Source organism: Candidatus Paceibacterota bacterium (genome assembly GCA_041660505.1).
Lineage (GTDB): Bacteria > Patescibacteriota > Minisyncoccia > Phycocordibacterales > JACRKE01 > JBAZWG01.
Genome location: JBAZWG010000001.1, coordinates 113,397 through 344,082 on the forward strand (window position 1 = coordinate 113,397; position 230,686 = coordinate 344,082).

A 230,686-nucleotide genomic window follows, 5' to 3' on the forward strand; every position below is an offset into this window, starting at 1 on the left:
CTTGTGTCTGGCACAGAACTCAAAGAATTCACAGCGGCTGGTTCACAGCTCCTCTTCCCTGGTTGGCTTAAGGCCGATTTATCAGGAAGTGACGATGATGTCATTCTCCCTGATATTGCAGAGGGCGACATACTCACTTTGATTTCAATCGATTCTGAACAGAAGCAAACCATGCCGCCACCACGATACACAGAAGCGGGCTTAATCAAAGAACTCGAGAAGCGCGGTATTGGCAGACCTTCTACATATGCCTCTATTATAGAGACGTTGCTCGCGCGTAAGTATGTAGATAAAGAGCAGAAGTCGCTCAAGCCGACCGATGTAGGTGAGGTGGTCAGCGGCTTCCTCGAGACGCACTTCGCCGACATAATCAGTGACTCGTTCACGGCCGAGATGGAGGATGAGCTTGATGAAATAGCCGACGGCACTAGGGATTATACGAAGACGCTTAAGGCCTTCTACGGACCATTTACAAAATTAGTCAAAGAAAAAGGTAAAATAGAGAAGGTGACGAGTATGGGCGACGCAGACCAATCGATAAAATGCCCCAAGTGCGGCGGCCCGATGGAGATTAAACTGTCTAAGATGGGGCGCTTTCTCTCATGTAAACGCTTCCCAGACTGTGATGGCGCTCTAACTATCGAGGGCAAAATTCTTGAGAAGAAAGAGATAAAAGAAACGGGCGAAATGTGCCCAGAGTGTGGCAAGGGCAAGCTCGTCGAGCGCGAGGGCAAGAATGGCCGCTTCATCGCCTGCAGTAGATATCCTAAATGTAAATTCGTAAAAGTAGACCCGAACGCGCCGAAACCACCAACGACAGGTGTAGAGTGTCCGGTCTGCAAAAAAGGCGAGGTCGCGGAACGGCGCGGTCGCTTCGGTCCGTTCTTTAGCTGTAACAATTATCCTGCCTGCAAATTCATTATGAAATCGCGGCCGACCGGCCGTATTTGCGAACTTTGCGGTTCGCTTATGATGGAGGGAACGAAGACCATTCCAGAGCGTTGCAGTGATAAAGCCTGTAAAAATAACCTGCCTGTAAAAAAGAATCTAAAAGAATAATATGCAACTCCACGTTCAGGACCTGCTGAACAAGATGAAGCGAAGATCGTCAGAAGACGATGCGGTGGTGATAAAAGCATTTATTTTTTCTAAAGAGGCCCATCAAGGCCAGACCAGATTTTCCGGTGAGGAATATTTTATTCACGCGTACGACGTCGGGTTAATCCTCGCAGAACTTGGTCTGGATGCGAATACCATTGCCGCCGGTTTGTTGCACGACACTGTCGAAGACGGGCATGTAACGGATGACGTTATTAAAAAGGAGTTCGGTCATGATATTTGTTTCTTGGTTCAGGGCGTCACAAAATTGGGGAAGCTCAAATATCAAGGCGTCGAGCGACATGCAGAGAACCTGCGTCGGCTTTTCGTTGCGATGTCTAAGGACATTCGCGTCCTTTTCATCAAGCTCGCCGATCGTTTACACAACGTCCGGACGCTGGAATTCGTACGCCCCGATAAGCAACACCGTATCGCTGTCGAGACTATAGATATCTACGCGCGCCTTGCCGACAGACTAGGCTTGGGTAAGCTTAAAGAAGAGCTCGAAGACCGCTCGTTTCCCTACGCCTTCCCTGCTGAATATAAAAAGGTAAAAGAGCTTCTACATATAAAATCAAAAGAGAATCGCGCGCGACTCGAAAAGACTTATAGGGGCGTTAAGCGCGAGCTTGCTGTTAATAATCTCGCGGACGCGAAGGTTAATTATCGCATTAAGGGAATATATAGCACCTTCAAAAAACTGCGTGAGAAAGGCATGGATATCGAGAAGATTTATGATATCGCCGCTCTCCGCGTCATCTTGCCGACAGTCGAGCAGTGCTATCAAGCACTCGGCATTATACACAGCAACTGGCAGCCGGTGCCGGGAAGATTTAAAGATTACATAGCTACTCCGAAGCCGAACGGCTACCAGAGTCTCCACACTACGATATTTACCGGAGACGGTGGCATGGTAGAGGTTCAAATACGAACGCACCAAATGCACGAGGAGGCGGAATACGGCATCGCCGCCCACTTCGCCTACAATGAGCTCGACAAACCGCAAAAGGGCGGCGTTATCCACGATAGTCTAGCTTGGGTGCGCCAGCTCTTAAATTGGCAGAAACTGCTCAAGAACGATTCTTCGGAACAGTACATGGAGCATTTGAAGACTGATATTTTCCGTTATCAAATCTTCGCCTTCACTCCGAAGGGCGATGTAATAGAATTGCCGGAGGGTTCAACGCCTGTAGACTTTGCCTACTCTGTTCATTCGGAAATAGGCAACAAAATGGTTGCCGCGAAGGTTAATAATAAAATTGCTCCGCTCGAAGAGAAGTTGAATAACGGCGACGTGGTAGAAATTATTACAAAGAAAAACGGGAGACCACATGAGAAGTGGCTGGATTATGCCCAAGCCGCACTCACTAAACGCCACATACGACAAGGTCTCTTGCGCCTCAAAGAACGCCCGCAACTGAATAAAGAAAAATAAAACTATATAGAGAAACTGTTTACAGAATATAAATCTTGATCGTCTGAATCCGGCGTTTCTATCGTGGCAGGGTCTTCCTCCACAGCCTCCTCGAGCGATTCTGCAAGCTTGTCTTCCTGTTTGTCTGCACCCAAGAAGTGATCGGGGTGATCGAACTTGAGCACTCCGCCAAAATGTTTTTCTAGTGATGTATTTACGAGATCTAAGAAATTGCGTAGGTCGTTGGTAGAAAAGTAATCGATAGTAACTCTCCCGCCGAAATCTTTTGCTTCTATCTGCACGCGTGTACCAAGCTTCTCGGTGAGTCTCTCTTCCAGATCAAGCAATTCTGGATTGTTCACATATTCTTTCTTGCGCGCTTTATCATAAGCAATTTTACGCGAGATGCGTTCTGCCTCGCGCACAGAAAGGCGTTTGACGATAATCTCCTTAAATAGCGTCATCTGCTCTTCCGGCCTGTCGCCCAACATGAGGAGTGGCCGTGTGTGACCCTCATTAATCTTGCCGTCGCGCAAGGCCTGCTTCATCTCGTCGGGAAGCATCAAGAGGCGAATAGTGTTCGATACATATTCTCGGCTCTTACCGATCTTCTTTGCAATCTCGATATGCTTAAGGCCGAACTCGCGGCAGAGTTTGTCAAAAGCCATTGCCCTATCGAGGGCGCTGATGTCCTCGCGTTGGAGATTCTCAATAATAGCGAGCTCTAGTTTGATTTTGTCAGATTCCGCGTCGGCTTTAATAATGACCGGGACCTGTGTGACGCCGGCGATCTTGGAAGCACGCAGACGGCGCTCCCCCGCGATGAGCTCATATTCGGTACTCAAACCATCTTCGTTAAAAATTTCTTTACGCGTAACCGTAAGCGGCTGCAATATGCCGTAAGCACGGATAGAGTCGGCCATATCCTTAAGCCGCGCTTCGTCGAACTCCCTGCGTGGCTGGAAAGGATTCGGCCGGATCTTGTTGACATCCACCCAGAATATAGAGTTCCCGAGAAATGGATTTTGTACTTCTTCTGCCATAGTGAGACTAATTATACACAAATCATCTTTTTTCTGCTAGTATTATCCAACAAGCCGGGGTGGCGTAATGGTAGCCGCACACGACTCAAAATCGTGTATCCGCAAGGGTGTGGGAGTTCGAGTCTCCCCCCCGGCACCAGAATCATGACAGAATTACTAATTCCTCAAGAGATTATACCGGAATCTGTTCGACAAGATATTGAGCGGGAATTTCCTGAATTTTCCGGCGCAAAAATCGAGTATACCGGTAAGCCGCATCTATATAAAGCTTACCAGAGAACTTCCATGAAATATACCGTGCGTATTTCCAAGGATTGTGACAAGTTTATTCAATTAGTTAATTTTTATAAGAACTAAAAATTATATGGAAAATCTACCGACTGAATCTAAAGATATCGCAAATGAAAGTTATCGAAAAAATGCAGATGCTTCAATCGAAAAAACGGGTCTGCATGCTGACGCTTTCAACGCATGGATGGGCATCATGCAGTTTTCAAGAAATCAGAATCCAGACGACAATGCAATAAAATCGCTAAGAACATACTTCCCCATTCCCAAATACGGAGAACGTTATGGAGTTTATTTAAACGACGACGGTACGGTGAACGAACGACAGTCCTCATTAAATCTTTACATCAGAAATAGCAGTAATCCTGAAAAGGTTCGAGAATATAATGATCTCGCCGATGAAGTAAATGCTGATCTCGAGCGCATGATTATGGAGAAGGACACACGTAAAGCTGCAGAATATTTTCAAAAAATCCACAAGCTACTCTATGGACGGGAGTATGCAAGATAAACTTCTAGTAGTCCTCGGTCCGACAGCGACCGGTAAATCCGCTCTCGCTGTTTCGCTCGCCCTCAAATTCAACGGTGAGGTTATTTCGGCCGACTCGCGGCAGGTTTACTGCAGAATGGATATTGGCACGGGCAAGATTACTCATGACGAGATGCGAGGCGTAAAACATCATTTGCTTGATGTTGCAGAACCTGACGAAAATTTTAGCGTTGCCACTTATCAAGAACTTGCGAGGGCTGCAATTACTGATATTCAATCCCTTGGGAAGTTGCCGATACTTTGCGGCGGGACGGGATTATACATTAAGGCAATAACACAGAACAGCTCCCTGCCGAAGGTGCCGCCGAATTTTGAACTGCGAGAAGAGCTCGAGACCTGGGATACTGCAGATATGGTAGTAGAGCTCGAAAAACTAGACCCCAACCGCGCCGAGAATATTGATAAAAATAACCGCCGCCGACTTGTGCGGGCGATAGAAATTGCGCGTGCAATCGGCGAGGTGCCAGAACTCATAGAATCCTCTGCATATGACACTCTATATATAGGCCTGCAAGTGCACGGCCCGATTTTAAAAAAGCGCATTCATGATCGCCTCATTGCGCGTATGGATGCGAGGATGATCGAAGAGGTTGAGAGCCTTCACACATCAGGCGTCAGCTGGAAAAAGCTTGAGTCGTTCGGCCTGGAATATAAATACGTCTCGTTATTTTTACAACACACACTAAATAGAGAGCAGATGATAATAAAGCTTGAATCAGAGATCTGGCAATACGCCAAACGTCAGATGACGTGGTTTAAAAAGTACGCGCCTGATACGAAATGGTTCAATCCGGAAGATCGTGAAGAAATCGAGGAAATAGTCTCGCATTGGGTTTCCCTATCTCCCAACTCCTAACTCCTATCTCCCAACTCCTTCTTCACTTCCTCGAATTCATTCTCGACATCTTTGAGTCTCGATTTGAGATCTTTGATTAATACGGCAGCCGTCTTCACTTTCTCGAGTCCGGCCTCTACGTCTATATCCTTCTGCTCCTCGAACCAGCTCGAAATCTTCTCAAGCTTATCAAGTGATTCTTTTATATTCTGCTTTTTCATATTTTTATAACTTTACTGATAATTTCCCCGTCACCAAGTTCTATATTTAATTCCGCGCCAAGTTTAGCTTGCTTAACACTCTTTAGCACCTTTCCCCCGCTCCTCACTATACTATATCCCAGCCTCAAATTCCTGGCCGGGTCAAGCAGTGTCACGAGCTGCGCGCATCTCTTTAATTCTGTCTGCGCATCTTCTAGCATCTGGCTAAATTGCGCGGAGATAACTTTTCCCAGACCTGTTACAGATTCTTTAATTCTACTCATATCCAAATAAGCAAGCGTGTTGCGTTCATATATTGGCAGTAAACTTTCAAGCCTGTTCCATGACTCGTTCACAGCATGTGCGGCGCCGGTCGGCGTCGACTCTTCTCTATCCGCCACGAGCGAGGCAATAGGCACATCCACATCATGACCGATACCGGCGATTATAGGAATGTTCGAGGCGAATATCGCCCGCGCCACAGCTTCGTTATTAAATGCCTGCATACTCTCGAGACTCCCACCACCTCTGATTATTACCAGTATATCAAGATTGTACTTTTTATTTTGAAGCTCGTGTATCGCCTCTACAATTTGGCCGACAGCATCGGCGCCCTCGACTCGCGCATCTTTAAAAATAATCTTATATCCGCGCTTATCGAGATTCTGTTTGAAGTCATGAATAACCACACCATGCTTCGACGATATAACTCCAATGCGCTCGATAAATTCCGGTAGTTCGCGCTTGCGGGTAAATAGTCCTTCTTCTCTTAATTTTTTGACGAGCAATTCATACGCTTTTTTTAGCGAGCCCTCGCCCAAGGGTTCTATCGTCTCTACCCAGAAGCCAAACGAACCATACGCTTTATTTATACTCGGAGAACCGGAGATCTTTATTTCCATGCCGTCTTCGATCTGTACGCCGATCTGATTATAGAGCCAGGCGCCCATCACGCATTTGAGCAGAGAATTATCATCTTTGTCTTTAAGCGAGAATGATATCCACTTCCCCTTCTTAAAGTCGGTCACTTCGCCCCTGACCAGTGCCTTGTCGTGCTTCAATACATAGTTGACCGCATCCAAGAACTCACTGACGGTAAATAATGGCTGTGCGGGGTTGTTTTCGTCGAGTTCCATGGGTTAAGCTTACCACCTGTGACAAAAGTTGCCAAACGACGTATTTTGTAGTATCATCTAATAACTAAAAACTACCAACTAAAAACTATCCCAATGTCCCAAGACCGACTTTTCAAATTAGCCTGCAAGACGTGCAAGCACGAGAACTACTTTACGTCCAAGAATAAGAAGAAAGTTGAACGCAAAATTGAGCTCAAGAAGTTTTGCAAGTGGTGCAAGAAGCAGACCCCGCATAAAGAAAAGAAAATCTAGCTCGATTTTCGAGGTTCGACCTTAAGCACAAAAAAGGTCGAACCTCTGGAATGGTTTCGCATTCTCTGGTATAGTTAAAAGCGCCGAAAGGCGCTTTGGTGTTTAAATCTTGGGGGATTAGTTTAGTGGCAGAACAAGCGTCTCCAAAACGCTAGGCGAAGTTTCGATTACTTCATCCCCCGCCCTCGAAATTTTATGTTAACCCCGACTAATTGGAAAGATTATGAGCTCATCGACTCCGGTGACGGAATGAAGCTGGAGCGTTGGGGCAAGTATGTTCTGGCACGGCCTGACCCACAGACTCTATGGCAGAAGGAGCGGCCGGAACTTTGGAATACTGCGGTGGGAGTTTATACGCGTAGTACCTCCGGTGGCGGCTCTTGGAGGTTTACAAAGGAACTGCCCGAGCGATGGAAGATTTCGTACAAACTAGAAGGCGAGGCCTTCTTGATGCCCAAGGCCTCGCCTTCTAGTTTGAGTTTCTGGGTGCGCCCGACAGACTTTAAACATACCGGATTATTTCCGGAACAGGCAGTGAATTGGGGCTGGCTGCGCGACACAATAGGAGCTAGGAGTTTGGAGTTAGGAGTTGGGGCAGAGAAAATTTCCGTGCTTAATCTCTTTGCCTATACGGGGGCGGCAACAGTCGCCTGTGCTTCGGCAGGTGCTAGGGTGACACACGTGGATGCTTCCAAGGGCGTCGTGACCTGGGCGCGCGAGAACTTAGAGTTAAACCAAGCCTCACCCCTAACCCCTCCCCGAAAGGGAAGGGAAACTCTCAAGAATCCCCCCTCTCCTTCGGAGAGGGGGCAAGGGGGTGAGGTGAGTGTGCGCTGGATCGTTGATGATGTCTTCAAATTCGTGGAGCGTGAGGCAAAGCGCGGTGTCAAATACGACGGCATTATTATGGACCCACCATCCTACGGTCGTGGTACCAAGGGAGAGACATGGAAGATAGAGAAAATGCTCTGGCCACTCGTCAAAGAGTGCGTCACCGTACTTTCTGATAAGCCTCTGTTCTTTTTAATTAACTCATACACATCAGGACTACCCGCAACAGTCATGAGCAACTTACTTGAGAGCGCGATGAAAGGCAAGGGTGGTAGTGTTCATTCCGAGGAGCTCGGCTTAAAAGGCTCTGCAACGGGAAGAATTTTACCGGCTGGAGTGACCGCAAGATGGCAGCAAAAGTCCTCGTAGTCTAATGGATAGAATACTCCCCTCCGAAGGGAGTGATGTGGGTTCGATTCCCGCCGAGGACATATCAAAGCTTTTTGACGTAAGCAGAAAACTTTTTTTCAGTTCCAGAAACTAGTACAAGTTCATCTGGTTTTTTACCAAGATCGCCCGACGAAAGCTTAAGAAAAACTCCGTTTGGCTTCAGAACGCGAAAAATTTCACTAAGCATTTCTTCCTGATTCTGATTATATAATCCTTGATGAAAAACGCCGGCCGCAATAATGACGTCAAAAGAATTTTCAATAAACGGCAGTCTCTCAATTCTTGCTTCTACTATGCCGGCCTTGTTTTCTCCTCGCGAACGTATTTCTACGCCAAATGCATCTATACCGTGGCTTCTTAAATCTGAAACCATGGTGCCATCACCCGATCCGACATCAAGAACTTTTGATTTTGATAAGTCTATCTCTGGTAAACCGAATTTCTCAAGCCAATGATTAATTTCTTCGTAACGCCACGTGAACGCATCCTCAGCAGCATTCGGCACTCTCACTATGTCTCGTGGCGAACCTTCCATAGTAAATACTATATCACAATAAAATCGATAACACCAAACAAGCTTTGCTAAAATTTACAGAGTGGCCACCAGAAAACATCGACTAAACTTTATGCGTAGGGAAGGATTCGAACCTTCGTAGCCCATAGGGCGAGAGATTTACAGTCTCTTGCATTTGACCGCTCTGCCACCTACGCGAGACCAATATACTAACAAATTTTTCTGGCTTTGTCTTGCTACTTATTTGTTCCCTTCGTTTCGTATCTCGCGTATATCTCTCTTGACGACTTCTGCCACGTCTCCGCCGATTTTAAGACCATTTTTGAGTCCGGCCTTAAACAGTCTGACTCCTTCCTTGCCGGCCTTCTTGGCGGCCACTTCAAACTCTGCTTGATATTTCTTGCGTTCCGGTTCTGACGCCTTCCATTTTTTCTGGATTACCTTCGCTGCTTTGTTTGCTTCTTTACCTGCTTTTTTGGCGACGGAACGTATTTTCTTGATTACTTTTTTGCCTTTTGTGTTTTTCATGTTCTTTTTGTTATTACACATTATTATTTTCTTTGTGTCGCGCGCTTCGATTGAATTGGCGACAGTTGAGACGCCTTCATCTCTTTGGCCAGGGTTACGACGATCTTGCCGTCTTGCTCGTCTACAAACACGGTTCCCCCGCCGACCAGTTGCTTCTTGATTATGAATTCGGAAATGGGATTGAGAATACTGCTTTGGATGGCGCGCTTAAGCGGACGTACGCCATAATTCGGGTCGTAACCCTTCTCTGCGAGCGTGGTGACAGCCTTGTCTGACATTTTTATAATAATATTCTGCACAGCCAAACGTTTCTCGGTAAATGCCATCTGCACGCGCACGATATCTTTGATCGTATTAAGCGAGAGTTTATTGAAGATAATTATCTCATCGAGACGATTTAGGAATTCGGGGCGGAAGTGTTCCTTAAGCGAGAGCATTACGCGATCCTTCTGCGCATCATCTACGCCGTCAGAAGTAATATTGCCAAAGCCGATAGTCGGCAGACGGTTTAGGAATTCCGAACCGAGATTCGAGGTCAGAATGATTATTGTGTTCTTGAAGTTGACGAAGCGCCCCTTGGAGTCCGTGAGCCTGCCGTTATCCAAAACTTGGAGAAGAATATTAAATACCTCCGGATGTGCCTTCTCGATCTCATCGAAAAGTACAATAGAATACGGCCGGTGACGCACCGCCTCGGTGAGTGTCCCCGACTCTTCATAACCCACATAGCCCGGGGGCGAGCCGATAAGCTTCGACACGGAATGGCGCTCCATATACTCCGACATGTCGACACGAATAATTGCCTTCTCGTCGTTGAACATAAAGTCGGCAAGTGATTTGGCCAGTTCTGTTTTACCAACGCCCGTCGGACCAAGGAAGATGAATGACCCTATCGGTCTGTCCGGATCGCCGATGCCAGCGCGCGAACGTTTAATCGACTCTGATATTTTTTTGATAGCCTCGTCCTGGCCGATAACACGTTTACGCAGCTCATCCTCTATTCTGGAGAGCTTCTCGCTTTCTGCCTCAAGCATTCGCTGAACCGGTATCCCTGTCCAACGCGAGACCACGGCCGAAACGTCTTCCTCGCGGATCTCTTCCTTAAGAACGCGAGTGTCCGACTTTATGAGTTTGAGCTGTTCTTCTTGGATATGCAACTCTTTCTCCTTTGCTGGGATTTTGCCGTAACGAATCTCCGCAGCCTTGGTCAGGTCAGACTTCATCTCCGCAGCCTCGGCTTCCAGGCGGAGCGACTCGAGTTCCTTGCGAATGGCGCGAATGAGGAGAAGGTTGTCGTGCTCCTTCTGCCAGCGCGTTTGGAGCTCGGCTGTTGCGTCTTTTTGCGCTTTGATATCCCTCTCGATAACTTTAATGCGTTTCTTGGCCTCTTTGCTCGCGTCTTTGTTGTCTATTGCGGTCGCTTCTTTGGTCAGCGCTTCTTTCTCTATCTCGAGCCGCATCACCTTACGGTCGGTATCAGAGAGCAAGGCAGGCTTGTCTTCAAGTTGTAAGCGAATAGATGCGGCCGCCTCGTCAATAAGGTCAATGGCTTTATCAGGCAAGTATCTATCAGTAATATACCTGCTCGAGAGTTCAACTGCGGCTACAAGCGCTTCGTCGGTTATACGAACGCCATGATGCAACTCGTACTTTTCTTTAAGTCCGCGCAAGATGGAAACCGCGTCTTCTTGGGACGGTTCGCCTACATAAACCGGCTGGAAGCGCCGTGCCAATGCCGGATCACGTTCGATATACTTCTGATATTCTTTAAGCGTCGTGGCGCCAATCACACGGAGCTCGCCGCGCGCTAGCGCCGGCTTGAGCATGTTAGATGCGTCCATCGAGCCTTCAGCGGCGCCGGCGCCAACCAAAGTATGTATCTCGTCAACAAAGAGAATTATCTTCCCGGCCGCCTTCTCCACCTCTTTAATAACACCCTTTAGGCGCTCTTCGAATTCGCCACGATATTTACTGCCGGCAACGAGCAAGCCCAAGTCGAGCGAAATTATCTCTTTATCCTTCAGTAAATTCGGAATGTCGCCCTTGGCAATTCTATTGGCTAGACCTTCCGCCACAGCCGTTTTGCCGGTACCTGCCTCGCCGATTAGTATTGGATTATTTTTCGTTCGGCGCGAGAGGATTTCCATGATCCTGCGCGTCTCCTCATCTCGGCCGATTACCGGGTCGAGCTTGTCTTGAGCGGCGAGGCGCGTCAGATTGCGCGCATATTTCTCGAGCAGTTTGTTTTTCTTGGTCGGTGAAGTGGCATCGGTTATTTTGGTCTGTTTGAGTTCGTTTACGACACGGTAGGCATCTTCTTTTTGTATTCTGAAACGCGAGAGCAGTTCCTTAGCCTGGCTCGGGATTTCAAGAAGGGCGAGGAATAAATGTTCGAGACCGATAAAATCATCTTTAAGATATGCGGCAATTTTGCCGGCGGCATCCAACACTCTTACCAATTCCGGAGTCAAATATATTTGGTATGCGGGCGATACGGTTGTGGCTGTCTCTGGCGACTCCATCGCCTCCATTACATGGTCGCCGAACAAGAGCGGGTCAACGCCCAACTTCTCAATTAGTGCGAAGATGAACGGATCTTCTTGCGTTACGATAGAAGCCAACAGATGAATAGGCGCAACCTGGTTCTGCCCGCGTTCAATAATAACCTCGTGAGCCTTACGGATCGCCTCCTTGGCTTTAGTTGTGAAATTCCCAAATGGCATAATCGTGGGTGCCGAGGTTCAACCTTGAGCATCTTAAAGGTTGAACCTCGGCAGTCATTAATTGCTCAAACAATCTATTTTACTGCCCCTTGGTGGCCTTGTCAACTTGTGGTGAAAAACCTTTATTTAGAGCCAGCTTTATACCATCAAAAGGGGTGACCTTGCCTGTTTTCTTTAAGAACCCGGCGAATGAGCCGTTCGTGTCAATAAGCGGGTCGCCGAGCGTTTTTGCCGTAGCATCAAGATTGATACTTGCAACCGGCGATGACGAAGCATTTATTACTCGCAAATCCGTTATGCGCCCAACGGCAACAGATGGTGTCTGGCCGCTGGTAAAATCAAGGAGGACCAGTGTTTGCCCGAGCGAGAGACTGCCCGTCGGGAACGGCGTAGAAGCGAACTTGGTATCAGTCTTGGTCGTCACAATGTCGAGCACAACCAAATTATCTTCGTCGCTTGCCGAAATAAGTTTAGCCTTACGCTCGTCTGTCGTACCCTGGATGAGGATGGAAAATTCCTTGCCCACGTCGGTAGCCGACAAGAGTCCCGCGGGTGATGCAATGATTCGCCCCGTGTCGGACACTATAAGGCCTGTCAGGAATGTGTCAGCGGGCGTCTCGACAGGAGCGACATCGACAACTGCGACCGAGGCCAGATTTGAAGACGCGGTAGATGTCGCAACGGCGGTGGCCACGCCGGGGATGCGAATGCGAACCAATGTCGGTGATGATTTATGAACCGCCTGAATTATCAAATCATCTTCCGAGACAACTACTTGTGTCGTTGTATTGATCGTCTTGGTCTCGCCGGGGCCGGGGACGACTCTTTCTACTGTCCTCTCAACGACGCGATTGATCTGCTGGGTAACCGACTTGGGAGCCTGTTCAAGCAGAGTCACGGTCACAATCCCCGTCGCAATGGATGTGACGAAGCTGACGAAGAGCATCAGGAGCACGAGTTGAGTTTTATTGAGTTCTTCCATTTGCCGCCAGTATAGCAGAAATTTCACTCACAACAATATTTACATTTTTCTTGTCAGTATTCCTGCCGAGGCTAAAGCGGATCGCATGTTTGGCTACCCCTTCTCCCTTCATATTCGCGATAACTTGCGAAAAAGCCGAGTTGCCGGCCTGCCCGCCATTACTGCGCCCAGGCGCTGGCAGGCGGGCATGACAAGCGCTCCCGGCGGAGACAGCTATCCCCTTCGCATCAAGTTCCAACACCATTCTGTCGCTCTCGATACTCATGAAAGAGACATTTACAATGTTCGGCAATTGATGACCCTTCGATCCATTATACACAAGACCGCCTTGTGTGCTGAGTTCTTTGAGAAAAAAGTGCCGTACTTCTTCCAGCCTTTTTGATTCCTCTTGCCTGTTTTTCTGAACCTCAAGAAATGCTTCCGCAAATTTAATTTGACCTTCAACATTCTCTGTCCCCGGGCGCAATCCGCGTTCCTGACCGCCGCCAAAAAATAACGGTTCAATATCCGTTCCGTTTTTTACGAATAAAAGTCCTGTCCCCTTCGGGCCATAAACCTTATGCCCGCTTATGGTCAACAGATCCGCAAAAAATGCATGTGGCTCTATGGATCTATGCCCCGCGGTTTGACTTGCATCAGTATGGAAGTAAGGATATTCCTTTCTACTTTCCTGCCTGCCGGCAGGCACGGCAACTTTCAACTTTTTAACTATAATTCCCACTTCGCGGACAGGTTGTAATGTCCCCGTTTCGTTATTCGCGTGCATGAGTGAGACGAGAACTGTTTCAGCCTTTATTAAAGACTCTAGTTTCGAAATATCAACAATGCCGTCTTCACGAACAGGCAGGTACGAAACTTCCGCGCCTTCGCGTTCGGCCTGCTTCACCGCCTCTAGGACTGACGCATGCTCTATATTCGAGGTAATGATATGTGGCTTATTTATCTTCTTTTTTGCGGTGCGGAAAGTGCCCAGGATTGCGAGATTATTCGCCTCCGTCCCACCGCTTGTGAAGATAAGTTCGTTTGCTTGTGTTGCAAGAGCTTTAGCAAGCTTCTTTCTTGCATTTTCGAATTCACGTCGTAGCGTCACACCGTCCGCGTGAATCGAGCTCGGATTAGGCTCCGTACCGGCTGCATAATCCATGAATATCCTGCGTTGCGAAAAGCGGCCAAATAGCATATACTCTCTATATTATATGCAAGACTCCATATTGTACATAGCCCTTGCGGGTCTGGCCTTGTCGCTCATTGCAGTGGGCCTTTTAATACGGCTTGAATTCAAACTCAAGAAGCTTTTCGCCGGCACAAAAGCCGACACTCTGGAAGATGTTATTGGTGCTCTTCATAAGGAGTTGCGCGCGCAGCAAGAAGCAGCCGGGCAAGCCGATGCTCGCATCGATGATTTACACAATAGGGTCAAGCGCAGTGTTCAGTCTATCCGCACCATACGTTTCAACCCCTTTCAAGATTCCGGCAGTAACCAGAGCTTCTCGATGGTGTTCGCCGACGAGGAGGGCAACGGCGTCGTACTCTCATCTCTTTATGCGCGCGATAGAATGAGCGTCTATGCCAAACCTCTAGAAGAATTTTCTTCGGTACACGAGCTTACGGACGAAGAACAGCATGTCATAGATGAGCGCAAAAAATTACATGAATAAATCAGAGACCTCACAAACCATAGAACGTCCACCCGTGATTGTAATAATGGGCCACATTGACCACGGCAAGTCAACGCTTTTAGACTATGTTCGCAAAAGCAATATCGTTGCCGGCGAGGCGGGCGGCATCACCCAACACACCGGTTCGTATGAAGTGATTCACGAAACGCCGAAGGGCGAGAAGAAAAAGATTACCTTCATCGATACGCCGGGCCACGCGGCATTCTCCGAGATGCGCGTTCGCGGAGCGATCGCCGCCGATATCGCTATATTAATTATTTCCGCAGAAGAAGGCGTAAAGGCTCAAACCCTCGAGGCCCTCAAGGCCATCATGGAGGCGAAGATCCCCTACATTGTCGCTATCACCAAAATAGACAAGCCGAATGCCAATGTCGACCGCGTCCGCCAGGACTTAGCAACCAATGACGTATATGTAGAAGGTTACGGCGGCACCATCCCCTGCGTACCAATATCGTCTAAATCAGGTGAAGGCATCCCAGAATTGCTTGATATGATTTTACTTGTTGCAGAGCTTGGAGAGTTCAAAGCAGATCCTACACTACCCGCCTCTGGTGTTGTGCTAGAAGCAAGCCTTGATGCCAAACGCGGCGCGTCGGCTACTTTGCTCATTCGTGAGGGCACGCTTCATCAAGGCGACTTCCTCGCTATCGGCAACGAGGCAACACCGGTGCGCTCGATGCAAGACTTCAATGGCGCTCGAATAGAATCAGCGACAGTTTGTGCGCCGGTTCAAATCATGGGATTCAAGACGCCGCCGAAAGCAGGTGCCGTGTTTATGGCAGCGAAGTCGAAGAAAGAAGCGGAGGCTTATGCCGAGACTCAAGCGAAGGTGGCGGCAACCGCAAGATTAAGCGCAACAGGCGGCGAGTCTGGTGTAGTGCTCCCCATCATCCTTAAGGCAGACTTCCTCGGCACGCTTGAAGCGATCGAGGGCGAGCTCAAGAAGCTGACGACCCCGGAAGTGACTATCAAGTTAGTTCACACCGGTATCGGTAATGTGAGCGAAGCCGACATGAAGGTCGCCGAGAGCAGTGAGCACCCGATTATTATCGGCTTCAATGTCAAAGTCGACAACAGCGCGCAAGGTATTGCCGAAAAGATTGGTGTCCAACCTCGATTGTTCTCGATCATCTACGAGATAACCGACATGCTTAAAGAAGAAATAGCCAAGCTCACACCCAAGGTGGTCGTCGAGCAAGCGGTTGGCAAAGTCAAGATTCTTAAGACATTCGGCGGGACGAAGGACAAGCAGATTGTCGGCGGAGCGGTAACCGAAGGCATGATCATAGACGGTAAGCAGGTCAAGGTCATCCGCCAGAACACCGAAGTCGCCCGCGGACTCATCGTCGGCTTGCAACAGCAGAAGATCAAAGTTAAAGAAGTCCCGGCCGATACCCAGTTCGGCGCCATGATAGAGTGCAAGCTCGAGATCGCTCCGGGCGATATTTTAGAAGTGTTCGATATCATCGAAAATTCTTAAATTCTTTAATTCTGTCCAAAATATGACCTTCCGCAAAGCACGAGTACAGGATCAAATGCGCGACTGGTGCGCAGAATATTTTAAAGACCATCCGAGTCCGACAGGTTTGCTGACCTTAACCGGCTTCGACATGTCGCCCGACATGAAGTATGCCACGATACTTATTTCAGTACTCCCTGAGTCCGCCGAGCAAACAGTGTTTGATTATGCCGTGCGCGAACTCCACAACCTCCGCGAATTTGTAAAATCCCAAGCGCACATGCGCGTCTTCCCCTTCTTCAAAATTGAGCTTGATATAGGCGAAAAAAGGCGCCAGGCGTTCGACGAAGTTTTGCGCCAGGCCAAAGAGGCGGATAAGAACCGATAGATTTATGCCCGGGGTGGGACTCGGACCCACACGACCTTGCGGTCAAAAGATTTTAAGTCTTTCGCGTATACCATTCCGCCACCCGGGCAATTCGATTTTCAATACCACACAGAGGCCGCGGGGAGAATCGAACTCCCGTATAAAGGTTTTGTCCCCCCTACGGGGGATCTCCCGCAGGGAGACGGACCTTACCTTTTACTGCCTCGTGAGGCCTGGGCGGGAATCGAACCCGCGCATAAGAGTTTTGCAGACTCTCGACTTACCACTTGTCTACCAGGCCTTTAAATTTTCAACAGTACAAATTTCTTAGTATCTCCTTTTGTTGTCCGGTCTTGAGGAACATTTCTCGCCGAAACGCTTCGGCTCTCGTTGCGTATTCTTCGACTCGCTTAAGTTCCCATGGTTTGTAAAACTGTGTCGATTTAACTTTACCACTATTATGCAGATGAAGTCTATTAGTAACATCCGCTGTACTTCCTACATAAAGTCTGTGCTCTTTTTTACTTAACAATACATAGACATAATACATACTTCGCTTTACCACTTAGTGTCCCCTCGGGACATCTACCGAAGGTATGACAACGCGGCCGTAGCGGTTATAGTAGCAGTTTTTCGACACGAAATAAAGCACGATTTGGTGGGCGGGAGAGGACTTGAACCTCCATGCCTTGCGGCACCAGCTCCTAAGGCTGGCGTGTCTGCCATTTCACCACCCGCCCTGCTTTCGCGAACACTGTCCGCCCAGTAGGATTCGAACCTACGACCTTCTCGTTAAGAGCGAGCAGCTCTACCAACTGAGCTATGGGCGGAAATACGTTACGTATTTATACCACAAAAGAGCTACAGACTCAAATTCCGGATGACCTCTGCTGTGATGGTCGTGGTGGCCGCTTCGCTTGTCGCACCATACAATCTTATCTCGTCACCTTCTACGAATCTCTTGAACGAGATCGTGCTTCTATTTTTATTCAAGAGTTTTGTGTTTCCATCCAGAACGACGTCATATTCTTTTCTATCCAATACCGCCCTGATCTTAGACTGATTTGTTATCGATAATATCTTGCCGGAATAATTTCTCGGCTCAAACTGCTTCAGATCGATGAAGACATTCACTGCCGTTGCGGCGAGCGAATTGTCGGCATGATTATATTCGCCGGATACAGAAATAACTTTGTCTCCAGCTTGCAACCACGGTGTAGTTATTGTAAGCGTTCCTTTATATATCGGCGCGGAGCCCACGTTCACGCGTACCGGGCCATACTTGGTTGAGTACAACGTAAAGGCGTTTTGGTCGGCCATGACTGCCCCGATATTTCCCGAGAAAGCGCTCGTCTCTTTAAGCACCATTAGGTCGACGACATTCCTGGCCGCCATAGTGAAGGTATTGCCATTAGCCTCAAGTGTGCCGTCTATATTGAGATAGTCACCTTCTTTTAATTCTTTAAGTGTTGTAGCCTCACCGTATCTGCGGTAGAACTTGGTATCACCATTAGTCTTTATTGTAACCCGCAAGAACATGTCGCCCCAGACAAGCCGGGCAAAGAACGTGGTGCCGGCAAATTGAGCAATCTTTACATTACGTAAAGTCATCGCTCCATCCCTAGTCACTGTAATCTCCGGCCGCCTATCAGTACCGACTATATTTTGTAAAATAGAAATCTGCGTTGGCGTCGTTGTATCGACCTGTGCAAATGCAAACGACGGAACAGTGAGTAATACGAGTAAAAGTTTCTTCATAATTTTTTTACATTTTTTCTAAAGTTTCGATTCCTAACAACTTCAGACCATTTCTAATAACCTGCGCAGTGGCGGCGGCAATCGCAACTCGATGCGGCGATTCTGCATCATCAGCGCTAACAATCTGTGTACTGCCATAAAAGCTATTGAACTCCTGCGCAAGCTGGAGCAAGTAACTTGCAAGATGGTTCGGTGCATAGTCAAGCCCGGCTCGCTCGATAATTTCTGGATAGCGCGCGATGAGCCGAGCGAGCGAGCTTCCGGGTAAGGTTTCGCCTTCCCCTACAGGGTAAGGCGAAACCTTACCCGAGATTCCTGCCGACTCGGCCTTTCGCAATAGTGACTGAATTCGGGCATACACATATTGCAAATACGGCCCAGAGTCCCCTTCGAAACTTAGGGATGTGTCGAAATCAAAAGTCGTGTCGGTCGTCCTGCCAGTGCGCAGAATGCTATATTTAATAGCACCGAGCGCGATGATTTCCAGGGCTTCGTCCTCATTCTCAAACATAAATTTCTCCGCCGGTATCCTAGCCTTGAGCTCTTTCTTTGTAAGTTCTATCAAGTCGTCAACATATACAATATTCCCGGTGCGCGAACTCATTTTGCCGGAGCCCTTGATGCTCACCAGGCCGTATGGCAGATGTGTAAAATCCGAAATCTTACCGATACCAAGTTGCTCGCATATCGCGAACACCTGTCGTAATGCCAGCGACTGCTCCGGCCCAACGACCCAGAACATTTTATCAGCGCGCGTCTTTTCTTTCTTAAGTTTCGTTAAAGCGATATCTTGCGTAATATATAAAGATGTACCGTCGCGCTTCATTAATATAGTATCGGGAATCTTGTACGACTCAAGTTTCGAGAGGACTGCGCCGTCTTCAAGCTTAGTAAACACGCTTTTTGCCAATCCCTCTTCTATGTATTTCTTACCTTCTGCGTAATGCTCGCTCTCTTTCCAGAAGATATCTACACTGCTTCCAAGTCGCTTCATCGTTGCCATTTGCCCATCAAGCACCCAGCCCACAAGTAATGACGTTAGTTCTCGAACATATGGTCCGTCCGCATCCCACGCCAAAGTTAGCTCTCTTACTAGTGCTTCGGTTTCAAGATTTTTGAAATCATCAGTGCCAAGCGTATAATACTGTTCTACGAAACGATCCGGCTTGATGCCCACAGATTCAGGCGTGAGCCACTCTGATTTATTTTCTGCCCAGCCAGCCACAGTCGCCTTCGTCTCGTCTTTATCATTTCTGCCAAATTTGAGATAGCCCCAGACAAGCTTCATAATGGCTATCCCTCTGTCATTTAAAACGTAGTCTCGCACAACGTTAATACCCATAGCTTGCCACAGATTAGAAACCGCCATACCGGTGATGTTGTTGCGCAAATGGCCAAGGTGTAGCGCCTTCGTCGGATTGGCTGAAGTGTGCTCGATGAGCCAAGTCTTGCCCTTGCCCCAGTCACTTTTGCCATATGCCTCTTTCTCATCAAGAATAGTCTTCAAACTTCCTGCAAAAAACTCCGGTTTGAGAAATATATTCACGAATCCAGGCCCAGCCACTTCAGCCTTCGCAACAAGCGCGTGCTTCTCGAGTTCGGCTGCAATCTGCTCGCCGATATCCTTAGGTTTTTTACCCAGCTCTTTAGAAAGTTGCAAAGCAACGTTGGTCGTGTAATCACCGTGCTCGAAAGATTCCGGGTGCGTCAAGGCAACATTCACCTCCCCATCAAATCTAGGGAATATCCTGCGTACAATATCCAGCACCTCCCGCGCGAGTTTTTCTCTAATATTTTCCGTCATCACACCATAGTAGCAATACCGAGGTCAGTTATCAAACGTGGATATCAATTCGGGGTAAGGTTTCGCCTTACCCCGAAGGGCTAAAGCCCGAAAGAAAATTCAAAAACCCAAAGTATCAAAGGGTCAAAGATTCAAAGGAAGGCAAAAAGAATAACGAACTAAGCATCCAACTTGCGGGATCGGAAGACCAGCCTGCTGCCAGCACTCCACCTGCTGTCAGGAGAGGCGTAGCCGTAGCTGAGCCAGCGCCTGCCACCGTCCGCGCTGACGCTCCAGACGCGCGGATCGTCGCCACGATCGGTAATCTGCTTCATGGCCATATAGAGATATTCTCCCATAGGTTGGTCGGAATATTGGAGACGCAGGTAAACACCTGCTTCAGCGGGTACGAGCTCGAAACCGAGTTCCGCTGCTCTTGTGTAGATTTCATCAGTCGTTGCACCGTTCGGGAAGCCCAGAGATTCCACTGAAAAGCTAACCAGATTGTATTGTTCTTGTGTGCCGGTAAACTCTGTTTTTGCGAGCATGTCTTTGGCGTAGTCGCCGACTTCAAAACCCTTCGCCTTGAGTGCTCGCTTCGCCTCTTCTGCATTTGTGATAGTTGGGTCGCCTTCGACGGTTTTCAGGAATATACTTTGGTCGGGGAAGCGTTCATAGGCGTGTTTGATTGATGGTGGAAACTTTGCATATACTTCGGGATTCCACGGGCCGATATAGGCGACGGTTTCTGAAGTAATGGCACTCGGTTCGTAGGCGATTTGTGCAGGAGTACAGTCAAAGAGTACGGGAAGGTCATCCTTTTGGTTGCGCTTCGCCTGTATTTCTTTGATCCGCGGGTCGCGGTCGTAGCCAAAACCCTCAATTTTTGACTCGATCTCGTAGAGAAAGATAAGGTCTTCTCGGGGTAAGGTTTCGCCTTCCCCCGCCTTGCGCTCGATGTCGGTGAGGCGCTTCATGTCTGCAGACTTCTTTTTGTACTTGTCTGCTTCGGGGCCGAAGTCTTTTAGTTTCTCGTCGAGCTTTGGAGCAATATGCGGGTCGAAGTTTTGGTCATGGGCAATACCGCGGATTTCACCGATGTGCTCGCCCTGCATGCGGATAGCTAGGCGTGGGACAATCGCTTCGCCCGCCTCATTGATTGAGTAGTAGAGGTGCATGTCTCCGCCATCTAGGTAGTTTTGCGCAGTGGTAAGATCGGCGATGCACCATTCTAGCGGGTGGCCTTCTAGAGATTGTACCAGCTCTGTTGCATCGCCGCCTTGCTTATAGGTAATCCATTTTCCTCGTGTCTCCTGCAAGCCTTCGGTAGAATACTCCGGCATTTCAATCAGAAATTGCGCGTATATTTTGGAGAAGTTCTCGGTGGAGAGAAGGGCTTGGAACTCCTCATCGGAGAGCTTAATGCTTTCGTTTTTGAGGGCTGTTCGCTCGTCTTTGGGCTTTGCCTTTTGCTCGAGACGCTAGCGCAGCATGCCAATTGTAAGAGCAAGTGCTCGTGGGTTGAGCGGGGGGAACGAAGCTACGGAGTCTTTGGTTCGTTTCTGGAAACGGGCGGTCTCTTTGCCATTTTCACCTTCCTCTTTCTTGAGCTTGCCCATTTCAAGCATAGAGCGGAAGGCCCAGTATTTCGCCCAGTCGGGGTACTGTGCATCAGACGAGGAAAGGTAGTCGATCCACTTGTTGAGGCTGTGTGTTTGGTTGTTGACGATCTGTTCCGTCTTCTGCTTTTTAAACTCTTCCGTAATCTCGACATCTCCGTGCCCTAAGTCTCGAGCAATACGTTGTTCTAGCAGAAAAGCTTCTTCGGGAACTTCTTCGGGCTTGATGACGAATTTGTCGTTGAGGACGCGCTTCAAGGCCTCGATACCGCGCTCTTTGCCTTCGGGTTCTTCACGATTTAGAATTTCATTGAAACGGTCAAGGTAGTTTTGAATGCGTTTAAGGGGCTTTTGTGAGACTTTTTCACCCGTTCGTATTTCTGTGCGCTTGGCAGCAGAAGCCACCTCTCCGCTGCTGTGGAGAGCGCTATATTTTTCTTTGAGAAAGGCTGGGTTTTCTTCGGTAGGGAATTTTTCCATGAGAAGAGTATATCAAACGCCAAAATTGACGCAAATTTATCTATCGGAGTAAGGCGAAACCTTACCCCGAATATGGATATTTTGGCTTTTTCTCTTTTTCGCCTATTAGCATTGTGGCGACTTCGCTGAAGTCTCCCTGCTCTATAAGCCATTTAAAATAGTTATTTGGAATCTTGGTATAATCTTTCAGAACCTCCGGATTTAGGATCTTATTTTTTACAAACTTATTGTCGTACGCTTTAGCACTTGAGTATTGATACGTTTGTAGCACAGACTCTCTTGGTAAGAAATTCTTCATCTCACAGGGATTTAGGTGGATGTAATCTATAATTTTCAGCAAGTATTCTTCATCGGTTATCAGCTTACTTTTAAATACTCCTTGAAAAAGTGCGCCGCTCCGCCCATACTTTTCGTTAAAATACATTGTGTAGGCAGTGCCGAGCCGTTGCATAAACTTACTGATACCTCCCTCATAAATTTCGTGGAGGAGTAAATGAAAATGATTCGGCATAAGGCAGTATGCCATTACCGCAACAAGTGGTTTATGGTCAATATCTTTTTCTGCTTCTTCTCCTTGCGATTTTATCAGACGACTTGGACTTTCCACTTCACGATCATTGAGCAAATACAGATACTTTAAAAACAACTTGCGGTCAGCATTGGACAGAAAAATATCGCGCTTCTCGGTTCCGCGATTATAAACATGGTGAAAAGATTCTAATTCAATAGGTACACGCTCCATTTCCCCATTATACCCTTATTCGGGGTAAGGTTTCGCCTTACTCTGGGGATAAGTTAGACTGTTTGGGTGCGGGTTGCTTTGATTCTTTCGTTCTCGGTCAGGTACTGCTTGCGTAGGCGAACACTTGTGGGGGTGATTTCTAAATATTCGTCTTCATTCATTACTTCGAGTCCGCGTTCAATGGTGAGCAAATATGGTGGGACGAGGTCGATTGCTTCATCGGATGACTTGGACCGCATGTTGGTCAGCTGTTTACCCTTGGTCGGGTTGACGGCCATCTCCTCGCCTTTCGACGTATTGCCGATCACCATGCCTTCATACACCTCTGTCCCCGCTCCTATATACAGAGCACCGCGATCCTGCAAGTTCCAAAGGGCGAAGCCGAGGGCCTTGCCGGACTCCATCGAGATCATTGAGCCAACGGGCTTCTTGCGGATCTCACCGGCGTAGGGCTTAAAGCCAATAACGCGCGAGGATAAAATCCCTTCGCCTTTGGTATCGACGATAAATTGAGAACGATAACCAAGCAAGCCGCGGGTGGGACCTTCGAAAATAATGCGGGTCAACTCGCCAACTTGTTTGAGCTCGCTCATTACAAATGCGCGCGAACCCAAGCGCTCGATTATGACGCCTTGGAATTCTGCCGGTGTGTCAACAATGACCTCCTCGAATGGTTCATGTTTATTGCCGTCGACATTATGGAAGATAACTTGTGGTTGAGAAACTTGCAGCTCATAGCCTTCACGGCGCATGTTCTCGAGCAATATGGAAATATGCATTTCTCCTCGGCCGGAAACTTGGAATCTTTCCGCTTCTGTAAAGTCTACGCGGAGCCCCACGTTGACCTCGAGTTCGCGTTCAAGCCTCTCACGAATCTGACGCGTCGTCACGAACTTGCCTTCTCTGCCGGCAAAAGGGCTTGAGTTCGGCATGAAGTTAAGCGTGATGGTCGGCTCGTCTACCGATATTGCCTTGAGCGGTTCGGCTGAGGCATCAGAGGTAACCGTCTCGCCGATGTCGATATCCGCCAAGCCGGCAATCATCACGATGTCTCCGGCCTCGGCTTCTGTTGCTTCTACTTTCTGCATTCCCTTGAAGGTGAAGATTTTAGTTAGCTTTCCACTGCGCGTATCGCCGTTTGGCTTGCGGACGAAGACGTTCTGCCCGGCCTTGATAATACCCTCATAGACACGGCCGACGGCCATGCGACCGAGGAAGTTGTCGTAAGCGAGATTGAACGACTGGAAGCGAAGAGGTACATCATGCTTGGCATTCGAGGCCGGCGGTACGTAAGCGAGAATAGTATCAAGAAGCGGTGTCAGATCACTCGACTCGTCGGTCAATTTTTTCTTCGCCACGCCGGCGCGGCCGTTGGCATAAACGACGGGGAAGTTTATTTGCGCGTCGTCGGCACCAAGCTCCATGAAGAGTTCGAGGACTTGTTCCTCGCACCGCGCCGGATCAGCGGCAGGCTTGTCTATTTTATTGATGACGACAATCGGCTCAAGGCCAAGCTCGAGCGATTTCTTTAGTACGAATCTGGTTTGTGGCATTGGCCCTTCCTGCGCGTCAACGATAAGTAATACCGAATCGATGGCAGAGAGCACGCGCTCCACCTCGGAGCCGAAGTCAGCATGGCCCGGTGTGTCTACTATATTAATCTTAGTATCTTTGTAATATATCGCAGCGTTTTTGGAATATATAGTAATACCGCGCTCTTGCTCGAGAGCATTGGTGTCCATCGTAACCCCCTCGCCACCCACGCCTGTCTGCTTCAAAAGAGCGTCGGTCAAGGTGGTCTTGCCGTGGTCCACGTGTGCGATAATTGCGATATTGCGGATTTCCATAAAGAAACTATAATAACACAAAATCACGTCCATTGGAAGTGATTTTGTGTTTATCTTAAATTCTCTAATTCTGCAATTCTGCCTATTTGCACCCACCCGCTCCTACCGTATTACAGACGACGTTCAGTATCCCGAAGACGGAAATCATTATAGCCAAGCCGATGACGCCATAAAGCATGTGCTGTCTGCCCTTGCTCCGCTCTGCCTCGTTATCAACATGATAGATGAACTCCGCAACACCCCAGATAAAGTAAGCAAGCGCAGCCGCTCCCAAGAGACCAATGATTGGATTAAGTATCGCGGACTCTATCTTACCGATAAGGGCTACGGCGGCGTTCATGTATTAAGCGCTAGCCAGTTTACTGAACAGATTGTACAACTCCGGGAGCCGGAAGAACCTGAACACGCTGTATTCCCAAAGTATCCTGCAAGAAGTAAACAAGCCCCCAGACCGAGGCAATAACGAACATGGCGATAGTGCCATAAATCATGCGCGCGCGACCCTCTTCTTTCTTACCCGTGTCACCTGACTCCAAAATGTACTCTGCCAAGCCGTAGATGAAATAGATAAGCGCCAGAGCAACCATAATAGGCACAATGGCGTTGAATACCTTCTGCAAGGTAACCATAAAGCCCAAAATATTCGACGGGTTACCACTCACCTGTGCTCCAGCAATGAACGGCGCGAACGCCATCATCCCGAGAACCGCTGCTTTTATGTTTCGTGACATATACTAATATTAATTAATTCTAAATAATTTTCGACTTAATAAATTTTCTTGATAAACTTTATAATGTGTATATTGTACCGTGCCTATCGCAACCTGTACAGTGGAAAGCTTATCGATTGGCTGGGAGTAGTGGCGCGTTTATAGTACTTTTGTCTCCTACGCCTGTCGTCGTTTGTATAAACGCCACTAATCCCCACACCGACACTAGCACGAACATCGCGATAGTACCCCAGATCATTCTGGTTCGACCTTCTTCTTTCTTGCCTGATTCACCGGATATTAAGATGTATTCCGCTAAGCCGTAGATAAAGTAGATGAGCGCGAGGCCAACGAAGATAGGCACGAGTGCGTTCATGGCAGACTTAACAGTACCGAGGAAACCGAGCAAGTCAGCGGCGAATGCCACCATTGGTAATGTAGTAATCACCCCCACTATCCCGATTTTTGTTTTTATATGCTTCATGTTAAATAACTCATTATAATTAATTTTGATTAAATCGTTGGAAGCCCCGGCGAGACCACCTGCACATTAGCATCAATGCCGACAGTCTTTTGTAAAAACGCCACCAATCCCCACACCGACACTAGCACGAACATCGCTATCGTGCCCCAGATCATACGCGTCCTGCCTTCTTCTTTCTTGCCCGACTCACCGGAGATTAATATGTATTCTGCCAGGCCGTAGATAAAATAAATCAAAGCCAGACCGACCATAATTGGGACCAACAGATTCATTACACTTTTAACCGTTTGCAAAAAACTAAATGCGCTTCCTCCTCCGTTCCCTACCCGCCCGCCCACAGCTGCGTCTGCTTGCGCATATATCGTCGTCGGGATTAATAATAATACAGGAACAGCTAACCGCAATAAATTCTTTGTTCTATTCACGATTATTTTTAATTTCTATTACTTATTAAATTGAGGTGCGGGAGGAGCATTTAACGAGGAACTTTGTGTATTTCCCCAGACCGTTGCTTGCAGAAGATTCACCAGCCCCCAGACAGAAATTATCACGAACATGGCTATCGTACCCCAGACCATGCGCATTCTGCCTTCTTCTTTTTTAGATGCCTCGCCGGAGACCAGAATATATTCTGCAAGTCCATAGATAAAGTAGATGAGTGCGAGGCCAACGCAGAGCGGGACGATTATACTGAAAATACCGCGAATGTTGTTTAAGATAGATTTTACGTCGGTCATTATTTTTATTTTAATTTATCGACAGTGGCCTTTAGTGCCTCGCTTATAACCTTGGCACCGAGCACGACACCGGCGCCGATGACCGTCCAGAGGAAGGCGTTATTCGCCGTCTTAATCTCCTCCGGCTTGCCCTGCGCCTTTACGAACATGAAGCCGACCCAGATGATAGCCATCACCAAGACCGGCACGCCGATATCAATAACGACTTGGAGAATATCTTTAAGCAGTGTCTGAATGTCTGGCGCACTGATAGGATTGCTAAGTGGTGCTGAAGCCGCAGTTACCAACGCGATCGGCATGAAGGCAAGAGAAATCGCGATTAATTTTTTTAGTGTTCTCATTATTTTAAATTCTATAATTCTTCAATTCCTTAATTCTGTTCGTGTTATATTGTACACCTACTGGCCCAAAAAGTTAATCTTCGCGCCGAGTCCTTTAAGAATAGCATTGACGATAAGCCATGCGCCAAGAGCGATTATCATCCCGATAACGACGTAATAAAAAATATTATGCGCTTCTGTAATCTTAGACGGATTCCCCTGCGCGGTTACGTACTTAAATCCCGCGAACATTATGGCAATAACCGCAACAGGAGCGAGAATCTTTAATATCAAAAAATTCCAAATGTTGCTGATGAGAGTATACAACTGCTGGAAGTCGCATTCGTTTGGATCACCGCCTTTACCGCATGGCACAAGATTTGTGGCGGCACCCGGCTCAGGCTGTACGCCTCCTAATCCTTCTGCGAAGACAGTTGCGCTTGCACCGAACATAAGCAACAGGAAAGATATGACTATAAACTTTTTACTGTGATGTAGCATTTTTGGGCATTAGTCTTTGTAATTGGCCTGATATATACGTTGCTGCTTCGTTATCTTTAGACTGGCCAGAGAGCATACTTTCTAAAGCGTCTCTAAAGACTTTATCCGAGGCGGACGGGCTAGGGTCCAGCCAACCCTTAGAAATGAGCGCCGCACGATTAAAGATGGTTAAGACCGGATCAATAGTCCCCGCCGAGAGCAAATCGCGCCGTGCTGGCGCAAGGCGTGCGCCCACTGCAATACTCTGGAGCACGGCAGAGCCAGACAATATCGAGCCGGCCGTGAAGGCGTTCGTCTTCTTGGGGCTCGCTTGGAGTACTGCGAAGGCATAGAGCTTGCCGTAAACCGCCGGTGCGGTAGCAAGTGCACGTTGAGGCATCACGGCTACGTCGAAATTAAGGTGAGGATTCTTCTGTCGTATATCATCATACTCGCTCGCGTGGCCGAAGTAGACAGCAAGCTTGCCAGCCTCGAACATCTGCCTGGATGAATCAAGTGCGCTGTTCCACGTATAAACCGTCTTGGACGGATCGGAGAACTGCGTATAGAACGAAAGGGCGCCGGGTGCGTTGTCACCGAGCCTGGCCTGGATACTCCCATCGTTCGTCCAGGTTGCGATAGTTTCTCCCGATTGCAAAAGTAATGTAGAAATAATATCTTTAGCATTCGTAATATTGGCATAACCGCCCAAGGCCACCGCAGACTGCGATACGCCTCCGCGCGCATCCTTAACCGTGAGCGAAGGCACATACTTAATCAAATCATCCCAAGTCTTGGGGAATACCGCGATGCCGGCGCTTGAGAACATATCTTTGTTCCAATACGCGACCATCGGGTCTACCACGAGCGGTATACCCACTATCCCCTGGCCCGATATAAATACGGGCGCCTCATCAATGAACGTGTCATAAATATAACGCGCTGGGTAACTCGATGTCGGTATGGCGTAAATTTTATCCTGATAGTGAGCGATAAGATCCTGCGAGAGCATTATCGCATCCGGCCCTTTGCCGGAAGCCAAAGCTTCTATAAGAGACTGGTCGAATTCCGACTCGCTGAATCCTTTATATTTAACTGTAAAGTTTATTGTCTTGTTAACCTGTAACTGGGCAAAAGTATTGGAAATCTGCGTCTCGGGTAATGTGCCCCAGATCTCGATACTGCCAATGCCTGTCGCCGCACGATTATCAAAGAGGCCGGAGAATGCAAGCACCCCCGCAATACCCAGGAATCCGAATATGAAAAGTGAAATTATTTGAAATCGGGTCATTATTCTGTTTTCTTAGCGATAAATCCGTAATGATGCGCACCGGCATGGAATGGGGGCATGACTCTGAAGCCCGCTTCTTCAAACATCTTGCGCGCGCTCGGCTCCGATATCACTTGAGCCTGCGTGGGCCCCAGATTTTTAAACGAATCTGACCATTCTATATATAAGACCTTGCCGGCCGGCTTGAGCACACGATGAGCCTCGCGTATCATGGCACCGCGATTCTCGGACTGGAACAAAACATTAGATATCACTACTGCATCCATACTGCTATCTTTCAGTTTGGATCCGCCGCCGACATCCAAGTCGCCCCACACTACTTCTATCGTGCCAATGTGCTTCTCCTTGGCCTCTCGCTTGAGCTTCTCAAGCAAATCCTTCTGTACCTCTACGGCATACACATGCCCCGTACCGCCCACACGGCGTGCCGAGGCAAAGCTATAGGCGCCAGCTCCGGCGCCGAAGTCTGCCACGCTCATCCCGGGATGGAGTTCCAAGTGCCCAATATTTTGTTCCGGATCTGCAAACGAGCCCAACATGCTTATATTCTATCGTAGAAGCGTTGTAATACAATGGGATAACTTGCTTGACATTATATACTCTATGTGCTATTATTAGACGTTTCGTTCTTTGAGAATCGTATATAGAATCACTCAATATAAGTAGAAGAACTCGAAGTTCACCATTTGGGATTCGCGAATAATGCATAGTTCGCGGATCCTAGTTTGTGAACTTCGAGACATTCCGTCTCATCAGAATTGACGCCGCACTGTGGCGATGGGAGAAACATGGGTATCTTTATCGTGGCAATCATCACCCTCATCATTGTAAACCTTCTAGTTAATGGCTGGGAGGTTGTCAATGAGCCAGAGGTTGCAATCAAACAGCGACTTGGAAAGTATGTGGGTACGGAAGCACGAGCAGGTTTTCATTTCTGTTTCCTACAAGGCCTTCTGACCACGCTCGTCCGATTCAAGGTTGAGAGGGTCGAGAAAACAATTGCTATCGAGGACGTTAAAACTCCTGATAACATTATCAGTGTTGTAGCGAGCAGCTACCGCTATAGCCCTGACCCAAGTAATGCCGCCAATTTCATTTTGAGCAAGATGCACACCGGTGTTGAAGAATCGTTCGAGAGGGCGATTAAAACGAATGTACGCGAGCTGGCTCGAAGGCAAGGTGAAAAACCGGAAACATGGAAAGAGCTCATGGACTCAACCGAGATGATTTCACGCGAAGTCATCAGGAAAATCTGCAACGGTGCTACCAATGAGGACATCGATGCGATCTACAACGATCGCGCGAACCACAAGGTGGCGCCTTGGGGGGTTATCGTCCACAAGATTGATGTCACAAGGGTAGTCTCCGACATTAAACAAACCGAAGCCGAATCTGATAAGGCGGCAGAGGAGCCTCAACAGCAAGGCCAGGTCAAGAACATGGAGACTATCATCCTGATGGCAGCCAAAATAAAGGAGAAGTTCCCAGGTCAGTCAGATGACTGGTGCTTCAGTCAGGCACGGTTTGTCCAGATGTCGATCGACAAGGGCACGAAGGGTATGCCCCAGATACTTGACCCTGTCTGGGCATCGCTTGGCAACAACCTCATGTCTGTACTGATGGAGTTCGCAAGGTCTAGACAGAGTAGTAACCCTAAGATCATCTACTTGCCAACAGGTTCAAACACGGGAAAGGAGGAGTAGTGTTATGAACAGAACAATTGGAAACCTATTGATAACTCCTTTCCTGATCCTAATCTTGATCTTGGGGGTGACGCAGTGCGGAAGGACTCCGGCTTCGCCCGCCAGTATAACCACCCAGGCTCCGGCCGTCCCCGTCCAGATCTGGGCCGGGCACGAAGTCTGGAAGGCCACTAGGACTTTCATACCGACCACACCCAGATTCGTCTGGGGAAAGGATGGTAAGTCCTTCCGTGGCTGGGAGAAATCAAGAGACAGCGAGTACATCGCCCGCTACTGGTCGACGAGAATGACTCGTGACACCACCACCCATCGCGCATTCGAATATGTCAGCGAAGGGAATTGTGTCACGACTGGTGTAATTGACTTCCACAAGTCTTGTGGCAAGTCAAGAGAGACCACGCCGGAATTCATAACGGCTCGAGTGGTCGCCAGAGTAGACGCGGCGTACACCTACGAGCCGGAGAACGCGGAAGAAGGCGGGTGTAAAATCACCCTCAACTTCCGCAACGTCGAGCTCTGGCGACCCGAGGACATCCCACCACGTGTCCTCGACCAGATGCCTTGATGTCATCGTCTAACTAAAGGAGAGTGATTCTATAGATTTTCACGAGCCCCGGAGGTTACATTCATAAGAATGGACACCGGGGTTTTGTGCTTCTTGCCACTTTTACAAACAGGTAAGAGAAGCGATCGAGTCCCCTTCGCGGAGCTTCATTATTCTCACGCCTTGGGTTTGGCGACCTAATGTCGGGATTTGCTTGATTTCTGTTCTTATCACTTGGCCGTTCTTGGAGATGGCGATAATTTCATTCTCTACGTCCGGCGTTATTATGCGGGCCACCATTACCTTCCCCGTCTTCGGCGTAACTTTCGATGTCTTAATACCGGAACCGCCTCTGTGTTGAGTTTTATATTCCTTGGCCGCCGTCATCTTGCCATAGCCGTTCTCGCTCATGATGAGGAACTTCACTTCTTTATTGGATTTCTTGACTACATCCGCGCCGACGATAAAATCATTTTTCTTGAATTTCATTGCGCGCACACCTGTTGCATTCCTGCCCATCTCGCGCACATCTGATTCTTTAAATCGTATCGATTGGCCGAGCGAAGTTGAGAGAATTATATCGTCACCTTTCTCGACGAATAGTGCGCCCATGAGCTGGTCACCATCATCAAGCTTAATTGCGATAAGCCCGCTCCGGCGCACGTCTTTGAAGTTCTCGGCCGCCACTTTCTTGATTGTCCCCTGCTTCGTAATAAGTGCGAGTGAAAGCGAGGCTTGCTCCTTGGCCGCCTTGGGCATGGCGAGCACAGATGTAACTCGCTCGCTCTCGCCTAGCGAGACGAAGTTCATAATTGATTTGCCGCGCGTAGCACGCTTGCCTTCCGGTAACTCGAACATCTTGAGCTGATAGGCCTTGCCTTTGTCGGAGAAGAACAAAATGTCACTATGAGTATTCGCGGTAACGAAGTTGGTGATGAAGTCTTCTTCTTTCGTATCCAGATCAATGACGCCGACGCCACCTCTGCGTTGGACGCGGTACTCGGCCGGGTCGGTGCGCTTAACGTATCCGCCGGAAGTAAGGACCAGTACGTTGTCTGCCTCGGGCACCAAGTCCTCATCGCGAATCTCCTTGACTCCGCCCTTGACCACGCGCGTTCTGCGCTCGTCGCCGTATTTGATTATCAATTCTTCAAATTCTTTCTTGATGACGCCGAGCATTTTCTTGGTGCTCGCGAGAATTTCTTTGAGCTCGGCAATGAGTAGCTGGAGTGCTCCAAGCTCGTCTTCTATTTTCTTACGTTCGAGGCCGGCAAGTCTTTGCAATTTCATTTCGAGAATCGCCGTCGCCTGGAGTGCAGAGAATTTGAATCTGGCGATAAGTGCCGCGTGCGCCTCGGGACCGTCTTTGGACTTTCTGATTATTTTTATTACTTCATCAATGAAATCAAGTGCCTTTTTCAAACCAAGCAAAATGTGTTCGCGCTCCTCCGCCTTGCGCAGGTCGAAAGCCGTGCGACGCTTGACCACCTCTTGACGGTGCTTGAGGAACTCTTCGAGGATAGTGCGGAGCGAGAGTATCTTCGGCACGCCATTCACCAAGGCGAGCATGTTGTAGTTGAAGGCCTGCTCGAGGTCGGTGTGCTTGTATAAAAAGTTAAGAACCTTCTGCGGATAAGTCGCGTTTTTGAGGTCTATCACGATGCGCGTGTCGTTCGTCGATTCATTGCGGATGTCCTTGATACCTTCCAATTTTTTCTCATGCACGAGGTCGGCGATCTTCACAATAAGCTCCGAACGATTGACCTGATACGGTATCGAGGTGATGACAATCTGGAAGGTACCGGCTTTATTCTCGACTATCTCGGCCTCACCGCGCACAATGACACCGCCGCGGCCGGTCGCATAAGCGTGATTAATGTCTGCCTGATTGAAAATGACTCCGCCCGTCGGGAAGTCGGGGCCCTTCACGAACTTAAGCAAATCTTCCGTCGTCGCGTCTTTGTTCTCAATAAGATGAATCAGTGCCTCGAGAACTTCTTTAAGATTGTGTGGCGGGATCTTGGTTGCCATGCCCACGGCAATACCAAGCGTACCGTTCAAGAGCAGGTTTGGCAGAGTGGTCGGGAAGACTGTGGGCTCTTTGCGCGTCGCATCGTAGTTCGGTATCCATTCCACAGTCTCCTTCTCGATGTCTCGCAAGAGTTCCTCGGTAATCTTCGACATCTTGGCCTCGGTATAACGGTGCGCCGCTGCCGAGTCACCTTCGATAGAGCCGAAGTTACCTTGGCCGGCCACGAGCGGGTAGCGCATGTAGAATTCCTGCTTCAGCTTGACCATCGCGTCATATACCGCCACGTCGCCGTGAGGGTGATACTTCGCCAGCACATCGCCGACGACAGCTGCCGACTTGCGGAATTTGGCGGAGGTGGTGAGCCCGAGCTCATGCATCACAAATAAAATTCTGCGGTGCACAGGCTTCAAACCGTCTCTAACGTCAGGAAGTGCGCGTGAGACAATAACAGACATCGCGTAGTCGAGGTACGACACGCGCATCTCCGGCACGATGTTCATCTTAATGACGTTCACATGCGGAGTGACCGGCTGGTTATTCTCTTTGTTTTTATTTTTGTCCGCCATTCTGTAAGTTATTGATTACATTCTTTATATAGTCTATCGGGCTCATCGAAGTGGCGGGTTGGCTATTGGAGCCGTTGTTAAGGGTATAACTGAAGTTGACAGCCCAGATCGCGAAGACTACTGCCATGCATAATCCGAGCACCACATACATAATCTGCCGGCGGGTATGTTCCGGCTTGGCCTGCACCTTTTCTATTGTATCTAAAATACTCATTTCCTTTCAACTTTTAAACTTTCAACTTTATGAACTTACGGGATCTATAATAACAACGTCTCCCTCTTTGCCCTCCAAGTCTTTCTTGCGTAAAGTGAGCTTATCGATAGGCTTGGCACCCTCATCACCGTAGGCTTTTAAAAATTGCTGGAGTAGCGCCTTGTCAATTCCCTTCACACCGGCGTGCATCGGGATGACAAGCTTGGGTTCGAGCGTTGTTGCCACATCGGCCGCCATCGCTGGCGTCAAAACTTCTCCGCCCGTTATCGGTACAAACAAGAGGTCAATCTCGCCAAGTTGCTCGATAACGTCTGCAGAAATATCTTTTACGTTAAGTGCGCCCAAATGACAAAGTCTGGCCCCTTCGAACAATACAGAATATATTGTGTTGAACTTTTTCTCATTATTTACCACCTGCTCTATCCCAACGCCTTTTATATAGATATCTTTAGTCTCATATTCACCCGGACCGTCGACGACAAAAGGCACTTTACTGCCGAAGGTGCATTCCGAAATGCCATTGTAGTCCGGATGATGCATCGAGACCATAACGAGGTCGGCACCGAATTTACTGCCTTTATAGGCTGACTCTTTAGAGACCGGATTGAAGGCAATAATAGTGTCGCCGAATTGGATCTTGTACGAGGCGAGTCCGTAATAGGTAATAACCATAGGGCTATATTATAGCAAAAAATAGGCTCTTCTACAAGCCGGAAATTAGATCGCCGACACGTACGCCGTGCCTGTCCGCCCAGCCGGCGGAGAGCTCTATAACGCCGTTAACGTGAGCCGGGGATTCATAAATTTTCGGAACGTCGGCAGGCAAAGGAATGTTGCGCTCGATGCCAAGCACTCGGCCGTTCGCCACCCAGACAAGATCAAAAGGCATAAGCATTCCTTTGTTCCAGAACTTCGTATTTATAGGCTTGGGGAATGTGAAAATCATTCCTTCATCATCATCAAGAGACGCTACCCCCATCAGCCCGCGTTCCTGATCCGCTGGTGTCTCGGCCATTCGTGCATTAATAGTCTCGCCTGCAAGCTCTATCTCTGTAACGCGCATCTCGGCGTAGGCCTTAGGCTGATAATATTTCTGCGTGAAGAAAATAATAACTCCCGCGACAATAAGCACGAGCAAAAAATAAAGTTGTTTTTTATGCATGGAGTAATCGTAACATGCCGAGCTTAGACATCTTGTGGATAACACTGTCGCCTCGCCGGCGACCCGCCGTAGAGGCGGGTGGACAAATGAATGAAAATACTGTAATATCTTGCCATTAGTAATTAAAAAGCCGGTAGACCCCCGGCACTGCCACATAGATGGCTAGCTCGAAAGAGTAATTAACGGGTCTTTTGTATTTATGGCTATGAACGCAGTTGCAGACATTATCCAGGCAGAAGAGGAGCAGGGATTGCTCCCATCTTCGCAGATGACAGAGGTTTTGAATAAAACACGCGGGCTCCCGAATGTCGGCGAGCTTATCGAAGGCGAAGTTTTGGGTCACGGCAAACTTACTCTATATATAGACTTGGGCGTACTGGGCACGGGCATTATCTACGGTCGCGAATATTTGAACGCGCGCGATGTAATCAAGAAGATTAATCCCGGCGACAAAATTACGGCGAAGGTTGTTGGTCTCGAAGACGAGGTGAGCGGTTATATAGAGCTCTCGCTTAAAGAAGCGCGCCAAGCGGCCATCTGGAAGGAAGCAGAAGCGGCTATCACCAACAAAACTCCGCTCGAGATTGCAGTGAAGGACGCGAACAAAGGCGGGCTCATTATGGACTGGCAAGGTATCATGGGCTTCTTGCCGGCATCTCAACTCAAGAGCGAGCACTACCCGCGCGTAGCCGACGGCGACAAGGACAAGATCATGGGCGAGCTCAAGAACTTGATAGGCAAGAAACTGACGGTTGCGATAATCGCCGCCGACCCCAAGGAAGGCAAGCTCATCTTCTCCGAGAAGGGCGCATCGCAGAAAGAAAAAATCGAGATGATCAGCAAGTATCACGTGGGCGACGTTGTGACCGGCGAGGTGACCGGCGCCGTTGACTTCGGCATCTTTATGAAAGTTGAAGATGGACTCGAAGGCTTGGTACACATCTCTGAAATAGACTGGGCACTTGTCGAGAATCCTCGCGCGCTTTACAAAGTCGGCGACAAGATCGAGGTTAAGATAATCGAAATCAAGGACGGCAAACTCTCGCTCTCTATTAAATCCCTCAAAGAAAATCCGTGGAAAAAATCGGAGGCAAAATATAAGAAGGGCACTGAAGTTAAGGGTGTACTTATTCGTTACAACAAACACGGCGCATTGGTCTCTATCGAAGAGGGTATCGCCGGCTTGGTGCATGTCTCGGAATTCGAATCGCTCGAGAAGATGAAGGCCAAGCTCGAGCTCGGCAAGTCGTACAACTTCTTCATCACTATGTTCGACGCCAAGGATCAACGCATGGCACTCTCGCTTAACGATCCATCGAAGGCGAAGAAAGTGGAGGAGAAACCGGCCGAGACGACAGAAGCAAAAGCAGAATAATTCAAATTATTCACAGCCTCCCAACTTCCAACTCCTATCTCCTAACTCCTATTATATTCCCCCATTGCTCTATCACGGCCTTCGGTGATTATTGCCGTAAGTGCTTCTGCCGCTCTCTTGGCGATTTTCTTGAACTCTTCGGATTCAGCTTTAGAAAATTTGCCTAATATAAGATCAATGACCGCATCCTCGCCTATCGGCTTTTTGAGTTTGCCGGACGGCGTTACCTTCGACACGCCAACACGCACGCGAGTGAATGCTTCAGATCCTAGAACCTTCACTACAGACTTGAGCCCGTTATGCCCGCCGGGACCACGATTGTACGAAACTCGTAAAGTACCAATCGGCAGGTCAATGTCATCGTGCACGATAATTAAATTCTCGTAAAACTTTTTACCTTTCGTGATCTTGCGTCCGAGCAAAGTCGGACTTACTGCCCCGACGCTCTTTCCGGAATTATTCATGAACGTCTCTGGTTGCATGAGCAGTACACCGATCCTTTCAACTTTCCCCTTTGTAACTTTCGACTGTGTCTTTTTATCACTCTCCCATTCAGCCAGCTCATAAACTTTCCTAAATTGCTCAAGCACAATCCGCCCGACATTATGCCGCGTCTGTTCGTACTCTTCCCCCGGATTCCCCAAACCCACGATTACAAAGTTTTTTGCCATAAATTTAGAGTTGACTTTTTATTTTTATTTCTGCTATAATACAACTGTTCATTAGAAAGCGCCGGCCTGTACGGCGTTTTCCTTTTTTACAGATCTTTTTTGATTCTATACTTCCAGTCATTAAGGTCAATAAAATTGACTTTTCCTCGTTTTTCTTTAATCAACTCTCGTAACTTTGACGAAAATCTTGAGGTAAAATACCTTGGACCAATTCTGCTCTTCCTAGCACTAGAAGCAATGTAGATTTTAACCCCTTTTTCCACTAAGTCTCGCATTAAGTATTCAAAGTCTCCGTCACCTGTAAAAATAAGAAATTCTGTGTGTGGACTTGCGTACTTTTCTGCATCAACAGTCAGTTCAACATCGCAATTTGATTTCCATTTTACACCCCCTTCTATGGTATGATTAATGCCAGTTGAACAATTAGGGCATTTTATATTGATGACAGAGTCTTTGTTTTTATATATAAAAAATGGTTTTGCGCGCATGGCATAACCAAGCTTTGCTAGCTCTTCATATTCCTGGATGAGTGAATCATTTCCTTGTTGTATACCGGAGTAAAAGAAAATCTTTTCGCACTGCCATTTGTCGGCAAGATAGGCATGCATCTTTCTCCAGTCGATAACAAAGCCAAGCAACTTGTTCGCTGTGGTTTCTGTGTTTTGAACGTCGATAAAGGCGACGCGAGACATGCTTTTGCATTGTACCAAATCAAGGCCTACAATAAGGCCTTTTTCGTGTTCATACCCAATACTTGACAAAACTGTCAATAGTGTGCTACTGTTATAGGTAGCTTTTTGACATTCTTACCAACCTCAAACCGCACGGGGTCTTCGGGCGCGCGACAAACGCTTGCGCGCAAATAAGCTGCCATCTTTGGCAGAAAGGAGACCTGTGTTAGAAACCATCCCGGAACTCGAGTCCCGGCGGGTTGAGGTAGAAGAGGGGACGATTTTCGTCTCCTTCGGCGGCATGGCTGGGTCACTCCTCGACTCTGAGTCGTGGATCGGGATCAGCGGCATGGCCCATGAGGTGAGTTTCAGGGTCATGAGCGATGGGGAAGTCCAGCTGGGGGAATGGTTCGACGCTGATCCGTTCAGCGACGATGTCTCCGGTTGGCAACGTTGGGTAGGTTACCAAACAACGCCGCTGAATAAGGCGGTCTACTGTTTGGGTAACACCCGAGAAGTTTCCTACGGGAGACTTTTCGGAGTAACAACCCACGAGTGGCTCTTTGGGGAAGATAAGGGTCTCCCGGCCATTCGAGCGGAATTCCCAGGCGCAAGGGTCCTGTACCTCACGGCCGAGGGAGTGTTCGTCGAGGGGGCGAAGTCGTTGGTCACGAAGTGCGACAACGACGACAGCGTCGGGTGCGTGGAAATCCACGTACAAGCCGACTTTCCCTGGTAAGACTTTTTTAAGCGCTCTGGTTCGTCCGGAGCGCTTTTCTGTTTTTATCCGTCCCTACCGACGAGGTTCAACCTCGGCGGTAAAAGATTGGCGGCAAGGAGAGACCTCTTCCCTTTTTCTTCGCAAAATTCCTTAAGGACTCACCTTACCGTCAAAAAATATTTTTTATCCCCTTTTTCGTTCATTTCTCACGGTATCAGAAGTGTGCTATAATGCACAGATAATCCTCAATTTTGTCAAAAATGCCTGAAGAAAAGCCTAAAGAAAACGTGAATACGGAATCTGACACAATGACCATAAAAGACTTTATCATCGAAGTGATAAAGTTCTTCGTCTTGGCGCTTGTTATTGTCCTCCCCATCCGCGCCTATGTGGCCCAGCCGTTCATTGTGAGCGGGACATCGATGGTGCCAACTTTCGAAGACGGCCAATATCTGATTATAGACGAACTTTCTTATCGCTTTCATGAGCCGGCGCGGGGGGACGTCATTATCTTTAAATATCCGCTCGACCCTTCCAAGTTCTTCATCAAGCGCGTTATTGGCTTACCTGGCGAGACTGTAACAATCAAGAATGGCGACGTCAGTATCACAGAGGCTGGTGGCAAGACTATCACGCTCGACCAATCGTATGTGAAATTTCCGCGTGTTGATTCAGAAATTAGCATCCTAGGCAAAGATGAATATTGGGTAATGGGCGACAATCGCTCCGCGTCATCAGACTCACGAAGCTGGGGAGCCATCACACGAGAGCATATTGTGGGGGTTGCGGCTCTGCGCCTCTTCCCCCTTTCCGGAATTTCCGTATTACCAGGTAAAGTAACTTACAAAAATTAAATTATGAAAAAAGAATTAAAGAAAATTGGTGGCGCGCTGAAGGATCCGGCGCAAACCGCGAAGGGTATGCGCGACTTGATCGGCGAGGAGCTCTTCGGCTTCCAAGGATTCTTCGAGAAAGCGGCCGAGGTCGCGCTCTACTACGGCTTCAAGCCGATCGAGACGCCGATCATGGAGGACATTCGCATCTATCTCTCCGGCCTGGGCGAAGGCACCGACGTTATCGACAAGCAATTATATTCGCTCAAGACGAAGGGTGGCGACTTGCTCGCCCTGCGCCCGGAGTTCACTGCCGGCGTCATGCGCAGTTATATCGAGCAAGGCATGCAATCTTGGCCGCAACCGGTCCAGCTCTACAGCTACGGCGCCTGCTTCCGTCATGACAAACCGCAGAAGGGCCGCTACCGTCAGTTCTATCAATTCAATATGGAGATACTCGGCACCGACAAGAGTATAGCCGACGCCACCATCATTCGCTTGACCACGCTCATCTTGCAAGAGGCCGGCCTCGAGAACCTAACGCTCGAAATAAATTCCATCGGCGACAAAGAATGCCGCCCAGCCTATCGCAAGGAATTGGTGAATTATTACAAGAAACATGTCGGTGAAATCTGTGCGGATTGTAAAGAGCGTTTGAAGACCAATCCTCTCCGTCTCCTCGATTGTAAAGAGGAGAAATGCCAGCCGATCAAAGCCGGTGCACCCACCTCTGTCTCTTTCCTTTGCGCCAACTGCAAACATCAGTTCAAAGAAGTGCTCGAATATCTCGAGACTTTGGGTGTCGAGTACACCATCAACAATCATCTCGTGCGCGGATTGGATTACTACACCAAGACGGTGTTCGAGATTAAATTGCCGGACGCGACGAACGAAGACGGCTCAAAGACCGAGGGACTTTCCGTCGCCTCTGGTGGCCGCTACGACTACTTGGCCAAGGCGCTCGGCAGTAAAAAAGACGTGCCGGGCGTCGGTGTCGGCATCGGGACAGACCGCGTGCTGATGGACAAGCATGCAGACCTCGCTCCGCGCATCGTGAAGAAGCCTAAGATGTACTTCATCCAGCTTGGCTTCGACGCGAAATTGAAGAGTTTGCTCGTTACCGAGATCTTGCGCAAGTGCAGGATTCCAGTTTCGCATTCTTTATCCAAGGACAGCTTGGGTGTTCAGCTCGGCATGGCGGAGAAGCTCGGCGTGCCATACGCCCTTATCTTGGGTCAACGCGAGGTCTTCGACAACACTATCATCGTCCGCAACATGACGAACAGGTCGCAAGAGATCGTCAAAATTGACAAACTGGCCGAATACTTGAAGAAAATCAAGTTTTAGGCTATACTGCTCTCCTATGATACAAGTAGAAGTCAAGAAAAACAGCAACGAAACTAATGCCTCGATTATTCGTCGCTTTACGAAGCGCGTTCAGGAATCCACGATTCTGTCGACCGCTCGTTCACATCGCTACAAAGAACGCGATCCGTCATCCTACACAATGAAGAAGAAAGCTCTTAAGCGCATCAATCGCCATGTAGAAGTGACCCGCCTCAAGAAACTTGGGCTCATGGCGGAGCGTAAGCCGATGCAAGGCCATAAGTAGAATGACCGAAATAAAAAATCTCGCGACACCAAAGATCCCTGATATCCCCTTCGATGAGATTAAAAACAGCGCTTTGGGAAAAGAATATTCCTTGAGCGTTGTTTTCGTTCCGCACGGAGAATCCAATAGAATTAATAAAGAATACAGGAAGAAGAACAAGCCCACGAATATCCTAAGCTTCCCTTACACCTTCGAATCCGGCGAGATAGTGCTTTGCGCCGAGATGATAAAAGATGAGGCAGAGGAACACAAACTTTCGTACAAAGATTATCTGACTTACTTATATATTCACGGTCTGGTACACCTCGCCGGCTTCGACCATTCATTGCTTATGGAAAGGCGCGAAATAGAATTGCGCAAGAAATATCTGCCAGCAGATTTCGTCCGACCGTAACAGGGCGGTTTTGCACAGGTTTTTCTTTGTTGTTATTGTTTTGAGTGCTAAAATACGGAACATGAGACAGAATGTCGTCACCGGAATTGACGTGGGTACTTCCGCCGTTCGCGTGGTGGTCGCCATCGGCGCGCAGGATGATGTGAACCCGCGCGTTATCGCCGCCGTATCACGAGAATCGCACGGCTTGCGACATGGCTATATTGTAAATATCGAAGAGGCGACAGAGAGTATCAAAGAAGCGATAAAAGCCGCGGAACAAGCTGCGAGCGTCAAGATCGGCCGCGCGTTCGTGAGTATCGGTGGGATGAGTCTGACCTCTCTTAACGGCGAGGCGTCTGTTAATATCCCCGAAGGCAAAGAGGTGGAGGCGTCGGACGTTGACCGCGCGATGAAATCCGCAGAAGAAAATTTAAAGCGTGCAGAGAATTTCAAGATCATTCACGTCGTTCCTCTTTCCTACAAGCTCGATGGTAAAAAAGTCTTGGGTAAACCGAACGGCATGATGGGCAAGACGCTCGAGGTGCGAGCTCTGTTCGTCGTTTGTCTTGAGCAACATTTCAAGAATATGATGAACGCTGTTTCCGCCGCGGGAATAGACATAGAAGACGTCGTCGCCTCCCCCTTAGCCGCCGGCCTCGTAACTCTTACCAAGCTCCAACGCATGGCCGGCTGCGTCCTAGCCAACATCGGCGCCGAGACAGTATCTATCGCAGTGTACGAAAATAATAATCCGGTCTATGTTCACGCCTTCCCCATCGGCTCGGTTGATATCACGAATGACATCGCGCTCGGCTTCCGCATCCCGATAGAAGATGCCGAAAAGGTTAAGACTCATAGGCAAGATAATCAATATCCCAAGAAAAAATTGGATGAAATAATTATGGCGCGTTTATCCGATATTTTCGAGCTCATCGAAGCACATTTAAAAAAGATTGGGCGCAACGGACTTCTGCCGGCAGGTATCGTCATCACGGGTGGCGGCTCGAGCCTCGAGATGATAGAGGCGCTTGCCAAAAGCTCGCTTAAAATCCCGGCGAAGATCGCTACCATCCTCTTTCCCAAAGGTACGGAGACGGCGCGCTCGGTCGCGTCGTCGCCATCGGTACCCAAGTCCCCCTTCCCGGTGCGCGATTCATCTTGGGCGGTTGCCTATGGGCTCTGTATAATCGGGCTCAAAACCGAGGCGGAAGAAGTGATGAGTTTGAAGACCCTTAAACAAACGAAGAATTTTATTTTAGAGTGGCTTAAGCAGTTTCTTCCTTAGCGCGGTCACCAAGGACTCACCTCTTCCCTCCGCCTTTGGCGGATTCCTGGAGGAGAGACCTTGGTGACTGAATAAGAAAAAACTGGAATGTTTAAGGTCTCTCCTCCAGAGGGAGGTGAGACCTTGTGAGGTCAAACATCCCAGTTTTTTCCTTAAATTTGTCGGTTTGACTTCTCTAAAAAATCGCGTAGAATGAGGCATTACGAACAAAAATCATCGTATGCCTAAAATAAATCCGGAAATAGAAGCATTCGCCAGAATAAAAGTCATCGGTGTCGGCGGTTCGGGCGGTAACGCTATCAACCACATGATCAACTGCAAGGTGCGAGGCGTTGAGTTTATCGCCATGAACACCGACGCGCAAGACCTACATCATTCGCTCGCACCGAAGAAAATTCATATCGGCAAGAACGTCACACGCGGGAACGGCGCCGGCATGGACCCGAGTATCGGCCGGAAAGCGGCAGAAGAAACCTTAGAAGAAATCCAGGCAGTCATCAAGGGTGCGGACATGGTCTTCATCGCCGGCGGTATGGGCGGTGGCACAGGCACAGGCGCCGCACCAGTAATCGCCAAGGTTGCCAAGGAGCAAGGTTCGCTCACCGTCGGCGTCGTCACCAAACCGTTCATGTTCGAGGGCGCCCAGCGTGGCAGACTGGCCCAAGAAGGGCTCGATGAACTTTCGAAAGAAGTTGACGCATTAATTTTAGTGCAAAACGACCGTCTCTCCGGAATCATAGACAAGAACACAACACTCGCCGCCGCCTTCGCGCTCTGTGACGACGTACTGCGACAAGCTGTTGAAGGTATCTCCGACCTTATCACGACCCAGGGCATCATCAACCTCGACTTCGCCGACATCCGCGCCGTCATGCAGAACGCCGGCTCGGCCCTCATGGGTATCGGTGCGGCCGTAGGCGAGAATCGCGCGACAGAGGCTGCCCGCATGGCCATCAATTCTCCGCTCCTCGACCTATCGATCGAAGGCGCCAAGGGTGTACTCTTCGCTATCGCCGGTGGTGACGACATGACGATGTTCGAGATCCAAGAGGCAGCCAAGGTCATTACCGAGTCTATCGACAAAGATGCCAAGGTCATCTTCGGCGCCATCAGAGATGAGAAACTTAAGAAGAACGAGTTGCGCGTTACCGTCATCGCCTCCGGCTTCCCAAGCCAGAATTACAGCAAAGGCTTGCCGATAGTCGGCCAGCACACAGAATCCAAACCGCGCGAGCAGAAAGAAGAGAAGCAGTCCTTCATGTCACGCATTACAAAGACTGCTCCGGCCCCAGAGCCAGAACCCGAGCCGGAGCCGGAGGCAATAGAACCAGAACAAGAAGACTGGTCATCAGTCCCCGCCTTCCTGCGAAGAAACAAGAAATAACAAAAAACAACCCGCCTCATCGGCGGGTTGTTTTTTGTTCTGCGAAGGGTTTAGTTTCGAGGACCGAATGAGCGCGGAGCGCCACCCATACCGCCTGTTCGAGGCTGCATCGGGCGAGCTTCGTTAACCGTCAAGCGACGGCCTTCTAGCTCCTTGCCATTCCACATCTCGATAGCTTTGTCTGCATCTGCATCATTGTCGAACTCGACGAACCCGAAGCCTTTTGAGCGACCGGTCATCTTGTCCATAATGATCGTTGCTGACGATACCGCACCCGCCTGAGCGAAGGCAGCTTTGAGGCTGTCATCATTCATCGAGTAAGGAATGCCACCGACGTACAATTTCTTTGCCATTATGTGAGATTCTTTTTTTCCTCCGACGCCCGTCTTGCGGGGTACGGAGAGCCGACTGTAACGTCGGCTTTGCTGTAAGGCGACCTGTCTCTTTGGTCCTACTCTTTGTTTTAGCTTCTTTCTTGTGAAAAGGAGCTCACATAAGGGCACGGAAACCTACGAGTTCACTTACTATGCCTACAAGTCTAGCATGACCTTGAGCTTTGTCAAACGAGTATATTTTTGCTATAGTGTGCAGGCGCAAAAGCGCGATTAGCTCATCTGGTTAGAGCGCGACATTGACATTGTCGAGGTAACAGGTTCGACCCCTGTATCGCGCACAAATTAGCTTTTCCATTCTGTGAGCTTACCCGCTTCTCGCTCAAGCGCGTCGGCTTTGCGTAAATTTTTCAGCACGATTTCGGGCGCTATCGCATAGTGTTTTATTTCTTCCATAGCTTCATCAATCCCCCACAAGTTTTCTTCTTCACACTCCCAGCCTTTTTCGAAGCTATTCAAATTAAGCGGGCGCGAATAACTTCGCAATGTCTTGCGCCCGTCGTCGGTAAAATATTCATGAAAGTATGATAGTGCCAGCTCGCGCAGTGTTCGGTAAACTGGCTCGCGATATCTTAAAACTGCGTGATTAGTCTTGGATAAAGCCCCCCAATGATCAGAAACTTTAAACGGCGCGATAATATGATTCCAGTCATTACTCGTATCAAGATGCATTAAGAGCGGCTTGTGTCCGTGAAGCGAGAGTATATACGCGCCGAGCATTGCGCCTTCGAGGCAATGAGCGCTATGCGTGCGCATCACCATTAAAGGCGACTTGGCGGTATCAATACCGTCTGGCTCGAAATTAATCGGGATAGTATTTAAGAAGTCTTGCACCTTTGCTGGCGTGTTTAAACTGCGAAATAATTTCTGCCCAGAAGCGCTAAACATGAGGCTATTCTAACAGAGCTTGACAAAATAAATCAAGCATGATACACTATACAGACATAAGAAGTCTCTAAGAAACGTCGTCGAAGTTCGAAAAGCTACTTACATTAGAAACTAGAAACAAGTCTTACATGACAGGAACAATCAAGACCTTAGTACGAGATCGCGGATTCGGCTTCATTGCCGCTGAAGGACTCGCTAAGGACATTTTCTTCCACAGCAAATCTCTCGTCGGTGTCGATTTTATGACACTTAACGAAGGCGATGCGGTCTCATTCGACCAGGAAGAGTCCCCGAAGGGCCCGAATGCCGTGAACGTGCAGAAGGCATAAATCACGCCGTATTCCAAAAAAACAGTCCGATTAACTTCGGGCTGTTTTTTTGTCGCACAAGGCAGTCTTCTGCGAGCCCAAGAAGACTGCCTTGTGCGACTTTACAAAAAGCCGGTTCGCGTATACCATAGACATCTGTACTGCATGAGTCGTGTGGACTTGTGCTTGAAAGGGAAAAGGAGGAGTCTTGCCCACTTCACTCGGAGTCGAGATTGAACTGTTGCCGCCTCATTTGGCGGCGGATGAATTGCTCGTGTTTCTCCAGCACTGGTGGATGGACCGGCACGATGAGCCCGGCCCACTTCTGCGTGATGGAGAGATCCGAGCCGAGGGTCGCAAGGCCCTGCGCCAGGTCATCGAGCACGGCGTGCCCGATGACCGCTGGAAGGTGAAGGATGTGCTCCAGCGCGCAGGGGTCACCGGCTTTTCGCCGGACGGCAACTGGCTCGAGAACGACTGGGTCGTTCTCGAAACCTTCGTCTCGACCAACTGGCCCGCCGAGCCGAGCCACGAAGGCCAGCCCGAGTCGGCAAATCTCACCTTCTAGCCGATTCCTCTCCAGCGCCACACAACTCTCACTAAGCCGCTCAAGATCCCAGGATCGCGAGCGGCTTCGAACTTTCTGCCAAACCCTTTCCAAATTTTTTTCTAAATAAATCAGCGACCGCTTATTTATTTAGAATTGTGTTTTTCATTTTTTTAAAATGTGGGAACGTAAAAGGCCGGCGTCTCAAAAAGACAACGCCGGCCCTGGTTACACACGTATTAGTGAATCTGCTGTGATCAAACGCTCACGACCGGCGCATTCTTCTTCTTAGCGGGCAAGGGTTTTAGTTCTTACCCTTCTCCGACGAGTTGAACCAGCCCGGGAAGTACTGCTGGCGGAGCTTGTCGATGAGGTTGTCTGCCTTATCCATTCTGTCGTCTCCCATGTTTCGCAGAAAGCTCTTCAAAGCTTTGCGATAACGAGCGACCGAGAACCTCCAGTCCTTGATTGCTGACTTGAGGCTTTCTTTCTCGACGGCGTTGAGCATGTCAGACATGGATAGGACCACGATGGCCTCTTCCTTGTCGAGGAGGTCTTCGAGAGACCACCTCGTGAGATCGAGCCGATCCATGTAGGACCAACCCTCGAACCCACCGTACCCGAACAACACCGGGTAGTTCTGACGATACAGCTGATCATATCCTTGTCGGATTGATGCTCCGATGAGGACGATGACGGCCTCGCCAGCCGTCATCTTGTTTGCCACGGACTCGACTTTAGAGGCGTCGAGCTTCTTCTTGAGTCCCGCGAGGAACGGAAACTTCTTCAAGAGCTTGGTCTCCTGCTCTGGCGTGAGTGGCCTCGGTTGGGCCTTCAGCTTCCTCGCCGGAGCCTTCAACTTCTCGATGGCTGCGGGTACCCTTGCTGGCGCTTGCAAGGCAAGCATGGCGGCCAGAACATCCTGCTCGCCGTCGATGACGACGTCGTGCTCGGTCCCAAAATCCTGTCCACGATCCCAACCCTCCGCGAACTGGCAAAGCTGGTAGATGCCAGATCGTGGCCCGCCTCCCATCTGCAGAGCGGCGACCAGTTTCTTGGCGATCTCCGTGTCCAAAGCCCCATTGACGTCAGGGGCACTGTCGAGGACCTCGTCGAGTATCTTCTCGGCCTCGAGAACCCGCTCGAAGTAGTCGAGAGGCCCAGTGAGAACATGCCGCTTGAATACCGAAGTGGTAGCAATCTGGGCGCCCATTCGCGCCCATGTATCACTCATGTTGACGAGCCTCGTGGCGCGGTCAATCCGCTCCTGAAGTGGCGCAGGTGTCCGGAACGGGTCAACTGCCGTCATACCAGAAACTTCCCACTGTACTACGTAGGCCGTGTCTGGTGAAAGGCCATCGATAGTGACGCTCCCGTAGCCGTTGTTGTTTGAGGATACAAACATGTTCGTGTAGTCCTGGCCGTTCAAACGGACCGTGACATTAGCGAGCTGTTCGATTGCTGGCATTTCCTCCGGCTGAGCGGGGAAAACTACTCGCACCCACCCAACCGCGGAGTGGTCTGACATCACGTTGACTCCGTGTGTGTCGATCATTCCGGACGACACAGGAACGGCTGTCGTTGTGGGAGTCGGCGGCAGGTCGCGTGACGCTGCCGTGGCCGTGTTGGCCGCGCGGGCCTTCACGACGTCCTTGGCTGTCGCCGGCGTGGGGTCGAACCCCATGCCATTGACGCCTGCTCCGCACCCGAACGAACCGAAAACGAGTCCTGCGACCAGGAAGGTCGCGATGATGATCCGAATGGCGTGCATTTGCCACTCTCCTTTCTTTGCCCTGCTGTGTGATACAGACGGGGCGGTAATGGTCCTTTGAGACCGTTGCGCTTAGGCAAAGCAATGCTTAACCCAAGAATAACGGCCCCAAATAACCTTACTTTGCTTGTTTATTTTGATTCACTAAACGTATGTCAAAGATCGAAATAACCCGTACATAGTAGCACACCTATTGACATTCTGTCAAGGAGTTAAATATTATTTAAATAGGCCATTGATTGACATTATGTCAAATATAGTGTAGTATTTAAAGGATTTCTTCGTTGACAACGCCCATACCGGGCATCATAGTTTTATCCACGGAGGTGGATTATGGTTCTCTTTATCGTAGCGATGATTCTGGTTTGCGGTCTCGGCAACATCGGCTGTGACCCTGCGGACTTCCCGCAGGCGCAGTCTGGCATCCAGCCCGCTTCGACCAGCTCGTGCTGGCCGTCGCAGGTTATGACAGCCACGGTGGCCGAGGTCGTTGCCCACAACAATCCTGCGACGGTCAGCCAGACCATCGCAGGGAGAATCGGGCAGGACTTCGGTGGTATCGTCGTCGACGCGACCGCAGCACGACGAGACATTGAGGTGTGGTCGTTGGTTCAAGTTATTGAGACGACCAACGGCGCCATGCCGACGATGCTTACAAACCTGCAGATGTTCAAGGGCACAGCGCCGTTGAACACAGGATCGGCGATTGCGAACCCTAGCACCTCCGCAGTGCTTGTGGTCTTCGACCAGCCGGTCTATGTCCCCCATGGGACGGTCGCGACATTCGCGACCAAGGCCAACGTTTCGGCGGCGGCACCTGTCGGTGCGAAGTTCTCACTTCGCAATGCCGGTGTTGTCGCATTCGAGGCCGGTGGTGGCCCACTCGTTCCAGTTGCGATTGACCGAACCACTGCGGGAAATACGGTCACAGTCGTTCGCTCTGGCCTTGCGCTAGGTACCGACACGTCCTCGCCTAGCTACCAACAAGTGGCTGGCGGGACGGTGAACGTCCTTGCGACGGTCGTGAAGTTCCGGGCAACAAGCGAGAACGTGAGGCTTCAGCGCCTCTATCTCGCTCTGGTTTCCGGGAGCACGTCCAGTATCGTGCAGGGTACAGTCTGGTTGGGCTCCGCGCAAGTTGGGTCGGTAACGTGGACGGGCGTGAGCACGCGTGCAACTTGCACGCTTGACTCACCCGTGGACATCCCCGACGGTCAGGATGTGCCGATGATTGTCCGAGTTGACGTGGCACCAATCGGCGTCAACCAACCCGGCCGGTCCGGCGAGCTCATCAGGCTCACCGTAATCGGCGCCGACGCCATTGGCCTCGAGTCCGGCGAGTCGGTCACAGCAACTGGCTCGGCAGAATCGATGGGCTTTCGCACGTACAAGTCCGTGTCCACCATCTCGCTCGACTCGCTCCCCACGCAGGGAGCAACGGACGGGCGGTTGATGCGGTTCAAGGTCGCGGCCAACCCGCTTGGCAGCATCGGACTTGCGAAATTGAGCTTCCGGGTCAATACGACCGGTTGCTCGACTTCGGGTTTTAGTCTGACAATGTATGGGGATCCTGGTTACGCTATTACGGTGGGTAGCGGTGTGTTCAAGGCCACCGGTGCAACGCCAACGAGTTCCGGCCTCGTCGAGATTCTCGGCGAGCCAACCATCAATGCCGCCGCCGGAACTCAAATGTTCTTCGAGCTCCGAGCAAATGTGGCACCGAGTGGAGTGGATTACTCGGTGGTCACGACCTTGCTCGGAGAGACTGCGCCCCTGCCGCCAGCAGGGATGTCTTCGGCTCCGGAGGTCGACGGCCACGGCGGGCGCTTCATCTGGACGCCGAACAGCCTCTTCCAGTCCGGTCTCGTAGACCTCGACTGGACGAACGGGTTCGGGGTACTGGGTCTGCCCTCGAGCGGGCTCGCCCAAGTCCGTACTAACTAAACTGTGCGAGGTTGAACCTCGCACAGTTTGATTCAGCTCTTTCTCGCAACCCGGCTTCCATGTGGAAGTCCGGGTTGCTTTGTTTTTATACTGCTTATTTCGCAGAGGTTTCGGACGCTATGAATTTCTTGACATCGGCCAATGTGTTCATGAACTGCGCCGGGAAGATGATGGTCGAATTTTTCTCTACGCTTATCTCGGCCATCGTCTGTAAATTGCGGAGTTGGAGGGCAATCGGGTGCGCTTGCATCACGTCGGCGGTATCGGCCAACTTCTGCGCGGCGAGGAACTCACCTTCGGCGGCGATAACCTTGGCGCGCTTCTCGCGTTCGGCCTCGGCTTGTTTGGCCATTGCCCTTTGCATGTTGTCGGGGAGCTGAATGTCTTTTATTTCCACCACCGAGACGACGACACCCCACTGTTCGGTGTGCCCGTCCAATACTCCGCGAATCTCGGTATTAATAGTATCGCGAGAGGAAAGTATCGTGTCGAGCTCGAAGCGCCCGACGATATTCCTCACTGTTGTTTGGGCAATCTGATTGATGGCGTTCATCACGTTCTCGATTGCTATCAAGCTCTTGGTTGCATCCACAACTTTGTAATAGGCTACGGCTGAAATGTCTACCGAGACGTTATCCTTCGTAATTATTTTCTGCGGAGGGATAGGTAATGTTATCGTGCGCAAGTCGACTTTGTATAAAATATCAACGTACGGGATTATCCAGTTCAGACCCGGGTTGCGCTCCCCCACAATCTTACCGAAGCGGAAGACGACACCTTTTTGATATTGCTGGACGATGCGCACGCCCGGCAAGACGACGAACACTATGACGAACACGAGAATGTAAACTATGTCCATACGAAAAAATTATTAAATAATTTCTTACTTTTTTATTTACGTCTCCAAGAGGGCTTAAAGCCGCCATGCCCGCCACCACGTCCGCCATGTCCGCCAAATTTTTGTGATTCATAAGGGCGTTCTTTGATAGTGCTCTGGCGTGCCGGCGGGAGATCTTGCGGCTTGGATTTCTCCGGCAGGCGCTTCTTGGTCAAACGTTCGATGGTCTGTATGTCACGGCGCTCATGATGCTCGGCGAATGAGATTGCCTTGCCCTCTTTACCCGCGCGGCCGGTACGGCCGATGCGATGGACGTAATCCTCGGCCGAGTCCGGTAGGTCATAATTAATAACAAGGCCGATGTCGGAGACATCGATACCGCGCGCAGCAATGTCTGTCGCCACCAAGACGCGATATTTACCTTTCTTAAATCCGAGCAAGGCCTCTGTGCGCTGTGAGAGAGATTTATTGGAATGAATATCCGTCGCCGTATGACCCATGTCTTGGATATGTTTGGCGAGTCTCTTGGCACCGTGCTTGGTGCGTGAGAAAACGAGTATCGTGCCCGGGTTGTCGGCAATGAGCTTCTCGAGCAAGCGCGATTTCTCTTCTTTCGTAACGAAATAAATTTCTTCAGAAATTTTTGCAACAGTCGTGCCCGATGTGGCAACCTGTACCGTTTGCGGTGCGTGCAGATAGGCCTTCGCCATTTGAGCAATCTTGTCCGGCATCGTGGCCGAGAAAAGAAGCGTCTGATGTACCTTCGGGATCATCGCGATGACGGTGCGAATCTGCGGCTCGAATCCCATATCAAGCATTCTGTCGGCTTCATCGAGAATTAATATCGAGACTTGGGATAGGTCAATCGTCTTCTGGCGAATGTGGTCATTGATACGGCCGGGGGTAGCGACTATCACGTGCGGATTCTCGCGGAGCTTGCGCATCTGGGCACCCATGTTGGCACCGCCGACGAGCATGGCGGTTTTAATTCCTAAATCTTTTCCGATAGCAACAAGCTTCTCGTCCACCTGGGCGGCGAGCTCGCGCGTGGGCAAGAGCACTAGGCCAGTGCCCTTGGTCAAGGCTAGGCGCTGGAGCATCGGCAGACCGAAGGCGAGCGTTTTGCCTGTGCCGGTCTGGGCGATACCGATGATGTCCTTGCCAGTTAACACAACCGGTATGGCCTGCGCCTGGATAGGTGTCGGGTTGGTAATATTGAGCTTAGCTAGAGTATTGGTGAATACCGGAGCGAGGCCGAGGTCGGTGAAGGTTACTGAACCAACCGTAGAAGGTTCAACCTTTTGGACCTGCCCGACAGTGCCAGTCATTGGCAGGCGGGTGCCTAAGGTTGAACCTTGGGAAGTGGTGTTTTGTGGCACAAATTAGCAGTTAGAATAAGCCTATATTATATAGTAAGAGTTGCCGATTGTCAATCAGAATTTTGAACCTATTCTTTACACTTGTTGCAGATGTCGCGGACGTTCTCCGGTACATAATCGCAAGATGGTGCCATTTTGAAGCCTGCGCAGACTTGGTCGTTCGGTACGAAGCCTGCCGGAGGTGTGCCTCCTGATGATTCGCTACTCTGGGAAGATGATTCTCCTTGTCCAGAGATGCCCATACTCTCCGGCACCCCCTCTGGAATATATCCCTTCGGGATGCCGCCTTTCGGAATACCGGCCGGGATACTCCCCGCTTCAGGGATTCCTGCCGGGCGGAAGTTCTTCATACAAGCGGCGATGTCGCCTTGGACGTCCTCTGGGCCTTTGACCTCGCCTTTCTGTGCGCGCTCGGCGATATTACTTAAGCGATCTTTAAGACATGCCTGAATTTCCGGTGGGGCTTGCTTCAACTGCTCATCCATCATCTTCTGCATTACTGCGCCGATATTACCGACACAACTCTGGATTGCTGCGCCTGCCTCGGGGCCGATTTCTACATCTTCGCCCGCCTCGATTTTGGCCACCTTATCTTTACCCAATTTATGTTCGATACAAGTGCGAATTTCCTCCGGCATCTGCTTTAATCCATCGCGCATTTTCTTTAAGCCTTCTGTCTTCATTTTGCCGAAGCAGTTCTTAATCTTATCGCCCGCGTCCGGTGATGGCGGAGCATCGCCCTTAAGCATCCCTTCGAGCCCACCCTCACCCATCGCTTGCTCGACACATTGCTTGGTCGCCGAGTCTGCTTGATCCATGGCGCCCTTGAGCTTACTCATCATCTGCGGGAGATACTTGGCAAAGCAGGCTTTGATCTTGCCGCCAGCCTCCGGCCCCGGCATATATGTACCGCCTTCTACACTTGAGATGATGTTCGGGTCAACTTCTGACTTCAAACAATCCACCACTTCTTGCGGTGCTTGTTGTAAGCCGGCGCGGAGCTGGCTCATGCCGTCCTTAATCTCCTTCAGTTTATCTGCGGGAATGAGGTCATGCTCTTTAGCAAATTCGAAGCAGGCGGTCTGATTCTTTGCGTCATTACAATAGGCATCACATGACGCCTTCGACGTACAGCCACCGGGGCCCTTGCCCCCTGTCTTGCGCACGAGATCAGCCTCTTCTTTACTGATGAAGCCGGCCTTCTCGCCGAAAGCCACGCATTCCATTACATTGTTATTATCGGCGCAGTATTTCTCGCACTGGTCTTTCGTCGTGCATTTGCCGGGCGACTGGCCGCTCTCGATAAGCGGGAGAACTTTGCGCGCCATCTCCGACTCTTCTTTACTTACAAAGCCGGCCTTCTCTGCGAAGTCGAGACATTCACCGCCGTGGCCTGATGCAGTGCAATAAGTGTTGCAAGACTTCTGATCAGTACAGCCACCGGGCAATTTCGCACCGGCCTTCAAAGCTTGGGCGACTTGCTTGCCCTGCTTGAGCACGTCGGCACTAATGAAGTTATGCTTCTCGGCGAAGGTGAGGCACGAATCGATATTTTTTATATCAGAACAATATGTCGTACACGATGCTTGGTCTTTGCACGAGCCGGGGCCGTCGCCCTTCAATACATCGGCGAACTCTTTCGCCTTGGCGGCGTCCTCTTTGGAAATTAAACCTGTTTTAGCGCCGAAGTCAGCACAAGCTCCGTAATTCTCTTGTTTATCGCAATAAGTTTTACATTCCTTGTCACTCGCGCAGTTGCCGAGAGCGACTATGGGATAAGTGCTGATGACTTTCACGACGATAGGTTTGCCTACCGTGTTGCCGTTGTTCACGAGCTTAAGATCCATCGTTGCCGCACTGCCGACTATCGATGCGATGTTCCATTTGTAGATGTAAGCCTGACCCGGGTCTGTCGTAACTTGATAACCGCCACCAGCACTTGAGTTGTTCGCTGATAGGTCTGCGCTGTAAAACAGCATCCAAGCTTTGCCGGAGAGATATGGGAAGTTTCTGCCGTCTTTATAAGTGAAGCTTGCACCTTTGTTCATGAGCGCGGACGTTACCACTTTACCGTTCACGTAAACCTCTAATGGATAGTTGGCGCCAGCAGGCTTATTGTAGTCGATACGGCCGAGCAAGCTCAAGACGCTCGTTGCCGGCACTGTCCCGGACCATGAGTCATTGGCCGCAATGCGGATCTCGTCAGGGATGGTAACCGCCTGTGCGGTTTGCACCGTTCCTAACATAATGAGCAACATTGGCACGATGCCGGTAAATCGCAAAAGTTTTTTTATTGTCATATTCATAAATTATTTGCCGAATGGATTAGTGTAAGCCTGCGTGTATGGGTTGACTGCCGGCTCCGAGAAAGGATTAGTGTTCGGCATTTGCTCTACTGCACTACTGCCGGAACCAACCTTGTCATATAATGTCGCACCCAAAGCGCCTCCTTCTGCAGAGGTTACGTCGGAGGCTTGCCCGCCATACGGCTCTGTCGAGGATGCGTTACGAGACACGAAGTACCATCCTGCGGCGACAATAATCGCAAGCACGACGATATAAGTAATATATTTTTTCATAGGGCCAGTATACTCTTGTCTAGCATCTCTTTCAACCCTTGTTCCATCGTGTGCGAAGGCTTCCAGCCCAGCTCCTTTTGCGCGAGCGTGGTGTCGAGCATAATGTCACGCACTTCACCTTTTACCGCCTCTATGTGCTTGGCTTCGCCTTTGAACTTTAGAAGATTCTTGAGAATAGTAAAAACTTGATTCACGCTCACTTGAGAGCCGTTCGCAAGATGGAAGAGTTTATGCGCCGGATTTTTCTCCATCGCGTTCACGATAAATTCCGCGATGTCGAGCACGTAAATAAAGTCGCGCGTCTGCTCACCGTCGCCGAAGATGGTCGGCGACTCACCCTTCATCATCGCCTCAATGAATATCGCCGTGACCCTGCGGAACTTGGGGTCGTCCCCCGGCCCATAAACATTACCGAAGCAGAAGATCAAATAATCTAAGCCGTAGAGCTCGTGATACATCCAGACATAATGCTCCGCCGTATGCTTAGAGATACCGTAGGGCGACATCGGCTTGATAGGATGTTTCTCGTCTACGGGCAAATATTCCGGCTCGCCGACTCTAGCCCCGCCGGTCGAAGTATAAATAACTCTCTTAACCCCGCTCTTCTTGCAAGCTTCGAGCACATTTATGGTGCCGATAATATTCTGCAGAGCATCAAAGACCGGCTCCTCCAGGGACCGGCGCAACATCACCTGCGCCGCCGTGTGAATAACGATGTCTGGCTTCTCTATATTGAATATATCCTGAATATCTTTCGTAATATCGCGCTCGTAAAACTTCACACCGGCCGGCAACTTTTCTCGCTTCCCCGTACTCAAGTTATCCAGCACCACAACGTCATACCCCGCTTTTTGTAAAACGATAACGATATGCGACCCAATGAACCCTGCCCCGCCGGTAACCAAAACTTTTTTGTATTTCATATGATGGGTATAACCAACGCGATAAGCAAAAAAGTTAGATTGTCCGGGGTCTCGCCTCGAAGGTCAACGTTTCATTTTAACGAAAGTATAATAAATAACTGAAGCAAGAATAGTCCAGTAAAAAATTAGATAGATACCAATAAATGGAGGCGGCGGGTCATCTCGCAAAAAGTCGGTAGAAAGCAACAAGGGTCCTATTAAAACAATTTTGATAGGCGATATAATTGTAGATACGGTATTTTTCCAAGCTATTGGTGACGCCGTTCCAAGGAAAGAGTCCGGGTGCTTGGGGAAGCCTCGGGGGCCTGTTGACCCCAAAAGCGTGGTAGTGATAAACATAAAAGCGAACCCAAAAATGATGAAAAGAATAACGAATTTTTTTCTTGAAATATTCATGTATGCTTGTCCGAGGTCTCGCCTCGGACATTAGTTTTATAAATACTCGTCGTTCAGATCAAGAAAGTTTGTGACTTTTTCTGAAATGTCTTTATAATATTTCGGTTCAAGCGTGCCTAGAGTTTTACTGATTCTTCGACGATCGATCATGCGCAGTTGAGAAATTTCTAGGCGAGAATCGCTTTTCAAACCGTTTTCTTTGCTTGCAATAATCCAGACGGCAGAGGGAACATCTTTGGGTGTGTTGGTAAGGGGCACGACAATAACGGTCTCTATTTTAGACTGGTTAACCTTATTGTTCTGGAGTATCAATGCCGGACGGACACCGCGCTTTTCTGCGCCGCGTGCGGGGTCGAAGTTAACAACAACAATATCGTATTTCTTTACCATTCCAAGTTCACGGGATTATTTGCGATCGAAAACCACATATCCATTTCTTCTTTGTCCTCCGCCATGCGGTTATATGACTCCGTAATCGCGCGACCTTTCGCCTCGCGTTCTAGTTTCTTTATAGAATCTTCGATGACTTCACGACGGGTAACTTCGCGTTCTTTAGCCATCTTATCGACGAACATAAGCAACTGCGAATTGATATTAGTAGTGATACGTGTTTGATGCTTTATCATATGCATCATGATATGCCTGTCAGTATGTATTGTCAAGCTACGGAGAGAGTGGGATTTGAACCCACGATACGGTTGCCCGTATGCCGGTTTTCGAAACCGGTGCCTTCAACCACTCAGCCATCTCTCCAAAACCTTTATACTCTAGCAATTTTTTGCCATTTTGACAAAAATGCGTTATTATAGCGGGACAATTTTAGTGCGTAAGGCCCTATCGTCTAACGGTTAGGACAGAAGCTTTTCAAGCTTTAAACCAGGGTTCGACTCCCTGTAGGGTCACAGATGCCAACGCGGATACTAAGTTATTTACATAAAGAATTCACCGGCTTGCATGAAGCGGCTTTTCTCTTGGGCGCTTCGGCTTTTCTCTCGCAAGTGCTCGCTTTATTTCGCGATCGTTTACTCGCCTCCACTTTCGGCTCGGGGAGCGCTCTGGATATTTATTATGCCGCTTTCAAGATTCCTGATTTTATTTACGCTTCTATCGCCTCTGTCGTTTCTGTCACCGTACTCATCCCATTCATAATAGAACGCTTGGCAGATGGCCGAGATGCGGAAGCTAAGAAATTTTTAAACACTGTCTTCACGGCATTTTCTGTGGTGATGGTCGGCGTCTGTGGATTGAGCTGGATATTCATTCCCGCACTCGCACCTATCGTCGTTCCTGGCTTCTCTCCTGCACAGCAGGCGGAGTTCATCACTCTCTCGCGCATTCTCCTGCTCTCGCCATTCCTACTTGGCCTCTCCGCCCTGCTCGGCAGTGCGACGCAGGCATTCAGAAAGTTTTTTGTCTTCGCTATCACGCCCATCGTCTACAACATAGGGATAATTATTGGCATCGTCTTCTTTTATCCCACATTCGGTTTGCCAGGCCTCGCCTATGGCGTCGCGCTCGGCGCTTTTCTGCACTTGAGCATTCAGCTACCAGTACTTTACAAGCTGGACTTCTTCCCAAAATTCACTTCATCTCTTGATTTCAAAACTTTGCGCGAAGTCATAATGATATCCCTCCCCCGCACAGTTGCGCTCGCGACGGATAAAATTTCGCTTGCCGTCCTTGCCGCCCTTGGTTCTCTTATGGCCACCGGCACTATCACTATATTTAATCTCGCCCTAAACTTGCAATCAGTCCCACTTGCGGTCGTTGGCGTTAGCTACTCCATTGCCGCCTTCCCCGCGCTGGCACAGATATTCAGCAAGGGCGATATGGCGGAATTCAGAAGCAAGGTAGAGACGGCGATAAGACACATCGTCTTTTGGTCCGTCCCGGCAACGGTACTCTTCATCGTCTTGCGCGCCCAAATCATCCGCGTAATTTATGGTGCCGGCAGATTCGATTGGAGCGATACGAGGCTTACCGCCGCGGCCTTGGCGATATTCGCTGTTTCTGTCGTTGCCCAGAGCTTGATATTGCTCTTCGTCCGTGCATATTATGCGGGAGGCAAGACCATGAGACCGCTTATGGTGAACGCCGGTACTTCGATACTCACTATAATTTTCGCTTTCGTATTTATAAAGTGGTTCGAAGTTTCAGAAATGTTCAGACAAATTATCGGCATCACCGTCAGAGTTTCTGACGTGTCCGATACTGTCATGCTCACGCTCCCGCTTGCCTACTCTCTTGGATATATTGTGAATGCGATACTGCTTTGGATCTACTTCGTCAAAGACTTCGGTAATTTTTCCTCGCCTGTTATCAAGTCTTGTATGCAAGTGCTGGGGGCATCTCTTGCCGGCGGATTCGTGACGTATCTCGCCCTCAATGCCTCGCAAGGATTCCTTTCTTTGCACACAACATTCGGCGTCTTCAGCCAAGGGTTCGTCTCCGGCATTATCGGTATCTTGGTCATCATCGCCATCTTGCGCGCAATAAAAAATAAAGAACTCAATGTCGTCGCCGACACACTTCATCACAAATTCTGGAAGGAAAAGGTTGTGGTCGCCGAACAAAATTTGTAAAGCAAACTTCCTCCCCGTGAATTTCAGGGAGGAAGTTTTTGCTCCTTTCTGCGCCTAGTCATAGCAACCTAAGCGCAATAGACACGAACACTGGGATGAACAGGTTATCATCCTGCCACCACGGTTCGTGCTTGCCGATGATCTCGCCGATTGCGGCAACGAAGCCGATGACGGTAGAGAGCGGCAAGACGCATCCGCTTGCCGATGCAGCGAATGCCCCGGCAATCCAGGCACCTAAGAAGCCCTCGCATGTCTTCTTGCCGGCACCCGGGAACGGCGTGAGGCCGTAGTGGATACCAACGAGCCTGGCCGCCGGATCAACGCACGCGACGCAGATAACACAGAGCCAGAATGTCCCAGCCGGGGCGATCCACCAGGCCAGCACAAGCCCGGTGACCATCGCCGGTGCGGCCGTTGGCCTACCATCCCTCTCGTCATCGCGGATAATCCCGTTCATGACGGCGAGGAAAGCGTTGCGTACATACTCCACACGCGTGCGTAAAAACTCGACTCCCACGACAATCATCCAGAGCAGATACATACCGTACTCCGGTGAGACGCGCAATGCCAGTCCGACAGCGAACGGTGTCGATAAGACATGCCAGATTGCCCGCCACCCCTCATAATTCCTGTTCAAGAGCAATCACCTCCGGCAACACCCTACCACTCTTCAATATATAGTCAACTCTCTATTATATGTGTATACTGAATAATCATTAAGATTTATATGATTATTTTAGCTATCGAAACATCTTGCGATGATACTGCGATAAGCGTGGTTGAGGCCACGGGCGGTATTGACGCGCCTGATTTTAAAATACTTTGCTCTTTGGTATCATCGCAAACTGCCTTGCACGCCGAGTGGGGCGGGGTCGTGCCGATGCTTGCCAAACGGGAGCATGAACGAAACCTGCCTCTTTTGTTAATTAGGGCTCTTGAAGAATTTGGACATGAGATGTCCAAGAATCAGACATCTCATGTCTTAGACCCCGAACTCAAAGCAGAAATAGAGAAGATTCTTGTACGAGAGCCTGATTTACTTAAGTCGGTTTTCGATTCTGTTGTTCAAATTCAGAGGCCGAAGATAGATGCTATCGCCGTGACTTATGGCCCAGGGCTGGAACCCGCGCTCTGGAGCGGGATAAATTTTGCAAAAGTGCTTGGCTTACTCTGGGACGTGCCGGTCATCCCGACAAATCATATGGAGGGACATGTCGTTTCCGCCTTACTGGGCGGAAACGAATTTTCAAGTTCCAATTTTCAATTTCCAACATTGGCACTGCTTGTCTCTGGGGGCCACACAGAACTCGCGCAAATTAACAACTGGACCGATTATAAAATCCTGGCACAGACGCGCGATGATGCAGCGGGTGAGGCATTTGATAAAGTCGCGCGTATTTTAGGATTACCCTACCCCGGCGGCCCGGAGATTGCCAAACTTGCGTTACAAGGTGTCGCCGATGATGAGGTGAAGCTCCCCCGACCGATGATACATTCGAAAGATTTAGATTTTTCTTTTTCCGGCCTTAAGACTGCAGTGCTGTATTTAGTGCAAAAGATTAACCCCTCCCCGACCCTCCCCGAAGGAGAGGGAGAAAACACAGAAACTTCTGGTTTGAGTTCCCCCTCTCCTTCGGGGAGGGGGCAAGGGGGTGGGGCTGAATTATCTTTGCAAAAAAAAGCGAATATCGCGCGCGAGTTTCAGAATTCTGTCGCAGAGGTACTCGTGCATAAAGTTGATAAGGCACTTGGCGCCCAGGGCGCCAAGTCATTCATCATGGGTGGCGGGGTGACAGCCAACGCGCACATCAGATCGGAGATTACGAAAATGCTCGAGTCTAAGTATCCTGACATGAGAATTTTCATCCCCGATAAAAAATATACGACCGACAACGCAGCAATGATAGCCGGTGCCGCCTACTTCCGGATCATCACAAAAACCGTGCCGAAACTGGAAAAAGCTGAAGGCAATTTGAAGTGGGAGTAGCCTTCTGATACTATAGGAAGATATGGATATAAACGACAAATTGCTCAAGCCTTACGACCCCAAAGAGACCGAGGGACGGATTTATAAAAAATGGGAAGATTCTGGATTTTTTAATCCGGATGTTTGCGTGAAAAAAGGCGTAACCAAGCCCGATGCCGAAGTATTCAATATAGTTCTCCCCCCGCCGAACGTAACCGGTATATTACACATGGGTAGTGCACTCATGCTCGTTATCGAGGATATTCTTATCCGCCAAGCACGTATGGCAGGCAAGCGGACGCTTTGGCTCCCCGGCACAGACTCGGCAGCCATCGCCACGCAGTCAAAAGTCGAGAAAGATATTCAGAAGAAAGAAGGAAAAAGTCGTTATGACCTTGGACGTGAGGAACTTCTAAAAAGAATTGATGTCTTCGTAGAAGAAAGTAAAACAACAATTCTGGCACAGATGCGCGCAGCAGGAGCGTCGCTCGATTGGAGTCGGTATGCCTACACAATGGACGAGAAGCGCTACAACGCGGTGATGGAGGCGTTCGTACGCATGTACAACGCCGGACTTATTTATCGCGGTAATAGAATCGTGATCTGGGACCCAAAGGGTCAAACAACTATTTCCGACGACGAGATAGTGTACAAAGAAGAAAAAACTAAATTTTACTATTTGAAGTACGGGCCATTTACAATCGGTACCACCCGCCCAGAAACAAAGTTCGGCGATAAGTATGTCGTAATGCATCCGGATGACAAGCGATATAAAGAATATGAAGACGGACAAAAAATAGACCTTGAGTGGATTAACGGCCCGATTACCGCGACCATTGTTAAAGACGACAAGATGGACATGGAATTCGGCAGCGGTGTCATGACGATTACCCCGGCGCACTCTGTCGTAGACTTCGAGATGGCCGAGCGGCACAAGCTTGATTACGAGCAGATTATTGATCTTAAGGGTATTCTTTTGCCTGTTGCCGGAGAATTCGCCGGTCAACATATAAAGAAAGCGCGTGAGGCAATTATTGAGAAGCTGCAAAAGAAGGGTCTTGTTGAAAAGATCGATGAAAATTATGTTCATAATATTGCCACCGCCGAACGCACAGACGGTATCGTTGAGCCGCAAATAATGTTGCAGTGGTTCATTGATGTTGATAAAAAGTTCAAAATTCCCTATTCAGAAATCCCTGGTATCGCGACAGGCACAGAAACAACACTCAAAGAAATTATGCGCCGTGCGGTGGACTCCGGCGATGTAAAGATAACACCGAATAACTTCGAAAATGTTTACTATAACTGGATAAATAATCTGCGCCCGTGGTGCATTAGCCGGCAAATTTGGTTCGGCCACAGAATACCCGTATGGTATAAAGGAAGCGAAATCTATTGCGACAAAGAAGCACCAAAAGAATCTGGCCCCTCCTCGTCGGCGGGCAAGTGGGAACAAGATCCGGATGTTTTAGACACATGGTTTTCTTCGGCACTTTGGACATTCTCAACACTTGGCTGGCCGGATAATACTGTTGATTTGAAAATGTATCACCCGACGTCAGTATTAGAAACGGGTTACGACATTATTTTCTTCTGGGTTGCGCGCATGATACTCGCGAGCGGATTCTTGCTCGGCCAAGTACCGTTTAAGAACGTTTATTTACACGGCTTGGTGCGCGACGGGCAGGGGCGCAAAATATCGAAGTCTCTTGGCAATAACATCGACCCAATGGAGATGGCGGCCAAGTACGGCATGGACGCGGTGCGCATGTCGCTTATTGTCGGCACAAGCATGGGTGCCGACAGCAGAATATCGGAAGATAAAATAAAAGCTTATAAACACTTTTCCAATAAGCTCTGGAATATCACGAGATTCGTTACCAGTTCCCAAAAAGACGATGATGAGAGAGTGGCGCCGAAGGCCAGTACTCGCGATACAGAAATTCTTGCAGAATTTAACAAACTTATTGCTGAAATCACGGCCTGTATGGACCGCGGGCAATTCCATCTTGCGGCCGAAACTCTCTATGCTTACGTCTGGCACACGTTCGCCGATAAAATTATCGAAGAGTCTAAAGAAATCTTGGCGGGTGATGCCACAGCAGATGCCGGCGTACGCGAAAGCCGACGGCAATTACTCATGCACATACTCGAAACGTCGCTCAAACTTCTCCACCCGTTTATGCCCTTTGTGACAGAAGAACTCTGGGGTATAATTGAACCGAATGAGCAGATGCTCATGGTTCAAAAATGGCCGACTCAACGCTAAACATTTTTCTCATTTCACTTCTTGCCGGCATCTTGCCACCTCTTTTGTGGCTTTTACTCTTTTGGCTTCGTGAAGACAAGGCCCAGCCCGAGCCAAAGAAGACAATCGCGCTTGTCTTCGTACTCGGAATGCTCTCCATCTTCCCCGCCGAGGTGCTGGCCCAGTTCGTGGCAGACCACCTGCCGGCGGGAACGTTCATTCTTATTGCCACGCAAGCATTCGTAGAAGAATTAGTTAAATTCTTTGCCGCTTTCATGGGCGCAATGTGGCACAACAAAGCCTTCGACGAGCCCATTGATGCCATGGTATATCTCATCACCGCGGCCATCGGATTCTCGGCACTCGAAAATGCGCTCTTTATGTTCAGCACGGTCAAAGCCGGCGGGATTCTCGTAGGGATTGCATCCAACGCAATGCGCTTCATTGGCGCAACAATGTTGCACACGCTTTCTTCTGCGACGCTCGGTGCATTCATCGGCTTCGCATTCTATAGAAGCAAATTTATAAAAGATAAACGCCTCGTCTTCGGACTTATCCTCGCCACGATGTTGCATACGCTCTACAATGAGCTTATACTAATGAATGTAAATAATTCCGGTTCGCATTATTTGGCGGTCTTCGGCATGATGTGGGTCGGTATTATCGTCATTCTGTTTTTCTTCGAGAAGATAAAAAGTATTTTTGTAAACAAAAAAGAGATTAACTTGATTAACTAATTTAATAATCAACAGATGACACACAAAAACAAGCGATCATTCTTTGAGAGGCTAACCGGCGCCAAGAAAAATGATTGGGACGATGTAGACAATCGTCCTCTGACCGAAACGGGCACTTCTGCCGGCGCAGATGATGAGACCGAGGGCCAGCTTGCCGTGGATGTGCATCAAGACGAGAGCGAGATAATAGTTCGCGCCTTTATTGCCGGGGTAAAGCCCGAGAATCTGGATATTGTCATCACTCGCGAGATGGTTACCGTGAAGGGCAAGCGCGAACGTCCGGAAGAGATCAGCAATAAAGATTATTTCATTCAGGAGCTCTATTGGGGCTCATTCGCGCGTACTATTATGCTTCCTCAAGAAATAGATGCTGACGGCGCAGAGGCGGTGGAGCGCCACGGCCTCCTCACCATCCGCCTGCCCAAGCTAGATAAACACAAGACCAAGAGCGTCCGAGTGAAAAGTATTTAGCTCTGGAAAGTTGATATAAGAAATGATATACTAGCACCCAATTGCTGGGATAGCTCAGTTGGTAGAGCGCTACTCTGAAGAAGTAGATGTCCCCAGTTCGAACCTGGGTCCCAGCACAAATATCCACGATAATTATCGCCCGAATTGGCCGAGATTGCCTAGCTGGCCGATTTGGCTTTGGACTTGCGAATAAAGCTTGATCGCCTGATTGAGATAAGGCTGGACATAGTAATACCCCGCCGCGAGACCGCCGAGTATAAGGACCCAGTACATGATTCTGAACACCATTGACCAACGATTAGACCGGCGCATGGCGTGAAGAATCTTATTATTATCCCGCGCAAGCTCGGCTGTCTCTTGAAGCAATTTTTTTTCTTCTGGTGTCATATTGGTAGTATAGCAAAGTATTAGGAAAAAGTTATCCACGCCTGTTTTTAGTCTCTAGATGCATCCAAGGTGTATACTTATAGTACAGAATTAATTAACAAAACGTATGAAGTTTAAAAAGAGTTCACTAATAATTGCGGGAGTATTTTCTTTAGCAGTTGGTGGTATGGGTGTAAGTGTTGTGCTTGCTGCAACGACCATTAATCTTGGTAGCGCTAATACATACGCGGTGCTTGGTGGTTCGGCTATTACCAATACGGGCGCCAGTGTTATTAACGGCGACCTGGGTTTGAGCCCGGGTTCTGCGGTCACAGGCATCCCACCGGCGACGTTGAACGGCACGCAACATATAGGTGACGCAGGAGCAGTCCAAGCAGAATCAGATCTGACGACGGCGTACAATGCCGCAGCAGGACAATCAACGCTTTCCACTATCTCCACAGAGCTCGGTGGCTCGACAAAAACCGCCGGTGTCTATGATTCTGCGGCGGGGACCTTTGGTATCACCGGCACGTTGACCCTCGATGCGCAGGGTGACCCCAATGCTGTCTTTATATTCAAAACAGCTTCAACGCTAATAACTGCCGGTGCCAGCAACGTGGTGCTCGCTAACGGCGCCCAGGCCTGTAATGTCTTTTGGCAAGTGGGCAGTTCAGCGACGCTCGGGACAAACTCGACATTCAAAGGCAATATCCTTGCCTTGCAATCTGCGACGTTGACGACCGGGGCGAATGTCGAAGGTCGCGTGCTCGCACGGAACGGAGCCGTCACTCTGGACTCGAACATGATAACCAAAGCAACTTGTGCGGTTGTGCCACCTGCGGTAGTAATACCACCACCTGCCTCTACCCCTGTAGTTGTTGCTCCATTGATGCCGCCGCTTATCAGCGTTAAAAAAGTCCCCTCGCTGGTTGCAACATTACCCGCTGGTGGCGGGACTGTTGCCTTCGATTATGCAGTCTCGAATGTCGGCACAGTCGCCATGAGCAACATCACGATCAACGACGATAAGTGTTCCCCTGTAACGTTCATTTCGGGCGATACGAACGGAGATTTAAAATTGGACGTAACAGAAACATGGAACTATCGTTGTACCCAGAACATCACGCAGACCACGACCAACAGCGTCGTCGTGACCGGCCAAGCGAACGGCTTCACCGCCACCGACAGTGCGAATGCGATCGTCAACGTTGGCGTTGCAACACAGGCGCCTTTAATCCATCTTATAAAAACGCCTAATCTATTTGTACTGCCAAGGAGTGGGCCGGTGACATACACCTATACGGTAACTAACCCCGGCACAGTTCCTCTAAATAATGTAAGTGTGGTTGATGATAAGTGTAGCCCGGTCTCCGGCTATACTGGTGACGTTAATAACGACAATTTGCTTGATCTGTCGGAAACCTGGGCATATTCCTGCCAGATGAATTTAACGTCCAACACAGTAAACACCGCGACGGCAGAAGGTAGCGCCAGTGGTCTCACCGCGATCGATTACGCACTTGCAACAGTCCTCGTCACTCCCCCTACGTTGCCAAAATCAGGATTTGGACCAGACTATACCACCGCTTCAGAAAGCTTATTCATTACGGCCGGAGTTTTTGCGACAATACTAACCCTCTTTGCAATTCGAAAGAAGCAAGTTATTTGATTCATGCTACGATGGAAGCTTTTTAGAGCGGGGATGCTGGGAATCGCCGGTGTCTTTATAACTATTCTCTGCGTAGATATAAGTCTAATCGTACAAACCACCGACGCTAAGATGGTTGCGTCGGTCAGTGTTCTGCCTGCAATACCCGCAGAACAGCCAGATACCGGGATTCCAGTTCGTCTACAGATTCCTGCGATACATATTGATGCGCCTATTATAAGTGTAGGATTAAGTTCCGATGGAACAATGGAGATGCCGAAGGGTCCCACTGATGCAGCATGGTTTGATATTGGTCCGCGTCCGGGAGAGAAAGGCAGCGCAGTAATCTCGGGGCATTATGGGTGGAAGGACGGCGTAGCCGCCTTATTTGACAATTTACACATGCTTAAGAAGGGGGATGTCATATACGTCGAAAACGAACAAGGGGTGACTAACAATTTTATCGTCCGCGAACTCCGAACCTACGGCGAAAATGATGATTCTTCAGACGTGTTCGGTTCAAATGATACAAAGGCTCATCTGAATCTCATAACCTGCGAAGGAACATGGAACAAGGCGAAGAAAAGTTATTCCGACCGTCTAATCGTCTTTACCGACAAAAAATAGTGCCCCCGGGTGGAATTGAACCATCAACTACCCCTTAGGACGGGGCTGTTATATCCGTTTAACTACGGGGGCTCGCAAGCCCTACTATAGCATCTCTCGAGTCTTCGGGCGAGACTTTGTTCGGACGTTCATGAGCACACTTTTTGCAGCGTAATACGATACGTTCTTCGCCTACGAGATTCTCGTACCCTATCGGTTCCATCATACCGCCGCAATCTGATGCGCGATCGCCCGGGTCTATGTCTACATGCTTGCTCCAGAGACATTTGGAGCAGTGATTAGTATAACCGTTCCCTTTTACTTCGTATCCGCAATGCTCGCAAATAAAGTCTTCTTTGTTTTTTATGAATGTCATAGCGTCATGATTTTATTTGAGTTCTACTTTTTCTGCAAGAATTTTCTTACCGAAGAATCTACTGCCGAGTCTTGTGAATTTTTCAGTCAGATCGGTTGAGTAGAATTTACATCCTCCATCTCTAGCCAGCTTGCTCTCAATTTCCGGATGCTGTGCAAAGTACTCTTTGAGTTTCTTTGGTATAATACTCGCCTCAGATATAATTTGCACTTTTCTGCCCATGATATTTTTAATCTGCTTCTCTAATATACCATAATGCGTACAGCCGAGTATTAGCGTATCTATATTTTTCGTTTTAAGGGGATTGAGATATTTTTCCAGAATCTGCTTTGTAAAAATTGCGCGATCCTCTCCGGACTCGACGATTGGCACCAGAAGCGGACAGGCCTGTTGAAAAACTTTTACTTCTTTATCAAGTTTAGTAAGTTCGCGCACAAATGCGCCCGATTTAACAGTCCCCTCTGTGGCGATAACGCCTATTCTTTTATTTCTTGTTTGTTGCATCGCTTCTTCTGCTGCCGGGATGAGCACGCCCAGCACTCGTTTGCTCGGATACTTCTCTGGCAGATATTCTTGCTGTATCTTACGCAGAGCATCACTGGATGCCGTATTGCAGGCAAGAATAATAAGCTCGCAATTGTTTAATAAAAGAAAATCAACCGCTTGTCGCGTGAATTCATAAACAACATCCGTAGAACGGGTGCCATAAGGCGTCCGCGCCGTATCGCCGAGATATATATAATTATACTCGGGCAGAGCTTTAACAATCCCCCGTAATATATTGATCCCACCGAAGCCGGAATCAAACACGCCTATATTCTTTTTCATATGGTGCGAGCGGCGGGAATCGGACCCGCGCCCGATGCTTGTCGCCTCTCTGGCGACCCGCCGTTGAGGCGGGGGAAGCTCGACGGCTTCACTGTGCGGGCACCGGGAATCGAACCCGGGTCTCAACCTTGGGAAGGTCGCATTCTACCACTAAACCATGCCCGCATATTTATTTTTCAACACTAAACTTCAACCGACTCTTTATTGCCTCTCTGCCAAAACCCGTCTTATAAAACTTCTCCGCGGCAAGTGCGTCGCGTTTGTCTAAATAAGCTTCATAATATACCAGTTTGAACGGCTTGTTAATTGAGGAGTATCGACCGCCAAACCCTGCGTTGTGTCTTTTGACTCTTTCTTTCAAATCACTGGTGCTGCCAATATATCTGCTATTGTTCTTCAGACTTTTTAGGAAATAGACGTAGTACATTATTTTGTTCTGCCACCCGCCTCTTCGGCGGGCCGCCGGGGAGGCGGCTAAACTACGCTCGCTAGAATCCAAAAAAACTCGTTACATTCTGCCAGAAAGAAGACTTTTGCTCAAGTTTTTCTGGCGTCGCTGTTGCCGCTGTTTTTACAATGACTACCGCCTCTTCGCCGGGCTTAACGACAGAAAACTTGCGGCGAAGTTCAAGGTCGACACCTTCGCTCGTGCTCAAACGTGCCACGTCGGCCGAGAGAGACTTCTCGCGTGCGAGAATATCATTATACTCCTGTCGCGCCTGCGCCTCATTGGAGGCGGTGTAGCGCTCTTTACCATATAATTGGATATCAGACTTGAGAATAAGTAAGTTAAGCACGACAAGCGCCCCGATTGTCACCTTAGAATATAGAATCCTTTTAATCTGTCGTTTGGCTTGAAAGTCCCGCATAAGAACAGTATACTATATATATGTTCCTAAAGACAAAACGACACAAAAAAATTTTCAGCGTATTCGTCGCGATAATCTGTATTCTTACCGTCTTCAGTATGGTCGCTTTGTATTCTCTCCCGTTTTTGCGCTAGGTGTGGTACAGAAAAGTCCTTGAGGAAATGGTCTGGCCGAGTGAAGCGAGGAGATCCGAGGACCTTTCCGAGAGGAGCTTTTCTGTACCACATCTACTTCATCACCTTCAAGAAGACGTCGTGCGGGATGTTTACCACTCCCATCGCTTTCATCTTCTTCTTGCCTTTCTTCTGCTTTTCGCGGAGTTTCATTTTGCGCGTGATGTCGCCGCCGTACAGGTAGTCTGTGACATCCTTCTTCATACCCGACAAATGGCGTGACGACAAGATGCGCCCGCCGGCCTTGGCCTGGATCTTGAAGTCGAACATCTGTCGTGGGATGACATTCTTAATCTTCTCAACAATCTCTTCGGCCTCCTTTTGCAGACGTGCCCGAGAGACAATACGTGAGAACGCGGGCACAACTTCATCGGCAATAAGCACCTCAACCTTGATAACGTCAGCCTCGCGCATATCGGCGAAGGTATAAGCTATGGACGCATAACCGGAAGTGACGCTTTTAATCTCGTCGAAGAAGTTGCGCATTAGCTCGCGCAAAGGTATCTGAATAGATAATGCCGTACGATGATCGCCGAATATTTCTGTATTCACAACCGTCGCCTCATGTTCATGGAAGAGCTGGACGAGCGAGCCCATATATTCCGGCGGGGTTATAATCTGCGCATCCACCCAGCGCTCATACACCTTCTCAATCTGCGACTCTTCGGGGAAGGCCGTTGCGGAATAGACCTTTTCTCTTGTTCCGTTAGTTCGCTGGATTTCGTAACTAATAGTCGGTGAAGTGATTATGAGTTCCAGATTAAATTCACGTCTTAATCTTTCTGAAATAATTTCGAGATGCAACATGCCGAGAAATCCGCAACGAAATCCCCTGCCGACAGCCCCTGCCGCTTCTTCTTCGAAGGAGAGTGCGGAGTCTTGCAAGCGCAATCGCTCAAGCGCTTGGCGGAGCGTCATGAAGTCGTCTTGATTCTCCGGATAGACCGATGCCCAGACTACAGGCCGCGGCTCGCTATAGCCCGGCAGGGGCGCAAGTGGTCGTGAGGCTGTGGTAATAGTATCGCCGACGCGCGCGGCGCCGGTCTTCTTGATGCCGGTCACCAAATATCCGATCTCACCGGGCGATAGCATTTCGCACGGTTTCTTTTGCGGAGAAAAGATCCCGAGCTCCAGCACGGTAAATTGGTCTTTACCGGCAATGAATGCAAGCGCGTCCTTTTTGTGGATCATGCCGTCTATGACACGAACGTACACTATGAGTCCGGCATGAATATCGTATTCGAAGTCGAAGACTAGCGAACGGCTGGAATTGAGCGGGAAAGGTCTCTCCTCAGCTTCAGGCAGAGGTGGGTCCTTGCCCACGTCCGACTGCGGAGCAGGAACACGCTCAATAACCGCGTCCAAAATTTCTAAAACGCCGGCGCCGGTCTTGCCAGAAGCGGCCAAAATATCTTTCTCTTCGCAATGCAAAAGTTCGATAATCTCCGCCTTTACTTCCTCAACTTGCGCAACAGCAAGATCTATCTTGTTAATAACAGGAATTATCTTTACCCCCAATGCCTGCGCGGTGCGAAGTGTCGTTAAGGTCTGGGCCTGCACACCTTGCGTCGCATCTACAAGGAGTATCGCGCCTTCAACGGCCTGCAGTGCTCGCGAAACCTCGTAAGAGAAGTCGATATGCCCGGGCGTGTCAATGAGGTTGAGTTCATAGGAGTTAGAAGTTGGGAGATCTCCTAACTTCTGTTTGTACTGCATCCGCACCGGTTGCATCTTGATGGTAATCCCCCGTTCCCTTTCCAGATCCATCATATCGAGTACCTGCTCTTTCATCTTGCGCTTCTCGATGGTCCCTGTGAGCTCCAACATGCGGTCCGCCAAGGTTGACTTACCGTGGTCAATGTGAGCGATTATTGAGAAGTTGCGTATATGCGCAGTATCCATCGCACCAGAATACTCTAAATAAGGCCAAAATACAATTTCTAGAAGGCCTCGCCTTCTATTTATGGTCTATGGTTATGTGGTTTATCGCCGAAAAGTCGTGCTGGCCTGTGATCCACCTGCGATAATCTTTTGGAAGTTCAGTAAAATCATTAAGAGCTTCTGCCGTAAGGATTTTATCGTACTTTTTCTGATTGCAAAAATCGTGATAGCTTGACCATCGGTACTCGCTCAAATGTTCAATCTCTCGAGGGTTTAGGTGAATATAGTCGATTACTCCGAGCAAGTATTCTTCGTCGTCAACTAACTTACTTTTAAACGGTCCTTGGAAAAGCGCTCCGCTCCTATCATTCTTTTCATTAAAGTACATTGTATACGCCGTACCCAACCTTTGCATAAATCTGCTGATTCCCCCTTCTCGACATTCATGCAGAAGCAAATGGAAATGATTGGGCATCAAACAGAATGCGACAACGTCTGCAAGTCGCTCCTTTTTCTCATCTTCTTCTGCCCTTTGAGAAAGGACTTCGAATGTATTGGGACTTTGAACTTCTGTGTCGTTTAAAACTTGGAGATACAAGAGAAATCTTTTGTAGTCTTTATCCTCCTCAAAAATAACACGCTTATCAACGCCGCGATTGTATACATGATGAAATGAATCCTCTTCAATTGGTGCGCGATCCATATCGCAATTATCTCACAGTTTCCCATTTTTTAGAAGGCCTCGCCTTCTATGAATTGATCGCTCATTGGTTCAATATGCCCTTTATTGTCTTGACATATATAGTCTTATATGCTACAATATACGGAGTAGTGTCTCAAGCCTGTTTGGGCTATCAGGGCTGAGAATCAATAATTACTGTCCTTTGCCCCTTCCTTTGGGAAGTAAGCGGACAGTCCCTCCTTGACCGATTAATCACCGACAAGGAGGACAGTATGTTTCAGAAGTGCAGGCTCTGTAAAAAGGTATATTGGACCGAGTTCCAGTTCGGCGAGCTTGACTTCGAGGGTCGAGAGTTTAACAGGTGTTACGACTGCTTGCTGCAGTTAAGCAACAATCCTGATTGGGCTCATCAGATGTCACTCGAATCAACTCCTCCGGCTGAATTCCTTCCATGCGGTCGCTGTGGCCAACTTGACGACTGGTGCCAGTGCGACTATACCGACGACACTGAAGCAGACAGCTAATCTGCTCGTACAGGAACCCCTTTGGTTAAAACCAATGCGTCAAGGGTTCCTTTTTATTTGTCCGGATAACAGACTAATCGCACATTCCCCTTTTTAAAAGGTTTAACCTTCTTTCTATGGTCGCTTTTATCTATTGATAATAGTGACTATTTCGCTCGCTGTTTCTTCCGGAGTTTGATCCGTGCTGTCGATTTTATGATTGTTGGGGAAATGAGATTCAGTTCTATACTTCTCGTTATTCTCGATGGCTGTTTTGTAATCTCTAAAGCCACTATCTCTGGTTTCTGTTAAAACTCTTTGCTTGAGAATTTCATCATCTCTCAGATAGAGAGTAAAAACTATGGTTTTATACCTTTTCAGTTGCTCTAAAAGTTTTTCCGATACTCCCCCGCCTATAATTACATTATAGTAGTCGTGTTTTGCATAGTTTTTTAACAAGAGAACTAGATTTTCAACAGTCAACTCTTCTTCTGCCTCAGAAACATTGGTCCAATCACGATTTAAGTGAAATCCTCGTATCCAATCAAAATCAATATTAACCGAGTTAAGTTTTTCTTTCAGTAGTCTGGTGAGTGTAGTTTTTCCTGTGCCCTGGGCACCACGAATGAAGATAAAGTTGTACATACTATTTCAGATGACGAGTGTCAGTCGGTGCCACTTCTAGAAGGCCTCGCCTTCTAATTATTGTGCGACGGGGGGAGATTTGCGTTTTTCTGGCGCTGGGGCTGGGGCGTTCGTTAGCGCATCACGACCGGCTTCGAGGTTGCCGAGAATGCGCTTCACGTCGGCATTGTCCGGGTTGGACTCTGCGATCTCCTTGAACTGCTGAATAGCGTCATTGGTCTTGCCGGTCTTGGCCAAGCTTAGGCCCAAGAAATACTTAGCATTTGAATAGCTCGGGTTAATCTGGACAGCGGCACCGAGCACGCTTATGGCACCGGCATAATCATGCTTCATGTACTTCAAGAATCCGAGCTGGAATAGTGCGCCGATATCCTGCGGAGCAAGCTCTGCGGCTTGTTGCGCATTCTTAATAGCGGCATCGAGATTCCCGGCATCAGCCTCTATCTGTGAGAGCAAGAAGATGGCGGCGGCGTAGTTACTCTTCTCTGCCAGCGCCTTACTGATCATCTCGCGCGCCTTGGTTTTGTCGCCCTTCGCCACTTCGAGTCTGGCCATCGTCAAGTAGATCTGGGGATTGTGAGGATTAAGCGCAAGCGCGGCTTTATATTCTGCCACTGCGCGATCATAAGCGGCCGGTAGTATAGGTACCAATGATTCGTACACGCGGCCGAACGAAAGATGATTCTGGTAATTGGCGCCGTCGGCCTTCACTGCGTTAGAACCGCTCTCAATTGCCTTTGCGAGCACAGCTTGGAACTGTTTTTGCAATTCTTCTTTCGGAACGTCGGATGTGTTCATGAGCTTGCTCATCTCCAGGACATGCAGATCGGTAAGTGAACGATAGAAGACATCGGAACCATCAAGGCTGACTGCTGTTTCTAAGTATTTAGACGTTGCCACCAAGTCGCCGCTCGTGTTGCTGACAATAAGAGCGGATTGGAAATTGGCGAGCGCTATGTATTTCTTGACCGAGAAGAATAGGAATGATACCGAGACAAGCATCAGTACAACAATGCTTAATACTCCGACGAAGCTGAAGCGCGGGCTGTTGAAGAAAGACAGTGTGAATTCACCGCTGAATTTAGTAGTGACCAGACTGCTCACAAATATACCTGTAGCGGCGAAGGCTAGCGCGAGGACTACCGTGTCAGGCACATAGACCACCGCCATTATCCACAGGAAAAGTGACGATAAGAATGATACCGAGAGCACGCCGTGCGTCAGATGATCGCCGGAAAGTTTAAAGAGTGCCTTGATACCGAAGTAAAGGTAGGACACCAAGAGGAAGAGCCAGGCAATCAATCCGAGGATTCCTGTCGTAGCGACGAAGGTCGGTATATATCCGACGCCGGCGTTGAAGTCGGTGCTCCAGAATACCGTATCGTTAACACCAGCCGGCTTATAAGTAAGCCAGTCATTAGAGAAGGTATTCGGACCGCTACCCGTCAAGGCGTGTTTGCTTAAGACCTTACCGACAACCTCAAATGTCGAGCCCCAAGCCGGACGAACCTCGAGCGAACTTATCTGATTGGCACCGAGATAACTACCTATCTGTGTATACAAGAAGAAGCAAAGTATCGAGATTAGCAACACATAAAGGGCCGGTGATGAAATAATCCCCAGCTTCTTGGAATAATAAAGAACCGCGAAGCCCAGAACAACGATTATCAGCGTGACGAGGTAGGGCGAGTAGTTATGGGCAATAAGCCACGGCATGCCGAAGGCACTAAAAAGCAAGAATACGATGAAACTTATAAGCACGGCCGGAGCCGGCTTGGCACCAAACATCTTCTGCATAGAAAGCCGATAGACAAGAAGAACTAGCGCAATAACGCCGAGCACTGCCCAAGCAACGTTGAAGTTTACGAGAAACATAAGAAGCAGTCCGACCGCCCCTCCTATATATAGGAGTCTGGGAGCATGAGACTCGATGAGTTCCAAAAGAGACATGCACACAACAACGCCTAGAGCGAAAAATGTGCCGAGGTTGTTCCACTTGCCGAGCAAGTTGTCGGTAACATTCGGCAAAAGGCCGAAGACGGTCGTCCCATGCCCGAACATCGGAACAACTCCCTGAAATGTCGGAAAAAGTCTTAGGAGTTCGAGAACCGCCAAAATCATAAAGGAGAGCATGAATACTTTCACTGCTGTCGCCAAACGTTTCCTTGATTGGAAATAGATTGCGGAAAGAAGTAGCAAGGCAACGAAGACGAACAATGCGGCAACAGTGTTGGTCTCTGTCCCTATCCCCCAGAATGTAACATTGAACATGCCGGAGGCTATCGATGATATGAGCGCGGTCAATGCAACAAGCCCGCCACCAAGCAGTATTGGGCTCTTTGGCACCGAAAGGATACCGTCCTCTAGGCGCGCGCCGAGCCAAAAAAGAAACGCCAAGCTGACACCGATAACAAGCGTTGCCTTCTTGGCGAGATCAAGCGGGACAGAAGCAAAAGGAAGAATTATGAAAGGCAGGAGGAAAATAACGGCAATGAGCAACCAACCGGCAATATTATCAAAAAGCGGAGCGTAACTGGGGCGCTTTTTCTTCGCCGAGCTTTCGTTACCACCAAGTTCGTCATTAAGGGAGGAGAGCATCTCTTTAGCCAAGAGTTCGTCATTCATAAAACAGTTTTTAGTTATTAGTTTTCCCGCCTGCCATCGTCTGGAGCTCAGGCTTTTGGCGGGCAGGTAGTTTGTAGAAATACAGTATACGTCAGTTACTTACAAAAATACAATAAACTTTGTGGAAAACAAAAGACCCCTTGCGGGGCCCCTTGGCATGCGATAAGCCGAATTCTGTTTGGATATTCATTTATCTAGGCTCTATATTACTATAGGGCTCAAGCGGCACTCTGGCCGGAACTTTAACTCCGATGTTAAGGTCTCTCCTCCTCATGGGAGGTGAGACCTTTAGCTGTCAACATCGGATGTTAAAGTTCCGGCCAGCACGGCCTTGCACTCACGTAGGAATTTTGCCGTTTCAGCCGGACTTAACCGGGTCGTTTCTGTTCTCATCCCTATGATTACTCACGACGGGCGTTACCCGCTACGCGTACCCACTAAAGGGTTAAGTGTTCGGACTTTCCTCATCCCGCCGAGGCGGGACGCGAATATCTCGCATACTTGACGCAGTATACTATAGATTGTGAGGTAATACCAGCCTTACTTCATTGCCACGGGTGCTAGGTCTATCTCGCAGACGCCGGCCACACAGGCGAGCTCGGCTTTGGATGTCGTATAGTCGTCGTATTCATACAAGACTATCTTCGAGAAGTCTATCGGTGGGAATTTCTTGGCCAGTTCTTCGTACCGCTCTTTCGTAATCTCTTCATACGGCGCGAGCTGATAAACGTGATTATTGCGCGGGAGGAATGAGAGACCGCCGATTATATCCCAATTCTCATAAACCCAAGAGCCAACTTTGAACCATTCATCGTCAGAAACAGACACGGTACAGGATGGGTTGTGCTCGGTGTAATTAAGCTTAATCATCTTCCAATACTCAAGCAGGTCGAGAGCAGAAACTTCGTTCTTTGTCACTGACCCTTCCGGCGCTTTGACGGGGAATTCGACCACGAACGTGGTCGCGGTCGCCGCATTCTGGCCCACCTCCGGATGATACGGCACGCCCAAATCGCGCATCATATGGAAGACGGGGCTGAATGATTCCACGCGGACGCGGCGGATGTAGTAAGGCGCGTGGCGCGGGTGCATGCCGGACGATGAGTCCAAGAATTGCGAGGTGTTACCGGACGGCTTGATACAAGTTATGGCAGTCGACTCATTAATACCGAAGCGTTTGGCGTATTTTTTATTCGTCTCGATGGCAGCTTCGCGCATTTTGCGCAACACCTTGGGATTCTTAAGTGCCGGACAATCGTACATGCCGGTGATGCCGACGCCAAGAAGCGCTTCTTCTTCGCAATTCTTCTTCCATTCCGGTGAGAGATATTTGAAGTCGGTAAGCATCGCCTGATAGGTGCCCAGAATAGTGGCGATCTTAGTTTTCTGTATCAAAGTCCTTTCTGTATCCTCCGGTCGAGCTGTCACTTGGGTGAGGTTACAGAACTGCTTCGACTTGAGCACAATCTCTCCGCACGGATTCATGCCGGCATAGCGATAATCTTTCTCAAACTTCTTCCATCTTCTATCCGGAAGCTGTTTCTTGAGCGAGCCTCGGTTATAAATACCGCGTTCGCCGGAGCCTGCCTTGACGAGATTAATCCACTCATCCATAAGCTCTTCCATCCCCGGCTTGTTAATATACGCCACCGAGTTATTGGCCATACTGCGCTGAGGCTCGGTAATATAAAATTGACCGTTCTTGGCTTCGCGCATTTCGAGATCATCGAGATCGGAGAGTGAGATAAGTGCCGCCCGGCGCGAACCGCCGATAACGACGCTCGTGCCAATCTTGCAGACAATATCATGAATATCAATCGGGGCCATATGCCTCCCCTGCTTTCGCAATATTTTACCCTTGACGAACTCGAGGAGCTCGCGCAATGGTTCCGGACCGGAAGCGCGGCTACCCATGGTGACAAGCCTGGCGCCCTGCGGACGAACCTTGGAGAAGTCGAACTTTACATCTTTGCCTGATGCCCAAACGTTGCAACCATGGACGAGCGCGTCGGCCCAACCCTCTTTAGAATCTCCGACCACGTGCGTCGGCAACATCTCCCCTGTCTGGGGCTCAATAATCGGGAACTGTTCGGCGGTCTGACGTTCAACAGAGAAGCCGAGGCCGGACCCGCACATCAATATATAGATAATCTCGCCGAAGTCTTGCCACTTCGTCGGTGCGATATAAGAGCAGTTGTAGGCGCAGATGTTGGTATAACGGCAAGCAGGACCGGCGCTGAATTGTAAGCGGGCGGAGCCGAGCACATCCAGCCTTAACATAGACTCGCCTATTTCTTTATATTCCGCCTCGGTCAATTTATTCTTGACCTTCTCTTTCATAAAGCTCATATAGCGCTCAACAGTCTCAACCCAAGCCTCACGGCGGCCCTTCTCGGGAATCCATTTGGAATAAGCGGTGTAATACACGTATTCTTGCAGGGGATTTTTGAAGTATTTTTTACTCTCGGCTACAAGCTTCCGAACCTCTTCCGGGACGGTACGTTGGGCTATTCTCTGTTTGGCATGACGTTCGCGGAATAAAATGTAAGACTTGGCGGTAACAACGAAGTCCATTAACATCAGTTCTTTCTCCACGATATCTTGCACGCCTTCGACTGACGGCACATAGCCTTTATCTTTCTCCACGATACCCATAAGCTCGCGGACGACGCCGGCGCACACCATCTTGGCCGCCTCCGGACTGCCCTCTTTGGTATCATTGAAGGCTCTTTGGATGGCATTGGTTATGAACTGCGGGTCGAACGGTACTATCCGGCCGTCGCGCTTCCTTATCAACTTCGGCAACTTCATACCCTTGAAACCGCCTGCGTTTTTAGCTTTCTTGTCCTGACTCTCTTTCTTCGCTTTCGCGATAGGTTTTTTGGGCATAAAATTTATAAAAATTTAGTAAAGGAGACTTCATTGTACTTACGTGCGCAACAAAAAACAGTGGAAAACTTTTTTCCCACTGCATCAGAAAACGTTCGCAAAAAGTGCGCAAGGAATTTTCAGAATTGCGCCTGCCGCGAAGCCTTTTCCCACCACTTGACAGTAATGTAAAGTACTGTGCTCGCTATAATTATACTCGCGAACACGTCGGTCAGATAATGTTCGCCAAGATATAACCTGCTTATCGGTATCAAGATAATAAAAAGCATACTGATAATGCGCACAACTCCCCGCCAAGCGCTGTTCTGAACGAACTTAGTTGCATACCAAATCAAGAATCCAAAGAAAAATACCGCGAACGCCGCGTGACCGGAAGGGAAAGATGGGTCGGTCTCAAGTACCACCGCGAGTAACTGCCTAGGGCGATTCATGAGATACTTAAGTGTGAACACAATAATCTCATTAGCCACGAGCCCCCAAACGAAATACTTGATAAGCACCTTTTGTTTACGCCATACAAGATAAAGGCAGAATAAAACAGCGAGCAAGACTACCGCCCTACTACTGCCAAAGAAAGTAACGAATTTGAATACAGAAACACCCGCATCAGAACGCAAGGCATAAAACCAGAGAGAAACCTGTTGATCTATAGAATACATTAGAGCCACAGTTTTGCCAGCCTTGGTTGTATGTAGCGATCCAAACCGATGTGGCCGACGATGCGCCAGGCTAGGATTAGGAAGATACCGAGTAAGAGTAATTCCGGATTGGTGCTGACCGTACCGGCGAAGAGATAGTTTGCATTCATGAATACTCCGAAGAACGCGGCTACGCTAGTGAATACGCCGAGGATAAGGGCGATGCCGACGAGGAGCTCGCCGTAAGCCACGAGGTACGACCAAAACTCCGGATATGGAATGACTAACGTGTTCAGAAACCATGCGTACCAGTTCGGGACATCAGGATGCAAGCCCGCCGTCTTCGTAAGTGAGACTGTTGAAAATTTGACGATGACCGTGCCCGCCCCGCTCCCAACCCACATATCACTAATAACTTTCTCCCATCCTGCGGTTATCCATGCGTATCCGACGTAAAGCCGGACGATGAGCCAGATCCAGCTACTCTGTGTGTTATGAAAGAACCATGATGCAATCGACATATCCTTCGCGATATATGACATAAACTAGTTTTCCTGCCCGACATTGCCTGCGGCTTCAGTCGCTGGCAGGCGGGTAGTTATTATATATAATCATAATAGTATACACCAAACACCCCTCATCTTTCCAGACAAGAGGTGTTTTGTTATGCACTGTGGAATCCTATTGATTCGTCACGAGCGTCTTGTGGGTCGTCCACATAATATTGCCAGAACCGTCAACCGACTCGCGAACGTAGTAGTACGCGGTGTTGGGCTGAAGTCCGGTAAGCGTGATACTGCTACCGAGATTGTAGCTATTCGTACCTACGCTGGATGCACTAGCATAGAGGAACGGCCAACCGGTACCGAACATGACACGGCTCTTGGCCGGCTCGTTCGTAGTCCACGATAATGTCGCCGAATTATTGCTCTTACTCACGTTTGTGCTACCCATGAGCGGCGCATTAGAATCAAAGGAGGAGTTGCCGTTACCAAGACCATTATTGCTGTTGATTGACGCGCGCGTAATCGGACCGACAGTGCCCGTTTGCGAGATACCGTTCGCGGCTTGGTAGCGCACAACCGCAGCTCTGGTCAATGAACCGAACGTTCCCGTAATCAAACCTTCGGGATAGATTGAGCTGTCACTGGCTAGGAAGGTCTGCAACTCTATAACTTCGGAACCGGTGGAACCAACCGAGAGATTCTGCGTAAGCGTTGACGCACTGGCCGTACCGGCAAAGAGGCCGAATATTGCGAGTGCCGCGATGAATGTTTTATTATATGTCATAAATTTTATTTAAGTTAATAACACTTTGTGCGACCTTTATTGCCTTGCCTTATTGTAAGTGATGCCGATCGAAGACCTATTCTATTACGTCATCTATTCACCGCCTTAAGCTCGTTGACCTCGTTTTCCAGTTTGATTATGTATTTTTCCAACTTATGAACTCTTTCGTTAAGCTTCAACTCCAGCTGCTTGGCATGGCCGGCCAGAGTCTCCGCAACCACCATCATGTCGGTAATATCTTCCATCGCCAGTAAGATTATCGGCGGTAATTGTTCGGAAACGTTATCTTCTTTGAAGTGGATCTGTCTGGCGTTCAAGATCATGACCTTGCGCCCGATGAAGGGAAATTCGTGCGTCACTTCGAAGCCCTTAAAGAAAGTGTTCTTCGGCAAAATATCTTCGAGCAACTTGCGCAGAGCCGGGATATCCCACTGGTGATTCCCGAGCTCATATATCACCTGGCCTTCGGTATCCTTATGCTCGACCTGGAAGGTTCGGTAGAACGGCTCGTTGGCAACCATTACGCGCAAATCTTTATCGAGTATCAAAACCGGTTCACGGACCACATCCACGACTGTCTTGATATACGTCCAGCTCTTTTCCCACAGATGCTCGACGAATTCTTTGTCATTTGTTTTCATACAGATATTGCCGTTATCGGTGATACATTATTACAAGTCGAGTAGCTATTCCTGTGATGCGGTGCTACACTTGAGTAACAATAGACGTGTAATATTACACTTACGCGTTCGTCTTCAATAATATGAATGCCAAGCAAGAAACAGCTAGCAATAGCACTCTGACGTCGGCCCACCACGATTTCGAAAAAGGGCTTAATTCCTATGCCTTTTTTAAGGTTAGCGACCATGCGACCGGCGAGGATCTAGTGCAAGATACATTCCTAAAAACCTGGCGCTATCTGGTCAAGGGAGGCAAGATAGAAGTAATGAAAGCCTTTCTCTATCATGTTCTAAATAACCTTATCGTTGATCAATATCGCAAACGCAAAACTGCGTCGTTGGACGTGTTGCTCGAAAAAGGTTTCGAGCCTGTCGCGACCGCAAGCACGAGCGAATCTTCTCGTCTTTTGAATATCCTTGACGGTCGAGCGGCAATGCTCCTTATCGCTCGCCTGCCCGAAGCTTACCGAAAAGTCATGCGCATGAAGTATGTCCAAGATCTTTCGCTTAAAGAAATGTCGCGCATCACCGGTCAGACAAAAAACGCGTTGGCCGTACAACTGCACCGCGGTCTGGCCAAACTCAAAATTTTGTACCGCCACAAATGAGCTTTCGGCGACCCAAGTTTCAATCTGCGGATCGGGTGGGATTCGAACCCACGAGACTATTGCTAGTCTGGCAGTTTAGTAAACTGCTGCCTTCAACCACTCGGCCACCGATCCTTGCGAATTACCAGACTATCACATTTACCGGCTAGAAAAAAGGTGGAAATAATGCTAGATTTATCAAGTATTTGGAGCCGTGGTGGAGTGGTCTAACATACCTCTTTGCTAAAGAGGCGGCCGGGTAAAACTGGCCCGCGAGTTCGAATCTCGCCGGCTCCGTTTGTAAAATTTTATTAATCTTTATATAATACGTTCATGCAATCAGCACCATTGCCGGAAAACGAGGAAGAGCGATTAAAGAAGGTTATTGAGCTCGGCATATTAGATACCGAACCGGAGGAGAGGTTCGACGCTATTACACGCGACGCGATCAAGGCGTTCGACGTTCCTATTTCGACTATCACTATAATGGATTCGAATCGCGAGTGGTATAAATCCTGCCAAGGAGTGGATGTAAAGGAGATGCCGCGAGAAGTCTCATTCTGCGCTCATGCCATGCTGGCGAAGGACACCTTCATTGTCGAAGACACTCTGCTCGATGACCGCTTCAAGGATAATCCGATGGTGACAGGCAAACCGTACATCCGCTTCTATGCCGGTGTCGCTCTAAAGAAAGACGGCCTGACCGTCGGCGTCTTCTGTATCAAAGATACTAAACCAAGAAAGCTGACTGTAGAAGATGTCGCTAGGCTTATTGTCTTTGCCGAACGTGCCGAAGCCGAGTTGAATAAGAAAAATGCCTAAAACACTTCTTAACCCTCCCGGGTTCCCGGGTGCTACCAGCGCTTTCTCTCACGGCGTCAAGATAGACTTGAACGACGCGGAGATAATATTCGTCACCGGTCAGGTGGCGATAGACGAGCAAGGCAATGTGCTCTTTGCCGACAGTATCGCGAAGCAAACAGAATTTGTTTTCGAGAATATAAAGAAAATTCTGGCCGAAGGCGGAGCCTTGCTTGATGATATAGTGAAAGTGACTATTTACTTAACCCATCTGCACGCCGCAACATTCGCCGAGGTTGCCGCCGTGCGTAATAGATATCTCGCTAATGCAAAAGCCGCGAGCACTCTTGTAGGAGTGGCAAAGCTGGCCAAAGACGCCTGCCACGTCGAGATTGACGCAATAGCGGTGAAGAAAAAGATTATCTAGTTGCCGAACACTGTTACGAGCATAGCGCGCGTCGCAGGACCGACGACTCCGTATCCGATCGCTCCCCTTTTCGCGATACCATACTTCTCTTGGAATTTCTGGACAGCTTGAAGTGTCAGATTGCCGAAGTAGCCGGTGACTTGTCCATTCTTATATATAGACTTATCTTGAGCCAATAGTCTCTGGAGCAGAGTAACACTGCTACCTCTAGAACCAATGACCAACACAGAGTTGATGCTTGAAGCGCCCTTAATAGTTGCGGGTACTCGAACTTGTGTTTGTGCTCTTTTAGAAATTACGGGGTGGAGAAAAATGAAACTGTCTGCCGGCGTAACTGTGGGTACTACTTTCTCCATCACCTTAGGCTTAGCATCACTAAACAATCCCATCACCCAGCCGTAGATAGGGCCGTTGTTGCTAGCGAGACGGACCACCTCAGGCACGGCTGTTAATGTGCCGAAGGTCGTGAAGTGGTAAGTTAAGACTTTCGTCTGCAGGCCATTACTGATACCGCATTCGCCGAACGGTGTCGGATCTGTCGGAGAGGAATATGTACCGGCGCAAGTTGAGAGCGTCTGCCAAGTGTCTGAGCCGGCCATCTTGAATACCATTGTCTTAACAGTGTCGAATGTGAGAGTAACTGCTTTGTCAAATATGAGAGTAACATCGGCTGAACCGATCTGTATAGCATCGCCGACCAAAAAACCGGATGGCGAAGTGCCAGCACTACTACCCGTAATGGGCGGGGTTATTTTGCCGTCCCAGTCGGTGGGGCCCATTATGGACGTGGCATCAGGGATAGACAAACTTGTGCCGGAGACTGCCGAACCGGTAATGACTACTGGAGAGCCAGTCGTACCGGAATTAAGAGTGAAGCCGGTGCCGACTGTGACAGTCTTATCCGCAATCGTTTGGGGTTGAGTCAAGTCGACAGAGACAAGCGAACCGCTCGTGAATGCGCCAAGCGGCAAGATTGAACCATTAAGAGTTAAGTTGCCACCAGAGATTGATGACAGACTAGTGGACGCAGACAACGGGGAGGATTCGGAAAGGACCAGTGTTGTAATAGAACTCGGCATGGTGACACCGCCAGAAGAAGTTCCTTCGAACACGACCGGTTCACTGCCACCGGTTACGGTGGTACCGCTCGTCGTCAGGGATTTGAAGTTTCTTGTGGCAGAAGTGTTAACGTTACCGGCAAGGTCGTTGCAGGTGACAGTCAAAGTATGAGCTGTGCCTGTTATGCCGGTAATTGCGCTAGCAGTATGAGTGGTTCCTCCGGTCGTGGCGAAGGCAACCGAGTCCGCGCCATCGTATGAATATGTGCAGGTTGCCGCTTCATTGGTTGTGACTTGCGGGGTAGTTGAAGTGGCAATCATAGAACCTTCTGTCGGAGTCGTGATGCTGATCGTAGGAGTAGACTTATCGAAGGTGACGCCAGAGCCGGAAGTGATAGCCGTCACCGCAGAAGCGGCGTTGCCAACGATATCTGTCGGAGTGATACTAAACTGTATCACCTGTTGGGTGTCGCCGGATATCATCGTGGTCGAGGCCGTCCATGACGTACCGGAGCCTGTAATATTCGCACTGCGGCTGGCAATAAGAACAGTAGGAGTTGTAATGCTTTCGTTGGCAGTAAATGTTAAGGTGACGATATCGTTCGTTGTGGCTCTGGAGGCGGTCGTATTGTTGTTCGAGGCGATCGTGACAGGAGAAAGCGTCGGGGCAGATTTATCGAAGGTTACATTGGAACCGGAAGTGACAGCGAGCGCGGTCGTGCCGACATTCCCCGCCAAGTCAACCGGTGTAATGGCAAAGCTAATGGCGCTTTCGGTATCGCCGGTCTCCATCGTCTGCGTGGCGCTCCAGGATGAATTCGAACCTGATACACTGGCCGCTCTGCCAGCGATGGTTACCGTTGGCGTCTTGATATTCTCATCTGTTGTAAATATGAGCGTCACAATATTGGCCACCTTCGCAAGTGTGTTGGTCGTGTTGTTGGAAGATATCGTGACGGTTGACACTGCCGGTGGGGTTTTGTCGAAGCGAACATTAGAGCCCGACGTGATGGCGGTGACGGCGATGCCGGAGTTGCCTGCCATATCAATAGGTGTTGCCGAGAACGTAACTGTGCCGTTCGTGTCCCCCGTCTCCATCGTGGTCGAGGCTGTCCACGACGTGCCAGAGCCAAGGACAGTTGCAGGGCGACCGAAGATTGTGACAGTCGGCGTGGCGATGGCTTCAGAACTTGTGAACGTAAGGGTCACAATATCAGCGACTTTTGCGAGCGTGTTAGTAGTATTGTTAGAAGATATAGTAACAGGCGAGAGGGTCGGTACGGTTTTGTCAAATACGACATTCAGACCTGTTGTGATGGCGGTAACAGCCGAGCCTTCGTTCCCCGCCGCATCTGTCGGCGTGATGGAAAATGCCACGGCCGTTTCGCTATCGCCGGACTGCATCGTCGTCGAGGCCGTCCACGTCGTACCCGAACCGAGTACAGTTGCGCTCCTGCCGGCAATGGTTACCACCGGCGTTCGCAAACTCTCGTCTGCCGTGAATGCGAGGGTAACGACATTATCTGTTTTCGCCAGAGTCGTCGATGAATTGGATGATGAGATAGTAACAGTTGGCACGGTTGGAACTGTTTTATCAAAAGTGACAGCCGAGCCGTTGGACGTTGCCGTGACGGGCGTGGCCTCATTCCCTAACGTATCCGTGGCTGTCACCGAGAAGGTAACCACTGCTTCAGTATCTCCTGCTTGCATCGTGGTCGAGGCTTGCCATGTCGTGCCGGAGCCGGTGATGTTCGCACCTCTACCATCGATGGTTACAACGGGAGTTTGAATGGATTTATTTGCTGTGAACGAGAGTGTAACGATGTCGTCTGTCTTTGCGCGCGTAGTGCTTGAGTTATTAGACGTAATTGTTATTGGCGCGAGCACTGGCGCGGACTTGTCCATCGTAACGCTTGATGAATTGGTTGTGCTTGTGACAGCAGAAGCAACATTGCCAGCCGTATCTGTCGCGGTGATGCTGAACGGTATTGCAATTTCCGGATCGTCAGCCGTCATTGTGGTCGAGGCCGTCCAAGACGTGCCGGAGCCGGTGATGTTCGCACCTCTGCCGGCGATAGTAACAGTAGGGGAAACTATCGCTTCGTTCGCGACGATTGTAAGCGTAACAATACTGCCGATGCCGGCCTTAGTGGTATCAGAATTGTTTGAAGCTATCGTAACTGTGTCGAGCGTGGGGGGATTGAAGTCGGCATCGGCAGTGGCAGCAGCTGCACCAGTAGAACCATTGTGACTGCCACCGCTAGTACCGCTACCGCCTGCGGCCGCGACACTCCCGCTCCACGAACCACCACTTGAATAATGAACTGCAACTATTCCTCCCCCGCCACCACCGCTAACATTATTAGTCGTGCCCGCACCGCCGGTCGCCGTTATACTGCCAGAACCTGCGAGAGTATTTGTGTATATATAGACACCACCGCCAGCACCACCTCCGCCAGTTTGTGAAAATTGGCCACTTGTACCATCAGAACCATTTGCGACTATAGTGCCGTTAAGTGTAAAACTGCCTGTTGCCAAAATTGAAAGATGGCCACCGCCCGCGCCACCGCTTGCGTATCCGCCGACTTCACTTCCCGCACCTCCGGAGCCCATGTCTGTAGGGTGAGTCGCGGTATCGTAAGCGACACCTCCGCCGGCCCCATTGCCACCGTCTCCCCCTCTGCCGCCATGGCCACCTCCGTCACCTTGGACAGTCACTCCCACTCCTCCTCCGCCGGGTCCGTTGCCTATTTGCGTGGGACTCCCTCCGGTATACCCCTTACCTGAGATGCTAATGGATCCGCCAGAATCAATTGTAACGTCTGTAATTGTCCAATCTATGTAATTTGTTTTGGCTGTGGTATTCGTCTTGTGAGTCATTAGACCGCTCGATTTTATCGTGAGAGCATCAAGGGTAATAGTGTTATCAGCGAAGCCAGTACCAACATTAGAAGATACTCCGTTGTTAGCAACAAAAATTTCACCATATGTCTCTGCGGCTGATTTTGTAAAAATAGTTCCGGCTCCGGCATCCTGACCTCCGCTGTAATGAGTACCGCCGTATGCTTTAACGTAAGTGTCAAAGTTGGACGACGTAAACATGTTGTTCGTGGTGTAACGAATTGCAATTCTGCCACCCCCACCACCACCGCTAGAGTTGTTCGAGCTACCCACACCTCCGTTTGCGGTGATAGTCCCCGCACCGTTCAGAGTCCCTGTGTTTATTAAAATACTTCCGCCCGCGCCACCACCACCGGTTTGAGAAAACTGACCACCTACCGCATTGGAACCATTCGCCGAAATCGTTCCGCCGATTGTTGCCGTACCCGAAATTGTAAGGCTAATAAGACCACCTCCTGTGCCACCGCTTGCATAACCTCCAACACCACTTCCGGAACCGCCCGATCCCATATCTGTCGGTGTAGAGGCAGAATCATAGACCGTACCTCCGGCACCACCATCTCCCTTACCGCCAAATCCTCCATGGCCACCACCGTTGCCCTGGATGTCTGCGCCTCCTACGCCGCCGCCGGGGCCGGAACCGGAAGTCAAGCCGCCACCGCCCGCATAACCCAAACCGGCCGCAGTGAGAGTGCCGTTGATGGTCGTGCTCGCGGCGGTAATATTTACACTGCCGTAACTAGCGCCGTCATACGCTTTGACAGAAACCGTGCCGGAAGGAATTGAGAACCCTGCTATCCCGCAGTGAGCGCCGGCGATAGCGATTCCCGCCGTGCCGTCCAAGTCCCACGTGTCGCCATTGGTTGGTGTCCAGTCCTGGTCTACGCCATCTACGGCGTGATCATTCGCACATGTGTCGGCCTTACTTATAAAAGGGGTTAGTGCGAATTTATGGATAGCGACGGCAACAACAGCCACCGCCAAGACGTGGACAAAAATATGGAATGCCGGACACCTTTCCGCATCAATAAAGTGGCGCGACAGCGTTGTTGGATATTTCGCCATATATTATAAATTATAATGTTTTTCTCTGCGAAAACAAAATAATTTATACACAGAAAACAAAAGTTTTTTTATATTTAAGCGTCTTGCGATTGATCGAAGGCTATCGAGTCCAGATTAGGCTTTTCATTCTGCTTCCTTTCTTCCACTTCTTTTATAAATTCCTGTTTGTCTTGGTCGAACTTGCTTTCCACCTCTTCATATTCAATCGCACTAAGCACCGCTTTGATATCGTGGGCTCCGAGTATCGAGCTCTCATATTTGCTTGCACCGGAGATGTCTCGCCTGATCTTCTTTTGCTTTTCCGCTGGTAGTTCAAAAAAGGCGATGATTAGGCGCAAGTCGTCAAGCTGTGCGCTTTTGTTCGGGTCGCCGTCCGGCAGGTTAATAATTCTTTCCGCTCGCCTAAGTACGGCGTTGCTACCGGTGGCACGCGCATGATTTATGATTTCATTAACCCTTATCTCCGCCGCCCTGCCGGCCAAGATCTCGTTTATCTCCAAAATTTCGTCGGTAATATCCTCCCCTCCCGCCGTGTTAAATGGTTCTTTATTCATAGAATATGATATTAGCAAATATTCCGTATTCGTCAAAATAAATCTGCCGAGGTTCGACCTCGGCAATACGGATAAAAACACAGAAGCCCGGGCGGAATGAAGATTTTAACCTCCTTCTCCGCCTCGGGCTTCGTAAAGAACATTTTTGAAAACTACGACACGTCTACCGGACGTGCACGGGCGCTTAAATTACTTCGAGCGCTTTTTTCTTCCCCCTTTGGAGCGGACTGACTCGCTCTCGAGCCTCTCGACTCGAGAGCGAGTCTCCTCCGCATCCGCCCAGAGCTTCAGGCCGGCTCCGGCCTCGCCCGCAAAATGCGGGTCGAGGCGTAGGCCGGACGAGGTGCCGATGTAGATGTTGACCATCGGCGCCTCGCGAAGCGAGGCAGTCGTCACCGGCTTGGTAGCCGGCGCCGCCGTGGTGGTGGGGACAGGTGTTGAGGTCGCCTGCGGAGCCGGTTGGCTCCCGCAAGTTTGAGCGGTCGCCGAGTTGTTGCCTCCGTTAACCACGATGCTCGGCTGGGTGGCAGGAGCGGGCGTAGGGTGACCAACGAGGACCGGAGTCCCCGTCAAAATACCCGAGGCCCAGTTCGACCACTCTTTGAGTGTGTCGAGGCGGCCGAGGAGTTCTGTCTTCTCCTCCTTCACCGCCGCTGTCTCAGCTTGGGTCCATTCCAGCTCCTCGCGGAGCTTGGCGAGCTCGCCTTCCTTGACCGTTAGCACCTGCTCGCGGTCGATAAGAAGCCGTTGTTGTTCGCTAAGCTTCTTCTCCAGCGACACGATGGCCCGGCCGAAATCAAATTGAACGCGACCAAGCTCCGTCTTGAGCTCGGCGACCTGCCCGCGAATGCGAGCGGTCTGCGGGCCAGTCGCCGCACCCTGCTCGCGCACAATGCGCGCCAGGGTATCGACGGCCACGTTATTGGTGTCGAACTCGTTCGGCGTTATTGCCAGAACGAGACACCAGAGACCAACGACAACCAGACCCCAGAAACCAAGCATTTGCTGTCGCATATCCTAGCCCCCTCCCGGAGGCCGTATAACATTGTGAACCGTGGCGGACGCCACGGTTCGTTTTCGTAGTTTCAAAAATCTACCGTCAGTATACTAACATATTATTGACATTTGTGTCAAGAGTGTTTCTTTATTGTATTTTAGGACTTTTTGTCCTTGGCCGGCCTGCATCACTTGTGCAGGCCGGCTTGGACACTTCGTGCCGTCCACCAGAACTCACTTCACGCCGGCCGGCGAGTAGAGAGTCCAGTGGAATATGATCCGGAGGCGCCAGAAGAAGCGCTCCATCGAGGCGACTCTCTCGATCTTCTCGAATTGAGTCTCCACAACAAGGTGGTCGTCCCCCTTGTTGTTGAACTCCCTCTTGATTTTGTCCTTGATTCCTACGATGAAGGCCTTCTCCTCGTGCTCAATACAGTAAGCCGTGTTATTCGACTTACCCGTCTTGATGCCTTCCTCGATCCGCCGCTTCAGGACGGACTTGATGTCATCAACAATATCTTGATAAACGAAGTCGGGCATTCCCTCTCCTCTCACCTATCGCACGGCACGTGCGAAACTTGCTTTATCCTACAGATTTCCGTCAATAACGCAAACAGCGGAGGTTCAACCTCCGCTGTTCTGTTGTCACCGAGGAGAGACCTCCGCTTTTCCGGAGGACTCACCTCGCCGTCTTTAATTTTATTATTCCTAACTCCTATCTCCCATCTCCTAACTCCTCTCTAGTAATCCATCCCGCCCATGCCGCCGGGCAGACCGCCGCCCATTGGTCCGCCGGCTGGCGGATTCTTTTCTGGTTCGTCGGTGATGGCAACTTCGGTCGTGAGCAAGATTGCCGCCGCCGATGCCGCGTGTTCGAGCGCGGTGCGCGTAACCTTAACAGGGTCAATGATGCCATCGGCAATCATATCTTTCACAATCGCATCTTTGTTCGCATCGTAACCTTCGTTACCTTTCGCATTTTTAACGCGGTCGACGATGACCGAACCATCTTCCTTGCCGGCGTTGATTGCAATTTGCTTAAGCGGTGCGTGTAATGCAGAAAGTAATACGGCAACGCCCGCATCGAACTCATGTTTAATATCAGCCTTGGGTGAGCGCACGCCGGCTACCTCTACCTTCGCCATTGCGCGGATGAGGGCGACTCCGCCGCCCGGTACAATTCCCTCTTCGATAGCCGCCTTGGTCGCTTCGACAGCATCCTCAACTTTCAATTTCTTATACTTCATTTCGGCCTCGGTCGCGGCACCGACTTTGATAACAGCCACACCGCCCGACAGCTTACCAAGTCTTTCTTGAATTTTCTCTTTATCAAATGAGCTTTCTGTTTTTGCGAGCTGGCCGCGGAGCTGTGCTACGCGTGCTTCGATGTCAGCCTTCTTGCCCTTACCGCCAACGATGGTCGTGTTGTCTTTCGTCGAGACCACTTTGCGGGCACGGCCGAGCATCTCTAGTCCTGCACTATCGAGTTTAATACCCAATTCTTCTGTAATAACTTTGCCTCCTGTAATTACTGCAATATCTTCTAACATCTCTTTCTTTCTATCACCATAACCTGGCGCTTTTATTGCCAATGAGTTGAACGAGCCACGGATTTTGTTCAAGACGAGCGTCGTCAATGCCTCACCGTCAACATCTTCGGCGATAATAACGAGATCTTTCTTACCAATGCCGGCAATTTTCTCAAGCACGGGCAAAATATCTTTGATACTCGAAATCTTTTTATCTGTAATGAGAATATACGGATCTGCATATTCCGCCTCCATTCTTTCGGCATTCGTAATGAGATAGGGTGAGGCGTAGCCTTTATCAAATTGCAAACCTTCTACCACTTCCGACTCCACTTCGAATGACTGTGATTCTTCTACCGTCACGACACCGTCCTTGCCCACCTTCTCGATAGCGTCGGCAATGATTTTGCCGAACTCCTCCGACTCAGCCGAGACGGTCGCCACTTGTATAATCTCTTGTTTGTTTTTAATGGGCTTGGCCATTTCGGAAAGGGCTGCCACGACCGCCTTGGCCGCGTGTTCGATGCCCGTGCGCACACCCATTGCGTTCACGCCGAGAGAAATTCTTTTGAAGCCCTCTTCAACGATAGCTTGCGTAAGTACTACTGCTGTTGTCGTACCGTCGCCGGCAATGTCGTTCGCCTTGTTAGCAACGTCTTTCACAATCTCCGCACCCATATTCTCGACTTTATCGGCTAGAGAAATTTCTTTTGCAATCGTTACGCCATCATTGGTAATAGACGGCGCGCCATAGCCCTTATCAATCACCACATTCCTGCCCTTCGGGCCGATAGTAATTTTGACCGCGTTGGCGACTTTGTCTACACCGCGCTTCAGCGCTTTGCGTGCATCTTCACCATAAATTATTTGTTTAGACATGAGACTAGTTTTTAGTTATTAGTTTGTAGTTTTTAGTTTTCAAAAACTAATGAAATACTAGACTCGGAGAGAACTAAGTACTCCTTTCCCCCGATTTTAAATTCTTCGGATCCGTATTTTGCAAACATCACCTTCTCGCCAACCTTTACGTTCATTGGTAGGATTTTGCCATTCTCATCGCGTTTGCCCGGGCCAATGGCCACGATAACGCCCTGCTCGGCACGTTCTTTTTCTGCCGTCTCCGGTATAAAAATCCCGCTCTTCGTAAGAGCGCCTCGCTCATGTTCTGCTAGAGGCTCTACGATAACGCGATCAGCCAAAGGTCGCACGCTTAGTTTTTTTGCCATACTGTTTTTGTTAGTTAAGAACTTTTGCGTTTGATTGCCGAGTCGGCGTCGGAGCCCGCCGGTAGGCGGGTAAAGACGCGAGGCAAGCAAATGCATAAGTTCTTTGTTTTAATAAAAAAGTTTACCCTATGTAGAGTAAACATCTCATTATATGCAGAAAGTAACCCGGAGTCAAATTTTGACTATTGACAAATAAATCGAGATTGTGAAAAATAGAGATTGTTGTTTGAACCCTGACCGGAAGAAAGGAGAGGTCTTGATGAAGGGCGTCAGTAAGGAATATCTGGAATCGCAGAGCCGGGCGTGGTCTGAAGCAGAAGAGACCAAACCCGAAGAACCCACGCCTCCGCCACAGAAGCCCCCGCCCGCCCCGGAGAAATGAGGCGGCGAGCCCGGTCGAACGACCAGCACAAAGGTTTGTGCTGGTCGTTTGCATTTGACAAATAAGTGTCTTTTAGCTACATTTATATGCATGAATATCACACGCGGGATCATTATTATTAACCTCATTATTCCTCACAGAGGGGCTTAATTCTCGCATATACCAAAACTAAGCCCCTCTTGCGAAAACGAGAGGGGCTTTTTTCGTGAAAATTGTTGAAGGGTCGGCAAAGTGCGTTTGATAAGATGCATTTTGCCAACCCCTTAACGAGTAGAGAGTAGGGGGTTGTGTACTGGACATTTACAGTTTTTCGACGCCGCGCATTGCGCGGAGGAGTAACGAGTATGAAGACGAAGAAGACGAGGGTTCTTGTCATCCTGCCGGCCGGGGCAAATGTCGCCGAGCTTGAGGACTTTTTGTCCTCCCTCGGCGGAATCGTGGCCGCAAAAGAGGAAGACGAGTCGAAGAAGAAGTTCTCCGCCGAGGTTTTCTGGAGCGGGGAGGCCACGCGACATCACCGCAAAGAGGAAGATGTGCAGGCGGTCGGACACGTCGGCGGGCTCTGAACCCGAAGAAAACTGTAGACAGGCTGGCATCGAATCAATTTCGATGCCAGCCTGTTCTCGTTCGAGATGACACTTTCTGGACTTTTTCGGTCAGTATGTTATGATACTACCCATCATGCAGTTACTTCAGACAGCATTGCCTTGGATACAAGTAGTCCTCGCTATTGTGCTTACCGGCCTCATCATGCTCCAGCAAGGTGAAGGGTCACTCGGCGCCGCATTTGGTGGCGACAGTACCGCCGGCGGCTTCCGCACCAAACGTGGAGCGGAGAAGGTCATCTTCAATATTACTCTTGTGGTCAGTATCTTGTTCGTTGTCGCAGCCATCGTTACCCTTCTCATTAAGTAAATTACAAAGCAGAATTGGAGAATTTAGGAATTTGAGAATTAGGGAATATTCTTAAATTCTAAAATTCTTTAATTCATAAATTCTGTCAGAATTTTGATCAATTTTCATTTTTTGGAGTCTTTATCGCGCAAGTACGACGAGTTCGGAAAGGCGCTTGCTCCCAAGTCAAAAGCGGGTAAAAAAATATACGACTTCTTCGGCTATTTCTCTTTGAAAGAAAGATTGGCTTTTTATGTTCTGCTTTTAATTTTCCTCATGAGCTTCGGACTTTTGGTAAAAAAGCTTAATGATATGATTACGGTTGAGGTGCCTCTCTTCGGCGGAACACTGCGCGAGGGTATCGTGGGCATTCCGCGTTTTAGTAATCCCGTTCTGGCCTCGAGCGACGTGGATAAGGATGTGGCGAGCCTTATTTATTCCGGCCTTATGCGCGTCGGGTCAGAAGGCAAACTAATCCCCGATCTGGCAGAAAATTATTCCGTATCTCCAGACGGTCTTACATATACTTTCGTTCTTAAGAAGAATCTTGTATTCCATGACGGGAGCAAGCTCTCGAGTGCCGACGTCGCCTATACTATCAATCAAGTTAAGAATCCGATTTTCAAAAGTCCTCGCGGAGCGGCTTGGAGCGGAATCAATATAGAAACTCCCGACGACCTAACTGTTGTGTTCCATCTCAAATCTCCTTACGCACTCTTCCTCGAAAGTACGACGTTGGGAATACTCCCGAAAAGTTTATGGAAGAAGACGAATGACGAGACATTCCCCTATAACGAGCTTAATCTAGCGGGCGTCGGTTCCGGACCATACAAAGTGGTGAATGTTGCAAAAAATAAAGACAGCGTACCAACAGTATTGACACTCACTGCGTTTAACTCTTTCACGCTTGCCAAGCCTTATATCAAGAACATCAAACTGTACTTCTACGCGAATGAAGAGGCACGGTCTGCCGCTTATGGAGCCGGTTATATAGACACACTCTCCGGCATCACAGCGGAGGATGTGGGGGCACTTAACACGGGCAAAGGTCACATAGTCTCATTCTATCTCCCAAGAATCTTCGCCGTGTTCTTCAATCAAAACCAAGAATCTGCCTTCACTTACCGTGAGGTTCGCGCAGCACTCGACGCTTCGCTCGATAAAGAAGCCATTACTCGTACCGTGCTTCATGATTATGGCAACGCGATAAACGGCACGATTCCGCCGGGTTCGTTCGGCTACGCGAGCAGTACCAATCCTATAAAAGATCAGCCGGCACGCATCGCAAGCGCCCAAGCCCTACTGCAACAGAACGGTTGGAATAAAGTTGGCGGAGTTTACCAAAAGAAGTTTACCGGCGACCCTAAGAAAAAGAGTAGTTCGACGGTCGTCTCTCTCGCCTTCTCTATTTCTACGGCAGACACGCCGGAACTCAAGCGGACAGCAGAACTGATTCGAGACACGTGGAACAGCCTTGGCGCAAAAGTCGAGCTCAAGGTATATGAGATCGGCGACTTGAATCAAAACGTCATTCGTCCTCGCAATTTCGATGCGTTATTCTTCGGCGAGATTGTCGGCCGCAACCCCGACCCATTCTTCTACTGGCATTCGTCGGAACGCGCCGACCCGGGACTCAATATCGCCATGTACGCAAACCCAGCCGTTGATAAGCTTGTAGACAGCATTCGTGCCAGCGCATCCGACAGCGACCGACTAGACAAGCTCCGCAAACTGGACACAGCAATAAAGCGCGACCAGCCGGCTTCATTCATATATGCGCCACAATACATTTATCTTATTAATAATCGGGTGCGAGGAGTGACGCCGATGTCTCTCACGACACCCAATGAAAGATTCTCTAATATCTACACCTGGTACATCGATACCGAAAGAGTGTGGAAGATTTTTACTAAACAGAATTAAAGAATTTCAGAATTTAGGAATTTAATTCATTCTTACATTCTCATATTCTTTAATTCATAAATTCCGTTAACATGGAACCACAGCAACCAAAAAAATTCGTGCCCCAAGCGGCACGCGCGTTCGTTTCTGATGCACCTGCCCGCCATACCTTCGGCAAGTCGATGGCAGGCGGGCCAGCGCCACGGCGCGCGCCGATGCGTAAACAAACGTCCGTACGTCCGCGCCGAGAGCGTGGTCCGCAACACCGCTCACAACCGGCAAGCAGTCGACCGCACCATGAACGACATGACCAGGGTGAAGAAGAAAAGAAAAAGAAGGTGATCATTCCGCCGCTCGCGACGGACAGTATCCGCATCATTCCCTTGGGAGGCGTAGAGGGTGTCGGCATGAACATGACCGTCGTCGAATTTAATGGCGACATCTTCATTGTGGACGCTGGCTTCATGTTCCCAGGCGAGGACTCCCCCGGCGTCGACTACATCATCCCCGATGTCACCTATCTCGAAGAACGCAAGGATAAGATTCGTGGCATCTTCATCACCCACGGCCACTTGGACCACATCGGCAGTCTCCCTTACATCATGCAAAAGTTGGGCAACCCGCCGGTCTACACGCGCCTCTTCGGCGCTATGATGATTAAGAAGCGCCAGGCCGAATTCCCCCAGATCCCGATGCCGGACCTGCGCATCGTCGAGACCAACAGTCGCGTCAAGGCCGGCAATACTTACGTAAGGTTCTCTAACGTCACCCATACGATTCCGGATTCGATGTGCATAATTATAGAGAGTCCTTGGGGCAATCTGCTCTTCATGGGCGATCTCAAGGTAGACCACATCGACCAAGTACCGCTGCCATCGGAGGTCAAGCTCTACACCGAGCTCGGCAAAGAGAATAATCTCTTCATGGCCGGCGACTCGACCAATACCCACAAGCCCGGCTGGTCCGACTCCGAGACGACAGTGCGCGAGAACTTGCGCGAGATCGTCCGTACCGCCAAGGGCCGCCTCATCATGGGTACCTTCGCGTCACTAGTCGACCGCGTTATTTACGTCATCACCGAGGCGGAGAAGATGGGCAAGAAGGTGATTATCGATGGCCGCGGCATGCGTGAATCAATTGAGATCGCTACCGAGCTTGGCCGAGTCAAGATGCAACCGGGCACAATAATCCCCGTAGAGGAAGTCGACAACTATCCGCCCGATCGCATCCTCATCATGGCGACCGGCGCGCAGGCGGATGAATATTCATCTCTCCAACGCATGTCGATCAAGACGCACAAATATCTCAAGCTCCACAAAGGCGACACCATCGTGCTGTCGTCATCCGTAATTCCTGGCAACGAGAAGGGTGTGGAAATCTTGAAGGACAACCTCTCCCGCCAAGGTGCCAAGATAATCCATTATCGTCTCAAAGACGTGCACTCTTCCGGCCACGCCTACGGCGACGAGGCGACGTGGTTATACAAAATGGTCAAACCCAAATTCTTTATGCCGGTGCACGGTGGCCACTACATGCTCCGCATGCACGAGGAGGTGGCCATCGGCGCGGGCATCAAGCCCGAGAACATCGCCGTGCCGGACAACGGTTCGATTGTCGAAATAACGGGTGGTGGTAAGAAGATTCATATATTAAAAGAAAAAGCACCGATAGACATGGTCATGGTGGACGCCATGGGCGATGGCGCCGGCGTGCACGAGCTGGTCATCCGTGACCGCAAGGTCTTGGCCGAGGACGGCATGTTCGTCATCATCGCAACAATCGACGTCAAGACCGGCAAGCTCCGCCAATCCCCCGACATCATCTCGCGCGGCTTCGTCTATCTTAAAGAATCGCGCGAATTGTTAAAAGAAGTCCGCGGCCTCATTAAGAAGACAATAGAAAGTGTGACGGTAGATATGCACCCAATAAATATAGACTACGTGAAAAATCTGGTCAGAGAAAAAACCGGCCGCTTCCTCCTCCAAAAAACCCGCAAGCGCCCGATAATCCTGCCGGTCTTAATCGAGGTGTAACTTGGAAGCTAAGCTTCCAAGCGGGGTCCGACGCTTGGCATCTGGGAGCCCGACGCCGAGCGTCTAAAGCATTTCCTGTAACTTCTGTGTATTTCCGTGCTTTAGCAACCCGAGATAGGATTGCAGGGTAGCTGGATTGTGTAGCTTTTTCTGCAAGTTTCTAAACATCCGTTTCTTCGTCGTCGTGCGCAGTACCCGGTGATCGGGAAAATGCACCCATCCCAGGAAGTCGACGCCAGAAGCAAGTGTAGCGATAGAAACCTTGTTCGGATGCAATGAAAGCTTGAGCATTATATTCAGAAAATCAGAAATTTGGGGAATGAGTTGTTCGAGTAATGTTTTGTCATCAGAAAGAAAGACAAAATCATCTGCATAACGAATGTAATGCTTTACTTTTAGTTTGTGTTTCACATACTGATCGAACTCGTCCATGTAAATATTCACTAAAAGTTGCGAGGTCAGATTACCGAGCGGCAGACCGGTTTGAAAACTTGAAATTACTTTCTCAAGCAACCACTGGACGTTCTCGTCAGAAATATATTCTGCAAGAATGCTAAAAATAATCTGGTGGTTGATGTTCGCAAAGAACTTGCGTATGTCGCATTTGAGTACCCAGCAGGTACGGGTATTATTCTTGGACATCCGATGTCCAAATTCTTCAAATCGCTTGAGTGCCTTGTGAGTTCCCTTTCGTAACCGACAAGAGTATGAGTCAGATATAAAAGTCCCGTCGAAGAAGGGATAGAGTTTGCGGTAGAGCGCGTGATGTAATAACCTGTCGCGCACCGACGCCTTATGAATATCGCGAGGCTTGGGGTCATTAATTTTGAAGTGCTCATAGTGGCCGTGCATATAGGTAAAACTTTTCAATTCTCGATGAAGAGTCAAGATATTGTGCAGTAAATGTAACTGAAAAACTTGCACGTCGGCTTTCGTCTTTTTATCTCGAACAAAGTTTTGCCACGCAAATAACAAATTCTTTACGGAAATGATCTCTTCATAGCTAGTTGTAAACTTTTTTCTCATATGGTAGCTTTTTTAATTATGCAAAATCAAAACCTTAAAAGTACCCCCCCCCCCGCAACACCCTGCCGCTTATTACGAAAGTAAAAGCAGTCTATATTTTGTGGCTTCCGGTTCATAAGAATATGCCAAGGCTCGAACGATTTGGCCTTGGCGCGACCATCGAGAAAACTTTTCTTGATCTGCTCAATACGCTTCGCAAAGCTGCCTACGCAGACACGACTCATAAGTTACCGTTGCTTGAAGAAGCGATTGACGCGGTAGACTGCTTACGTTTCTTTTTACAGCTCGCATGGGAAACCAAGACTATCTCGCACAAACATCTTGCAATCATCGGCGAAGGCATCGAGGAAGTTGGGCGCATGATCGGCGGATGGCGAAAAGGCCTGCTTACGAAAACCTCCACAACGCGTGCGGAGGAAAGATAAGGGTAGCGGGAGACGACCTGATTGCCGTCGTTCCACCTGTTCGGGTTCTCGACCGAGTTCGCGTTGACGTTCCAGCCGTTGCCGGAGTTCCAGTTCGCGTTCACGACCCAGAGAAACAAGCGCCACGCACCGTGCAGACTGCCATCCGTGCCACTGTTCTTTGAGTTCTTTTGGAATACTCGCCGAGCTGTATCGTGTCTGGGACATTCAAAGTCCGCCAGCAATCTGCACCGATCCTCACTCTTTTTTAGAGCTTGCTGTATCCACACTTGGTGCAGGCGTACCCGCACTAATTCTCGAATACAGGGATGCGAGGCCCTCTGCACAAGCCGTAGCCGGTGCAATGGAGTGGCCTTAACTTGAGAAGCTAGCATATGTAGATAAAAAACAAAACCCCCCGATACCTGCCGCCAAAGCGACAAAGTGTCAGAGGGCTTAAGAAGAAAGAATAAGTGACCGAGGTAAACAGGATCAGCGGGAGACGACCTGAAGGCCGACGCTCCACCTGAGCGGGCCCTCGACCGAGCGCGCGAGGACGTACCAGCCGTTGCCGGAGTCCCAGCCCGCGCTCACGAACCAGAGAACGCCATTTTCGTCCTCGACATACGCGATGTTCGCGTAGCCGTTGACGAGGAGCGGGCCAGTCTCTCCGCGGGGCTGCTGCAACAGCATACCCCAGAAGTGGGCTAGCTTGATGACCCGGCGAGCTTCATCGAGCTCGCTCATGATTTCGGGATCGAGTGAGGAACGGAGGAGGGTGTGGCAGCGCAGCTCGGCCTTCTCGACGTCGGTCTCGATCTTGTTCGAGAAGTTCGCCTTGAAGTTGTCGCCCAGGTAGTAGATCTGGACGGCGGCCTTCGCGGAGGTGTCGAGCTTGAAGTGCTTCTTCACTTCGAACTTGTCGTAGGACGGCACGATGGTCGTGCCTTCGACGAGCTTGAGCCGCGGCTGCGCGGGCGGTGCGGATGGCGAGACAACCTCGGGCTTGACGACGAGCGTCTTGCCCGAGTTGATGGCTGCACACGCGTCCGCCATCTGTTCCCGCACGGACTTCTTGTCCTTGTGCGCGAGCGCCGCCTGTTGCTCAGGCGTAAGCTTGCCGAGGAGTTCGGCGGCGAGGAGGAGTCGCGCATTTGCGATCTTCCCCGCGAGGTCGTAGGACGCTCCGCGTCCTCGGGTGTCGGGCAATCCCTTTCTGGGCATTGGACACCTCCTTCCCACACAGCGGTGGGGTACACGGTAAATGATAGTCTTGCAACCGAGCAAGTATCATTAACCGCGATCACTTATCGGTTTTCAATATAGCGAAGCTGCCGTATAATTTAGCATACTCTTTCGATATATGTCAATAGCAGTTATCCAGAACTAATTTTGTCACCGCGCGATATAATAGAGATATGACCAAAGCTGTTTCGGGCAAGCTTCTGCAATTTGTTTATGCGAGTAATTTTTTCTATGGCCTTCATTTCGCGCTCGTTGTCTATGTGCTCTCCACCTACATTGCAAGCTATATCGGCGAGACTTATGTGGGACTGGTTTATGCGAGCATCGCGCTTATCTCGATATTCTTCTCGCTTAATTTCTTCCGTCTAATCAATTGGTTGGGGCATCGCAAGCTCACTCTTATACTTTTTGCTGTTACAATACTTTCGTCGCTTGCACTTGCGTTCTCGTCAGATGCCGTTACAGCCATAATCTTCGTTGTTATCTATTCTGTCGCGGAATTCCTGCTTCTTATCGCCTTCGATCTTGCTGTCGAGAAGTTGTCGAATGACGCAACCACCGGCAATATCCGCGGAGTTTACTTGACCATGTACAACCTGGCCTTCGTCGCCGGCCCGCTTATCACAGGCAGTATTATCGGCAATGATAGCTACCCTCTCATGTTCGTCACGGCCGCGTTAATTTTATTACCGTCCCTTGCTATCTGCATCTTCGGCCTTAAAGGCCTCCCGGAGATAAAGCCTCGCGACCACCATCTGCGCGATGGCTTACGCGTACTGAACAGGAATGTTAACATTCGCAAGATATTCATTTCGACATTTGTACTCGAATTTTTCTATACCTGGATGACAATCTACACGCCGCTCTATTTGCATCAATACGCAGGATTTGCCTGGAGCGATATCGGCTTTATCTTTATGATTATGCTCCTGCCTTTTGTGTTCTTTGAGCTACCTCTTGGTGTCATCGCCGACAGATATTTGGGCGAGCAAGAGATACTCACCGCCGGGTTCATAATCGCCGCAGTATCCACGGCCGGGCTCTACTTCCTCGGATACACAAGCATCGTCCCGTGGGCGGCGCTCTTATTCCTCACCCGCACCGGTGCCTCGGCGATAGAGATAATGAACGAGACTTATTTCTTCAAACAGATTGGCCCGCGCGACGCTGGTGTCATCGCTTTCTTCCGCAACGCCCGCCAGTTTAATTATATTGTCGCACCAATCGTCGCGATTATTTTGCTTCAGATTATGCCGATGCAAGGACTATTTCTGGCGCTTGGTATCGTAATGCTCGTAGGCGCATATAACGCCTCTTCGCTTCAGGATACCGAACCGTCAAGAGCTTAGTCTTTATTTCTTCGTCTATTCTATTACCTTTTCTTCGAAATAAGAGACTACGCCCAATATTATAATAGCGAGGACAGCAGAAAATGTGGCGAGAATATAATATCCGAGCCCGCAGGCCATTCCGACACCGGCAGTTGCCCAGAGCCCGGCCGCGGTGGTAAGACCGTTCATGTGTTCGTGTTTCAAGAAAATGAGACCGGTACCAATGAAGCCAATACCGGAGATGACGGTGGCCAGAACATTCGCAAGAGCAATGGATGAAACGGGTATCGATGTTAAAGCAACCTGTTCGCCGATGATTGCAAAGAGAGCCGCCGCAAGTGCGATAAGTGAAAAAGTGCGCATCCCGGCCGTCTTGTGCGCCAAAGACCGTTCCGTACCGATAAGTAAACCGAGTAATGCCGCAACAACAAGTCTAATAAAAAGCTCGTAGGTTCCGGCGTCAATGAGAAATTCTTGTATCATGGCTATAGTATATCGCGAAGACGGCAATATTCACACTGTTTATCCCCACATCTTTTCTGCCAGAACGACAGGTTTAGTATCTCGTTGGCGACCCGCGCAACTTCTTCTTCTAATTTCGATACTTCTTCTTTAGTTATCGTGAAGACTTCTTTTTTGTATTTGCCGATATTCTTGCCTGCCTGCCGGCGAGGCAGGTCCGGGATAATAAAGTCTATCATGCCGGTCTGCATATTATATTTCTCCTCTTCGTATCTGTCTAACAGAAGTTTATAAAACACCAACTGGCGGTGATAATCCCCTTCGGAATTCTTAGTTTTACCCAAGATTTCATTTCGGGATTTAATCTTGCCGGTTTTATAGTCCACTACGTTTACGGCTCCGTCTGTTATTTCGAGTTTATCGAGTTTGCCAGTCAGTCTTAATTCGCCATCTCCGACCGGAAACATAACGTCTATAGGAAATTCATTTTTTATATCTCTAGCCCAAGAGTTTTTGTACGCGTCATAATAACCGGATATGGCATCTTTGCCATTTTTCTTTATCTCTGTTAATTCTTTATCGGTGAAATATTCTTTCTCAAGTTCCCTGTCCAGAGTCTCCAGCAATTCTTTCTTACCCATGTCTTCTTGAACACGATACTTATCGAAGAATTTCTTAAGTGTTGCGTGCACCGCGTTGCCGAACATGAGCGAGCTGTTCTGCGGCTCGGGAATGCGCAAGAGATTGCGATAGAAATATTTCCACGGACAAGACAGGTAATTATTAAGGCCAGTAACCGCAAGACCTCTCTCTGATAGCGTCTCGCGCACAAAATCCTGGATATCTTTTCTCGTTTGCGACGTTACAGTCGGCACCAGTATCTGCGCCACTCGTCCCACAAGACCGCCTTGTGTAATAGCACACAAGGCGGTCTTGTGTAATAACTTCTCTGGCAGGTCCGCGATAAATCTGCTAGGCAGGAGTGTCGCTCCGTCTTCGCGCGAAGTTGCGTAGCTTATAGTGAGCTCTTTTTTCGCCCGCGTCATTGCGACGAAAAACAGTTTGCGCTCGTCCGCCTCCTCTTCTTCTTTGGTCGAGGCAACAATCCCCGGGATTTTGAATACCGTTCGGCTCGCTCGCCCGCCCCAGTTGCCTTCTACGACGCCCGTTATATACACGTGTTCATATTCAAGACCCTTTGCTTTATGAGCGGTCATTACGAGGACGCGTCCGGCTCGTCTCGTGCCTACGCGACTTTCGAGGACGTTATACTCATCAAGCAAGGATAACACTTTCGCGATGTCTTTGATCCGAGCCGAACGGTGAGTTTTAGTATAATCTTCCAGATACGTCAATAAGCGCGCGAGCTTATCCAGCTCTGTGTCTGCATCCGAGTGGGCAATAAATTGGTTTAACAAGCCTGACTCGCGCAGAATATTAGAGATGAGTTCTGCCGGTGATACGTTCGCGCCAACCTTGGCCCACGAAAGGATAAGTTGGCGCGCGCGTTCTATCTCGCCTCCCGCACGGACGCGCCATGCCGATATTTTTTTTCTCCGCGCCTCTCGCGCGAGCTCGTATATCTCGAGCTCGTTTATATTAAAGCAATCAAGATGCAGAGCCGAGATAAGCGCGAAGTCTTCACCAACTTGCGCCGCCGCATTGAACAAAATCAGCAGTTTCTCTATCAGCGGATCGTCAAGAATATCTTCCTTTGTTTCTACGGACAAAGCGACGCCGCTCCTTGCAAGCGCCGCCGCATATTGCCCGAGCTCTTTATTGGTGCGGGTAAAGATTGCGATTTCTTCGGGATTTACGCCTGATTTTATCTTTTTAGAAATTTCTTGTGCAATACAATCTGCTTCGTCCGGCACACTCGCACATTCGTATACCTTTATAAAAGACTCTTTACGCTTTGCCTTAGCAACAAGATCGGCTCCGGCAATATCCAAAATATTCTGCGTCGAGCGATAATTTTCGGTCAGTGTTATTATCTTCGCGTCTGGATATTGTTTCTTAAAATTAGTAAAGTTTTCGTGCGAGGCGCCTTGGAATCTGTATATTGCCTGCTTCTCATCGCCGACAATGAATATATTGGGAGAATCATGAAAGTCTGCGAGCAAATCAAGCACTCTGTTCTGCGCGCCGTTGCCATCCTGATACTCATCGGCAAGCAGATATTGGTACTCCTCTTGCAGAATAAGCTTCAAATTTTTATTTGTCTCGAGCGCCGTCACAAGCGCGAGTATCATATCCTCGTAGTCATAGAATAAACTATCGGCGAGTGCTTCTTCATATTTTTTATAGAGCAAGGCGAGTTCGCGATTCTTAATTATCGCTTCCTCGCGCTTTTGATATTCACCTTTTACTTTGCCTTTATGCGGGCCTTTAATATGTCTGTAGTCATCTGCCTTTCTGATTACCTGTTCTTCTTTTTTTAAACGAGCGAGAAGTTCACGCGGACTTATGATCTCACGTTTGAGTAAAGAAATTGCCGAAAGCGTTTTTTGCAGATAGTGGTATGGCGCTCTGTGCGAAGCAAGATGTTCAAGATCGGCAATATCAAAGACTTTTTGCATCAGCAAAATGCGGTCGAGTTCTGAACATGGCCGCGAGCCCGCCAAGTCGGGGAAATGCTCCGAAAAGCGATTAATCACTTCATTCGCGAACCCGTGGAAGGTAAAAATGGGCACGCGGTATGCCGTAACGCCGATTATGGAGACCAGACGCTCGCGCATCGCGGTAACACCGGCATCGGTAAAGGTGAGCGCCAAAATCTGCTCCGGCGCCGTGTCGGTCTTCTTTAGGATATTCGCAATGCGAAGAGTCAGTATTTGGGTCTTGCCGGTACCGGGGCCGGCCACAACCATCACCGGACCTTCTATATTATCTACAGCACTTCTCTGTGCTTTATTCAGTTTTTTGTATATTTCGGTGAAGATTTTAGATGCCAAGCTTTTTCTTTAGTTCGATAATAGATTTCTCGCGAAGAGCGGCTTGATATTTAAGTTTCTTCTCGAGGTCTTTGAAGAGATCGTTCTCTTCGTCGATTGCCGCCGCAAGCTTCTCCTTCCACGAGAACCATTCTGAACGTTTGAGTGCCACAATCTTCTGCTTCGAGCGCTTGAGACTGCTCTCGATGTCAAGCAAGGTCTGTTCGAGATCCTCCATACTGCTGTCCACATCCAGCTCCTCTCCGTCATCCGATTCTTCGAGAAGCCGCAGTCCGATCAAGTCGCCCCTCGCGTAGGCGTCGTTCACTTTCTGCATCATCTGCTCGCGCTCTTTCTTCTCGCCATCGTCTTGCACTAAGTCGGGGTGGAAGCGGAAGGCCAGTTTGCGCCAGAGCTTCTTGAGCTCGAGGCCGTTCGCGGGCGTCGCCGCACTGCGTCGCATCATGCGATCGTACTCTTCGTGCATTCGGCTGTCTTCTTCGTCGCGTTTTGTTTGCTCGGCTTCAGCACGGCCGGCGAGGATTTTCTGTGCTTCTTTAAGCGTCATATCTTTATCAAGCAAGTCGCCCAATTTGCGCAATGCGAATATCGACTCATCAAGCTCATCAATTTTCAGGTAGAGCACTCCTATCGTCGTGTCATAGAGATGCTTGATTTGCATCAGCTCGTTACGGAGCGTTTGCTCGTCTCCGGCCGTGTCGGCAAGGAGCTTCTTCTTGCGCATGATGACCGCACGAATGCGCTTTTTGACCAATGGTTCGTCTACAGAATTAGCCTTTTTCTTCGCCATAATCTGTTAATTATAGCATATTTCCCCGCTTTCAGCTATACTAGAGTATATGTTACATGATGATATAAAAGCGAGCATCAAAGACGCGATGCGAGCCAAGGATGAGGTTCGCCTACGGACCTTGCGCGGAATTCTGGCGGCATTTACCAATGAGCTGGTCGCGACCAAACGCACCCCGCAAGAGATGCTCCCGAACGAGGACGGCATAGCCGTTATCCGCCGGCTGGTCAAACAGCGCAAGGATTCGATAGACCAATTCGAAAAAGGCGGCCGTCAAGATCTGGTGGAAGGCGAGAAAGCCGAGATGAGCATACTCGAAAAGTATCTGCCACAGCTGATGCCCAGAGCCGATATTCAGATCCTGGCCGAAGCCAAGAAAGCCGAGCTTAATATTTCCGACAAATCCAAAGCAGGTATCCTCACCGGCGCCCTGATGAAAGACTTGAAAGGCAAGGCCGACGGTGCAGATGTGAAGGCGGTCGTCGATTCGCTATTCGCTTAAAGATTCTTCAAGAACTTCTCGACGTCTTTTTGCGCTTTTTTGTGCCACAAGAGGCGACCTTCTACACTCTCAATTGCTTGGGCGAATGGCCTCTCGGCGCCTTTTTGTTTGTTTTTGTTTTTATTCCAGAATAATTTAGCGGCTTTTACTTGTTCTTTGGTTTGGAAATGGCCGAAGAAGCCTAATGCCATAAAGTTAAACAAACTGCCGGTGTGCGAGAATCTATCATAAAGCAGTCCCCAATTCTTCTCTGTCCAGCGCCACAATACTTCACTCGCTTCAGGGTTCGCAATGACGCCCGCTTGCACCGTACGCGAATCTTGCGGGCGCACCATGTCAGACATAGAGAAATCAAGCGTGCGCAATGCCAACGCGGAGTCGCGGAAGAACCCAAGTGCGATAGCCAATCTCTGCTTCTCTTCTTGCATGCTTTCTTTATGCCATAAGGCGAGCATCTGCTCGTACTCTTTCACATTGCCGTGCAAGGCGACGGTCTGATAGACGCCCGCACGCAGGTCGGGATATATTTCTGCGCCCGATGCCACATGCGCGTCGAAGAGCTTCTCTGCATGCTCGACAGTTGCCGTATGCCCATACCGGCCGAGTTGGCCAAAGGTAAGCGAGCGCAGGAGCGAGGTACTATGGCTGTCGTCTTTTTTGGGCTGGTAACCCAACGTGTCCATCACTGTAGCGAACAAATTTCTCGCGTAGGCACGCAACTTTTTTTGCAATGGATTGCCGTGCAACATAAGGTCTACCGCGCCGATGACACCGGCGATTTCCGACCAGACATTATAATTATCTTCATGCTCGTAGGCGGCAAGCAAATCAAGCACTGTATATGTCGATATCCGGCAGGCCCGAGTAGAGGCGAATGCATCGCTCAAGATACTCAAGCGGTCGATGGGCGAAAGCTCCTTGTTTCGAATAGGTTCATATAGTTTCGCAAGGAGTTCTTTGCTGTATGCGGTACGAAAGAACCCGGCCTGGCCGGCATTAACAAGTGTCCAGTCGGCTGATGCACCGACTAAGACTTGGGCTTGTTTCTTGGTCAATAAAGTTTTCTCGAGTTGCTTCTTCCCTGCCTGCTCGATAAGTACCGGAATCTGCCAGACTGCATTCTTCTTTGTTGCTGATTTTGGATTCGAGAAGAACCTTTCTTGCGAAAGCACTATTTTATCAGACTTAAGAGAGGCAGAAACAATCGGGTAGCCTGGCTCGCCGATCCAATTCGTCATGAGTTTCGCCACATTGACACCCGATACTTTAGTGAGCGAATCCCACAAATCTTTCGTCACTGTATTTTTGTACGAATGTTTTTTGAGATAATGTTGCAGACCTTTTTGGAACGTCTTCGGCCCGAGGAAGGCGTGGAGCATATGAATCACCGAGGCGCCCTTGTGATAGCTCACCGCATCGAAAAGCGAAGAGATCTCCTTAGGATGATGTACCGGGACTTCAATCGGGTGAGTCGAGGCAAGTGCGTCCAAATGCAAAGCTTCCGCCTTGTCCATGGTGTGGAACTGTTCCCACATATTCCATTCTGGATGAATATGATTCATCGCGAGGAATTCAATCCACGAGGCGAAGCCTTCATTAAGCCAGAGCTGGGTCCACCACTCCATAGTAACAAGGTTGCCGAACCATTGGTGCGCCAGCTCGTGCGCAATTACGAGCGTAACTCTCTGCTTTGCCGCCGCAGATGAATGATCCGGATCGACGAGCAAGCCGGTCTCGCGATATGTTATAGCGCCCCAATTCTCCATAGCCCCGACGGGAAAGTCGGGCACAGCGATGAGGTCGAGTACCGGCAACGGGTATTTTATGCCAAAATAATCGGTGTAAAATTCTAATATCTTGACTGTTGTGTCGAGCGCATACTCTGACTGATGCTTCTTGCCGGGTGTCGCAAAAATTCTTACACGCACCCCGCCCTTCGTCTTCGCTTCAACGTAATCAAAGTTACCGACAATAAAGGCGACGAGATAGGTCGACATCCTCGGCGTCGGCGCGAACTTGACGATTTCGTACAGCCCCTCCCCTGCCCCTCCCCGAAGGAGAGGGGTTTCTATTTCTCGGTCAATCTCGTAGGTATTCGAAATTGCAATCTGCCCCTTCGGCACCATCAAAGTAATATCGAAGATTGCCTTCTGCGAAGGCTCATCGAAGCATGGGAAGGCACGGCGAGCATCTACAGGCTCGAATTGAGTCGTAGCCAACGTGCGCTTCTCGCCCTCATGTTCGTAGGTACTGCGATAGAATCCGGCGAGCTTCTCTGTGATTTTACCATTGAAGGCGAGTTCGAGCTCGCACTTCCCTTGTACTGCTTTTGCAAACGTAAAGGTTGCTGTCTCTTCTGCCGGGTCGTACGACACAATACCTTCTTGTCTGCTCTTTTTTTGAGACAGAAAAACAGAGCTTATCGTCAGATCAGCAGAGTGCAAAGTTATAGCTTTTGTTGGTTTTGCAAGCGCAAGCTCGATAGTTTCTTCGCCCTTAAACGTCTTATGATTGTGGCTCGGGTGGATCATAAGACGGTAACGGCTTGGGCTTACATTTGACGATAAACGTACTGATTTTGCTTTATTTTTTTGCATAGAAATTACTATATCACAAGTTTATGTTGCCTCAAAACAGCTTCGACATCTTGAGAACTTTCTGTTTGCATAAGCGCAATTTTTAGTTCTTTAGCGTGTATGTGCCCTGCCATGTACGAGCCGAAGTGTTTACGCATAACAGCAAATGGCTTTATGCCTTTATACAATTTTTCGAAGAGTCCGGCATGCTCAAGCATTACTTTCGCGCGTTCTTCATAAGGCAAATCCTCGCGCGAAACTTTCGGATTAAACAGCCACGGATTACCGAATATGCCACGCCCGATCATTACGCCGTCTACGCAATATTTCTCGGCCATTGTTTTGGCCTCGTTCATGTTTCTTACATCACCGTTGCCGATGCATAAAATTCCGCCAGCTGGCGGATTTACCGCCGCATGAATTAATTTTGCCGCCTTGGCAATTTCATCCCAATGCGCCGGCACTTTCGACATCTCTTTCTTTGTCCGCCCGTGAATAGTGATTGCTGCCGGTTCTGACTTTATAATTTCACTTATCCATTTTTCTGTAATAATACTGTTATAACCTATGCGGGTCTTAACCGACACCGGTATCCGCCGGCTGGCGGACATCGCGCCCTCCTTCGCCGCTTCAATAACTTCACGCGCAAGTTCCGGGTTATTTATCAAATCCGCGCCGGCTTTCTGCTTATTCACAGACTTGTCCGGGCAACCCATATTGATGTCCACACCGTCGAAGCCAAGCTCACTCGCCAATTTTGCACAATAATAAAAGTTCTCCGGTTTCGAACCGAAAAACTGCGCCACTATCGGCCGCTCGCCTTCGCTGTATCGCAAATCCAAAAGTAATTTTTCTCTTGCCTTTTCATGTACAAGACCGTCGCAGGATACTTGCTCGGTCCAAAATACAGTTTCGCCTTGAGGAAAAGGGTGTTTGGAAATGGTCTGGCCGAGGCGCAAGCCGAGGAGATCCGAGGACCTTTCCAAAGACCTCTTTTCGAGAGGAAAACTATATTTTGCCACTATTTGCCGAAATGCCGCGTCGGTGACATCAGCCATTGGGGCCAATGCAAAGAAAGGTTTAGGTAATTTAGTCCAGAAAGACATAAGTTACCTATTATGCAATATTTTTAGCCTTTACGCTAGGTCGGTTGCGGTGAGCCAGTTTAAATTTTGGGCAGCGTATCTCTTACTGATATCCGCCATCTACCACGAGAGTTGCACCCGTGATGAAACTTGCGTCATCTGAGCAGAGGAATAGGGCCGCATTTGCTATCTCTTCCGGCCGACCCCATCTACCCAAGGCAATCTTCTCTGTTTCGCTTTTAACAAGCTCTTGTGGCAAGTCCTTGTTTATTTCTGTATCAACCCAGCCTGGAGCTATTGAGTTTACCCTGATTTGAGGGGCTAGAGCTTGAGACATGTTCTTCGTCAGACTAATGACTCCTGCTTTTGAGGTATCGTAGTCTGCCGAATCCGGACTTAATGAATCAATGCCGTTTGTTGAAGAAATATTAAGGATCGACGCACCAACCCTATTTTTCATATGTGGCACGGCATATTTAGCACAAAGAAAAGTTCCTATCAAATTGACGCGGAGGACTCGTTCCCATTGTTCAACAGTTTTTGTAAATATGGGAATATCCCAAACGATACCAGCATTATTAACCAAAATATCAATTGCCCCGAAGTGCTGTGTCGTTTCGCTAATCATTCTTTTCACATCGTCTTCGCTCGCCACGTCCGCCTGGATTGCAATAGCACCTACGCCCAAACCTCGTATCTCTGCCACCACTTCATCGGCAGCTGATTTGTTTTTTACATAGTTCACCACGATACTGGAACCTTCTTTGGCAAAAACTATAGCTGTTGCCTTGCCGATTCCTCTGCTTGAACCCGTAATAAGTGCTACTTTGTTTCTTAATTTCATCTAGGATATGTTAATTTCTTCCTTGCAAGTATAGCATCGATGTAAACACTGTACCACAAACGAGCCAGAACATATCACTACATTTTTAGACGGCCGTCACGATTTGTAGTGTTTTTACATCGAGTTTGATATAATTAATCTATGGCGATTAAATACACCTACAAGGGTGCTCCGGAAATTATTCTGACACTTCTCGACCAATCAAAAGACTGGGATACTCGAGAATTCCTGACCATGGCAGTCAATGAGCTACAGCCACTCATTGTTAGAAAAAAATACACCGCAAAACATTATGCCTCCCTTTCGGTAGAACGACTCTGCTCGCAGGGACTCGTCATCAAAACAGTCCGAGGCAAGAAGGAATTCTACATGATTACCAAAATGGGTGAACGTAAGCTCAGAGACACACAAAGAAAGAAGATAAAAATTACGAAGACAGTATGGGACGGTAAATGGCGAATGGTAATTTTTGATATCAAGGAGACAAAACGAAAAAAACGAAATCTTTTGCGCAGAGAGCTTAAGGCCCAGGGTTTCGAGAGACTTCAGCAAAGCGTCTGGATATATCCTTATGAATGTTACGACTACGTTGCACTGCTTAAAACATCGTTCGCGAGCAACGCAGAGATTCTGTATGCAATCGTCGAGAAGCTTGAGAATGACGAATGGCTACTTAAAAAGTTCGGGCTGAAAGGAAAATAAAATACTACAAAATTAGACGGCCGTTCAAAAATGTAGTAAATCCGGGTTTCAAGAATTATGACCTTTACGCTAGGTCGGTTGCGGTGAGCTCTATCTTTGACCCAGCAGGCAGTTCGCCGGCGATTATTTTGCGGGCAATCAGGCCCTCTACCTTATCTTGAATAGCGCGGTTCATCGGGCGGGCGCCAAACTTGGGGTCGTAGCCTATTAACACAACGCTATCCAATACAGCCTGATTAATAACGAAATCAATTCCCTTCTCGCGCAGGCGCGCCTGCAATTTCTTGAGGAGCATCTCGGCGATCTTAGTGATATTCTCCTTCGACAATGGTTCGAAGAATATCGTGCCGTCGAAGCGATTCATGAGTTCCGGCTTGAGCGTCCCGTTCGCGACAAGCGCGTTGGTCAGCTCCTCTTTATGCTCGGCCAAGTTGCCGCCGCTCTCGACAATTTTGAAAATATCATCACTCCCGGCGTTTGAGGTGGCGATGAAAATAACATTGCGTGCGTTTACCTTCTCGCCGGAGGCATCGGCGAAGACGCCTTCATCCAGCACTTGCAGGAACAAGTCTTTTACATTATTCGACGCTTTCTCAAATTCATCCAGTAAAAGTACGCCGTATTTCTTGTCGCGAATCATAGATGACATCACGCCCGGCTTGCCGAGGCTGAAGGAGCCGATCAGGCGGTCGATGGCGTCCGATTCTTTGTACTGATTCATGTCGAGACGCATCATACTCGACTCGTCGCCGAAGTAGGCGCCGGCCAAGGCTTTTGCCGTCTCGGTCTTACCCACGCCGGTCGGCCCCAAGAAGAGGAAGGTGCCGATGGGGCGATTTGGATTCTTGATACCGCTACGAACACGACGAAGTGCGTCAGCCACTGCCTTAATCGCTTGTTCTTGGCCGATTACGCGCTGATGTAAATATTCCTCGAGATGTTCCAGCTTGCTTTGTTCATCCATGCCAATCGCGCCGACAGGAATTTTTGTTTTTAATTTCACGAACTGGAGCACATCTTCTTTAGAGACGAAAAAATCATGGTCGCGTACGAGAGTTGATGATAAGTCCATGAGCAGGTCAACGGCCTTGTCCGGCATAATGCCGTCCGTAATATACTGCTCGGCACATTCCACGATAGACACGAGTGCCGGATATGTAAAAGTTAGCCCGCTCTTGTCTTCGATGTCGGCACCCATGCGCGCGATTAGTGCAACAACAGCATCGTGATTAGGTTCGTCGATACTTATCTTCTCGAACTTTGACATGAGCGATTGATTGGATTCAAAAAGCTTATGGAAATTCGCTGCGTCGGAGAGCGCGATAATCTGGATTGCAGAAGACGCAAGGACGGGAGCAAGCAAGGCTGTAACGTCTGAACCCAAAGCTTGCGCGGAACTATAAAAGGCGGCAAAGTCGTCGAAGATAAGTAGAATATTACCGGCGTGAATGGCTTCTTTGATTGTTAGCTGGAACTCCGTCTCGAAGACGTCTTTGGCTTTTGAGCCGGAGACAAGAGCGACACCATGGAAGCGAACGGTACGTTTATGGGCGAGCTGAGCCGTTGTTTTACCGGTCAAAATCTTGTCGGCCAGACCATTTATAATATCCACGACCCCTGCCCCGGGATGGCCAACCAAGAATACATTAGTCTCATCCGCGCGCGAGAGCGCCACCTCGATGCGGCTGATTTCAGCCTCGTGCATATCGCTCTTTACGCGGTCCATTATCCCCTTGCGCGTGCGGGTAATGTCCTCACTATAGCGATCGAGCCGAAAGGTGTCCCCATAGGCCCAATCTTTGCCGATACTTTTTATACTGCCGAGATTCTCTGCTGTCCACCAGCGCTCCTTCTGCCGGCGTACATTCTCTTGATCCATTACAAGGGCGACAGTGCCGGTAAACTCTTTCTCGCCTGCTGCAACATTAAATAACACGTCGCGCAAAGCCACTTCGGCCAAGAACAATTCGCGCGAGAATGTCTTAAATGAACAAAGTGCCTCGTCCGAAGGTGTAAATGGCGAGGCAGAAGCCAAGCGCGGTGCTTGTGCCAGCGAATTTATCGCCGCCGCCTCCATACCGAGACGGAGCAATACTTCGTAGCCCGCGCGAGATTCGACGTAAGCGCGGAGGTAATCGTTCTCATATCTTCCTCGATTTGCGATAATGTAAGCCTCTATCCAGTAGGGCTCATGGTCGGAGTCGTAGGAACGCTCATATGCATCAAGCAAGATTAGGCAAATCCACAGAACCAGCAAAAGCGCGAGGACTCCGAGGAGGCGCACAGCGATACTCGGCACAGAGATGAAATAGTGGGCATACGCCAAGAAAAGAATACCGACAATCATGAAAATCTTGGTAGCAATAAGAAGAATTTTGCGCGACTTATTGGTCAAGATGCTGTCGAGACCAGCAAGCGATTTGGCGGTCATTAATGTGTATGCATTCATGATGTGTTCTTAGGCTATTGGCCTGAAGATAAACGTGAATCCGGCAAATACCAGAATAATCAAAAATATTGGCAAGAGCATCCAGAGCAATATCATTCCAACTCCGCCGACTATCACTAAAGCCGTTGCGACCAGACCGATGACGATAGTGACGGTTCTGATGAGCAGGCCGACGACCCGCATAATGCTGTTGAATATCACGTGCTCCATGATAGCGCCCGGATTGATGGTGTGTGAGGCACCTTCGTTCATGCGTTTCCAAGGCGAAATGAGAGTGAGCAAAAGATTCGGTATCGAAAAATAATGAATCACAAAATACAAAATATGCCCCCAGTTTACGAGCAATTCTTTGAGCCCTTTGGTGTAATGCCAAATGAGATAATTGGGGAGAAGCAAGGCGATAGGCATGACCATATTATATCACTGCCGCCACGCAAACGCTGTGTATAAAATTAAGAGACCTCGGCCACAAAAAGGTATCTGAAATAAAACACAGCCGCTCACGAGGAACGGCTGGTTGAGGAAATTCCTCGAAGAACTAAAAATTGTCTTGGCCAAGTACTCGGACTACGAACGCTTTTCGCGCTTTGCGAGCACGTAGGCGTTATCGAAGTAACGCTGCTCGATGAAGTCATGAATGCTGACGCTTTCGAGACTTCTACCGGCGCGATTGGCAAACATAGGGAATCTACTCACCGTATCATTCATTCCTCGGTCGTTTACCCATGGAATGAACAGGTACCGTTTTTCGCAAAACCAGGGAAAGCTTGCAACGAAAAGGTAGGCCTCGCGCAAGCTGATGGGAGACAGATCGCTGTCTCCCCGCCCGGTGCGCTCCCTATCCTTCTTATACATCTGGTTGACGAGATCTCGTGGGGTCTCCGCGTGATAGCCTTCGTCGCCTAGCTCAATCGGCTCAAAGACGATTCTGTTGCCGGCGTTGACACCTTCCGAGACGCACGGCATTTCCCAGTTGAACCTCTCACTGAATCCATCCTCGATGTAGTTGAGGCGACAGGCGGCGAGCAGTTTCTGGGTGTGTGGTGTAGCCGAACCCACTTCAATCGGCAAACCGGTCTCTGCAAGAAAGCTACAGAGGTTGATCTTGCTGAGAAGCAAGTATTCGAGTGCTTCCTCGTTGTCGAGCAGTCGCTGTGCGAGCTCTCCGTCCAGTCTCCCATACAAATAGGAAAACCGAATCTGGAGAAACTCCGTTTGCCCTTGCGACACCGACTTACGCGGTATCCTTGGCTTAACCATGACAAAACTCCTTTTCCAGCCAATGGGAATGATTCCCAAAAGCCCTAATTCCTCCGTGGGTGGAGACGTACTGTTCCATGTTCCCCCAGAGGCGAGTGACCGTATCAAGGTTGTTATAGCATACTGCCAACAAGAGAACAACTCGACCCCAGTGGCTCATTTCCCACCATTTGACCCGAGGATGCTTGGTCGCCGAGGAGAGACCTCCGCTTTTACCGGAGGACTCACCTCGGCGACAGAATATTAAGACGGCAAGGTCTCTCCTCAAGGAGCGGAGCGGGAAGAGGTGAGTCCTTGCCGCCCTTACAGGTCGTCTTCCGACAGATACGGGATCCCGCGCTCGTCAGCCTTGACTATGGCGCCGTTGGTTTCTATTATTTCGCCTCCTTGGAGGAGGACTTCGAGCGCTATCCCCTGGAACGGCTTAGTGAGGAGCGCCGGGTCATAAATGAAGTCGCCAAGGCTATAGGCGATGACGCCGTCTTTGTACCTTTCGATACTGCCGACCTCGTGCGGGCCGACGCCTATCACTATCTTCGCACCGGCATCAATGAGGCTCTTGGCAAATACGCTGGCACCAACTTCATCGATACTCTCGGCGCCTGCGTTCGCATTATAGATAACCGCGAGGAATTGTACTTTTGCGGCCGAATTGCGAACAGTCTCGAGAAACGAAGAAATGTCCGCCGGATCGATTGAATTTATAACCGGAACATTCGAGGGTGACGAAAGCCAAGCCGGCGCGCCAATGGCGACATTCAAAAATCCGACGGTCATACCGCTTACGGTCTGTGTCCGCAAGACGCCGGCCTCGGTTGCGTCTCTGCCGATACCGACCGGCGTTACTCCGGCGCTAGCCAGTGTCGTGACAGTATCGCCAATCGCCCCCCTGCCCCAATCACCCGCGTGGCTGGTTGCGAGCGATGCGACAGTAACGCCGGCATCGTGAAGCGTCTTGGCAAAACCGGATGGCGCTTTAAAAGACGGGTGACTCCCGAGATCATAGCCAACGTCAGAGACCGGACCGATTATCGAAGTTATTCCCACATTTGAGTCTTTTAGAAATCCGCTGTTCGCAAAATATTTCATGAAGTCAGTTGAACTCTTCGGCAATGTATTTTTCGGTAACGCTATCGTGCCGAGGAAGATCAGAGAGGCGCGATCCTTTGCATCTTCATTGGCGAAGAGTGATTCGGTCGGAATTTTAGCCACCGTGCGCAGAGTGACACCCTTGTCGTACACCAAGCTATCATAAAGCTGATTGAGAATTAGTTTATTATCGCGGTCGCGGTTGGCACTATTCAAAAGGACGATGCCGATGTTCTTCTTACTGAATTCTGCCAAGGGTAATGAAAATAACGAGACCGAGGTCAGCCCCGACTCATCGATATAGCCAGTCTTGCCGCCAATATATCTGTCATCTTTGGCCAGAACGAATTTATTATGATTGGTCCAAACATGTCGCGCCGCACCTTCAGGACTCTTGAGCGTGTAGCTATAGGTCTTCGCAATGTTCAGTACATCGGGGCGGAATTTGTAGAGATATTGTGCAAGAGTGAAAAGATCTTTGGCCGAAGAGACGTTGTGAGACGATAGCCCCGATGGGTCGCCGAATGAAGTATGCGCAAGCTTGAGCGTCTTTGCCTTCTCATTCATCTTGGCGATGAACTGGTCGCGGCCAAACGACTCTGCAATGGCCTCGGCCATGTCGTTCGATGATTCCAAGAGAAGCGGGTAAAGCGCGTCGTTTACGCCCATACGTTCGCCGACAAATAGTTCTCCTTCGGTACCGAGCGTCGTTAGCGCGCGTTGGCTCACCTGCACCACGTTATCTTTAGAATAGTCTTCTGTCGCGACAAGTGTCGTGAATAATTTAGAAATTGACGCTATCGAACGTGTTTTGTCTTCATCGCGATTCATAATTACCTCGCCGGTATCCAAGTCGGCGATGTAATAGGAGAGCGAGTTTAGGCGCAAGACCGACTTTGGAACGGCTGTGTAAGCCGGAATGAGCGCACCGATAGAAGCCAAGCGTTCGACGGAGACGAAGGTTGACTCCTTTTTTGTCTTTACTATCACCACGTCTCCGGTGCTCAAGAAGCGATATACGGCCGCAGCATCAGCCGATTTGAGATGTATCGACCCGAACGTGTTTTTAGGGCTGTCACCAGGCTTTGTTTTGTATGGGTCACCATGGATGAAGGTGTTGCCGAATATCTGCACCGCATCGGGGAAATTCATCTTGGCGAGCGGAGACGAATGAGAGATTTCTTTAACGAGCACCTTATATCGTCCGGCCGGAGTCTCCCATGGCGAGCCGATGGCGCCAGTAGAGACAAGTGCGTAGGTGTCACTGATGAGGCCGCCCTCGTAAAGCGTAATATCATTCTTGTCGAGATCGATTATCGCGGCATGCCCCGTCTTCGGTGGCAAAGAATCGCGATAAGTGAGTTTGCCAAGTCCGGCGAAGTTGGCAAGCTTGGCGCTGTTCGTCATGAGCAGATCCTTACCCGATATATCACTACCGCGAAACAATAATCCAGAAAGGCCGAAGCCGATAGCGAGCGCCAATATAGCAACGATACTAGTTGTGAGCAGATGTTGTCGTTGCATTGGAGCCTGTCCCTTTAAATTTATAAAATACTTTGTCGCCGAGCCGCACATCTATATATTCAAGCGAATGAGGATGGCCTACGTATTCACCTGCAAATCGCGCGCTAGCTATTGTCGCCCGCAGACTGTCGGCAACATCTTGCGCCGATTGATCCTTGGTGAACAATACGTACCAGCCGTTTTTTATAAACACACGGAACGAGCCCTCATCTGTTTCCTCGAACGAACTTATGCTCAAATTCTGCGCGCTGAATAATTCAATTAATTTACGGAGTTTTTCCGGCACATCATCATTAAATACATTTGTCATCATAAGTGTTGACGATGCCAGACGCGGCGAACGGAGCTCCGGATAAACAGGGGCCGAGAGAGCCGGCGCAGGCGCGAAAACGAGCGTGTTGCGATCGGCGTAATAGCAAATACCATCCGGTCCGCAGACTATATAGACCGGCGTGCGCTCTGTGACCGAAATGCGCACCCCGTGTGGCGACTCGAGAGCAATAGTTGCTTTCTCGACCCAAGGCACGGCTTTCATCAAGTCGGCAGTCATACTACCGGGCGAAGATATCATTGTATAACGAGGGAAAATAAGAAATGTGTTCTGTTTAAGTAATCCGGTGACAGTGCTCGACACTTCTGTCTCGCGCGATCCTACTACTCCTTGCACCGCCACTGTTTCGATACGTAATACCGGTAAGCGGAAGGCCAGTGCCAGTGCGAGCAAGTAAATAATAATATTAAGCAAAACCAGGCCGGCCGTGATACCGGAGCGCTTCAGCTTCTTCTGCCGCTGTTCTTTCTTGATCGCCGTAATGGCGCGCCCGCGGATAACAACCATTACTTGATTGTATCAAATCCGGTGTACTTTCGTAAAACTTCCGGAATGTTGATACTGCCGTCGGCTTGCTGATAGTTCTCCACAAGCGAGACCAATATGCGCGGAGTCGGGATGGCCGTGCAGTTCAATGAATGCGCGTATTTAAGTTTGCCTTCTTGGTCGCGGTATTTGATATTCAACCGTCTGGTCTGGAAATCGTGGAAGTATGACGCGGAGCTTATCTCGCGATATTTCTGCTCCATCGGGACCCAGAGCTCGACGTCATATTTTTTAACTTGGCCGAGGCCGAGGTCACCACCACAGTTAACTACTGTGTGATACGGAATACCGAGAAGCTCGATAAACTCTTCCGTATTTCTGTTCAATTCTTCATGATACCTGACCGACGCTTCATGATTCGCCTCACAGAGAATCACTTGCTCCCATTTATAAAATTCATGCACGCGAATGAGACCCTTCACGTCCTTACTATGACTCCCCGCTTCCCTACGAAAGCATGGCGAGAATGATATGCATTTCTTGGGTTTGGAAAGGTCGATGACTTCATTCATGAAATATCCCATCGTGCCCACCTCTGCCGTGCCGGCAAGGAAGTTGCCGTCCTGCGTCTTGTACAAATCCTCTTCTCCTTGCGGGAGAAATCCTGTACCGAGCAATGCTTCGCGCTTAACGAGTGACGGGATTATCATCGGCGAGAAACCTTTTTCGCTGAAGAATTTAAGTGCCAACTGCCAGATTGCCAGCGACAGATTGACTCCGGCATTCTTGAGCACATACCCGCGGAAGCCCGCGATCTTCACCCCGCGGTCGATGTCGAGCATATCCAACTTCTCCATTATCTCGATGTGGCTTTTAGGCGTGAATTCGAATTTGGTCTTTTCTCCCCAGACCTTCGTCTCCACATTCTGCTCGTCGCTCTCGCCCTCCGGTACGGAGATATCCGGCACGTTCGGTACTTCTAGCATCAACGTGTGCCATTCTTTCATTATTTCGCGCAACTCTTCTTCCTTTTTCTGAAGAGTTTCTTTGAGTACCTTCATTTCTGCAATAAGCCCTTCGCGGACTCCACCGTCAGTCGCCCCTGCCACCAAGGTGGACGTGGCATTCTGCTTCTCGCGCATACCCTCGACTTCGCGGAGCAAAGCAAGCCGTTTATCGTCGGCAGTGATTAATTTCTCAAGATCCAATTTGACGCGTTTCTTCCGCGCCGCCTCCTTTATCAAGTCCGCATTTTCGCGGATAAATTTAATGTCTAACATGACTAGTTTTTAGTTGGTAGTTTGTAGTTTTTAGGAAAGCGAATACAAGACACACTATACCAAAATATGCGCCCGATGTGTAGTGCATTTTGAGGTTCGACCTTTCAGATGTCCGATAAGGTCGAACTTCTGTCGGTATAACTACACAAGGCAGTCTTGTGCCATAACGCCATTAGGCCGGCACCAATTTTGATGTTGCAAACGGTACTTGAATATCGATATGCGAAAGGTCATTCAGCGACAGCTTTTTGCTTGCTTCCAAAATCTCAATGCCGAGCAGTGACTTGTCTTCACCAATGTCAAAAATCACACCGTCTGTTGGTTCTTCATTTTCCAAGAACTTCCCTTCTCGAAGTTTTATGTACAGCGCATCGGCTGTTGTGTCGTAGCTAATTTTCATATGTTTTGTGCCAAATGGTTGAGATGATAATCGTATGCTTTCCCTCCGGTTTACAAACTATTTTTATTGTCCCTGCTTTTAACTTCTTAAAGATTACTTCTCGTTCATCGTGTCCTACTATTTTCTCATCTGGGTGCTCTAGCCCTTCGTTCACCATTTTCTCGGTGATTGACCGTTCAGCCATTCGCTCTTTTGCGTGTTCCGTATAGATGACGGTCATAGGGGTATTCTATCACAAACTGGCCAAAATAGAAGCGGTGAGTGCGTTTTTTAGCCAATTGTTTTTTGTATGCCATGTCCATTGCAATGTTTGAGTAGCCCGACATATGACTGTATTACATCAGGATTATATTCTTTTCCTACTATATTCCGAAACATTCGTTTTTTAGTCTTTGTTCGCAAAATGCGATGATTTGGAAACTGCACATAACCGAGAAAATCAATTCCTTGCCGTAGTTTAGAAATCGAAACTTTTTTCGGATGAAGTGAGAGCTTTAGTTTTTCTTGCAAAAAAACGTTGACACGAGGCAATAAAGCCTCAAGCTCTGTATGACTTTGTGAAAGTATAACGAAATCATCGCAGTAACGAATGTAGTACTTTTGTTTAAGGATATGTTTTACGAACTGATCCAGCTCATTCAGGTACACATTGGCAAACAGTTGGCTCGTCACATTGCCGAGCGGTATTGCCTTGCCTTGTATTTTTTCAAAACTGCCGATGATTTTTTTGATTAGCCACTTAGTATCTTCTCCGTGGATAACATGAGACAGTAGTCTAAGCAAAATTTCGTGATCGATAGTATCGAAAAACTTGCGAATATCGCATTTGAGCACATACGCGAGCTGATTATTATTCGCACTAACTCTTCGGCCGAACGCATGCAGTCGCTCGACTCCCGCATGCGTTCCCTTGCGAAACCGGCATGAGTAGGAGTCGAAGATAAAATGCTGATCGAATTGGTGATACAAGACTCGGAAAATTGCTTGGTGTAGTACGCGATCAAAGACCGTTGCTTTGTGGATGTGCCGGAGTTTCGGATCGCGGACGTAGAACGCTTCATACCGGCCGGTCTCGTATGTTTTGTTTTTTAGCTGTTCGTGGAGCAAAAACAGATTATCTTCGAGTCGGAATTCAAATTCCTGAACGTCTTGCTTTTTCGTCTTGCCTCGTTTAAACTCGCGCCATGCGGCAAATAGATTTTCGAGTGAAATAATCCGTTCAAATACATGATCGAAAATTCCACTAATAAGACCCCCCCCCGGCACTCTCCAAATCCCCTTGGTTCATAAGATTCGTGAAGTATATCGGAGTTTATATATTGTCGGCAAGCGGATGCCGAAGCGAGATAGGTTCGGAATATACCAACAGCTCGAGACGTTAGTCTTGCTCTGTCTGCGGATTGCTATTACGGCCGCCTTATCAAAACCGGAACAAAAGCCTCCTTTCATAACACGCTTGCGTATTGAAATTGAAGTATGCAAACAGCTTATCCGCGTGGCACACGAATTGGGCAGTATTGAGCAGAAAGATTATTTGATGTTATCAGAATTCCTTATCGAATGTTCCAAGATGTCCTATAAGTGGCTTGAGTCTCTAACCAAAAAGGAGCCGCAGTAATGCGACTCCGCTTGGCGAGACTATCTCACGGGTACGCAGGTTCTCGTTCGCATTGTCCGTGTTGTACCAGTTGACGTTCAGCTTGTCGTAGTTCCAGTTCACGTTCGGGACGTTGCCGTCGGAATTGCGCGAGCCATGTGTTGCCTCATGCCATCCACTTCACTGGCGGTCTTTTGCAAAGTCGCCTGTTCCCGTTTCTCGCGGTACTGCGCCGAGGCAGCTCTGTTTGGAGGCAGACTGCAAAATTATTTTTGCAAGACATCCTCGCCAGCATGAGGCACGTAGTTTCGTATAGACTGTGGCAAACCGATATCTCGTTTTTTATGCGAGACCGATTGTATGAGCCAGATTAGTAGTATAAAAGAATCGAACCCCATTTGCCAGAGGCAAACAGGGTTCGAAAAGTGTACAAAATAAAAAGGAGGCAAGTGTTACGAAACGACCTCACGGGCACGCAGGTGCTCGTGCGCACCGTCCGCGTCGTACCAGTGGACGCTCAGCTTGCCGTAGTACCAGTACACGAGCGGGACGTAGCCGCCGGAATAGCGCGAGCCCGAGCACAGCGTGATGTTCACGCTGTCCAAATGCTTCCCCGTTTCGAGGAAGTACTTGAGCTCCAGGTCAAGGCGCTCGGGCAAGCTGATGCCCTGTACCTTCTTGTCCTCGAGGTCGTTGGCGGAGCAGTTCTTCCACTCGGCGTCTGCCTCAACGCCGTCCCGCACCCAGATGGCGTGGGGCTTTTCGGTGCCGAAACGGTCGTTCCGCGTCACCGACGCGTCGAGGTCGGCCGTGTAGCGCCAGCAGGTGAACTGCTTGGCGCAGACGTCGAACCTCCGGTTGATGGTGACGCCCGGTGCCTCGATGATGAGGCGACCGAAGCCCGGACGCGTGACGGGGATGGCGAGCTCACGCAGGTCGAGTTTGACCTTGTAGAGATCGCCCCAATAGGCAATCCACGGGGTGAGCAACTTCTTGCGTGCCCGCCCGCCGAGCGCGCGCGGCCCCGTGCCTGCGCGCTCGAGCTTGAACGGGTTCCGACGCTGGAGGAAGAGCTTGACCTCTTCCTCGCTCAAGGCACCCGCCTTGAGCTTCGCCGTGAAGTCGACCAAAAGGTCGAACTTCGTGTTGTTACCGGCCTGTCCGTCAGACATAGCCAGCCTCCTTTATTTCAATGCCTTTGGCTTTCCGGCAAACTATTTGCCATAAAACCGCAAGCGTTCAGCTGGTTTTATATTATACAATAATTTACAATCTGTCAAGATAGGTTTTTTCGCTTAGTACACAACTTGGCACGGCCGTAACAAGTTATGTACTATTATTTTTATAGCACACAAGACTCCCCCGTGTGCTACTCCAATACCCGCAAGATGAAGGCATACTCGAAGGCCAGTTCACGTAGAGCGTTGTAACGGCCTGATGGACCGCCGTGGCCGGCTCCTAGGTGAGTTTTTAACAAAATAACGTTGTCATCGGTTTTAAGGGCGCGGAGTTTGGCGACCCATTTGGCCGGCTCCCAATAAGCGACGCGGGCGTCGTTCATCCCGCCGAGGACGAGCATATGCGGGTAGGCCTTTGCCTCAAGATTGGTGTACGGCGCGTAAGATTTGATGTAGTCAAAGTAGGCGCGCTCGTTCGGATTGCCCCATTCTTCATATTCACCTACAGTCAGAGGTAGGGATGAATCCATCATCGTGTTAAGACTGTCGACGAATGGCACATGTGCCACGACGGCACGGAAGAGCTCCGGTCGCAGATTGGCTACAGCGCCCATGAGCAAGCCCCCAGCACTACCGCCAGCCGCGATCAACTTTTCCGGTTTAGTGTATTTTCTTTTAATCAACTCTTCAGCAGAGGCGATAAAGTCGAGAAAAGTGTTTTTCTTTTTTAGAAATTTGCCTTCATGATACCAGCGCCGGCCAAGCTCACCTCCCCCGCGCGGGTTGGCGAAGGCCATAACATAACCGCGATCGGCAAGCGAGAGCCTCGTCGAAGAAAACCATAAATCGTACGAAATTCCATAAGCACCGTAAGCCGTAAGCAGTGTCGGGCTAGCTCCATCTTTTTTTATGAGCGCGGTTTTATAAAAAATGGAGACAGGAACTTTTGTCCCATCGTGAGACGTCGCGTCGAAGCGTTCTACTGTATATAAAGATGAGTCATAACCGCCGACGACTTCCTCCTGCTTGCGTACGGTGCGTTCGTGAGTGCGCATATCATAATCATACACAGTTGACGGTGTGCGCAGTGACGAGTAGGTGAAGCGTAAAGTTTCCGAGTCATATTCCGGATTACTGCCGACACCAAAGGCATAAGAAGCATCGTCGAAAGTAATGTCGCGCCAGCTCTTCTTCTCCAGATCATAGATCTTTAGGAATTGCAGGCCGTGTTTGCGTCCTTCGAGAACGATGAAATTTTTAAAGGCATCTACATCGTTAATCGTCACGTCGTCATTATGCGGGACGAATTCCACCCAAGAACTTTTCGGCGCGTCGAAGCTCTTCGCAAAAAGGACTTTAAAGTTTATTGCGTTCTCGTTGGTGATAATATACACACCCGCCTCATGATGCTCTACATCGTACTCTATATCCTGCGCGCGCGGTATAAATACAGAAAATTTCTCTTCCGGTTTATCTGCATCCATGTATTGCGTCTCGCTCGTTGTATAGCCGTCGGAATTAATAAAGAGATATTTCTCGCTCCGGCTCTTCGACACATAGGTCACGAAGCGTGAATCTTCTTCTTTATATATAAGCGCACCAGCCTCATTCCCGAGTTTGCGCCGATGTATCTCCGCCGGGCGCTTGGTCTCATCAAGTACGGAATAGAAATAAGTTGCGTTATCATTTGCCCATTCGAAGTTCGCAGCGACACCAGTTACGGTATCGGCAAACAGTTCGCCTGTCTCTAAATTCTTGAAATATAAAGTGTAGATTTCGTCACCTGAAGTATTAACGGCGTAGGCCAGAATTTTATGATCCGGCGAGACTGATAATGTGCCGATAGAAAAGAATTCGTGATCTTTCGCCAGTTCATTCTCATCCAAAAGAATTTGCTCTACTTCACTATCAATCGGTTTACGACAGTAGACGGGATACTGCTTGCCTTCTTCGGTGCGTAAGTAGTAATAAAAAATATCTATTCTTTCGGGCACCGACATGTCTGTTTCTTTAATCCGGCCGAGCATCTCTTTATATAATTTCGTCTGTAGCTCTTTGGTCTCTGCCATCACCGCATCGGCGTATGAATTTTCTGTCTTGATATATTTAAGCGTATCGGGGTCGTTAATATCCTTAAGCCAGTTATATTTGTCCTCATATTTTTCGCCATGATAGTCATGAGCAAAATCCAGCCGTTTGGCGACCGGTGGCGTAATCCCCTTTTTCACGTATTCCGAAGTGCTGAACATAGTTTTGTTATTATACCACAAAATCACCTCCTTGATAAGCCCTCAAAAACTGTGATTTATGGTCTAAAAATGTGTCATTCAAAATAGACTGCCTGATATTTTTTACTAAGTTAACAAAGAAAAATAAATTATGAATAGAGGCTAGTGTGTACGCAATCAGTTCGTTGGCTCTGAATAGATGCGCAAGATAGGCGCTGGTATAATGCTTGCAGGTGTAGCAGACGCAGTCTGGTTCTATCGGCGTTAAGTCTGTTCTATACTTTGCATTCAACACACTGATACGGCCTTGCTTGGTGTACAGCGCGCCATTGCGCGCTTCTCGCGTGGGGCTGACACAATCGAAAGTGTCGACGCCGTTTTCGACACCCAGGAATAAATCTTCTACTGCGCCTATGCCAAGCAAATGTCGCGGTTTATCTTCGGGCAAGATTTTATTCACCCAGCTCACTGCCGTACCCATATCTGCTTTATCAAATGATCCACCGATGGCATAGCCGTCGAAATTCATGGAACTAATTTTCTTTGCGCTTAACTCTCTTAAATCCTGATGCCTACCTCCCTGAACTATTCCAAATAAAGCCTGCGGATTTTCTAAGGTTAAACCTTGGGCATCTAGAAGGTTTAACCTTCTATGCTCGGCAAGACTTCTTTCAGCCCAGCGATGCGTTCTTTCTAATGACTGTTTCTGATACTCATATGATTCGGTCGGTGAGGTGCATTCGTCGAAGGCGAGGATAATATCAGCGCCCAAGTCGTGCTGGATCTGCATCGACTTCTCTGGTGTGAAGAAATGTTTAGAGCCGTCTATATGCGAGCGGAACTCGACGCCGTCTTCGGTGATTTTTACGAGAGATTCTTTTGGTACCGATAAGGTTGAACCTTTTGGATGCTCAAGGTTCAACCTTCCTGGTTCAGAATTCAAAATTTTCCCAATCCCTTTGCCGAAGCTCGCACCTAGTGAGAACACTTGGAATCCGCCCGAGTCGGTAAAGGTCGGCCCCGGCCAATTCATGAATTTATGCAAGTCGCCGGCTTTTTTAACGAGCTCACTCCCCGGTTGTAGATATAAGTGATAGGTGTTGGCGAGCACAGCATCGGCTCCAAGCTCTTTTACTTGTTCTGGTAGCAACGCCTTAATCGTCGCTTTGGTGGCCGGCGCGATGTATGACGGCGTCAGGATGTCGCCATGCGAAGTAGAAATAACTCCCGCTCGCGCGAGAGTATTCTTGAGTTTCTTTTCGATACGGAAGTTCATGCTAGACATCGAGATTGGCCATCTTGGCGTGAGTCTGGATAAATAATTTGCGCGGTGGCACCTCGGAACCCATAAGCATATCGAAGGTCTGGTCGGCCTCTTCGGCATTCTCAATAGTCACTTGCTTAAGTATGCGCTTGGCCGGATCCATCGTGGTCTCCCAGAGCTCTTCAGGATTCATCTCTCCAAGACCTTTGTATCTTTGCACGCGGACTTTCGGGCCTTTCTTTGTTTTTTCGGCCTCGGCTTCGTCTTCGTTCACGAGTTCCTCCCCTTCTTCTATCACCATCGCTTCGTTGCCGACGAACTTAGCTTTGTCTTCTTCTGTGTAAGCATAATTAATCTCCTTGCCTTTGGTGATTTTATAGAGTGGCGGCTGGGCGATGTAAATATATCCACCATCGATAAGCGGTTTAAAGTATCTGTAAAATAACGTGAGCAGAAGTGTGCGAATGTGCGCACCGTCAACATCGGCATCTGTTGCGATAATTACTTTATGGTAACGTAATTTTGAAATATCAAACGTCTCGGCAATGCCGGTCCCCATGGCGATTATTAGAGAACGTACCTCAACTGACGAAAGCATTTTGTCGAGTCGGGCGCGTTCTACATTTAATATTTTACCCTTCAAAGGCAAGACCGCCTGTGTCTTGCGATCGCGACCCATCTTGGATGAACCGCCTGCAGAATCTCCCTCTACGATAAACACCTCCGACTCCTCGGCACTGCGCGATTGACAGTCAGAAAGTTTGCCCGGCAAAGTCATGCCCTCCAAAGCGCCCTTGCGCAAGACACTATCCTTCGCCGCCTTGGCCGCCTTGCGAGCCTTCAAGGCCAGGATAGTTTTATTCAACATCCCGCGAGCGTCATCTGGATTCTCCTCGAGGAACATCGCGAACGCCTCGCCGAAGACAGCCTCCACCGCCCCACGCGCTTCTACCGATCCAAGCTTAGCCTTAGTCTGGCCTTCGAATTGCGCGTCGTGAAGTTTAACGGACACAACGGCTGTGATACCCTCGCGCACATCATCGCCGGTCAGGTTATCTTCCGATTCTTTTAAGATGTTATTCTTGCGACCGTAATCGTTCAATACGCGGGTGAGCGCAGTGCGGAAGCCGGTCAAGTGTGTCCCACCTTCAGGCGTCGAGGTGCTGTTGGCATAAGTGAACTCGCGCGTCTTGATGTCGTCTATGTACTGTAAAGCACACTCGACTTGAATATCGTTAACCTCCTTCTCTATATAGAAGACATTATTATGCACCGGCTTCTCGTGGAGATTGTAAAATTTTACCAAAGAGAGCAGACCGCCTTCGAAATAAAAAGTTTGCGAGGGTGCTTCGATATCGAGCTCTGTAAAGTATCCGACACCGTTCAAGTCCATTTTGCCTTCATATCCTCGTGCATCAATAACACGCACACGCAAGGCTTTGACGAGATATGCCTGTTGACGAAAGTGACCGATGAGTTTGTTCCAATCAAAAATAGTTTCGGAGAATATCGCCGGATCAGGGTGGAAGGTGACGACCGTACCCTGGTGTTTGGTCTTTCCTGCCTTGCGCACGTTGTAGAGCTTCTTGCCTATTTTATATTCTTGCTCGTAAACCGTACCATCTTTATGGACCTCCACTTTCGTCCAAATAGAAAGTGCGTTCACAACAGATGCGCCTACGCCGTGCAAACCACCGGCAATCTTATAAGAGCCCTGATCAAATTTACCGCCGGCATGCAAGGTAGTCATGACCGTCTCAAGCGCCGAGACCTTGGTCTTTGAGTGTATATCAACCGGTATACCGCGGCCGTTGTCTGTTACTCTGATTTTTTCTCCCGGCAAAATGACCACCTCAATCTCATTGGCAAAGCCGCCCATCGCCTCATCGCGCGAGTTGTCGAAGATTTCTATGACGAGGTGATGCAAGCCCTCCGTACCGGTCGAGCCGATATACATGCCCGGTCGTTTCCGCACCGGCTCCAAACCCTCCAAAACAGTGATGTTCTCGGCGCTATATTCGTGACCGAAGCCTTTCTTTTTATCTTTATTTTCTGCCATAACGTTCAGTAATTATAGCATATTCTACCCTATTCTGCGAGTGTAAAACTATCGAATTTTACCGCACCTCGGCGCCGAACTGCTTCTTGGTCTCTGACTCAACTTTGGCGTGGATAGTATCTACCTCTTTGCTCTCGAGTGTGCGCTCCATACTGCGATAGACGGTGCGGTAGGTATAGCTCATCTTGTCTGCTCCAAACTTTTCTTCATTCTCATATTTATCAAGAAGTGACACTTGCTCCACCAATTCCCCGCCGATATCGCGAATGAGATCGAAGTAATCGTTAGGCACAAATGTGGCAGGAACGACAAACGAAATATCGCGTGTGATAGGCGGATACTTACTCACCTCCACAAATTCTTGCCCAAGCTTTAGCTGCTTAGTTACCCGAGGATCATCGGACCAGAGTAAGCGGATGTCTGGCAATTTCATCGAAGCGATTGCCAAGCGTTCCATGCCGAAGCCGAAGGCCCAGCCGTGATAGCCGGTGAGCCCCATTTCGGCCAAGACGCTCTTGCGCACCATACCGCACCCGACCATCTCTATCCACTCGCCGTTGATGTTCGCCTCCATCTCGAAGCTGGGATCCGTGTATGGGAAGGTGTGATCATAGAATCTGAATTCTGTCTTCTCGCCGAAGATACTGCGAGCGATCTCGCTTAATGCGTCCTTCAAATCCTGCGGGGTTATCGTCTTCTTGTCATCAGGCGCAAGATAGAAGGCACCAATCTGGTGAAAGACGTTCATATGCTTGCGGTCTATTTCATCCTTGCGGTAAACCTTGCCGTGACAAACAGCACCAAGCATCTCGCCTTTCGCGATGCGCGCCTTGATATCCGGATGATTAAGATAATAGTACCAGAATACGGTATCGTGCGTACGCAACACGTGGTCATCATCGACATAATAAGTATCAGACTTACTGCGCGCCGGATGCTCCGGCGGCATATTGAAGAGGTCAAAAAGAATGTGAGTCGAGACTATCTCGGGAATTTTTATAATATCAAGACCGTTCAAGCTCTTGGTTTTGAGCGCACGCGTCACGATTTCATTAAGAGGACTCCCCAGCGTTCTAGATAAGTCAGGCATACTCAAAAAGCGCTCCATTCGCCGAGCCTCGGCGTCTGTACGCTTGCTCAACTCTTCTCGTAGTTTCTTCTCCTCGCTCAAATCTATGTTTATTTCTTGCATATTACTTTATCTTATTTTTGGAGCCGCCTCTCGGATTTGAACCGAGGACCCACGCTTTACAAAAGCGTTGCTCTACCACTGAGCTAAGGCGGCGTAATTAGAAAATCCTAACATAATATTAGGATTTTCGGAAGCCTTTTTGTCGCCGAGGTGAGACCTCCGCCCTTGCTGGAGGACTCACCTCGGCGTCTTATTCTTCGAGAGCATTCTCCTTCTGCGCGTAGGCAAGCATGAACGAAGCACCGCTTCTGTTCTCCGGCAATTCACCGCGCCCTTTTATGGCATTGGCGATTTTGGCGAAGCGTTTGGCTATTGCAGCGCTTGTCGTATAAGCCACAAGCATCACATCTTTATACGCTTGCTTGAGTGTTGGCTCTAGCTTGGTCTGCAACTGCGCGAAGAGCTTAAGACCATGAACGTGTGCCGCCTTGGCGATAGGGCCGACGAGGTGAAGATCGTACGGCTCTTCTATTTTGCCGGTCTTAATGTGCCAGAGCTTGTTGCCGGTCATCGCGACGAGTGCCAAAAACGACAGTAACGACGTAAAAATTAGTATTTGCATATGCCTACAGTATAGCAAAAAATTAAGCCTCGAGCACCTTCATTCGGGAGAACTTACCAACACGAATCTTCTCACCAAACTTCTGAGTCCCCTGCTCGATGAGCTGGGAGACCGTAATATCAGGGTTTTTTATGAATGGTTGGGCCAAGAGGGTACGCTCGGCGAAGTAGGCATTAAGCTTGCCTTCCATGATCTTAGACTTCATATCCGCTGGCTTGTCAAGCTTTTCTACCTCTTCTTTATAAAGTTCCTCGGCCTTTGCCTTCGCCTCTGCCGGAATAGAGTCGGAGTCAATATAAAGCGGATTACTTGCGGCGACGTGCATGGCTATGTCGTAGGCCAATGTCTTGAACTCGTCGTTCTTCGCGACGAAGTCGGTCTCGGTCTGGAGTTCTACCATAGCACCAACCTGCCCGCCGTGCAGATATGCCGCGATTGTGCCGGCACCTAGGGTGCGGTCGGCTTTTTTAATGGCAATTTCCCCGCTTTTCTTTTTTAAAATCTCTATTGCCTTGTCAGAATCCCCGCCCGCTTCCTCAAGTGCCTTCTTACACTGCATGACTGAAATGCCTGTTGCATCACGCAAACTTTTGATTTGCTCTGGTGTGATATTCATAGTTTTAAATGTTAAGTTTTGAGTTTTAAATTAATTTTTAAGATTTTCAATTTGTAAATTGAATTAAAACTTAAAAATCGAAACTTGAAACTTATCGCTTACTCTGCGCTTGCCAAAGTGGAGGTTGAAGGATTTGCGAGCGTTGCTCCCGTGTGCGTAACGAGCGGCTTGGTGACGAGCTCCGGTGCCGATGCAAGACCATCCAGATATGCCGTGAGGATGCGCTTGGTGATATATCCGATAGAAGCACGCGATGCGTCGTTAGCGGGGATAACATGGGTAACGCGAGAAATGTCGCAATCTGAACCAGCAAGGGCGATGACCGGTATATGCATCTGTCGGGCTTCATCAACAGCAGTCACCTCTTCGCGCGGGTCGATAATATAGAGTCCAGCGGGCATGCCTTTCAAGTTAACGATGCCTGCGAAGAAGCGATTGAGCTTGTCGATCTCCTTGTCGAAGCCGAGGCGCTCCTTCTTGGTATACATGCCGAGTTGTTTCTTCTCGCGACGCATAGTAAGATCCTCAAGTCTTGCGATGCGCTTCTTGATCTCGGTGAAGTTCGTAAGCGTGCCACCTATCCAGCGTTCTGTAACAAATGGAAGCCCTGCGGCCTTTGATTCTTTATCAACAATAGCGCGGGCCTCGAACTTGGTGCCGACGACGAGGAGCTGGCCACGGCTCTTACCCAATGCGCGAGCGGCGTCTTCTGCTTTCTTAAGTGTGGCCTCGGTTTTCTCGAGGTCGAATATCTCTGTTCTGTTCTTAACTCCAAAAATATTGGCTTTTTGTGAAGGGTGGCGACGCGAACGGGTGTAGGCGATATGAGCCCCAGCTTCGAAGAGCTTGTCTACCGCCTTAATACCTGCTTCCGTGGGTTGTGTCATAGTTCGGCTATCGTATCAGAAAATCAGCCTTTAGGCAATAGTGGGGCTATGGTTCTTTATTGTTCCTGGACACCTGACGTACCCTTGTCAACATTGATTGTCAATGTAGTATGAACACTGCCCGGTCCACCCAGAACCTGCACCTGGAAACTGCCGTTCCTACTAGGATGTTTTTTGAGATACACCTGTAATGATACCGGCGCATAACTCGAATTTAATGAGTCGTGATCTGTTTTTGCTGGGTCTATAGAATTCTTGTATAACCAAGATGTAGGATTAGCAGTTATTGAGTCGCTGAATTGGAATACAATATCGTTTTGCGTCAAACCTAGGGCGGCAAGCTCAGTGGCATCAGGCACTAATGATTCTTTGCTTAATGTTATCGCGCCAGTAAACGCCGGATTCGGCGGACCGAATGGTATAACACTAATTATAGAAACTGGGCTTGTGGTCGCTTTTATATCCCCTTTAAACAGTGCCGACACCGCGCTTGGATTGGCGCTTAGCGAATAACCGGCTACCGGCGCATTCACATTAACACGTCTACCGCCATTGGTATTCTCACAATAATCATCACTTTCTTTTGAATCAGACCCACTGGTTACAACAACTTTTGCTCTAACACTGCCTGCGGTATCGGCCGCGGTCGAACACTTCATTCTATTACCAGGATTACCACCAATTACCCTGTTAACTTCAGATGAGTTGGTTGGGAAATCAGGAGTACATGTAACATTATCTCTCTCGGCAATCCATTCATAACTATAGTTACCGGTCCCTCCGCGCGGATAAGCTGTCCAGATTGGCAAAACGGGAGATGCGCTACTATTGCCGTCAGTGGTAACCGAACATGTTACTCCAAGCTGTGGTCTGCCGAGAATAACTCCGCAGAGCGAAGGATCATCGCCTACATCACACTTCAACGGGTGGAAATCAACCCAACCAACATTCAGGTCGCCCCAAACAAACGAATCGTTAGCGCCATCGAGTCTGTTGGCGTTGCCATTGTTTGAGCCGAATTCATCATTATTAGGATAAAAAGTTACTCCGTATTGAGGAGGAGTGTTCGATGATAATTTAATCCAACCATCCCAACCACCAAGAGCGCTGTCTGCCTTGAGCGCACCACTGCAGCCGCTCGCGAATACCGAGCACGCCCTCGCCCAACCTTGCATTTTGTTATCAGAGACGCTTGCTAATCCAGTACCGCCGCTAGGGTCAGTGCCTCCGGGACTGAACTTTATCCAGCCAATACTATCGCTCCAGGCATAACCGGTCAGCGCGCCATTCAAAGCGTTTCCCGAATTCGGTACCCCGCCTTCAACATTCACTCCGTAATTCACTCCCGGGCTGTAACCATTTAGAGAGTTGAAGCTTATCCAGCCTATGTTGTCGCTCCACGCCCAGCCAGATAGGTTATGCTCGGTGCCGGCGCTTACTGTGCCTATTTGGCGGTCGTATGAAATAACGCCCAAGACCAGAATTAGGGTTGCGAGACCGACCGAAAGTACGAGCTTACTTTGGCCCGCACCCTTTGTGAATAATTTCATACTAGAAAAAAGTTAATTTCTTTACTCTAGTATACCACGTGCATTATTCGTCGGTATCGGCATTATCCACACCCGCCTGTTCCGAAGCTCGGCTTCCGGGCTCCGTTTTGAGAAGCCGAGCTTCTGCGTCCAGCGCATCCACAATCGGCTGGAAATTGCCTGCGAAAATTTTCTCGATGTTGTGCCAAGATTGTTTGATACGATGATCAGTAATTCTATCTTGCAGAATGTTATATGTACGGATTTTTTCGGATCTGTCGCCCGTGCCAACTTGCCCTTTGCGCTCGGCCGAGAAGCTCTTGGCCGCTTTAGCGTCTTCGAAATCGGCGATCTTTGCGCGCAAGATACTCATCGCCATGTCGCGATTCTTGTGCTGGCTGCGCTCGGAGGTACAGCGCACCGCGATACCTGTCGGCTTGTGGATAAGGCGCACTGCCGTCTCGACTTTGTTCACATTCTGTCCGCCGGCCCCACCCGAGCGCGAGAATTCCATCTCAAGATCGGCTGGGTTAATCACAATTTCCTTGTGCTCCATTATAGGTAGTACTGCCACGGTCGCTGTAGAAGTATGCACGCGACCATTCTTTTCTGTCGCCGGTATTCTCTGGATACGATGTACGCCCATTTCGTACTTCAAAGCATCGTAACTCCCCTTGCCGTCAATTTCGAACGACGCTTCTTTATATCCGCCCATTTCCGCCTGCGACTCATCTAATTTTCTAAAATCCCAGCCTTTTATTGCAGAGTATCGCTCATACATTTCGGCAAGTTGCATAGCGAAAAGTGCTGCTTCTTCCCCGCCGGTACCGGCGCGCACTTCTATCATGAGCTGGTTCGGATGTTCAACATCTTCAACAGTCTTTTTTTCTTCGACAATACTTCTCAAAGTTTTTATCTGTTCTTCTTTTTGCGACTCAAGCCGTGCAAGTTCATCTCCGACGAGTTCTTGCAGACTGGCATCAAGCTCGGCCACTTTCTTGGTCTCCTCTATTTTTAGGGCGAGTTCAAGATACGTGGGCAATAAGTACATTGTCCGCGGGTCTTTTTTGAACTCTTCTATTTCTTGTGAAGTTAGTGGTTCCATTGGAGTGGCATGAGCAAGCATGCATTTGGAGGAACTACGGACCGCGACGGCGGGAGTCTTGAGACTTTTCGTACCAACGAAAAAGTCGTGTCCTCCAAGTGCATGACTGCGAGTGACACGACTGCCGTTACTTTGCGGATTTCTTCGTTTTCTTCGGAGCGGCAGCGGCGTTGGCACGGCGAACCTTGAAGCGTTCGACGCGTCCGGCAGTGTCGATGATCTTCTCGGTACCGGTATAGAACGGATGACAGTTACTGCAGATTTCTACCATAAGAGCCTCCTTAGTAGAACCGACGGTATAAACCGCCCCGCAAGAACAGGTGGCTTTGGTGTTAGCGAAATATTTAGGATGTGTGTCTGATTTCATGAGAAAGTACTATATCAAAAAAACCGCATTTAGGCAAACACCTCGACCGGGAACACGCCGGTCTTGAGTTTAGAGCTGAATCCCATAGGGAATCGCGAACGGGCGTCAAGCATCTCGATGGCGATAATCTTACCTGCGGAATCGTAGTCAAAGATAACACCCGGCTGTACCTCGTCACTCTCGGCACACTTCTTTTCATTGAAGCGAATTACTAATATGTCCTCTTTTTTATCATAATTGAATTTCATGATGTTTTAAAATATTTTTTGACTTTACTTGTATACCACACAGTAACAACATAATTCTTTCGGGGACACTCTTTGTATATTATCACAAGAACGAACTGTTTATTCCGTTGCCAGAATTTCTTAATGAGTTGCTTACGCCCTCTCGGGCCGTCGGTTATCGAATCAGGCGATTGAAAGGCCTCTCTGATTAACCCTTCTGATATCCTATGTTCCTTCGCTCGAATTTTTGCATGTTCACCCAGCTCGATACTTTTGTGTATCACTACATAAGACTATCATTTTGGCTTTAAACTTACAACGTGTTTGACACCACTACATTTTTGGACGGTAAATACTATATAATATATCCTACTGTGAGTCAAGTATATCAATATCCTTCTGGAATGAGGCGGCGCGGGAGGCCACAGAGGCGCCATAGCCCTTCATGTGCTTCTTCCAGTTGCCGCCGGCGTAATATTTGGCCGCCGCGCACGCTTCTTGGTTATATTGAGAGCTATATGTAGCCTTACAGCCTTGCAAGCCATCATTAAGATAGACCGCCGTCGCCGTAAAGGCATCTTCATTATTAAACGGCGAGGCGGGCACATTGCCGGTGATAGCCTCGACGCGATGTTGGACTCCTGTCTCGCTATTAACATCCCACCAAGTCGTTGGCATGAATTGAGCAGGGCCCATCGCGCCGCCATACTGGCCATCTTTGACAATAGGGCAAGAGACCGGTGTCGTATTCGGATCTTTCCCAATAGCCGTAATGAGCGCCAAGAATGACGGCTTCTGCGTCGCGCTCATAACTGTCCCTGCTTTATTTTTCCATGCAGTATTATAAAAACATTTACCAAGGTTGCCGCCTATAACGCCGTTCATCCCCGACTCTTGCGTAAGCACGGCAAGGACGAAGGCGGCGCGCACGCCAATCTTCGACTCCGCTACGCGCACGAGCACCAAGGCCTCACCGAACTTAAGTTGGTTGCCACCGGTAAACTTGATCATTCTGTTCTTAATCTCCGCCACCACCTTCTGTTTGTCGGCCAAAACTTTTTTATAGGCGGCTTCCTGACCTTTCGTCACTTTGAGCGTTTGATTCTTTTGATTCTCCAAGAGTGTCGCCTTCTGCTGTTCCAAGACCTGCACCTGCTTCGCCTCGGCCTCTTGCTGTTTCTTGGCCTGTACTATCTTCTTGCTCGCCTCGGTCTCGGCTTTGGCATCGCGAACTTGATTCAACGTGTCATCTATCTTCTCTTGGACGGAATTGAAGGCACCGGCATCAGCGAACATCTCCGAAATATTTTTGCCGGAGAGCATTGTCTCGGCGATAGAAATCCTATCGTTCTCGCTTGTCTTGCGCAAGAGTTCAGAGAGATAAACATGCATCCTGTCAATCTTCTGCCCAAGTGTGCTGATGGTCGTGTTCTTGGCGTGGATGTCGTTTTCCAAATTCAGAATATTTATATTGCGCTGTTTGATCTCGAGTTTGGCCTTCTGAATGCGGAAGTCGAGGATGGCGATATCGCGCTGGAGGGAAGTCGCCTCCCGGCCTTTGGCATCTATCTTCGCTTGGCTTTGTTCAATCTCGGCCTGGCAGACCTCGAGGCGCGCCTTCAAAACATCCGGCGTTTCGCCATTTGCTCCGACGTCGCAACTAAGCGTGCCGGCCTGAAGTAGTCTGGTCGAGCTGGTAATACTAACCAAGGCAATAATGAACAATAACAAAAAAGACCGCATGTTTCGCATACGATCAAGTATACCGTAAACTAATCGGTCTTGCTACTATTTCTTCTCCGGTTTTGCTTCGGCCGCCTCACCTTCAGCACCTTCTTCCGGCTTCTTGCCTTTATCTACTGTCGTCTCAATCTTCGAGAGATCTACCGGTGCCTCCTCTTCTATCTTCTCTTCTTTAGGTTCGGAGACGAGTGCCACCACTTCTTCGCCATCATCAAGCGCCACAACACCTTCCGGAAGTGCGATATCTTTAATATGTATCTGATCTTCGAATGTTGCGAGTTTGGAAATATCAACCTTAAGACCGTGCGGGAGCGAGCGCGGCATCGCCTCGATCTCGAGCTCATGCATCACCTTGACGAGCACGCCACCAAGTACTTTGACCGCCGGTGCAACGCCGGTGAATTCGAGCGGTACCTTGACCTGCAGTTTTTTACCCTTCTCGATTACATAAAAATCGGCATGGAGCGGAACGCCGGTCACTGGATGCACCGCCACGTCGTGGATGAGCGCATCCTTCTCTTCACCGCCGACTTCAAGGGCAATGATAGAAGATTCTCCGGCTTGTTTATAAACTTTTGAAAATTGATTGGTGTTGACGAAATAGGAACCCGCCTTCTCCTTCGGTCCGTAGATGGCAATAGGCAACTTGCCTGCCTTGCGGTCAGCATCAAGCTTCTTGCCAAAGGTATTTCTCGTCTCGAGGGTCAGATTGAACATGAAGCTGTATTATACCGATTTTAACTGAAAAAGCAAACTTTATGTGGCCTTAAGTATATTCTGTAGCTTATGGGTATTCCCGTGCTGTAATAATCCCCGATAGGATTGCATTGTAGCAGGGTTATCTAGCCTTATCGCTATATTCCTGAACATCCGCTTCTTCGTCGCCGTTCGCAATACCTGATGATCGGGGAAATGCACCCACCCGAGGAAGTCTACGCCGGATGCGAGCGTGGCAATGGAGACCTTCTTCGGGTGTAAAGAAAGATTGAGTTGTGTATTCAAAAAATCAGAAATTTGCGGAATGAGTTGCTCGAGCCACGCCCTATTGTCAGAAAGAAAGACAAAATCGTCGGCATAGCGAATGTACTGCTTTACTTTGAGTTTGTGCTTAACATACTGATCGAACTCATTCATGTAGATGTTCACCAAGAGTTGCGAAGTGAGATTGCCGAGTGGCAAACCCGGTTCGAAGCTTGAAATTACTTTCTCGAGCAACCACTGAACGTTTTCGTCAGGAACATATTGCGCGAGTATCCCGAATAAAATTTTGTGGTCAATGTTTGCAAAGAACTTACGTATGTCGCATTTGAGCACCCAACAGGTATGAGTACAGTTCTTGGACGTTTCACTTCCAAATTTCTCAAACTGCTTCAGAGCGCGGTGAGTTCCCTTCCGTAGCCTGCACGAATACGAGTCAGAAATGAATGTTGAGTCAAAGAACGGATACAGCTTGCGATACACCGCGTGGCAAAGAAGTCTGTCGCGAACGTTGGCTTTGTGAATATCGCGAGGCTTTGGGTCGTTTATCTTGAAGTACGTATAACCGCCGTGAACATAGGTAAAGTTTTCAAGGTCTTGATGAAGGGAGAGTATGTTGCCCATGAGGCGAAGCTGGAAGACCTGAACATCAAGCTTATTTCTTTTTCCGGATAGAAACTCCTGCCAAGCGGCAAGCAGATTTTCAACGGAAATAATTTCTTCATACGACGTTGTAAATTGCTTTCTCATGTGATAGTTGTATGGTCTTAAAAAATAAAAATCAAACTATGAAAAGTACCCCCCCCCCCGAAACAACCTTACAATACTCGATCGGCTCGTTAGTGTGTATAAACTGTGGATAGTATCTTCCGAATCATTCCCAAAGAAACTCAAGTACACCTTAGGTGGCAAGATCGACGACCTGTTTCTCGAGTGTCTTGATCTGCTCTTCACCGCAAGCTTCCAACCGAAAGACCGAAAGCTTATTTATCTCGACAAAGTATCGGTGCGTTTTGACTTGCTCAAATTTCTACTGCGAATAGCCTGGGAAATTGATGCACTAGAACAAAAGAAATATGTTCATATTTCTGAACTGCTCGTCGAAATCGGCAGAATGATCGGTGGTTGGATGAACAAGATAAAGAAAGAAACTCAACCCCCGCCGAAGCGAGGGTGAGAACGTCGAGATTTGCGACGGAACACGAACAGGTTGTTGTCGTTCCACTCGTTCGACACCGTGTTCAGGTTCGCCTTGCGACTGCCGTCATCGTTCTGCCATGCATACGACAACAATGACTCCAGTAGCGCGAGAATATGCAGGGTACCATCCATACCACCGCCCATCGAATACTCTCCGAGCTGAATCGTATATGGGATATAAAATCCACCAGTATCCTGCACCAAGTATCTTTCGTTTTTAGCTTTCCGCGGTGCGCACTTTCGTAAGGCAAATAAAATTTTTACCCGACGAAACTCCGGCACCGCGGCTTGCAGAATTCGGCCGCTCGAAGCGTTGAGATAATCGTTGCCGCGAACAGATTCGCCTACTATCCGCTTCGGATCCTACCATATATTGATTATTTTAAAAATTTTTTGAAATTCCAGAGGTCCAGAAGCCAAGTTCCCCCGTTCCGACTCTGTCGTGAACGGGGGAATCCAAAGAACTAAGTCCAGTACCCAAGGGTTCATCGATCCGAGGGCTACTTGCGACGGAACACGAACAGGTAGTTGCCGAGCCACTCGTTCGACACCGTGTGCAGGTGCGCCTCGCGACCGCCGTCAGCGTGCTGCCATGCAAACGACAACCCACCGTCACACTCGCTCGCCGTGACGACCCCTACTGACTGATAGGGGAAGCCGAATTTGGCGAGCTGAGCAACAATGCTCGACACGCCGCCGATGATGGCGGCAGGAATGCGGCCGTGTGCGGGAACGAACTGGTCGCCCGCCCACTCGAGGGCTTTGGACGCTTTCGAGTAGATGCCCTTCCCGAACCAGACGAGGTAGAACACCTCGATGGTCCTGCCGATCTTGGGCGAAACGTATTGCTCGCCAACGGTCAGGATCGGCCAAGTAAGGTCAGTCTGGGGACAGCAGGCAAGAATGAATTCGCGCCACGCTGTTGTCCAGTCGACGGGGAGGGTCAGGCGGAAAACCTTCCCGCCCTCGGGGGCCACAACGTCAGTCGCCTCTTCGATGACACCAAGCTTGAGGGCAATCTCGAGGCTAACCATCGTGGCCGTGCCGCGGATGACGCCGAGCAAATATTCGGCAACGTCCTTGGCCTGGGCTGCGGTCAGGGAGCAAAACTCCGCGACCGTGCCCTTGAGGGTGAAGAACGCCGTGGCGATGAGCCACAGCCCGTTTGCCATCTTGTTCCCGAGCGAGCGGTTTTCCCGCTTCGCCATTTCCGTCGCGGTCGCCACTTTCTTCTCCATGGCAACCTCCTTTTACAAAATCCCGATTGCGCATCGGGACGGACATGACCCGTCTGTGACAACGCGGTACGCGTTGAATGCGACAAGTCAAAAACTGCCGTATAATTTAGCATACTTTACGGCTATCTGTCAAGTAGGAAAATATGAGGTGGCGCGGTATAATACTATCGTGCTTGGAGGGCTTCGGCCCTGTCACGGCTATCCATGCTGTAGCCAGGCACACTAAAGGACATCGCTCAGGCGGTGTTTTTTAGTTTCTGGCGACCCTTTAATCATTTTCCGGATCACCACCATGCAAAATTCTTTTCTTTGCCTCTTTGTTAATTTTCCAAAACGGAATAATACTCCAGAAATACTTTTCTCCGCCGGCAACTTCTTTTACAATTACTTTCACGCGCACGTTATCCAGCACTGCGATGAATTCGTAAAACGAAACTTCTTTTAGCTTATGTTCCCAACGAGTATTGGTTTTTTGCGGCTCGAAACGTTTGGTCTGAAAAATCCCCTGGACGGTTCTCGAGAGTTTCAAAACTTCCGGTGCCAAGTGCAATAATTTGAGCCGCGCGTACTGGTCGTGATGCGGACGAGCCTGTTGATCGGACTTAAACTTCAGATGTCGAATACCTTTCGCGTTGAATGAGACAGTACCGCCGAAGTACGGACAATACACTGATTTTATTGTTTCATAAAAGGTTTCGGCCTTGTCACGATGCTGGAGAAAATCTGCTTCGTCTTTTAGATTAAATTTTCCCATTGTGTTGCGAGATCTTTTCCATCAACTCCTTTGTAAACGCTTTGAGCAAGGCGTCGTCCAATATCGAGACGGTCAGGATTTGTTTATTTTTTTTCCTTAATGCCGTTTGGATTTTCTTGAGCTCTGTTGGTGTCACCATGTCGGTCTTGGTTATCAGAACGACTTCGGGTTTCTCTGTTAGAGATGCTTCGTGCTGGGCCAATTCTTTGCGAATGACAGCGTAATCTTTTACCGGATCGGCAGAGTCGGCCGGGATGCAGTGTAAGAGTAGCTTGGTGCGCTGAATGTGACGCAGAAATTTAATGCCGAGACCCTTGCCTTCCGAGGCGCCCTCGATGATACCCGGGATGTCGGCCATGATACTGCCGTCGGGCAAGACGCCCAAGTGCGGTTCGAGAGTCGTGAAGTTATAATTCGCTACTTTGCTTTTCGACTTCGTGATCGCGTTAAGCAAGCTCGACTTGCCGACGTTGGGGAAGCCGACTAGGCCCACGTCCGCCGTCAGCTTAAGCTCCAAATATAATTCCGCTTCATAGCCATCACGCCCTGGCTCATAACGCTTGGGTTCGCTTGAGCGCGCGTTCGAGAATTCTTTATTCCCCCGCCCGCGCAGGCCACCTTGGGCCACCAGCACTTTGTCGCCCTCGTTTGTAAGCTCGTTAATGATACCGCTCGTTTTATTATGAACAACCGTCCCGCGTGGCACTGGCAGAATGATATCTTCGCCGTCTCTGCCTTCGCGATTGCGATGACCGTTCTCACCATTCTCGGCAATAAATTCTTTCTCGTATCTGAAGCGCGAAAGGTCGAGCGTCGTACGCGAAGCTTCCAAATAAACAGAACCGCCCATCCCGCCGTTCTTGCCGGATGGCGAGTGCGAATATTTATCCTCGCCGAAGGTAACGGCGCCTTGCCCGCCATTCCCGCCTCTGGCCTTGATGGTTACTTCGTCAACTAACATATATACAGCATACGGTAAATTAGTGAAAATTCAAACCCCGGCAAGTTTCCTCGCCGGGGTTTGAGAACACTCTGATTATCGCTACTTCCGCTTCGGGGGCCACGCGGTGGACCTCCCGATACTGTAGTAGATGAAGCCGTTGGCCGCCATTCTCTCCGGCTCGAGGATAGACCTCGCGTCGAAGATGACTGGGCTCCGCATCGCGGAGTGAATCTCCTCCCAGTCCTGAATGACGAACTCCTCCCAGTCGGTGAGAATCGCCAGATAGTCGGCACCGCGAACAGCTTCGATGGCCGTAGCGCAAGTCTTGAACCTATCGGTCTGGAATCCGGTGTAGAACCGAACTTCGGGGTCATAGGCATTGATGCACGCACCCATGCGCAGCATCTGACCGATACAGTCGATTGCCGGCGACTCCCGCGTATCGTTCGTGTCCTTCTTGAAGGCCAGACCCCATGCGGCAATCCGTTTGCCGGCGAATTCGGTCTCTTTAGCTGGGTTGTGCTCCTCCATGAGCTCGACCAGATGCTTCCTCTGTCTGTCGTTGGTCTTGATCGCCGTCTCGGCGAGGAACGACGTGAGCCCCAAGCGTCCGGCCATTGCGGCATACCCCTTGGTATCCTTCGGGAAGCAGCTGCCGCCGTAGCCGGGGCCGGGGTGAAGGAACTTGTCGCCGATGCGCGGGTCCGCCCCCATCATCTTCAAAACTTGACGGGCATCCATGCCGAGTTTCTCGCAGATCAGCGCGGCTTCGTTAGCCATACTGATCTTGACCGGCAGAAACACGTTTGCCATCTGCTTGCAGAGGATAGCCTCCTCCGGCTGGCAAACGTAGTACGGACGACCTCCGTTGCGATGCCGCTCGTAGAGCGCGTCGAGTAATCGGAGCGCCGGTCCCTGCTCGCGGACACCCACAACGATTCTCGAAGGCATCTCGCAGTCGGCCACAGCAGTCCCTTCGGCCAGAAACTCCGGATTCGAGGCGAAGTCAACCCTGCTCAACTTCCCTCGCTTCATCTTCTCGATTTCAGCGAATCTGTCGGCGGGGATGGTGCTCTTGATTACGACCGGATACTCTCGCTTGCCGGCCGCCTTCATCACGCCCTTGACCACGGTCTGCACCATGTGCAGGTCTGTGTCTCCGTCTTCCATCGCGGGAGTCGGCACACAGACGAACGCGCCATCGGTCGACTCAACCGCCGCGCGCAAATCCGTGGTGAAGTCGAGCCTGCCGGCCGCAAGCATCCTCTTGAAGAGAGGCTCGAGACCTTTCTCGAAGAAGGGGCACTTGCCTTCGCGCAGGCCGTTCAGCTTCACTGCATCGACATCCACGAAGGTGATCTTGCAACCCTCCTTGGCGAAGATCACTCCCTGAATGAATCCGACCCAGCCTGCACCAAACATCGCCAATTTCATCGCTACCTCCGGGCTAAGCCCATTATTAACAAAAATCAAAATGCTCTCGAAGAGAGCGTATCAATGATTACAACTACAGGAATAAACCCAAAGTGTCAACCGGATTTATTTCTCGGCGGCATAGTGATAGGCCGAGGTGGCAGCGACAGCGCCGAGTGCGGCGGCGGTGATGTCTTGCTTAAAATGGCCAAAGAGGTTAACGGTGTCGCCGGCGGCGAAGAAGCCTGGGATGTTCGTTGTCATGAGCGCGTCAGATACGACGTATCCGGTAGAGTCCAACTCTACCCCAAGTGACACGGCTAATGCCGAGTTCGGCCGTGCGCCGATCTCGATGAATAGACCGTCAAGCACGAACTCGTTACTGCCGTTGTACGGTTTGCTCAAAATTATTTTTTCTAAATGATCTTTGCCGACAATTTCTTTAACCTCCGTACTATACAAAATTTCTATATTCGGTCTGGCTTTTACCTGCTCGACAGTTGCCGGTTCCGCACGAACCTTATCACTGCGTACAAGTATTACTATCTTCTTGCAATATTCCGCGGCAAGCAGGGCGCCTTTGAAGGCCGCGTCCCCCGCGCCCACAACCGCCACCACTTTATCGCCATAAAGTGGTGCATCGCAAGTGAAGCAATAGTGCACGCCTTTATTGGTAAGCTCCGTCTCGTTCGGTAAATTTAGATGTCCGCGCTCGGTACCAACGGCGAAGATAATTGTTTTCGTTGCGAACGTCTTCTCGCCCACTGCGACTTCAAAACTGTTGTCTTGTTTCAAAATTTTCGTGGCTTTCCCTGAAATTATCTCCACTCCGCCATCCTTAGCCTGCTTCTCCATCACCTTCATCAGCTCATAACCGTCGATACCAATAACTCCAGGATAATTCCAAATTACGCCCGCGCGCGCTGTCTCGCCGCCAAAGTCGCCCTTTACGATTAGAGTCTTCAGTTTATATCGTACTGCGTAGAGCCCGGCCGAGAGGCCCGCTGCTCCGGAACCAATAATAATAGTGTCGTAAATCATAGTAATTAGGAGGTTAAACCTTGGGCATCCAGAAGGTTTAACCTTCTAATTAATTCCCAACAATCCTTTTATCTTTTCTTCGTCAAAGCCGATGGTAATCGTACCATCAATATCAATGACCGGCACTCCCGATTGCCCGCCGACTTTAGTCATCATCTCTTGCCGCGCCGCCATATCAGCTTGCACGTTCTTGTCGGTGAAAGGAATATTGTGCTCGGTAAACATATCCTTAGCCATGTGGCAGTACCCGCAAGTCGGTGTCGAATAAATTATGACTTTATGTGATGTTGTACTCATGCGACTCATATTAAATTATAAATTTATGGATTCTTACCTGCCTTCACGTCTGCAATATATTGCTCGCCCTTCGTTTTGAAGTCTGGAATATTTTTTATCATATCTTGAAGAGTGGCGATAGCGAGATCGCGTTTGCCCGCCTTAAGATAGACGGCGAAGAGCAGGCGGCCAGGCTCCTCATTTTTAGGATAGAGCGCGTAAGAAGCTTTGAGAATTTCAATTGCCTTATCTAGCTGATTATTTTGCGCATACAGAGTGCCAAGATTATCTATCATCGCCTGCTTGCCGGAGGTGAGGCTTACCGCTTTCTCGAGTTGCGGGATAGCCAGCTCGAGGTGGCCGACTTGCGCATAGAACATTCCGAGGAATAATCGATAACGCGCATCGTTCGGTGTCGCATCAACCTGTGCCCGCATCTGCTTCAAAGCAAGTTCAAGGAATGCCTGTCGAGTCTTCTCATCAACTTGCTGATTCGCCCCGGTTTGGAGCGAGAGGGTCAGCAACTGTTCTCGTGCTTCGGTATTGGCTAAAGTGTTCAGCTCAAAAACTTTATTGAATGAAGCAATCTGCCGCTCTGCCGCCAATTCTCGCGATTCCGTACAAGCCAACTTGCCGTCTGCTTGCGCAACTATTTTATCTTTAGCACAAGGACTGATAGCGTCAATAAGAGTCGCGCCAGCGGTGTAAGGCTTGATCGTCACAACATATATCAACGGAAACATCGCAATAAATAAAATAGTTGCTACCACATAACGAAGAGTAAGATTTCTTTCATCAGAGCTTGCACTTCCGAGGTTCGACCTCTGGGAGTCCGAGGTCGAACCTCTGTGATGTTCCGCATCAAAAGTCGCAAGATAAGCGAGCAAAGTAAAGAAAAGTACAGAAGAAAGTAAATTATCGAATACAAAGAAGTTGTGAATGAAGTAGGCAGCAAGTAATCCGGTTAATACTGCGCGATCGGACACATCGCCTTCTTTACGCTTCCAGATCACAATAAGTGCAACAACAAACAGCGACAAGTAAGCAAGTAAACCGAGAATCCCCGCAGCCGATAGCCAATCGAAAAATACATTATGCGCACGATCGAACCATTGCTCCTGGTCGAAGAGCGACGACTTATAATACTTGTTAAATACGAGATTAAAGTTATCGAGGCCCCATCCAAGTATCGGATGCTCCGCAACTCCTTCAACCGCCATACTCCAGATCGTGGTGCGCGACCGAACCGTTTGGTCACTAAGGGATACGCTCATGATACGACTGAGCGCATCGTTTGACTTAACGAACACGCTGTCTCTGGCTATGTACAATCCGCCCCACACGAAAACAAGCAATACGAGGCTGCCGATTGTTGTCTTGCGCCAGGTACCGCCCTTTTGGATTGCGATAATCACCACCGAAAGAATAATCCCGATAATCGTACCGTAGAAAGCACCTCGCGTTTGCGTGTAGAAAAGAATAATGAACTCAAACAACGCAATTATCCCGTAACACCAGCGCTGCCAGACAACACCTTGCGCCTTAGTCCATAAGTACAGACAAATAAATATATGAATTAGCAGATAGACGGCCATGTATGCCGCGTTACCGAACGTGCCATCAACGCGCGGGCCACTCTGTGAACTGATGAGCGCAGAGTTACCGAGTTGTGCGAAGCCGTAAAAGGTCATCCCAATCGATGCGAGGAGTGTTGTGTGCAGCACAATGCTCCACTGCGTGCGACGCTTCTCTCCCTCCACCGCGCTCATGAGAGAGATGAGCATGATGAAGTAGGTGAATAGGTGCAGATAGGATACCAAACCTTCCATGCGCTCGAAATTAGACCAGAAACTGCGGAGCGGATTGACGCTAAAAATCGTCGAGAGAGATAGGATTACAATGAAAGCCAGCGTGGCAGAGAGTAACTGCGATTTCTTCGGCCAATAATTCTTATCACGCGCAACGAGCAGTATCCACAAGGCAAAACAGATCTCTATGGCAAAACGAAAGAAAAATCCCTTGCCTGCAATATAAGGGAAAAATAAATTAGAAGATATGATAAATGGAGTCACCAACAGTGCGAACAAAAGCCCGCCGAAAATCGTATTGCGCAAATAGGTGTTGAGGTTCATGGGAAAACTATATCACACGGCTTATAAATACCAAAATACCTCTCTGTATAATTGAGATTCATCAATCTACTATGCTATAGTACCGACTATGTACGAGAAGAAAATTGTCACGCTCGAAACGTTGCTCGACAGGCGGTGCTTATTACAGCAGGCACAGAAGAAGGTTGTGTTTACTAACGGCTGTTTTGATATTCTGCATGTGGGGCATAGCCGGTATCTGCAAGCCGCACGTGACTTGGGCGACATGTTGATTGTTGGTGTCAACACCGACCAGTCTGTCCGAAAGCTCAAGGGTCCGACGCGCCCGATAAATCTCGAGCGCGATCGAGCGGAAGTTCTGGCCTCACTCGGTTGCGTCGACTATGTTGTCCTGTTTGACGAACACACACCAGAAGCACTGATTAGCAAGCTACAACCGGACATCCACGTTAAGGGCGGCGACTATACCGAGGAACGCCTTCCCGAAGCAAAAATTGTGCGAGAATATGGTGGTTCGGTTGTTATTATACCTCTTACCCCAGATCGATCAACGACACGAACGCTCGAGAAAATACACTCTTGCAAAAACAGGGCCAATTAGTGTTGTTCGAGGTACTTACGCCTCATTCTCAGCTTTCTTTGTATTGACTCAAACAGCGACTGTATAATGCTAACTCTTACGGGCACAAAGTTATTTGGTGAAGAAAATTCAATGGAGGACGAATGGCGAGGCTTGACCATAAACAAATTGGGATAACTGGTGACCACCGCACGGCCATCAAACGACACAAACATATTCACCACAAAGTCTGGCTTAAAAATCTCTTCTAACCGAGGGGCCTCCATATGCAGTTTACCAAACTCGGTGTTTATAACAAAAAATAAATTTGTTGGCGTGATCGCGACTAACGCGTAGCCCTTCTGCTTTGCCAAGTCGCACAACGCACGGGCGGACGCTCCGAAACTTTCACCCTCTGCTTGGACTAAAGACATGGCCGCGGGCACGGTCGGATTATACTCAATAACCAATACCCGTGGCAGATACTTTTCTATAGACTGGAACAGATAATAGTCGTCGCCATCAATATCAATAGACATCAGGTCTATCTTTTTGTCTCTGATTTTTATCTCGAGAATACTATCAATAGAATCTTTACCGAACTTTCTTACAAAAGCGCAATACGGGATTACTTTCGTAAACTGCTGTACAATTTTTTCCAACCCTTTAACTTTTTTTGAGTCCCCTTCAACAAGCACGGCAGACCAACCTTCGTTGTGCCACAGGTTCCAGGTGTTGCTTAAATGCTTCCCGTCCCAGGCGCCAATCTCCACGCATAATTTATTGCCAATGCCAATACGCCGAAAAATCTCTTGAATGATTCCATCTTCCCCCCATTGCGAGGTGACTTTCTTTTTGTATTGTTCGAGACTCATAGGTTACGTTAATCTTTTTCCTACTAGATACCACTGACCTTTGGCATGTGTAATTGGGTATTCTGTCCAAATATAGGCACCAAGTTTTTTCTTAAACTCATCAAAGTATTCTCGATTTTTTATCCCACCAAATTGCTCTTGATATGCGACGAGTATGTATTCCGGGTGACCAATGACTTTCATAAAAGTGTCTCTGACCTCGAGCGGCGCCTCACTCAAAGACCACAGCGCAATCAGTAGCCCCAGATCTTTTTGCGCCGTGCTGGTCAACTCAGTCTCTGAAGAAACCAGCTCAATCCGATTATCTTTAAGAAGTTTATTGACCCCCAGATAAAATCCCTGGAGCGCGGAAAATTCTGGCAGGTCATAAAGCACATATCGGTTGGTGTACCCCATTCGATAGAGTATTCTGCAGGTGTTGCCGTACCCACCCCCGAATTCAATGATAGAATTGCATCTCGCCAGATTAAAATCTGTGCGGTCTAACAGTTGTGACAGATTATATAGGTGGTGCACGGTGTTCCCGCTGGTCCATGGATACCAAGGATAGTGTGGTGGGTTACCGACTGGAGACTCCGACAGCGCGTGCTTATATACATTCAACCAGTTTTGATTTTTTTGTAACTCATGCAACTCACATACGCTACTGGAGCAAAACATCGTCCGCTGTATGACCGGCCAAGAAATAAACTTGGACGGGTCATCTCCGATATGGATGTGGTATCGAAGCTCGGCAAGATTTTTTTGCCATTTCTCGTTGGCTGAACCGGCTTCTTTCTCCCGCGCAGAATTTATCTGCACAATTTCCATTTTTAGTTTTTCACCTGCGTTTCTAACTTCTTCTTGTATATCTGCGACAGAGCGGAACGCAACCCCCGGAAAAATACCGCAGAAGCCGTTGAATACCGACTGTACTAGTTTGCGTAGCATAGGTAGAGACTCAATATAGCATATTTGTATATCCTATGATAATCTTTTGGCCATATGAGTTCCGCACTTGTTACAGGCTCCGCAGGACTGGTTGGTTCAGAATCTGTCCGATTTTTAGTCGATAAAGGTTTTGACGTGGTCGGGATCGACAACAATATGCGCCAGTACTTTTTTGGTGCCGGCGCAAGTACGGCAAAAAATAACGACCGGCTCAAAGAAGCATTCAAGAAAAAGTACGTGCATCATAACATCGATATCAGAGATAATGAAGCAGTAGCAAAGATTTTCAAAAAACATAAATTCTCTCTTGTTATTCACACCGCGGCACAACCATCGCACGACTGGGCGGCCAAAGAGCCGTTCACCGACTTTAGTGTCAATGCAACCGGCACGCTGGTACTTTTAGAAAATTATAGAAAATACTGTCCCGTAGCAACTTTTATCTTCACCTCAACAAACAAGGTTTATGGTGACACACCCAACTACCTACCGCTTGTCGAAAAGAGGTTGCGCTATGAGATTAACTCAAAACACAAATTCAAAAACGGCATTGATGAGACGATGAGCATTGACCAAACCAAACATAGCCTATTCGGTGCATCAAAGGCTGCCGCAGATTTACTGGTCCAAGAATATGGCAGATACTTTGGTCTACATACGGGAATTTTCCGTGGCGGCTGTATTACCGGCCCGGCACACAGCGCGGCACAACTCCACGGCTTCCTCGCCTATCTGGTTGCCTGCGTTGCGACTGGCAAACCATATATAATATTCGGCTATAAGGGTAAACAGGTGCGTGATAACGTTCACGCCTACGATTTGGTGAATATGTTTTGGCAGTATCATCATAATCCGAAATGCGGCGAGGTGTACAATGCCGGCGGTGCGCGTCATTCAAACGTCTCAATGCTTGAGGCAATCGATAAAGCAGAAAGAATCTTGAAGAAAAAGTTATCGTACACGTACGTCGACACACCACGTATAGGCGACCATCAATGGTATATTTCTGACGTATCAAAGTTCGAAAAAGACTTCCCGAAGTGGAAGTTCACCTACGACATTGACGCGATTATGCGAGAGCTGTGCAACGTCTATATATCCTAGACAGAGAGGTACCAATATAGGGCAACTCAAATATTTGTCTGCGTAGATATGCCGCATATGGCTCAACCGGACGAATCGTGAGATCAAGTCGTATCCCCTCTCTTTCACACAGCTTTACTGCGTCGTAATACCAACGTCCCCGCTTGATGGCCGTTGCGAAGTATGGCAGTGGTGAATCGTGTTGCATCACCGAAAGTAATTTTTTGCTGTATTGAGCTGTTTTTTTACTGCCCTCAAACTCAAATTTCCAGGGAGTGATGTCTGCCGTAAGTAAATCCAGAAAAGTCTTTTTATCCCAGATGCACGTCTGTAGCGAAATGCTATAGTCACTTCCCCTTATGAGTTCACCCAGTCTCATTTCTTGGTCAATTATTTTCTTTGGCGCCGGTGACGGATGCAACTTTATATATACTGCATTGAGTAATCGAAAGTTTTTTACGAGCAGCTCGATACGTGTTGTATCGACAGGCGCCATTAGAAAGTAGTCCTCCTGCATATAGATAAAAAGATCTCCAGGGACAGAACGCACCGCAGCACCGATGCGCTTGCCCCACTCTGCCGGTACGTCACCGTATTGCTCTGAGGTAATTGTATGCACGCGCGAATCGGGATAGACTTTCTTACTCGAGATAAGATAGAGCGGATAGGGGCAATCGGGCCAGTACTTGAAAAACAAGGTAAAAAAAGCCTCCCACGCGTCACTATAGCCATCCGAGGAGGCAATAATAATTGCACAGGGATAATCTGTTGTAACCATAAAAAGAAACTATACCACAGCAATGCGAGTTATGGTATAGTACGTAAAATGAAACCTGCTGTTATACGGGCGCTTCGCTGGATCGAGAGGTTTACAAAGACCGATATGGTTTTTCTGACGAAGAACGCCATCTGGCCAGTTATCGGACAAGTGGTAGCATCCGGTACTGCGCTTGTGCTTGCAATAGCTTTTTCACGCTTCATTTCCAAGGAAACCTATGGCACGTATAAATTCTTAATCTCTTATCCTTCACTCTTCGGATTCTTACTGTTGCCCGGGATGGCAACCGCACTCCAGAGGTCTATCGCACGGGGGTTTGACGGAGATTTTGCGCGGGCAGTACGGAGTAAACTGCGTTGGTGTGTCTTGTATATTTTCGTGGGGTTTGTTATCGCCGGTTATTACCTCATACAGGGAAACACGGTCTTCGCGGTCGGTATCGCTCTCGTATTTATCTTTTCTGGTTTCAGCGATCTGTACGGACTCTACGGAGCAATATTTTCCGGACGAGCGCTTATTAAGGATGGCACGATGCGATATATTCTTGGTCAGTCATTTTATTTTTTTTCGGTGCTCGTAATCATGTACACGACGCACAATCTGCTCCTCATCATCGTAGCCGCATTTGTGCCGTGGTTCTTGGTAAATTATTTTTTTTATCGGGAAGTCACACATAATGAGCTTCATAATACGAATACTGATCCCGATATGCTTCTGTACGGCAAACACCTCTCCTTTATTGCGATTCTCTCTTCCTTTGTCGCCAATCTGGACAACCTACTCGTTTTCCATTACCTGGGTGCCGTGGATTTGGCTATCTATTCCTATGCACAAGCAATTCCTGAACAGATCAAAGGTCCGTTAGGCAGTATCGACGTCCTGCTATTCTCAAAATTTGCCAAGCGCAAGGAATCAGATGTGAAAAATAATATGCTGCATAAATTTCTGGTGCTCGGTATCTGCTTCACCGGAATCACGGTCATCTATTGGTTCCTTGCACCTTATTTTTACACAATACTGTTTCCTCAATATGTAGACGCCATCTGGTACTCTCGCGTCTTCGCTCTTTCTCTTGTTTCATTGAGTTTTATTCCCGCAAGTATTTTTTTGTCCGCCCATGGAAAAATACGCGAGCAATACTATGTGAGTCTCGCCACGTCTGTGGCGCAATTGGTGACCATGTTTGTCTTTATCGTGCACTGGGGGCTTATCGGGCTCATTGTATCAAGAGTCATTGTACGATTCTTTGGTGGTGGGTTAAATACCTATTTTGCCTTACGCATGTAAGCGTTTTTTTTCGATTTTGGCAATCAGTATATCTACTGCCTCTACAACCATTTGGACACTAATGCTGTCGATCTGGCGACGAGCTTCGACGTGATCATAGACCGTGGCATTCATCGTCCAAATTTGCGGCTCTCCGTCTTTCGCGGGAACGACGAGATGATACTCGCCCCGTGGTGCCATTTCGTGCACATCGATCGCTCCCGTAATATCGATGGTGGGAACCCCCGAGGCTTCGGCGATAAAAATAGGGCCGGTATCGACGCTTACCGTTAGATCCATTAAACTGACCAGCGCCTTAACTTCATCGACCGACGTCCCCAGCGTATCGGTAACGCAATCAGAATGGCGCATGTGCGCGATCATTTCATCATTTTCTTTTCGGTTAAGCTCGCTACCAATACTGAAGATATGCGCGTTATACTGTTCGACGAGGTAATCAGCTACTTGGGAAAACTTTTTCGGTTCCCACTGTTTGACCGTATTGCCCGCGCCAGACATTATGCCGATTCGCAGGGCATACTGACGACGGGGACTTGAAACTATCTCTTTTGCTTTCCGCTCGGCAGTCGGAGTCCAATAGATGTATTTTTTTGTATCTTCGGTATAGATACCTATCGGCTCGAGCAGGCGTAAATATTCTCGGGGAACGTACTGGCGCATATGATGGTCTTTCGGAATGACAAAATTACGGATTATTTTATAGGGTCGCGTTTCATATGGGCTCCATCCATCACGAATCACTGGGGCAACAATAGTTTTTATTCCCGCAAGGTAGAGCGCGGCAAGCGAGTGAAAATTAACGACAGTAACGCAGCCAAAATCGTAGGTGTTATTTTTCAGCTTTTCGATTATGTGCGGTACATCTTCCCAAACAATATATTCGTCTACATCAGGGTTGCCTTCCAGCACTCTTCGATTGATTGCATTTCCAATAACGGTGAGTCGGCAACGGGGGTATGATCTTTTTACCGCCCGGAACATCGCCGTTGTCACAATCATGTCTCCGAATTGTCCGCGCTGAATGATGATGCCAGATCGAGGGTCCGTCAAGTGACCATTCGCCTTCCCCCTAAATAGATAGTGCAAAAAACACCGAGCAATCAATCTCGAGTTCTCAAAAATTACCTGCAAACGTTTCATGTTCTTGGAAGATTAGTCGGGTAGCCAATTACTTGTGATTATACAGGGTCGATGATATCATTAATCTCATTACAAAAAAAGGGTTAAACACACATCATGATACAGGAGTATTTGGAAGAATCAATTGCTGTTCAAAAGGCCGCACTTGGAAATCAAGAATTTGTCACAAGTGTCGAAATGGCCGGGAAACAGCTCCGAGAATCCTTGGCGGCAGGAAAGCGTATATATATTGCAGGAAACGGCGGTGGGGCGGCTGAGGCACAGCATTTATCCGCAGAACTTCTCGGAAAATACAAATCAATGCGACGAGCTTTCCCTGCCGTGGCACTCACGACTGATACTTCCCTATTAACCGCTTGGGCAAACGACACAAGCTTTGATTATATCTTCTCAAGGCAGCTTGAAGGGTTGGGGCAAACCGGGGATATTTTTATGATCCTTTCAGCGGGAGGAAATTCACCAAACTTGGTTGAGGCGCTCAAGACCGCAAACAAACTTGGTATGGTTTCAATTTGTCTTCTTGGTAAAGGAGGGGGACGAGCAAAAGAAATATGTACCATCCCTGTTGTAGTCCCTTCAGAGGTGACCGCCCATATTCAAGAAGTTCACCTAATGCTCGTACATTTTTTCGCCGGACTCTTCGAGGAATAAATTCTGAGTGTTGCCTACTCATGCGTATGCCTGAAACCACTTTTTTGCCCAAGGCAATACTTTGGGATATCGAGGGAATATTCGTTGACACCGAAACACTGCATTTTGAGGCATGGCAATGGCTCATGGAACACGAACAGGTCTCCCCACTTGACGTACAGGAATACCGACCGTGTATCGGTCGAGGCTCGTCGGAAAATATACAGACAATAGCCGAGATACGAAACATACGAGGAGACCTTGACAACCTCCGATGGCTTCGCAGACAAAAATTTGAAGAATTACGTCACTGTGGAATTCCCGTAATTTCAGAAAACGTAAGGCTGCTTAGAGATTTTGTATCGACGTTTCCTCTGGTTCGACACATTGCAGTGTCTTCCGCGACTCGTTCGGACATAGAAGAAAATTTGAAGATCGCGGGTATCAACCAGTTCTTTGAGTTAACCGTTTCGTATCAGGATAAACAAGGAATGCGCAGAAAGCCGGCTCCAGATATGTACCGCTATGCCTTGGAACGTGCACGACTTGACCCGAGGGATTGTCTGGCGTTTGAAGACACTCATAGTGGGGTAATAGCGGCGAGCAATGCGAGAATCATCGTGATTGCGCTGCCAACTCACCTCACCGAAGGACAGGATTTTTCTGTGGCAAATTTTGTGGTGCCGGCGGGCGGGGAAAAAAGCGCCTCAGGGATATTGCACGCCTTACGCAAACATGCTTACGAAGAAAAATAAAAAAAGACCGTTGCAGATTCACATCGATGGTGCAAAGCGTGCAGGTAAGACCACGCTTGGTAAGGGGTTGCGAATAGAACTTACCAAGCGTGGCATGCGCGCCGTACTTATTGATATGGACGAGGTTCGAACAAAGATCTTCGGCAAAAAAACAGGCCTCCCAGATTCCAAAGAAAGTCTTCACTATCGGGATATTGTAGCTCGCATCATCTGCGCACTTATTGTCCCCTTAATTCTATCGGCGGGGGGAGTCCCGATCGTCGTCATGGACCATCGCCGCAAACAGATGTTCCTAGATATTCTGAAAGTCTCAAATGAGCTTGAAACCTCCTTAAAATTCATTGTTCTTCAATCTCCTTCCCTGGAAGAAGTCACGCGGAGGGCGCACCGTAAAAAAGAGGATGATTTTTCAGACATGACGGACTTCTCGGAACCAAAGATTTTGCGTAGCTTTCTAAACAGTGTCGCACGCGTCCAACACACATATCGGGACACAGCACATCACAAACTTCTCCAAATATCCCAATCTACGCCCGAAGACATGGTCGCGCGCGCACTGCAGTTCATACTTAACTGACACACCCTAGCCCAGCGACTCAAGAGACTTCCTGCTGTCGTTAAGAAACTGTAAGACCGTTTCTTTTGTCCGAGCGCTCTGCAATAACTTCGCAATAACTTCGGGAGGGATCGTGAGGATATGCGCCCCGGCTCGCGACCAATACTCGACATTTTCCGGGCTCCTCACCGACCCCACGATTATTTCTATATCCTTGTACTGATGAAAATCAAGCCAATTTCTTACATCGCGTATAACCTCAAACGCTCTTTCGACACCCTGTTCCTCGGAAATTCTCCCCGCAAAAAGGCTGATGAAGCTTGGCCCCCTCGTCGTGGCCCTGCTCATATGCCCAGAAGCAATCGCCTTGGCTGCCAAAATTGTTTGATTAAAGGTTGTCATCGCGGTTACATTCACGACAATACCCTCAGCCACAAGCGTTTTAATCACAGGTAGCAATGAGGTGCCGTTTCGATCGGTAATCGTAACTTTTACCGCTATGTTTTTTGCCAGGCGCGCAAATTCTCTTGCCTGTTTCAATATTTCCTTTGGAACATCGGTTGTAACTTCAACACTGTAGGACATCGGTGCGATGAGCTTCGCAATCTCAATCGCCCTCTGCTTCATTCCCTTCTCTCCGCCGGTAACACCGGCCTTCAAAAAAATTGTCGGGTTGGTCGTTACCCCGTCACAAACACCCCACGATACATATTTTTCAATTTCTGCGATGTCTGCTGAGTCAATGAATATTTTCATGGAACTTATATTATTTACACTATCGTAAGTAAAGCTTTTTTCTTAGGGGGGGTCGTGCCTGGAATCGTTGTAGAAAGTGCCGCCCAGATATTCGCCACCTCAAGAGTGTCTTTTGGATTATTTCGGTCACCCAGACAGACGGCTGCGAGGAAGGCGTCTCCGGCACCGACAGGATCAACGGCATCCACCCGACGTGGGGCGGTTTTTATAAACGTATCGCTGATTAGAGCAATCGATCCATTTTCGCCCAGTTTTACAATTACATTTTGTAAGTGCAGCTTCTGTTGTATGCGCTTGATAGACTTCTCGGGTTCGAGCGGGTTAAACGAGGGATACACTGCTTTGGCTTCGTTCTCGTTCAGTAGCATAGTATGAGCACCCGCATACAAGTGGTGATTGCTTTTGCGGTGCGCTATTTGAGCGTCAATATAGAGCGGTTTTTGAAATTTTTTACTCAAGTCAAGGAGTTTTTTAATCAATTTTCGGGTAAGCAGCCCGTGTTGCGGGTCCATAATCACCACGACATCTACTTTATCGACAAGAGACTCTACCTGTGCAATAATTTTGTTCTCAAGTTTTCCGTCAATAGTGTGGTTATCGGCGCTATTTAAATGCAGTAGCCGCTTGCCGTCAACAAACAATCTCTTTTTTACGGTTGTACGACGACTCTTGTCAGTGAAGAAAAACTTATGCAATCTCTTGTGGCGCAGGGAATTATAGAGTTTTGCATCACCGTCTGCGCCCACAATAGAAACAAAATAGAGAATTCCTCCCAATTCAAGAATGTTATTTGCAACCAAACCGTTACCTCCAAACGCGACGGAGGTATGAACCTCTTCAATCCGGGGAACAGAAACACCGAGAGCTTGGCCGGCTGATTTGCCCTGAATATACACATCCAAAATCACATCGCCGACGAGTAGAACCTTTTTTTGAGCAAATGATTGTATAATGTTTACGTTCACGGCCAGGAAACTATCTGGGTGATATTACCATAGGAATTAGCGTGTTGCAAGGGCACGTCGATTCCTTTTCGAACATGCAGTTCTTACTTCGTGAATTCGAAAATACCCGCGGCACGCCAGCGATAGATCAGATACCTGTCTAGCAACCAACTCGTGCGTGAGACGAAGATGCCGATGTATTTCTTTGGTCCATGCCATTTTTGAACACCGCTCCGAAAGTCTTCCTTATAAAACTCGTCGACGGAGAAGCGGCGGCTAGCGAAGGACGCGCCGAACGAAAAATATTCCCCGAGTGTATAGATGTTCTCATTTTCACCGCGTGCCCGTTCTTTTCTACAGAAAAAAAGTTTCGTAAACTGCTTATATAGCGGAATATTTAGAACGACGGGATCGTTGATAAAAAGAACAATCCCGCCTCGTTTTAACGATCGATGTATTTCTCGGAATGCCTGGTGCGGATCATCAAAGTGGTGTACGGCAGCACGTATGTATATTTGGTCAAAAAATTCATTCGGGAAAGGTATTTTTTCAGCCGGAAAAGAGTGCGTATGCATTCCCGCGAGACTCGTATCAAAAAATTTGGCGGCTTTCACAATATTTCTGGTCAATAAGGGTTGAGAAAGCTCGCTCACATAATATTCGTGTTGCGGATACTTTTTTTTGCAAAATATGCTGAAATCCCCGGCCCCCGCGCCAATCTCAAGGATTCGTTCTAGGGAACACGCTAGATGTGCGTCAATCAATCTTTCATAGCGGGTGCGCTTGGAACTTCCTCGGGTATAGGTATTGCGAAAAAAAGTTTCGATATCGGCTTCTCCGCCATCGTGCCCAAAGACCGTCTGGGACATCCGAAAGCGCAGCTCCTTTTCAATAGCATTGTTCATGAATAGTATCTAGTGGTCGCTAAGGATGCTATCGTACGTCTGCAACGTTTCTTCCGCTGTTTTTTTCCAGCTAAATCGACCGGCATCTTGGCTGATGTTATTCTTAAGGTTTTGATACAGTGTCTGATCCAACAGCACGCGTTCAAGTGTCGCACTGATTTGACTCACGTTATGCGGGTCTACGAGTAGGCAAGAAGTTCCTGCAACCTCTGGCAAAGATGACGTGTTAGAGACGATTACCGGTGTTCCACACGCGATTGATTCGACCACCGGCAACCCGAAGCCCTCAAATAGAGAGGGAAACGTAGATATGTATGCACAGGAATACAGCTTGCGCATCTCTGCCTGTTTCATGCCTCCCAAAAACACGATGTGGTCATTCACTCGTAACTTTTTAATGAGCGCCTCGACCTTCTCTTTATATTCACGCTCGCGATATTGGCCGACAAACACAAGGGAGAAATTTTTACGAAGACTTGCTGGTAACCCTGCGTATGCTTCGATGAGTCCTAGTGTGTTCTTCCTTGGCTGAAGCTGTCCGACGCAAAGAATGAAATTTGTTAATCCATACACCCGCTCGACATGCACACGGTCGGCATCCGGATAAAAGTCCGAGTTGGCGGCTTCATAGATAACACTGATTTTTTCGGGTGCAAGATTGGTATATTGAACCAAATCTCGTTTTGTGAATTCGGATACCGCAATAAACTTACGGCAGTTTTTGATCATCGCAGCAAGTTTATTGTCGAGCAATGTTTGCGACCTCGCCTTTGCCCATGATGAATCGTGGTACGGAGCCAAATCGTGAATGGTTACCACTGTGGCGCAATGCAAATCGCGGTATTGTAACGGATTAGTAAAATGGAAAACATCGATATTCTGTTTTCGCACTGACCTTTGCTCAAGAAAACAGGAGACTCGATCACTGACGCCGATGAGCTCTTTTCTACCGAACGCGGAGAGTATCGCAGGCACGTAGACTACACGAGGAAATCTTTCGCGAGGCCTTCCCTGAAGCCAGTCGTGAACATAATCAAAAAAAATGAATTCTTCACCCGAGGCAACACGGGGCAGCCAACGGCATAATTCACGTGAGTACGTAGCATTACCACCGTGAGAAAGAGCACTGATATAGTCTATTCCGATTCTCATATTAAAAAATCGCTTTGGTATTTAACTGAATTAGAATCATCATTTTTCTACAATTATCCAAAGATAGTTACCTCTTCCAAAGAACTCGACTGCCGAAGCTAAAAGTGGCTGAAAAAGCATGTTCTTGATACTGCCCCCCCCGAATACTTAGGGCCAGTGGTTACGATGGATGCAGGAAATACGCAGGCTGTTTTTTGAAACTTTTTTGGTTTAACTACCCCGAGTCTTTCTAAAGAACCACGTATCGTTAGATTTTTTGGGTCAAAATCTCTTTTTCCCTTTTTTATGATTTTAAATCCTACCTTCTTAAGAATCATTTCGATGTTATTTGAATCAAAAAGATATACATGCTCAGAATATACTGGTTCGTGTTCATACTGAACCTTCTTAAGCAAATAGCTGCTCATATCTGGCGTTTCAATGACAAGTCTTGCCCCGGTTTTCATATATTTGAAAACGACCTCAAGGGCACGTATTGGTTCAGTTAAATGTTCAACAACGTGGAACATGGTGACAGTATTGATACAGTTTTGTTCTAGTATATGTCCACAATCTCCGATAGTTACTTGTCTAATATCTAAACTGTGTTTCTTCGCATATTCTTGAGCGATACTGCCTGGTTCTATACCAATCAAGTTTTTGTAGCCCATATCTCTTAATGTTTCAAGGAAGATGCCTTCGCCACATCCGATATCGCATAAGTTATCTAAGGTAACGTATCTTTTTATTGTTTCTATTCGGTCTACCGTATTAGAGATTCTAGAATTAGTCTTTCCCTTGCTTAACTGAGGATCTATGTTTTCATAATAATCTTCGCCCAACAACGAGTCGGCTATCCAAAATAGATTGCAACCTGAGCAACGTAGAAGTTGTATGTTATTTGCAATGAGGGGTTTCCCCTTAAGGTTGCACTGTATGCAAAAATTAGTATTTTTCATCTTATGGCTATTTAGAGATTTTTATTGTATCATACGGTTCATTATGTGGAAACACCTGGCCAAATACCTTTATGTATACCTGTTGGGATTGTCCATCGTTAACGTTTTGATTTTTGGTATTCCACACAATACTGTTTGGAATAATGGTCCAGCAAATTTGCAAAAGGATCAGTTGGGCTATCATCAATATGCAATAAACATCTCTTCAGGCAATGGTTACAACATCAGTGGAGAGGGTTTCAATAGTGTTCGAGAGCCGATCTATCCCGCTTTTCTTGCCTTAATCTATCTTCTCTTCGGCCAGGGAAATGGTCGCGCAATTATTATGGTTCAAACCGGCATTCTATCCATTATTGGATATATTGCCTACATCTTATTCTTACGGGCGGACGAGAAACATTTAGGGATCGTCATTGCACTGGGCATTGTTATGTTGCCCTACTATGGCTATTATGCAGCAGAATATATGACTGAGCTCTTCTTTGCTGGCATGCTTATTTTCTGTCTTTACTGTATGGTCCTATTTGTGGCCGAGCCGGGCTCGCGACGAAATCAGGTTGTGTGCGGTCTAGTATTTGCCCTGACAGCGCTTACCCGCGTACAGATGCTCTTTTTCCCTTTTTTCTTTTCCGTATTTTTCTTGATACTGTATCGTCGACACATCACCAAGGCACTGTGGCAGCTAGCGATGGTCTTACTATTTTTCTGTGTTCCGATTCTGTCTTGGACGCTAATCGTATATCAGCAAACCGGCCGTGTGGCGATAACAGAAGGAAGACAAGAGATTGCGATTCACGAGCGCGCAGTACGTTCAATGTTGAGTTATACGGAGATGCTCCAATATACAAAGGCTTGGTTGATACGTAGTGTCGAAGGGGGCACCGCATCCGTGATACTGGATACATACGACGTAAAAGGCCTTGTTGACAAAGAATATTTACAACGAGCAACCACGCGTCCACTAAAAGACCAGATCCGAAATACCGATCTTGCGACAATCCGGACACATATAGGTCACTATTTTTTTGGAAACGTGATAGAAGCGATGAAATTGGTCTACGTCGAACATGATTACTCCAGTTACATGAATCGATACTTCCGCGTTGCCGTGTACGTATTCATATACGGTCTATTCTTCCTAGGTTTGTATGGTTTTTACCAATACCGTCACCGCTACTCGCTCTTGATGTTTACGCTAGAATCCTTGACGCTTTTGATTATTGCCTACCACATTGTTATGCTGTCTCTCTTTGACGCGATACCGCGAATGAATACTCCCTTACACGCACTCTACCTGCTGGTTGGCGCTATTGGCTTGTGGCAGTGGGTACATTTTGCGCTGACTGAACAGAATACATGACGAATCTGCCCAGGGTCGCTTCGTATTTGAGGAATGGCAACCGCATATAAATCCGCAGATCTTGTTGCGTAGGGTCAACAACCAGATACGTTATCTGATACTTAGTAAGTTGCGCGTACAGGTCCCCGCTTTCAAACGCGGTATATTGTGCGATGATACTGTTTTTCACACCATCAAAATAGCGTTGGATATCAGCATCACTTCGAATCTTTCCGAGCCAGCCCGGAGCTCCGCAGCAAAATATATCTACCCAATCACGAAAGAACGTCGAGTATAGTGAGTGCATATTTATTTGCAAGTATTCAGGGAGATTGGAATGTTTTATTTTTCTCAGATGAAGATCGAGTAAGTAATTATACATAACTCTACTGTCGGGAACTCCTGAGAAAACGTCTATCGAATGGTATACATCGCACGGGGTTAGTGCGGTCACAAAACGATTAAGCTCGCTTTCAGGATTGCTCGCAACGTAGACGACGCAACCCCGATCATGTGGGCCAACTCGCGTGTTTAGCCACATAAACACCTTTCCATACGATTGCAGCTCTGCATAGGTATCCATACCGAAGGGTACGCTTGCGATGGTGCGATACACGAACGCGAGCGAGATGCCGATAACAACTACAATATACAACTTCCACAAGAAAGAAATTTTGGTTCGGATAAAATTTTCAACAAGCACCGTGAACACCACGAACATAAGGGGGACGGTGTATTGGGCAAAATGTGACGGCCAAATAGTAAATCCGGTTAGAAGTTGTTGTGTGTACACTAGCATAGAAGACCCGATCATCACAAATACAAAAACCCACCAAAGCGGGACTCTCTCGGAGGGTGTCGTTTTGCGGTACCACACAAACACAGCGCCTCCGATACACAAAATCAGTATGCAGAGCATATTAATGATTGGTAGATGCGTAGAAAAAAGCCCCTGCTTATACAAGCTGTTTGGAACAGTCGCATGTGTTGCGGTCATAAGCACCGCAATAACATACAAACTGTTTACCAAAGCGCCGATACATGATATCCCAATCAGTATATATACGGTTCCCCATTCTTTTTGGCTCATATACCAGGCAAAGTACAGGAGCGTAACAACGACTGCCAAGAAAAAAGAAAAGAAATACCCGGACATAACCCCAAGAACAAGCCCGCCGATGATAGCCGTACGCCGGCTTTTTCGAACGGTAGAGATTAGTGCAACAACGATGTTTAAAAATAAAAACAGGAATATGCCGCCTGTTATTGGATTAACCAACCTTCCCCATTGTGAGGCATAGTATTCGTGGACACCATTTTTTAGAAAAGCAAAGAAACTTGCATAATCGATTACATGATACGAGACAACAACAAACAGTGCACCAGCAATTGCGGACAGTTTTGCTCTGTTGCTTTTTATGACTGCCAATGCGTAGATTAACGTGTATACCAGAAGAAAAAGAATTGCCGGAAAAACAAATCTTGCAATCAGAATGATGCTTACTAATGATTGTCCGGTGAGGTAGTGCGGCACCACGTAAAACAAGAACTCTCCCGAAGGTGGCACAAAAGAAGCGATGTCTTTGTACTCGTGGAAAAATGCAGATCCTGCGGTAGGATGCCCGTCAATGATTTCTTGCATCCTCGTCATATACTCGCCTTCGGCGTCTGCAAGAAGGTAGGGCACAGAATGATAACCAGCTCCGAGCGCAGCCTGAGAAATGACTTGCGGGGCACCAAAGGTACTGCCGACGAGCAGCGCAATTATCATTACCCAATAATGGCGTACAAAAATCTGACGTAAACGGTGGAACATGGATGAGTTATTTTTTAGCTACGGGCGGCTTTTTTGCGACGCAATAAACAACCGCAGCCATGTCAATGGATTTTGGCCAGTATGAGAAAATGAAGTCCAAAAGTTTTACCGGAAAGAAAAGGATCATGGATATATCCAATAGGAACCAGTACAACGTATCATTGCCGACCGAAAATATCGTTGCCACCAGGTAACAGATAATTACAGTGAGTGAGGAAAAAGGACCTGCGCGTACACCGATCTCTAGAATTTCGAAACCACTGAGTAGTTCGATCAACCCCAACTTCGTCCATCGGGTAAAGTCTGACGGCGACGAGTGGAACGGATAGATGAATGGTACGGTTATATATACAAGCCCGTTCGGTTTTAACACGCGATATACTTCTTGAATTGCTTTCCCTGGCGTTCTAAGATGTTCAAAAACTGTATCACTGATAATCGCGTCCACTGTGGCACTTGCGAGGGGCATGTCGGAAGCATCTCCGATAATATCTACTCCCGGATATTGAGCAATATCCATATTGGTGACTCCGGGAGCAATAATCTTCGGTCCAGAACCAAGGTTTATAATCGTTCCGCGTACTGTATACTCACATAGAAAACGTTTTGGACTCAGTCCACGCAGAAGGAGGGGGCCGAAAACAACCGCAAAAAAGTAGTAAAATCTTGGCCATTTTTTGAAGTGTTCTCTAAATATTGACATTATAGTACGTTAGCAGATTTCTTTCTTGCCACACACATGATAGACACCCCAAATGGATAGTTCGTATAGTGGAGGAGTTTTCCTTCTGCGTGAAATACCAGATACAAAAATCTGTTCCATATGTTTCTAGTGAATATATTCTCGTTTTTCATGGCAAATACTGGAAGTCGAGAAATCATTCTCACGAGAAAAATGGGGGGGAATAAGAAAAAATTGAAGTAGCTTGTGCGCACAATATCGAATCCTGCATCGCGCAGATCTTTCAACAGTTTGTTTTTTGTGTATCGACGTTTGTGTTCACTCAATACATCGGTCACACTCCAAAGAAACTCGAAGGCAGGGACAAATATGATCACAGTGCCTCCCTGTTTAGTCACTCGAAGTAATTCTTGCAATGCCTGATGTACGTCATCAATATGCTCGAGGACATCAAGAGCAAGCACCACGTCGAACGTATTATCAGAAAACGAAAGGTGTGCACAAGACTCAAGGAAAAGATTTTTTATGCCCCTTTTTTTACAAAAATTTATTGCTTGTTCAGATGGATCGACACCAATCACGCTTCCGAAAGGTTCTAACGCCTGCAGTAATGCTCCCGTGCCACAGCCGATATCTAAGATAGTACGCCTGTCTGAATTAACCGAGTGCTTTCTGATAAGTTGAACTACGATTTCTCTTCTAACCCGGTACCACCAGTGTTCAAGCTCGTAGGTGTATAAGGTCTGATAGTGGCTAATCTTCATGGGTTGTGTTCTTTGAATCCTGAGATTTTTTAATCCACGCAAATGTCTCGCTGAGACCTTCCTGTAAGGATACGGTGGGCTTGAAGGAAAGCAGCCTTTTCATTTTTGAATTGTTACCGACCCGAAAAGTCCCGTGGGTTTCGTCCTTCGCCACATGTACAGGAACCAGTGGAGATCTTGCCACCTTGAGCATACTGTCAGTGAGCTTTATAATACTCGTTGCAGAACCGGACGAAACATTCACTATCTCGCTATCAATGTTCCGCTCCAATGCGCGCAACGTCGCTTCAACAGCATCCGTAATATATATATAATCAAGTGCCTGCTTGCCGTCGCCGCAGATCAGGGGCGGCTGGTGTTCAAGAATTCGTTGGAAATTCTTTAGTATGACCGATTTATAACCGGAACCCGCATATTGGCGCGGACCATACACGAAGTGATAGCGAAGCGCAATCCAGGAAGTACCGTACTTTGCTGCAATATAACCCAGCAGATGCTCGCCGGCGAGCTTAGATATTCCATATACCGTGTCGGGAAGCGGCGTCTCTTCCTCTTGATACTTTGGCTTATGACGTCTTCCGTACGCATAGAGCGAAGAAGCGAAAATAATTTTTTGAACACCTTCTTGGGCGGCAATCTCGAACAGTTCTTGCGTGCCAAGAATATTCACTAAAAAAATTTTCTGAGGAGTCTTTTTTGATTGATTATGCTTCTCGGCCGCAAGGTGGATCAAATAATCGATCTTATGCTTTTTAAAAATATCCCGCAATACTGACGAATCGGCGTATCCGAGTGAAAATTCGATGACGGGGACTTTTGTTGTAACTTGCGGCGAAACTGTAATATTGCTTTCTTTTCCATACTCAAGACTGTCGATGATTACGACCTTTCGCGCACCTCTCCTCAATAGTGCCTCAGCCATGTGCCCGCCAATAAATCCGCACCCTCCAGTCAGGAGAATAGTCTTGTCAGCAATTGGATACCCGTTCTGCGTGGTCATGGATTGTGTCTTAACCCATCTTTGATTACTTGGAAATCTAGGTTGAGTGACGAAAGGCTTGGTTGAAACTTTCCGGTTCGACCAAGCGGAAATGCTTCCAGAAACTGAACTTCAATTTTCAAATCTGGCCCCAGATAATCTTGTAAGATTTTAAAAATTTCTGTGAGCAAATCGTCCGTGTATCGTGGTCCTTTGATAATTCTCAATATAATGGTGCCGAACTCACGTTGTTCAACTTGAAATTGTCTGATACCGTAGTCAAATTCCTTAAAGAGGTGCAGAAAAAAGGAGCCGGGTACATACTGTTTTCGAGTGCCGATGATAATAGCCTGGGTTCTGCCATGAATTTCTCCCATGAGCGGCAGACCGCGTCCACAGCTACAAACTTCGTCTGTTGCAGTTGCTAAATCGCCGATACGATATCGAATAAAGGGCATGCAAAAGTTGTTGAGGTCGGTAATCACAACTTCCCCGACCTCGCCGGGTTTTGCGGGTTTACCGTCCTTGATGATTTCAACAATATACTGTTCCGCCATGATATGGTGTCCGCGGTGCGCGTTACATTCATATGCGATGCCGCTAAATTCTCTTGCCCCATATTTGTCAAATACTTTTGTCATAAATACCTGTTCTACGGTTGTGCGGCTCTGGGGAGGCAGAGACTGAGCAGAAGAAATAATACCCTTCGGCCTAATCTGCGTAAGTGGGTTATCGCGCACATACTGGGCGAGCATGTTGAATGATTCGGCATACCCATCGATAAGTGATGCCTTGCTCTGGGCGATCAGTCGAACGATTGCCGGCAAATTTTCACGCTTCATGCGGTATGCCGGAATAAATTTTCTGCGGGTCATGAAAGCGTCAATAAACTCCCGGACAATCTGACTTGTATTCATACCGATTGTTTGGTGCCACAATCGCAGACAACGATCTCCAAACCGGTACCCTGTCCATTCTTGACTTCGCAACGTTGCTGCCCAGCGGATCTCTAACTGCGTTCGGTCTGCATAACAAATGAATGGCTGGCCCGTCGAGCCACTGGTTGAAATCCTGTAGATGTTTTTCTTGTCATGGTTATCTGAAAACAAATCGAAATACAGATTCTCACGTACCGTTTGCTTGTCGAGAAATGGCAATTTCCGCAAATCATCGAGGCAGGTTATATCGTCAGGGGTTATTCCGAGTTTTTCAAAAAGATCATGATAATAAGCGACGTGGCGATAGGAGTGATCGAGCAGTATCTTGAGTTTTTTGAATTGAAGCTTTTTTATTTTTTCGGGAGGCAACCATTGCGTTTTTCGTAAAATCCAAAAGTATCGTATCGCTTCCCGAGTGATCATCCAGTGGTGAATCGGCATGAGCAAACCATATACGTAAAAATATATTTTGCGAGCTGTTGACCATGGAACAGACTTATCGAGTACATTGTTTTCGTCCGAGAACCTCTCGAGTAGCGTGATCGAATTAAATCGAATCCGATACTCAAAAAAAGCTTTGCCAATGTCAGCCAAAGCTTTTGCGACCACCAACAGAGGGAAGGAACGCAAAAAAGATTGTCCCACGAGTCGTTTATCAAACAACGTCTCAACTTCACGGATCGAATATCCCTTTGCATGTGCGGCAACAGTAATCAGCGACTGAAAATAAAAATAGGAAAAACGGTGCTGCAAGACATCAAGGAAGACTTCTCGACGAGTAAGGATAAACCCTGATTTATTGTCTCGAGATCTCATGCCGAACAGTACATTGAGAATTTTATTCAGTGCAATACTCAACAAATACCGTGTCCCCTTTTGTCGGCCTATGCTACTTCTCCATCCTTGTACGAGGTCGACATTTGATTGTGTGTAGTCACGATATAACCGAATAATGTCCTCGGGTAAATTTTGCAGATCTCCGTCAATAATGCACACTAAGTTCCCCGTAGCTGCTCGAACTCCCTCTTTCCATGCAGTTTCGATTCCTCGATTCGTGGCGTGAAAAACACCTCGTATTTTGTTGGGGAACTGGAGTTCTTTTTCTCGTATAATCCTCGCGGTATCATCGCGGCTTCCATCATCAACAAGGATAAGCTCGCTCGAGATGTTAAGTTTTTCGAAGACCTTCAAAAGACGATCGCAGAGCTCGGGAATATTGCCCGCTTCATTAAAGCAAGGAACAATGACGCTTAGTTCTCGTGTGCTTTTCATTAAGGTAACGCCTTAGTTTGTTTTGATAAATTGAACAACGTTCTTTGCTCGCCCATTCCATGTATATCGTACAACGTCTTTTTTGGCCTGTTCGGCCCTCCGTCGGGCTTCTTCTGAATGGCTAAAGATATACTCTATCATATTCTGAAGATTTTTTCCTTCCGAGTCGGGATGAAAAAGAAAAGCGGACTTTTCGTCGACAATCTCACGCAACGATGGCAAATCGGAGACAATAATGGGCCTGCCCGACGCCATATGAGGAAAGAGCTTCATTGGTGAAGTGTATAGCCTTGAGATCGCAGAGTCCGCAGTATTTGGGATGACGAGAATATCTGCAGCAGCTTGGTTTTCGGCCAGTTCTGCATATCGCGTTTGTCCAAGGAAGATGACGTCCGGATATTGCCCGCGAAGCTGCGAGGCTTCCTTCTGGCTGCCTCCAGCAATGACAACCGAAATACCTTTCGCCTTTAGCCCACCTGAAATCTTACAAAGTTGTCGATACCCCTTTCCTTCGCTCAGCGACCCAAGGTACATTACTACTTTGGCTCCTTCGGGGATGCCGAGTTTTTTGCGTGCAGCAATTGCATCATAATGTGTCCGGATGAACGCCTCTCCAATAGCGTCGGGAGCGACGCAAGAATTAAAGGACGGCCTGATGTCACGCAAGTATCTATCAAGCCCGTCGGTGATGGGAATAATGCCTGAAGCGTGGGTCAGAATACGTGCAACCATCCATCGCCGCGATGGCGTATGCGGCTCCCAAAAGAATTTTACCCGAAGGAAACTAAACGCAAAAGCCACAATAGCATCCCGTGTATAGAGAATATCGTTCGATGAAGATTTTTTGACCATGCCGCAAGCCTGCAATACATATCGAGCGGTCTGGACGGCAAACCCGACCCTGCCAGCCCAAGTAATCTCAGTGGCGGGTAGATAGGTAATCGTAAAATTTTCTCGAATCGCGTAGTAGCCGAAAGGGTCTTGCGAGATAGCGGTGGTCCGTCGCGGCACAATGAGCTCAACACGAACCCCCTGGTCGGCAAAAGCTTCGCACATATTCATAATCTGGGCACCGTGTGCTTTTTCGGTTGGAAGGCGAATATTGGCAAAATATCGCAAGCGCGGAGCTGTTTTCATTTTTTTATACCAATACAAAAAACGGTCGATCCCTGCGGCAGTGAGACGTGCCTAATAAGGACTGACTCGATAGTAAGAATCAGATAGAAAAGATTGTTCATGCCACGGGAGACTCTTTTTATATCAGACCGCGAAACTAATGGGGGGAACAGTTGATCAATTCTCCGTTTCAGATATACAAACGGAAAGAGAAAGAAATTTGCGTAGGTGCTTCGTTCCACCTGTATGCCGGCATCTGCGAACAATTGCTCCAATTCTTTGCGTGAATATCTATGCCGCGTCATGTTAACTTCGTCGTGAGGGCCGCGTAAATACTCATGCGCAGCAACGCTGACCATCAGTCTTCCATTGGGCTTTAGTGTCCGTGCGAATTCTTTCATGACACGACTGTCACTCGGTATATATTGATGATAGATGACATCAAGGGATACGATCATATCGAAGAAATTATCGGGAAACGGCAAACTATTTACGTCGGCTCGTACGGTATTGGCAACTCCTCGACTTCGGCAAATCGCAAGAGCCTCTTCTTCGATATCCACTGCATAGACAGTACCGAATCGGTTGATCTTTGCACTAAACCACCCCGTGCCACATCCCGCATCTAAGATACACAAGTTTTTCGGAGAGACGGAAAATCTTTGCACCAGGACAAGCGCGATTCGCGACATTCCTTGGAACCACCAGTGGGTGGTATCGTTATCTTTGAAATTGTCATACTCTTGTTTCTGCATATCTCCGAATACAATGTAAGAATATTACTTTACGACAAAAATATTATACCCGCTCACCTGTTTGGTTTTTGCGTACCCGAGTATTCGATCGAAGAATCCTGCGCTACGAAGGAAAAAGTTCGACCTACCGAGGGGAGTCAGTCTTATCAGCGTCTCTATTGCGCCACGCACCGGAGCAACTTCCACCGTGGAAAAATCTTTAAAGAGATACTGAACGGAGTCGTGCGTAAACCGCCAGAAATCTTTATAATAACCGATTTCGGCATGATAATAGTAGAGAAACGGCACATATACAAAGAGATATCCACCCGGCTTGAGCACGCGCAACATTTCCTGCGCGGCAAGCAGGGGGTTCTCAACATGTTCCAATACGGCAATACAGATGATCGCATCAGTGCTGTTATCCATAAACGGAAGCGCATGAATATCCCCCACGATATCAGGATTATAATCCGGTACTGGATCCAAAATTTTATACTCAACATTTTTTAAGAGTGGCTCAATCCATGCGCGTGACGGGTCGTATCTGTTATTCTTCTCTTTGATAATCCGCAGTCCACCTCCAATATCAATAACCACTTTCTTTTCATTAAAAATCTTAGTGATTTTTTCGTCAAAAAATTGTTCCCAAATTGCTTTCATTAGTTTTCTTTATAAAACGTTTGTATGGTACGACAGACACGTCGCACGTCTGCATTCGTCAACTCTGGATACAACGGCAATGACAGAATTTCTTTTGCCGCTTTGCTCGTCATTGGAAGATCCTTATCGGTATATCCAAAAAACTTATATGCGGGTTGCTTAAAGATCGGCATGGGGTAGTGAATTGAGGTTATCACATCGTGGTCGGCGAGATATTTTTTTAATGCGTCGCGCTTATCGGTTCTAATCACAAACTGGTGCCATACGCGTTTCACTTTCCCAGAAGAAATTTCTGGCAAAATAAGTGGCGCGCCATGCAATTCTTTTATATACAAATCGGCCAGATGTTCGCGTGCAGTATTCCAGGCGTCCAAATACGGCAAACCCCAGCTCAAAAAAGCTGCGTGAATCTCATCAAGTCGGCTATTCACTCCTTCCGTAACATTATGATATTTTGATGCTTCACCGTAATTTCTGAGCGCCTTGAGTTTTTCATACAGTTTTTTGTCGCGCGTCACGATGGCTCCAGCGTCCCCGATGGTGCCGAGATTCTTGGTCGGGTAAAAGCTGTAACATCCCATCACGCCGAAGGAGCCAACTTTCTTGCCCGCATATTCGGCTCCATGCGCTTGGCAGCAATCTTCGATGATAAAAAGTTTATATTTTTTTGCAACCTTCATTATGCTATTCATTTCTGCCGGATATCCGTACAGATGCACGGGAATGATTGCTTTTGTTTCTTTGGTAATTTTAGACTCAAGCTTTGTCGTATCAAGATTAAAAGTCTTTTCGTCGATATCTACAAAAACGGGAGTCGCACCCGCCATTCGAATAGCGCTCACGGTCGGTGTTGCCGTGTTGGCAACGGTGATGACTTCATCCTCATGCCCTACCCCCACTGCTTTTAGTGCCAGAAACAGAGCGTCAGTGCCAGAATTTACGCCCACAGTGTAGGGGATGTTCAAATACGTAGAGAAACTTTTTTCGAATACCTCTAATTCTGGTCCCAGAATAAATACGCCACGCCTTAAAACACGCTGCATGGTGGAATTTACTTCTGACCTATATTTATTATATTTTCTCTTAAAATCGAAAGGTGTGATCATGGGAATTATTTTACCAGAGAAAGAAAGTCTTCGTAGTTTCTAATATAATCGTTTGCGTCGTAATAATCATCAGCAAGCACCAGAATAACGCAGTCCGGTGAGAAATCGGTCATTTCGTGCCAAAGCATGGCATCGAGCTTAATTCCCATGTACGGGTTGTTCATGGTGATGCTTTGTTTTTTGCTTCCGTCATCAAGATTCAAAACAAAAGACCCATTAACACAAAAAATTATTTGATTTTGTTTTTTATGCGCATGCTTACCTCTTACCGCAGTTCTCTTTTTTAGATTATTAATATAATAAATCCGTTGTATCTTGAATGGCACACTACGTTCTGATTCGCCAATGGTTAAAACGCCGTCATTTCGATCATCAAAGTGTTGGAGGAAAACGATACCGGAATTTTTTACTTTAATTTCTATCATTTCAATATGTAATATGAATAATAAGATATACCGCAGAAATATCGCCCTTTTTGTTCTATCGTAAATACCCGACCAATAAGCTGTTCCCACTCTTCTTGCGAACGAATAAACTTACCCTGGTCATGAGCTTGTACAAATCTCGTTATTGGAAAGGAATTCTTGGTGTCCTCAATGATCAATAACCTTGCACCTGGTCTAAGTACGCGTTTAATTTCAGAAAAGGCACGTAAACTTTGTGGATCAGAAAGGTGGTGGAAAACTCCTACCACAAAACAGAGACCGAAATACTGGTCAGAAAAAGGAATTGTATGGCCGTCGAAGTTAACAAATCTACCTTGATGATGTTTTTTTGCATAGGCGATACTGATCGCGTCGGTATCAACCCCAACATATTGCTGCGGGTCAAAGACGGTTGACAATACTCCGGTTCCACACCCGAAGTCGAGTATTGGTCCTTGGGGTGCATATGTGGTAAGCGTATTGAGCAGCAGTTGACGGTGACGCCAAAAATTTAGCTCGATAATTCGCCGAATAACCAGGCCAACCGATGGTTGTGTAAAAAAACGGTAGACCCTGCCCGTTAGTCTTGGTATGAATAGCTCGACCCAGAGGAACATCAAGCGCCACAGAGTCAAGGTAACCCTCTTGAAATTGAAAAATTGAGACTTCCCATACACCCGGAAATAGTGAGAAATACTTACTTCCGTGAAATGTGCTCCCGCGAGCTGCAACTTTTTCACTATTTCTATCGTGATGGTTCCTGTTGTACTCGTCAGGTGAATGCGGTTTAGCAGTTCTTTGCGAATTAACCGAAAATCACAATCGGGGTCGCGAACCGGCAACGTGAATAATCCGCGCATTGCATATTGGTACAACGATCCGATGATTATGCGATGAAGAGGGTCGGAGCGTTTACGTTTGTAGCCGTTAACGACATCGACCGCAGGAGTGACGGCGGCGGCAAGCTGTAAAAGTTCGCGAACGTCGTATTGTCCGTCGCCGTCTGTATAAAAGACCCATTCCTTACTGCTTGCTTCGAACCCGCTTCGCAACGCTCCCCCGTAGCCGTGATTATACGAATGATAGATAATCTTGAGAGAAGGGAGTTTCTTGGCAAGATCTGCGAGTAGTTCTCGACTTCCATCGGTCGATCCGTCGTCAACGACAATAATTTCATAGTCGGGTGTTAGTCGCTCAGCCGTGCGTTGTGCCTCTAAAATTAACGTACCAATGGTTCCCTTATCATTATAGCAAGGAAAGAAGATGGAGAGCGAAGATAATTTTCTGTCGATGATGCTCATTTTTTCAAAAATACATAGCTACCAACGAGCTGCACATGTGAATATTTTCCAAAAAGCGGCGACGTTGAACTGTAGGATTCTTGATGCATGGCAACGATATCCGGTGTACCTTCTTTCAAGGCGAGGAGACTATCTGAACCAATATCGCCGCCATCGTTATGTATATACTGATAATAATTCCTTGAGTCGGGAAGAAAAAGAGCAATCTCCGGTGCGTTGTATATCAGGAATAGGCTTTTTTTCGGAATAGACGCGATGTAGTTCTCCAGCAATTCTGATTTATGGCTGTTATACGAGAGCGCAACAAAAGACCCCCTCCACAATAGCTTGATGTTTATCGCAACAAGTCCAAATAACAGTATCACCGCGATAAGTCTCGCTAGAGACTTTGAGAATTCAAACTTTTGGCTAATGAACTGCGCGATGTCAGTCAGATTTACCGGCAAGAAGAACAGATGTAGAACTAACGCAATAAACAAATACCGATACCATCCCGGCGTTCTGAGGTACGCTAGGAAGATCAGTATCGAATAAACCAGTGCGATAAGTTCGAAACTTCGGATATGTTTTTTGGCATAATATCGGGTCACTATCGCCGCGCACCAAATAATCAACGTTCCCATGTAGTATGCTGGAGTGTATTCAGTCACAAACCTGCGCACATTCTGCACAATAATTAGAGGAAGATCTCCTAAGCTATATGGATTAATGTAATACTGCATAACCCCGGAAAACGTATCAGTTTGGTTGAATTGGGTCACTGCCCACAGGAGGAAAGCGATTCCGAAACCAATCAGTGCATAGAGCATCCCCTGCTTAGAAAAAGTTTTCCTGCGAAGAAAAAAGATAAGTAGCGTCGCCGGAATCAACGGGAGTAAAATCGGCTTCGTTGCCACCGCAAGCCCCAGAGCGACACCGGCAAGTACGTAGTGTCGATGGGTTGAAGTGTTTCTTGTTTCAAGACGGTAGACGGCGTACAAGAAAAGCAATAGGTAGAACAATCCGGGTATCTCTGCAAGAAAATTCTTGCCGTTTCCAAAGATTGAGGGAAATGATGACACGACCACTACTGTTGCGAGAGCACTCAAAAAACCTGCCAGCTGATACGAAAAAAAGAAAACCGTCCAAAAGAATGCCACGAGAAAGAGAACTGCCGCGACACGTAAACTAAGTAAATTTTTACCTAATATCTTCACCACCACAGCCGCTGGGTATAAATAGGGGTAACCGCCGGTAATGCGAGACCCGGAGGTAACAAGATCCGGGGAAGTGCGCACGCCCAGTTGCCCCACGTCCACAATATTGAATGCTGCCTGGCCATACCAACCTTCGTCCATCCAGGTAGGCGGATTCTCGGTAAGGTGATGGGTGGACTCAAAAAGGAAAAACAAAAAAACAACGGCGATACTGCCTACGCGTACATATCGGTTCTCAAACATATTCTTGATGGACTCCATTGGTAGCAATAATACTACAGGTAAATATCGATTTAGACAACTTCTTTCAGTTCGGCCAGCAATTGCTCGGGGCTTGCGAAAATAGAGATAAAATATGCATCGACGCGAAGCTGTTTTTCGAAAACTCTTCGCGCTTCCTTTTGCATGGCAATCAAAGAGTTGCTCGTTTGCTCACGGTAAAATTTTGAGATGATTTCTGGACTATCCATGATCTCTGGGTATGGAATTCGTACTAGACATTTTGAGTAGTCGAGCGTACCTTCAAAGGGCAACACCGTTTCGGTATCGAGTAACACCGGTATACGACCAAGGCTCATGATTTCGTAGAGACGAGCTGAGTCATTCATGTCACCTCGTACCGCGAGCGAAAAGTTTGATTGCTTGATATTGGCCACAAACTCCTGACGACCGGCGTCGGCCGCCACGGTAATCGTATTCTTATGCAAAAAGAACGCACTGCGTCGAATGAACTTAGATTCTATGAGTGTTGACTGCTCTAATCTGTGCAGTATTTTCTTACGAAAGTATATTCCCTGTTTTAGGGTTTCCAGCTCTGGAGTATGTGTAAGTGACTTTTGTACGTTGATGAATTGATGATACAACATCGCGCGCGCGCGTTGTCGCAGACTGGCGTACTCTGCCCAACCGCAAAATCCAACCGACGGTTTTGTATGCGCCTTGGCTTGATAATCGATCCCCCACCGAGCACCGAGATCTTCGACAAACAGCGGGAGCTTGATTTCGTTCCTTTTCTTTTTGAAACGATATAGGGCATTCTTGAAAATGATCGCTTCGGGAATATCAATATCGTAGTCGATGTCGCCGTAAGCGAAAATAATCAGTCGCTTATGCTGAAGTTTTGCCAAGTCAACATAATGGGAGAAGAGTTCCTGATTATCCTTGATCTGCCCATAGTTATGCGGTAGCAAAATAAAATCAGCGTCCTCGGGCCGGCCGGTAATCGCTACGACCGGCTCGGTAAACTGCTTGAATATGCCATCACTAAAAAGACTCTTCCCCGCTCGGTGTTGGATCTTAAAGTTCGGGTAGAGCAGATGGGTCAGCGATACTCCTTGTTGAGTTTTATCGTAGTATATCTTTATCATAAGATTCCTTTTTCTTTTGCACGGTCGACTATCGAAAGCACACGCGCTTTGGTTGAATGTGTGTCGAGAATTGTTTGATATTCATCGACATCACGGTCAAATTTCCATTCGTTTGTTTTCAGTAGGATTCCGAGCTTCTCTAGTTGTACTTCAAATTCATTGATATTTTTAAACTGAAATATCCTTTGATACTCGAGCATACTACTCCCCAATTCGTAAATATCGATTTGTTCCGTAAGCAAGGTACAGTTGTTGGCCAAAATCTCCCAAAAGCGCAGGGTGTCGAATCCGCCGCCGCCAACCGAGATACCAACTTTTGTTCGTGCAAGAATGTCATAAAATCTATCTTGCGACCTTTGACTCCGGAAGTCACGATTAAACAAAGAGCTGGTATGTTTTGTGGCATAGGTAAATCCATTCTTATGACACCATGACTCTAAAAATTCTGTCGCCTCGCGTCGAAGTGGCGGATACTTGTCTTGACCAAAGATACAGGCAAAGTCAACGTCCTTCTTTTGGCCTTGCTGATAGTGTATGTAACGCCGCTCGATGCCGAAAGGTAACGGAATGATATTGTGGCTATAGGGCTTTTCACGCCGAAAATAGAGCGCGCATTTCTTTAACATTTCCCGATTGATTGCTCCTCTGCCCTCGTACGTTCCTTCAATGACTTTTCTCTGGATCTCTCTGTCGTATCGATTATTCTTACCGAGTTCGCTACCGTCAATATATGCCGTCCTCCCCCATCGATCCACGCGTGCCGCGAGATTGTATTGCGAACCGAACTTGTTTGAGAGCAGTAGAATAAGATCGGCTTTTTGCGCCGCTTCAATTGAATGTTCGTCCACAAAAAAATAGTCGATTGCTTGGTCTTGCTTCAGAGCATCAAGGCCATCAAGAATCGTCTCGACAAGATAATCCTGGCCATCGAGTGTAGAAATTACGGCAATATTATATCTCATGTTTCGAAAGGCTTGCGATCAGCTCGTTCACTATTGATTTTGGCTGCAAATTCTTACAGTAATACTCATAAACATTTTTTGAAATGGTTCCAGAAAATCCTCTATCCGAATAGAGTTTCAATATCTTTTCGGCCAAATCCTTGCCGTCTGCTGCTCGGCAACCGAGGTAGTGTTGATTATCGACAAAATACTCCTGTAGCGCCGGCGTGTTTGCGGTGATAATAGGTTTTTGCATCGCCGCGTACTGGTAAAACTTATTTGGAATCACTCGAGCTGCTTTTTCTGAAGCACCGAATATTCCGAGGCAAATATCGAACCCCGCAATAATACGCGGTAGTTGTTCTTGGGGGACAGCTGGTAAGCAGTTAACTGAAGATTCAAGCTTATATTTCTGTATAAGCTTGAATATGTTTTTCTCATCTTGGCCAGAACCAACGAGCGTGAATGTAATATCAGCGTGTTCGCGCAAAATTTTAGCCGCTTCAATAATATACTGTGCACCGTGGAGCGGTGAGAACATCCCCGTAAACCCAACAACGAAATTTGTGTGAGGTGGCATTGGTAATGGTCTAAAAATCTCTGGGTTCGCCGATACCGGCACGCGAATGAATTTTTTAACCGAAACACCGAACGCCTTTGTTATGTATGTAATATGCTCGTTGGTATCCAATAAAATACACGAAACGAGATGTGCACTATACCAGTCATAGAACCAGTCACGTAACCCGCGCATACCCCATCCTGTGTACAATCTCCTGTCGAGTACGTTTGTGTCGTATAACGACAGAAACATGTCTATAATGGCCTTTTTGCCCCACAGAAGACATGCTATCCAATAAACGCTCTGTCCAGGGAACCCAACGATAACAACATCGAACATCCTGCGTTTTTTCAGCTGAAAACCTTCATGTAACAATTGCCAATATTTGCTAAATCCCGAGTATTTTTTTGGATCAACTCTGCACTCGACAACCTCTACCCCGTTTTCTCTTAATCCCATCATTAACACCTGGTTACGGGCATATTCGGGGTCATAGATTCCAAAATAACAAATCTTCATTTCAGATATTTTGTGATTTTTGTAATCAGCTTCTGTAACCCGAATTTTTCTGACCAGTCTTTTTGCAATTCTTGAATTGCTGTCCCGTTTCCAGAACCAACATACTTTAGGATTTTTTCTGCCAAATCTTCCGGGTCTCGATACTTTATCATAAATTCTTCTGTGTAGTTACCGAAATATACCCCGAAGGCTTCATTGGCGACAAATACCGGTGTGCCGCAAACGACTGACTCAATAACCGTTTTGTCTAGGCCACCAGTCGGGCACAGATTAACCGTTACATTCGCGCGCTTCATATACCCTGCCACTTCTGTATATGGCACATTGCCTTTAAACTCAACCTGTTGCTCAAGGCCGAGCTCTTTGGTTTGTTTCTTTAAACTCGCTAAATAGTCTTGATCTGCCACGGTGGCTGGGCCACCGACAAGCACAATCTTAAGTGGCTTAGAAAGTTTCTGCTTAAGCAACTTTCCCGCCTCGATTAATACGTCAAGATTTTTTATCTTTGTGATACGGCCGACGTGCAATATCATGAAAAAATTTTCATCCGGCTTCCCTGTAACCGCATCGAGTAAAGGCACATCAATGCCGTGTCCCAGGACTTTTACTTTCTTACTCTTGAGGTTGAAACTTTCGGGCGCTGAAGTGAAAATAATGTTTGTTAGTTTCTCTGCTATCCGCAATTTTAGATCGACGTTTTTATGCGTGTACCAAAGGCTCACTTTCTTACCCATGAGTCGCCAGAAGAATCCGCCGAGCACCACATATTCAGGATTCATATGCACAAATACCGCATCGTAGTTTTTCCGTTCGCGAAAAATGTATCGATAGAAATTTACCAGTTCAGTAAAGCGTGAAGCGCCATGTTCTTTCCCGAGCGAATATATATGAACGTTATTTGTCAAGTTATACGTGCCTGTACCGAGCGCGATAACAGTCACCTGTTCGCATTGCGCTGAAAACTCGCGTAGCCAACGGATGAAAAACCCTAGCGTATTGTTCGGATCGCCTTCATCGACTTTTTGTGTGCAAATGAGAATTTTCATGACAAATTGCCTACTCGCCATATACCGCTTTAATTTTATCCAAATCTTTTTGTGAACCGCGAAGCAGTGAAATATTTTTATCTCGTATTGCCTCGAATACTTTTTTTCCAATATTATCATTCAGGCTTTTTGAATATGATTCTATAAAGGCCTCGAAGTCTTTGACGAAGCAGTCGCCGCCGGCACCTCGCCCGCTCTTGTGAACTGGGTTAAGGTACTTATCGCACATATACGGGTCGGCAGAAATTGCGCTCTTTATACGTTCCCAGTCTGCCTTGTGCGCCGTACCAAGGTCGAAAAGCGTATTGGCGAATACGACCTGCATCACGCCGTGAATATTGTGTGCATATTTTATAATTTCCGCTTCTTCAGCTGTGCAAATGAGCTCATACGCCGCCTTTGGCAATATATTCAGAATTTCGTTCGCAATCTTCTTGTGCTTGTCGTCCCAGACTGGCACACCGATAATATTTCTGTCTGGATGTGATGCGTTCTGTGCTGCAGTCTTCTCGACGAGAAATTCCGGTGAATGAAAGACGGTACAATGCGTGAATTCTTTCGCAAGTTTTTTCGTACTGCCTGGGATTATCGTTGACTTAATTATCGCAACCTTGCCTTTGCCTACGAGTGGTAAGACCGCATGCAGATAGCTCATATCAAAACCGGTCTGTTTCGTTGGTGTCGGCACCGCAATAAATACGAATTCGCAATCTTTTATTTTCTTTTTATTTTCTATATATTCCGGCTCAAGCGAATAACGAACAACGGCAAATCCACGATTTTCGAAATCATCTGCATAGTTCTTGCCAATCCACCCCTGGCCAATAAAGCCTATTTTGTGCATATTTTCGGTTGAATTTCTATTTCTCTTTTAGGCTCATCTGTGGTAGCATAGCATACATCTTTGCATGAAAATAGTAAAAACTGAAACACTTATCATTGGTGCCGGACCTGCGGGGCTCGCGACCGCCATGGAACTCTCAAAGGCAGGCAAAGAATTTATTCTTATCGAACGGCAAGCTTCTGTCGGCGGACTTTCCAAGACATATACATTCACCGAAAGTGATGGTCTGACGTTTTATACCGATAATGGACCTCATCGCTTTTTTTCGAAAAACCCACATTTATACAAGTTTATTGAAGACATTTTGCATGAAAAATGGATTAAGGTGAGGCGCCAGACGAGGCAGTTCATTGACGGAAAGTTTTACGATTATCCCGTGAATGCTCCGCAAGCTTTACGCAACCTTGGTACATCAAAAGCAATCCGCATGGGTATCGACTATGCAATCGCGAAGCTACACTATGGATTGTTCAGAAAAAAAATAGCAAGTTTTGAAGATTATGTCGTCGCGAACTTTGGACGATCGCTTGGAGAGTTTAGTATGATCAATTACACAGAAAAGATCTGGGGAATTTCAGCAAAGGACATCCACCCGGATTGGGCGGCACAACGCATAAAAGGACTAAGCTTTATTTCATTATTGAAAGAAGCTGGAGCAAAACTTTTTGTGGCGGGTGGGGGCCGAAAGAAACCGAAATCTTTGATAGACACGTTTTACTATCCTGCGCAAGGAACGGGTCTCATTTATGAAACGATCAAAACGCGTCTTCTTGAAAAAGGATACCGCGTGTTACTTAACACTGCGCCAAAAACATTCCAGCACGCAAACGGAACTATATACTCGGTCGTCGTAGATTCTCCGGAAGGCGAGCTACTTTTTGAATGCAAACAGGTAGTAGAGTCGATTCCGATGACTGAATTCGTAAAAATGCTCCGGCCGCTGCCACCCAAACCCATACTTGAGTCATTAGCAAAACTACGCCACCGCAGCCAGGTGTATCTTTTCGTCACACTGAATAAGGAGTCCGTCACCCCCGATCAGTGGATTTACTTTCCTTCAAAGCACGTACCCATAGGACGGGTTAGTGAAATGAAAAATTTCAGTAGCCACATGAGTCCTCCGGGAAAGACCTCACTTTTCATTGAGTATTTCTGTTTTGAGGGAGACGAAGTGTGGAACATGAACGCGGAGCAGCTTTTTGCGTACACCTTGCCATATATTCTCGAGGCTGGTCTATTTACAGCAGCTGAAGTACGAAACTATTACATGATCAAACAAAAGAATGTGTATCCGATTTATGATCTACACTACAAGGAATATTTATCAGTAGTCAAGAACTATTTGGACACATTTACAAACCTGTTTTACATTGGGCGCCCGGGAAGATTCCGCTATAACAACCAGGATCATTCGCTCGAGATGGGAATGTTAGCCGCGAAGAGCATTATCGACGGCACACACTACGATATCGAATCCGTGGGCGAGGAAAAAGAATATTTTGAAAAGGGCACGGTACCCTCGGGTACAACAGGCGCATAACGGCTATCTTTTTTACATCGATTGCCGGTCATGACTGTCTGGTGTCGACGGGTCTAGTTTTGGGCGTCTTTTTCATATACTCACAAAAGTATACGAAGAGTATGACAATAAATGGTAGCGCAGGCAATCGATATTTCGGATTACTGCTCGGTCCGGGAGTAATGGTAAAATACAGCACGCAAAACGCAAAGAGCAGTAATGTGTAATAGAGGTCTTTATTTTTCCGCACCTTCCACAACAATGACCCGATGGCCAGGTACACGAATACAAAAACGAACTGGGTCGCATACTTCAAAAATTCACTCCACGGATCTTTGGTCTCGGGATTGTAGGGAAAAGGGATGATCTTTGCGTGGTCAAGGTAATATATTGCGGACAGGTCATTTGCTACCAGGTTGCGTATGAAACCGACGAAATGCTCGCCGGCATACCCGATGGGGTTGTGGCTTATTCGTTGTAGGACCACGTGCATATATTGTGATGAATACGATAGATTTCTTTCAGGCTCTCTGACTTGTGACGGGGCTATCGGTTGTGATTCATCGGCGAATATAAAATCGTGAGTGTGGTACGCGTAAAAATTATACGCGGTGATTGAGGATAATTCGGCGACTCCAAAAACAATTTTATTTCTAATGACCCACGGCACGAGCACAAGGGACGACAACGCAATAAACAACAACGCATGTCTGACGGCAGTTGCGATTTTCAGTTTGCGATAACACATGCACCCAATCCATAGTGCAAGAAGCGGGATGAGATACGTGCCGACCGGCTTAGCCAAGATACTTAAACCGAGCGCAACAGCCGAGAGAACGAGGTCTGTCGTTTTTTCGGTACGACTGAATCGTACGAGTCTGTATATCACATAGACAAACAGAAAGACGAAGAGCGCATCTGGTTCGAGTAGATTAGTTTGATATGCCAAAAGCGGCCAAATAACGATCAGCAGACCAGCAATAAAACTCGCATTTTTCGAGAGAAATAATTGAGCAAGTCGATAGACGTAGATACCGATTCCCGAAAGGAACACGTCTAAAACTAAAACGGCTATCCAGATTCCGGATATTCCAAAAAAGTAAACAGCGGGGGCAAGAAGAAGCGGAAATAAGGGCGTGCGGAAACTATCCGGCTGGAACGGCGGATCAGGAAATCGAGAGTAGACGCCGTGGTGTACCAAATTTCGCGCATCGAGAAGGTAATTTTGGAGATCATTACCGGTTATGGAGATACCATTGTTCGCAGCATAGAAAGCGCCGGCGCCATAAAAAAAAAGGAGGAGAAAAAATGCCGACAAGCGGGCGAGCAGACCAAGCCCAAACAATAGTCGTTCATTATAGCTATCTTGTGCAGCTTCAGGCTTCATCGCTTCCTTTAAAACCTAGGAATGTTATACGGCCATTTTTTTTGCTCCTCTTCATGATACTCTGCGTCCGAGTTTACATTAAACACGTCGTACTTGCGTTCGCCGGCCATAATATTCTTGACCGCAAGAAATGCCGTCACCATAGAGTGGTCGCTGTTATTGTACTTATGAATGCCTCCTCGGCCAATCGGGTGCAAGTTGCTTATGCTGTCTACCTCTGCACGAATACGCGATATCTTTTCTTGATATTCGAGGTCGTAGACAGGGTACACGTTCTTCATGCGTATAACCGAGGCATCAAGAATTTTATCCCGCGTGACAAAACCTAACCTTAAAAAGTCACTGATACCCTGTTTTTTCAACTCCTCATCAGTCATGCCCCAGAGCAGATCGCTGGTAATCGCGTTACATGTATACTCAAGTCCAATAACCGTTTTACTGCTGTCGGGGACCATGAATGGACTCCAATTTTTATAGTTTTGAAAGCGTATAGGCTTCATACCCTCGTCATGCGTATAGATCCAGTTGTCAGGACAAATATTTGGCTCATTTACGATGATGCCAACAGTGATGAAATCGCGCATTTTTAGCTTTTGCGCAGCTTCCAAAACTCCGTTTGACAGCGGTGGTGCGATTTGAATGGCGAGCTCTCTAAACGGCATCGTCGATACAAATTGATCGCCTCGTATCTGCTCCTTGACTCCGTTCCGCAGAACTTCTACATATTCAACGCGACCGTGCACAATATGAATATCTGTCACCTTATTGCCCAACTGTATTGTACCTCCTTTTTCTCGTATCACCTTCGCCACCTTCTCCCACATTTGGCCGGGACCTAATTTTGGATAGTTAAAGGTATCAATAAAGCTTTTGACACCACTTCCGCTACTGAACTTTTTCTTGAGCGGATCAATCAGCGTGTTCCATACCGACACCCCTTTTATGCGCTGTGTCGCAAAATCGGTGGCAAGCTGGTCGCACGGTATTCCCCATAACTTTTCGTTATAGTCGATGAAAAAAGGTTTTGCCAAAAAGTCGCCGAAGTTATTTTGGAACCATGCCTTCATGTTGGTCACCGGTTTGATAGGGAAAAATCTGCGGTACGTATATGACCCGACAAATCGAAGAGCAAACACCGGCCCAAACTTCCACGATATCTCAAAAGGTTTAATGGGATATGAAAAAAATTTCTTTTTATAAAACCAGCGGGAACTCCGCGGCCGTTGCAAGAAGTCGTTTCCCAAAATAGCATGCCACCATTGCATTACTTCTTGATTTTTCGAAAAAAATCGGTGCCCGCCTATATCGAAGCGATACCCTTTGTAATTCACTGTTCGAGAGATTCCTCCTACGTAAGTAGGATCTTCTTCGAGAATCAACACCTCTTGTCCGTGACGAAGAAGTTCGAGCCCCGCAGTCAAACCTGCCGGGCCGGCACCGATAATTATTACTTTCTGTTTTTTTTCAATCATTGTGACAATAATGCACGATACTGCTCTAAATATTCTGTCGTAGAAATCATCGAGGGAAGTTTCGGTACGGCAGGATTGTGAAGCAACTGTAGGATACCGGACGCAACCGTCTTTGTATCCCATCCTACTACAACTGCGCTGACTTCGCGAGCGACTCCAACATCAGTTGAGATTATGGGCGTACCGCAGGCGGCCGCTTCTACTAGCGTCATGCCGTATCCTTCATACCAAGACGTGTTCAGGAAAATATCGGCTGTTTTGTAGTAGCTGGCCAAGTCGTTGGTCCAGGGCTCGAATAGAACAGTAGTGAGTAGTGAGCAGTGAGCAGTGAGCATTTTTAAGTTTTCAAACTCGGGGCCGGAGCCGACGATAATCAAACCGACTTTGGGATTTTGCTTGCTCACTTCTTTCATTGATTCTATGGCGAGGCTGATGTTTTTCTCCTTGGTCAAGCGCGAGGCCATCAGGATTATTTTCTCGAACTGCGGATATTTTTTATGCAAATCTGCATTTATTGGCGCGTTTTTTAACTTGTCTGTGTCGACATATATCGGGAGAACGTGAATTGGCGGCAGTGAGCAGTGAGTAGTGAGCAGTGAGGTTTCTATTCTTTCCGATACAACGCGTATTGAGTCGGCTTTGGGCAGCAAAAATTTGGCTATTTTTACTCGTATCCAGTTTAAAAAAGAATTTTTTGTAAAATAAGGTGAGAGAAAGTCAGTGTGAATTTGCAAGTTCAATTTCACGCCGAGTTTTTTTGCTATGCGCCAACCGATGAAACCGATTTCGAATGGGTCCTGGGCGGTGATTACGTCTGGTTTTATTTCTGGAGTCCAAATAAATGCGCGCAAGAATGAAATTGTATGAATCGTTAATTTTTCATTCACTTTCAACTTTAAACTTTCCTGCCTGCCGGCAGGCATGGCAACTTTAAACCTCTTAACCACGAGCAGAATATCGAGCTGTCCAAATACACTCGCGTATTCAAGCATTCGCCTACGAGCATCACTTCCCTCCTCCAATATCTTCCGGTCGGTTGAGAGCATTAAGACCCGCATACCTCGGAAATTATTTCTAAATTCTTTTGTATCACATTCTCCCAAGTCTGCGAGTACGAAAGCTCTTTTACCCAATTTTGTGCTTGTTTATAGCCATTTTCTGACAGCAAGAAATTCAGCTTCTCTATGAATTCTCTTTCATTGCGCGGGTTGAAGAGCATATTTTCCGGCAGTGCGAACGGCATGCCGTTCTCGCGGCTCATAAGTGTCGGCTTGCCGAAGGCGAAACCTTCCAGCACATAGTTCGGGTTAAATTCGGTCAGCGCCGGCGCAATTGTCAGCATGCACTTTTTTAAATATTCGTCTTTTTTTTCTCGAGACACAGTGCCCACCGCCTTAACGTTTCCGATAGCGATTTTAATTTCTTGCGGACCACTTCCCAAGATGTACAACGTTGCATCGATATCAGAAAAAGCCTTGATTACGAATCCAAGATTTTTATACTCGACGAGCCTGCTCGCGAATATTACTGAACGTTCAGAATATTGTATTGGAGAAATTTTTGTCGGAAGTGGGTTAGGAATCAAAATAATTTTTTTTGCAGGTATAGAGTAGTATTTCTCGCACACTTTCGCAAGCAACTGGCTGGGAACAATTACTTTTTTCGCATGTTGCAGTACGGACTTCGTTATGTTATAAAAACGAAAATTTGAATATTTTTCTGTTTCGTAAAATGTAATGCAGGATTTGCTGATTAGCCCCTTTTCTGCACCTCGCTCCCAAACTATGTCGCCGCCCACGCGAATTATATATGGCTTGCGCAAAAGTCTGGCGACGTAGGCGGCTACTCCGGAAGAAACCGGATCCATCACATATATAATATTCGCGCCGATAGATTGCCGTGCAACAAAGAACGCAAAGACTAGATGCCGAAGCCCTGCCGGCAACCGAAGTAATTTAGAAAATATAACCAGCCGGACCTCGTGACCAACCCTCGTAAATTCTTGAACATATTTCTCGGCATGAGTTGACGGACCGCCAGCGTCTGGCGGGTATGATGGCGTGGCTATCACTATTACATATTTCCCAGCCGGATGAATATGTTTGAAAATGAAAAATTTGTTTATAGAATAGGTTACAACCGCAGTGGCCAGACCGATGATGATTTGTGATATAAGATAGTTTATATGTAGAAATTCGACGAAAACATACAGCGCGTAGGTATTGATCGCTAGGTTTATGAGAGCGACAGAAAAGTAGATAATGAGCTCGCGATGCGCGCCTTTGAGTGTGCGCTTACCGAATGTCCAAAACTTCTGCAGGAAGAAGCTTATCCAGAATGCGATAATCCAAGCGATTATCGATGAGTATATATAATGTATGCCGAGAAAGTGGGTGAAGGCGAAAAGGAGCGCAATATCAGTCCAAGCCGACGTGCCACCAGCTATAATATACTTGATTACACGGCGGTGGGCGCGAGTATATTTATCTATTCTCGGGAATGTCTCCTCGAACAGACTTTTTAAACTTTCGTAATGTCTAAGCATGAAGAGATTCGAACAAATTGCGCATACGCATCCCTACAGACTGCCACGAATAGCCTGATTTGACCAGCTCATAACCGCCTTTACTCACATGTTCATACAGTGCAGGATTTTGAACCAAACGTGTGACTGCTTGGGCAAAATTTTCTGGACTTTCCGGCTCGCAGAAAATACCCGTCTCGCCGTCCTTAAGAAAATCCGGGATACCGCCAACAGGTGTGCCTATAATAGGCACACCTTGTGCCATCGCCTCAAGGAATGAACTACCGAGCCCTTCTGTGCGGGACGGCCGTACGAAAATGTCACCTTGTTTAAGATATTCTATCGCCTGCTCATACGGTACTGCTTGATCTAACGTGACTCGTCCCGCCACATCAAGCTCTTTCGCAAGTTTAATTAGATTCTCTCGTTCAGCCCCATCGCCAACATTCTTAAATATAATATTCTCCGGCAACACTTTAAGCGCGCGTATCACGATATCAAATCCATTCTTCTTCTCGAGTCTCGAATTGGAAATCAGAATTATCTCCTGTGGAGGTCCGACCTCCGAAAAATTCGGAGGTCGGACCTCCACAGGGACTTCAACCCCATTCGGCACCACTATCGGCATCCCGCGGAAACCCATCTGCTTGCCGAAGCTCGCTAGATAATTTGATATCGCCTGAATAGCGTCGGCTTTTTCAAAAAGCAGACGGAAGAGCGGGCGCAGAATTCCTACACGCTTCATGATGTGTTCTATCGGATCGCCCTCCTGAAGCGTGAGTAAAAGTGGCGTACGCGAGAAAAATATTTTGTACAAAAGCGCAATCCCGCCAGAGTATCCGGCCATAATAGACCAGGAAAAATCATAAGGCTGTTTGAATGTAAGTCTTACTGCTTTTAGAAATCCTCCGACAATATAGCCATATTTTGTCGGCCAGGCGATTCTGTATATCGTTATATTATTTTTGGTCTCGATACTTTGCCACTCTGTATTAAATTTCCAAGTTATCACGTCGAAGTGAATGTCGGGATTGAGCTCCATGATTTTGCGCGGCGCAATCTCCCCTCCGCTTTCGAACGGATAAAATGCCAGGGAGAATATTATTACTCTTTTCTCTGAATTCACGGTCTTTTGGTATTCCCGAATCGCTGCCGTTTATCATCTTCGGTCACTTGGACCGTGCGGCGGAGGACATCCTCGGGTATCTCTTTTATAACCTGTTGGAGGGGTGCATTGGTTACTTGCTGTTTTGCCGGTTCTGGGGCTTGAATTATGACTTTTGGCGGTGTAGGTGGCGGAGGCGTGGGTATAACAGGTTGCGAGATAACAGGCTTGGGCACGAAAGGCGGAGTAACTGGTTTCGGTGGCATCGGCGTCGGAAGCGGTGTTACAACAGTGCGCTTAAGAACATCTTTTTCTAAAACGTTTTTGATCGTTTTCTGTAGTTCGCTCAAATTGCTCTCGCCTTTTTCTTCAAGCTTTTTTAATACCATCGGCTTGCTGGCCTCGGGAATTTTCGGTTCATCGGGTTCGACTTCCAGCCTTAGAGCGCTCGCCAGATCACTGCTTGCCCCGGCCTTCTGAATTTTCTTTTTTATTTCTTTTATACTGTCGAACTGCGTGCTCGCCCGCGCCATACGTTGCATGAGAGAGTCAGCCGGCCGTGGTATCGACTTGTTTGCTGACGACGCAGTAGAATATGCTTGCCTCTGACCGGGTTCAGCTTCAAACTCAATACCCAAGCTTGCTAGCCCAGAGATGCCATGATTGGTGGCAAGACTAGATGATATTGGTACTGTCTGATTTGTGGCGGGTTTGGACGATTCCGTGGGGTTCGTCGGCCGAACAGACGCGGGTGTGTCTGTTTTAGGCGCCGGTTCTGCTCCGGCGGGCATCATTCCACTCCAGTCATTAATCTCTCGTTCAACCACTTCTCGCGATCGGCAGTAGCGTTTGTGCGAAGCGTCGATAATCTCATCCGCCGTACAGACCTCACCTTCAGCCTTCGCCGGGGGCAAAGTGTAGGCAGAGAATGGCCGGCTGGTAACGCCGTCTATCATGAGGCGAGTGTAAATTTGGTAGTTCGGCAAGTTAACCATGTCGGGCGCGAGGAAGTCGGGGGTGAGTTCTTTCTCGAGGAACTCTGCGTCATCGGCACCGACGCGGAATATCACCATTGTACCGGCATTACCAAATACCGCATCGCGCACCTTGGTCGAGTTATCTTCGGCTAATTGCCCGATATATTGATGCGCGATAATAAGGTCGAGACGATATTTGCGCGCCTCGGAGAGAATATCGGCAAACGAGTCGGTCGCGAAATTCTGGAACTCATCTACATACAGATAGAAGTCTTCGCGATCTTTCTCTGGTATGCGCACGCGTTCCATTGCGGATAGTTGGATCTTGGTGATAAACATTGAACCAAGAAGGTCGGAGTTATCTTCGCCAATGCGCCCCTTCGATACGTTAAGCAAGATTATCTTGCGCTCATTCATCATGTCGTAGAGGTTGATAGTGCTCTTCTTCTGGCCGACTATATTTCTGACGAGAGAAGTAGACAAGAATTGCCCGACTTTATTCTGAATTGGCGCAATCGCCTCACTGCGGAACTTCTCTTGCCAGTTCTCGTATTCGTTAATCCAGAATGTCAGCACCACCGGGTCTTTAATATTCGCCACAATCCTCTGACGATAATTTTTGTCTACCAAAAGTCGCGGAATGCCGAGTAGCGTCGAACCCGGCGTATCGAGAAGCGCCAAGACGCAGTTGTTCATTATATATTCCATTCTCGCCGACCAGACGTTAGCCCAGATCTTCGTGAAGATTCCCATAAGACCTGATGCGATTAAATGTTTCTTCTCCGGATCGTCGAGCTCGAGCACGTTGAAGCCGGTGTGGAAGGCCGGATCGGCCGGATTAATGTAGACAACATCATTCAAGCGATGTTTGGGAATTTGGGCGAGCAAGCCCTCCACGAATTCTCCGTGCGGGTCGACGACGCAAAGCCCCGCGCCATTGCGAATGTCTTGGACGGCCAAATTATTTAAAAGCACCGTCTTGCCGGTACCCGACTTGCCGATAATATAAAAATGCTGTCGGCGGTCTTTGTGTTTAATACCGAAACGCACGCGCTTGTCGCGATGATTAGTCTCGGCGAAATAGGTTACTCGATTGTCCTCTAGCATGAGTATAATTCTAGCATAAAATCGTGAATGCTTGTATAATATTGCCGTGCATATATGCACAGATATTATCAGATATTATATTGTATGGAAGTTGGGAAAATTCAAAAGATACGTTATACCCCGCCACCGGCCGAGCTTGCTACGCCCGATAATACCGAGCTCCAAAATTTGACCTGCCTCGGCAAAACGAATTACGTCGTGGCGATGGACGACCGGCGCTATATCTTTGGCATCAAGCGTATGGACCGCACGCGCCATATGTACGTCATCGGCAAGTCCGGCGTCGGTAAGTCTAAACTCTTGGAAATCATGATCCGCCAAGATATCGCCCACGGCGACGGCCTCTGCCTTATGGACCCGCACGGCGATGTCATCGAGGACGTGCTTGAGTTCATTCCGGAAGACCGTATAGACGATGTTGTCATCATCGACCCATCAGATACCGCCTTCCCGGCATCATTCAACCCATTAGTCGGCGTTGAGGCCGATCTCAAACATCAGCTCGCTCAAGGTCTTATCGAGGTGATGCAAAAACAGTTCGGTGCCAACTGGACACCGCGCTTAGAGCACGTCTTCCGCTTCACCGTTCTTGCTCTCCTCGACTATCCGTACGCCACGATGCGCGGGATGCTTATGATGCTAACCGACCGCAACTACCGCCAGAAGGTGGTCGAGTATATTCAGCATGATGTGGTGAAAAGATTCTGGGCAATCGAATTCGCCGACTGGTCGGAGAAGTTCGATACCGATGCCATCATTCCGCTAGTCAATAAGCTTGGACAGTTTCTTTCAAATCCGCTCCTCGGTAATATCTTCGGCCAGCAGAAGAACTTAATCGACTTCGAAGCGCTGATGAACAGCAAGAAATTAATTTTCATCAACTTGTCCAAGGGCCGCTTGGGTGAAGAAAACTCTTCGTTCTTCGGCTCAATGCTCATCACCAAGATCAAGCAAGCCGGTATGGCGCGCGCCAAGATGTCTCGCTCGGCCCGCCAAGACTTCTACTTATATGTAGACGAGTTCCAGACCGTCGTCACCGACACTTTTGAAAATATCTTATCAGAGTCTCGTAAATATGGACTTTGTCTTATTGTCGCGCACCAGTACGTCGCCCAACTCTCGCCCAAAATCCAGCAAGCGGTGCGCGGTAACTCCGGCACAATAGTCACCTTCCGCGTCGGCGGTGATGATGCCGAGTCGCTCAAGGCCGAGATGGCCCCGCTCATCGAGCCGAAGGACCTCATCAACTTGGGCCTCCGCGAGTTCTATATCAAGATGACCATCGACGGCGAGACCTACGACCCGTTCTCGGCTGAAACTTTGAAAGTTTTGCCCCCGCTTCACGAGTCGTATAAAGACCGCATCATCGCCGCCTCGCGCTCAAAATACAATATCCCGGTAGAGCTTGCCGAGCAATTAGTCCGCGAAGAAGACGAGAATTTGAAGATGAATAAAGGCCCATCGAACAACGGCGCCGGCGCGACCACTACGGCAACCCTCACCTCATCACCAGCGCAAGCCCCAGGCACGGGCGACAGCTCTCCCGAACCGCTTATATAAAGACTGGCAAGGTTCAAATGGTGGGAATTGGCCCGCCCTTGTGATATTATCTCCTTATGCCCAGCAAAACCCCCAAATTCGATTCTGCGCTTGATGCCATTTTCGCCACCTTGGCGCCTCACGAACGCGTTTGCAAACAGTGTAATCTTTCGTTCCAAATAGAGGCCGAGGATATCGAATTTTTGAAGAAATTAAGAGTCCCGCCACCGACTCTCTGCCCGCGGTGCAGGCTACAGCGACGTATGGCATCACGCATACGGTTGCGCCCGGTGTTTTATAAAAAATCATGTGCAGCGCCCGGCCACAGCGAGAAGATAGTTTCATTTCTTGATGAAGATAATCCTGTGCCAGTCTATGATGATGCATATTATCGGAGCGATGCTTGGGACCCGTTCAGTTTCGCCACCACCTACGATGCGAGCGTGCCGTTCTTTAAAAAGTTCGCCGAATTCGCCGCCAACTTCCCCCATCAGACTGCCAACAAGGATGTCCAAAGTATCAACTGCGACTTCGTTGTTTCGGGCGTACAGGCCAAGAATTGCTACTACGTCGCCGTGCCGTACCTTTCGGAAAATTTACAATATGGCCACCTCGGGGTGAACTCAAAAGATTGCCTCGAATTCTTGAGTATTGATAGTGTGGAAAATTCCTACCATTCGGTGCGCGGCCTTCGTTCCTATAACTGCCTCTTCTGCGTTGACTCTGCTGACTGCGTTGATTCATCATTCTTGTTCGACTGTAAAAATTGCATGAACTGCTTTATGAGCAGCAATCTCCGCAATGCTAAATATGTTTGGAAGAATGAACAGTTGAGCAAAGAGGTATACGAAAAAAGGCTTTTGGACGTTGATCTCGGCAGTTATACAGTACTGGAGACATATCGCCGAAAGTTCGAAGAACTGTGCAAAAAAGCGATTCACAAGAATCTGGATATTTTGAAATCGGAAAATTGCGTCGGTAACAATCTGCGCAATTGCAAAAATTGCATCAACACATATGAATGTTTCGGGGGCGGAGAAAATATCAAAAACGTTATGAGCTCGCTCAAAGTCACGGATTCACTAGATACTTACGGCAGTACAGACACATCCCTCGCCTATGATTGTGCCGGGACCCCTGTTTGTATTAAATGTAAATTTTCTTTGCTTATCCGCACTGGCCTCGAGGTGGAATATTCGGTTGAATGCATTAACGTGGAATTCTGTTTTGCCTGTTTCGGTCTGCGAGGAAAAAAGTTCTGTATTTTCAACAAACAATACGATGAAAATGAGTATTGGGAGAAAGTCGACGCGATTAAAACAGCGATGCTTGCTCGCGGCGAATATGGCGAGTTCTTCTCTATTGCCGACAGCCCATTCCCATACAATGACAGTGATGCACAGCTCGAATTCCCTCTTACAAGAGATGAAGTATCGGCGCGAGGCTGGAAGTGGCACGATAAAAAAGAAAATCCTGTTGACCTTTCAGGGTTGAACGTCATCAAAGCCGCCGACCTGCCGGACAATATACGAGATGTTACCGATGACATTCTGCACAAGGCAGTCTTGTGCATGGAGACCGGCCGGCCGTTCCGCCTTACGCCGTACGAGCTTGCCTTCTACCGCCAGCACAATCTTCCGCTTCCGCGTCTTCATCCCGACGTGCGCATCAATAAGCTTTTCGAATTCCGTATCCCCTATCACCTCTATACAGACACCTGTAAAAAGTGCGGCAAATCAATCCAATCTGGCTATGATCCGGATAAAGGATATACTGTCTACTGCGAACAGTGTTATCAGCAAGAAGTTGTTTAAATAGAGAGTTCAACTCTCTATTATAAGGCTAAAATGGAAACTAGAACCTGCCAGAATTGTAACGAGAACTTCGTCATCGAGCCGGAAGACTTTGAGTTTTACGAAAAAATAAAAGTTCCGCCCCCGACTTGGTGCCCGGAGTGCCGGCGGTGGCGGCGCATGTTCTTTCAGAACGAGCGCGGGATTCGTAAAACTTCATGTGCGCTTTGCGGCCAAACGACACTCTCAATGTTCAACGACAAAGTACCGCATGTTGCCTACTGCCATAGCTGCTGGTGGGGAGATAAATGGGATGCGCTAAACTTCGGTCGTGATTACGACGACAAGGTTTCTTTTTGGAATCAATTTTTTGAACTCTTCCGCACCACGCCAACTCCGGCGGTGAGTAACGAAAATCCAATCAACAGTGACTACGTCAATCACACCTCTAACGCCAAAAACTGTTATCTGATTTTCTTTTCTGGCACACCACTACCCAATGAAGACTGCTACTACTCTTATCGCATAGACGGTTGCCGGGGCTGTATCGACACGGCTTATACCACCCAGAGCGAAGACTGTTACGAATTGATGGACGGCACCAAGTGTAATAAGGTGCAATTCGGGAGATATGTCGAAGAAACTTTCGACAGCATGTTCCTGGACGACTGCAAGAACTGTTCCGACTGCTTCGGCTGTTCCAAATTAAGAAACAGGAATCACTGCATATATAATGAGCAATACAGCAAGGCGGATTATGAACGCGAGCGCAGTAAGATAGATTTGGGCAGTTATGCCAATTTAGAAAATTTTAAAATGGCTTTCGCCGAGTTTAATGCTAAAACGCCCAAGCGCTTCGCCAATATAATTAAATCCGAAAATTGTACCGGCGACAACATAACCGGCTGCAAAAATTGCAGGGATTGTTATGTCATAAAAAATTCAGAGGATTCCCGCTTCGCCGAGATGTGCCCAGGCGGAGTACGCGATTGTTACGATCTCCGCATTGCCCGTGGCGAACAGCTTTATGAAGACTTCGCGGTACTCCGGTCATCAAATGTCTACTTCAGTGTGATCTGTCTAGACAGTAAGAATGTCCAGTATTCTTATTTTATGATTAACTGTTCAGATTGTTTCGGCTGTGTCGGACTAAAGAATAAGCAATTCTGTATCTTGAATAAGCAATATGCCGAAGAAGAATATCGCTCATTGTTGCCGAGAATCATCGCCAACATGAACGGTTTGCCCTATACTGGCAAAAACGGCGCAGTATATAAATATGGTGAATTCTTCCCTCTCGATGAAAGCCCCTATCTATATTACGACACCCCGGCGAACGAAGTTTTGCCTTTATCAAAAGAAGAGGTTATCTTGCGCGGTTTAAATCTGGACGATGAGCTCTCGCGGAATTATAAAGTAACGGTGGCAAAGGGTAATATCCCCGACCACATTCGCGATGTCCCCGACTCTATCACTAACGAAATTCTAGAGTGCGCTCACAAGGGTCAATGTCTGCACAGGTGCGCCACCGCCTTCCGCATCACCCCGTTCGAATTGGCTTATTATAAAAAATTCAATCTCGCTCTGCCCACAATTTGCAGTAACTGCCGCCACTACGAGAGAATTAAATCAAGAAACCCTTTAAAGCTCTGGCACAGAAAGTGTATGAATGTTGGATGTCAAAACGAGTTTGAAACGTCATATTCTCCCGACCGCCCGGAGATTATCTATTGTGAATCTTGTTATCAACAAGAAGTAGTATAAAACAAAAACCGCTTACGCGGCTTTTGTTTCTTCGTATCTTTTGATTAGAGCTTTCTGGTCTTTATTCGCTTCACGAACCACCTCCATTAGTAACTTCTTTTTTTCCCCTGCGGACGCACCATAAAAGAACTCTGAAAAGTCCGTTTGCGGGGGTGTATTTCTCTGAAATAAGGCTTTAATAACAGCAATCATACAAGGATTTCGATTAGTTGCTCTTTAGTATACTTTGTTGCCAAGAAGTAGTCAATTTTGTCGATATTTAACTCCAGGCTTTCGATTGCATTGTCGTTATTCTTAATTACGAGGTTAAGCTCTATTTTATTACCAAAATCGGCTTTAGCCTTATTAACATTTTCTTGAGCCATAAAGAACCCGCGAATAAACGTTTCTTTTGACACTCTCCTCCCTTCAAGTGTCTCTCTTTTCTTTGTGAATTCCCATGCTTGGAAAGGTTCTTGGTAAACAAAGTAGATTTCTACTTTTCTATTTCGCTCAAGCGAGCGGGTGATATTTTTAGTTGAATCGGCATAGGCAAATGTGCCGTCGACAATTGCGTTCAGGCTTTTATGCAACACATAATCGTATAATGTATTGACTCCTTTGTTCGCCGCTCTTTGAAAAATATGAGCGTTCGTACCATTGTAGCCCGGGCAGAGCTTTCTGATCTCGTCTGCATCAATCAGGATTGGCTTTTTGATAAACTTCTCGGCTAGTCGCCGAGCAACTTCGGTTTTACCCGCGCCCGGAGATCCGGCCATAAAAATCGTTATAAGCTTTACGTCGGTCTGATATTCATCGAGACTTGCGAACCGCCTGACAAGTTCTTTTGAGTGTCGCTTAATCTAGGTAAGAGCTTCCTCTGATTGTGTTTCCTCAATGTTCATTTTGATATTGTACCTCGTATACAAAGCAAACTCAATAAGTGGCGCAATCATGATTTTTGGGCTATAGTGGAGAGATGAATATTGAAACCAAAACCTGCCAGAATTGCAAAAAGAGCTTTAATATTGAGCCGGAAGACTTTGAGTTTTACGAAAAAATAAAAGTTCCTCCGCCTACTTTCTGTCCTGACTGCCGACTGAAAAGAAGACTGATCTGGAGAAATGAACGAGCTTTATTTAAAAGAAAGTGTGACGCCACAGGAAAGGAAATATTCTCCATGTTTCATCCTGACGCCCAAGTCAGAGTCTATGATCGCGATTATTGGTGGTCAGATTCATGGGATGCCACTGATTATGGCCGAGAATATGACTTTAATAGGCCATTTTTTGAACAATTCAAAGAACTTATCCGTGACGTGCCGTGGTTTAGCCGCTCGGTGAACGATACAGTGAACAGCGATTATTGTATGAATGCAGGGTGGCTCAAGAATTGCTACCTTCTTTTTTCTGCGGCTTATAACGAGAACTGCAACTATTCAGTAGACTTGGACAATTCGAGAGAATGTGCGGATTTGTTTTTCTGCAGTTATTGCGAACTTTGTTACACCTCTTGCGGCTGTTCAAATTGCTATAAGGTGTTCTATTCTGTAGATTGTCGAAATTGCCAGGAAACATTTTACTCGAAAAATTGCACGAATTGTTCCAATATTTTCGGCTGTGTAAATTTAAACAATAAACAATATTGTATTTTTAATCAGCAATATTCTGCCGAAGAATACAAAAATAAGCTGCTTGAATTAAATCCGTTCTCTTATGAAAATCTTGACGACAATGCTGAGAAATTCAAAGAGTTCGCTTACCGCTTCCCCGTTAGGTCTATGCACGGCAGGCAGAATGTTAATGTATCCGGAGATCATCTAAACAATTCAAAGAACGTCTCGAATTCTTATTACTGCGGATCACTCGAAGACTCTCGTTTTTGCCAGTTCCTATTGACACCCCCTGGTTCGAGAGACTGTTACGACTTTACTGTTTTTGGCACAAATTCAGAATTGGTATATGAAAACTGCCAATCGGGTATCGATGTTTCAAGACTAAAATTCTGCGCGTATATGTATCCGGCATCTCATGATGCTGAATATTCAATCACGTCTCCGTCTTCAAGCTATATCTTTGGCTGTGCCGGACTTAAAAGGAAACAATATTGCATCTTAAACAAGCAGTATAGTAAAGAAGAATACGAAGCGCTCGTACCGAAGATAATTCAGCAGATGAATAATATGCCGTACATTGACGCGCAAAAGCGTGAATACAGATATGGGGAATTCTTTCCGATGGAACTTTCTCCCTTTGCCTACAACGAGACATTAATCTATGACTTGTTTCCGCTATCGCCAAACGAAGTGACGAGTAAAGGATATATCTGGCGAGAGCAGACCAAGAAGACTTATTCTATAACCAAACTGGCAAATGACTTGCCCGACAAAATCACAGATACTGATGATAGTATTGTAAACGAGGTAATTTCTTGTTTACATCAAGGTGATTGTCCTCATAATTGCGTTTCTGCATTCCGTATAACATCACAAGAACTTGATTTATTGCGAAGATTTAATCTTCCTCTCCCGCGTCTGTGTTTCGCTTGTCGACACAGTGAAAGACTTTCATACAGAAACCCGCTCAAGCTCTGGCACCGCCAGTGTCAGTGTGGAGGTTTAACCTCCACCAATAGTGTCTACCAAAATACCGTATCTCATACTCATGGCGTGAACCAATGCCAAAACACCTTTGAAACATCGTACGCTCCCGACCAGCCGGAGATTATCTATTGTGAATCTTGTTATCAGCAGGAAGTGGCCTAGTTTATAGATAACTTGACTACCTAGCGCAAAGGATATACAATATCGCTATCACTACGAAGGAGACCCTTGTGTGTATCCGTACACATCGGGGGCTTTTTCTTTTCAGACCCTCTTTCGTTGAAACTTATGGTATTGCTCATTCAAAAAAAGCAGGTTTATATTCTTGTTTTTGAGGAGGATAGAGCACTTGCCTTTATTGGGCGCAACAACTCCGCCGAGCGCTGATTCATTTTGTAAGAATTCCACCAGACAGCCGAAGTCGCCATCGCCGGTAACAAGCACGGCCGAATCATACGCTTTAGTATAAAAATCAGAGACGGCCTTAAGCACCAATTCGGCATCGCAGTTCCCTTTCACTAGACCCTCAAATGTTATGGTTTGTTTGAAAATAAGAACAAAGCCACATATCTGCAAATATTCGTAAAATTTCGCTCGGTCAGGAACGAGTCCTATAAACAGATAGCAATGTGCGGGATTATACTTCTGCCGTAACCAACCGCGAAATTTCTTATAATCGATCTCAAATCCCAGCTCTTTTGCTCCGCGATAGAGGTTATTCCCGTCAATATAAATATTTATTCTCTTCACAACCAAATTCTAACATATTGCGCACAAAGATGTATAAAACAAGAAAACCCGCCGGGTGGACAGATTTTCTTGTCCCCCCTTTGCGGGCTTTAAAATGCGCTATTCGACACTCACCTTCTCTCCCTCGGCTGTCAGATACGTCCGGGGATAGACTACTACCACCTCCTCCCCTTCGACCGGGTGGATTGCCCAGTCGCCGAGGCGACCCTCGGACTTGGCCTCGGTATCGGCGGGGAGAATCGTCACCTCTTCGATCTCCCAGAAGAGGGCAAGCAGGCAGAACACCACGCCTGCGACCAGCAGGCCGCAGGCGCCTGCCGCGATAGCCGGGTAGGCCATCGCGAAGAGGATCGCCCCGTATCCCGCGAGACACGAGATCTCGCAGAAGAGAGCAACTCGAAAAAAAGTCTTGAAAGAAATCACTGGGATTCCCTCCTGTCAAAAAGCGCTTTGCGTAGTGCTGCGCCGGAGATATTAAAACATATAAAAGAGAGAAAGTCCAGAGCGAATTATTCTGATGCGTTTGTTTGGATTTTAGGATATAATTACTCAATATGAACCCGGAAACAAAGGCTTGTCAGAATTGTAAAAAGCACTTCACTATAGATTCTAGAGACTTTGAATTTTACGAAAAAATAAGTGTTCCCCAGCCGACTTGGTGCCCTTGGTGCCGGATGATTCGGCGCATGGCCTTCTGGAATGAGCGTAGCTTCTTTAGGCGCACAGGAGACGATGGCAAACCGGTGCTATCAACTTACCCTCAAGAGTCTCTCTTCAAAATTATAGACGAGGATAAGTGGTGGTCAGACAGCTTCGATACATTAAGCTATGGCAGGGATTACGATTTTTCTCGACCGTTTTTCGACCAACTTAAAGAATTAGCCTCTACTGTGCCCTTCCCCCACCGCGCCGGGATGGAATTGATAGATAGCGAGTATTCCAATAACTCAAACCATCTGAAGAACTGCTACATGTGCTTTAATTCCGCCAAGTGCGAAGACTCTTTATATTGCGTATTTTCTGGCGCGGTAAAAAATTGCATCGACATACTAAGCGGGTCGGACTGCGAGCTGTGCTATAACCTCGAGACCGGGAGCAGATGTCATAAAGTCTTCTTTGCCAGCAACACCGACGGCTGTATCAACTCGTGGCTCATGTACAACTGCAACAACTGCAGTGACTGCTTAGGTTGTGTTAATCTGCATAAAGCGCAATATCACATCTTCAATAAGCCGTATTCTAAAGAAGAATACTTTAAGAAATTAGGAGGGTTAAATCTTGGCTCGCACCGAGCGCTCGAAGAACACAAGAACGTCTGGCATGAGCTAATGCTCAAGTCTCCGAGAAAGTACTATGTCGGGATACAGAATGTGAATTCTATCGGCGATCTTGTCGCCCACTCCAAAGACGCTAAATATTGTTACGAAGCCTATGGGTTGGAAAGTGTTGCTTATTCCCAAGCACTGGCGCCTACGGTCCGCGATAGTTACGACTTCACCAACTGGGGCGTTAATGCCGAGAGAGTTTATGAGGCGGTAGATTGCGGCATACACGCATATGATATTAAATTCTCCTTCGGCTGTTCGCCGAACTGTAAAAATATACAATATTCGCTTGGTATTTTCTCCTCATCAGACTGCTTCGGTTGTGTCGCTACTAAAAAGGCACAGTATTGCATCTTGAATAAGCAATATAGTAAAGAAGAATACGAGGCACTCATACCGAAGATCGTCGAGCACATGAATGCGATGCCATACATTGACGCGCTTGGCCGGAAATATACATACGGCGAATTTTTCCCGCCCGATATGGCGCCATACGCGGCGAACGAGACTGCTCTGCTCGACTTTACCGATTTAGATGAAGAAAAGTCAGAGGCCTTCGGTCTAATCTGGCGCGAGACTAAAACAGCAGAATATAAAACGACTATACAAGCGAAAGATCTGCCGGACAATATCAAAGACGCCGGTGAGAATATTACGAAAGAGATTATCGCCTGTGCCGGGTGCGAGAGAGCTTACAGAATTATTCCCACAGAGTTCACTTTTTATAAAACATACTCTATTCCTATACCCCGCAAATGCCATAATTGCAGATTTAAAGATAGAGTAGCCTTCCGCAATCTGCCCAAGTGGTACCCCGGCAAGTGTAAGTGCGGAGGTCTCGCCTCCGCCAATGGGATGTACCAAAACACCGCAGAACACCCACACGGCGCAGAACCCTGCCCCAACACCTTCGAGACGACGTACGCACCCGACCGTCCAGAAATTATTTACTGCGAGAAGTGTTATCAGCAGGAAGTGGTATAATGACTGGCAAGGTTCAACCTTGGGCATTCAAAAGGTTGAACCTTAAGACAGACCATGAACCCAGAAACTAAAAGTTGCCAAAACTGCCAAAACCCGTTCGTCATCGAGCCGGAGGATTTCGGGTTTTACCAAAAGATAAAAGTTCCCCCGCCGACTTGGTGTCCGGAGTGTCGAAATGTACGACGAATGGCGTGGAGGGAGTATATGACCCTGTATCGCGGCGTTTGTGCGATGTGCCAGAAACAAATCGTAACCATTCATGCCCCGGGCGGGCCATTCACCATCTATTGCCGAGAATGCTTCAGATCAGACAAATGGAGCCCTCTTGACTATGGTAGAGATTACGACTTCGACTCTCCGTTTTTTACACAATATCGTCGCTTGATGGAAGCAGTCCCCCGACCGGCGTTAACCGGCTCGAATCTTGTGAACAGCGATTACACTCACGCCTGCGAGAGCATTAAAAACTGCTACTACACTTTCTTTAGTTTCCAAACCCAAGATTCGGAAAATTGCTATGCGCTATTTCTGTCTCAAAATTGCTTCGACTGCTATGTGACTGACAATTCTAACCAGGCTTATGAATCATTGCATTCAAACAGATTGTACAGAGTGAGTTTCGGCTACTTCGCTGATGAATGCCTAGAATCGTCTTTCTTGTATGACTGTGTCGGCTGTTCAGACTGCTTCGGTTGTATAAATTTGAGGAAACAAAAATACTGCATTTTTAACGAGCAATTTTCCAAGGAAGATTACAAAGAAAGGATAAAATATTGGGATATCGGCAGTTATGCCAAACTCAAAGAAGCAAAGAAAAAATTCAGGGAACTCTATCTTTCTACGCCCCACCGTTATGCCAACATCCATCATAGCCAAGATGTTACCGGCGATATCATTCGAGACGCTAAAAACTGCCACGCGTGTTTTTCTGCACTTGATGGTGTGGAAAATTGCAAATACCTGTATTTGGGCGGCTTAAACTTGAAAGACAGCATGGATGTGAGCGGTGTTGGGTTGTCATCTGCGCTCCTATATGAAGTTTTTGGGATTACCGGAAATGCGTTTCGATGCTTTTTTTCTGTAGGCGGCGGTAATTCCCAGAATACCTGGTATAGCGATTGGGCTAATAATTCATCGGACATCTTCGGCTGTATCTCTGTTAAGAATGTTAAAAATTGTATTTTAAATAAAAAGTATTCAAAAGATGAGTATGAGGCAATGATCACGAAGATCAAGAAACAAATGGACGAAGTCCCGTATGTCGACAAAAAGGGCAGAATATATAAGTTCGGCGAGTTCTTTCCGACTGAACTATCCGCTTATGCGTACAATGAATGTTTCGGGTTCCCGTTCTATCCGAAGACAAAAGAAGCGGTATTGGCCGAAAACTGGCGATGGCAAGAATCAGCTGTCAGATCATATAATATCACCAAGGAGCCGCTAGATTTACCGGACAATATTCGAGATACTCCAGATTCTATTTGCAATGAAATTGTCGGCTGTATCGATTCCGATTGTGGCCATCAGTGCACCACAGCCTTCAGGATAAGCAAAAATGAACTCAATTTTTACAGGAGCATGAATGTCGCCTTGCCGAGGAAATGCCCGACATGCCGCACAGATGAACGCTTCGCTTGGCGGAACCGATATACTCTCTGGGAAAGACAATGTATGTGCGCGGTTGAGAGTCATGGTCATGGCAAACAATGCATAAACCGCTTCGAAACTACCTTCTCACCTGAGAAACCGGAGATTATTTACTGCGATCAATGTTATAAAGCAGAATTTATCTAATATGTTTTGGAAGTTGAAGAAATATCGTTACTTGTTTAACATACTATGGCAATCTATTGTATTTAAGATTAAGATATTTTGGTATAACTTGCTAAAATAAGATTAAAAGCTAATTATAAATCATATGGAGACACATCGTTCGAAGGTGCTTAAGTGGATTCTGACTATCGCCATTGTTATCGTGCTTAACCTGTTCTTCACCTTCGCCATACGTCTCGGATATAAGGAGCCTTTGCGCGAAGCATTCTGCCCTGTCAACCAGGTCAACGAGCAGATTACTAGTAAAGACAAGTGCGTCAGTGCCGGCGGACAGTGGAACGAGTACGGTACGATGGTATCTCCGGACGGCTACAGCCAACCGGTTAAGGTGGCGCCGGCCGGGACGGTCGTGCTCACGGGCTCATGCTGGTTGGAGTACACTTGCCTTAAGAACTTCGATGCAGTGCTATCGGTTTATAACCGCAACGTGTTCGTGATACTTATAATCTTGGGAGTAATCTCGCTCGGCGTGGGCTATGCAGTCGGCGCGAGCTCGGCCGTATCACTCGGACTTTCGCTCGGCGGCATCTTGGCTCTTATCATCGCCTCGATGCGCTATTGGTCTGACATGGACGACATCGTGCGAGTCATCGTCCTCGCCATCGCTCTCGTCGCCCTCCTCTGGTTCGGGATTAAGAAATTCAAGGACTAAACGAACGAAAAGGTTCAACCTTTTGCTTGCTTAAGGTTGAACCTTCCTGTGCTTTATTTTTTTAGAAGGTTTAACCTTCTATTTCTTGAACGGGACGCCGATGGCTCTTAAGAGCGCTTCGGTCTGCTTCTTGTCTTTGCTTGTAGTCGTGAAGGTGACGGCCATACCGAAGGCGTCTTTGATGTCTTCATCGGCTGACTCGGGGAAGATGGTGTGTTCTTTAATACCCAGGGTATAGTTGCCCATCGCGTCGATACCTGTAACAGGATAGCCACGGAAGTCGCGGATACGAGGCAATGTGATGTTCAAAAGTTTATCGAGGAAGCCGTACATGCGGGCACCGCGGAGGGTCACCTTCATACCGACGATATCGCCCTGGCGAGATTTGAATGACGCGATAGCAATCTTGGCCGGGCGCGGAGACGGCTTCTGGCCGGTAATCTTAGCCAAGCGTTCCGAGACGAGCTCAAGGCGCTTCTTGTCGTGGTTCTTGCCGGTACCAACAGAGACCACTACTTTCGTCAGTTTAGGCACAGCCATCACGTTCGTCAGCTTGAACTGCTCCTTGAGCTTGGGGGCTTCTGCTTTGTATTTTTCTTGTACGGATGCCATATTTTTTGTCTATCTTAAGGTTCAACCTTTTGGATGCCTAAGGTTGAACCTTGCTAGTCATTATTCAAGTTCTGCTCCAGACTTCTTTGTTACGCGAGTCTTCTTCTCGCCAATCATCTTCACGCCCGTGCGGGTCGGCTTGTCGCTCTTCGGGTCTACGATCATCACGTTCGAGACGTGCATTGGCGCGGCTTGTTCCACAATCTGACCTTTCTGCCCTTGCTTGCGTGGCTTCTGGTGAGACTTCTTGATATTGACGCCCTCAACAAGCACCTTGTTGTCGGCAGGAAAGGCACGGAGTACTTTGGCCACTTTGCCACGATCCTTACCTTTTACCACCATTACTTTGTCGCCTTTTTTGATTTTCATGATTTTGTTTTTGACTTTCTCCTCAACACTCGGTGTTTAGTGCTCCCAACACCGAGTGTTTTCCCGAAAGTCTTTATACCACCTCTGGTGCGAGAGAAATAATCTTCTGATAACCGACCTCACCGAGCTCGCGCGGGATAGGACCGAATACGCGGCCGCCGATTGGCTCTTTCTTCTTCTTCGTATCTTTGTCGATAATAACCACCGCATTCTCGTCGAAGCGCAGGTAGGTACCGTCCTTGCGGCGGAAGGCCTTCTTCTGGCGCACCACAATAGCCTTTAAGACATCCTTCTTCTTGATCTGGCGGCGCGGTTCGGCAACCTGGACGGACAGGATAACCATCTCGCCAATCTCGGCGTAGTGCTTCTTGGAACCGCCAAGCACCTTGAAGATGCGTCCGATACGGGCTCCGGTGTTGTCTGCGATCTTTACAATTGAGCGTGGTTGAATCATGGTAGTTTTTGTACTTGGACGCTTGGCTTCTGGGAACAGGGCACGGAAGCCGAGCGTCCAAGTTCCTTATCTTATCTTTTCGACAATAGTGAAGCGCTTCTCCTTTGACATCGGACGGCATGGCATCATGCGGACGACATCCCCTGCGGCGTACTCATTCTTCTCGTCATGTGCCTTAAACTTCTTATCGTGCACGATAAACTTGCCGTACTTCGGGTGTTTCTTATAGGTTGAGACGAGCACGACCGCAGTCTTGTCCATTTTGTGCGACAAGATTTTACCTTGTAAGCCCTTGCCTATTTTCTGACCTGTTTTTTGTGTTTTTGTTTCCATAATAATTTTGTCTTCTTTAAGGTTCAACCTTTTGGATGCCTAGGGTTGAACCTTTTCCAGTCTTTACTTTTTCTCGTTCAATTTAGTCAGAATTCGGGCGATATCGCGCTTCATAACACTTGATGCCTTCACGTTCTTCACTCGCGCGCCGGAGACACCGAAGCGGAAGTTCTTTAACGCCTCGCGTTTCTCGCCGAGCATTTTCTTCAAGGCATCGGTGCCTGAGTCTTGAACTTCTTTGCGATGAGTTGTAGTGTGTTTCGTTGCCATATTTTTTGTATTTTGTACTTGGACGCTCGGCTTCTGGGAACAGGGCACGGAAGCCGAGCGTCCAAGTTCCTTATCTTGCTATAATCCTTGTCTTAACGCCGAGCTTCGTGCCTGCTTTGCGGAGCGCCTCGCGCGCCGTTGCCTCATCGGTACCGTCGATCTCAAAGAGAATACGACCCGGGTCCACCTGGACGCAGTAGCCTTGCGGATCGCCCTTGCCCTTACCCATCTTCACTTCTGCCGGCTTGGCGGTGAATGGTCGGTCGGGGAAGACGCGAATCCAGAGCTTACCCGTCTTCTTCAAGCATCGCATGATTGCTTTGCGGGATGCTTCAATCTCGTTCGAGCGGATGCGGTCGTGACCCTCGGTCTTGAGTCCGAATGAACCGAAGGCGAGCGTGGTACCGCGCGTCTCCATGCGCACTTTGCCTGTGTTTTTGCGGCCGGTCTGCCACTTTCTGAATTTTACTTTTTTCGGGAGTAACATAAATTTTTTGTCTTCTTTAAGGTTCAACCTTTTGGATGCCTAAGGTTGAACCTTTTCCAGTCTTTATTTCTTTGCTTCGTTCTGCGTCTGCGACTTCTTGGCGGCTTCGAAGATTTCTCCGCGATAAATCCATACTTTGATACCAATGTCGCCATATGACATGTGCGCCTTTTCGCGAGCGAAGTCGATATCGGCGCGGAGTGTCTGAAGCGGGAGACGTCCTTTCATCAGCGCTTCTCGGCGGCTCATATCAGCACCGCCCAAACGGCCGGACAGTACGACGCGCACGCCTTGCACGTCGCGGTTGGCGGACACTTTCTCGATTGCTTGCTTCATAACGCGACGGAATGTCAGGCGCTTCTCCAAGCTCTCGGCAATCTGCATTGCGACGACTGCCGCATGCTTCTCCGGTACGCGGACCTCTTCAATCTCGAGACGCACATCCTTTGGTACCTCGATCTTCCAGCGTTTGAGCTGGGCCATGATGTCGGTGCGGAGTTTGGTTACCCCTTCCCCACTTCTGCCGATAATCATACCCGGGCGGGCGGTCTTGATGATGATTTTATAGCTGTTGGCACCGCGCTCGAATTCAATACCGTCCAGAGAGTACGGGCGCAATTTCTTTTGTAAATATTCACGAAGAAGCACGTCGGCCTTCAAGAACGAACGGAATTTGCCGGCCTCGCCATACCAGCGCGAGCGCCAGTCTCGCAGAATTACCAATCTATGTGCATATGGATGGACTTTGTGTGACATAATTATTTTTGAACTTGGACGCTTGGCTTCCGGGCCTTGTTTTGAGAAGCCGAGCGTCCAAGTTCCTTACCTTCATCGAGCGTAAGCGAGATGTGGCTGGTGCGCTTGTGGATCGGGTAGGCTCGGCCGAAGGCGCGGGGCATTGAGCGCTTCATTGTGACACCGGCGTTAACCGTTACATTCTTCACCATCAAGCTGTCTTTGTTCAATTTAAAATTATTCTCTGCGTTGGCAACAGCGGACATAAGCAATTTCTTCATTGGAGCCGCACCGCGCTTAACCATAAGGTCGAGCTGGGCCAAAGCGTCACTCACCTGCCTGCCGCGAATAGCGTCGGCAATGAGACGGACTTTGCGGGGTGATTGTCTATAAGATTGTAATGATGCTTTGACTTCCATATTCTTAAATTCTCAAATTCTCTAATTCTGTTTATTTCTTCGCTCCCGTGGCTGCAGTCGTCGCCTCTTTGGCAGACTTAGCGGCGTTAAGCTCAGCCTCCTTCTTTTTGGCTTCAAGCTCCTTCTGCATCTTACCACCATGGCGAAGGAATTTGCGGGTAACCGAGAATTCGCCCAATCGATGCCCCACCATGTCTTCGGTCACAAGGACCTCGATATGTGCACGGCCGTTGTGGACGCCAAACTTGAATCCGACCATCTCCGGCGCGATCTGGCAGGCGCGCGACCAAGTCTTAATAACCCCGGCTTGATCCGGCTTCTTACCCTCAATCTTTTTCATGAGTCGCGGGTCGACGTATGGGCCTTTCTTGAGTGATCGTGACATTGTTTTGAAAATAATGTCCCCAAAGGGACAATGCGCTATACTACCAGAAAACAGCCCCCTCTGTCAACGAAAATATCCCATGTCCGAGGTCTCGCCTCGGACATGGGATTATTCCTTAAATCCGAGCTCGGCTATGGCTGGGTCCTCCCCCTCAACCAGTTCTTCAGCATCTTCGAACAAGAAGTCTCGGTGCTCTTTTTTATCTTCGAAGATCTCCCAAAATAACTCGGGCGTAAGTAGTGAAGGAAAGTTTTTCGCTCCCAAATAGTCAGCACAGCTCGACCAGCGATAATTCTTCAAAAAAGCCTCTATTCTTCTATTGTCCGAGGCGAGACCTCGGACATCGTGTATTGGCATGAGATCGACGGGATTAAGGTGTATATATCGCGCCAATACCGGAAGATACTGCTCATTGGTCACTTCCTTGCTCTTGAATAGTCCTTGGTAAAGTGCGCCTGTGCGCTTGTGCTTTTTATTAAAAAACATCGTATGCCCTGTCAGAACTTTTTGCATGAACTTACTCAATCCCGTATCGGTCTTCGGCGAAAGTAGGAGGTGGATATGGTTCGGCATCAGCGCATAGGCCACAATGTCTACGAGCTTCTCCCGTTTATCGGGCTTTTCTGTCTTGTCCGAGGTCTCGCCTCGGACATTAGAATTTGAGGGGGTTTTACCTGCGTCGCCCTTCAGTTTACCTTCGTTGCGGATCTTTTCTATCGGTGCGGTGTCGTTACAGACATACAAATAATGAATAAACCGCCTGTAGTCGCGATTGTCCAGAAAAATATCGCGCTTCTCCGTCCCCCGATTATAGATATGATAATAAGCTCCCGCCTCAAATGGTATTCGTTCCATATAGCCTAGTATACCACGGATAATGGCGGAGGTTGAACCTCCGCCATATAACAAAAAACACCATTCTTATTGAATAGTGTTTTTTAGTTTTGATTTTCTTTTTATCGAGCTTTGCGGCCGGGGCGTCTACTGACGACGAAGACGTTTGAATACTTCTTGGGTGTGCGGGTTTTGTGGCCTCCGGTGACCTTTCCAGTGCGGGTCTTTGGGCGCTTGGTGCCACGGCCTTGGCGGCCTTCTCCACCACCATATGGATGATCTACCGGGTTCATGGCCGTACCACGGACCTTCGGACGTCTACCGAGCCAGCGTGATTTGCCTGCCTTGCCTAATTGAACGAGTTGGTTCTCATCATTCGATACTGCGCCAATCGTGGCGTAACTGTTCTCGTTGACTTTGCGGACTTCGCCGGATGGGAGTTTGATACTCGTAAATCCTGCGTCGGATGCAAGCACTTCACAAAAATTACCGGCCGAGCGGGCGATCTTGGCGCCGCCACGGGGGTGAATTTCGATATTATAGACAAATGTTCCGGCCATCAGTTTCTTGAGCGGCAGTCTGTTGCCGGTTGCGACCGGTGCATTCTCGGACACAATAAAGCTGTCGCCTACTTTCATGTTCTTCGGTGCCAAAATATAGCGACGTTCACCATCTTTATAGAGTACGAGCGCAATGAAGCCTGTGCGGTTCGGGTCATATTCAACAGACTCGACAGTCGCCGGAATATCAAATTTGTTGTACATGAAATCCACAAGGCGATACATGCGCTTGTGTCCGCCACCTTTGTGGAACGAAGTAACACGACCCTTATTATTACGGCCAACATCGCGCTTACCACCCAAGGTAAGAGCCTTATGTGGTTCATTACGCGTAATAAACTCCCGGTAATTGATGCCGGTCATATTGCGTCTGGATTTGGATGTGGGAGAGTAGTGTTTCATATTGGTTTTCCGAGGCGAGACCTCCGCCTTTGCCGGAGGTCTCGCCTCTTCTATCGTTATGCAATTTCAATCTTATCGCCCTTTTTTAAATAGATTACCGCTTTCTTCACGCCTCCCTTGAAGCCGGCTTTACCGCGGACGACGACCGCCTTGCGCGGATTGGTCGTGATAGCCACCTTCTTCGGTGTGACACCGAACAGTTTCTTAACGGCATTAACCACTTCTGCCTTGTTGGCGCGCGCGTCAATCTCGAAGGTATATGTAGGAGTGTCCACGCGCTCGGCAAGCATCGTCGCCTTCTCTGTTATGCGCGGTCTTCGTAATACCGTAAATTGTGCGTGTAAATTTTTCATATTATGCGCGGTTGGCCAGCTTCTTTAAACTTTTTTCCGGATTCTCGATTACGATATATTTATACTGCAGTGCATCGACCGGGTTAATGTTGCGTGCCTCATCAATCTTGGCCGACTGGATATTGCGGAAGCTCTTGAAGAGTTCGGTATTGGCCTCGCCCATAAGGACAAGGGCGCGCGAACCATTCTTGTACGCGATCTTCTCGTAGCCGGAAATTTTCGAAAATGCAACAAGACTCTCGGCTGCTTTCTTGGTCTTGGGTGCGGCGCCAAAGTTGAAGCTGTCAACGAAAAGCAATTCGCCCTCCTTCATCTTTTGCGACAAGATAGCGAACAAGGCCTTGGTCTTCATCTGCTTGTTGACCTTGCGAACGTAGTTGCGCTCCTTTAATGGTCCGTGTGTGACTCCACCGTGGCGCCATAATGGCGAACGGATAGAGCCATGGCGTGCGCGGCCTGTCCCCTTCTGCTTCCACGGCTTGATACCGCCACCGGCCACTTCGGCGCGATCTTTGGCATCCGCCCACGGCTCACGAGCTGACGATTGCATCGAAGTAATCACTTGGTGCACCATGTCGCTATTCCACGGCGTCGAGAATACCGAACGTGGGAGTGTTACCTTGCCCGTCTCTTTGCCCTCTTGATTGTAGACTTTTGCTTCCATATGTATTTTCTAAAAACTACAAACTAAAAACTAGTTCTTGCTTCGTATTTCCAACAGTGTTCCCCGACGTCCCGGAACTGCGCCTTCGATAAATAATTTGCCTGCTTCTGAATCAACCCTGACGATTTTGAGATTGCGAACGGTGACGCGGTCACTGCCCATGCGGCCGCCCATTTTCTTGCCGCGGAAGACGCGTTGGATACCGCCGGCACCGAGTGAGCCCGGGGCATGTTCCGAGTGCTTCTGACCATGCGAGCGCGGACCGCCATGGAAGCCGTGACGTTTGATAACACCTTGGAATCCTTTACCCTTAGACGTGCCCGAGACGTGTACAACATCGCCCTCTTTGAACTGTGTTAGATCAAGGGCTGAACCGCGAGCAAGATCCGGAACGGTGCGCTTGAAGCGGAACTCTTTAATGGCTTTGGGCTTGCCTAACTCCTTAACATGTCCGGCAACGGACTTGGAAATATGCTTTCTTGTGCCATAAGCAACCTGCGCGGCATCATATCCATCCTTGGCTTTTGTCTTTACTTGAGTGACGACATTGGCGGCGGCGTTAATAACCGTGACCGGATGCACCGTGCCTTTGTCATCGAAGATCTGACTCATGTATTCTTTTGTACCCAAAATGAACTTCATAACGGAATTTTAGAATTTAGGAATTACAGCATCTTTACGTCAATATTCACACCGGCTGGCAAACTTAAATTCGTGAGCGACTCGACAATCTTGGCCGATGGCGACAGGATGTCGATCAAGCGCTTGTGCGTACGCATCTCGAACTGTTCGCGGGAATTTTTGTCGATGAAGGCACCTCTATTGACCGTATACTTCTTGATATCGGTCGGGAGCGGAGTCGGACCTTCTACTGCCGCCTCGTTCCTCATCGCGGTATCTATAATCTGGCGAACACTCTGATCCAGGATCTTGTGTTCGTAAGCAGACACGCGAATGCGGAGCTTCGTCGGCTTGTCCTTGGCTGATTCAATTTTCTTGGTTTTTGTTGCCATAGTGTAATCGGAGGTCCGACCTCCCTCTGGAGGTCGGACCTCCGATTTCTTTACGCGTTGATTTTCGTTACAACTCCTGCACCCACCGTCTTGCCACCTTCACGGATAGCGAAGCGTTGCTTCTCTTCCAAAGCTACCGGGGCCACGAGCTTGACTGTGATGTTGACCGTATCACCAGGCATAACCATCTCTGTGCCGGCCGGCAATGTCACGTCGCCCGTCACGTCCGTCGTGCGGACGTAGAACTGCGGCTTGTAACCATTGAAAAACGGCGTGTGACGGCCTCCTTCTTCTTTCTTCAAAACGTAAATTTCTGCGGTGAAATCGGTGTGAGGAGTGACTGAACCAGTCTTACATAGGACCTGACCGCGGGTAACATCTTCTTTCTTGGTACCGCGGAGGAGAATACCGGCATTGTCGCCAGCGATACCCTCGTCAAGCTGTTTGTTGAACATTTCGATACCGGTAACGGTCGTCTTGGAAGTCGGGTGAATGCCGACAATTTCTACTTCTTCACCTACCTTAATCTTCCCGCGTTCTACACGGCCGGTGACCACAGTACCGCGGCCTTCAATAGAGAACACGTCTTCGATAGGCATGAGGAATGGCTTGGCGACATCGCGAACAGGCTCAGGAATATAAGTATCCAAGGCGTCTGTGAGCTCAAGAACTTTCTTGACCCACTCATCATTTACATCCTTGCCTTCCAGCGCCTTAAGGCCGGAGCCGCGGATAATCGGACAATCCTTATCGAAGCCCTGCTTGGCCAATAGGTCGCGTACCTCCTCTTCAACGAGGTCGATAAGCTCTTTGTCGTCAACCATGTCGCATTTGTTCAAGAAGACAAGTACCTTTGGCACACCAATCTGCTTGGCCAAAAGAATGTGCTCGCGAGTCTGTGGCATCACGCCATCGGTTGCGGCAACAACGAGAATAGCCCCATCCATCTGGGCGGCACCGGTGATCATGTTCTTGATATAGTCGGCGTGTCCCGGAGCGTCGATGTGCGCGTAGTGGCGTTTATCTGTGGCGTATTCGTTGTGAGAAAGGGCGATAGTAATACCGCGCGCCTTTTCTTCCGGCGCAGAGTCAATCTGGTCTACCGACTTCATGCGCACAGTCTTACCCGCCAAGTTGAGCGAGTGGAGGATGGCCGCGGTCAAAGTGGTCTTGCCGTGGTCAACGTGACCGATGGTGCCGACATTTACGTGCGGCTTGGAACGATCAAATGCTTCTGCCATATTTTTTAAATAAGATTATTAATACTAATTTTTTATAACGTCAGGAATCGCGCTCTACGAGGACGCAATACCTATTTAAAACAAAGCCACGCACATAATCATGCGTGGCTTGTATAGTAGCAGATTCTAGGGCTATCCGTCAATACTACTTGAGCGAGGCTTTCAAGGCTTGCAGAGCCTTAAGAATACTGGCAAGTTGTAGATTCATACTCTTCGTATTTAACGATGCTGCCGCCGCCGTAACCGTAAAGTTAGCGGTAGCCCTTCCACCATCAGGGTTTGTGACAACAACTTCCTTGCTTCCGGCTGCGGTAATGTTGCTACCGAGTACTTGAGCAACCATCCAAGTGCTAGATCGTGCCCTTCCACTGCCATCCGACGATAGAACTTGATTTACCGGCACTCCACCAAAGGTGACGGTGGAATTGAGGGCAAAGTTGGTTCCATTAATAGTTAGCCAGAAATATGAGGGGTTTGAGCCGGCAACGAGTGTTGCCGGAGAGAGCGAGGTGATGGTGGGAGTAGTGGCGGCAGGCGTGACAACCGTGAATACTGATGGTAGTCTCACATAGCCACCTGCGGACTGATAGACTATTAAACCATAACTGCCGGGTAGGAAATTGGTTGGTATATCCCAAGTCACACTATTGCCAGTAATATTTTGGGCAATATAGATATTGCTTGGCCCCTCTGTCGCTAACGTAATAGGGCCTGTAGAACCGGCGGGTACTCTTGTAAAACCAACTGTTACCCTAGAGCCTGGATTTATTATGCTACCTGATGCTGGTGTGACTGTGATACCGCTTACCGAGGTGGTGGGGATGGGGGTAGCGGAGACCACTGTGTAATCCACTGTCACTGTATTCCCTATCTGTGCGCCTGACCTCTGCAATTTCCACTGTCGACTGATTGCTCCGAGATTACTCGTACCTTCAGTGAGGAATGTCACGGTGTAGCTTCCATCGCTATTTCGCACCACCGTACTGCAGTTTGAATTACTCTGCAAAGAGATAGAACTGCACACCTGACCTCCGTTAAACTCCGGTCCTCTGTATAGATTAACATCGTTACCCCACACCGCCGTACCTGTGTTTTTCACAGTGATAGTCGGTCGGAATGTACTGTTTTGAACCACATTTTTGTTCGCCGGAACTCCACCTACTGTGAGAGTCGCTTGATAGGTAGGTTCAGCGACAACTGGGGCTCCATACTGCACATCGGCCTGGTAGTACCAACCTGACACCTGCGTGTCACCGTTATATGCGACTACGACATAGTGATATTTTGTTCCAAGTACCAGAGTCCTGCCGTTACTACCTGTATCTACACAAGATGGCGCATTCGGGCTGAAGCCGATGGCACAGTCAGTGCTAACGTCAGACCAGAAATCCTTACGGTCAGAGAGACTCCCGTCTGTCGGGCTAACGACATAGCGCAAGAAAGCGTATCTGTTGTAATTTGGGTGCTTAGGCCAAGTGAAGGTTATCTTGCCGGCGGTTGTGTCTGCGACTGCTGTGGCGGTGGTCGGTACGGTCTGGGTAGCATCGATAATAATATTCCTTATAGAGGAACATGTGGTCAAATTCTTTTTACATACGCGTATCTGTAGATTTCCAACAGGAGTATCGCCGCCAGTACCCAGATTCAATGCACCAAGACCTAATTGGATATCGGCCACAGAAGTGTTCCAATTTGTAGCACTTGCAGCTTTATATTGAACCGTGGCTAATTCAGTTGAAGAAATTTCGAGAAATGACCACGTTAGTGACACTGATTGACCCATAGTGACATGAGCACCCTCAATAGGATTATTTATGGTAATAGACCCCATGATTGTTGGTGTCGTTCCATACACCACATCGGCTTGATATGAGTATTCACTTGTAGGAACTTGGCTTATGTAGCCGTTCCATGCATATACTTTGTATCGATATTTTGTTCCAAGCACTAGACCTGATTTGTCGACACAAGACGGTGAGTTACGATCGAAAGAGTTTGAACTGGTTGTGCTTGAACATTCACCAGTGTCTGACCATAAATATTTTTCCACGGCAGATTCCGTACCAGCTGAATTTACCGTCCTGCGAGAAACAACATATCTATTGTATGTCGGGTGCTTCGGCCAAGTGAATGTAACCTTACCGGCGGTTGTGTCTGCGACCGCGGAAGCCGTTAGGGTTGTTGGGTTGTTGATTGTAATACCGTCTGTTTTTGCCGTTGCGATTATTAAGCCTTCGGGATGGACCGTGGCATCAGCGAGGGCGATACTAAGCAGATATTCACCTGCTGGGATTGCATTAGTATTCGGTAAAGTCCAGCTCATTGTCCCGGCTGATGCGATTGGATGAGCACTCAAACCGACGTCTTGCTGTGGTAGCCCGGTGTCGCTACCTACTGGATACAGCGATACCACCACAAATAGATTATGATTTGTCGGCAAATTTGTAGTCGTCCAATTTACTGCGTAAGTAGCACCTTTCTGTAAACGGTTGCCACCGCTCGGTCCAGTAATTGTGATTGTCGGGGAAACCGGCGCTGTCGCAGTCAGGCGGGTCCCTGTACCGTATACAGTCCCTGCGGAACGCAATTGAATCAAACCTGCATCTGCGCTGTCGATCTTTCCGTCATCGTTTACATCACACGACCTACTGGCCGGACATGAGAATCCGGGTTTATTTATGGAAAGGTTGTACATAAACGACACATCCGTGCTGGTGAATGCGCCGTCGCCGTTCACATCAAATGTTGAATCGGGAACATTAATGACTCCATTGTCCAATCTGGCTCCCTGACCAAACTTAGCTTGCGAAAGCCTCGATGCCATGAGTGCCGTATCGCTGTCGTCCACTTTTCCATCTCCATTCAAATCACACTTCTCTATCGTACAGACAGATGTTTTGCCGAGAGTGAAGTTGATTATATTCTGCTGATCTGAAGAATCTACTCTGCCGTTTGCATTTATATCGAGAGCACTGTCGAGAAGTTTGATGTCTCCGGTGTTTGTCGGGACAAAACGTGCACCGGTACCAAATATCATGTTGGTGCCCATAGTTCTGTAAACCATAAGCTGTGAGTCAACTATGTCAACAACACCGTCTTTGTTTAGATCGCACTTATTGGGCGTGCAAGCAGACTGCGTGCCGGCAATATAATTCTCTAAGGTTTGTACATCACTAGGAGAGACTCTTCCGTCGTTGTTTAGATCCAAATTAGCATCCGGCACGAGAATCTGTGCCACAGGCAGAACAGGCGTCTTTCCCGCTATATAATTTTGAATTACCTTCAGGTCAATTTGGTCTACTCTAGTATCACCGTTTAAATCACAAGAGAGAATTGGGCATGTCTCTTGTCCATTAATAACTTTCTTCATGAGGTCAATACTGCGCTGGTCTGCATGCCCTGTACCGGCTAGGTCATAATTCTGAAGAAGGTAGAACTGCGGTACGGCGATACTGCCTGCAGATGTCTCGATGGTAACCTGACATGCCGGCGGGGTACCGCCTGCCGTATTCGCGCGCGGACAATCCGGAGTCTCGTGCAATTCCGGAATGACGAATTGGAGTCTTGTGCCATTACCGGTCGAGGAGACGTTCTCTACCCGCTTGCCGCCTATGACTACCGTGTCGGTAGCGTCGAAGTTGCGTCCGGTGATTACCACTGTCATGCCCGGCTCGCCCATATAAGGCGTTATTGCAAAAACGGTTGGTTTGGAAGTCAGTAATCCTTGCAATGACTGGATGGCACTATAGAGTGCGGAGCTGATGAGGTTTTCGTAGTTTATTCTCTGGGTGTTTGTAATCTCGGGCGAATTGCGGACAAGATCGAGTAGATCATAGCCAGTAGTAATACTATTACAGGCCGACCGCATGCCGGCAGACGGATTGTTGGCCAGAATAGTTGTGCATTGGCTCCGCGCATCGGCAGACACGCTGTGCGGGAATACGGTAACAGACACGAAAACAAGACCTGCCAGAAGGAGGCCTCCTAAAAGTTTTTTCATAATATATTGTTGCCTCGATGGGCTAATTAATTGCACTAAATATAATAATAAAGAGACGAGGTAAGTGTACCTCGTCTCTTTAGATGTGACAAGTTGATAAAAATTACAGCGTTGTTTCGATAATTTCAACAAATTCTTCGATATCTCGGTATCGCTTCGTGAGCACATCGTACAGAATGTCATAATTCACTTTTACATAATCATGCGCTATCACATTTCGAAATCCGACCATTTTCACCAATCTTTCCGATAGGTCATGCGGAATAACGTTATTCTCATCGAGAACATAGAATGTTTCGCTCAAGGTGGTCGGCTTCCTTAATCTCTTGTAAGCAACTACCGCCTCGGCAAGATCGATCGTACTCTGGGCCATGAGATACAAATACCGCTCCACGGCTCCGCGTATCGTTTCATCAGCTACAATTTCTTCTTGTGATAACGTTCGATATCGGGCAATGGCTGTCAGATACTTACGCACAAAGCCGATCATATTTTCAAGCACTATTTTATTCGACATATACTTTTTTTGTTAAGCCATGGCGCAATAGTATCTTCCGAAAATCAAAATATTCATTTAAAATCTTTGGTTCTGTAAGTACACGGAACGGTTCACGCTCAAAGATAATCTCTCCTTCGGCAATAGCCGCATACTTGAGTTCTGGAGAAATAGCATCGTTCAAGATCACAAGGTCAACGGCGTCGACTTTTAGAATGTAAGATAGGTCGGCTAAGAGCTTGAGTTTGAGGTCGCTCCGTTCTAGCGAAGACAGTTTATCGAACTGGACGGCGAAGTCATAATCGCTCATCGGCCCCGCGTCGCCGCGCGCGCGCGAGCCGAAGAAGTACGCAACAACTACTTGCGGGCAGGCGCTAAAGACCTCTGTTATCTTACGTTTGGTGGCAGTATCCATAGTGTTAGTCCTAAAACAGACAAGGCCATTGTACCTTGTCTGTTTTGTTATCACAAGTTTATACTACTTTCTTACTTCACCATTGCCTTGAGCGCCCGCAGCGCAGAGATGATACTCGCGAGTTGCGAGGATGCGGTGGCCGTACTAGATGGCGTAGCGCCTGCCTTGTTAGACCAGCCAGTGAGTGCTGTATCATTTTGCCAAGCGGAGACCGCATAGTAATAGGTAGTGCCATTGGTCAGACCCGTATCGGTATAGCTTGTCGCTCCGCCTTCTACCCAGATTACTTGAATAGGGTCAGTCCCCCAGCGCATCGTTGACACCGTACTTCGGTATAGCGAGTATTTCGTTGCGTTAGGATAAGTGCTCCAAGAAAGCGAGATTCTACCATTACCAACAGTCGGCACGTTCACAACCGGCGTACCGGATATTGCAGAATCGGCGAACGGGGCGGGCGCAAGAACAGTAAGAGCCGATTGTGCCGAAGCAACCGTTGTGGCAAGTGTACCCATACAATAGCCGAAACAGGCATTGCTTGGCGTGTACAATACTGCGCGTAACGATGTTTGCCCGGCAGACAGATTACACAAAGTTTCCACATCTGCAAGACACTGTCCGTTCAATGCAGGCACTTGCCAAGTACGCGTTCCGCTCGTAGACAATCCGTCACCGATAGATTGATGAAATGGCTGATTGCCAACCAAGAGCCTTACAGCACTGTCTGCTGGCGCATTGGTTGATTGCCAAGAAATAGTTACTGTATCGCCCGGACAAACGGACGTACTACTTAAGTTCGTAATTGCAATAGACGGTGTCGCAGCGGTTGGGGCCGTCATGCTCGCGATATTACTTGCAGAGTTCTGTGTCGAACGGTCTGGCCCAAGCGGGAATAATTTATAATAATATGTGCCTGTCCAACCGGCCGCACGATGATCGGTGAATGATGTGGCGGAGGGAGACAAACCGAATGCCAGCGCCTTGGTGGCAGTGTTGTTGAGCGGAACCGAAGAATCTGATGAAATATAAAGGTCGTAACCCTGTGCGCCTGAAGCTGGCGACCATGCTACCAGAACACTCGTACCATCACTTTGCACAGATGCATGCAGGTCGGTAACATAAGCGGGACGAACGGGCGTACCGGACGTGACGTTAAAGGTTACGCTCCATGTGCCCGAGTTCGTATAACTGATAGAATTTACTGTAATGTTTACCGGCGTGAATCCGGAAGCCACGCCGATATTCTTCGTCTGTCCTTCATAGAGATAGTCTGAATCCGCGAGTAATGTACCCGCACTGGTATAGAACTTAAACTTCACTTCAATCGGTCCATCACCGCCCATAGAATCCGCACTGTCTGCGTAGAGAACCAGGCCATTATTGAGGAGGAGCGAGTCCCAGCTATGCAGTGTCTTCGTACCCTCACCGGTAAAGGTTGGGGTAACTGTAAATGTTTTACAGAAGTCGGTAGGATTAGTGCTTGAGAAGTCAATTCGAGCGCACACAGTATTAGGACCGGGAAGTGTCAAGCCAGAGGTGGCGGTACGTTGCGTAGTCGCACCGGGCGCAATAGTCGGAATCGTGTCGGTTGATCCATTCAAGGTAAAGCTCGTCGGCACAGACGCAGTTGTCCCGTTATTCTTTATGGTTGCCGTCCAGGTAGCAGTCACCCCGCCCAAAATCGGGTTGGCACTGGCCGTAATGTCAATGACACTAAGACCCGAGCTCGATGTGCCGCCGGTGATAGTAAACGGTGCATCGCTCTTATCTTCCACAGTGCCCGTGCCATCGCTCTTGTAGCCGATGATATAAATCTTGAAGATTGCACCGTTGCCCAAGTCACTCGCGGAGATAAACTGCGAAGGAACCCACGAAAGGCTCCCTTGTCCTCCTATGCCTCCCACAGAGATATCGCGTCCAATCCAGGCGTAGGATGCATCATTGCGATAGAGCGCAATGGATACGCTGGAAAGATTGTTTGGTGCGTATGTAATCGTCTGATTGCCGGACAACGAGAAAGACTCACCGCCATTCGGAGAGATTACCTTAATACTTGCAGGCTGATTGTTGATAACTACACCAGCAGGGCCATTAACATAGTCGCCCGCGGTCCCTTCTACTGGACTGGATGAATTGCACCACAACGAGACACTATAGGTATTTGGAGTTATGTGTAAGGTTCGACTTCCGGAGGATCCGACATTGTCGTATTGCACATATTCAGCATTTTGATTGCTGTTTACACTCATTGAACAGTTAGCGGCATTGGATGACCACGTCGCAGATACATCACGGCCGGCTGCAGGGACACTCGTGATCGCATTGTGCGAACCGTCAAGACTCAAAGTTGCGTGGATCGTCCCGGTTGAAACCAATCTAAACGGATTATTACTGCGATCGGTTTCGCCGGTCACCGTATTCACAAGGCGGACATAATAGCCATCGCCGGGAGTTGGTAGGTTACCATAGGTATCCAAATCGCCAGACCAGTGGATTGAGGCCTTGCCTGACTCGATAATCTTGCCGAGGGTTATAAAATTGCCGTTCACTCGCTTCTCAAGATAAGCGTTTACTTGTGAAATTGCCGGGTTGATACCATTGTCCGGATCATACGGTGTCCATAATATGGTGTGGGTGTCACCGAGTTGCCACTGTTCACCGCCGTTTGGCACGGTCAGCCTAAGCGACGAACTCTGTCTCCAACCTCCGCCTCCTTGCCCTTGTGCAATGAGCTGATTAACTAATACCTGGAGTGCCAGCGCCTGCTTTAACAAATTAACTTGGGCCTGGAGTTCTGCAACGGTGCCACCGGGCATACTGTACACTTCATTTATTAATGCTTGTACCTGCGCTTGCAACTCTGCTGCCGTCGCCGCGTGAACTGCCGGCGCGCCGGACACGAAAACAAGACCTGCCAAAAGGAGGCCTCCTAAAAGTTTTTTCATGATATGTTGTTGCCCTGAAGGGTAATTAATTGACAATGTGCTTATAATATCACCCCCCCCCCGGCGAGTCACAAGGGGACAAATGCGAATTTCAGATCATTTTAAAGACAAAACTGCTGGTTTTATCTCCCGCACATATCTCTCATATACCGGAATGATCGAGCAATGACAAATATTTCTCGGCATTCTCTCTGTGTATAATATTGATTTTATAGTGTTTGTAAATACTGACGCCTTAATGCCAGCAACTTCTTTGATTCCCAATAAAGATCATACACGTACACGGCAAAACGGTCGAACCACCCGGGCTCGCGTTCATAGAGCAATATCCCATCCTCTATAGCTCCTCGTTGATATATCGGCGACATTTGGGCTAGTTGTGCAACTTCGACATCTATAGCCATCTTTTGAGAGATTGCCGCCGCAATCTGACCGACTTCAATTGTGCTAAGTTCAGATTTTACAGCAATACCGATATCAATATCACTTAATCTATTCGCATCCCCTCTCGCTTGCGAACCGAAGAGAATCGCCGCCTGTAAATCATACTGCGGGGCTATTTCGGCGATAGTTTTCCGTAATAATTCCGTATCTATCATATCTACCAGTATATTGCCTTTCTAGCCTTGGCGCAAGAAGAAATTCTAGTAGCTATAATACGCCGATGTCGTAAACGTATTGATCGGGCTGTAGACCGGTGTGCCGGTGCTAAGTGATGCGACTAGGCGGTATTGATACACAGTACCCGGCTGGAGATATGTGACCGGCGCGCTCACAGGTATTATGCCGGCCTGGAAGGTATTGTTGGTCTTGTTCGTGCGCATGACGGTGTTTGCATTGGTCACATCGGTGCCATATTCGAACCATGTCCAGACGGTGTCACCGCTTGTGTTGGTGAGATTGACGGTGCCGTTAACAGTCGCGCTGTTTGGCGTGATGTTTGTTGCTTGGGTTGTCGCTGTAGAGCTAATCGCGCTCGTCACGACATTATTGTAGCCGTAGTTATATCCATACGCGTTGGTCGGTGTAGTTACAACAACCGGTGCCGACACCACAGAAACTTGCGAACAGTCGCTCGTAACACACGCGTAAACTACGTAGGTATGCGTACTGTTGGGAACCAAGTTACTAACCTGCAACGTTTTATTGGATGTAACTGATATCACACTAGACTGATTGTTCGGCAAGACCTCTACAACCTTGAACGAATAGATACCCGTCGTGTTATACCAAGTCAGCACAACGGAATTCGGCATAAGGGATGACGCCGTAAGGCTAAATGGTGCGCCAGCCGTTACCACTGACACGCCGTTATATCCGGTCGTCCCATTATCTACTTGGAAATAGAGCGTATTACTGCCGGTGCCGTCTGGCTTACGCAAGCGAACACCGTAGTTCCCCGGTGTGACCGGTGATGCGCAGGCGTTCTGATCTATCGAAGGATTGGAGCAAGGATATTTGATCGTCGTTGGGAAGATGAAGCCGAAGCCCGGGTCGACTACGTCGACAGTAACATAAGACTGCCCCGGCGGGATAATTTCTATCCTGTCATTCACGGTGATGTTACTGCCCTGGAAGTTGACTCGGACGCCGGCCATACCTGATGACGGCGAGAGCATTGAGAGATACGGCGCCGGCAAAGAAATGACCGGCGGTGTCATCGGCGGGTAATTCGTGGTGCCAGACTGGGAGTTGGTATAGCTCGCGTTATTGACTTGAAGTTGTAACTGGAGCGCCTGTTGGAGGAGCTGAATCTTCTGGGTCAATTGTTCATTGGTGTCGCTAGGTAGTGACTGCACAAGATTCAAAATATACTGCACCTGCGCCTTCTGGCTGTCCATTGTAGGGTTATACATCTGGGCCGAGGCCGTAAGAGGCAAGAGCATCGCGCACAAAATATAAAGGGTGTATTTTTTCATACACATAGTTTAGCGCTTTTGAGTACGCTCTGCAACCAGTTTCCCCTCTCCTTCGGGGAGGGGCGCAGGGGGAGGGGCTTTACTTCCTCGCTTCGATAATCTGGGCTTCGATATTCTTGGAGACAATCTGATATTCGCAGAATTCCATGGTGAAGCTGGCGCGGCCCTCGGTCATACTGCGGAGCTGAGTGACGTAGCCGAACATTTCCGATAGTGGCACTTTGGCATTGACCACTTTGTTCTGTCCGCGATTTTCCATACCTTCTATTTGGGCGCGGCGGGATGACAGGTTACCGGTCACGTCACCCATAAACTTCTCGGGCGTCACCACCTCCACCTTCATTATCGGCTCGAGGATAACCGGGCCGGCGCGTTTGGCCGCTTCTTGGAAGGCGATGGAGCCCGCCATTTTGAACGCCATTTCGGACGAGTCCACGTCGTGAGATGAACCGAAGGTGAGCTCGACGGATACATCCACAACCGGGAAGCCGGCAAGAATACCGCGGCCAAGAGCTTCGCGCACGCCTTTCTCAACGGCCGGGATAAATTCATTCGGAATGACACCGCCCTTGATACTGTTGATGAACTCGAAGTGGTCCTCGCGCGTCGTATTCTTCGAGACTTTTTTATCAGGGTCAACAGCCTCAAGCGGTTTGACGGTAAGCACGCAGTGGCCGTACTGACCGCGACCGCCGGACTGCTTGATGTGCTTGCCTTCCGCCTCGGCGCTCTTCGTGATGGTCTCCTTGTACGCCACCTGCGGTTTGCCGACGTTCGCCTCCACATTAAATTCGCGCTTCATGCGGTCAATGATAATTTCGAGGTGGAGCTCACCCATGCCGGAGATAATCGTCTCCATTGTCTCTTCATCGGTCGAGATTCTAAATGTTGGGTCTTCGTCCGAGAGGCGCTTCATGGCCAAGCCCATCTTCTCTTGGTCGGCCTTGGTCTTGGGCTCAATGCGCATAGACACGACCGACTCCGGGATCTTGATAGACTCGAGCACGATAGGATGTGCCTCATCACAGAGCGTGTGGCCAGTCTTGGCTTCTTTAAGCCCTACCGCCGCCGCGATTTCACCGGCGAAGACTTTCTTAACCTCTTCGCGTTCATTCGCATGCATGCGGAGGATACGGCCAAGGCGTTCGCGCGAACCGGTACTGGCGTTATAAACATAAGAGCCAGACTCGATTGTGCCGGAGTAGACGCGGAAGAAGGTGAGCTGGCCAACAAACGGATCTGATTGTAATTTGAAGGCAAGAGCCGAGAAAGGCTGGTCGTCAGAAGCCGGGCGAGTAATCTCCTCACCCGTGTTCGGGTCAGTCCCCTTCGTGACCGGGATGTCTAGCGGCGATGGCAAGTAGTCAACGACAGCATCGAGCACAAGTTGGACGCCTTTGTTCTTAAGAGCCGAACCGCAGAGCACAGGGACTATCTTGTTGTCGATTACCGCTTTGCGGAGAATTTTCTTGAGGCGCGCGATATCGATCTCTTTACCTTCCAGATATTCATTCATCGCGGTGTCATCTTCGGCCACAATCTTCTCGATGAGTTCGTGATGGAATTTCTTGGCTGTCTCGAGCAAGTTTTCCGGAATTTCCGCCTCTTTTACCACACTGCCTTTGTCTCCTTCGAAGTAGAACGCCTTCATTTGGAGCAGGTCAATAACGCCTTCATGCTTATCCTCTTCGCCAATTGGGATTTGCATTCTTACTGCGTCCTTCGTAAGCCGGTCTAATATTGTGGCGTAAGAATGTTCGAAGTTACCTCCCGTGCGATCGAGTTTGTTAATGAAGCAGATGCGCGGCACGTTGCCCTCGTCGGCATAACGCCAGTTGGTCTCGGATTGGGGCTCTACGCCGGCCACGCCGTCAAATACTACGACAGCGCCGTCCAAGACGCGCAAAGAACGACGCACTTCGATAGTGAAGTCAATGTGCCCCGGGGTGTCAATAATATTGAAGCGGAGCTTTTTACTGACGTCCTTCTTATCGGCAACGTAAGTCGGTGTCCAGAAGGCCGTGGTTGCAGCCGAGGTAATAGTAATACCGCGCTCGCGCTCTTGCTCCATCCAGTCCATGACGGTGTCGCCCTCGTGTACCTCGCCGATCTTGTGTGATACGCCGGTGTAGAAAAGGATGCGCTCCGAAGTGGTCGTCTTGCCCGCATCAATGTGGGCGATGACGCCGAAGTTACGTACTCTGTCCAAAGGATAATCTCGATTCATGAAAATAATTTCGAATTTCTAATTTTTAATTTCGAATGAAACAAAAAAGCACGAGTGCTTGTGTCGCCATACAATACAGTAAAATTGGGAAATAATCAACCCGCGCGAGTCCGCATTCCGAGGTTCGAAAGTGGTCAACACCCGATGTTGACCACTTTTTGATTAACCAACCAAACTTCTTTTCTCCTCTTCGAATGCTTTCAGCTTGCTTAATTCTTTACTACTCCAGCGGCAGGAATGGCCGGTTTTGTTCGGCTTGCACAGTGCACAACTGCGCTTTTTATTTTTCAATCTTTTGCGCATGATTAAATTTTACTTGATTTTTTATGTGTTCCATCATATACTTATCTCGTGCTTGGAGGGCTTCAGCCCTGTCACGGCTATCCATGCTGTAGCCAGGCACGCTAAAGGACATCGTTCAGAATATGGCGGTGTTTTTTAGTTTCTGGTACTTCTTTAATCATTCTCAGGGTCACCACCATGCAGTATCCTACGTTTCGCCTCTTTGTTAATTTTCCAGAATGGAATGATGCTCCAGAAATACTTTTCTCCGCCAGCTACTTCTTTGACAATTACTTTGACGCGGACGTTATCCAAAACCGCGATGAATTCATAGAACGAAACATCTTTAAGAACATGCTCCCAGCGATTATTCGTCTTTTGTGATTCGAACCGTTTAGTATGGAATATGCCTTGTACCGTCCGCGAGAGTCTTAAGACTTCAGGTGCCAAATGTAATAATTTAAGCCGTGCATACTGGTCATGGTGCGGCCGCGCTTGTTGATCCGATTTGAATTTTAAATGTCGAATCCCCTTAGCATTGAATGCGATGTCTCCGGAAAAATACGGACAGCGCACAGATTTAATAGTTTCATAAAATGCTTCTGCTCTATCGCGATGTGCCAGGAAGTCAGCTTCATCTTTCAAATTAAACTTTCCCATGTAGCCGTCATTATAGCGCAGTCGAAACAAATCAGTTGTACCCGGAATGGGGACAACGCAAAAGGTTCGACCTTTTACTTGCTTAAGGTCGAACCTTGGAAATACAAATTCGGGAAATCAAACTACCAGGCGAAGTGGGCGAAGGCTCTGTTTGCCTCTGCCATCTTGTGAGTATTCTCGCGCTTCTTGACGCCCTCGCCTTCGTTCTTATTGGCGGACATTATTTCTTCTACCAGGCGCTTGTGCATAGGCTTGCCCTTTTTGGCGAAGGCGGCGTTGATGAGCCAGCGGAAGGCGAGTGACTGGCGGCGCTCCGGGCGCACTTCGCGAGGTACTTGGTAGGTCGCACCACCAATTCGACGTGAGCGGACCTCCATAAGCGGGGCGACGTTCTTGATGGCGTTCTCGAAGAGCTCGAGCGGAGCCTCGGTCTTGCCGGCGGTTTTAAGCTCGTCCAACATGCCGTAAACGATCTTCCTCGCTGCATTCTTCTTGCCGCGCTCCATTATATAGTTGGTGAACTTAGAAACCACTTCAGAATTATATTTGAAGTCTGGTGTAACTTTATTTCGGTTTTTTACTTTTCTGCGCATAATTTTTGTCTGTCTTTAAGGTTCAACCTTTTGGATGCCTAAGGTTGAACCTTGGCCAGTCTTTATTTCTTTATTTCTTTCCTGCCTTCGGAGCCTTTGCACCGTACTTGCTGCGACCTTGGCCGCGCTTCTCTACCCCACCGGCGTCCAAGCGTCCACGCACAATATGGTAGCGCACACCGACAAGGTCCTTCACACGGCCGCCGCGAATCATCACGACAGAGTGCTCTTGCAGGTTGTGGCCGATGCCCGGGATGTAGGCGGTGACTTCCATACCGTTCGTCAAGCGTACGCGAGCAACTTTACGGAGAGCGGAGTTCGGCTTCTTCGGCGTTGTGGTCTTTACCAATGTACAAACACCGCGCTTGAAGGGCGACGGGTAATAAATCGGCTTGTTTTTGATCGTGTTGAACCCGCGCGAAAGAGCGATCGTGCGGATCTTGCGCTTCTGAACTTTGCGCGGCTTGCGGACAAGTTGATTGATGGTTGACATGTAAGTGAGTATGATAGCAGAAATTTGCCTATAATGTCAATTTGCCGTAGGCTTAACTAGGTTTTGGCGGGGAAAGGAAGGATATGATAATAATAAAGCCTGTGAGGCGGAAGCGGCGCCTCGATGACATCTTGGGAGAAATCCTAGCGTTCGAGAGCGACCTCGAACGCGACTTCAAGAATACAGCGGCGGCCATTGGCTCGCCGAACTTCGTTTATCACCTTCAGAAGACTCATGCGAATTGCTTCAGTCTTTTGGATTTGGTGAACACCAAGTTTCATAGACCAGCCGATTTGCCTCCAAGTGCAAAGAAGGAGAATTTGCTACCTCTTTGCGATTGGACAGTTCTACTCCTCGAGCGGGTCATCGACACCTGCAAGAAGAGAAAGGACTCGCAAGTCCCATGGTCCTTGGAGCCAGGAGTCGAGAGACTCAAGGCTATCAGGGCGAACATTTCCGTCATTTGAACGGCCGCGCGTGAATCCCGCCACACGCCGGCCCATTGCGACCCCTCCGCTCGACACAGAGCAGTGAGGGGTCGCTTCTTTTCCACAGAAATTTGCCTTAAACGTCAAGATGTGTTACTCTAATTACAGTTTGATTGGCGGGAAAGGAAGAGAAGAAATGAAATTCTTGACTAGAGGTGTGTTTCTCAAGGTCGAGGAGCTTGTCCATGCTCTTCGCGCTAAGAGCACACTCGAGGTGCACACCATGAGGTGGCACCTTTTCGTTTACCTCGGGGCCGGTGAAGCCGAGAAATTCGGGATCACTCGTCCCGAAAACACGGCCACGGATCTGAAAGTTGCCAGGGATTGGACCGAGGCAACCTTGAAGAGACTCTCGGCACTGACCGGGTCGTGCTTTTTCGAGGAGCAACTCTCTCTCCTCGAGAGACCTCTGCCCCAGACGGCCAGTAAGGTCTCGGACGAGTTCGAGGAAATCACTGGCTGATCAGCCCGACCAACGGCCTGCGTGAACCCCGCCACACGCCGGCCCAATACAAAGCCTCCCTCGCATGGTGCGTCGGAGGCTTTGAACTTTCTATGAGATACTTAAGCGCCAAGAATCAGCTTAATCAAAAAGTATTCGAAATTCACAAGCCATGTTACGCCGGACGAGTTCAAGAAAACAATGAGAATAAAAACCAAAAAGAGCTGATTGCGCGTCATAAACTCTTCTATATATCTTAAGTGATACGGCAAGAGGGCGAAGAGAAGCTTAGAGCCGTCCAGAGGCGCAACCGGCAAAAGATTAAATATACCTAATGAAATATTAACAAATATGATTGTGAACAGTAATGTCTGCGCGGGAAGACTAAAATAACCAAAGAAGAAGCGCGAGATAAGCCCGAAGACAATAGCCAAGAAAAGATTAGATAAAGGCCCGGCGGCGGCAACTATTGCCGGCCCCCACTTCCCTGCCTTTAGATTATACGGATTATACGGCACCGGCTTGGCCCAGCCGAAGGGGAATCCGGCAAGCGAGGTTATTATCGGCACTAGAATTGACCCGACAGGATCAAGATGTTTAAGAGGGTTCAATGTCAGCCGACCGGCGTATTTGGCCGTCGGGTCGCCGAGTATGTAAGCCACATAACCATGCGACACCTCGTGCACGATAACCGACATAATGAGTACGGCGAGCGAGAAAATTATAGTGAGTAGGCCAGTATCTTGCGGCATAGTGATTTATATGATAACATAATGGCTCTTATGGCAAAAGCATGTCCACTATGTGCGCGAACGTCAGCCTCGGGCGGAGGATACTCCAACCGTGTTCGTGCTACCAAATTTAACCCGACCGGCACGGTAGCCAAGAAGGTTAACCTCCAATGGGCCAAGATCAAAGACGGCAGTAGAATGAAGATCTGCACCCGCTGTATCAAGGGCAACAAGAATCTCACCGCTACGCGGTAGTTGAAAGTTTTAAAGTTTAAAGTTGAAAGTTCGGGATTACTTCCGAGCTTTTTTAGTTGCGGCTGCGCCTTCTACTGACAGCACTTTACTTGTCATTGTGTTCATGCCGTTTACAAATTGTGATGATGAGATAAGGGATGGTGAGCTCGTAGATACCGGCTCGAGACGAATCTCGTACTTGAGCGTGAAATCTTTTTTTGTAGAGATGTACGCGTAATCAGTTTTAGTAAATACGTCCTTCGGAATCTTGCTTATGACCGGCACATCGTCTCCCCATGGCGCGAAGTCGAAGCCGGCTTTAACGGTGGGCTTCTTCGCTGTCTGCGGATGTTCGAGACGAATCTGATTCGGCGTCTTCATCAGCTCGCTTAGCGACATTGGGAATTCGCCGGCCACAGTCTTGTAACTCCCGAGTGCATAGAAAATACTTGAGACATTAGTTTCTTGCTTGTGTTCGTAATATTGGTCCAGGGTCATCCCCGAGAGCGATGCATAGGCTTCGACTGCGGAGATAACATTACCGGGTGCGACTAAACTGATCGGCGTATTAATATCAGAAAGAGTCAGTGATGATTCGGTAACCATCATTTTATCTTTCGTGGCAGGGTCACTTTCGTCATAAGCGATTTTGGAGAGCGCATGCACCTTGACTGGGAAGGCTGTCTGCGGGTCGATCCAAACCTGCATCGCCACATTCGGGTCTGTATCTAATTTAACATCGTATTTATATGTGCGCGTATCTCCAATATTCTCATTTGCGAGATAGGTGGCAGAAGCATGCGTATTCTGCATGGTTTCTATGGCACTTAATACTTGTGGCGCGCTCGAGGCCATACTGCCGAGCGAGAAACCGAACTCGTCCGCCGTGGTTTTATCAAACTTAACCCACTTGCCTTCAACCTTCGAAAGATCGAAGAGCCCGAGCGACGGAAGTTTATTGAGTTGAGCATAAAACGTTTCTCCTATTTTCATGAAACTGGCTTCTGAAGTGAAGGAAACTCCCCCCACGGTGCCGGTGAGCGTACCGTGAAGTTGGCCATTCTTATTAAGCACCGAACTTGAATCGGTTATATCGGCAGAACCGGATATATCCGCGTGAATGGTCATATCAGCCGGCATTCCGTAACCTGACATACCTGTAACGGCAGGAGTTGTAGAACCGGTGACGAGTGCCTTGGGTGGCCGAGGGACAGAATTATCATAAGGCTCTGTCTTAACATCGATAGAGGCGGAGTAACCGAATGTATTAATAGAAGAAAACTTACCGAGCATCGCCCCGAAGAGCTGATCCTTGGGATACCTCTCGAAGAACGAAGAAACGAATGGCAGTTTGCTAATCTGGTCAGACAAAGCCGGCGGCAACCACGAACCGGTCATAGCGAACGATACGCCCGAGCCGATACTGGCCAGCACAACAAGCACAAGGACAACCATCGCGAGCTTATAAAAGATTCCGTGCTTTTTCTTTGGCATTACGCTAATCACAGCACCTGGCGGAGTCTTTGGTGCAGGTGCAGGTATTGGAATCGCTTTCGGCACCACCTCCGCTTGCGGGACAGATGGGTGCATCAAGTCCATCGGCATTGTTGGAATACCCGTAAGTGTGGTACTCAAACTCTGGGCCAGATTTTCATGAGCTGCGGGTGTCGGAAGAGTCATTCCGCGAGGAGCGGCTACTGGTGCGGGTATCGGCGCATAAGCAACTGCGGGTGTTGAGGACGCAAATTCAATTTTAGTATCTTGTTTTATCGCGGCAGACAGATCGTTCATCAAGTCTTGATCCGCCGGATGCGTCATAAGAGGAACGTCAATAGGAGCAACTGGCGCCGGCGGTGTTACGGGCTTTGGTGCCACCGGTTCCGCTTTAGCGGTCGGGATGGGCATTGCTGGTTTCGTCACAAGCCTATCTTTTTTAATTTCGGCTATTGCATTCTCTATTGCTTGTACCGAGTAACCAACCTTGATCAAGTCGGCCTTAGTTACATCTTCTTTACCGTTTGTAACTTCGCCTTTTAGATATTCCCAAATGACTCCGCCTTTTGTAATGGTATCCATACATCTATTATACAATGCGCGGATATATAATGATATTGAAAACAGTGGAAAAGTTTTTATTTCTTTTGCGCGATAGTATTACCGTCGGAGACGAAGGTTATTGTACCCTGCTCATCCGTGCGTAAGTACGGGACGCCGAATTTCGCGAGCTTATCCAACGTTTCTTTATTCGGATGACCGTATTTATTGTCTTTACCGACAGAAATAATAGCGAATGAGGGTTTAACATATCCAAGCAGTGCTTCGCCGGTTGCGGTCTTAGAACCGTGATGACCCAATTTTAAAATATCGGCCTTAAGATTATCGCCGTCTAGCGATGCGAGATAATTTTCGACCGCTTGCGGTTCGTCGGCGGTCATAAGCACGCGAGTTTTGCCGTAAATCAATTCTGACACAATGGATTTATCATTAGTGTCACCGCCTTCTATGTATCTGTCGGGGAATAATATTCGCAACGTTGCTCCCCCGCCGAGGTCAACTACTTGCCCGCGTTTGGCGATAACGACCGGTATCTCCTCTGTCTTGGCAATTCGTTCAACGAGTTGTTCTTGTTTATTAAGAGAATTGCCGGGCGACACCATCAAGGCGCCGACATCATCGCGCGACAGCACGCTTGGCATACCGCCGGAATGGTCTAAGTCGGGGTGCGTCTCCATCACGAAGTCGATACGGCGATCATAGAATGGCAATTCATTGCCAAGCCTGCGCAAGACGATACTACCCGGGCCGGCATCGATGAGCGCATGATTCCCCACCGGTGACTCAATATATATAGAGTCGCCTTGGCCGACGTCTAGGAACGAGATAGTCAGTTTGCCTTGTCTTAACTCGTGGGATAATACATAAGCAAAGAAAAATACCGATACGCAAAGCCCGAGAAGAAAAGCTAGTTTAGCGTAGTGCTTTTTTGTGAAGAATTTCAGGTAATTTCCTTTCATACAATATCAAGCATAGCATGGCCAGATACCAGATAAGCATTAATGCCGTAGGCAATGAAGCGATTTGCAAATACGCGAACGGCAGATGAGCGGCGAGCGACACAACTCGTAAAACGTACAAAAGCAAAATGTGAGTCGGCACGAGCGCAATGAATGCGACCGGATATGCAATGAAGCCGAGCACGATCATTATTGCGCCCAAGAGCATTAATGTCGGGACGACAGGCAGGATAAGAATATTGGCGAGAAGCGAGATGAGAGACACTATCCCCGTCTTATATATAATGAGTGGCATTATCATAGCCTCGGCCGCAATTGTGCCCGTAAGAATTTCTTTGACTCCGTAGAGCGCTGGTGCGCGTACGAGCAAACGACCAACAACCGGCGAGAGCCAGATAATGCCGGCGGCAGCGAGGAAAGAGAGTTGGAATGAGAAATCATAAAGA

At 48.3% G+C, this 230,686-nt stretch carries 229 protein-coding genes, 17 tRNA genes and 1 other RNA gene (2 of these 247 only partly in view); 69 read left to right on the forward strand and 178 right to left on the reverse strand.

What is annotated here, in order from left to right:
• Together topA and WC764_00630 are read left to right on the forward strand one after the other, a co-directional pair.
• On the forward strand, positions 1-1,059 hold the final stretch of the coding sequence (topA, locus tag WC764_00625; protein MFA6006226.1) for a type I DNA topoisomerase. 1,140 nt of this gene lie to the left of the window's left edge; 1,059 of the gene's 2,199 nt are visible here — the last part of the coding sequence; its start codon lies beyond the left edge, outside the window; it ends in the stop codon at positions 1,057-1,059.
• A 1-nt stretch (position 1,060) separates the two neighbouring features.
• Positions 1,061-2,533 (forward strand): RelA/SpoT family protein, encoded by a 1,473-nt coding sequence (locus tag WC764_00630; protein MFA6006227.1) that lies wholly within the window; start codon positions 1,061-1,063, stop codon positions 2,531-2,533.
• A gap of 2 nt (positions 2,534-2,535) precedes the next feature.
• Here WC764_00630 and WC764_00635 read toward each other — a convergent pair whose 3' ends face one another.
• Positions 2,536-3,555, reverse strand: a complete 1,020-nt coding sequence (locus WC764_00635; protein MFA6006228.1) for a ParB/RepB/Spo0J family partition protein — start codon at positions 3,553-3,555, stop codon at positions 2,536-2,538.
• A gap of 53 nt (positions 3,556-3,608) precedes the next feature.
• Here WC764_00635 and WC764_00640 point away from each other — a divergent pair.
• The 4 genes from WC764_00640 (at position 3,609) to miaA (ending at position 5,249) form a co-directional block, all read left to right on the forward strand.
• A tRNA-Leu gene (locus WC764_00640) sits at positions 3,609-3,694 on the forward strand.
• Positions 3,695-3,699: 5 nt separating this feature from the next.
• Positions 3,700-3,912 carry a hypothetical protein gene (locus WC764_00645; GenBank protein MFA6006229.1) on the forward strand — a complete coding sequence of 71 codons (213 nt, stop codon included), beginning with the start codon at positions 3,700-3,702 and terminating at the stop codon, positions 3,910-3,912.
• Between the two features lie 7 nt (positions 3,913-3,919).
• Entirely contained in the window at positions 3,920-4,354 is a 435-nt protein-coding gene (locus WC764_00650; GenBank protein ID MFA6006230.1) for a hypothetical protein, read from the forward strand.
• Positions 4,344-5,249, forward strand: coding sequence for a tRNA (adenosine(37)-N6)-dimethylallyltransferase MiaA (gene miaA / locus WC764_00655; GenBank protein MFA6006231.1), 906 nt, complete (start codon positions 4,344-4,346; stop codon positions 5,247-5,249). Before WC764_00650 ends, miaA begins: the two co-directional genes overlap by 11 nt.
• Here the strand turns inward: miaA and WC764_00660 are convergent.
• Positions 5,246-5,449, reverse strand: coding sequence for a hypothetical protein (locus WC764_00660; protein MFA6006232.1), 204 nt, complete (start codon positions 5,447-5,449; stop codon positions 5,246-5,248). The genes miaA and WC764_00660 overlap by 4 nt on opposite strands.
• Positions 5,446-6,564 (reverse strand): exodeoxyribonuclease VII large subunit, encoded by a 1,119-nt coding sequence (gene xseA, locus WC764_00665; protein ID MFA6006233.1) that lies wholly within the window; start codon positions 6,562-6,564, stop codon positions 5,446-5,448. Before xseA ends, WC764_00660 begins: the two co-directional genes overlap by 4 nt.
• Before the next feature lie 93 nt (positions 6,565-6,657).
• Between xseA and rpmG the strand changes: the two genes are divergently transcribed.
• From rpmG to WC764_00685, 4 genes are all read left to right on the forward strand, one after another.
• Positions 6,658-6,816, forward strand: a complete 159-nt coding sequence (gene rpmG, locus WC764_00670) for a 50S ribosomal protein L33 (protein MFA6006234.1) — start codon at positions 6,658-6,660, stop codon at positions 6,814-6,816.
• Positions 6,817-6,927: 111 nt separating this feature from the next.
• Positions 6,928-6,998: transfer RNA gene (locus WC764_00675), tRNA-Trp, on the forward strand.
• Positions 6,999-7,011: 13 nt separating this feature from the next.
• Entirely contained in the window at positions 7,012-8,016 is a 1,005-nt protein-coding gene (locus WC764_00680) for an SAM-dependent methyltransferase (GenBank protein MFA6006235.1), read from the forward strand.
• A tRNA-Arg gene (locus tag WC764_00685) sits at positions 8,007-8,078 on the forward strand. Before WC764_00680 ends, WC764_00685 begins: the two co-directional genes overlap by 10 nt.
• A 2-nt stretch (positions 8,079-8,080) precedes the next feature.
• Here the strand turns inward: WC764_00685 and WC764_00690 are convergent.
• From WC764_00690 to WC764_00715, 6 genes are all read right to left on the reverse strand, one after another.
• On the reverse strand, positions 8,081-8,572 hold the full coding sequence (locus WC764_00690; protein ID MFA6006236.1) for a class I SAM-dependent methyltransferase: 492 nt from the start codon (positions 8,570-8,572) through the stop codon (positions 8,081-8,083).
• Positions 8,573-8,664: 92 nt separating this feature from the next.
• Positions 8,665-8,748: transfer RNA gene (locus WC764_00695), tRNA-Tyr, on the reverse strand.
• 43 nt (positions 8,749-8,791) lie between these two features.
• Positions 8,792-9,079 (reverse strand): hypothetical protein, encoded by a 288-nt coding sequence (locus WC764_00700; GenBank protein MFA6006237.1) that lies wholly within the window; start codon positions 9,077-9,079, stop codon positions 8,792-8,794.
• A gap of 23 nt (positions 9,080-9,102) precedes the next feature.
• Positions 9,103-11,802: an AAA family ATPase gene (locus tag WC764_00705; GenBank protein MFA6006238.1), complete on the reverse strand. Its 2,700-nt coding sequence runs from the start codon at positions 11,800-11,802 to the stop codon at positions 9,103-9,105.
• A gap of 79 nt (positions 11,803-11,881) precedes the next feature.
• The gene (locus tag WC764_00710) at positions 11,882-12,784 is read right to left on the reverse strand and encodes a hypothetical protein (protein ID MFA6006239.1); all 903 of its coding nucleotides are present in this window, start codon (positions 12,782-12,784) and stop codon (positions 11,882-11,884) included.
• The gene (locus WC764_00715) at positions 12,768-13,964 is read right to left on the reverse strand and encodes a cysteine desulfurase family protein (GenBank protein MFA6006240.1); all 1,197 of its coding nucleotides are present in this window, start codon (positions 13,962-13,964) and stop codon (positions 12,768-12,770) included. The genes WC764_00710 and WC764_00715 overlap by 17 nt, the downstream gene beginning before the upstream one ends.
• 16 nt (positions 13,965-13,980) lie before the next feature.
• Between WC764_00715 and WC764_00720 the strand changes: the two genes are divergently transcribed.
• The 3 genes from WC764_00720 to WC764_00730 are packed head-to-tail and all read left to right on the forward strand — an operon-like array spanning position 13,981 to position 16,310.
• A complete protein-coding gene (locus WC764_00720) occupies positions 13,981-14,442 on the forward strand; it encodes a DUF4446 family protein (protein MFA6006241.1) in 462 nt (153 codons plus the stop codon).
• Positions 14,435-15,943 carry a translation initiation factor IF-2 gene (gene infB, locus WC764_00725; protein MFA6006242.1) on the forward strand — a complete coding sequence of 503 codons (1,509 nt, stop codon included), beginning with the start codon at positions 14,435-14,437 and terminating at the stop codon, positions 15,941-15,943. Before WC764_00720 ends, infB begins: the two co-directional genes overlap by 8 nt.
• Before the next feature lie 22 nt (positions 15,944-15,965).
• Positions 15,966-16,310, forward strand: coding sequence for a ribosome-binding factor A (locus WC764_00730; GenBank protein MFA6006243.1), 345 nt, complete (start codon positions 15,966-15,968; stop codon positions 16,308-16,310).
• Positions 16,311-16,315: 5 nt separating this feature from the next.
• Here the strand turns inward: WC764_00730 and WC764_00735 are convergent.
• The 20 genes from WC764_00735 to WC764_00830 form a co-directional block, all read right to left on the reverse strand.
• Positions 16,316-16,398, reverse strand: a tRNA-Leu gene (locus WC764_00735).
• Between the two features lie 120 nt (positions 16,399-16,518).
• Positions 16,519-16,590, reverse strand: a tRNA-Cys gene (locus WC764_00740).
• Between the two features lie 9 nt (positions 16,591-16,599).
• Positions 16,600-16,839, reverse strand: coding sequence for a GIY-YIG nuclease family protein (locus tag WC764_00745; GenBank protein MFA6006244.1), 240 nt, complete (start codon positions 16,837-16,839; stop codon positions 16,600-16,602).
• A gap of 106 nt (positions 16,840-16,945) precedes the next feature.
• A tRNA-Leu gene (locus WC764_00750) sits at positions 16,946-17,029 on the reverse strand.
• Between the two features lie 17 nt (positions 17,030-17,046).
• Positions 17,047-17,119, reverse strand: a tRNA-Lys gene (locus WC764_00755).
• A 31-nt stretch (positions 17,120-17,150) separates the two neighbouring features.
• Positions 17,151-18,047 (reverse strand): DUF5666 domain-containing protein, encoded by an 897-nt coding sequence (locus WC764_00760; GenBank protein ID MFA6006245.1) that lies wholly within the window; start codon positions 18,045-18,047, stop codon positions 17,151-17,153.
• A 7-nt stretch (positions 18,048-18,054) separates the two neighbouring features.
• Positions 18,055-19,851, reverse strand: coding sequence for an arginine--tRNA ligase (gene argS / locus WC764_00765; GenBank protein ID MFA6006246.1), 1,797 nt, complete (start codon positions 19,849-19,851; stop codon positions 18,055-18,057).
• 158 nt (positions 19,852-20,009) lie between these two features.
• Positions 20,010-21,173 carry a hypothetical protein gene (locus tag WC764_00770; protein MFA6006247.1) on the reverse strand — a complete coding sequence of 388 codons (1,164 nt, stop codon included), beginning with the start codon at positions 21,171-21,173 and terminating at the stop codon, positions 20,010-20,012.
• Between the two features lie 138 nt (positions 21,174-21,311).
• On the reverse strand, positions 21,312-21,929 hold the full coding sequence (locus tag WC764_00775; protein MFA6006248.1) for a hypothetical protein: 618 nt from the start codon (positions 21,927-21,929) through the stop codon (positions 21,312-21,314).
• A gap of 61 nt (positions 21,930-21,990) precedes the next feature.
• Positions 21,991-22,671, reverse strand: coding sequence for a transposase (locus WC764_00780; protein ID MFA6006249.1), 681 nt, complete (start codon positions 22,669-22,671; stop codon positions 21,991-21,993).
• A 53-nt stretch (positions 22,672-22,724) separates the two neighbouring features.
• Positions 22,725-24,518 carry a translational GTPase TypA gene (gene typA, locus WC764_00785; protein ID MFA6006250.1) on the reverse strand — a complete coding sequence of 598 codons (1,794 nt, stop codon included), beginning with the start codon at positions 24,516-24,518 and terminating at the stop codon, positions 22,725-22,727.
• 82 nt (positions 24,519-24,600) lie between these two features.
• Complete coding sequence (locus WC764_00790; protein MFA6006251.1) at positions 24,601-24,858, reverse strand: hypothetical protein; 258 nt, start codon at positions 24,856-24,858, stop codon at positions 24,601-24,603.
• Between the two features lie 19 nt (positions 24,859-24,877).
• Positions 24,878-25,249, reverse strand: coding sequence for a hypothetical protein (locus tag WC764_00795; GenBank protein ID MFA6006252.1), 372 nt, complete (start codon positions 25,247-25,249; stop codon positions 24,878-24,880).
• A 109-nt stretch (positions 25,250-25,358) separates the two neighbouring features.
• A complete protein-coding gene (locus tag WC764_00800; GenBank protein MFA6006253.1) occupies positions 25,359-25,712 on the reverse strand; it encodes a hypothetical protein in 354 nt (117 codons plus the stop codon).
• 29 nt (positions 25,713-25,741) lie between these two features.
• The gene (locus WC764_00805) at positions 25,742-26,137 is read right to left on the reverse strand and encodes a hypothetical protein (GenBank protein MFA6006254.1); all 396 of its coding nucleotides are present in this window, start codon (positions 26,135-26,137) and stop codon (positions 25,742-25,744) included.
• Between the two features lie 18 nt (positions 26,138-26,155).
• Positions 26,156-26,449: a hypothetical protein gene (locus tag WC764_00810; GenBank protein ID MFA6006255.1), complete on the reverse strand. Its 294-nt coding sequence runs from the start codon at positions 26,447-26,449 to the stop codon at positions 26,156-26,158.
• 5 nt (positions 26,450-26,454) lie between these two features.
• The gene (locus WC764_00815) at positions 26,455-26,790 is read right to left on the reverse strand and encodes a TrbC/VirB2 family protein (GenBank protein MFA6006256.1); all 336 of its coding nucleotides are present in this window, start codon (positions 26,788-26,790) and stop codon (positions 26,455-26,457) included.
• 57 nt (positions 26,791-26,847) lie between these two features.
• Positions 26,848-27,270, reverse strand: a complete 423-nt coding sequence (locus tag WC764_00820; GenBank protein ID MFA6006257.1) for a pilin — start codon at positions 27,268-27,270, stop codon at positions 26,848-26,850.
• The gene (locus tag WC764_00825; GenBank protein MFA6006258.1) at positions 27,254-28,540 is read right to left on the reverse strand and encodes an extracellular solute-binding protein; all 1,287 of its coding nucleotides are present in this window, start codon (positions 28,538-28,540) and stop codon (positions 27,254-27,256) included. The genes WC764_00820 and WC764_00825 overlap by 17 nt, the downstream gene beginning before the upstream one ends.
• Positions 28,540-29,079 (reverse strand): methyltransferase domain-containing protein, encoded by a 540-nt coding sequence (locus tag WC764_00830; protein ID MFA6006259.1) that lies wholly within the window; start codon positions 29,077-29,079, stop codon positions 28,540-28,542. The genes WC764_00825 and WC764_00830 overlap by 1 nt, the downstream gene beginning before the upstream one ends.
• 249 nt (positions 29,080-29,328) lie before the next feature.
• Between WC764_00830 and WC764_00835 the strand changes: the two genes are divergently transcribed.
• Together WC764_00835 and WC764_00840 are read left to right on the forward strand one after the other, a co-directional pair.
• On the forward strand, positions 29,329-30,243 hold the full coding sequence (locus WC764_00835; protein MFA6006260.1) for an SPFH domain-containing protein: 915 nt from the start codon (positions 29,329-29,331) through the stop codon (positions 30,241-30,243).
• Between the two features lie 28 nt (positions 30,244-30,271).
• Positions 30,272-30,808: a hypothetical protein gene (locus tag WC764_00840; protein ID MFA6006261.1), complete on the forward strand. Its 537-nt coding sequence runs from the start codon at positions 30,272-30,274 to the stop codon at positions 30,806-30,808.
• A 102-nt stretch (positions 30,809-30,910) separates the two neighbouring features.
• Here the strand turns inward: WC764_00840 and gyrA are convergent, their stop codons facing one another.
• The 4 genes from gyrA to WC764_00860 are packed head-to-tail and all read right to left on the reverse strand — an operon-like array spanning position 30,911 to position 34,761.
• Entirely contained in the window at positions 30,911-33,385 is a 2,475-nt protein-coding gene (gene gyrA / locus WC764_00845) for a DNA gyrase subunit A (GenBank protein MFA6006262.1), read from the reverse strand.
• Positions 33,369-33,599 carry a hypothetical protein gene (locus tag WC764_00850; protein ID MFA6006263.1) on the reverse strand — a complete coding sequence of 77 codons (231 nt, stop codon included), beginning with the start codon at positions 33,597-33,599 and terminating at the stop codon, positions 33,369-33,371. Before WC764_00850 ends, gyrA begins: the two co-directional genes overlap by 17 nt.
• Positions 33,600-33,626: 27 nt before the next feature.
• On the reverse strand, positions 33,627-34,271 hold the full coding sequence (locus WC764_00855; GenBank protein MFA6006264.1) for an MBL fold metallo-hydrolase: 645 nt from the start codon (positions 34,269-34,271) through the stop codon (positions 33,627-33,629).
• Positions 34,272-34,302: 31 nt separating this feature from the next.
• A complete protein-coding gene (locus tag WC764_00860) occupies positions 34,303-34,761 on the reverse strand; it encodes a DUF192 domain-containing protein (GenBank protein MFA6006265.1) in 459 nt (152 codons plus the stop codon).
• 199 nt (positions 34,762-34,960) lie between these two features.
• On the opposite strand from WC764_00860, the gene WC764_00865 reads away from it, so the two are divergent.
• Positions 34,961-36,136, forward strand: a complete 1,176-nt coding sequence (locus WC764_00865; protein MFA6006266.1) for a S1 RNA-binding domain-containing protein — start codon at positions 34,961-34,963, stop codon at positions 36,134-36,136.
• A gap of 41 nt (positions 36,137-36,177) precedes the next feature.
• On the opposite strand, the gene pth is transcribed toward WC764_00865, so the two are convergent.
• A complete protein-coding gene (gene pth, locus WC764_00870) occupies positions 36,178-36,807 on the reverse strand; it encodes an aminoacyl-tRNA hydrolase (protein MFA6006267.1) in 630 nt (209 codons plus the stop codon).
• Between the two features lie 86 nt (positions 36,808-36,893).
• Entirely contained in the window at positions 36,894-37,499 is a 606-nt protein-coding gene (locus WC764_00875; GenBank protein ID MFA6006268.1) for an NYN domain-containing protein, read from the reverse strand.
• 202 nt (positions 37,500-37,701) lie between these two features.
• On the opposite strand from WC764_00875, the gene WC764_00880 reads away from it, so the two are divergent.
• The 7 genes from WC764_00880 (at position 37,702) to ftsZ (ending at position 43,689) form a co-directional block, all read left to right on the forward strand.
• The gene (locus tag WC764_00880; protein MFA6006269.1) at positions 37,702-38,217 is read left to right on the forward strand and encodes a hypothetical protein; all 516 of its coding nucleotides are present in this window, start codon (positions 37,702-37,704) and stop codon (positions 38,215-38,217) included.
• A gap of 242 nt (positions 38,218-38,459) precedes the next feature.
• Positions 38,460-39,053 (forward strand): signal peptidase I, encoded by a 594-nt coding sequence (lepB, locus tag WC764_00885; protein ID MFA6006270.1) that lies wholly within the window; start codon positions 38,460-38,462, stop codon positions 39,051-39,053.
• A 3-nt stretch (positions 39,054-39,056) separates the two neighbouring features.
• Positions 39,057-40,379 carry a histidine--tRNA ligase gene (hisS, locus tag WC764_00890; GenBank protein MFA6006271.1) on the forward strand — a complete coding sequence of 441 codons (1,323 nt, stop codon included), beginning with the start codon at positions 39,057-39,059 and terminating at the stop codon, positions 40,377-40,379.
• A 16-nt stretch (positions 40,380-40,395) separates the two neighbouring features.
• Positions 40,396-40,644 carry a hypothetical protein gene (locus tag WC764_00895; GenBank protein MFA6006272.1) on the forward strand — a complete coding sequence of 83 codons (249 nt, stop codon included), beginning with the start codon at positions 40,396-40,398 and terminating at the stop codon, positions 40,642-40,644.
• A 1-nt stretch (position 40,645) separates the two neighbouring features.
• Positions 40,646-41,038, forward strand: a complete 393-nt coding sequence (ybeY, locus tag WC764_00900; GenBank protein ID MFA6006273.1) for an rRNA maturation RNase YbeY — start codon at positions 40,646-40,648, stop codon at positions 41,036-41,038.
• 61 nt (positions 41,039-41,099) lie between these two features.
• Positions 41,100-42,305: a cell division protein FtsA gene (gene ftsA / locus WC764_00905; protein MFA6006274.1), complete on the forward strand. Its 1,206-nt coding sequence runs from the start codon at positions 41,100-41,102 to the stop codon at positions 42,303-42,305.
• A gap of 220 nt (positions 42,306-42,525) precedes the next feature.
• On the forward strand, positions 42,526-43,689 hold the full coding sequence (ftsZ, locus tag WC764_00910) for a cell division protein FtsZ (protein MFA6006275.1): 1,164 nt from the start codon (positions 42,526-42,528) through the stop codon (positions 43,687-43,689).
• 50 nt (positions 43,690-43,739) lie between these two features.
• Here the strand turns inward: ftsZ and WC764_00915 are convergent, their stop codons facing one another.
• Positions 43,740-44,042, reverse strand: coding sequence for an RNA-binding protein (locus WC764_00915; GenBank protein MFA6006276.1), 303 nt, complete (start codon positions 44,040-44,042; stop codon positions 43,740-43,742).
• 246 nt (positions 44,043-44,288) lie between these two features.
• On the opposite strand from WC764_00915, the gene WC764_00920 reads away from it, so the two are divergent.
• Positions 44,289-44,362: transfer RNA gene (locus WC764_00920), tRNA-Val, on the forward strand.
• 4 nt (positions 44,363-44,366) lie between these two features.
• Here WC764_00920 and WC764_00925 read toward each other — a convergent pair.
• A complete protein-coding gene (locus WC764_00925) occupies positions 44,367-44,969 on the reverse strand; it encodes a hypothetical protein (GenBank protein MFA6006277.1) in 603 nt (200 codons plus the stop codon).
• 128 nt (positions 44,970-45,097) lie between these two features.
• Here WC764_00925 and WC764_00930 point away from each other — a divergent pair, with 128 nt between their 5' ends.
• Together WC764_00930 and WC764_00935 are read left to right on the forward strand one after the other, a co-directional pair.
• On the forward strand, positions 45,098-45,298 hold the full coding sequence (locus WC764_00930) for a cold shock domain-containing protein (GenBank protein ID MFA6006278.1): 201 nt from the start codon (positions 45,098-45,100) through the stop codon (positions 45,296-45,298).
• Positions 45,299-45,530: 232 nt separating this feature from the next.
• Complete coding sequence (locus tag WC764_00935; GenBank protein ID MFA6006279.1) at positions 45,531-45,845, forward strand: hypothetical protein; 315 nt, start codon at positions 45,531-45,533, stop codon at positions 45,843-45,845.
• Between the two features lie 283 nt (positions 45,846-46,128).
• On the opposite strand, the gene WC764_00940 is transcribed toward WC764_00935, so the two are convergent.
• Positions 46,129-47,595 carry a hypothetical protein gene (locus WC764_00940; protein ID MFA6006280.1) on the reverse strand — a complete coding sequence of 489 codons (1,467 nt, stop codon included), beginning with the start codon at positions 47,593-47,595 and terminating at the stop codon, positions 46,129-46,131.
• Positions 47,596-47,928: 333 nt separating this feature from the next.
• Here WC764_00940 and WC764_00945 point away from each other — a divergent pair, with 333 nt between their 5' ends.
• Positions 47,929-49,539 (forward strand): hypothetical protein, encoded by a 1,611-nt coding sequence (locus WC764_00945; GenBank protein ID MFA6006281.1) that lies wholly within the window; start codon positions 47,929-47,931, stop codon positions 49,537-49,539.
• A 94-nt stretch (positions 49,540-49,633) separates the two neighbouring features.
• Here the strand turns inward: WC764_00945 and WC764_00950 are convergent, their stop codons facing one another.
• The 8 genes from WC764_00950 to WC764_00985 all read right to left on the reverse strand — a co-directional run bounded on the left by WC764_00950 (position 49,634) and on the right by WC764_00985 (position 56,407).
• Positions 49,634-50,398, reverse strand: a complete 765-nt coding sequence (locus WC764_00950) for a slipin family protein (GenBank protein ID MFA6006282.1) — start codon at positions 50,396-50,398, stop codon at positions 49,634-49,636.
• Between the two features lie 32 nt (positions 50,399-50,430).
• Positions 50,431-51,756 carry a DEAD/DEAH box helicase gene (locus WC764_00955; protein MFA6006283.1) on the reverse strand — a complete coding sequence of 442 codons (1,326 nt, stop codon included), beginning with the start codon at positions 51,754-51,756 and terminating at the stop codon, positions 50,431-50,433.
• Between the two features lie 68 nt (positions 51,757-51,824).
• Positions 51,825-54,056, reverse strand: coding sequence for a hypothetical protein (locus WC764_00960; GenBank protein MFA6006284.1), 2,232 nt, complete (start codon positions 54,054-54,056; stop codon positions 51,825-51,827).
• A gap of 9 nt (positions 54,057-54,065) precedes the next feature.
• Positions 54,066-54,335, reverse strand: coding sequence for a hypothetical protein (locus WC764_00965; protein MFA6006285.1), 270 nt, complete (start codon positions 54,333-54,335; stop codon positions 54,066-54,068).
• Positions 54,332-55,258 (reverse strand): NAD-dependent epimerase/dehydratase family protein, encoded by a 927-nt coding sequence (locus tag WC764_00970; GenBank protein ID MFA6006286.1) that lies wholly within the window; start codon positions 55,256-55,258, stop codon positions 54,332-54,334. Before WC764_00970 ends, WC764_00965 begins: the two co-directional genes overlap by 4 nt.
• Positions 55,259-55,690: 432 nt before the next feature.
• Positions 55,691-56,044, reverse strand: a complete 354-nt coding sequence (locus WC764_00975) for a type II toxin-antitoxin system PemK/MazF family toxin (protein MFA6006287.1) — start codon at positions 56,042-56,044, stop codon at positions 55,691-55,693.
• Complete coding sequence (locus tag WC764_00980) at positions 56,038-56,280, reverse strand: hypothetical protein (GenBank protein ID MFA6006288.1); 243 nt, start codon at positions 56,278-56,280, stop codon at positions 56,038-56,040. The genes WC764_00975 and WC764_00980 overlap by 7 nt, the downstream gene beginning before the upstream one ends.
• Positions 56,281-56,320: 40 nt before the next feature.
• A tRNA-Ser gene (locus WC764_00985) sits at positions 56,321-56,407 on the reverse strand.
• 77 nt (positions 56,408-56,484) lie between these two features.
• On the opposite strand from WC764_00985, the gene WC764_00990 reads away from it, so the two are divergent.
• Together WC764_00990 and WC764_00995 are read left to right on the forward strand one after the other, a co-directional pair.
• Positions 56,485-56,556 (forward strand) — tRNA-Glu (locus WC764_00990).
• A 3-nt stretch (positions 56,557-56,559) separates the two neighbouring features.
• A complete protein-coding gene (locus WC764_00995) occupies positions 56,560-58,236 on the forward strand; it encodes a lipid II flippase MurJ (protein MFA6006289.1) in 1,677 nt (558 codons plus the stop codon).
• Positions 58,237-58,294: 58 nt separating this feature from the next.
• Here WC764_00995 and WC764_01000 read toward each other — a convergent pair whose 3' ends face one another.
• Entirely contained in the window at positions 58,295-58,873 is a 579-nt protein-coding gene (locus WC764_01000; GenBank protein MFA6006290.1) for a hypothetical protein, read from the reverse strand.
• Between the two features lie 90 nt (positions 58,874-58,963).
• On the opposite strand from WC764_01000, the gene tsaD reads away from it, so the two are divergent.
• The 5 genes from tsaD to WC764_01025 all read left to right on the forward strand — a co-directional run bounded on the left by tsaD (position 58,964) and on the right by WC764_01025 (position 63,774).
• A complete protein-coding gene (tsaD, locus tag WC764_01005; GenBank protein MFA6006291.1) occupies positions 58,964-60,223 on the forward strand; it encodes a tRNA (adenosine(37)-N6)-threonylcarbamoyltransferase complex transferase subunit TsaD in 1,260 nt (419 codons plus the stop codon).
• A gap of 22 nt (positions 60,224-60,245) precedes the next feature.
• Positions 60,246-62,471, forward strand: coding sequence for a valine--tRNA ligase (locus WC764_01010; GenBank protein ID MFA6006292.1), 2,226 nt, complete (start codon positions 60,246-60,248; stop codon positions 62,469-62,471).
• Entirely contained in the window at positions 62,453-63,187 is a 735-nt protein-coding gene (locus WC764_01015; protein MFA6006293.1) for a PrsW family glutamic-type intramembrane protease, read from the forward strand. Before WC764_01010 ends, WC764_01015 begins: the two co-directional genes overlap by 19 nt.
• 15 nt (positions 63,188-63,202) lie before the next feature.
• Positions 63,203-63,658 carry an Hsp20/alpha crystallin family protein gene (locus tag WC764_01020; GenBank protein ID MFA6006294.1) on the forward strand — a complete coding sequence of 152 codons (456 nt, stop codon included), beginning with the start codon at positions 63,203-63,205 and terminating at the stop codon, positions 63,656-63,658.
• A gap of 43 nt (positions 63,659-63,701) precedes the next feature.
• Positions 63,702-63,774 (forward strand) — tRNA-Phe (locus WC764_01025).
• Positions 63,775-63,790: 16 nt separating this feature from the next.
• Here the strand turns inward: WC764_01025 and WC764_01030 are convergent.
• Entirely contained in the window at positions 63,791-64,045 is a 255-nt protein-coding gene (locus tag WC764_01030) for a hypothetical protein (GenBank protein ID MFA6006295.1), read from the reverse strand.
• Positions 64,046-64,151: 106 nt separating this feature from the next.
• Here WC764_01030 and WC764_01035 point away from each other — a divergent pair, with 106 nt between their 5' ends.
• The gene (locus WC764_01035; GenBank protein MFA6006296.1) at positions 64,152-65,696 is read left to right on the forward strand and encodes an ice-binding family protein; all 1,545 of its coding nucleotides are present in this window, start codon (positions 64,152-64,154) and stop codon (positions 65,694-65,696) included.
• Between the two features lie 3 nt (positions 65,697-65,699).
• Positions 65,700-66,302: a class F sortase gene (locus WC764_01040; GenBank protein ID MFA6006297.1), complete on the forward strand. Its 603-nt coding sequence runs from the start codon at positions 65,700-65,702 to the stop codon at positions 66,300-66,302.
• Here the strand turns inward: WC764_01040 and WC764_01045 are convergent.
• From WC764_01045 to WC764_01120, 16 genes are all read right to left on the reverse strand, one after another.
• A tRNA-Arg gene (locus tag WC764_01045) sits at positions 66,303-66,374 on the reverse strand.
• Positions 66,361-66,657 (reverse strand): RNHCP domain-containing protein, encoded by a 297-nt coding sequence (locus WC764_01050; GenBank protein MFA6006298.1) that lies wholly within the window; start codon positions 66,655-66,657, stop codon positions 66,361-66,363. Before WC764_01050 ends, WC764_01045 begins: the two co-directional genes overlap by 14 nt.
• 12 nt (positions 66,658-66,669) lie before the next feature.
• Positions 66,670-67,485 carry a glutamate racemase gene (gene murI / locus WC764_01055; protein MFA6006299.1) on the reverse strand — a complete coding sequence of 272 codons (816 nt, stop codon included), beginning with the start codon at positions 67,483-67,485 and terminating at the stop codon, positions 66,670-66,672.
• A 94-nt stretch (positions 67,486-67,579) separates the two neighbouring features.
• Positions 67,580-67,650, reverse strand: a tRNA-Gly gene (locus tag WC764_01060).
• Between the two features lie 4 nt (positions 67,651-67,654).
• Complete coding sequence (locus tag WC764_01065) at positions 67,655-67,912, reverse strand: GIY-YIG nuclease family protein (GenBank protein ID MFA6006300.1); 258 nt, start codon at positions 67,910-67,912, stop codon at positions 67,655-67,657.
• Between the two features lie 61 nt (positions 67,913-67,973).
• Positions 67,974-68,354 carry a hypothetical protein gene (locus tag WC764_01070; GenBank protein MFA6006301.1) on the reverse strand — a complete coding sequence of 127 codons (381 nt, stop codon included), beginning with the start codon at positions 68,352-68,354 and terminating at the stop codon, positions 67,974-67,976.
• Between the two features lie 227 nt (positions 68,355-68,581).
• Positions 68,582-70,429, reverse strand: coding sequence for a translation elongation factor 4 (gene lepA, locus WC764_01075; GenBank protein ID MFA6006302.1), 1,848 nt, complete (start codon positions 70,427-70,429; stop codon positions 68,582-68,584).
• A 55-nt stretch (positions 70,430-70,484) separates the two neighbouring features.
• Positions 70,485-71,111: a transposase gene (locus WC764_01080; protein ID MFA6006303.1), complete on the reverse strand. Its 627-nt coding sequence runs from the start codon at positions 71,109-71,111 to the stop codon at positions 70,485-70,487.
• A 629-nt stretch (positions 71,112-71,740) separates the two neighbouring features.
• The gene (locus tag WC764_01085; protein MFA6006304.1) at positions 71,741-72,238 is read right to left on the reverse strand and encodes an AAA family ATPase; all 498 of its coding nucleotides are present in this window, start codon (positions 72,236-72,238) and stop codon (positions 71,741-71,743) included.
• A gap of 57 nt (positions 72,239-72,295) precedes the next feature.
• A complete protein-coding gene (locus tag WC764_01090; GenBank protein MFA6006305.1) occupies positions 72,296-74,863 on the reverse strand; it encodes a tetratricopeptide repeat protein in 2,568 nt (855 codons plus the stop codon).
• A 151-nt stretch (positions 74,864-75,014) separates the two neighbouring features.
• An RNA gene (gene rnpB, locus WC764_01095) (RNase P RNA component class A) lies at positions 75,015-75,364 on the reverse strand.
• Between the two features lie 39 nt (positions 75,365-75,403).
• Positions 75,404-77,752: an ATP cone domain-containing protein gene (locus WC764_01100; GenBank protein MFA6006306.1), complete on the reverse strand. Its 2,349-nt coding sequence runs from the start codon at positions 77,750-77,752 to the stop codon at positions 75,404-75,406.
• A gap of 119 nt (positions 77,753-77,871) precedes the next feature.
• Entirely contained in the window at positions 77,872-78,411 is a 540-nt protein-coding gene (locus WC764_01105) for a phosphatase PAP2 family protein (GenBank protein ID MFA6006307.1), read from the reverse strand.
• Positions 78,411-78,932 (reverse strand): DoxX family protein, encoded by a 522-nt coding sequence (locus tag WC764_01110; protein ID MFA6006308.1) that lies wholly within the window; start codon positions 78,930-78,932, stop codon positions 78,411-78,413. The genes WC764_01105 and WC764_01110 overlap by 1 nt, the downstream gene beginning before the upstream one ends.
• Before the next feature lie 139 nt (positions 78,933-79,071).
• Positions 79,072-79,680, reverse strand: a complete 609-nt coding sequence (locus WC764_01115) for a peptidoglycan-binding protein (GenBank protein ID MFA6006309.1) — start codon at positions 79,678-79,680, stop codon at positions 79,072-79,074.
• Positions 79,681-79,769: 89 nt separating this feature from the next.
• Entirely contained in the window at positions 79,770-80,321 is a 552-nt protein-coding gene (locus tag WC764_01120) for a PAS domain-containing protein (GenBank protein MFA6006310.1), read from the reverse strand.
• 122 nt (positions 80,322-80,443) lie between these two features.
• Between WC764_01120 and WC764_01125 the strand changes: the two genes are divergently transcribed.
• Positions 80,444-80,968, forward strand: a complete 525-nt coding sequence (locus WC764_01125; protein ID MFA6006311.1) for an RNA polymerase sigma factor — start codon at positions 80,444-80,446, stop codon at positions 80,966-80,968.
• 27 nt (positions 80,969-80,995) lie between these two features.
• Here the strand turns inward: WC764_01125 and WC764_01130 are convergent.
• Positions 80,996-81,082: transfer RNA gene (locus WC764_01130), tRNA-Ser, on the reverse strand.
• Between the two features lie 73 nt (positions 81,083-81,155).
• Here WC764_01130 and WC764_01135 point away from each other — a divergent pair.
• The 3 genes from WC764_01135 (at position 81,156) to WC764_01145 (ending at position 82,175) form a co-directional block, all read left to right on the forward strand.
• Positions 81,156-81,244, forward strand: a tRNA-Ser gene (locus WC764_01135).
• 36 nt (positions 81,245-81,280) lie between these two features.
• Complete coding sequence (locus WC764_01140) at positions 81,281-81,769, forward strand: GAF domain-containing protein (protein MFA6006312.1); 489 nt, start codon at positions 81,281-81,283, stop codon at positions 81,767-81,769.
• Positions 81,762-82,175, forward strand: coding sequence for a RidA family protein (locus tag WC764_01145; GenBank protein MFA6006313.1), 414 nt, complete (start codon positions 81,762-81,764; stop codon positions 82,173-82,175). The genes WC764_01140 and WC764_01145 overlap by 8 nt, the downstream gene beginning before the upstream one ends.
• Here WC764_01145 and WC764_01150 read toward each other — a convergent pair.
• The 6 genes from WC764_01150 to WC764_01175 all read right to left on the reverse strand — a co-directional run bounded on the left by WC764_01150 (position 82,172) and on the right by WC764_01175 (position 91,504).
• A complete protein-coding gene (locus WC764_01150; protein MFA6006314.1) occupies positions 82,172-87,199 on the reverse strand; it encodes a peptidoglycan-binding domain-containing protein in 5,028 nt (1,675 codons plus the stop codon). The genes WC764_01145 and WC764_01150 overlap by 4 nt on opposite strands.
• A gap of 74 nt (positions 87,200-87,273) precedes the next feature.
• Positions 87,274-87,753, reverse strand: a complete 480-nt coding sequence (locus tag WC764_01155; protein ID MFA6006315.1) for a hypothetical protein — start codon at positions 87,751-87,753, stop codon at positions 87,274-87,276.
• A 189-nt stretch (positions 87,754-87,942) separates the two neighbouring features.
• Positions 87,943-88,767: a hypothetical protein gene (locus WC764_01160; protein ID MFA6006316.1), complete on the reverse strand. Its 825-nt coding sequence runs from the start codon at positions 88,765-88,767 to the stop codon at positions 87,943-87,945.
• A gap of 216 nt (positions 88,768-88,983) precedes the next feature.
• Positions 88,984-89,289, reverse strand: coding sequence for a hypothetical protein (locus WC764_01165; GenBank protein MFA6006317.1), 306 nt, complete (start codon positions 89,287-89,289; stop codon positions 88,984-88,986).
• Between the two features lie 200 nt (positions 89,290-89,489).
• Positions 89,490-91,157, reverse strand: coding sequence for a chaperonin GroEL (gene groL / locus WC764_01170; GenBank protein ID MFA6006318.1), 1,668 nt, complete (start codon positions 91,155-91,157; stop codon positions 89,490-89,492).
• Positions 91,158-91,189: 32 nt separating this feature from the next.
• Positions 91,190-91,504, reverse strand: coding sequence for a co-chaperone GroES (locus tag WC764_01175; GenBank protein MFA6006319.1), 315 nt, complete (start codon positions 91,502-91,504; stop codon positions 91,190-91,192).
• A gap of 226 nt (positions 91,505-91,730) precedes the next feature.
• Here WC764_01175 and WC764_01180 point away from each other — a divergent pair, with 226 nt between their 5' ends.
• From WC764_01180 to WC764_01200, 5 genes are all read left to right on the forward strand, one after another.
• Positions 91,731-91,886, forward strand: a complete 156-nt coding sequence (locus WC764_01180) for a hypothetical protein (GenBank protein ID MFA6006320.1) — start codon at positions 91,731-91,733, stop codon at positions 91,884-91,886.
• 287 nt (positions 91,887-92,173) lie between these two features.
• Positions 92,174-92,452 (forward strand): hypothetical protein, encoded by a 279-nt coding sequence (locus tag WC764_01185; protein ID MFA6006321.1) that lies wholly within the window; start codon positions 92,174-92,176, stop codon positions 92,450-92,452.
• Between the two features lie 115 nt (positions 92,453-92,567).
• Positions 92,568-92,801 (forward strand): preprotein translocase subunit SecG, encoded by a 234-nt coding sequence (gene secG / locus WC764_01190; GenBank protein MFA6006322.1) that lies wholly within the window; start codon positions 92,568-92,570, stop codon positions 92,799-92,801.
• Between the two features lie 111 nt (positions 92,802-92,912).
• Complete coding sequence (locus tag WC764_01195) at positions 92,913-94,703, forward strand: ABC transporter substrate-binding protein (GenBank protein MFA6006323.1); 1,791 nt, start codon at positions 92,913-92,915, stop codon at positions 94,701-94,703.
• A 71-nt stretch (positions 94,704-94,774) separates the two neighbouring features.
• A complete protein-coding gene (locus WC764_01200) occupies positions 94,775-96,715 on the forward strand; it encodes a ribonuclease J (GenBank protein MFA6006324.1) in 1,941 nt (646 codons plus the stop codon).
• A gap of 63 nt (positions 96,716-96,778) precedes the next feature.
• Here the strand turns inward: WC764_01200 and WC764_01205 are convergent, their stop codons facing one another.
• The gene (locus WC764_01205; GenBank protein MFA6006325.1) at positions 96,779-97,741 is read right to left on the reverse strand and encodes a reverse transcriptase/maturase family protein; all 963 of its coding nucleotides are present in this window, start codon (positions 97,739-97,741) and stop codon (positions 96,779-96,781) included.
• A gap of 122 nt (positions 97,742-97,863) precedes the next feature.
• Here WC764_01205 and WC764_01210 point away from each other — a divergent pair, with 122 nt between their 5' ends.
• On the forward strand, positions 97,864-98,166 hold the full coding sequence (locus WC764_01210; GenBank protein ID MFA6006326.1) for a four helix bundle protein: 303 nt from the start codon (positions 97,864-97,866) through the stop codon (positions 98,164-98,166).
• Between the two features lie 471 nt (positions 98,167-98,637).
• On the opposite strand, the gene WC764_01215 is transcribed toward WC764_01210, so the two are convergent.
• A complete protein-coding gene (locus WC764_01215; GenBank protein ID MFA6006327.1) occupies positions 98,638-99,369 on the reverse strand; it encodes a hypothetical protein in 732 nt (243 codons plus the stop codon).
• A 194-nt stretch (positions 99,370-99,563) separates the two neighbouring features.
• Between WC764_01215 and WC764_01220 the strand changes: the two genes are divergently transcribed.
• Positions 99,564-100,739 carry an MFS transporter gene (locus WC764_01220; protein MFA6006328.1) on the forward strand — a complete coding sequence of 392 codons (1,176 nt, stop codon included), beginning with the start codon at positions 99,564-99,566 and terminating at the stop codon, positions 100,737-100,739.
• Positions 100,740-100,754: 15 nt separating this feature from the next.
• On the opposite strand, the gene WC764_01225 is transcribed toward WC764_01220, so the two are convergent.
• From WC764_01225 to WC764_01235, 3 genes are read right to left on the reverse strand one after another with little or no spacing between them, the layout of a single operon-like run.
• On the reverse strand, positions 100,755-101,204 hold the full coding sequence (locus WC764_01225; protein MFA6006329.1) for an MgtC/SapB family protein: 450 nt from the start codon (positions 101,202-101,204) through the stop codon (positions 100,755-100,757).
• A gap of 2 nt (positions 101,205-101,206) precedes the next feature.
• A complete protein-coding gene (locus WC764_01230; GenBank protein ID MFA6006330.1) occupies positions 101,207-104,137 on the reverse strand; it encodes an ATP-dependent DNA helicase in 2,931 nt (976 codons plus the stop codon).
• Complete coding sequence (locus WC764_01235) at positions 104,127-104,927, reverse strand: hypothetical protein (protein MFA6006331.1); 801 nt, start codon at positions 104,925-104,927, stop codon at positions 104,127-104,129. The genes WC764_01230 and WC764_01235 overlap by 11 nt, the downstream gene beginning before the upstream one ends.
• 49 nt (positions 104,928-104,976) lie before the next feature.
• On the opposite strand from WC764_01235, the gene WC764_01240 reads away from it, so the two are divergent.
• Positions 104,977-105,429, forward strand: coding sequence for a GatB/YqeY domain-containing protein (locus tag WC764_01240; protein MFA6006332.1), 453 nt, complete (start codon positions 104,977-104,979; stop codon positions 105,427-105,429).
• Here the strand turns inward: WC764_01240 and WC764_01245 are convergent.
• The 3 genes from WC764_01245 to WC764_01255 form a co-directional block, all read right to left on the reverse strand.
• Positions 105,426-108,026 carry a M1 family metallopeptidase gene (locus WC764_01245; GenBank protein ID MFA6006333.1) on the reverse strand — a complete coding sequence of 867 codons (2,601 nt, stop codon included), beginning with the start codon at positions 108,024-108,026 and terminating at the stop codon, positions 105,426-105,428. The genes WC764_01240 and WC764_01245 overlap by 4 nt on opposite strands.
• An 8-nt stretch (positions 108,027-108,034) precedes the next feature.
• Entirely contained in the window at positions 108,035-109,111 is a 1,077-nt protein-coding gene (locus WC764_01250; protein MFA6006334.1) for a tRNA-dihydrouridine synthase, read from the reverse strand.
• A gap of 82 nt (positions 109,112-109,193) precedes the next feature.
• Positions 109,194-109,934, reverse strand: a complete 741-nt coding sequence (locus WC764_01255; protein ID MFA6006335.1) for a glucose 1-dehydrogenase — start codon at positions 109,932-109,934, stop codon at positions 109,194-109,196.
• Positions 109,935-110,075: 141 nt separating this feature from the next.
• Here WC764_01255 and cas2 point away from each other — a divergent pair, with 141 nt between their 5' ends.
• Positions 110,076-110,636 carry a CRISPR-associated endonuclease Cas2 gene (gene cas2, locus WC764_01260; GenBank protein MFA6006336.1) on the forward strand — a complete coding sequence of 187 codons (561 nt, stop codon included), beginning with the start codon at positions 110,076-110,078 and terminating at the stop codon, positions 110,634-110,636.
• A 64-nt stretch (positions 110,637-110,700) separates the two neighbouring features.
• Here cas2 and WC764_01265 read toward each other — a convergent pair whose 3' ends face one another.
• The 3 genes from WC764_01265 to WC764_01275 form a co-directional block, all read right to left on the reverse strand.
• Positions 110,701-113,085 carry an ATP-dependent Clp protease ATP-binding subunit gene (locus WC764_01265; GenBank protein MFA6006337.1) on the reverse strand — a complete coding sequence of 795 codons (2,385 nt, stop codon included), beginning with the start codon at positions 113,083-113,085 and terminating at the stop codon, positions 110,701-110,703.
• 9 nt (positions 113,086-113,094) lie between these two features.
• Entirely contained in the window at positions 113,095-113,499 is a 405-nt protein-coding gene (locus WC764_01270; GenBank protein MFA6006338.1) for a hypothetical protein, read from the reverse strand.
• A gap of 153 nt (positions 113,500-113,652) precedes the next feature.
• Positions 113,653-114,345, reverse strand: coding sequence for a hypothetical protein (locus WC764_01275; protein MFA6006339.1), 693 nt, complete (start codon positions 114,343-114,345; stop codon positions 113,653-113,655).
• On the opposite strand from WC764_01275, the gene WC764_01280 reads away from it, so the two are divergent.
• Positions 114,344-114,592, forward strand: a complete 249-nt coding sequence (locus WC764_01280; protein MFA6006340.1) for a hypothetical protein — start codon at positions 114,344-114,346, stop codon at positions 114,590-114,592. The two genes, WC764_01275 and WC764_01280, sit on opposite strands and share 2 nt — an antisense overlap.
• A gap of 56 nt (positions 114,593-114,648) precedes the next feature.
• Here WC764_01280 and WC764_01285 read toward each other — a convergent pair whose 3' ends face one another.
• The 23 genes from WC764_01285 to WC764_01395 all read right to left on the reverse strand — a co-directional run bounded on the left by WC764_01285 (position 114,649) and on the right by WC764_01395 (position 137,737).
• The gene (locus WC764_01285; GenBank protein MFA6006341.1) at positions 114,649-116,958 is read right to left on the reverse strand and encodes a CapA family protein; all 2,310 of its coding nucleotides are present in this window, start codon (positions 116,956-116,958) and stop codon (positions 114,649-114,651) included.
• Positions 116,930-117,796: a hypothetical protein gene (locus WC764_01290; protein ID MFA6006342.1), complete on the reverse strand. Its 867-nt coding sequence runs from the start codon at positions 117,794-117,796 to the stop codon at positions 116,930-116,932. The genes WC764_01285 and WC764_01290 overlap by 29 nt, the downstream gene beginning before the upstream one ends.
• Positions 117,796-119,055 carry a serine--tRNA ligase gene (gene serS / locus WC764_01295; protein MFA6006343.1) on the reverse strand — a complete coding sequence of 420 codons (1,260 nt, stop codon included), beginning with the start codon at positions 119,053-119,055 and terminating at the stop codon, positions 117,796-117,798. The genes WC764_01290 and serS overlap by 1 nt, the downstream gene beginning before the upstream one ends.
• 172 nt (positions 119,056-119,227) lie before the next feature.
• Positions 119,228-119,455: a DUF2283 domain-containing protein gene (locus WC764_01300; protein MFA6006344.1), complete on the reverse strand. Its 228-nt coding sequence runs from the start codon at positions 119,453-119,455 to the stop codon at positions 119,228-119,230.
• Positions 119,445-119,675, reverse strand: a complete 231-nt coding sequence (locus WC764_01305) for a DUF4258 domain-containing protein (GenBank protein ID MFA6006345.1) — start codon at positions 119,673-119,675, stop codon at positions 119,445-119,447. The genes WC764_01300 and WC764_01305 overlap by 11 nt, the downstream gene beginning before the upstream one ends.
• Positions 119,676-119,725: 50 nt before the next feature.
• Positions 119,726-120,562, reverse strand: coding sequence for a reverse transcriptase/maturase family protein (locus tag WC764_01310; protein ID MFA6006346.1), 837 nt, complete (start codon positions 120,560-120,562; stop codon positions 119,726-119,728).
• A 487-nt stretch (positions 120,563-121,049) separates the two neighbouring features.
• On the reverse strand, positions 121,050-121,175 hold the full coding sequence (locus tag WC764_01315) for a hypothetical protein (protein MFA6006347.1): 126 nt from the start codon (positions 121,173-121,175) through the stop codon (positions 121,050-121,052).
• A 329-nt stretch (positions 121,176-121,504) separates the two neighbouring features.
• Positions 121,505-122,224, reverse strand: a complete 720-nt coding sequence (locus WC764_01320) for a hypothetical protein (protein ID MFA6006348.1) — start codon at positions 122,222-122,224, stop codon at positions 121,505-121,507.
• Between the two features lie 197 nt (positions 122,225-122,421).
• Positions 122,422-124,479 carry a S9 family peptidase gene (locus WC764_01325; GenBank protein MFA6006349.1) on the reverse strand — a complete coding sequence of 686 codons (2,058 nt, stop codon included), beginning with the start codon at positions 124,477-124,479 and terminating at the stop codon, positions 122,422-122,424.
• A 10-nt stretch (positions 124,480-124,489) separates the two neighbouring features.
• A complete protein-coding gene (gene tgt / locus WC764_01330) occupies positions 124,490-125,743 on the reverse strand; it encodes a tRNA guanosine(34) transglycosylase Tgt (protein MFA6006350.1) in 1,254 nt (417 codons plus the stop codon).
• Positions 125,736-127,781 carry a DNA topoisomerase subunit B gene (locus tag WC764_01335; GenBank protein MFA6006351.1) on the reverse strand — a complete coding sequence of 682 codons (2,046 nt, stop codon included), beginning with the start codon at positions 127,779-127,781 and terminating at the stop codon, positions 125,736-125,738. Before WC764_01335 ends, tgt begins: the two co-directional genes overlap by 8 nt.
• A gap of 58 nt (positions 127,782-127,839) precedes the next feature.
• Positions 127,840-128,973, reverse strand: coding sequence for a hypothetical protein (locus WC764_01340; GenBank protein MFA6006352.1), 1,134 nt, complete (start codon positions 128,971-128,973; stop codon positions 127,840-127,842).
• 18 nt (positions 128,974-128,991) lie between these two features.
• Positions 128,992-129,066 (reverse strand) — tRNA-Thr (locus WC764_01345).
• Positions 129,067-129,163: 97 nt separating this feature from the next.
• Complete coding sequence (locus tag WC764_01350) at positions 129,164-129,535, reverse strand: hypothetical protein (protein MFA6006353.1); 372 nt, start codon at positions 129,533-129,535, stop codon at positions 129,164-129,166.
• 22 nt (positions 129,536-129,557) lie between these two features.
• Positions 129,558-130,151, reverse strand: coding sequence for an elongation factor Ts (tsf, locus tag WC764_01355; protein ID MFA6006354.1), 594 nt, complete (start codon positions 130,149-130,151; stop codon positions 129,558-129,560).
• A 98-nt stretch (positions 130,152-130,249) separates the two neighbouring features.
• On the reverse strand, positions 130,250-131,038 hold the full coding sequence (rpsB, locus tag WC764_01360; GenBank protein ID MFA6006355.1) for a 30S ribosomal protein S2: 789 nt from the start codon (positions 131,036-131,038) through the stop codon (positions 130,250-130,252).
• A gap of 56 nt (positions 131,039-131,094) precedes the next feature.
• The gene (locus WC764_01365; GenBank protein MFA6006356.1) at positions 131,095-132,588 is read right to left on the reverse strand and encodes a hypothetical protein; all 1,494 of its coding nucleotides are present in this window, start codon (positions 132,586-132,588) and stop codon (positions 131,095-131,097) included.
• Positions 132,589-132,631: 43 nt separating this feature from the next.
• The gene (locus WC764_01370) at positions 132,632-133,672 is read right to left on the reverse strand and encodes a PCRF domain-containing protein (protein MFA6006357.1); all 1,041 of its coding nucleotides are present in this window, start codon (positions 133,670-133,672) and stop codon (positions 132,632-132,634) included.
• A 127-nt stretch (positions 133,673-133,799) separates the two neighbouring features.
• The gene (gene rpmE, locus WC764_01375; GenBank protein ID MFA6006358.1) at positions 133,800-134,039 is read right to left on the reverse strand and encodes a 50S ribosomal protein L31; all 240 of its coding nucleotides are present in this window, start codon (positions 134,037-134,039) and stop codon (positions 133,800-133,802) included.
• 29 nt (positions 134,040-134,068) lie between these two features.
• Complete coding sequence (locus WC764_01380; protein ID MFA6006359.1) at positions 134,069-134,287, reverse strand: DUF2283 domain-containing protein; 219 nt, start codon at positions 134,285-134,287, stop codon at positions 134,069-134,071.
• 348 nt (positions 134,288-134,635) lie between these two features.
• The gene (locus WC764_01385; protein ID MFA6006360.1) at positions 134,636-136,018 is read right to left on the reverse strand and encodes a hypothetical protein; all 1,383 of its coding nucleotides are present in this window, start codon (positions 136,016-136,018) and stop codon (positions 134,636-134,638) included.
• Positions 136,019-136,054: 36 nt separating this feature from the next.
• Positions 136,055-136,726 carry a 50S ribosomal protein L25 gene (locus WC764_01390; GenBank protein ID MFA6006361.1) on the reverse strand — a complete coding sequence of 224 codons (672 nt, stop codon included), beginning with the start codon at positions 136,724-136,726 and terminating at the stop codon, positions 136,055-136,057.
• Positions 136,727-136,765: 39 nt separating this feature from the next.
• Complete coding sequence (locus WC764_01395) at positions 136,766-137,737, reverse strand: reverse transcriptase/maturase family protein (GenBank protein MFA6006362.1); 972 nt, start codon at positions 137,735-137,737, stop codon at positions 136,766-136,768.
• Positions 137,738-137,831: 94 nt separating this feature from the next.
• On the opposite strand from WC764_01395, the gene WC764_01400 reads away from it, so the two are divergent.
• Positions 137,832-138,164: a four helix bundle protein gene (locus WC764_01400; protein MFA6006363.1), complete on the forward strand. Its 333-nt coding sequence runs from the start codon at positions 137,832-137,834 to the stop codon at positions 138,162-138,164.
• Here the strand turns inward: WC764_01400 and WC764_01405 are convergent.
• The 8 genes from WC764_01405 to WC764_01440 form a co-directional block, all read right to left on the reverse strand.
• Entirely contained in the window at positions 138,140-138,469 is a 330-nt protein-coding gene (locus WC764_01405) for a hypothetical protein (GenBank protein MFA6006364.1), read from the reverse strand. The genes WC764_01400 and WC764_01405 overlap by 25 nt on opposite strands.
• 218 nt (positions 138,470-138,687) lie before the next feature.
• Positions 138,688-139,425 (reverse strand): hypothetical protein, encoded by a 738-nt coding sequence (locus tag WC764_01410; GenBank protein MFA6006365.1) that lies wholly within the window; start codon positions 139,423-139,425, stop codon positions 138,688-138,690.
• Between the two features lie 268 nt (positions 139,426-139,693).
• Complete coding sequence (locus tag WC764_01415) at positions 139,694-140,179, reverse strand: hypothetical protein (protein MFA6006366.1); 486 nt, start codon at positions 140,177-140,179, stop codon at positions 139,694-139,696.
• Positions 140,166-141,140 (reverse strand): GTPase ObgE, encoded by a 975-nt coding sequence (gene obgE, locus WC764_01420; GenBank protein MFA6006367.1) that lies wholly within the window; start codon positions 141,138-141,140, stop codon positions 140,166-140,168. Before obgE ends, WC764_01415 begins: the two co-directional genes overlap by 14 nt.
• 81 nt (positions 141,141-141,221) lie before the next feature.
• The gene (locus WC764_01425) at positions 141,222-142,544 is read right to left on the reverse strand and encodes a UDP-glucose/GDP-mannose dehydrogenase family protein (protein MFA6006368.1); all 1,323 of its coding nucleotides are present in this window, start codon (positions 142,542-142,544) and stop codon (positions 141,222-141,224) included.
• Between the two features lie 117 nt (positions 142,545-142,661).
• Positions 142,662-143,576: an NAD(P)/FAD-dependent oxidoreductase gene (locus WC764_01430; protein ID MFA6006369.1), complete on the reverse strand. Its 915-nt coding sequence runs from the start codon at positions 143,574-143,576 to the stop codon at positions 142,662-142,664.
• A 45-nt stretch (positions 143,577-143,621) separates the two neighbouring features.
• Complete coding sequence (locus WC764_01435) at positions 143,622-143,873, reverse strand: glutaredoxin domain-containing protein (GenBank protein MFA6006370.1); 252 nt, start codon at positions 143,871-143,873, stop codon at positions 143,622-143,624.
• Between the two features lie 23 nt (positions 143,874-143,896).
• A complete protein-coding gene (locus WC764_01440) occupies positions 143,897-145,984 on the reverse strand; it encodes an O-antigen ligase family protein (protein ID MFA6006371.1) in 2,088 nt (695 codons plus the stop codon).
• A gap of 88 nt (positions 145,985-146,072) precedes the next feature.
• Between WC764_01440 and rfaE2 the strand changes: the two genes are divergently transcribed.
• Positions 146,073-146,564, forward strand: a complete 492-nt coding sequence (gene rfaE2, locus WC764_01445; protein MFA6006372.1) for a D-glycero-beta-D-manno-heptose 1-phosphate adenylyltransferase — start codon at positions 146,073-146,075, stop codon at positions 146,562-146,564.
• Here rfaE2 and WC764_01450 read toward each other — a convergent pair.
• Positions 146,561-147,397 carry a hypothetical protein gene (locus WC764_01450; protein ID MFA6006373.1) on the reverse strand — a complete coding sequence of 279 codons (837 nt, stop codon included), beginning with the start codon at positions 147,395-147,397 and terminating at the stop codon, positions 146,561-146,563. The genes rfaE2 and WC764_01450 overlap by 4 nt on opposite strands.
• 3 nt (positions 147,398-147,400) lie before the next feature.
• Positions 147,401-148,327: a hypothetical protein gene (locus WC764_01455; GenBank protein MFA6006374.1), complete on the reverse strand. Its 927-nt coding sequence runs from the start codon at positions 148,325-148,327 to the stop codon at positions 147,401-147,403.
• 54 nt (positions 148,328-148,381) lie between these two features.
• Here WC764_01455 and WC764_01460 point away from each other — a divergent pair, with 54 nt between their 5' ends.
• On the forward strand, positions 148,382-149,431 hold the full coding sequence (locus WC764_01460; GenBank protein MFA6006375.1) for an NAD-dependent epimerase/dehydratase family protein: 1,050 nt from the start codon (positions 148,382-148,384) through the stop codon (positions 149,429-149,431).
• Here WC764_01460 and WC764_01465 read toward each other — a convergent pair.
• Positions 149,397-150,188, reverse strand: a complete 792-nt coding sequence (locus WC764_01465) for a hypothetical protein (protein ID MFA6006376.1) — start codon at positions 150,186-150,188, stop codon at positions 149,397-149,399. The two genes, WC764_01460 and WC764_01465, sit on opposite strands and share 35 nt — an antisense overlap.
• Before the next feature lie 48 nt (positions 150,189-150,236).
• On the opposite strand from WC764_01465, the gene WC764_01470 reads away from it, so the two are divergent.
• Complete coding sequence (locus tag WC764_01470; protein ID MFA6006377.1) at positions 150,237-151,475, forward strand: oligosaccharide flippase family protein; 1,239 nt, start codon at positions 150,237-150,239, stop codon at positions 151,473-151,475.
• Here the strand turns inward: WC764_01470 and WC764_01475 are convergent.
• Entirely contained in the window at positions 151,464-152,474 is a 1,011-nt protein-coding gene (locus tag WC764_01475) for a glycosyltransferase family 9 protein (GenBank protein ID MFA6006378.1), read from the reverse strand. The two genes, WC764_01470 and WC764_01475, sit on opposite strands and share 12 nt — an antisense overlap.
• Before the next feature lie 237 nt (positions 152,475-152,711).
• On the opposite strand from WC764_01475, the gene WC764_01480 reads away from it, so the two are divergent.
• The 3 genes from WC764_01480 to WC764_01490 are packed head-to-tail and all read left to right on the forward strand — an operon-like array spanning position 152,712 to position 154,577.
• Positions 152,712-153,266, forward strand: coding sequence for an SIS domain-containing protein (locus WC764_01480; GenBank protein ID MFA6006379.1), 555 nt, complete (start codon positions 152,712-152,714; stop codon positions 153,264-153,266).
• 26 nt (positions 153,267-153,292) lie between these two features.
• On the forward strand, positions 153,293-154,000 hold the full coding sequence (locus WC764_01485) for an HAD family phosphatase (protein ID MFA6006380.1): 708 nt from the start codon (positions 153,293-153,295) through the stop codon (positions 153,998-154,000).
• Entirely contained in the window at positions 153,981-154,577 is a 597-nt protein-coding gene (locus WC764_01490; protein ID MFA6006381.1) for a hypothetical protein, read from the forward strand. Before WC764_01485 ends, WC764_01490 begins: the two co-directional genes overlap by 20 nt.
• 6 nt (positions 154,578-154,583) lie before the next feature.
• On the opposite strand, the gene WC764_01495 is transcribed toward WC764_01490, so the two are convergent.
• From WC764_01495 to WC764_01515, 5 genes are all read right to left on the reverse strand, one after another.
• Positions 154,584-155,312: a transaldolase family protein gene (locus tag WC764_01495; protein MFA6006382.1), complete on the reverse strand. Its 729-nt coding sequence runs from the start codon at positions 155,310-155,312 to the stop codon at positions 154,584-154,586.
• A 14-nt stretch (positions 155,313-155,326) separates the two neighbouring features.
• Positions 155,327-156,277 (reverse strand): PfkB family carbohydrate kinase, encoded by a 951-nt coding sequence (locus WC764_01500; GenBank protein ID MFA6006383.1) that lies wholly within the window; start codon positions 156,275-156,277, stop codon positions 155,327-155,329.
• An 83-nt stretch (positions 156,278-156,360) separates the two neighbouring features.
• Positions 156,361-157,161 (reverse strand): methyltransferase domain-containing protein, encoded by an 801-nt coding sequence (locus WC764_01505; protein ID MFA6006384.1) that lies wholly within the window; start codon positions 157,159-157,161, stop codon positions 156,361-156,363.
• Positions 157,162-157,170: 9 nt separating this feature from the next.
• Positions 157,171-158,313 carry a glycosyltransferase family 1 protein gene (locus WC764_01510; GenBank protein ID MFA6006385.1) on the reverse strand — a complete coding sequence of 381 codons (1,143 nt, stop codon included), beginning with the start codon at positions 158,311-158,313 and terminating at the stop codon, positions 157,171-157,173.
• 98 nt (positions 158,314-158,411) lie between these two features.
• Positions 158,412-159,251: a class I SAM-dependent methyltransferase gene (locus tag WC764_01515; protein MFA6006386.1), complete on the reverse strand. Its 840-nt coding sequence runs from the start codon at positions 159,249-159,251 to the stop codon at positions 158,412-158,414.
• A 43-nt stretch (positions 159,252-159,294) separates the two neighbouring features.
• On the opposite strand from WC764_01515, the gene WC764_01520 reads away from it, so the two are divergent.
• Entirely contained in the window at positions 159,295-160,611 is a 1,317-nt protein-coding gene (locus tag WC764_01520) for a glycosyltransferase family 39 protein (protein ID MFA6006387.1), read from the forward strand.
• Here WC764_01520 and WC764_01525 read toward each other — a convergent pair.
• The 17 genes from WC764_01525 to WC764_01605 are packed head-to-tail and all read right to left on the reverse strand — an operon-like array spanning position 160,559 to position 178,861.
• Positions 160,559-162,361: a hypothetical protein gene (locus tag WC764_01525; GenBank protein ID MFA6006388.1), complete on the reverse strand. Its 1,803-nt coding sequence runs from the start codon at positions 162,359-162,361 to the stop codon at positions 160,559-160,561. The genes WC764_01520 and WC764_01525 overlap by 53 nt on opposite strands.
• A gap of 52 nt (positions 162,362-162,413) precedes the next feature.
• Positions 162,414-163,109: a class I SAM-dependent methyltransferase gene (locus WC764_01530; GenBank protein MFA6006389.1), complete on the reverse strand. Its 696-nt coding sequence runs from the start codon at positions 163,107-163,109 to the stop codon at positions 162,414-162,416.
• Positions 163,109-163,852: a class I SAM-dependent methyltransferase gene (locus WC764_01535; protein MFA6006390.1), complete on the reverse strand. Its 744-nt coding sequence runs from the start codon at positions 163,850-163,852 to the stop codon at positions 163,109-163,111. The genes WC764_01530 and WC764_01535 overlap by 1 nt, the downstream gene beginning before the upstream one ends.
• A complete protein-coding gene (locus tag WC764_01540) occupies positions 163,842-164,852 on the reverse strand; it encodes an NAD-dependent epimerase/dehydratase family protein (protein ID MFA6006391.1) in 1,011 nt (336 codons plus the stop codon). Before WC764_01540 ends, WC764_01535 begins: the two co-directional genes overlap by 11 nt.
• Positions 164,849-167,041 carry a glycosyltransferase gene (locus WC764_01545; protein ID MFA6006392.1) on the reverse strand — a complete coding sequence of 731 codons (2,193 nt, stop codon included), beginning with the start codon at positions 167,039-167,041 and terminating at the stop codon, positions 164,849-164,851. Before WC764_01545 ends, WC764_01540 begins: the two co-directional genes overlap by 4 nt.
• A gap of 12 nt (positions 167,042-167,053) precedes the next feature.
• Positions 167,054-168,178, reverse strand: coding sequence for a glycosyltransferase family 4 protein (locus WC764_01550; protein MFA6006393.1), 1,125 nt, complete (start codon positions 168,176-168,178; stop codon positions 167,054-167,056).
• Entirely contained in the window at positions 168,175-168,912 is a 738-nt protein-coding gene (locus WC764_01555) for a methyltransferase domain-containing protein (GenBank protein MFA6006394.1), read from the reverse strand. Before WC764_01555 ends, WC764_01550 begins: the two co-directional genes overlap by 4 nt.
• A gap of 24 nt (positions 168,913-168,936) precedes the next feature.
• Positions 168,937-169,554: a class I SAM-dependent methyltransferase gene (locus tag WC764_01560; GenBank protein MFA6006395.1), complete on the reverse strand. Its 618-nt coding sequence runs from the start codon at positions 169,552-169,554 to the stop codon at positions 168,937-168,939.
• Entirely contained in the window at positions 169,554-170,660 is a 1,107-nt protein-coding gene (locus WC764_01565) for a DegT/DnrJ/EryC1/StrS family aminotransferase (protein MFA6006396.1), read from the reverse strand. The genes WC764_01560 and WC764_01565 overlap by 1 nt, the downstream gene beginning before the upstream one ends.
• 5 nt (positions 170,661-170,665) lie before the next feature.
• Positions 170,666-171,085, reverse strand: a complete 420-nt coding sequence (locus WC764_01570; protein MFA6006397.1) for an FdtA/QdtA family cupin domain-containing protein — start codon at positions 171,083-171,085, stop codon at positions 170,666-170,668.
• Positions 171,082-172,386 (reverse strand): glycosyltransferase, encoded by a 1,305-nt coding sequence (locus WC764_01575; protein ID MFA6006398.1) that lies wholly within the window; start codon positions 172,384-172,386, stop codon positions 171,082-171,084. Before WC764_01575 ends, WC764_01570 begins: the two co-directional genes overlap by 4 nt.
• Positions 172,383-173,843, reverse strand: coding sequence for a glycosyltransferase family 39 protein (locus WC764_01580; protein ID MFA6006399.1), 1,461 nt, complete (start codon positions 173,841-173,843; stop codon positions 172,383-172,385). Before WC764_01580 ends, WC764_01575 begins: the two co-directional genes overlap by 4 nt.
• Before the next feature lie 32 nt (positions 173,844-173,875).
• Positions 173,876-174,949 (reverse strand): exostosin family protein, encoded by a 1,074-nt coding sequence (locus tag WC764_01585; protein ID MFA6006400.1) that lies wholly within the window; start codon positions 174,947-174,949, stop codon positions 173,876-173,878.
• A complete protein-coding gene (locus tag WC764_01590; protein ID MFA6006401.1) occupies positions 174,946-175,911 on the reverse strand; it encodes a hypothetical protein in 966 nt (321 codons plus the stop codon). Before WC764_01590 ends, WC764_01585 begins: the two co-directional genes overlap by 4 nt.
• A complete protein-coding gene (locus WC764_01595; protein ID MFA6006402.1) occupies positions 175,901-176,971 on the reverse strand; it encodes a glycosyltransferase in 1,071 nt (356 codons plus the stop codon). The genes WC764_01590 and WC764_01595 overlap by 11 nt, the downstream gene beginning before the upstream one ends.
• Positions 176,968-178,038 (reverse strand): glycosyltransferase, encoded by a 1,071-nt coding sequence (locus tag WC764_01600; GenBank protein MFA6006403.1) that lies wholly within the window; start codon positions 178,036-178,038, stop codon positions 176,968-176,970. Before WC764_01600 ends, WC764_01595 begins: the two co-directional genes overlap by 4 nt.
• Positions 178,028-178,861 carry an NAD(P)-binding domain-containing protein gene (locus WC764_01605; protein ID MFA6006404.1) on the reverse strand — a complete coding sequence of 278 codons (834 nt, stop codon included), beginning with the start codon at positions 178,859-178,861 and terminating at the stop codon, positions 178,028-178,030. Before WC764_01605 ends, WC764_01600 begins: the two co-directional genes overlap by 11 nt.
• 64 nt (positions 178,862-178,925) lie before the next feature.
• On the opposite strand from WC764_01605, the gene WC764_01610 reads away from it, so the two are divergent.
• On the forward strand, positions 178,926-180,401 hold the full coding sequence (locus tag WC764_01610; protein ID MFA6006405.1) for an FAD-dependent oxidoreductase: 1,476 nt from the start codon (positions 178,926-178,928) through the stop codon (positions 180,399-180,401).
• 28 nt (positions 180,402-180,429) lie between these two features.
• Here WC764_01610 and WC764_01615 read toward each other — a convergent pair whose 3' ends face one another.
• The 6 genes from WC764_01615 to WC764_01640 are packed head-to-tail and all read right to left on the reverse strand — an operon-like array spanning position 180,430 to position 188,952.
• Positions 180,430-181,767: a glycosyltransferase family 39 protein gene (locus WC764_01615; GenBank protein MFA6006406.1), complete on the reverse strand. Its 1,338-nt coding sequence runs from the start codon at positions 181,765-181,767 to the stop codon at positions 180,430-180,432.
• An 8-nt stretch (positions 181,768-181,775) separates the two neighbouring features.
• A complete protein-coding gene (locus WC764_01620; GenBank protein ID MFA6006407.1) occupies positions 181,776-183,239 on the reverse strand; it encodes an NAD(P)/FAD-dependent oxidoreductase in 1,464 nt (487 codons plus the stop codon).
• Positions 183,236-184,297: a glycosyltransferase gene (locus WC764_01625; protein MFA6006408.1), complete on the reverse strand. Its 1,062-nt coding sequence runs from the start codon at positions 184,295-184,297 to the stop codon at positions 183,236-183,238. The genes WC764_01620 and WC764_01625 overlap by 4 nt, the downstream gene beginning before the upstream one ends.
• Positions 184,285-185,784, reverse strand: a complete 1,500-nt coding sequence (locus tag WC764_01630) for a GtrA family protein (protein ID MFA6006409.1) — start codon at positions 185,782-185,784, stop codon at positions 184,285-184,287. Before WC764_01630 ends, WC764_01625 begins: the two co-directional genes overlap by 13 nt.
• Entirely contained in the window at positions 185,777-186,889 is a 1,113-nt protein-coding gene (locus tag WC764_01635; protein ID MFA6006410.1) for a glycosyltransferase family 4 protein, read from the reverse strand. Before WC764_01635 ends, WC764_01630 begins: the two co-directional genes overlap by 8 nt.
• Positions 186,886-188,952 (reverse strand): type IV secretion system DNA-binding domain-containing protein, encoded by a 2,067-nt coding sequence (locus tag WC764_01640; protein MFA6006411.1) that lies wholly within the window; start codon positions 188,950-188,952, stop codon positions 186,886-186,888. Before WC764_01640 ends, WC764_01635 begins: the two co-directional genes overlap by 4 nt.
• An 84-nt stretch (positions 188,953-189,036) precedes the next feature.
• On the opposite strand from WC764_01640, the gene WC764_01645 reads away from it, so the two are divergent.
• The 3 genes from WC764_01645 to WC764_01655 are packed head-to-tail and all read left to right on the forward strand — an operon-like array spanning position 189,037 to position 194,048.
• Entirely contained in the window at positions 189,037-190,512 is a 1,476-nt protein-coding gene (locus WC764_01645; GenBank protein MFA6006412.1) for a type IV secretion system DNA-binding domain-containing protein, read from the forward strand.
• 56 nt (positions 190,513-190,568) lie between these two features.
• Positions 190,569-192,305, forward strand: a complete 1,737-nt coding sequence (locus WC764_01650; GenBank protein MFA6006413.1) for a hypothetical protein — start codon at positions 190,569-190,571, stop codon at positions 192,303-192,305.
• Between the two features lie 33 nt (positions 192,306-192,338).
• Complete coding sequence (locus WC764_01655) at positions 192,339-194,048, forward strand: hypothetical protein (protein ID MFA6006414.1); 1,710 nt, start codon at positions 192,339-192,341, stop codon at positions 194,046-194,048.
• Between the two features lie 188 nt (positions 194,049-194,236).
• Here the strand turns inward: WC764_01655 and WC764_01660 are convergent, their stop codons facing one another.
• Complete coding sequence (locus tag WC764_01660) at positions 194,237-194,890, reverse strand: zeta toxin family protein (protein ID MFA6006415.1); 654 nt, start codon at positions 194,888-194,890, stop codon at positions 194,237-194,239.
• 116 nt (positions 194,891-195,006) lie between these two features.
• Between WC764_01660 and WC764_01665 the strand changes: the two genes are divergently transcribed.
• Entirely contained in the window at positions 195,007-196,791 is a 1,785-nt protein-coding gene (locus WC764_01665; protein MFA6006416.1) for a hypothetical protein, read from the forward strand.
• 102 nt (positions 196,792-196,893) lie between these two features.
• Here WC764_01665 and WC764_01670 read toward each other — a convergent pair whose 3' ends face one another.
• Together WC764_01670 and WC764_01675 are read right to left on the reverse strand one after the other, a co-directional pair.
• On the reverse strand, positions 196,894-197,379 hold the full coding sequence (locus WC764_01670; GenBank protein MFA6006417.1) for an NYN domain-containing protein: 486 nt from the start codon (positions 197,377-197,379) through the stop codon (positions 196,894-196,896).
• A gap of 99 nt (positions 197,380-197,478) precedes the next feature.
• On the reverse strand, positions 197,479-197,802 hold the full coding sequence (locus WC764_01675) for a hypothetical protein (protein ID MFA6006418.1): 324 nt from the start codon (positions 197,800-197,802) through the stop codon (positions 197,479-197,481).
• 131 nt (positions 197,803-197,933) lie between these two features.
• Here WC764_01675 and WC764_01680 point away from each other — a divergent pair, with 131 nt between their 5' ends.
• From WC764_01680 to WC764_01690, 3 genes are all read left to right on the forward strand, one after another.
• Positions 197,934-199,688 (forward strand): hypothetical protein, encoded by a 1,755-nt coding sequence (locus WC764_01680; protein MFA6006419.1) that lies wholly within the window; start codon positions 197,934-197,936, stop codon positions 199,686-199,688.
• Positions 199,689-199,919: 231 nt separating this feature from the next.
• Positions 199,920-201,482 carry a hypothetical protein gene (locus WC764_01685; GenBank protein ID MFA6006420.1) on the forward strand — a complete coding sequence of 521 codons (1,563 nt, stop codon included), beginning with the start codon at positions 199,920-199,922 and terminating at the stop codon, positions 201,480-201,482.
• Between the two features lie 124 nt (positions 201,483-201,606).
• Positions 201,607-202,173 carry a hypothetical protein gene (locus WC764_01690; GenBank protein MFA6006421.1) on the forward strand — a complete coding sequence of 189 codons (567 nt, stop codon included), beginning with the start codon at positions 201,607-201,609 and terminating at the stop codon, positions 202,171-202,173.
• A gap of 78 nt (positions 202,174-202,251) precedes the next feature.
• Here the strand turns inward: WC764_01690 and rplE are convergent, their stop codons facing one another.
• From rplE to rpsL, 26 genes are all read right to left on the reverse strand, one after another.
• Positions 202,252-202,785, reverse strand: coding sequence for a 50S ribosomal protein L5 (gene rplE, locus WC764_01695; protein MFA6006422.1), 534 nt, complete (start codon positions 202,783-202,785; stop codon positions 202,252-202,254).
• Between the two features lie 60 nt (positions 202,786-202,845).
• Entirely contained in the window at positions 202,846-203,154 is a 309-nt protein-coding gene (rplX, locus tag WC764_01700; protein MFA6006423.1) for a 50S ribosomal protein L24, read from the reverse strand.
• Between the two features lie 73 nt (positions 203,155-203,227).
• The gene (gene rplN / locus WC764_01705) at positions 203,228-203,608 is read right to left on the reverse strand and encodes a 50S ribosomal protein L14 (GenBank protein ID MFA6006424.1); all 381 of its coding nucleotides are present in this window, start codon (positions 203,606-203,608) and stop codon (positions 203,228-203,230) included.
• A gap of 66 nt (positions 203,609-203,674) precedes the next feature.
• Positions 203,675-203,941 carry a 30S ribosomal protein S17 gene (gene rpsQ / locus WC764_01710; protein ID MFA6006425.1) on the reverse strand — a complete coding sequence of 89 codons (267 nt, stop codon included), beginning with the start codon at positions 203,939-203,941 and terminating at the stop codon, positions 203,675-203,677.
• Positions 203,942-204,004: 63 nt separating this feature from the next.
• Positions 204,005-204,211, reverse strand: coding sequence for a 50S ribosomal protein L29 (rpmC, locus tag WC764_01715; protein MFA6006426.1), 207 nt, complete (start codon positions 204,209-204,211; stop codon positions 204,005-204,007).
• 70 nt (positions 204,212-204,281) lie between these two features.
• The gene (rplP, locus tag WC764_01720; protein MFA6006427.1) at positions 204,282-204,698 is read right to left on the reverse strand and encodes a 50S ribosomal protein L16; all 417 of its coding nucleotides are present in this window, start codon (positions 204,696-204,698) and stop codon (positions 204,282-204,284) included.
• A 63-nt stretch (positions 204,699-204,761) separates the two neighbouring features.
• On the reverse strand, positions 204,762-205,454 hold the full coding sequence (gene rpsC / locus WC764_01725) for a 30S ribosomal protein S3 (protein ID MFA6006428.1): 693 nt from the start codon (positions 205,452-205,454) through the stop codon (positions 204,762-204,764).
• A 2-nt stretch (positions 205,455-205,456) separates the two neighbouring features.
• Positions 205,457-205,852 carry a 50S ribosomal protein L22 gene (gene rplV / locus WC764_01730; GenBank protein ID MFA6006429.1) on the reverse strand — a complete coding sequence of 132 codons (396 nt, stop codon included), beginning with the start codon at positions 205,850-205,852 and terminating at the stop codon, positions 205,457-205,459.
• A gap of 31 nt (positions 205,853-205,883) precedes the next feature.
• Positions 205,884-206,237: a 30S ribosomal protein S19 gene (gene rpsS / locus WC764_01735; GenBank protein ID MFA6006430.1), complete on the reverse strand. Its 354-nt coding sequence runs from the start codon at positions 206,235-206,237 to the stop codon at positions 205,884-205,886.
• A 108-nt stretch (positions 206,238-206,345) separates the two neighbouring features.
• Positions 206,346-207,092, reverse strand: coding sequence for a transposase (locus WC764_01740; protein ID MFA6006431.1), 747 nt, complete (start codon positions 207,090-207,092; stop codon positions 206,346-206,348).
• 101 nt (positions 207,093-207,193) lie between these two features.
• Positions 207,194-208,033: a 50S ribosomal protein L2 gene (gene rplB, locus WC764_01745; GenBank protein MFA6006432.1), complete on the reverse strand. Its 840-nt coding sequence runs from the start codon at positions 208,031-208,033 to the stop codon at positions 207,194-207,196.
• A gap of 56 nt (positions 208,034-208,089) precedes the next feature.
• Entirely contained in the window at positions 208,090-208,386 is a 297-nt protein-coding gene (rplW, locus tag WC764_01750; protein ID MFA6006433.1) for a 50S ribosomal protein L23, read from the reverse strand.
• Between the two features lies 1 nt (position 208,387).
• On the reverse strand, positions 208,388-209,050 hold the full coding sequence (rplD, locus tag WC764_01755; protein MFA6006434.1) for a 50S ribosomal protein L4: 663 nt from the start codon (positions 209,048-209,050) through the stop codon (positions 208,388-208,390).
• A 30-nt stretch (positions 209,051-209,080) separates the two neighbouring features.
• Positions 209,081-209,692 (reverse strand): 50S ribosomal protein L3, encoded by a 612-nt coding sequence (gene rplC, locus WC764_01760; GenBank protein ID MFA6006435.1) that lies wholly within the window; start codon positions 209,690-209,692, stop codon positions 209,081-209,083.
• Positions 209,693-209,715: 23 nt separating this feature from the next.
• The gene (gene rpsJ / locus WC764_01765; protein MFA6006436.1) at positions 209,716-210,063 is read right to left on the reverse strand and encodes a 30S ribosomal protein S10; all 348 of its coding nucleotides are present in this window, start codon (positions 210,061-210,063) and stop codon (positions 209,716-209,718) included.
• A 50-nt stretch (positions 210,064-210,113) separates the two neighbouring features.
• Positions 210,114-211,304 (reverse strand): elongation factor Tu, encoded by a 1,191-nt coding sequence (tuf, locus tag WC764_01770; GenBank protein ID MFA6006437.1) that lies wholly within the window; start codon positions 211,302-211,304, stop codon positions 210,114-210,116.
• Positions 211,305-211,449: 145 nt separating this feature from the next.
• Positions 211,450-215,304, reverse strand: coding sequence for a dockerin type I domain-containing protein (locus WC764_01775; GenBank protein ID MFA6006438.1), 3,855 nt, complete (start codon positions 215,302-215,304; stop codon positions 211,450-211,452).
• Between the two features lie 103 nt (positions 215,305-215,407).
• A complete protein-coding gene (locus WC764_01780) occupies positions 215,408-215,821 on the reverse strand; it encodes a DUF86 domain-containing protein (protein ID MFA6006439.1) in 414 nt (137 codons plus the stop codon).
• Complete coding sequence (locus WC764_01785) at positions 215,811-216,215, reverse strand: nucleotidyltransferase domain-containing protein (protein MFA6006440.1); 405 nt, start codon at positions 216,213-216,215, stop codon at positions 215,811-215,813. The genes WC764_01780 and WC764_01785 overlap by 11 nt, the downstream gene beginning before the upstream one ends.
• 71 nt (positions 216,216-216,286) lie before the next feature.
• A complete protein-coding gene (locus WC764_01790) occupies positions 216,287-219,157 on the reverse strand; it encodes a hypothetical protein (protein ID MFA6006441.1) in 2,871 nt (956 codons plus the stop codon).
• A gap of 209 nt (positions 219,158-219,366) precedes the next feature.
• Positions 219,367-219,756 (reverse strand): nucleotidyltransferase domain-containing protein, encoded by a 390-nt coding sequence (locus WC764_01795; GenBank protein MFA6006442.1) that lies wholly within the window; start codon positions 219,754-219,756, stop codon positions 219,367-219,369.
• 45 nt (positions 219,757-219,801) lie between these two features.
• Entirely contained in the window at positions 219,802-221,076 is a 1,275-nt protein-coding gene (locus WC764_01800; protein ID MFA6006443.1) for a hypothetical protein, read from the reverse strand.
• Positions 221,077-221,155: 79 nt separating this feature from the next.
• A complete protein-coding gene (gene fusA / locus WC764_01805) occupies positions 221,156-223,303 on the reverse strand; it encodes an elongation factor G (GenBank protein ID MFA6006444.1) in 2,148 nt (715 codons plus the stop codon).
• A gap of 456 nt (positions 223,304-223,759) precedes the next feature.
• Positions 223,760-224,245 (reverse strand): hypothetical protein, encoded by a 486-nt coding sequence (locus WC764_01810; protein ID MFA6006445.1) that lies wholly within the window; start codon positions 224,243-224,245, stop codon positions 223,760-223,762.
• 122 nt (positions 224,246-224,367) lie between these two features.
• Positions 224,368-224,838 (reverse strand): 30S ribosomal protein S7, encoded by a 471-nt coding sequence (gene rpsG / locus WC764_01815; GenBank protein MFA6006446.1) that lies wholly within the window; start codon positions 224,836-224,838, stop codon positions 224,368-224,370.
• 70 nt (positions 224,839-224,908) lie between these two features.
• Positions 224,909-225,331: a 30S ribosomal protein S12 gene (rpsL, locus tag WC764_01820; protein ID MFA6006447.1), complete on the reverse strand. Its 423-nt coding sequence runs from the start codon at positions 225,329-225,331 to the stop codon at positions 224,909-224,911.
• 83 nt (positions 225,332-225,414) lie between these two features.
• Here rpsL and WC764_01825 point away from each other — a divergent pair, with 83 nt between their 5' ends.
• Positions 225,415-225,798, forward strand: a complete 384-nt coding sequence (locus WC764_01825) for a hypothetical protein (GenBank protein ID MFA6006448.1) — start codon at positions 225,415-225,417, stop codon at positions 225,796-225,798.
• Positions 225,799-225,928: 130 nt separating this feature from the next.
• Entirely contained in the window at positions 225,929-226,282 is a 354-nt protein-coding gene (locus tag WC764_01830) for a hypothetical protein (protein ID MFA6006449.1), read from the forward strand.
• 101 nt (positions 226,283-226,383) lie between these two features.
• Here WC764_01830 and WC764_01835 read toward each other — a convergent pair whose 3' ends face one another.
• The gene (locus WC764_01835) at positions 226,384-227,013 is read right to left on the reverse strand and encodes a site-2 protease family protein (GenBank protein MFA6006450.1); all 630 of its coding nucleotides are present in this window, start codon (positions 227,011-227,013) and stop codon (positions 226,384-226,386) included.
• Between the two features lie 30 nt (positions 227,014-227,043).
• Here WC764_01835 and WC764_01840 point away from each other — a divergent pair, with 30 nt between their 5' ends.
• Positions 227,044-227,247: a 50S ribosomal protein L28 gene (locus WC764_01840; protein MFA6006451.1), complete on the forward strand. Its 204-nt coding sequence runs from the start codon at positions 227,044-227,046 to the stop codon at positions 227,245-227,247.
• A gap of 36 nt (positions 227,248-227,283) precedes the next feature.
• Here the strand turns inward: WC764_01840 and WC764_01845 are convergent, their stop codons facing one another.
• The 3 genes in view from WC764_01845 to WC764_01855 are tightly spaced (at most 56 nt apart) and all read right to left on the reverse strand, a layout consistent with a single transcriptional unit that may run on beyond the window.
• Positions 227,284-229,302: a hypothetical protein gene (locus WC764_01845; protein ID MFA6006452.1), complete on the reverse strand. Its 2,019-nt coding sequence runs from the start codon at positions 229,300-229,302 to the stop codon at positions 227,284-227,286.
• 56 nt (positions 229,303-229,358) lie between these two features.
• The gene (locus tag WC764_01850) at positions 229,359-230,240 is read right to left on the reverse strand and encodes an MBL fold metallo-hydrolase (protein ID MFA6006453.1); all 882 of its coding nucleotides are present in this window, start codon (positions 230,238-230,240) and stop codon (positions 229,359-229,361) included.
• Positions 230,194-230,686, reverse strand: the final stretch of a protein-coding gene (locus WC764_01855) for a ComEC/Rec2 family competence protein (protein MFA6006454.1). Its footprint extends 968 nt past the window's final position; only the last 493 of its 1,461 coding nucleotides appear in the window; its start codon lies off the right edge, out of view — the gene reads right to left on this strand; its stop codon occupies positions 230,194-230,196. The genes WC764_01850 and WC764_01855 overlap by 47 nt, the downstream gene beginning before the upstream one ends.

Bases quoted from the DNA above. Each gene is read 5' to 3' on its own strand.
- WC764_00980 (MFA6006288.1), bottom strand. From the start codon at position 56,280: ATGATAAAGCATCAAACACGTATCACTACTAATATCAATTCGCAGTTG.
- WC764_00720 (MFA6006241.1), top strand. From the start codon at position 13,981: ATGCAAGACTCCATATTGTACATAGCCCTTGCGGGTCTGGCCTTGTCG.
- WC764_01340 (MFA6006352.1), bottom strand. From the start codon at position 128,973: ATGCAAGAAATAAACATAGATTTGAGCGAGGAGAAGAAACTACGAGAA.
- WC764_01220 (MFA6006328.1), top strand. From the start codon at position 99,564: ATGACCAAAGCTGTTTCGGGCAAGCTTCTGCAATTTGTTTATGCGAGT.
- WC764_01795 (MFA6006442.1), bottom strand. From the start codon at position 219,756: ATGATAGATACGGAATTATTACGGAAAACTATCGCCGAAATAGCCCCG.
- WC764_01590 (MFA6006401.1), bottom strand. From the start codon at position 175,911: ATGAGATATAATATTGCCGTAATTTCTACACTCGATGGCCAGGATTAT.
- WC764_01430 (MFA6006369.1), bottom strand. From the start codon at position 143,576: ATGATTTACGACACTATTATTATTGGTTCCGGAGCAGCGGGCCTCTCG.
- WC764_00645 (MFA6006229.1), top strand. From the start codon at position 3,700: ATGACAGAATTACTAATTCCTCAAGAGATTATACCGGAATCTGTTCGA.
- WC764_01290 (MFA6006342.1), bottom strand. From the start codon at position 117,796: ATGGTTGTTATCCGCGGGCGCGCCATTACGGCGATCAAGAAAGAACAG.
- WC764_01650 (MFA6006413.1), top strand. From the start codon at position 190,569: ATGCCCAGCAAAACCCCCAAATTCGATTCTGCGCTTGATGCCATTTTC.
- ybeY (MFA6006273.1), top strand. From the start codon at position 40,646: ATGACCGAAATAAAAAATCTCGCGACACCAAAGATCCCTGATATCCCC.
- WC764_00715 (MFA6006240.1), bottom strand. From the start codon at position 13,964: ATGCTATTTGGCCGCTTTTCGCAACGCAGGATATTCATGGATTATGCA.
- WC764_01035 (MFA6006296.1), top strand. From the start codon at position 64,152: ATGAAGTTTAAAAAGAGTTCACTAATAATTGCGGGAGTATTTTCTTTA.
- WC764_00700 (MFA6006237.1), bottom strand. From the start codon at position 9,079: ATGAAAAACACAAAAGGCAAAAAAGTAATCAAGAAAATACGTTCCGTC.
- WC764_01280 (MFA6006340.1), top strand. From the start codon at position 114,344: ATGACAAAACTCCTTTTCCAGCCAATGGGAATGATTCCCAAAAGCCCT.
- WC764_01570 (MFA6006397.1), bottom strand. From the start codon at position 171,085: ATGATAGAAATTAAAGTAAAAAATTCCGGTATCGTTTTCCTCCAACAC.
- WC764_01850 (MFA6006453.1), bottom strand. From the start codon at position 230,240: ATGAAAGGAAATTACCTGAAATTCTTCACAAAAAAGCACTACGCTAAA.
- WC764_01215 (MFA6006327.1), bottom strand. From the start codon at position 99,369: ATGCCCAGAAAGGGATTGCCCGACACCCGAGGACGCGGAGCGTCCTAC.
- rplW (MFA6006433.1), bottom strand. From the start codon at position 208,386: ATGAAAAATTTACACGCACAATTTACGGTATTACGAAGACCGCGCATA.
- WC764_01385 (MFA6006360.1), bottom strand. From the start codon at position 136,018: ATGCGAAACATGCGGTCTTTTTTGTTATTGTTCATTATTGCCTTGGTT.
- WC764_01050 (MFA6006298.1), bottom strand. From the start codon at position 66,657: ATGACATTCATAAAAAACAAAGAAGACTTTATTTGCGAGCATTGCGGA.
- WC764_01090 (MFA6006305.1), bottom strand. From the start codon at position 74,863: ATGAATGACGAACTCTTGGCTAAAGAGATGCTCTCCTCCCTTAATGAC.
- gyrA (MFA6006262.1), bottom strand. From the start codon at position 33,385: ATGGCGGACAAAAATAAAAACAAAGAGAATAACCAGCCGGTCACTCCG.
- WC764_01450 (MFA6006373.1), bottom strand. From the start codon at position 147,397: ATGAGTCTCGAACAATACAAAAAGAAAGTCACCTCGCAATGGGGGGAA.
- rpmG (MFA6006234.1), top strand. From the start codon at position 6,658: ATGTCCCAAGACCGACTTTTCAAATTAGCCTGCAAGACGTGCAAGCAC.
- rpsL (MFA6006447.1), bottom strand. From the start codon at position 225,331: ATGTCAACCATCAATCAACTTGTCCGCAAGCCGCGCAAAGTTCAGAAG.
- WC764_01030 (MFA6006295.1), bottom strand. From the start codon at position 64,045: ATGACACCAGAAGAAAAAAAATTGCTTCAAGAGACAGCCGAGCTTGCG.
- WC764_01620 (MFA6006407.1), bottom strand. From the start codon at position 183,239: ATGATTGAAAAAAAACAGAAAGTAATAATTATCGGTGCCGGCCCGGCA.
- WC764_01690 (MFA6006421.1), top strand. From the start codon at position 201,607: ATGGAGACACATCGTTCGAAGGTGCTTAAGTGGATTCTGACTATCGCC.
- WC764_00970 (MFA6006286.1), bottom strand. From the start codon at position 55,258: ATGAAATACAAAAAAGTTTTGGTTACCGGCGGGGCAGGGTTCATTGGG.
- WC764_01565 (MFA6006396.1), bottom strand. From the start codon at position 170,660: ATGATCACACCTTTCGATTTTAAGAGAAAATATAATAAATATAGGTCA.
- WC764_01510 (MFA6006385.1), bottom strand. From the start codon at position 158,313: ATGAGAATCGGAATAGACTATATCAGTGCTCTTTCTCACGGTGGTAAT.
- WC764_00745 (MFA6006244.1), bottom strand. From the start codon at position 16,839: ATGTATTATGTCTATGTATTGTTAAGTAAAAAAGAGCACAGACTTTAT.
- WC764_01410 (MFA6006365.1), bottom strand. From the start codon at position 139,425: ATGGAGAAGAAAGTGGCGACCGCGACGGAAATGGCGAAGCGGGAAAAC.
- WC764_01335 (MFA6006351.1), bottom strand. From the start codon at position 127,781: ATGGCAGAAAATAAAGATAAAAAGAAAGGCTTCGGTCACGAATATAGC.
- WC764_01665 (MFA6006416.1), top strand. From the start codon at position 195,007: ATGAATATTGAAACCAAAACCTGCCAGAATTGCAAAAAGAGCTTTAAT.
- WC764_01265 (MFA6006337.1), bottom strand. From the start codon at position 113,085: ATGAATGCATACACATTAATGACCGCCAAATCGCTTGCTGGTCTCGAC.
- WC764_00705 (MFA6006238.1), bottom strand. From the start codon at position 11,802: ATGCCATTTGGGAATTTCACAACTAAAGCCAAGGAGGCGATCCGTAAG.
- WC764_00895 (MFA6006272.1), top strand. From the start codon at position 40,396: ATGATACAAGTAGAAGTCAAGAAAAACAGCAACGAAACTAATGCCTCG.
- WC764_01600 (MFA6006403.1), bottom strand. From the start codon at position 178,038: ATGGCGAGTAGGCAATTTGTCATGAAAATTCTCATTTGCACACAAAAA.
- WC764_01325 (MFA6006349.1), bottom strand. From the start codon at position 124,479: ATGTTCAGCACTTCGGAATACGTGAAAAAGGGGATTACGCCACCGGTC.
- rplB (MFA6006432.1), bottom strand. From the start codon at position 208,033: ATGAAACACTACTCTCCCACATCCAAATCCAGACGCAATATGACCGGC.
- WC764_01270 (MFA6006338.1), bottom strand. From the start codon at position 113,499: ATGGTCATGCCTATCGCCTTGCTTCTCCCCAATTATCTCATTTGGCAT.
- WC764_00945 (MFA6006281.1), top strand. From the start codon at position 47,929: ATGGTTCTCTTTATCGTAGCGATGATTCTGGTTTGCGGTCTCGGCAAC.
- WC764_01810 (MFA6006445.1), bottom strand. From the start codon at position 224,245: ATGGGAAAGTTTAATTTGAAAGATGAAGCTGACTTCCTGGCACATCGC.
- rpsG (MFA6006446.1), bottom strand. From the start codon at position 224,838: ATGCGCAGAAAAGTAAAAAACCGAAATAAAGTTACACCAGACTTCAAA.
- obgE (MFA6006367.1), bottom strand. From the start codon at position 141,140: ATGTTAGTTGACGAAGTAACCATCAAGGCCAGAGGCGGGAATGGCGGG.
- rfaE2 (MFA6006372.1), top strand. From the start codon at position 146,073: ATGTACGAGAAGAAAATTGTCACGCTCGAAACGTTGCTCGACAGGCGG.
- WC764_01020 (MFA6006294.1), top strand. From the start codon at position 63,203: ATGACACACAAAAACAAGCGATCATTCTTTGAGAGGCTAACCGGCGCC.
- WC764_00635 (MFA6006228.1), bottom strand. From the start codon at position 3,555: ATGGCAGAAGAAGTACAAAATCCATTTCTCGGGAACTCTATATTCTGG.
- ftsZ (MFA6006275.1), top strand. From the start codon at position 42,526: ATGCCTAAAATAAATCCGGAAATAGAAGCATTCGCCAGAATAAAAGTC.
- WC764_01240 (MFA6006332.1), top strand. From the start codon at position 104,977: ATGTTACATGATGATATAAAAGCGAGCATCAAAGACGCGATGCGAGCC.
- WC764_01275 (MFA6006339.1), bottom strand. From the start codon at position 114,345: ATGGTTAAGCCAAGGATACCGCGTAAGTCGGTGTCGCAAGGGCAAACG.
- WC764_01300 (MFA6006344.1), bottom strand. From the start codon at position 119,455: ATGAAAATTAGCTACGACACAACAGCCGATGCGCTGTACATAAAACTT.
- WC764_00690 (MFA6006236.1), bottom strand. From the start codon at position 8,572: ATGGAAGGTTCGCCACGAGACATAGTGAGAGTGCCGAATGCTGCTGAG.
- WC764_00825 (MFA6006258.1), bottom strand. From the start codon at position 28,540: ATGACCCGATTTCAAATAATTTCACTTTTCATATTCGGATTCCTGGGT.
- WC764_00930 (MFA6006278.1), top strand. From the start codon at position 45,098: ATGACAGGAACAATCAAGACCTTAGTACGAGATCGCGGATTCGGCTTC.
- WC764_01085 (MFA6006304.1), bottom strand. From the start codon at position 72,238: ATGTACAACTTTATCTTCATTCGTGGTGCCCAGGGCACAGGAAAAACT.
- WC764_01485 (MFA6006380.1), top strand. From the start codon at position 153,293: ATGCCTGAAACCACTTTTTTGCCCAAGGCAATACTTTGGGATATCGAG.
- WC764_01680 (MFA6006419.1), top strand. From the start codon at position 197,934: ATGAACCCGGAAACAAAGGCTTGTCAGAATTGTAAAAAGCACTTCACT.
- WC764_01395 (MFA6006362.1), bottom strand. From the start codon at position 137,737: ATGAGAAAGCAATTTACAACGTCGTATGAAGAAATTATTTCCGTTGAA.
- rplN (MFA6006424.1), bottom strand. From the start codon at position 203,608: ATGATTCAACCACGCTCAATTGTAAAGATCGCAGACAACACCGGAGCC.
- WC764_01105 (MFA6006307.1), bottom strand. From the start codon at position 78,411: ATGTATTCTATAGATCAACAGGTTTCTCTCTGGTTTTATGCCTTGCGT.
- WC764_01525 (MFA6006388.1), bottom strand. From the start codon at position 162,361: ATGATAATTGCGCTGCTCGTCGGCAGTACCTTTGGTGCCCCGCAAGTC.
- WC764_01545 (MFA6006392.1), bottom strand. From the start codon at position 167,041: ATGAAAAGCACACGAGAACTAAGCGTCATTGTTCCTTGCTTTAATGAA.
- WC764_01040 (MFA6006297.1), top strand. From the start codon at position 65,700: ATGCTACGATGGAAGCTTTTTAGAGCGGGGATGCTGGGAATCGCCGGT.
- WC764_00815 (MFA6006256.1), bottom strand. From the start codon at position 26,790: ATGAGAACACTAAAAAAATTAATCGCGATTTCTCTTGCCTTCATGCCG.
- WC764_01435 (MFA6006370.1), bottom strand. From the start codon at position 143,873: ATGAGTACAACATCACATAAAGTCATAATTTATTCGACACCGACTTGC.
- WC764_01460 (MFA6006375.1), top strand. From the start codon at position 148,382: ATGAGTTCCGCACTTGTTACAGGCTCCGCAGGACTGGTTGGTTCAGAA.
- WC764_01225 (MFA6006329.1), bottom strand. From the start codon at position 101,204: ATGATACAAGAATTTCTCATTGACGCCGGAACCTACGAGCTTTTTATT.
- WC764_01140 (MFA6006312.1), top strand. From the start codon at position 81,281: ATGCAATCAGCACCATTGCCGGAAAACGAGGAAGAGCGATTAAAGAAG.
- rpsC (MFA6006428.1), bottom strand. From the start codon at position 205,454: ATGTCACACAAAGTCCATCCATATGCACATAGATTGGTAATTCTGCGA.
- groL (MFA6006318.1), bottom strand. From the start codon at position 91,157: ATGTCTAAACAAATAATTTATGGTGAAGATGCACGCAAAGCGCTGAAG.
- WC764_01580 (MFA6006399.1), bottom strand. From the start codon at position 173,843: ATGGAGTCCATCAAGAATATGTTTGAGAACCGATATGTACGCGTAGGC.
- WC764_00915 (MFA6006276.1), bottom strand. From the start codon at position 44,042: ATGGCAAAGAAATTGTACGTCGGTGGCATTCCTTACTCGATGAATGAT.
- WC764_01245 (MFA6006333.1), bottom strand. From the start codon at position 108,026: ATGCAAAAAAATAAAGCAAAATCAGTACGTTTATCGTCAAATGTAAGC.
- tgt (MFA6006350.1), bottom strand. From the start codon at position 125,743: ATGTCTAGCATGAACTTCCGTATCGAAAAGAAACTCAAGAATACTCTC.
- WC764_01115 (MFA6006309.1), bottom strand. From the start codon at position 79,680: ATGACATATAATAAAACATTCATCGCGGCACTCGCAATATTCGGCCTC.
- secG (MFA6006322.1), top strand. From the start codon at position 92,568: ATGCAGTTACTTCAGACAGCATTGCCTTGGATACAAGTAGTCCTCGCT.
- WC764_00650 (MFA6006230.1), top strand. From the start codon at position 3,920: ATGGAAAATCTACCGACTGAATCTAAAGATATCGCAAATGAAAGTTAT.
- WC764_01470 (MFA6006377.1), top strand. From the start codon at position 150,237: ATGAAACCTGCTGTTATACGGGCGCTTCGCTGGATCGAGAGGTTTACA.
- WC764_00940 (MFA6006280.1), bottom strand. From the start codon at position 47,595: ATGCACGCCATTCGGATCATCATCGCGACCTTCCTGGTCGCAGGACTC.
- WC764_01415 (MFA6006366.1), bottom strand. From the start codon at position 140,179: ATGGGAAAATTTAATCTAAAAGACGAAGCAGATTTTCTCCAGCATCGT.
- WC764_01640 (MFA6006411.1), bottom strand. From the start codon at position 188,952: ATGCTAGAGGACAATCGAGTAACCTATTTCGCCGAGACTAATCATCGC.
- WC764_01845 (MFA6006452.1), bottom strand. From the start codon at position 229,302: ATGGATACCATTACAAAAGGCGGAGTCATTTGGGAATATCTAAAAGGC.
- WC764_01255 (MFA6006335.1), bottom strand. From the start codon at position 109,934: ATGAAATTAAGAAACAAAGTAGCACTTATTACGGGTTCAAGCAGAGGA.
- tuf (MFA6006437.1), bottom strand. From the start codon at position 211,304: ATGGCAGAAGCATTTGATCGTTCCAAGCCGCACGTAAATGTCGGCACC.
- WC764_00875 (MFA6006268.1), bottom strand. From the start codon at position 37,499: ATGTCTCGCGTCGCCTTTATCGACGTTCAAAACACAGAAACCACAGCG.
- WC764_00810 (MFA6006255.1), bottom strand. From the start codon at position 26,449: ATGACCGACGTAAAATCTATCTTAAACAACATTCGCGGTATTTTCAGT.
- WC764_01425 (MFA6006368.1), bottom strand. From the start codon at position 142,544: ATGTTTGGTGCAGGCTGGGTCGGATTCATTCAGGGAGTGATCTTCGCC.
- WC764_01505 (MFA6006384.1), bottom strand. From the start codon at position 157,161: ATGAACAATGCTATTGAAAAGGAGCTGCGCTTTCGGATGTCCCAGACG.
- WC764_01480 (MFA6006379.1), top strand. From the start codon at position 152,712: ATGATACAGGAGTATTTGGAAGAATCAATTGCTGTTCAAAAGGCCGCA.
- WC764_01585 (MFA6006400.1), bottom strand. From the start codon at position 174,949: ATGATAAAGATATACTACGATAAAACTCAACAAGGAGTATCGCTGACC.
- WC764_01065 (MFA6006300.1), bottom strand. From the start codon at position 67,912: ATGTACTACGTCTATTTCCTAAAAAGTCTGAAGAACAATAGCAGATAT.
- WC764_01155 (MFA6006315.1), bottom strand. From the start codon at position 87,753: ATGAATAAAGAACCATTTAACACGGCGGGAGGGGAGGATATTACCGAC.
- WC764_01780 (MFA6006439.1), bottom strand. From the start codon at position 215,821: ATGTCGAATAAAATAGTGCTTGAAAATATGATCGGCTTTGTGCGTAAG.
- WC764_00800 (MFA6006253.1), bottom strand. From the start codon at position 25,712: ATGAAGCATATAAAAACAAAAATCGGGATAGTGGGGGTGATTACTACA.
- WC764_00835 (MFA6006260.1), top strand. From the start codon at position 29,329: ATGGGTATCTTTATCGTGGCAATCATCACCCTCATCATTGTAAACCTT.
- WC764_01175 (MFA6006319.1), bottom strand. From the start codon at position 91,504: ATGGCAAAAAAACTAAGCGTGCGACCTTTGGCTGATCGCGTTATCGTA.
- WC764_01145 (MFA6006313.1), top strand. From the start codon at position 81,762: ATGCCTAAAACACTTCTTAACCCTCCCGGGTTCCCGGGTGCTACCAGC.
- tsf (MFA6006354.1), bottom strand. From the start codon at position 130,151: ATGAATATCACACCAGAGCAAATCAAAAGTTTGCGTGATGCAACAGGC.
- WC764_01475 (MFA6006378.1), bottom strand. From the start codon at position 152,474: ATGATTGTGACAACGGCGATGTTCCGGGCGGTAAAAAGATCATACCCC.
- WC764_01080 (MFA6006303.1), bottom strand. From the start codon at position 71,111: ATGGATCGCGCACCAATTGAAGAGGATTCATTTCATCATGTATACAAT.
- WC764_01015 (MFA6006293.1), top strand. From the start codon at position 62,453: ATGGCCGACTCAACGCTAAACATTTTTCTCATTTCACTTCTTGCCGGC.
- WC764_01540 (MFA6006391.1), bottom strand. From the start codon at position 164,852: ATGACCACGCAGAACGGGTATCCAATTGCTGACAAGACTATTCTCCTG.
- WC764_00995 (MFA6006289.1), top strand. From the start codon at position 56,560: ATGCCAACGCGGATACTAAGTTATTTACATAAAGAATTCACCGGCTTG.
- WC764_00820 (MFA6006257.1), bottom strand. From the start codon at position 27,270: ATGCTACATCACAGTAAAAAGTTTATAGTCATATCTTTCCTGTTGCTT.
- rplE (MFA6006422.1), bottom strand. From the start codon at position 202,785: ATGGCATCCGTACAAGAAAAATACAAAGCAGAAGCCCCCAAGCTCAAG.
- WC764_00975 (MFA6006287.1), bottom strand. From the start codon at position 56,044: ATGGTAAAGAAATACGATATTGTTGTTGTTAACTTCGACCCCGCACGC.
- typA (MFA6006250.1), bottom strand. From the start codon at position 24,518: ATGGAAATCCGCAATATCGCAATTATCGCACACGTGGACCACGGCAAG.
- WC764_01835 (MFA6006450.1), bottom strand. From the start codon at position 227,013: ATGCCGCAAGATACTGGCCTACTCACTATAATTTTCTCGCTCGCCGTA.
- WC764_01495 (MFA6006382.1), bottom strand. From the start codon at position 155,312: ATGAAAATATTCATTGACTCAGCAGACATCGCAGAAATTGAAAAATAT.
- WC764_00790 (MFA6006251.1), bottom strand. From the start codon at position 24,858: ATGAACGCCGCCGTAGCCCTTATCGGTAAGATAGAGTCCGCGATACTT.
- rpsQ (MFA6006425.1), bottom strand. From the start codon at position 203,941: ATGGAAACAAAAACACAAAAAACAGGTCAGAAAATAGGCAAGGGCTTA.
- WC764_01120 (MFA6006310.1), bottom strand. From the start codon at position 80,321: ATGAAAACAAATGACAAAGAATTCGTCGAGCATCTGTGGGAAAAGAGC.
- WC764_00865 (MFA6006266.1), top strand. From the start codon at position 34,961: ATGGCTATGAACGCAGTTGCAGACATTATCCAGGCAGAAGAGGAGCAG.
- miaA (MFA6006231.1), top strand. From the start codon at position 4,344: ATGCAAGATAAACTTCTAGTAGTCCTCGGTCCGACAGCGACCGGTAAA.
- WC764_00760 (MFA6006245.1), bottom strand. From the start codon at position 18,047: ATGAAGAAACTTTTACTCGTATTACTCACTGTTCCGTCGTTTGCATTT.
- WC764_00855 (MFA6006264.1), bottom strand. From the start codon at position 34,271: ATGGTTATTACCTATTACGGACTCGCCTCGTACAAGATCCAATTCGGC.
- lepB (MFA6006270.1), top strand. From the start codon at position 38,460: ATGCCTGAAGAAAAGCCTAAAGAAAACGTGAATACGGAATCTGACACA.
- rplX (MFA6006423.1), bottom strand. From the start codon at position 203,154: ATGAAAATCAAAAAAGGCGACAAAGTAATGGTGGTAAAAGGTAAGGAT.
- WC764_01125 (MFA6006311.1), top strand. From the start codon at position 80,444: ATGAATGCCAAGCAAGAAACAGCTAGCAATAGCACTCTGACGTCGGCC.
- WC764_01790 (MFA6006441.1), bottom strand. From the start codon at position 219,157: ATGAAAAAACTTTTAGGAGGCCTCCTTTTGGCAGGTCTTGTTTTCGTG.
- WC764_01490 (MFA6006381.1), top strand. From the start codon at position 153,981: ATGCTTACGAAGAAAAATAAAAAAAGACCGTTGCAGATTCACATCGAT.
- pth (MFA6006267.1), bottom strand. From the start codon at position 36,807: ATGGCAAAAAACTTTGTAATCGTGGGTTTGGGGAATCCGGGGGAAGAG.
- WC764_01615 (MFA6006406.1), bottom strand. From the start codon at position 181,767: ATGAAGCCTGAAGCTGCACAAGATAGCTATAATGAACGACTATTGTTT.
- WC764_00710 (MFA6006239.1), bottom strand. From the start codon at position 12,784: ATGGAAGAACTCAATAAAACTCAACTCGTGCTCCTGATGCTCTTCGTC.
- rplD (MFA6006434.1), bottom strand. From the start codon at position 209,050: ATGGAAGCAAAAGTCTACAATCAAGAGGGCAAAGAGACGGGCAAGGTA.
- WC764_01440 (MFA6006371.1), bottom strand. From the start codon at position 145,984: ATGAACCTCAACACCTATTTGCGCAATACGATTTTCGGCGGGCTTTTG.
- WC764_01645 (MFA6006412.1), top strand. From the start codon at position 189,037: ATGGAAGTTGGGAAAATTCAAAAGATACGTTATACCCCGCCACCGGCC.
- WC764_01205 (MFA6006325.1), bottom strand. From the start codon at position 97,741: ATGAGAAAAAAGTTTACAACTAGCTATGAAGAGATCATTTCCGTAAAG.
- tsaD (MFA6006291.1), top strand. From the start codon at position 58,964: ATGATTATTTTAGCTATCGAAACATCTTGCGATGATACTGCGATAAGC.
- cas2 (MFA6006336.1), top strand. From the start codon at position 110,076: ATGGCGATTAAATACACCTACAAGGGTGCTCCGGAAATTATTCTGACA.
- WC764_01550 (MFA6006393.1), bottom strand. From the start codon at position 168,178: ATGAAAACAGCTCCGCGCTTGCGATATTTTGCCAATATTCGCCTTCCA.
- WC764_01010 (MFA6006292.1), top strand. From the start codon at position 60,246: ATGGATATAAACGACAAATTGCTCAAGCCTTACGACCCCAAAGAGACC.
- serS (MFA6006343.1), bottom strand. From the start codon at position 119,055: ATGTTAGACATTAAATTTATCCGCGAAAATGCGGACTTGATAAAGGAG.
- rpsS (MFA6006430.1), bottom strand. From the start codon at position 206,237: ATGTCACGATCACTCAAGAAAGGCCCATACGTCGACCCGCGACTCATG.
- WC764_01070 (MFA6006301.1), bottom strand. From the start codon at position 68,354: ATGCGGGACTTTCAAGCCAAACGACAGATTAAAAGGATTCTATATTCT.
- WC764_01200 (MFA6006324.1), top strand. From the start codon at position 94,775: ATGGAACCACAGCAACCAAAAAAATTCGTGCCCCAAGCGGCACGCGCG.
- WC764_01370 (MFA6006357.1), bottom strand. From the start codon at position 133,672: ATGGAACCACTAACTTCACAAGAAATAGAAGAGTTCAAAAAAGACCCG.
- WC764_00770 (MFA6006247.1), bottom strand. From the start codon at position 21,173: ATGCCGGAGTATTCTACCGAAGGCTTGCAGGAGACACGAGGAAAATGG.
- WC764_01555 (MFA6006394.1), bottom strand. From the start codon at position 168,912: ATGCAGAAACAAGAGTATGACAATTTCAAAGATAACGATACCACCCAC.
- rplC (MFA6006435.1), bottom strand. From the start codon at position 209,692: ATGAAGTTCATTTTGGGTACAAAAGAATACATGAGTCAGATCTTCGAT.
- WC764_00925 (MFA6006277.1), bottom strand. From the start codon at position 44,969: ATGTTTAGCGCTTCTGGGCAGAAATTATTTCGCAGTTTAAACACGCCA.
- WC764_01605 (MFA6006404.1), bottom strand. From the start codon at position 178,861: ATGCACAAAATAGGCTTTATTGGCCAGGGGTGGATTGGCAAGAACTAT.
- ftsA (MFA6006274.1), top strand. From the start codon at position 41,100: ATGAGACAGAATGTCGTCACCGGAATTGACGTGGGTACTTCCGCCGTT.
- WC764_01150 (MFA6006314.1), bottom strand. From the start codon at position 87,199: ATGGCGAAATATCCAACAACGCTGTCGCGCCACTTTATTGATGCGGAA.
- WC764_01630 (MFA6006409.1), bottom strand. From the start codon at position 185,784: ATGCTTAGACATTACGAAAGTTTAAAAAGTCTGTTCGAGGAGACATTC.
- lepA (MFA6006302.1), bottom strand. From the start codon at position 70,429: ATGGATACTGCGCATATACGCAACTTCTCAATAATCGCTCACATTGAC.
- WC764_00660 (MFA6006232.1), bottom strand. From the start codon at position 5,449: ATGAAAAAGCAGAATATAAAAGAATCACTTGATAAGCTTGAGAAGATT.
- murI (MFA6006299.1), bottom strand. From the start codon at position 67,485: ATGAAAAAGAATATAGGCGTGTTTGATTCCGGCTTCGGTGGGATCAAT.
- WC764_00630 (MFA6006227.1), top strand. From the start codon at position 1,061: ATGCAACTCCACGTTCAGGACCTGCTGAACAAGATGAAGCGAAGATCG.
- rpmC (MFA6006426.1), bottom strand. From the start codon at position 204,211: ATGGCAACGAAACACACTACAACTCATCGCAAAGAAGTTCAAGACTCA.
- rplV (MFA6006429.1), bottom strand. From the start codon at position 205,852: ATGGAAGTCAAAGCATCATTACAATCTTATAGACAATCACCCCGCAAA.
- WC764_01800 (MFA6006443.1), bottom strand. From the start codon at position 221,076: ATGAAAAAATACACCCTTTATATTTTGTGCGCGATGCTCTTGCCTCTT.
- WC764_01775 (MFA6006438.1), bottom strand. From the start codon at position 215,304: ATGAAAAAACTTTTAGGAGGCCTCCTTCTGGCAGGTCTTGTTTTCGTG.
- WC764_01455 (MFA6006374.1), bottom strand. From the start codon at position 148,327: ATGCTACGCAAACTAGTACAGTCGGTATTCAACGGCTTCTGCGGTATT.
- WC764_00950 (MFA6006282.1), bottom strand. From the start codon at position 50,398: ATGGACATAGTTTACATTCTCGTGTTCGTCATAGTGTTCGTCGTCTTG.
- rplP (MFA6006427.1), bottom strand. From the start codon at position 204,698: ATGTTACTCCCGAAAAAAGTAAAATTCAGAAAGTGGCAGACCGGCCGC.
- WC764_01235 (MFA6006331.1), bottom strand. From the start codon at position 104,927: ATGGCGAAGAAAAAGGCTAATTCTGTAGACGAACCATTGGTCAAAAAG.
- WC764_01165 (MFA6006317.1), bottom strand. From the start codon at position 89,289: ATGCCCGACTTCGTTTATCAAGATATTGTTGATGACATCAAGTCCGTC.
- WC764_01100 (MFA6006306.1), bottom strand. From the start codon at position 77,752: ATGCCCAAAAAACCTATCGCGAAAGCGAAGAAAGAGAGTCAGGACAAG.
- WC764_00795 (MFA6006252.1), bottom strand. From the start codon at position 25,249: ATGTCACGAAACATAAAAGCAGCGGTTCTCGGGATGATGGCGTTCGCG.
- WC764_00830 (MFA6006259.1), bottom strand. From the start codon at position 29,079: ATGTTGGGCTCGTTTGCAGATCCGGAACAAAATATTGGGCACTTGGAA.
- WC764_01560 (MFA6006395.1), bottom strand. From the start codon at position 169,554: ATGAAAGCAATTTGGGAACAATTTTTTGACGAAAAAATCACTAAGATT.
- WC764_00780 (MFA6006249.1), bottom strand. From the start codon at position 22,671: ATGGAGCGTGTACCTATTGAATTAGAATCTTTTCACCATGTTTATAAT.
- fusA (MFA6006444.1), bottom strand. From the start codon at position 223,303: ATGAATCGAGATTATCCTTTGGACAGAGTACGTAACTTCGGCGTCATC.
- WC764_01625 (MFA6006408.1), bottom strand. From the start codon at position 184,297: ATGCGGGTCTTAATGCTCTCAACCGACCGGAAGATATTGGAGGAGGGA.
- WC764_00860 (MFA6006265.1), bottom strand. From the start codon at position 34,761: ATGCATAAAAAACAACTTTATTTTTTGCTCGTGCTTATTGTCGCGGGA.
- WC764_01465 (MFA6006376.1), bottom strand. From the start codon at position 150,188: ATGGTTACAACAGATTATCCCTGTGCAATTATTATTGCCTCCTCGGAT.
- rpsB (MFA6006355.1), bottom strand. From the start codon at position 131,038: ATGACACAACCCACGGAAGCAGGTATTAAGGCGGTAGACAAGCTCTTC.
- WC764_01575 (MFA6006398.1), bottom strand. From the start codon at position 172,386: ATGAGCATCATCGACAGAAAATTATCTTCGCTCTCCATCTTCTTTCCT.
- WC764_01535 (MFA6006390.1), bottom strand. From the start codon at position 163,852: ATGAAGATTAGCCACTATCAGACCTTATACACCTACGAGCTTGAACAC.
- WC764_00730 (MFA6006243.1), top strand. From the start codon at position 15,966: ATGACCTTCCGCAAAGCACGAGTACAGGATCAAATGCGCGACTGGTGC.
- WC764_00775 (MFA6006248.1), bottom strand. From the start codon at position 21,929: ATGGAAAAATTCCCTACCGAAGAAAACCCAGCCTTTCTCAAAGAAAAA.
- WC764_00850 (MFA6006263.1), bottom strand. From the start codon at position 33,599: ATGAGTATTTTAGATACAATAGAAAAGGTGCAGGCCAAGCCGGAACAT.
- WC764_01785 (MFA6006440.1), bottom strand. From the start codon at position 216,215: ATGGATACTGCCACCAAACGTAAGATAACAGAGGTCTTTAGCGCCTGC.
- WC764_00680 (MFA6006235.1), top strand. From the start codon at position 7,012: ATGTTAACCCCGACTAATTGGAAAGATTATGAGCTCATCGACTCCGGT.
- WC764_00965 (MFA6006285.1), bottom strand. From the start codon at position 54,335: ATGAAAAAATATATTACTTATATCGTCGTGCTTGCGATTATTGTCGCC.
- WC764_01655 (MFA6006414.1), top strand. From the start codon at position 192,339: ATGGAAACTAGAACCTGCCAGAATTGTAACGAGAACTTCGTCATCGAG.
- WC764_01520 (MFA6006387.1), top strand. From the start codon at position 159,295: ATGTGGAAACACCTGGCCAAATACCTTTATGTATACCTGTTGGGATTG.
- WC764_01740 (MFA6006431.1), bottom strand. From the start codon at position 207,092: ATGGAACGAATACCATTTGAGGCGGGAGCTTATTATCATATCTATAAT.
- WC764_01250 (MFA6006334.1), bottom strand. From the start codon at position 109,111: ATGTCTTTCTGGACTAAATTACCTAAACCTTTCTTTGCATTGGCCCCA.
- WC764_01825 (MFA6006448.1), top strand. From the start codon at position 225,415: ATGATAATAATAAAGCCTGTGAGGCGGAAGCGGCGCCTCGATGACATC.
- WC764_01365 (MFA6006356.1), bottom strand. From the start codon at position 132,588: ATGAAATTATTCACAAAGGGTGCGGGCCAAAGTAAGCTCGTACTTTCG.
- WC764_01160 (MFA6006316.1), bottom strand. From the start codon at position 88,767: ATGCGACAGCAAATGCTTGGTTTCTGGGGTCTGGTTGTCGTTGGTCTC.
- WC764_01610 (MFA6006405.1), top strand. From the start codon at position 178,926: ATGAAAATAGTAAAAACTGAAACACTTATCATTGGTGCCGGACCTGCG.
- WC764_01285 (MFA6006341.1), bottom strand. From the start codon at position 116,958: ATGCAACGACAACATCTGCTCACAACTAGTATCGTTGCTATATTGGCG.
- WC764_01350 (MFA6006353.1), bottom strand. From the start codon at position 129,535: ATGCAAATACTAATTTTTACGTCGTTACTGTCGTTTTTGGCACTCGTC.
- argS (MFA6006246.1), bottom strand. From the start codon at position 19,851: ATGACGGAAAATATTAGAGAAAAACTCGCGCGGGAGGTGCTGGATATT.
- hisS (MFA6006271.1), top strand. From the start codon at position 39,057: ATGAAAAAAGAATTAAAGAAAATTGGTGGCGCGCTGAAGGATCCGGCG.
- rpsJ (MFA6006436.1), bottom strand. From the start codon at position 210,063: ATGGCAACAAAAACCAAGAAAATTGAATCAGCCAAGGACAAGCCGACG.
- xseA (MFA6006233.1), bottom strand. From the start codon at position 6,564: ATGGAACTCGACGAAAACAACCCCGCACAGCCATTATTTACCGTCAGT.
- WC764_01595 (MFA6006402.1), bottom strand. From the start codon at position 176,971: ATGAAGATTTGTTATTTTGGAATCTATGACCCCGAATATGCCCGTAAC.
- WC764_01380 (MFA6006359.1), bottom strand. From the start codon at position 134,287: ATGAAATTCAATTATGATAAAAAAGAGGACATATTAGTAATTCGCTTC.
- WC764_01210 (MFA6006326.1), top strand. From the start codon at position 97,864: ATGCCAAGGCTCGAACGATTTGGCCTTGGCGCGACCATCGAGAAAACT.
- WC764_01840 (MFA6006451.1), top strand. From the start codon at position 227,044: ATGGCAAAAGCATGTCCACTATGTGCGCGAACGTCAGCCTCGGGCGGA.
- rpmE (MFA6006358.1), bottom strand. From the start codon at position 134,039: ATGAAATCAGACACACATCCTAAATATTTCGCTAACACCAAAGCCACC.
- WC764_01515 (MFA6006386.1), bottom strand. From the start codon at position 159,251: ATGAAAAATACTAATTTTTGCATACAGTGCAACCTTAAGGGGAAACCC.
- WC764_01530 (MFA6006389.1), bottom strand. From the start codon at position 163,109: ATGTCAATATTTAGAGAACACTTCAAAAAATGGCCAAGATTTTACTAC.
- WC764_00960 (MFA6006284.1), bottom strand. From the start codon at position 54,056: ATGACAATAAAAAAACTTTTGCGATTTACCGGCATCGTGCCAATGTTG.
- WC764_01320 (MFA6006348.1), bottom strand. From the start codon at position 122,224: ATGTCTGACGGACAGGCCGGTAACAACACGAAGTTCGACCTTTTGGTC.
- WC764_01390 (MFA6006361.1), bottom strand. From the start codon at position 136,726: ATGTTCAATCTGACCCTCGAGACGAGAAATACCTTTGGCAAGAAGCTT.
- infB (MFA6006242.1), top strand. From the start codon at position 14,435: ATGAATAAATCAGAGACCTCACAAACCATAGAACGTCCACCCGTGATT.
- WC764_01110 (MFA6006308.1), bottom strand. From the start codon at position 78,932: ATGTCATATATCGCGAAGGATATGTCGATTGCATCATGGTTCTTTCAT.
- WC764_01305 (MFA6006345.1), bottom strand. From the start codon at position 119,675: ATGACCGTCATCTATACGGAACACGCAAAAGAGCGAATGGCTGAACGG.
- WC764_01685 (MFA6006420.1), top strand. From the start codon at position 199,920: ATGTGCCAGAAACAAATCGTAACCATTCATGCCCCGGGCGGGCCATTC.